The organism is Flavicella sp. IMCC45668, from assembly GCF_057219105.1.
The window spans coordinates 3632624-3801551 of record NZ_CM170114.1 but is presented as its reverse complement, the minus strand read 5'-3'; the positions used below and the strand labels follow the sequence as shown (position 1 = coordinate 3801551).

Below are 168928 nucleotides of genomic sequence, written 5' to 3'. Positions count from 1 at the left end.
TGTTTTAATAGAGTAAATTTTTAGTTAATCCTTGTCTAAATTGACACGTTCCCATCGCTCATTTTAGTTATACAAAAGTGTGAATATTTTTTAGTATAAAAAAATGAATTCACTATAGGTTCTTATTTATTTTTTCCGTAAAATAACAGCATAAATTTAGAAAATGATAGAAAACAACACATCGTTTAAGATAAGATATAGTGAAACGGATCAAATGGGGTATGCACACCATGGAAACTATGCACAATACTTTGAAATCGGTCGATTGGAATTGCTCCACGACTTAGGTATTTCCTATAAAAAAATGGAAGAAGAAGGTTTAATACTCCCTGTATACAGTATAAACACTAGGTTTATACAACCTGCTAGATTTGATGACACCTTAAGACTAAGAACTTTATTAAAAGAAATTCCAGGAGCACGGATTACTTTTGAATATGAAATTTACAATTCAGAAAACAAAAAAATTAGTACCGGAGAAACGGTTTTGGTTTTCGTAGACACGAAAAAAAATAAACCCATAAAAATTCCTCAAGACTTGCTTTCCAAAATCTTGGATAAATTCTAAAAATTAAAATTCAATTTTTAAAAAGACTAAAAAAATTAGAGTTTTTTTACATCTATAAAATGAAATGTTTCGAACATGTTTTTCACCTGTGAAAACTCTGATTTTTTTACGCTTAAAATCAACTTACAACTTGCGGTCATTTCTTGAGAAAAAACAGTTAGCCTTTTTTGTTTTACCACCCGCATCACTTTATTCATATGTTGGTAATGAAACGTAAGCTGTAATTTATCTTCAATTGTTTTTTCAATGATCTCGGAAACCTCCATAGTTATTTGAGCTGAAGTTCTATAGGCTCTAATCAAACCTCCTACCCCTAATTTTACACCACCAAAATAACGAACTACAACTATTAAAACATCCGTAACTTCTGCAGCTAAAATCTGCCCATATATTGGCTGCCCTGCTGAATTACTCGGTTCTCCGTCATCATTTACACGAAATCGGACAGGATCTACCCCCAACTTGTAAGCATAACACCAATGTCTCGCAGCATGATGAGTTTTCTTAATCTCCACTAGCAATTCCTTCACCTGCTCCTCCTCTTTAACCGGAAAAGCATAGCCAAAAAATTTACTTCCTTTTTCTTTAAAAAGTGTTTCCTCTGATTTTTTTTCTATCGTTTTATAAACATCTACCACCATATTTAATAACTACTTGGAGTTTTTAAAAACCTTTAATAAAGTTCCTTTCAAATCCGTAACTGTATCGGGTAGAACAGGTAATTCGGGAGCTTTTACTCCTTCACTAAAATAATTTTCGCCATAAAACACCCGTGCCTCATCCCAAACCCCCTCTCTAATAAATGAATTCAAAGTTTGTGAACCTCCTTCTATGATAATTGATTGAATTTGGTATTTCATTAAAATAGAACACAGTTGTTTGATCACATCAGCATCAAAATTTAAAGGTTCATAAACAATTAACTCATCTGAATCTGGTAGCAAATCACCAGAAACACTTGTACATACAATCGTTTTTACCGACCTATCAAACAGATAATTTTGTTCCGATACACGTAGCGTTCTATCCAACAAAACCCTAACAGGTCCGTCTCCACCCCAAGTTCTCACATTTAACTTTGGATTATCATCTATTGCAGTATTAGTTCCAACTAAAATCGCATGCTCTTCAGCCCTCCATTTATGTACCATTTGCCGTGAAACAGTATTGCTTATCCAAACCGGACGTCTCGTTTCTTTATGTAGAGGAGCTACAAAACCATCTTGAGTTACAGCCCATTTCAATATGATATAAGGCCTTTTTTTATTCTGAACCGAAAAAAACCTTTTGTGTTGTTCAAGACATGCTTCTTCTAAAACTCCAACCTTAACATCGATTCCATTTGAAATCAATCGCTCAATTCCCTTACCAGAAACAACAGAATGCGTATCCACACATCCAATAACAACTTTAGGGATTTTATGCTTTATGATATAATCCGCACAAGGTGGCGTTTTTCCAAAATGAGAGCACGGCTCTAAGGTTACATATAAAGTTGCTTTTTGCAATAGCTTTTTATCAAACACCGCGTCAATAGCATTTACTTCAGCATGTGAACCTCCATATGGACTTGTATATCCTTCACCAATTATAATGTCCTCACAAACAACCACAGCTCCAACAGAAGGATTTGGTCTTGTCAAGCCCAATCCATTTTTTGCTAACTGAATACATCGATTCATGTACAACTCATCTAATCCCATACGGCAAAAGTAAGTCGATTCCTTGAGAGTAACAATTTCATGACTCCAAGAAATTTTATCAATCTGTCCCACTTTTCTAAAAACGAACTTGTATTTTTGCCACATGACAATTTCTCAACTGAAATCCTTGTTCCAATCGGAACTGCAGAACATTTACCCAATCAATGAAATTGATTCCTTTTATCATATTCTAACGGAATCAGAACTTAAGCTTTCGAGAGTTGAAAAGGCACTAAATCCAGAACTAATGATAACGGATTTTTCTGAAGTGTTTTTCAGAAAAGCAATCAAAGAACTTTCAGAAGAAAAACCAGTACAACATATCACAAATAACACAGAGTTTTTCGGTTTAAACTTTGCAGTCAATAAAGATGTATTGATCCCTAGACCTGAAACTGAAGAATTAGTAAGCTGGATACTGGAAAGCACACAAGGTAAAAAGGATTTAAAAATTCTAGATATCGGAACAGGATCAGGATGTATTGCCATCTCTATTGCAAAACACCTTCCCTCAGCAAAAGTATCCGCGATTGATTTTTCAAAACCTGCTTTGGACACAGCAAAAAGAAATGCTGTTGAGAATAACGTTTCCGTAAACTTTATACAACAAGACATTTTAAAAACAGAGCAACTTTCCGATACTTATGATATTATTGTAAGCAACCCTCCCTATATAAGAGAACTTGAAAAAACAGAAATCAAAAAAAATGTTTTATCCTTTGAGCCCCACAGTGCTCTTTTTGTTTCTGACAACAATCCCTTAATTTTTTATAAGAAAATTGCAGATCTCGCCATCAAAAATCTACCTAAACATGGATTATTATTTTTTGAAATCAACCAATATTTAGGGGAAGAAACTCTTAAAATGCTACGCAACACTGGTTTTATCAATAATCAGCTAAAACAAGATATTTTTCAAAATGACCGAATGACAAAATCAGCTATCTACAATTAAAACAGATATGTTATAACTTTAGTTCAAAAAAAACACCCCTTTCAATCAATACAGAGATCCCCTTCTGATTTTCTAAAACAAAAACTCAAAACAATTTAAGTACATTTGCAAAATGAGAATTGACATTATAACCGTATCACCTGAACTAATTCAAAGTCCATTTGAATATTCAATATTAAAAAGAGCACAAGACAAGGGCTTGGCAGAAGTGCACTTTCATAATTTAAGAGACTTTGCTTTAAACAAATACAACAAAATTGATGATTATCAATTTGGCGGGGGTGCTGGAATGGTTCTTATGATAGAACCTATTGACAAATGCATTTCAAAATTAAAGGAGGAAAGAGATTATGATGAAATCATCTACATGACTCCTGATGCTCCTATTTTAAACCAATCCACTGCAAATACACTTTCTTTAAAAGAAAACATCATTGTTTTATGCGGCCATTATAAAGGTGTAGATCAACGTGTTCGTGATTTGTTTATCACCAAAGAAATCTCTATTGGGGATTATGTTTTAAGTGGTGGTGAACTTGGCGCTGCTGTCTTATGCGATAGTATTATCCGACTTATCCCAGGCGTACTAGGAGATGAAACCTCTGCTTTGACGGACTCATTTCAAGATAATTTATTATCACCTCCCGTATACACAAGACCTGCTTCCTATAAAGGAGCCGAGGTGCCAGAAATTTTACTTTCAGGAAATTTCCCGAAAATTGATGAATGGCGATCTGACAAAGCCTACGAACGCACAAAACAAATCAAACCAGAACTTTTAGATGAATAGAGTAACTGAATTTTTAAAATCGTATCCAGCCTTAAGCATCGTTTTAGGGTTTCAACTTTTTAGATTTTTTTTATTGCCATTTATGGGTTTGATGCCCCAAGATGCCTATTACCATTTTTACGGTGAGAATTTATCCCTTTCCTATTTTGATCATCCAGGTATGATCGGATACATTTTGAGGTTTTTCACAACTATTTTTGGCAAATCTGTTTTTGTAGTAAAATTTGCAGACTTTTTCATCACCTCTATCACCTTATTGAGTTTTTACAAACTAGGTAGTCTATTCCTATCAAAAGCCAAACTTAACAATGCCTTAGTGCTGTTATCGACTACTGTTTTTATCTCAATCTTAAGCATCAACTCCACACCCGATGTTCCGTTAATTCTATTTTGGACTCTGTCACTTATCTGCTTAAGCAAAGCCATTTTTGAAAATAAAAAACTTTATTGGATTTTAGGTGGAATCACCATGGGACTAGCCTTTAACAGTAAATACACGGCATTACTGTTACAGTTAGGCTTGATAGCCTTTCTAATTTTCTCTAATAAATACAGAAAACTGTTATTATCTCCATGGGTATGGGCTTCTTTGGTCATTTCAGTTATCGTCACATTCCCTGTTTGGTACTGGAATTATCAAAATGAATTTGCATCCTTCTTATTCCAATCTTCTGACAGGACTGGTAGTATTTCAAAGTTTCAGGTCAAACCAAAATATTTTTTCGGAGCCATTGGACATCAAATATTTTTACTACTACCAATAATCCTAATTAGCTTTTTTACATTAATTTATAAATACATAAAAAAGGCATTCACAAAATTCAAACTTCCATCTGATAAGATTCTGTTTTTATTAGCATTTTTCCTACCTACATTCCTAGGATTCTTTTTATTGACCCCTATCTACTGGGTGAAACTAAATTGGATGATGCCCTCTTATATCTCTGGTATCTTATTAGCTGCGATATTTATCAAAAAGAAGCACATCAAATTACAAGTTTACATTTCAGCTGGTATTCATGTTTTAGTGAGTCTGCAAGTATTATTTTACTTAGTACCGATCAAAAGTGATGACACTTGGGTAGGATGGGAAGAATTAGTTATTGAAACAGAAGCACTTCAAAAAGCATACCCAGACTCCTTTGTTTTTTCTGATGATGGTTATAAAACTACAGCATGTATGACCTTTTTTACGAATCAAAAAATATATGCTCAAAATATCATCGGTAAAAACGCACTTCATTTTGATTATATCGGAGATAACCTTAGCATACTTAAAGGGAAAACAGCAATTTTTATTGACTCTGACAAACGATTTAAGAATAAAGACAAAAATGGTTCTCACCCCGCAGAATTGGATGCATATTTCTCTAAGGTAGAGGAATTAGAACCAATAATCATCCAAGTAAACGGAAAAGATTCTCGTAAATTTTGGGTGTACGAATGCTCTAATTATAAGCCAAACGGTAAATAACCTATAAACAACTAAGAGATAGAAGTTTAAACTTTTTTAAAAAAAATCTTACTCAGGTTTTTAAAATAAAAAAAACAACTATATTTGCAACCTCAAAATCAACCTCTGACGAAAATCGTGAATGTTGCTTATGAAAAAAACCATTAAATAAAAAGAAATGGCAAATTTAGTAGATTTTGTACAAAGCGAATTTGTAGCAAAAAAAGAATTCCCAGAATTCCAATCTGGAGACACAATTACAGTGTATTACGAAATTAAAGAGGGAAGTAAAACTCGTACTCAGTTCTTTCGTGGAGTAGTTATCCAAAGAAGAGGATCAGGAGCTTCTGAAACTTTTACGATTAGAAAAATGTCTGGAACAGTTGGTGTAGAGCGTATCTTCCCAATTAATTTACCAGCTTTACAGAAAATCGAAGTTAACAAGCAAGGTAAAGTAAGAAGAGCTCGTATCTTTTACTTTAGAGAGCTTACTGGTAAAAAAGCAAGAATCAAAGAAATTCGTCGTAAGTAAGACTTACTTTTTTGAAACTCATAAAAACTCGTTAGAATTTTCTAACGAGTTTTTTTTGGTTTTAATAAATCTTATATCATCCTAATAATATTTAAATTACCTCCCGGTAAATAAACCATGAACCCACGACCTTACAATTAAGGAATCATCAACTATATTTTAAATCCCTAAGAATAATGTAAACTAAAACGTATCCGTAATTCTAATTTTCTTTAAATAAATTTCAATCAAATGAGGATATTTTATCATTTTTTCACAAGTCCTCAAAAACCTCTAAGGATATTTTAGCATTTTTCAAAAACAACCTAATATTTCTATTATTTTAGAACTTGATAATCTTCATATTATCACTACATTTGTGCTGCTTTAAAACAGTGTAAAAACTGTGTTAATTCATAAAAAGAAATCCACTTTTATTTTCTGGAAATCTTTTAAGATCAAATTGATAATGTATTACTAGTAATTGATTTTTTTCAATACTATAAATTAAGAATCCTATGACAACAAAGACATCACAAATAGTGTATACAATCACGGACGAAGCTCCTGCATTGGCTACCTACTCTTTTCTACCTATTGTAGAAACATTTGCAAAACAAGCAAATATCAACGTTCAGAAAAAAGATATTTCACTTGCTGCTAGAATCTTAGCTAACTTATCTGAATTTCTTCCTGAAGATCAAAAAGTTGATGATGCTCTTGCTGAATTAGGAGCTTTGGCAAAAACGCCAGAGGCTAACATAATCAAACTTCCAAATATTTCTGCTTCTATTCCACAATTGCAAGCGGCAATTAAAGAATTACAAGCACAAGGATTTGCATTACCTGATTTTCCTGCTACACCACAAAACGAAAAAGAAGAAGCTATTAAAGCAGCTTATTCTAAAGTTTTAGGTTCTGCGGTAAACCCTGTTTTACGTGAAGGTAACTCTGATCGTAGAGCGCCATTAGCAGTATCTCAATACGCTAAGAAAAACCCTCATAGAATGGGGAAATGGGAAAAGGACTCAAAAACACATGTTGCTTCTATGGAAGCGAATGACTTTTATGGATCTGAAAAATCAGCAACACTAGAAAAAGCAACTGAATACAAAATTACTTTCAACGGTAAAGATTTAAAAGGATATGCTCCTTTATTAGCTGGTGAAGTAATTGATACTTCTGTAATGAGTATTAGTGCATTGAAAGAATTTGCCGCTAAAGAAATTGCAGATGCAAAAGCAAACGGTGTATTGTTTTCTTTACACATGAAAGCAACAATGATGAAGGTTTCTGACCCTATTATCTTTGGAGCTATTGTAGAAGTTTTCTACAAAGATGTATTTGAAAAATATGCTGACTTATTTACAGAGTTAAATGTTACTGCAACCAATGGTATTGGTGATGTTTATGCCAAAATAGCAGGACATGCTCAAGAAGCTGAAATTAAAGCTGCTATTGATGCTGTTTATACAGATGCTCCTGCAGTAGCCATGGTAAATTCTGACAAAGGAATTACTAATTTACATGTACCATCTGACGTTATTATTGATGCATCTATGCCTGCAATGATCCGTACATCAGGTCAAATGTGGAACGCAGAAGGACAACAACAAGATACTAAAGCTTTAATTCCGGATAGATGTTACGCGGGTGTTTTCCAAGCTACTATCGATTTCTGTAAAGAAAATGGCGCTTTTGACCCAAGAGAAATGGGAACTACTCCTAACGTTGGATTGATGGCTCAAAAAGCTGAAGAATATGGTTCTCATGATAAAACATTCCAATTGGATGCTAATGGAACTGTTGAAGTTGTAGATATTGATGGTAATGTAATACTATCTCAAGAAGTTCAAGAAGGAGATATCTTTAGAATGTGTCAAACAAAAGATGCTCCCATCCAAAACTGGGTAAAACTAGCAGTAGATAGAGCAAGAGCTACAGGATGGCCTGCAGTATTCTGGTTAGATGAAAACAGAGCTCACGATGCTGAAATCATCAAAAAAGTAAACACATATTTGCCTACTCATGATACAGAAGGATTAGAAATTCATATCATGGCTCCTATCGAAGCTACTTTATTTACATTAAAAAGAGTAAAAGTAAACTTAGATACTATTTCTGTTACAGGAAATGTATTACGTGACTACTTAACAGACTTATTCCCTATTTTAGAACTAGGAACTTCTGCAAAAATGTTATCTATCGTTCCTTTAATGAATGGAGGTGGATTGTTTGAAACTGGTGCCGGTGGATCTGCTCCAAAACACGTTCAACAATTTGAAGAAGAAGGACATTTACGTTGGGATTCATTAGGAGAATTCTTAGCTTTAGCTGTTTCACTTGAAGATTTAGGTATCAAAACTGATAACAAAAAAGCACAAGTTCTTTCTGCTGCATTAAACACAGCAAACAGTGCTTTCTTAGAAAATGATAAAGCTCCTTCTCGTAAGGTTGGTGAGTTAGACAACAGAGGAAGTCACTTCTACCTTGCTATGTATTGGGCACAAGCATTAGCAGCTCAAAACGAAGATGCAGAATTGAAAGAAATCTTCACTCCTGTTGCTTCAGAACTTACAGCTCAAGAAGCTACAATTGTAGAAGAATTGAATAATGCGCAAGGTGCTTCAATGGATATCGGTGGTTATTACTACCCTAACACTGAAAAAGCAGCAACTGCTATGAGACCAAGTACTACTTTAAACAAAGTATTAGCTTCAATCGCATAAGCATTTCAAATAATTCAAATACAAAAAAACGTCTAAATCAAAATTTAGACGTTTTTTTTATTTCTTTTTTGAAGAATCTCTTACAATCAATTCTGCATCTAAAATCATCTTATTCAAAACAGGTGGGGTATCCGCTTCTTCAATTCTTCTTAGAAAAGCCTCAGCCGTCAATCTACCAATTTCTTTACTATGCTGCTCCACTGATGTTAATGGTGGGGTTACTAAAGATGTAAAGGGTTCATTACTAAAACCAACGATAGCAATCTCTTCAGGTACTTTTACCCCCTGCTCTTTCAACAATTCTAACGCACCCAAAGCAGCATAATCCCCAGCAACATAAACAGCATCGGGTCTGTGTTTATATTTCAAAATCTCTTCCATAATCAATCTACCATTCTCTTTGGTTAGATTGCATTCAAAAATTAGATCTTCATCCAAGGGTAAATTATGTTTATCCAAAGCAGCACGATATCCTCTAATTCTATTTTGAAAAATTCTAGTATGTCTATAGCCTCCTATATGGGCAATCCTTTTACATCCCTGAGCCACAAGATGATCTACCACCATCAAACTACTTTCGTAATCATCAATTCCAATATAATCAACACCTAAATCATTTTCCCCACGATCAAATAAGACCAAGGGAACATCTTTGGATTTTATCTTCTCGTAATAAGAAAAGTCTTTAGTCTCATTCGCCAAGGAAGCAATAATCCCATCTACCTGGGTAAACAACAAAGCATCAATGATCCTACATTCTTTTTCAAAAGACTCATACGATTGAGAAATGATAATGTTGTAACCCTTTTCGCTTAAAACATTCTCAATACTCTCCAAAACAGCAGAGAAAAAATTACTATTTGCCCTAGGAATAATAACTCCCACTAAATTACTTTTTCCTCTTCTTAAGGCACTTGCTAAATAATTGGGTTGATAATTTAAATTTTTTGCAACTTGTTGAACTGAAGATTTCGTTTTCTCACTAATCCTAGGGTGGTTATTCAAAGCTTTTGAAACCGCAGAGGGTGTCAAACCTAACACATTAGCAATGTCTTTTATCGTAGTTTTTTTTTTAGTTCCCAAATTATTTATATATTTGTTCCAACGTTTGAACAAAAGTAGTTTATTTTTGTAACAACACCAAACCCACAAAACTTTCAAAACACAGTAAAAACAAGTGCTTGAAGGATTTTTTTGTGCGTAATAAAAAGGATTGAAACAAGGCAATCCTATTTTTTGGTAAACTTGTTCAATCGATAGAACAGAATATTATTAGTCTAAACATAAACGTACGATTTGAGTAACATCAAATCAATAATTAAATTAAACAACAATAAAATGGGTAAAGTAGTAACTTTCGGAGAGATCATGTTAAGATTGGCTCCACAAGGATTTTTAAGATTTTCACAAGCAAACAGCTTTGATGCTATTTATGGAGGTGGTGAATCTAACGTAGCTGTTTCTTTAGCAAACTACGGTGTAGATGTAGATTTCGTAACTCGTTTACCAAAAAACGATATCGGAGAATGTGCATTAATGGAAATGCGTAAAAGAGGTGTTGGTGTAGATAAAATCGTATATGGTGGAGATCGTTTAGGGATTTACTTCTTAGAAACAGGTGCTGTATCAAGAGGATCTAAAGTAGTTTATGATCGTGCTCATTCTGCTATCTCTGAAATTGAATCAGGAATGATTGATTGGGATGTTGTTTTTGATGGATGTGAATTTTTCCACTGGACAGGAATTACTCCTGCAATCTCTCAAGGAGCAGCAGATGTATGTCTAGAAGCTGTAAAAGCTGCAAGTGCTAAAGGAATTACAATTTCAACTGACTTGAACTACCGTGCTAAATTATGGAATTTCTGTGACGCTGCTCATAGAGAATCTATCATGACTGAATTGACTTCTTACTGTGATATTATCTTAGGAAACGAAGAAGATGCAGAAATGCACTTTGGAATCAAGCCAGAAGGAATTTCTGTTCAAACAGAAGGACACAATGTGAAAGCAGAGGCTTTCTTGTCTGTATGTGAGCAAATGATGGAAAGATTCCCTAGAGCTAAAAAAGTAATTACTACTTTAAGAGGTTCTATCTCTGCATCTCACAACACATGGGCTGGAGTATTATATGATGGAAAAACTTTATTCCAAACTCGTCAGTACCAAATTACTGATATCGTAGATAGAGTTGGTGGTGGAGATTCATTCATGGGAGGATTGATCTACGGATTATTACAGTTCCCTGAAGATGATCAACATGCCTTAGACTTTGCTGTTGCCGCTTCTTGTTTGAAACACACTATCAAAGGAGATGCAAACTTGGCAACTGTTGCTGAGGTTGAAAAATTAATGGGTGGTGACGCTTCAGGAAGAGTTGCACGTTAATCAATAATATTCATCTACCCTGCTGCATTATCGTAGCAGGGTATTTTTAAAACATATAAAATGGCACAATTTACAAGAATTGAAGTTGCAGCTGCAATGAAAGAAACAGGAATGATTCCTTTGTTTTTTAACCAAGATATTGAATTAAGTAAAAAAGTACTAAAAGCTTGTTACGATGGTGGAGCACGTTTGATGGAGTTTACTGCCCGTGGAGATTTCGCTCATGAAGTTTTCGGAGAATTAACGAAATATGCAATTGCTGAATTACCAGGAATGATTATGGGTGTTGGTTCTGTAACTGATGGAGCAGCAGCTTCATTATACATGGCATTAGGAGCTAACTTTATCGTTACTCCAGTATTACGAGAAGATATCGCTATTGCATGTAACCGTAAAAAAGTATTATGGTCACCTGGATGTGGTTCTCTTACCGAGATCGCAAGAGCGGAAGAATTAGGATGTGAAATCGTAAAATTATTCCCTGGAGACCTATACGGTCCTAAATTTATCAAAGGTATCAAAGGACCTCAACCTTGGACATCAATTATGCCTACAGGAGGAGTTGCTCCAACTGAAGAAAACCTATCTGGTTGGTTCAATGCTGGTGCAACATGTGTTGGTATGGGATCTCAATTGATTTCTAAAGATATCCTTGCGAATAAGGACTACGCTAAACTAGAGCAAGATGTAAAAGCTGCTTTAGCGATCGTTAAAAAAGTAAGAGGATAATTTTTTATATTCTAAAAAAAATAAAAGCGCAGTTTTTACTGCGCTTTTTTTATGTTTTTTTTGAAAAGTTTATTCCGTACTATTTTTGCTTGAAGAAGCTCTTACCAACAATTCAGTCTCAATAATTATTTTATTTATAGCTCCTTCTTCGATAGGATTTTCAATTCTATTTAAAAAGGCCTCCGCTGCTAATTTTCCTATTTGCTCACTATTCTGATTTACTGTAGAAATTGAAGGCGACAAATAAGAAGTAAAAGGCTCATTACTAAAGCCCACCAAAGCCATCTCCTCTGGCACTTTAATTCCATGCTCATTCAACACCTGTAAAGCTCCCAACGCAGCAAAGTCACTGGCTGCATAAATAGCATCGGGTCTATTCGGTAATTTCAATAACTCCTCCATTATTCTTCTACCATCCTCTAAACGCAAAGTACTTTTACTAATGATAGTTTCATCAACGGGTAAGCCTCTTTTCTCCAAAGCATCTACATACCCCCTGATTCGATTTCCATATACTCTTGTATTATCATAACCACCTAAATGAGCAATACGACTACAACCTTGAGCGACCAAATGATCGATAATCTTAAAACTCGTTTCATAATCATCTATCCCAACATAGTCAACTTTTAAATCCAACTCACCTCGATCAAACAAAACCAACGGTATTTCCTTGGCTTTTATTTTTTCGTAATAACTTAAATCTGTAGTTTCATTGGCCATCGATGCAATAATCCCGTCGACCTGTGTAAATAATAAAGATTCAATACACTTGCACTCCTTTTCAAACGATTCATTCGACTGAGTAATAATAATATTATACCCTTTGGCATTCAAAACCTCTTCAATATTTTCTAAAACTGAAGAGAAAAAATTACTATTATTTCTAGGAATAATCACCCCAACCAATCTACTTTTTCCGCTGCGCAATGCACTTGCTAAGTGATTGGGTTGATAATTTAATTTTTTTGCAACTTGACGTACTTCTGCTTTAGTTTTCTCACTAATTCTAGAGTCATCATTCAAAGCTTTTGAGATGGCCGAAGTGGACAATCCCATCACCTTGGCAATATCTTTTATGGTGATTTTTTTTTTAGTCGTCAAAATTTTTATACATTTGCTACATCGTTATAGCAAAGATAGTTAAATATATTTCATCACAAAAATGGAATAACACATAATCATCTTTTCTTTTTATAGAAACAGGTTTTAAATTATTGAATAGCAATAATTTTTTTTTAATCGATTAGCTAAAACGATGTAGCAGATAGTAACGCCGATGTTTTCTATCTTCTCAAAAGAACCAAAAGAGAGTTTTCTCTTTTTTTCACCGCTTGCTAAAACGATGTAGCAAGTTGAACATAATTGAAAATTACATAGTCTTCTTTTACAGAAGAACCATTAATAATATTACTAATTCTAAAGAATAAAAGAATGAAATACATTGTTTGCGAAAAACCAGGTGAGTTTATCTTAAAAGAAAAAGAAGCACCGGTAAGAAAAGAAAATGAAGCTTTATTACAAATCAATAAAGTTGGAATTTGTGGAACGGATTTACATGCATACTCTGGAAATCAAGCATTCTTTACATATCCTAGAATTTTAGGACATGAATTAGCTTCTGAAGTATTAGAAATAGGAGAAAATGCAAGAGGAATCAAAGCTGGAGATAAGGTTGTAATTATGCCTTATGTAAGCTGTGGAAAATGTATTGCATGTAGAAACGGAAAAACAAACTGTTGCACAAACATAACTGTTTTGGGTGTGCATGGTGATGGTGGTATGCAAGAACAAATTGCTGTTCCTGCAGATATTTTATTACCTGCAAATAACTTATCAAATGATCAGATGGCAATCGTTGAGCCATTAGCTATTGGGGCACACGCTGTTAGAAGAGCTGCCATTACTCCAGGAGAAACGGTTGCTGTAGTAGGTTGTGGTCCTATTGGAATTGGGATTATGAAATTAGCCCAAATTGCAGGTGCAAAAGTAGTTGCTATAGATATGAATGAGCAACGTTTAGAATATGCAAAAGAAAAAATTGGTGTAGAATACACTGTAAAAGCTGGTGAAGGTGCAGCTGAAGCTATTGCTGAATTAACAAATGGTGACATGTGTACTGCTGTATTCGATGCATCAGGAAATAAATTTGCACTTGAAGCCGGTCCAAGTTATATGTCTCATGGTGGACGTTTTGTTTTGGTTGGATTATCTAAAGGTGACTTAACTTATAACCACCCTGCTGTTCACTCTAAAGAGATGACTTTAATGTGCAGTAGAAATGCAACAACTGAAGATTTTGAACATGTAATCAATGTATTGGATCAATTCCCTACGGAATCTTTTATTACTCACAATGTTCCTTATACTGAAATGATTGAAAATTTTGACAGCTGGTTAAAGCCAGAAACAGGAGTTATCAAAGCAACAGTTGACTTTAACTTATAAAAAATAACAGGATGTCTAAGAATTATGTTCAAATAGATCCAAAGGATAATATTATTGTAGCAATTACAAACCTAGACAAAGGACTTGCAACTACTATCCAAGGAAAAGAAATTATCTTAAAAGAAAACATCAAACAAAAACACAAATACGCTCTGAATGACTTTGCTATTGGAGATGAAATATTTATGTATGGTGTTTTAATTGGAAAGGCTATTGAGCCAATCCAAGCAGGGTGTGCAATTACCATTAACAATGTAAAACATGCTTCTGCAGAATTTAACGATTCACAGGAAAAATTTACATGGACAGCACCAGATGCCTCTAAATTTGAAGGAAGAACTTTTAATGGATACCACAGAGAAGATGGTAAAGTTGGAACTGGAAACTACTGGTTGGTAATCCCTTTAACTTTTTGTGAAAATAGAAACATCGATGTTTTAGAAGGAGCTCTTTCTGAAAAATTAGGATATGAAACTAAAAAAGATTTTGCTGTTGATACGGATGCATTGATCAATCAATATAAAGCAGGTGCCTCTTCTGAAGAAATCTACAGTACTCCTATCATTACTACCAAAGAAGAAATGTCTAAAAACAGAGTATTCCCTAACGTAGATGGAATTAAGTTTTTAAAACATGACGGAGGTTGTGGAGGAATTAGACAAGATTCTGAAACCTTATGTAAACTTTTAGCAGGATACATTGCAAATCCAAATGTGGCTGGAGCTACAGTATTTAGCCTAGGGTGTCAAAATGCTCAAATTGAAATGCTTCAAAATGCCATCGATGCAATTACTCCAAATAACACTAAACCTGTTCACTATTTAGAGCAACAACAAAGCGCAAGTGAAAGAAGTTTAATCGAAGAGGCTGTAAAACACACCTTTGTTGGATTAACTGAGGCGAATAAAATTGAAAGAAAACCTGCACCTGTAAGTAAAATTGTTCTCGGCCTTGAATGTGGTGGTTCAGATGGTTTTTCTGGAATCTCTGCCAACCCAGCATTGGGGTATGCCTCTGATTTATTAGTGGCTTTAGGTGGAAGTCCAGTATTATCTGAATTTCCTGAGTTAAACGGAGTTGAACAAGAAATTATTACCCGTTGTAATACTGAAAAGGATTCTAAAAAATTCTATGATTTAATGAGAGCCTATTCAGCAGCTGCTGTAGCCGTAGGATCTGGTTTTGAAAACAACCCATCTCCTGGAAATATCAAAGATGGTTTGATTACTGATGCTATGAAATCTGCCGGTGCTGCTAAAAAAGGAGGAACCTCTCCTGTTGTTGAAGTTTTAGATTATACAGAACAAATAACAAAACCAGGATTGAATCTATTATGCACGCCTGGTAATGATGTTGAGTCTACAACTGGTTTGGTTGGTTCTGGTTGTAATATTGTGGTATTTACTACAGGACTTGGAACTCCAACAGGAAATCCAGTTGCACCTGTCTTAAAAATATCTAGTAATACCAAACTATACGAAAGGATGAATGATATTATTGACATCAATACAGGTACAGTAATTACTGGTGAGGACACTATTGAATCTATGGGAGAAAAGATTTTAGACCATGTAATCAGAGTTGCAAGTGGAGAAACCCCTTCAAAGGCTGTATTACACGGACACAATGATTTCATTCCTTGGAAACGTGGAGTTTCTCTATAGAACACAAATTAACAAACACTTTTACATCTAAAAGTTAAAAATAAAATATTATGAATTCTTTAAACAGAACAAACGCTTCAGTAAAAACATATACTGAAAGAATAATCCAATTTGGGGAAGGAAACTTCCTTAGAGCCTTCGCTAACTGGATGATTCATGAAATGAACAAAAAAGCTGATTTTGACGCAGGTGTTGTGGCAGTACAACCCATTGATCAAGGATTGATTAAAATGTTAAATGATCAAGATGGATTATATACATTATACCTAAATGGTATTAAGAATGGTGAGGCAATCTCAGAGCATGAAATAATTGATTGTATCCAAAGAGGAATCAACCCTTATGAAAATCATTCAGATTATTTAGCAACAGCAGAAAACCCAGACTTACGTTTTGTTATCTCTAACACTACAGAAGCTGGTATATCTTATAATGCTGGCGACAAATTAGAAGATGCTCCACAATCTAGTTATCCAGGAAAATTAACTGCATTACTATACAAAAGATTTCAAACTTTTGGTGGCGCATCTGATAAAGGATTGATTTTAATTCCGTGTGAATTAATTGATAAAAATGGAGACAACTTAAAACGTATCATTTTACAATACGCAGCAGACTGGAACTTAGGAGAAGAATTTGTTGAGTGGATCAATGAAGACAATATTTTCTGCAATACTCTTGTAGATAGAATTGTACCAGGTTATCCAAGAGATAAAATGGAGGCTATTACCGAAGAATTGGGATACAAAGATAACTTGGTTGTTGAAGGAGAACAATTTCACCTTTGGGTAATTGAAGGACCCGCATCAGTAAAAGATGAAATTCCAGCAGAAGCATGTGGTTTAAATATTGTTTTTACTGATAATATGGAACCATACAGAACACGTAAAGTTAGAATTTTGAACGGTGCTCATACTACATTAGTTCCTGTTGGTTACTTATATGGAATCGACAAAGTTCGTGAATCTTTAGAAGACGAAGTTGTAGGAAATTACTTGAAAAATACAATCTTCAATGAAATCTGTCCTACCCTAGATTTATCTCAAGAAGAATTGAATCAATTTTCAAATGATGTCTTAGATCGTTTTAGAAATCCATATTTAGAGCATGCACTTATTAGTATTTCTCTAAATTCAACATCTAAATTCAAAACTAGAGTTTTACCTTCTGTATTGGAATACATCAAACGTAAAAATAGTTTACCACAAGGGTTGTTATTCTCTTTAGCATCTCTAATTTCATTTTACAAAGGAAAAAGAAATGGTGAAGAAATTGCTTTAAAAGATGATGCTTCCGCATTAGAGTTCTTTGCTGCTCAATGGGCTAACGGATATCAAGCAAGCATTGTAAAAGCAACACTTGCTAACACTGATTTCTGGGGTACGGATCTTTCTGCTATTGAAGGTATGGTTGAAGCTGTTTCAACGCATCTTGAAGCCATTGAAACAAAAGGAATGCAAACAGCATTACAAGATTTTATCAAATAATAAATAACCCATTAGGCCTTCTTTACATTAAGAAGGCTTTTCAACTATAACTTATGACTATAGATTCTCATCAGCATTTTTGGAACTATGAGCCTATCAAACACGAGTGGATAGATGAAAGCATGGCAGTAATTCGAAAAGACTTTACGCCTAGCGATCTAAAACTGGTATACAATCAAAACAATATTGACGGTTGCGTTGCTGTACAGGCAGATCAAACACTTGAAGAAACCGACTTTTTATTGGAACTAGCTGCCTCTAACGATTTTATAAAAGGGGTTGTTGGATGGGCTGATCTACGATCAGAAAATATTGAAAATACGTTGGCCAACTACCAAGATAAGGAAAAATTAAAAGGTTTTCGTCATGTAGTTCAAGGTGAAGCTGATCATAATTTTTTATTACGTCCCAACTTTACAAGAGGAATCTCTTTATTAGAGAAATATAATTATACATACGATATTTTAATTTTCCCTCATCAATTAGGAGCTACTTTGGAATTTGTCAAAAAATTTCCAAATCAAAAGTTTGTCATTGATCATATCGCTAAACCATATATAAAAGAAGGTTTCTTTGATGGATGGGCTACGATGATTCAAAAAATTGCTACATATGAAAACGTATCCTGTAAATTATCTGGAATGATTACGGAAGCGGATTTCAACAGCTGGACAGAAAATCAAATACATCCTTATATGGAAGTCGTGTTGAATTCCTTTGGAGCACAACGTACTATGTATGGATCAGATTGGCCAGTTTGCCTCGTAGCGGGAAATTACACAAGAGTAAAAAAATTAACAACAGAATTTATTGCAAAATTAAGTACCACTGAGCAACAAGCCATTATGGGAAATAATGCAATCAAATTCTATAACTTATAAAATTAAAACTATGGATTTAGGTTTAAAAGGAAAAGTCGTGGTAATCACAGGAGCTGCTGGACTTAAAGGAAGTATTGGAGAAACCATGCTGCAACAATTAGCAAACGAAGGAGCTATTCCTGCTATCATTGATAGAAATGACAGAGGATTGGAATATGCAGAGGAGTTACAAGCAAAAGGGATAGATGCAATGTTTTGTAAAACTGATGTAACGAACCCTGATGAAATTGAATCGGCTATTGCTACGATCGTAGAAAAATATAAAAAAATCGATGTAGTAATCAATAACGTTGGTGTAAATGATGGAGCAGGATTAGACTCTTCTTATGAAGATTTTATGAATTCTTTAAAGCTAAACATGGTTAGTTATTTTTTAGTAGTAAAAAACGCACTTCCCTACTTAAAAGCCTCTAAAGGAAATATTCTTAACATCGGATCTAAAGTTGGACTTACTGGTCAGGGTGGTACTTCAGGTTATGCTGCTTCAAAAGGTGGTGTACTCGGACTTACTCGCGAATGGGCTGTAGATCTTATCAAAGATTCCATTCGAGTAAATGCCATTATTATCGCTGAAAGCTGGACACCAGCTTATGATTCTTGGATTAAGACATTAGAAAATGGTGAAGAAAAACTAAAGTCTATTGTAAAGAAAATTCCTTTGGAAAACAGAATGACTACTCCAGAAGAAATTGGAAATCAAGCTCTGTTCACTATCTCAAATAAAGCCTCTCATACAACTGGACAATTTATTGCCGTTGACGGTGGATATGTAAACCTAGATAGATCATTATTAACAGAATAAATCATTTGTTATAGATACTTGAATATATGAGATACTTAATCTTCTTATATTTCAAGTATCTTGCAAAAACATAAACCAAAAATTAAAAACCTAAAAAATGAGTGAATCAAAAAAAATTCCAATTGTTCGTAAAGAACTACTAATACCATTTATCGTAATTACTTCTTTATTCGCATTATGGGGCTTTGCCAATGATGTTACAAACCCAATGGTAACAGCCTTTAAAAAAGTAATGCCAGAATTAAGTTGGTTCCAAGCTTATTTGGTTCAATTTGCTTTTTATTTCGGTTATGGGTGTATGGCGCTACCTGCTGCACTTTATATTCGTAAATATTCCTACAAATCAGGAATTTTATTAGGATTGGCTTTATATGCCTTAGGTGCTTTTCTTTTCTTTCCTGCCTCTGTATTTGAAAGTTTCGGTTTTTTCTTAATTTCATTATATGTAATTACTTGTGGACTTGCCTTACTAGAAACTACTGCGAATCCATTGATTCTTTCACTGGGAGACAAAGAAACAGCTACACAACGTTTAAATTTAGCACAAGCATTTAATCCTATCGGTTCTTTAACCGGAATGATGATTGCTCAATTTTTAGTATTGAGTCAAATAAAGTCTGCTAGTTATGATGATGAATCATATGCTTTATTAGATGAAGCCACTAAGGCTGCTATCAAAACTGAAGACTTAGGAACTATTAGCTTTCCTTATATCAGTATCGGTGTTGTCGTTTTAGTAGTATTAGGAATTGTATATTTAACAAAAATCCCTAAAGTTGCAGATGATGATTCTATTTCTTTTAAAGAATCTATGAGCAAAATATTTGCTAAAAAACACTTTTTCCCTGGGGTACTAACTCAAATGTTTTATGTTGGTGCGCAAATTATGTGTTGGACTGCCATCTATCAATATGTAGAATACTTAAACTCTACAAGAGGTGCAGATGAACAGTTGAATGCTACGTATTGGAATATTATAGCAATGAGTATTTTCTTAGGAGGACGTTTTGTAGGAACTGCTCTGATGACTAAATTGAAAGCGGCGAAATTATTATACATCTACGGAATTTGTGCTGTGTTATGCGCATTAGGAGCTATTTTAATCCCTGGAATTCCTGGATTAATTTCATTAGTTTCTATTTCTTTATTTATGTCTATCAACTTCCCAACAATCTACGGAATTGCATTAAAAGATATGGGTGATGAAGCAAAAGTTGGATCAGCATTTTTAGTTATGGCTATCGTAGGAGGAGCAATCTTTCCTCCTATGCAAGGTTTGATCATTGATATAGGTGGTCCAAACTTAGCAGATACATTAATTTTAGGAGTTCCTGAAGTTAAATTTTCTTTCATTATGCCAATGATTTGTTTAATACCAGTAATTTATTACGGATACAGTAACTCAAAAAAATAAAATATGAGCACTAAAAGATTTTGTTATTCTTGTGATTTAAAAGATGATTCTAAATTAATTGCAGAATACAAAGAATACCATGCTGCCGGTAATGCTTGGCCAGAGATCACAAAAAGCATCAAGGATGCTGGCATTGTTGACATGCAAATTTACCTTACAGGAAATAGAATGTTTATGATTATGGAAGTTGATGAAACTTTCGATCCTGTTAAAAAAGCAGAAATGGATGCTAACAACCCGAAAGTTCAGGAATGGGAAAACCTTATGTGGGACTACCAACAAGAACTTCCGTGGGCTAAAGATGGTGAAAAATGGATTCCTTTAGAAAAGGTATTTCAATTATAATAATAAAAAAGGTCTGCAATGCAGACCTTTTTTTATTCCTTTTCTTCCATAACATAGAGCTCACTACTTCCATCATAACTTATGTTACTTCTTGTATTGCTGTAAGCATTTATATTGGTATTCCCTCCGCCAAATATACTCATGTAAAATTCAATTTTCTCAGTTCCATCAAAGGCATTAAACTTTAGATTTATTTTTCTTTTTTTATCATCATATTCAACTTTCAAATCTTCAATCTTATTTTCAACCTTTATACCTCCACTACCTCCATAGGCACCACCACCAGTGGTTCTTACACCAAAATAAGGTAGATATACAGAAATACTATCTCCAATAATCCTAATATGATTTGGATTCCCTATTAAATTAATCCGAGCTCCTTGTTGGGCCAAGGCCCACTCAGCCTCAAATTCAATTTTTCGATCTTTTACAATAGAAATCATTTCCTCATATTTCTCTTGTTTTTCCTGTTGTTTTTTCTCCTTTTTTGTTTGAGCTGTAAGACTTACAAGACTAAAAAGAATAATTACGGTTATATTAAAAGACTTCATTTTAAATAATTTTATTTATCTACTCTAAGTTAAAAATTAAATTGACTTTAAACAACTTCCTCTGAATATGTCTTTTATAAAAAAAATATGGTCATTTATTAAACAATAATAAACATAAGTTTATAAATGTAGCATTAACAGTTATAACAGCTAAAAAACAAAGAATTTTATCAACAAAATTAGATATTTTTGCATTTATTTTTTGGATACCCCTAGACCTGTAACACTTGTTTTCCAGAATTTTAACAATTATAAATTAGATTTTCACTGATGATGAAATTTTTCAGTTTTTATAAATTCTATTTAGTTACAGTACTAACATTTTGTTCATATACTGTTGCTTCTCAAACAAATATTGCTTCAGAAAACTGGACCAATAGCAATTATACTTCTGGATCAGGTTGGACTGGAGACTGGATTGAAAATGATGATGACACAGCTGCAAGTACCGGTAAGGTAAGAATCGTATCAGGTGAGTTATTGATGACAGGAGCAGCCTCAGGAGTAGATGACGCTAGTATTCTCAGAAAAATAGACTTATCAACATACACTTCAGCAACCCTTTCTTTCGATTATCGCGGTACCGGGTTAATGGAAAATAATGACTTTGTTTATATCGAATACTCGATAAACGATGGAGTGGATTGGTTACTACTTGACACATTTCAGGGAAACATAGCCGATTCAGGTAATATCGTAATGAGTCCTGGACAAGTAGAAAATAGTGGTAGTTACATCAAAGCACTCCCTGTTAGTGGAGGATCAACTACCTATATCAGATTTAGAAGTAAAATAAGTTATACGGATGAGTTATTTTATATTGACAATATTGATATTTCTGGAGAAATTACACTTAATGATGATAACGATGGTGATGGAATAATTGATTCCGAAGACGTTGATGATGATAATGATGGTATACTGGACACTGAAGAACAGAATTATACCAACAATGCCATTTTATCTTGTGAAGGAATTGAAGAATTAACATTTTCGGGGGCTGTGCAAGAATCTGGAAGTGTGGATGGAAACTTTGATCAAGGAGATGTATTTCGGTTTTCCAATGTTCTTTCTGGTGTTGATGCCCTTGTTACCTTATCAGAAATCAACAATCTTACTCTGAACAGCTTAGATAATGACACCCAGTATGCAAGTTCGATTGTAGCGAATACACAATTTAGTATTTCAGGAGTTGGAACACAAGCATATGTAGAATATACTTTTAATTTTGTGGTTTCAGGCACTACCACACCTTATCAATTAAACGACTTTAATGCAAGCTTTAATGATATTGACGGAAATAATAGTTACAATGAACAATCATGGTCACTTAACCCATCTATCTACGTTTATAACAGTGATACTCAACTAACCTTTAGCAGAGATGGTGAATGGTTTGTAGGAACAGCAGGAGGAACAGAATTTGGTGGGGTGTCTCCAACAAATCCAGAAGTAAACTACACTACAGTTCATGCGAGTAATACAGAATATAAAGTAAGATTTGGTTTTATTTCAAATCAAGCCAATGCGAGTTCTAATTTTAGGGAAACCATGTTGGACTTCAGTTGTAACTCTTCATACACAGATGCTATTATTGGACATATTGATTCTGATGGTGATGGAATTCCAAATTATCAAGATTTAGACTCTGATAATGATGGTATTCCTGACAATATTGAAGCGCAATCAACAGTAGGATACATTCCTCCAAACGGAGTATATGATGGGACAGGATTGGACACTGCCTATACCGGAGGCTTAACACCTGTAAATTCTGACAACGCAGAAGACGCAGTAGATTACCTCGACTTAGACTCAGACAATGATGGCTTATCGGATACTGAAGAGGCTGGTATTACACTGTCTTATATTTTTGGAGTAAATGGTTTGGATAACAACTATCAAAACACGGATGACTATTCAAATCCACAAGGTAACTTTGACAACACACAAACAGATAATTTTCCTGATGCCGATGAAGATGTTTTAGCTGGTGGTGACGTAGATTACCGAGATAACATTTTCAATAATGACAACGACGATGATAACGTAAATGACACCGTAGATTTAGACGATGACAATGATGGAATAACAGACTTAGCAGAATTTGGAACTTGTATTGGTTCTAGTTCTATTTTTTCTTGGACAACTTTATACACAAATGGGGGAAGCTCTGAAAGTACAGGTGATGATCCTGTGGTTACTGACAATACAAAAACTATAGACAATGTTGGTATTACAATAACAAGATACACAGGAATTAGCACTGACAACAACTACGCAGTAAACGATTACATAAGCTCTAACAGTTCTTATACAATATCTCAAGCTGCTGTTCAAAACGGTTCCTCAACACACACATTTTCATTTGATGCGCCTGTATACAACCTTAGTTTTACTTTACATGATGTGGACGCCAACACTGACTCTAAAGATAATATTGAAATTGCAATTTTGGATTACAACGGTTCGCTGTATACAATGCAAGCTTCTGACTATACGCTTGGAGCCTCAAATACAAAAGTTGTCTCAAGTGGTAATATTTTTGAAGGAACTAGCGCTGCTTCAAGTTTTACAAATACAGGAGATATTCTAATTTCAAATTTACCTGTTTGGATTTCTAAAATGATTATTACCTTTAGCAACACAGACACCAATGACCCAGCTGGTACTCAAGAAATAGCTATTGGAGATTTTTCTTTTTGCCCTCCAGCAAATACCGATGGTGATACAGTTTTTGACTTTCGTGATTTAGATTCTGATAATGATGGAATCACTGACAATATAGAAGCTCAAAATACGAGTAGCTATATAGCACCGAGTGGAGATTATAGTTCGGATGGAATCGACCTCGCTTATGGTAATGGTCTCACAGTTATAGACTCTGATTCTGATGGCATTAACAACTTTTTAGACCTAGATGCTGATAATGACGGTATTCCGGACAATATTGAAGCACAAAGTACACAAGAATACATTGCCCCCTCAGGAAGCTATAGCTTATTCGGAATTGATTTGGCATATGATGCAGGGTTGACACCGGAAAACACAGACGGAACCGATGAAGCCGATTATTTAGATTTGGATTCTGATAATGACCTAGCCCTAGACATTGTAGAATCAGGCGCAGGTTTAACAGCTGATGGTAACGGAAGAACAACTGATGATGTAGGAACTAACGGATTAGACAACACACTAGATAACGGAGATACATATATTGATGTTAATGGAAGTTATGACGATTCCTTTACAACAATATTAACAGACTCTGATGGAGATGTGAATACCCCAAGTGGAGATCTAGATTATAGAGATATTTCCAATGGTATTGACACTGATGGAGATGGAATCTTAGATGATGTTGATATAGATGATGACAATGATGGTATTTTGGATATTGATGAATTAAACTGTTTTGGCTCAACTCCTACCATTACTGTAGATAATTTTAATGGAACAGCAAATAATAGTCAATCATTGGATGGCACTATTGCAAATGACAATGGTACGATTTTAAATGGGGTAGACGAATATATTATTTATGACTTAGGAAATAACTTCCCAATAAACTCTTCAATAAGAATTCACCTTTGGGCAACTGGTTTAGCTTCTTACAAAGAAATAATTATTTCACAATCAACAAGTGCTACAGCCAATACTGATCTTAGTAATACTCAATTCGCAAATACAAATACCATTAAAAACTCTGAAGTTGTAATATTAGACTACATTATCAAAGACATTGATGCTCGTTTCATAGAAATCAGAATGACAGAACGAGTAGCTTATGGTAGAATTGAAATTGTTGAAATATCTAGTTGTAGTGCCTCAGCAGATTCAGACAATGATGGCATAATTAATTCATTAGACATTGACTCTGATAATGATGGAATTCCAGACAATATAGAAGCACAAACAACACTTGGTTACATTGCTCCTAGTGGTCTTGGTTCTTCCATTACTGATGACAACAACAACGGTTTAGATGACAATTATGAAACAGAACAAGGAGGAACCTATCTAACACTTATTAACACTGATAGTACCAATGACAGTATTTATGATTTTCTGGATACAGATTCAGATAATGATGGAACGCCAGACATTGAAGAAAATGGGGATTCAGACAACACTGTTAGTGGTATTGATACAGATGGAGATGGATTGGACGATAGTTTTGAAGGAAATAATGTAAATGATGGTTTTGATGTTAATGATCAATTAGATACCCCTTCTACAAACCTACCAGATACAGATTCTGATGTGGACACACAAGATGTAGATTACAGGGATGCCGTTGTAGATGAAGTTTTGCCAAGTGTCGTTGGTAACACCCTTTGGCTGAGAGCAGACATTGGAGTCACAGGTGGAAGCAACGTCACCTTATGGGAAGATCAATCTGAATCAAATGCAGACTTTGTAGGCTCAGGAGGAACTGAACCAAGTAACACCACAAGTGCAAACAATTTAAACTTTAACCCGGTTGTAACATTTACTCCTGGAAACAACGATGTCTTAACCTATAACGGAAACCTTAACCCACGTAGCATCTACATCGTATATAATGATTTATCTACCGCTTCTTGGACAACTCCTTTTAACAATGATGGAACAAGTCTTGGACATGGAGATGATGGAACTTATGTATATGACGCTAGTGGAAATAACTATACAGCGGCAGGGGCTACAGGAGGTGATCAATACTCAAACGGACTAAGCACAACATTAACTGCTCATTTAAGACCTACTAACTTCGAAATAATTTCTAATATTTATACCAGTAATTTTTCTAACAACACATACAATTATTACGTAGGTAGTGATAGAGGATTCTCAGGAAGAACTATTGACGGAAGTGTTGCCGAAATAATGCTGTTTAGTGATGAGCATAGCTTGAGCAAAAAACAACAAGTTGAATCTTATCTTGCCATAAAATATGGTATTACACTAGGCGATACAGACTCTGAAAATAGCATTGTGGAAGGTGACTATGTCCTATCTGACTTATCTACTAAAATATGGAATTATTCAACCAACAGCTCATTCCATAATGATGTTGCTGCGATTGGAAAGGATGATGGAATGGTATTGAATCAAAAACAATCTAAATCTGAAAATTCTGATGCAATCATCACCATCGGATTAAATTCAATAGCAACAACAAATGCAAATAATAATAACAATTTTAACTCAAACAAAGATTTCCTTGCTTGGGGGAATAACAATGGAAGCTTACTAACTACCACTACAGAAGTTTTGGTATGTGCTCCAGAAAAACATTTGAACAGAACTTGGAAAATCGTTGAAAATGGATCAGTTGGGACTGTTGAAATCGCAATAGATCAAACCACAGTTGACAATTTATTAAACACCGGATACACACAAAAAGTATTAAAAATAGCTGATGATGAAGATTTTCTGGTAAACGTACACTATGCTCCAATTACCTCAAAAACATTGAACGGATCACAACAATATTCTACCACCTACGACTTTAATGGAACAAAATATTTTACTTATGCCGAGGTTAATGGAATATTTTGGAATGGAGATACGAACAGTTGGTCTGGAGGATCTGAAGCAAACGGCTCTCCGAATACTAATCTGGCCGACAAAGACAAAGTGATGGTTATTGACTCAGAAACATCTAACAATCACGCTTTATTAGAACAAGATGCTGTAGTCGAATGTTTATGGGTAAAAGAAGGATCACAGTTAACCATCGATACTGATAAATATCTTGAATTTGATGAAGATTTTATATTAGAAGGAGATGTAAGAATGATTGGTGATGCACAATTAGTGCAAACCCATACTTTAGAAACAAATGTTGAAGGTAACGGAAAAGTATATAGAGATCAAAAAGCAACAGTGGACAACGTTTATCGATACCATTATTGGTCTTCTCCGGTTGTAGAGATTCAAAAATCGACATTTAGGGTAGGTTCCGTTATGAAAGACGGTACCTCTCCAACTTCTGAAACATCAACTCCAAAAGACATAAATTTTGTGGAATACACAGAAAGTTATGATGGAGATACTACAGATCCTATTACCATTGCAAATTATTGGATTTGGACTTATATCAACGGAAGCTCTTCTGCTGAATGGAGTCAGAAGAAAGATACTGGTGTAATTAACAGAGGAGAAGGATTTACAATGAAAAGTACTGGTAGAAGTCCACAAAACTTTACTTTTGTTGGAAAACCAAATGATGGAACCATTAAAATAAATGTGGATGAAAACACAAATAGTTTAATTGGAAACCCTTACCCATCTGCGATAGATGCTGTTCAATTCATAACAGATAATTCGGATATCATCGATGGAGGTACCCTATACTTTTGGGAACATACAGGTGAGGTTAAAAGTGCGGAAGGAACTACCGAAGGTCATAATATTGCTGGTTACAAAGGTGGATATTCTACAAGAAACCTAGGAAGTTCCGTTGCAGCTAAAACACCTACGTCTGGAGTTGATGGATTAGGAGATCTTAATGACTATAACGCTCCTGGTCAATATATAGCAGTAGGTCAAGCCTTCTATGTTGGTGCAGTCAGTACGGGTGAAATTACCTTTGAGAACTCTCAAAGAAAATTCCAATCTATCAATGGTGGGGATTCTGTTTTTCATAAAGGAAAAGGTAAAAAATCAAACAATCAAGACCAGCAAACAGACTTTAGTGAGACTGAAATAGGTACCTATTTGAAAATTGGTTTTGAATATAATAATGAAAATGGCATTAATATTCATCGTCAAATTGGAGCTACCTTTGATAAAAGACATAGTTTTGAATTAGACTACGGATATGACAGTTATGCATATGATGTTCAACCAACAGATGCATATTGGCAATTTGATGAAAATGGGACTAAACTATCCATCGCTGGAGTTCAATTTATTAAGGATGATTTGGAACTTCCGTTTACAATTACCATCAACGAAAAAGAACCTGTAAGGGTGTTAGTAGACGAATACCGTAATTTAGAACGTTCAGTTTATCTTTATGACAAAATTGAACAAACTACTTATGACATTACTAATTCTGCGGTGGAACTCACCCTTGAACCTGGTATCTACTCAGATCGATTTACTATTGTGTTTAAAGAACAAAACCAAGAAGACATCCTCGATACAGATATTCCGGAGCATATAAATTTCTCTATCAGATTCTCTGAGAAAGAACAAAAAATTAAATTTATCAACCCAGATCATATTGATATAACCGAAGTCAAACTAATATCTGTTTCAGGAATCGTTCAGGATTCTTTTGAATTCGATCGTACCCCGATATCAATTAATGTGAATCACTTAATCCAGGGAATCTACATCATACAGATTAAAACCTCGGAGGGAATTATAAAACAAAAAATAGCTTTGTATTAACCCAATCATATTTTAGACAACATCATTGATTGATCTCAATGCTAATTTTTAATATTAAATAGAAAAACCGGATGCCTTATAACAGCATCCGGTTTTCGATTCTAAACTACCCCTAGTTCTCTTTTTCATGAATCTTCAATATTTTTCTTTAGCAAAGAATACACTTTGATTGTTTCGACTAGTACTGTTTTGCTAAAAAAAATTTAATAAACGCACTCTACGCTAATGAACATCATTGGAGCAGCTTATAGACAAATATAATTCAAATAAACAACACAAAACATACCCTATATGGGGTATATTTAACTATAAATAGCTATATTGAAATTTCATAAAAACCACTAGCCCCTAAATGAAAGAAACTAATATTGCTAAAATCAGGAAAGTTTGGGAAGATGATAATAAAGTATTAAAGCCTACGAAACAAAAATTCTACCTAGAATTAGTAGACCAAATAGCATCCTTATTCACCATAGGCTCCTATTATTATTACATTCTAAATTTTGAAAATCTTAAAATGGAATACGTACACCCATCTGTTGATGACGTTCTAGGAATTAATCCAATTAATTTTTCGGTTGATGTAGTTCTTGATGTAATGCATCCAGAAGATTTATCTAAAATGCATCAAAAAGAACAGAAAGTCTTAAATTTTTTCTTGCATAAAATATCTCTAGAAGAAATGCTTGAATACAAGGTTGTTTACTTGATGAGGTTAAGAAACGCGGAGGGAGTGTATAAAACGATTCTGCACCAAGTAAAAACATTAACTGTATCAGAAGATGGTAAAATACAGCGAGTGATCGGGATTCATACTGATGTGACTCATTTAAACATGCCGATTGATCACAAAATATCTTTTATTAGTCAAACCAAACCTTCCTATTTTGCAATAGAAACTGATGCAGAATACCATCTAATGAGAGATCGATTTGCTAAATTATTTACGAAAAGAGAAAAGGAAATTATAAAGAAAATTTCTGAAGGTAATGATTTTAATAATCTAGCGGAACACTTCAACCTGTCTCCTCATACAATCCAGACTCACAAAAAAAACATATTAAAAAAGTCGCATTGTAAAAACATAACCGAACTAGTTACAAAATGCATTCGTGAGGGTATCATTTAAGCGATCTGTAAAAACTTATCATAAAATCCTTAAAATATAGAATCATATTATTTAACAAGCTTACATAGGCAACTAAAATAAAAAACTATAAAACAGAAAAGCCTCACAAATTAAATTTGTGAGGCTTATTTATCTGTGAGCGCAGAAGGATTCGAACCTTCGACCGCCTCCTTAGAAGGGAGGTGCTCTATCCAGCTGAGCTATGCGCCCATTAACAATACTAAGTATTGATAATGCAATTAAATTCTTTACTTCGTCGGGGTGGCAGGATTCGAACCTGCGACCTCCTCGTCCCAAACGAGGCGCGATGACCGGGCTACGCTACACCCCGAAGTATAGAAAATTGTAAAAAATTGCGGAGAGGAAGGGATTCGAACCCCCGGTACCCGTAAAGGTACAACTCCTTAGCAGGGAGCCCCGTTCGACCACTCCGGCACCTCTCCTAGATTTTTAACAATCTGTTTATTTAATATTGTAAAAGAACTTATTTTTTGCGTGTGCAAATCTACACTACCTTTACGTATTACACAACCTTTTTGAGGTTTTTTTTCAATAATATTTCGCTTTTTTTTTCTCTACAACGCCCAAAACACACCAACTCTCTGAAATCAAATAAATTACCAAAACAACTCAGATAACAAGAAATCCTTTTTAATTTAAAATTTCATGTCCTCTTCCCCATTTACGTCAGAAACCCTCTTTATTTTATTCTGGGTACTCAATTCTTAGGTGATAAATATTTTTCAATTTTTTCTTTAGCACCTTTTTAATCGTTTCAATTTCTCTAAAAGTAATGTCAGCATTTCTAAACTGGCCATCTTCCATTTGCTTTGCAACAATCCTATCAATTAATACATCTATAGATTGCGCTGTTGGCTCTTTTAAACTCTTCGAAGCAGCTTCAGCAGCGTCACTCATCATTAATATCGCGGTCTCTTTAGAAAAAGGAATTGGCCCTGGGTATTGAAAATCTTCTTTATTGATGTCCTCCAAATTCCCTTCCTCTTCTTTTTTTAAGAAGTAATACACGGTACTAGTTCCATGATGGGTTCTTATAAAATCAATGATTCTATCGGGTAGTCCGTATTTTTTAGCCAGCTCAATCCCATTTAAAGTATGATTGATTATGATTCTAGCACTATCCTTTGGCGTTAAATCATCATGCGGATTGACTGAAGTAGATTGATTTTCGGTGAAATACATCGGGTTTACCATTTTACCAATATCATGATACAAAGCTCCAGTCCTAACCAACATAGAGTTTGCTCCAATTTCATTGGCTGCTGCTTCCGCCAAGTTGGCAACCTGCATAGAGTGTTGAAAAGTACCTGGTGCTTTTTCATTCAGATCTCTGAGTAATTTTGAATTTGTATTTGAAAGTTCTAATAAAGTTACATCAGAAACCAAACCAAAAGTTTTCTCATACATCCATATCAAAAACAATGACAAAAATGACAAAACACCATTCAAAGCAAACATGACAAAGTAATCCCAGTTTATCTGTGTAATGGATCCTTCATGAATAATTGAAAACGCGAAATACGTTAACATATAAATCAATGTAATTTGGCCTACCGAAATAAATAAGTTAGCACGCTTATACAACTCAGAAACGGTTAAAATTGTAACGATCCCAGCAATGATCTGAAGATAAATAAACTCAAAACTATTAGGTACAATAAACCCTAACAACAAAACAGTTAAAACATGTGTAAAAAGTCCCAATCGAGCATCAAAAAAAGCTTTTAATACAATGGGTAAAATACTCAAAGGCACCACATAAAGGTAATCTACCTGATATTTGATTGTAAACGTAACTAAAAATATCATCAATAATATATTGAAGAAAATAAAGGTTACCTTCATATTATCATCAAAAATCTCAGCTCGATCTTTCCTTAAGAACAGCAACAACATCAACAATGCCAAAGAAACCAAAACGGTATACCCAAACACAATCCAATAATAATTAGCTTGACTCCATGTTTGAGATTTGTATTCATTTTTTAAAGAGTTCAGGATGTCGAATTTTTTACCTTCTACAATATCTCCTTTAAAAACAATCAACTGATTAGCACTTATCAAACCAGTTGTATAAGAAATAGAATTGATCGAATTCTGAAGCGCCTTATTTGTGAAATTTTCATCATATCGAATATTTCCTTTTACCACCTGCGGAATTATTCGAATCAAATCATCATTATATTTATAATTTGATCGTGAAGAAATTTTAGATTGTATAAATTGAAATAGCTCATTAGAGGCGATAAAATCATCAAAAGACACTTCAATAATTTCATTCCCTCTTCTAAGAATTACTTGTTCTGAAGGATCTGAAACTTTTGCCTCACTCGCAGCATCCACAAAGCCTTTTTTATACAAACCGGACAATATTGAATTCCCTTTAGCCATAATGACACGCACGGTTAAAGAATCTACATTCAATTCTTTCACTTTTTGCAACATTTGCTTTTGAACTTCTGGAAAAACGGTATAATCGTACTCAAAAAACAATTTTGACTTTAAAGTCAATTCCCTTTTTTCTTGTTCAATTAAATCAGGACTTTTCTGAATTGCAAAGTCAAATGGAGCATATAAATTTTCATATTGCCATGGTTTTCCCTTTTGAAATTCATACTTAAACTTCCCTCCTTTTGGAAAAAAATACACTACTAAAAAAACAGTAATGATAAACAGAAAAACTTTATAAATTACAGAATTATTCTGATAAATTGTATTGATGATTTTTTTCATGTAATCTTAATTGATAGTCAAAAATAAACAAATTTAAAGGGAGTATGATTTCTAACCAATATTTTATTAATTCTAGATTATTTTTTACATTTAAGCAGCATCTATTCTCAATGTCAATCCGAATATTTTCTCGAATTATTTGAGTACTTTCGCAGGAACCTCTTTCTTAATCCTTAAAGCTTATGAACAAAAAAGTAGTGATTGTTTCAGCCGTACGAACTCCGATAGGTAGTTTTCTTGGAAGCTTATCTAGCGTATCAGCAACAGATCTAGGTGCTATCGCTATCAAAGGGGCTTTGGAAAAAATAAATTTAGCGCCCCATATGGTGGAAGAAGTTTTAATGGGAAATGTACTTCAAGCTAACCTAGGACAGGCGCCTGCAAAACAAGCTGCATTAAAAGCAGGAATCCCTGATACAGTTCCTTGTACTACTATCAATAAGGTATGTGCCTCTGGAATGAAAACGGTAACGCAAGCCGTGCAATCTATTCTTTGTGGTGATGCAGAAATTATTGTTGCAGGAGGTATGGAAAACATGTCGCAGGCTCCTCACTATTTCAAAGCAAGACAAGGAACTAAATTTGGAAACTTAAATTTAGTAGACGGATTGTTAAAAGATGGATTAACCAATGTATATGACCAACAACACATGGGAGTATGTGCAGACCTTTGTGCAGAAACCTATAAAATAAGCAGAACTCAACAAGACGATTTTGCAGAAAACTCCTATAAAAAAGCCAAACAAACATGGGATAATAATGGATTTTCTGAAGAAATTATACCTGTAAGCATTCCGCAAAGAAAAGGAGATCCTATTGTTGTGGATAGAGATGAGGAGTTCCTTAAAGTTAATTTTGAAAAAATGAGAGCCTTGAAACCTGCTTTTTCAAAAGAAGGAACCGTAACCGCAGCCAATGCCTCTACTTTAAATGATGGTGCTGCCGCTTTAGTTCTTATGTCAGAAGAAAAAGCTTTGGAACTTAATTTAACTCCCCTTGCCAGCATTCTTGGCTATGCAGATGCATCGCAAGAGCCGGAATTTTTTACTACTAGTCCTTCTAAAGCATTACCTAAAGCGCTTTCAAAAGCAAACATAACTTTAGACGAGGTAGATTATTTTGAATTAAACGAAGCTTTTTCTGTAGTTGGACTTGCCAATTGCGACATCTTAGATATTCCATTAAACAAAACAAATATAAAAGGAGGTTCCGTTGCATTAGGACATCCTTTGGGTTGTTCAGGTGCAAGAATTTTAGTTACTTTGACCCATATTCTTTTTAGCAACAATGGTAACATTGGAGCTGCAGGAATTTGTAATGGCGGTGGTGGTGCCACTGCAATTATTATTGAAAAAAACAAAAACAATTAATGGATTACGGAATTTGTAATTTAAGCATCGTTCCTTTACGCGACGAACCCTCTGATAAAGCTGAATTGGTATCTCAAATATTGTTCGGAGAACATTTTAAAGTACTCGAAATCCGTAAAAAATGGAGTAAAATTCGTTTGGCATTTGACAGCTATGAGGGCTGGTTAGACAACAAACAATTTGAATTGATTGAAAAAGAAATGTATGAATCACTAGAGAAGGCTCCCAAAATTTTGGCAGGCAATCTAGTAGACTTTATTTCTAATCAAAAAAATGAATTGATGACGGTTCCTATTGGTGCAAACCTTCCAAATTTCAGCAATAACAAGTTTTCTATTGCAAACGAACATTATAGTTATGATGGAGATGTTTTAAGCTCTCAACGCCCTAAATCAAATTTAATTCAAACTGCTTTTTTATTTTTAAATAGTCCCTACTTATGGGGTGGAAAAACTCCATTTGGCATTGATTGCTCTGGTTTTTCACAGTTGGTCTACAAATTGAATGGTTATAGTTTAAAAAGAGATGCATCGCAGCAAGCCAAACAAGGAGAAGTATTGAGCTTTATTGAAGAAAGTGAACCAGGAGATTTGGCCTTTTTTGATAATGATGAAGGAGCCATCACTCACGTTGGAATTATCATGAAAGATAATTACATCATTCATGCCCATGGAAAAGTTAGAATAGATAGACTAGACCATTCTGGAATTTATAATGTGGATTCTAAAAGACACACCCACAAACTGCGGGTAATCAAAAAAATAATTTAAGGAGTGTTAAATATCTGATAACTAAAAAAAATTAAAATAAACTAGATGATACTTTAGTATCTTTGGCAGCATATTAGAATTGACTTCATTACAATGAAAAAAATATTATTTGTTTTTACACTTTTATTACTATTATTTACTTCTTGTGAAGATGATGATTTTTGTGATGACCCAACGACTCCAAGACTAATTATTGGATTTTTCGATAAAGAAGATCCTACTACTAAAAAACAAGTACCTATTTATGCTTGGGCAGATCAAAAAGACTCAATTTATCAATTCGTATTGACTGATTCTATTTTACTGCCACTAAACACCCAGTCAACTTCAACCAAATACCTCTTATCAACTTCTTTTAATATCGATACACTCGATTTAACCTATACAACTTCAGATGTTTTTATATCTGAAGGATGTGGCTATATTGCTCACTTTAATGATTTTGGAGCAACTTTAGTTGAAGAAGAAAAAGAAGAAGAGGATACCGAAAGCCCAAACTGGATTGATAGAATAGAGGTAAACGTTACAAAAATTGAAAATGAAACAGAGACGCATATTAAGGTTTACCATTAGTTTTTGTTTTATACTGTTTGTAACCCTTGCAAACAGTCAAGAAAAAACAGAACCAGAAAAAAAACAAGATACAGAGGTTGTTGCAAAAACATCTACCATAGATGCAGACTCTATTGTTGTATATAAAAAAAACTATGGATTAAGATTGGGGATTGATATTGTAAAACCCATATTATCTGCAGTGAAAACCAACTACAGTGGTTTTGAAATTGTAGGTGACTATAGAATTAAAAAAAACTTATACATTGCAGCGGAAATTGGTGTTGCTGAGCAAGTAAAAAGAAGAGATACTTATGCTTTTACCGCCAGTGGATCGTACATTTCTGCAGGTATTAACTGGAACACCTTTAAAAACTGGCTGGAAATGGATAACGAAATCTATGTTGGTGCTCGTTATGGTTTTAGTTTATTTGATCAGACCGTTGATGGTTATACTATTTATCAAGAAGGAACGGAAATTGATGGTATCTCTGGTCCTTATTTTGAACCGAGAACAAATTTAACACCAAGAACATACGAAAACTTAACAGCGCATTGGTTTGGGTTGTTATTCGGGTTGAAGGTAGAAACTCTCAAAAATTTATATCTGGGTGCTCATATTCAATTTAATTTTATGCTGAATCAAACGCAACCTGATAATTTTCAAAACCTATATGTTCCCGGATTTAACAAAGTTTTTTCTACCGGAACAGGTCTTGGTTTTGGATACACTATCGCTTATAGAATACCATTGTACAAAAGATAACCTCTATGCAAAAAATACCTAGTGTTAATTTACAGGATTTTTTATCTGAAAATCCTGAAAAGAAAAAAGCTTTTACTCAAGAAATTGGTACTGCTTTTAATGAAATTGGTTTTGTGGCTCTAAAAGGTCATTTTTTAAGTGATCCATTAACAAATAGCCTCTACAAAGAAATCAAACATTTTTTTGAACTTCCGGAAGATGTGAAAAAAAAATATGAGATTGAAGGTATTGGCGGACAAAGAGGATATACTTCTTTTGGAAAAGAAAGTGCTAAAGGTAAAAAAGAAGCTGACCTAAAAGAATTTTGGCACTTTGGACAATATGTACAAAATGACGCTACACTAAAAAAACAATACCCAGAAAATGTTATTGTTTCTGAAATTCCTGAATTTAACAGAATCGGGAAAGAAGCTTTTCAGTTATTAGAAAAAACTGCAAAATATGTTTTACGCGCTATTGCCTTGCATCTAAAATTAGATGAATTCTATTTTGATTCTTATATTTTAAATGGAAACAGTATTCTTAGACCGATCCACTATCCTCCTATTGAAGATAAACCTAAGGGAGCAGAACGTGCCGCTGCACATGGAGATATCAATTTAATAACGTTATTGATGGGAGCACATGGAAAAGGGCTTCAAGTACAAAATCATAATGGTGATTGGATTGACGCGATTGCGCAACCTGATGAATTAATGATTAATGTAGGAGACATGCTTTCTAGATTAACTAACAATAAATTAAAATCTACCATCCACAAGGTAATCAATCCTCCGAAAGAACTTTGGGGAACCTCTAGATACTCTATTCCTTTTTTCATGCATCCAAAAGCTGAAATGAAGTTGAACTGTTTGGATGCTTGCATTGATGAAAACAACCCCAAATTATACGAAGATATTACCGCAGGTGAATTTTTAACAGAACGGTTAATTGAATTAGGACTGATAAAAGAATAGGCATGGATAAAAATATAGTAAGAGTATTTATTCTAGGTTTTATTTGGGTTGCTACCGGGATAGTGATCAACCTAACTAAAGAGGAAGAAGGTGCAGGAGTTTTGGCACTAGCAATTGGACTTTCCATAGAATCTATTGCGCTCATTATGTTCTTTTGGAAAAAAATTAAAAACAAATAATAGAGAGTTAGCATGGCTAAAAAAACATTAACGGACTTATCAGATTTGGGAGGATTTGTATTCTCTACAAACGATGATTTCGATTTAAATCAAAACGAAGAACTAGAAACTCTTTCTCCTAAGGATCAAAGATTAGAGGCCTTATTTTCTAACAAAGGAAGAGGAGGAAAAACAGTAACCGTAATTAAAGGTTTTGAAGGATCAGAAGCTGACTTAAAAGCTTTAGGAAAAAAACTTAAAACTAAATGTGGCGTTGGAGGCTCTATTAAAGACGGAGAAATTATAATTCAAGGTAAATACCGTGATAAAATCATGGAAATCTTAAAAGCAGATGGTTACAACGTAAAAAGAGTTGGTGGTTAATTAATCTTTGTTTTACCTGCAGCACCACTTTCAAAACTACAACACACACTACCAATTAATTACATCAGTGTTTTTTGATTGTAAGTATTGGTTGGTTTTACTAAAATGTTTGTTTCCGAACCAGTAGCCTCTATTTGCACTTAATGGAGAAGGATGACCTGTTTTCAAAACAAAATGTTTTGTCTCATCAATTTTTCTCCCTTTTTTTTGAGCATAGCCTCCCCATAAAAGAAAAACTACATGCTCGCAATCATTTGAGATTTTTTCAATAACAGCATCCGTAAACTTTTCCCATCCCTTCTTCTGATGCGATCCCGCTTTATGAGCCTCTACGGTTAACGTGGCATTTAACAAAAGGACACCTTGCTCTGCCCAATGAGACAAGTTTCCTGAATATGAAATTTCTAACCCAATATCTGTTGCTAACTCTTTATAAATATTTTTCAAGGAAGGTGGTGGATTTACACCATCTAACACCGAAAAGCTCAAGCCATGTGCCTGTCCAACATCATGATAAGGATCTTGCCCTAATAGTACTACTTTAATATCTTTCAATCTACACGCATTAAATGCAGCAAAAATATCTTCCTTTTTTGGAAAACAAGTTGTTGTTTTGTATTCCTTTTCTACAAAAATTTCTAACTCTTTAAAATAAGGTTTTTGGAACTCATTTTTTAAAATATCTTTCCACTCGGCACTTAAATTTTCTAACATAAGGTATCAATTGGCACAAATATAAAATCATTCTTCTTAATTCTAAAAAAATTATCGTGTAACTCTTGACAGAAAACAATTCTTTTTATGAAATATCCTTACTTTTGTAAGCACTACAATCATCTTAAATTGTAGAAGAAAAACTACGTATTTCAATGGGATTTATATCACAAAAAACATTAGACGACTTAGAATTTAATTCTATTTTAAATAGTGTTGAAGAGCACTGCATATCTGACTTAGGAAAAAAATTAGTACAAGAAATCAAACCGATTTCTAACAAACCTGATTTATTTATTGAGCTAGCGCAAGTAAAGGAATATAATTCTTCGCTTATAAGTGAAAACAGAATTCCTAATCATTATTTTGAAGATCTTACAAAAGAAATACATCTTTTAAAAATAGAAAACAGCCGTTTAGACGCAGCTTCTTTTTTAAAAATTGCCACAAACTCTGAAACCGTTAATGAACTCTTACTTTTCTTTAAGAAATTTGCTGATTATTTCCCAACACTTCTTTCTAAATCGTCTGAAATTGAATATACAAAGACTGCGATAGACGAAATACAAAAAATAATTACTCCCTATGGTGAAGTACAAGATAAAGCCTCTACTTTTTTAAGAGAAATTCGAAAAGAAATAAATATTGCAAGAGCAAAATTAAGTAGTTCTTTTTCTCGAGAAATGAGCAGGTATGACAGTGCAGGATATCTAGATGATATTAGAGAGTCTGTTGTAGACAACCAGCGTGTTTTAGCGGTTCAAAACATGCATAGAAAAAAAGTAAAAGGAAGTTTATTAGGAAGTTCTAAAACAGGAAGTATTGTTTTTATTGCCCCGCAAGCGACTCTAGAGCTGCATAGAGAAATACAAAATCTACAACATGATGAGAAACAAGAAATCAACAGACTACTTAAAGTTTTAACCGAAACAATTCGCCCGTTTTTCCCTTTATTCATCAGTTATCAATCCTACCTAACAAAACTAGATTGTATCGGTGCAAAGGCCAAACATGCCTATGCCAATAATGCATTATTACCTAAATTCTCTGACTCAAAAAGAATCTATTTTCAAGAGGCCTATCATCCAATATTACTAGAAAAGAACAGAAAGGCAGCATTACCTATTATTCCTCAAACCCTTGAATTGAGTGAACAACAGCAAATTATTGTTATCTCAGGGCCTAATGCTGGTGGAAAAAGTATCACATTAAAAACAATTGGTTTACTACAAGTAATGGTACAGAGCGGTATGCTAATTCCGGTTGATGAACATAGTGAAACTTATTTTTTTGACACCATTTTATCTGATATTGGAGACAACCAATCCATAGAAAACCAATTAAGCACCTATAGTTATCGCCTTAAAAACATGCGTGGTTTCTTAAAAAGATGTAACGAACATACATTATTTCTAATTGATGAATTTGGTACAGGAAGTGATCCAGATTTAGGAGGAGCCCTTGCTGAGATTTTTTTAGAAGAATTTTATACAAAAAAAGCATTTGGGGTAATTACAACTCACTACTCCAATTTAAAAGTATTGGCTAATGAATTGGAAAATGTAAGTAATGCAAACATGCAGTTTGATGAGCGAACCTTAGAACCTTTATTCAAATTACATATTGGACAAGCAGGAAGCTCCTTTACTTTTGAGGTTGCTCAAAAAAACGGAATCCCTTTTAGTTTGATCAACAGAGCAAAGAAAAAGGTAGAGGGAGAAAAAATCAGATTGGATAAAACAATTTCTAAACTTCAAAAAGAAAGAAATCAGTTACAACGAAATTCTCAAGTACTAGAAAACGAACAACTAAAGGCAAAAAACCAAACTCAAAATTTATCTGACAAAGAATCAAAAATAAAGGCGAAACTAAACAGTTTTCAAGAGCTATACGATAAAAACCAAAAAATGTTAACTTTTGGAAGGAAATCAAACGAATTGCTTAATAAATACTTCCAAACCAACAACAAAAAGGCACTTTTTGCTGAATTCAACAAATGGGTATTGATAGAAAAAACTAAATATTTAGAATTGAACCCACCTGTGAAGAAAGATAAAAAAGCAAAAGCAGCGAAAAAAGAAAAAATAAAAGCCGAAAAAATAAAAGAGGTACAGTTAGAAAAAATAGAAAAAGAGATTCTAACAAAAGTTGTAGAGGTACGAAAAGAAAAAGAAGTAGAAGCAAAACGCAAGGCGAAAGAAAAAGCTTCTTATAAATTTAAGGTAAATGACAAAGTAAGACTGATTGATGGAAAGGCTTGTGGAATTATTGATAAAATAGAAAAAAACAAGGTTGTTATTGATTACGGAATGTTTACAACACAAGCAACTTTAGATAAAATTGAGCTTGTTGTTGCTGCTAAAAAATAAATTTAGTTTCTAAAGGGTTATTCATTGTTTTATGTATCTTTAAAATCTAAATATACCCCTATGAAAACTTATGTATTCGCATTATTATGCACAGTAGTAATTAGTCTAAATTCATGTGATCAAAAAACTGCATGTACCGATTTTAAAACAGGTACATTTTTAATTGCAAATGACACTTTATTTGAAAATGCCGCAACCCTTATCAAAACCAAAACTAGTCAACAACAAATAAACAGCAAAGGAGACACCTTATTTGCTAATGTAAAATGGCTGAATGATTGCTCCTACAAACTTTCTTTTGACAAGAAAAAAATGCACTTATCCCCTTTTCATATCAATATTAATACTCGAGGTGGAATTTTAGTAGAATTCGGTATTCCTAATGGGGATATTATGCCTTATGTTTCTGTTATCAAAGGAGAAACAAAAACAGAGACATTTAAAGGTTATTTAAAAAAGGTAAAATAATCAATCATTGTCTACTTCCTCTTCTTCTATTACTGGAGGTGGAGGGGGACTGAAATTACCATCTTCATCAAACCAAGAATCAAATTCAGTTTTTTTGAAGATGTATTCTTTCTTTTGAGGGCCAATTTTTCGATACATGATAGAAAAAATGAATCCAACTATCAATCCTGATAAATGCCCCTCCCATGAGATCCCTTTTTCTATAGGAAAAACATACCAAAACATACTTCCATATAGAAAAATTACCACTAATGAAACGGATATCAATCGGAAATGTTTTCTTAAAATACCGCTGAAGAAAATAAAACTAAATAAAAGGTAGACCACACCGCTCATTCCAACGTGAAACCCCTCTCCTCCTATCAACCAAGTAGAAAACCCGGTTAATAAAGTTCCTAAGATTAGTAGTCTCAAAGCAATTTCATGATAGAAATAATAGATCATTCCAATAAACACAAACACAGGAATGCTGTTATTAAATAAATGTTTGGTATCTGAATGAATAAAAGGAGAACATAAAACGCCAATCAGTCCATCAACTCTTCTTGGATAAACCCCCAATTTGGTGAAATTAAGTCCGAATTTTATTTCTATCCAATACACCAACCACATCAAAAAAACCACAAGCACTGGAATTCTAAAAACTTTTTTTGAATAAGTAAACGGATTATTCTCTTCCATGAATTATTGGGTATATCTAAAAGCTAATTTAAACTTATTCTCCGAAAAAAATCTCTCTCAAAATTGTATTTTTACATCATGAATGAACCATTAGCAGAACGTATCCGTCCGAAAACCTTAGAAGACTACATTAGTCAACAACATTTGGTTGGGCAAACAGGGATATTGACCCAACATATTAAAAAAGGGATCATACCTTCCTTAATTTTATGGGGACCTCCAGGTATCGGAAAAACAACCCTTGCTAATATCATTTCCAAAGAATCTCAAAGGCCTTTTTACACATTAAGTGCTATTAATTCTGGAGTAAAGGATGTGAGAGAGGTAATTGAAAAAGCACGTCAAAGCGGAGGTTTGTTCACCGCTAAGAATCCAATTTTATTTATTGATGAAATTCATAGATTTAGCAAATCACAACAAGACTCTTTATTAGCAGCCGTTGAGAAAGGATGGGTAACGCTTATTGGCGCAACTACTGAAAACCCTAGTTTTGAGGTGATTCCTGCCTTATTATCACGATGCCAGGTTTATATTTTAAATTCTTTTGACAAAACGGATCTTATCAACCTTTTGGAAAGAGCTATGGAAAAAGATGATTTGATTAAATCAAAGGAAGTTATATTGCAAGAAACAGATGCGTTAATTCAAGTTTCAAGTGGTGACGCACGAAAACTGCTTAACGTATTTGAATTAGTGGTGTCCTCAGAGGAAAAACCTGTTACAGTTACCAACGAGCTAGTTTTAAGTAAAGTTCAGAAAAATACGGTACGATATGACAAAACAGGGGAACAACACTATGATATTGTCTCTGCGTTTATTAAATCAATTCGAGGGAGTGACCCTAATGCAGCTGTATATTGGTTGGCAAGAATGATTGAAGGAGGAGAAGACGTAAAATTCATTGCAAGGCGTTTGTTAATTGCTGCATCAGAAGACATCGGAAATGCCAATCCAACGGCATTGATTATGGCCAATTCTACCTTTCAAGCTGTTGCAACTATAGGATATCCTGAATCTCGGATCCTTTTGAGTCAATGTGCCATTTATTTAGCCAATTCACCGAAAAGTAATAGTTCTTACGTCGCTATTAATGAAGCTTTACAACTTGTTCAAAACACAGGTGACTTATCCGTCCCTCTTCACTTACGTAACGCACCAACAAAATTGATGAAGGATCTTAACTATGGAAAGGACTATAAGTACTCTCATAATTATGAAAATAATTTTGTCTCTCAAGAGTTTTTACCAAAAGAAATTGAAAACACCAAATTCTATGAGCCTTGCAATAATACAAGAGAAAACGACTTTAGGAATACGCTAAAAGCACGTTGGCGAGAAAAGTATAATTACTAAATTATTGTTTTGTAAACTTCATTGTGGTAATTCCTGTTGGGGCAGAAAAATCTACATACAATAAGCCATCTTCGTCAAAATAAGCAATTGTATTGATAAAATTCCCATAAGAATCTTTCCATTGGGTTTTGAATACATTAGGCAAAGATGTTTCAAATAGCTTGCAAATAACATCACCTTGTGTATAGTTAATAGATTCGCTAGAGCTTACCTTACCAATATAACTACCACCTGATTTAGTCAATTCTACCACCAAATTTGTATTGTTCTTATAAACCAAAACATCTTTCAAAGCAGGCACTTTGGTGTTTTGGAGAGTTATTGTAGGTGCAGCTACCACAGCAATCGGAACTTCCGCGGCTGGCTGAGGAATGTAGGTATAATTCAACGCTGCAAAACTTTTAAAAGCATTTCTAATACTTTCTTGATATCCCTTTTTAAATTCCTTCTCACTACTTGAACCAATTTCACTGGAAAACACAACATTGTTATAACAGTCCATCAAGTCAAAATTCACTTTACTTCTAAACATCGAAGATTTTTTATTCATCTTCAATTTTAGTCCACCACACTCCATCACCACATATTCTCTCGGAATTTTCTCGGTATCCCAAAACACTTTCATTCCTTCTTTTTCCAATAGATATCTAGTTAGAGAATTCAATTGATACTGATCTCTTGAGTTCTGAAATGAAAATTGATCTGGAACAACCACATAAGCATAGTTATTAATTGTTTTTTGGGCAGAAACAGTGATCGTTAGAAACAGAAAGAAGAGAATTGTTTTTGTCATTTGTACTATTTTAATTTTAAAATTAGTGTAATATCCTTACGATACAAAAAGAAATAACTTAAAGCGAACAATAAAACAAGTATATATTTAGTAACTATTTTAAATTCAAAAAAATCCATTACAAAAAAATAACAAATAATTTGCCCACTTAAAAACAGTACATACTTTAAAAAGTATCGGATGTTTTTCTTATTCAAATTTATGAAATTTTTATCTCCTATCAAGAAAAGAGTCAAAACTAAAATATAGGTAGCTAAAGTAGTCACGGCTGCAGACTTGTAACCTAAATATTTAACTGCCAAAAAAGTGGTTACTAAATTAAATACAACTCCTATCAAGAAGAAAACATTCAATCTCCTTAGTTTATTGGTGAATTTAAATCGTAATTCAAAAAAGTTTGTAAGACCTGTTAATATCACTACAAAAAAGACAACTGGCATTATATCGTATGCAATCCTAAATTTAGGCCCTAAAAACAAAGCTGATATTTCTTTTGAGAAAAAACTTAAATACAAAACTATGGGTATACCAATAACACAGAATATTTTAATATGATTTCTAATTTTTAATATTGAAGTGTCTGTCCCTTTTTCAAACAATTTGATCAAACTAGGGTTTACTGTATTAAAATACACTGTAACAATTGCAGAAATTGAAAGTTGACTAATTTTATATATTTGGTCATAAACACCTACTTCTTCTATTCTTCCAGTCAAGGCGATTATATACCTATCACTAAGTGTTATTAATAATACACAAACATGTATAAACAAACCTGTAATTGCATAGTTACCAATATCTTTTAATGAAATTATATCCATTTTGAATGATTTGAATTTCAACTTCAAAGGGTTTAAAATCAATAGCACCAAAAAGGATAAAATTTCGACAATCATCAAACTTGAAATCATTGCTGAAATATCTACATCCAACATAAACGCAAAGTAAAGGAGCAATAAAAAAGCGATAATACTTCTGATAATTTGAAAAACAGAATAAAATTTTGAATTTCCCTCAATTCTAACAACAACCATGTAACATGCAAACAACTGACTAAAAACCAATTGCAAAAAAGAAAACAAAATCAACTTTTGAACGATATTCCGTACATCCAATACAGACCAACCAACAACTGTAAAAAAAGTAATCACAAAAGATGCTCCAAATAATAATGTGAGATTACCATATAGAAAATCTAACCTATTGTTTTTTTTATAGTTCTCATAAAACCTCCATAGACATGAGCTAATCCATGAATAAAGGATAACATTAATAAAAGAGAAGGAAACCGCAACAATTCCTAGAATCCCATAATCAGTATCCGAATAATGCCGAGTAAAGATACCTGTCTTAGACAGCCCTATAATAATAGGAAATACAGAGGCGAGAAAATACCATGAAAAGTCTTTAACAAACACTTTACTCATTTACGCTAAGTTTTATTTTTTCTAATGCAACGTTGTAATACCTCAAAAGCTTTTCAAATTCATTAGTCCAATTATACTTTAATACTGCTGCAGTCCTACCATTCTTACTATATTTAGTATACAATTCACGATCTGAAAGAACAGTAATCATTGCTTGTGCAAGTTCATTAATACTTTCAGGGTTTACCAAGATTCCACATTTATCCTTTTCTACAAATTCCTTAATATGACCAAAATCACTACCGATTATAGGCAATCCAAAAGTCATGTATTCAAATATCTTAATAAACATTTTAATTTTAAACGACTTTTCAGGGTAGGGAACCAATAAACCAACTTTACTCAGATTATAATAATTTGCCATCTTATCATATCTCACATAATCATGTAATTCTATATTATCATTTAAACCTTGGCTGTTTATAAACTCCTCCATTTTATCCTTTAAGCCATAAGGAGTATATTTTCCTATAAATATTAATTTAAAATCTTTGTACTTTTTTTTAACCAAAACTGATGCTCTTAAAAGCGAAATAGCACCTCTTAGTTCTGTAATTGTACCTGTATAAATAAAATCATACTTTTTTTGTGCATATTTCAAATCACGATACTCATTTTGGTTATCTGTATAATTATAAATAACCTCAGCTTTATCATCACCTATTTTATTTCTAAAATTATTTCTAACTATTTCTTCATTAGAAATAACAAGATCATATTTTTTAGATTTTTTCTTTTCCCAATAATCAACCCATTTTGAAAACAAAACAACAATCATTTTTAACATGCCTGTTTCCTCCGCGTAAGAAACATAATCCTCTGCATATGGTTCACGAGAATCATAAAAAACCACGGGCCTTTGCTTTAATCGTTTAAGTTTACCGCCAATTCTATTTAACCAAAAATCATGAAAATGATAAATATCCGAATGCTGCTTTTTAGCTTCCAAATAAAGCTTTTTATAATTATTATTTGGATTCAATCGTTTCAAAATAAAATTTATAAATCTATTGTTCGAAAACGTTTTAACTTTAAAAACAACAAATTCCACTCCTTCCTTGGTCATTCCTCGGTCATCAGAATCCCCTATCAGCAGATAAACAACTTGATATCCTCTTTTGACTAAAGGAACCGCCATTTTCCAATATATACGATCATCGTACAATTCATGTTTGTCTGCTAAAAAACAAATTTTGAGTGCTTTTCCCGAATTACTTTTCATCTATTAATAAGTTTAAAGGGCATCTCCAATTTTCCATAATTTTCATAAATACTACCAAAGCTTTTATAAAACGAAGCAACACCTTTTATCATTGACCCTTCAAAATCTAAAATTAATTCAGAATCTGAAAACTCTTTTATCAAATCTGTGACCAATAAAGTATGTATCCCGTATTTCTTGGCTTCAATAGATGACACCGGCAATAGATAGGTAATTCTTTTCTTATCTTTTATTAATAAAATAGCCGACAAAAGAATTCCTCCTTTAAACACACCCCAAATTAAAATCTCTTTTCGTTTTAATTCTAAAATCCCCCTTAATTTCCCTGCACTTTCTTTTGATAATTCATAAGGTAATTTTTGACTAATAAGGAAACTTAAAAACTCAGATGAACTAAGTTTTTTGTCCAGAAAGATATCTTTAATAGTATGACTCTTTTTTAATTCTCTTTTTCTATTTTTATTAAATCCCTTAATATTTTCTTCATATGAGTTAGATAAAGGCAATATATAGTTTATTCTTGTTTCTTTATTTGATAAAACAGAATTACCAGAATTAAACTGAATTGTTACTTTCTTAAACTTCGAAGGAATATTTCCAATAAATTCCTTTACCAAATCTTCCGAAATTCGATTTACTGAAAAAACGCCCAATTGTTGTGTCCAACAAGGTGGATATACATACTTAATAAAAAACTTCTGTCTCCATGGCAACGGCATTACCGCTTCATAATCATTAAACACTAAAACGTCCCAATTATCAGCTACTAAATCCAAATACCACGAAAAGGCATACACTCTTGAATTCAATGCCTTTTCAATACACTTGTCATATTTCTGTGTATTGAGATTCTTTCGTTTGATATATTTAATCATTCTTTATCATATCTAAAACATCACCATAAACCCCTTTCCAACCTTTCCAAATACCATAATCACTAAGTATTTCATTATGGAATAAAGTCACAAAAGTTCCATTCACCTTTTTTACTTCTTGTAACAATTCTTTAATTTTCAACAAGGCTTGTTTCGGAGATAAACTCATCATCTCATTTAATGCATAATCATTGACTGCAAAAGGAAATACTTTTAAAGGAGTTTGAATTTCAAAATCAAGATCGTAAAAATAAAAAGGAGTACAAGTGCTCGCCCTAAAACCAAGATAATCAGAATAGCCCATGGTATAATCTTCCTCAACCTCTAAATCAATTAATTTCTGATAGGTTTCTGGCAAATGGTTTCTTAATAAATGCTGTTTCGTTTTAGAAACAGGGGTATTGATAATAGACTCCATTTTTTTCAATTCCTTTTTCATCAACTCCTCCTTTTTCATTGTAAAATAAGACAAGTTCAAACCTACTTTCACATAATCAGACATAGATTTAATTAACAATCTATATTTATCTTTTGTGATAGAAACATTATTATCATAAGTACTTACATTAGATATTAAGAAAAATAATACCGTTGGAAACCGGTATACTTTTTTCAATCTTACAATTTCATCATAAGTATCATACGGATCCTTTTTCACCTTTAACAAAACCAAGGCACGATCAATAAAAGCACTTAATTTAAAAGTAAAAAAATCTATCAAAAAACCACCAATAGAGCGAACCAAACCTTTAGCTCTATAAATATAAGCTTGATTTATGTCAAAAGTACTGATGTATGAAAACGTTCTCTTTTCAAAAGTATGTTCTGGAAATTTTTCCTGTAAAACCTCTAAAAATTTAAATGCCCAAATATCAATTAGCGGTCTTTTTAAAAAACCATTTCTAAAAGCAATGCTCTCTTCCACTGAAAAACGTTCATGTTCATCTTGCACATGCGGTAAATATTCTTCGTACCTACTAATTAAGTAAAAACTAGCCGCAAAAATATCATAGGGTATCGAAGATTTTTTACCTGCAGTAAAAAAACAAGGTACATCCTCATCCCATTTGGCAATAGAAAACTCTATATCATTGATCCCTTGTTCAAACAATAAATCATACGACCTTATAAAAAATTCATTCCCCAACGGCACCTTAGAATAATTTAGCTTGGCTCCGTTAAATGCAACAAATTCCTCTATTTTAGTGGTAAAACTAACCTTAGAATTCAATATCCTTATAAAAATATGCTTAAAAATATAAGTAAGCCTAGGGGTTATTTTATGAGTATATACCAATACCATTTTTGGAGAAATTATTTTATTTAAAGACGACATCCTAAATAATCAAGGCTTCATCGGCAAAGCTAAAATAAGCTTTTTCTGTAATTATTAAATGATCCAGTAGTTTAATATCTAAACTCCGGCCAGCATCCTTAATTTTCTCTGTAACCTCTTTGTCTGCTATACTAGGAATCAAACTTCCAGAAGGATGATTGTGACACAAAATAACACCCGTTGCTAATTGTTCTAACCCTTGTTTAAAAAGCAGCCGAATATCCACTACAGTACCTGTCAAACCTCCTCTGCTCAACATTACCTTCCGCAGTACTTTATTGGAATTATTCAAGAACAACACCCAAAATTCCTCATGCATCAAGTTTCCTATAATAGGCTCCATTAAATCAAACACATCTTTGCTACTTGTAATCTTATCATGAACTTTTGTATCCGCCATCCGTAATCTACTGCCCAACTCAAGTCCGGTTATTATAGAAACAGCTTTCGCTTCTCCAATGCCACGAAACGCTTCTAATTCAGATAAAGACATTTTAAACAGTTTGTTCAAACTATTATCACACTGTGCTAATATTCTTTTGGCCAACTCAACAGCAGACTCATTTCTGTTTCCAGAACCAATCAATATCGCAATCAATTCTGCATCAGACAAAACTCTTTTCCCCTTCAAAATCAACTTTTCACGTGGCCTATCAGAAATATCCCAATTCTTAATTGTAAAAGATTCCTTTTTCATATTGCTTTTTCTATTCAAGATAAGATAACTTCTTCAAATATTTTTAAAGAAACGTTTTCGCTATTTGTCAAAATCATTGGAGTAATGAATAATTTCTTCATTATCTTTGTATAAATTTATTTTCAATGAAAATTATTATAGCGGGTGCTGGAGATGTTGGTTTCCACTTGGCAAAACTTCTTTCAAACGAAGCTCAAGACACCTTTGTGATTGATTCAAATCCTAAAAAACTTAAGTATATTGATGATCATTTGGATGTGATTTCTGTAAAAGGAGATGCTACTTCTATCAAATCATTAAAGGAAGTAGGTGTGGAAAATGCTGATCTAATTTTAGCGGTTACTGAATCTCAGAACACGAACCTAACGATTGCTGCACTCAGCAAGAAGTTAGGAGTTAAGAAAACCATTGCTAGAATTTCTAATACCGAATTCCTCACAACCAATGAAATTAATTTTGCAGAGGTAGGTATTGATTATATGATATCTCCGGAATTTTTGGCTGCCAAAGAAATTGAAGCGCTTTTAAATGAATCTGTCTTTAACGACAAATTTGAATTTGAAAATGGTGCGATCACAATTTTAGGAGCAAGACTCTCTTCTGAGTCCCCAAGTTTAGGAAAAACAGTTCAGGAGGTTAAAGAAATGTACCCTGAAATAGATTTTACTATTATCTCTCTAAAAAGAGAGAATACTATTGAAACGATTATTCCTAGAGGGAGTACTAAATTTAAGCACCACGATCAGGTATATTTTTCTGTAACAAAACAACATATTGAAAAGGTTTACGAACTGATTGGGAAAAAGAAAGTTGGGATCAAGGATGTAATGATTCTTGGAGGAAGTAGAATTGGGCAAAAAGCTGCAAAAAACTTATGCGATCACAATTTTAATGTAAAATTAATCGAAAGTAAAAGAGATAAAGCTTTTGAACTTGCCGATTCGCTATGCAACACCCTGATCATTCAAGGAGATGGTAGAAATGTAGAATTACTAGACGAAGAAGCCATCAATAAAATGGATGCTTTTGTTGCCGTTACCGGTAATTCTGAAACCAACATTATGTCTTGTCTTGTTGCCAAGTCAAAAGGAGTTAAAAAAACCATTGCTTTAGTTGAGAACATGGATTATATTAACATTTCTCAAACTATCGGAATAGACACATTAATTAACAAAAAACTACTTGCTGCAGGGGCTATTTTCAAACATGTACGAAAAGGAAAGGTTCTAGCACTTGCCAACTTACACAACGTTGATGCCGAAGTATTGGAATTTTTTGTGAGACGAAATGCAAAAGCAACCAAACTAAAAATCAAAGACCTTGGATTAACGGACAAAGCTGTAATTGGAGGTGTAGTAAGAAAAGGGGAAGCTGTTATGACTTTTGGAGATTTTCAAATATTAAAGGGAGATAGAGTAATTGTATTCTGTTTACCTGAATCTATTGGAGAGGTAGAAAAATTATTTAACAACTAAACAATGAAATCTTCTGGATTAAATTATAAAATAGTCGTTAGTTTTTTGGGATTAACCGCTATGTTAAATGGTATTTTCATGCTATTTGCAGTTCCTTTTAGTCTATACAACCAAGAGGAAACTTACACAGGAATTCTCTCTGCTGGACTGATCACTATCTGCATAGGTTTTTTTATGTGGTTCTTGAATAGAAACGCTCCTAAAACCTTGCACAAACGAGAAGGATACATCATTGTAACCTTGGGTTGGCTAATTTTAACCTTTACTGGTGCGCTACCTTATTTATTCACTGGAACGATCCCTCATTTTGCGGATGCAATTTTTGAAACCATTTCAGGATACTCTACCACCGGGGCTTCTATTGTGAACGATATCGAAGCATTACCTAACGGAATTTTATTTTGGCGAAGTGCAACTCATTGGATTGGTGGAATGGGAATTATTGTATTGACGATCGCTATTTTACCACTCTTAGGAATTGGTGGTATGCAATTATTTATGGCAGAAGCACCAGGGCCTTCAGCAGATAAGATGCACCCCAGAATCACCCAAACAGCAAAACGTTTATGGTTAATTTACGTTTCCCTTACGTTAACTGAATTTTTCTTGTTAAAAATTGCAGGAATGACTTGGTTTGATGCTCTAAATCATGCCATGGCCACCATGAGTACGGGAGGTTTTTCAACAAAAAATGCGAGTATGGCTTACTGGAACCATATGCCAATTATTCAATACATTGTGATTGCCTTTATGTTTGTAGCAGGAACCAATTTTATACTTACTTACTTTGCCCTTAAAGGAAAAATCAGAAAAATATTTCAAAACGAAGAATTCAAATATTATTTTTTCGGATCTATATTCATGACTATTGTAATCACAATAATCATTCAATATTTCCAAACACCTGGGATAGAATCAACCATAGAACACCCAATGCCATGGGGAACCCTCGAGAGTTCTTTTAGACATGCCGGTTTTCAAGTGGTTGCAGTGCTTACCACAACAGGTTTTGTTTCGGCTGATTACACTACATGGAATTCCTTGGCTACTATGCTTATTTTTTCACTTTTCTTAATTGGAGGATCTGCAGGTTCTACAAGTGGTGGTGTAAAAATTGTACGCCACATCATTATGATAAAAAATAGTGTTTTAGAATTTAAAAAATTACTACACCCAAATGCAATTATTCCGGTTAGATACGACAATAAAGGAGTTTCAAGAATTATTGTTTTTAATATACTCTCCTTCTTTGTTCTTTACATGCTTATATTTATTTCGAGTGCCATCATTCTTAGTTTTATGGGATTAGAATTTGATTCTGCCATCGGCGCTGCGGCATCATCGCTAGGAAATGTAGGTCCTGCACTGGGATCATTGAGTCCTGTGGATAATTATGCTCATCTATCTGATCCTGCCAAAGTATTCTGCTCATTTCTAATGCTAATTGGTAGGCTGGAACTTTTTACGGTTTTAATATTGTTTACTCCTTTCTTTTGGAAAAGAACTTAACAAATATCATATAAAGCAAAGTCAGATATCTATACTTTTGACACTGAAAAAAAACTAATCATCACCTTTCAATCATGAATAAGAATATCTTATCAAAATACATTACAATTGCTCTTGTTATGTTTTCGTTTCATCTGTTTGCCCAAGAAAATGAGCAAGAAAAAGAAAAATCTTGTAAACATTTTAGAGTTAGTCCTGTTTTAAGTCATACTTATATCCCAACGGCTACTTCTGAGGGCACACAAACAATTATCGTCCCCTCCATTGGATTAGATTTGGAGTATTGGTTCAGTCGCAAATTTGGAATAGGACTTCATAATGACTTAGAACTTTTTAACTACGAAATAGAAAAAGCAGGAGAAGAACTGACTGTTGAAAGAGAATACCCTGTGGTAGTTACTTTGGATGGATTAGCCAAAGTTTACAAGGACTTAGTAGTTGTGTTTGGAGCTGGTGTTGAATTTGAAAAAAACCAAAATCTCTATATTGTTAGAGCTGGACTAGAATACGAAATAGAATTTGCGGAAAACTGGGACCTATCTCCTACTTTCTTCTATGATTATCGTCATAAAGAATTCGGTACCTGGTCTATGGGTATTGGAGTTGGTAGACGATTTTAAAAACTTAATATAAAAAAAGCTTCCCAAGGGAAGCTTTTTTTTTACATAATACTTTTCAATTCTTCAAAATCAAGTCCCCCATAATTACCAGAGCTCATTAACAAAAGAGCCGTATCTTCCATATTTTGAGAAAACAAATATTCTTTAAATTCTTTTGGATCTGTATAAACAATCAGATCATCTCTTTGAAAAGCGCTCTTGATCTGTTCTTCTGATACAGTTTCTAATTGTTTTATTTTAACCGCTGATGGAGAATAAAAAACTACGGCAGTATCTGCACTTTCTAATGCCCCAACATATTCTTTTAGAAACTCCGCATTCAAACTACTATAAGTATGAAGTTCTAAGCAAGCCAAAACCTTTCTTGAGGTATACTGATTTTTAACTGCCTTTGTTGTCGCCTTTACTTTTGAAGGAGAGTGTGCAAAATCTTTAAAAATAACCGTTCCTGGTTTTTCGGCAATTTTCTCCAAACGCTTACTAGCTCCTTTAAAAGTGGCAATCGCTTCATAAAACTCCTCTTCTCCTATTCCAATATGTTGACAAATCCATTTTGCCCCTGCCATATTTTGTAAATTATGTCCCCCGAAAATCTCCAAAGGCATATCTCCATCAGGAGTATCTAAGTAGGTTACTCCATCAACAATTGAATAATCCGGTGTCCTATAAGGATACCTCTTTATAGTATGTGTACTTTCTTCGACCACACTTTTCACCTCAGGATCCTCCTCGTTATACACCATAATTCCACCGTTGGTAAGAGAGTCAGTAAATATTCTAAACTGCTCCTTATAATTATCAAATGTTGGAAAAACATTAATATGATCCCAAGCGATACCACTCAGTAGGGCGATATTGGGCTTATACAAATGAAACTTTGGTCTTCTATCTATTGGAGACGATAAATACTCATCTCCTTCTAATATAATAAACTCATTTTCTTCTGTTAAGTGCACCATGGTATCAAAACCTTCCAACTGTGCCCCAACCATGTAATCTACAGCCATATCATGATAATTCAAAACATGTAAGATCATGGAAGTTATAGTAGTCTTACCATGAGAACCACCTATGACAACCCTAGTTTTGTCTTTCGATTGCTCATACAAAAACTCTGGATAAGAATAAATTTTAACCCCAATTTCTTGAGCTTTTAACAACTCTAAATTATCTGGTTTTGCATGCATTCCTAAAATAACAGCATCTAAACTATTTGTTACTTTTTCTGGAAACCACCCAAATTGCTCTGGCAATAAACCTTTCGACTCCAATCTTGATTTCGATGGCTCAAAAATAGCGTCATCACTACCTGTAATCATATATCCTTTAGCTTGTAACGCCAAGGCTAAATTGTGCATTGCACTACCTCCTATTGCTATAAAATGTATCTTCATTTGATCGTTTTAGTACGATTGTAAATGTAATAAAATCATACCTTAAAAAATAAATTCACAACAATACTTTACATGAGAAGTTTAATCTGTGATTCTCGAACAAATTGAAAGTCCCTACATTAATTTCTCACAGCTACTTTTTTCACTACGCTAAATTTATCTGTTGTAATTTTCAGGAAATAAACACCGGTTTGTAAACCATTAAAATCCTTAGAGCTTCTAATTAACTGTCCATTCGTATTTAAAATTTCATAAGAAACTCTTTCCCCTTCTAAACCAACAACAGAAACATCCCCCTTAGTAGGGTTTGGATATATATTTATTCTATTTTGTTCATGAGAAAAATTATTTACGGAAAGACTTTCGCTATACCCAATATTTGCAACTGAAATAGCTCCTACTTGTCCAGTACCCGGTAAAAACAAATTTGCATTCCAGGTAAAAGTATCTGTTAATTGAGTAGTTAACGGATTGTTTGGAAAATATCCCCAGTTTAAATCCAATTCTAAACTCGTAACCCCTGTAATACTTGTTTGACTATATCCTGCAACCTGAACATCCGTATTATCATTGATAAATTGATTGTACAAATTATAAGTTTCAGAAGCATCCAGTCCTGTTATTTTCAAACTAAATGGTACATTTGAGTTAATTTTTGTTGGATTTGATAAATCATCAAAATTAATAGCATTCGGCTGAGAGGTTACACTCATGATCAATTCTATATCCTCTTTCGCATTCAAACCTGCCGTCCAAAGTACTCCACCATATTCATAAGCCCCGATATCTGGAGAATTTCCTTTAAATTCCTTTGAAAAGTCATCAATAACAGCAGCACCATCTACTAAACTTGATCCCGCTAATGGCATAAAATTTCTAGTATCAATATCTTCGATCAGCAAATCTCCTTCATCTAAAATATTATCCTTGTGATCAAATCCAGTTTCAGTTAACCAGTCTGGAGTATTAGTATAATTATTCCATACCCTATTATTCTGTTGTAACTTACCGTTTACCCAAACCCCCATAACATCACCTACATTTAGTACTGTATTATGATAAATATTATTATTCCAATTATCCCAGTTTAATTGAAACCCTGTCCACGTCACATTCCATACCACATTATGATGTACTAAAAACCCCTTACTGTCATTATCTAAATAAATCCCTGCAGCTTTTTGGTTTGAGTAACTTCTACTCACGGCATCATGAATCCAATTATGGTGAATTTCTACATTTTTATCATTTTCATTCCCAACGGTATAAAAAACACCCGAATCATCATTTATCAATTGACTTTGAGAAATATCATTATAGGCAACCTCACAGTTTATTCCAGAAACATAAACACCATCTCTCCCTCCGTGTGAAATTAAATTTTTCAATATTTTCACTCCAGAAGACGTAGATCTTATAGGACTTGCATGAATTCCCACGGCATCAAAATAACGAATTGTATTATTTTCTAATCGCGAGTCTTTACCTCTATCCTGCCCATAACTAATAATATAAATACCCGTTAAACTCCCATGTTCAATTATATTATTTTCAATAGTGGTATTATCACCTTTTATTTCTATTGCCCCTTCACTGATTTGCGCATTTTCACTTGTTACACTATCCGTACGTTCTAAACCGTGTGTTACTTTATTATTTTTAAAAACAACATTCGCTCCATCAATTATTATTTTCCCACCAAAAAACTGAATTCCATCAATTACAACGTAATCACCTGTTATATTTGCACATTCAATTCTTGTTGGAACCTCTACTTGTTCGTCTGAAGGTATTATTCCATTAGAAGGTTTAAAATATAAGGTAGTAGTATTTACATCATAGAACCACTCATTACCATGATCCAACAAACTCAATTTATCATATAAATAATAACGCCCATATTTACCACCATCTCTATAAACAGTAGGATTATGAGTTGAAAATGGCCATTTATCTGGCAATTCACCGAAAGTAATTTCATTTGCAGTTACTCCAGTAGTAACTCGAGTCCAACTTGTACCTGTGTGCCCCCCTAAATACCAAAGTTTAGCATCCTCAAGGTCTATTTCAGGTACATCAGAAGTAATAATTGAAGTAAGCGTACCCTGAGTAGTAACCGCTTTTGCATCAATAGTAAACCTATCCCCATCTGTATCATTAGGCCAACGTGCTATTTGCATCAATGCTTCGTTATTATATACCTGATTGTAAACATCCAAATCCATTGAAACTGATGATTTAAAAATAGTACCATCATGGATCTCCCAATTTGAAACAAACTCAGTAGCCTTAATAATTACTTCTTCCCCATCCATTGCCTTAAAAGTGTATGGACTTTGACTGGTTCCATGTTTTGATATTGCTAAAGTTTGTCTATAGACACCTGCCCTTATGATACATTCATCACCAGCAGACATTACAGTTACGGCCTTATCAAAGGTTTTAAACGGTGAAGAAATAGAACCATCATTTGCATCATTTCCAGTAGTGGAAACATAGAATGTCGTGGCAAACACATTTGGACTTACAACAACAAAAAGAAAATAGACTAATAATTTTAGGGATAATTTCATCTGAATAAAGTTTGGTTTTTGATATGCAAATAACCTCATAAAAGAACAAACTTCTAATCACAAATGGTTTTATTCCATATATAAAACAGCATTCACACCAACTAATAAAACACTATAATGCAACAACTTAACAAACAAATCAAGTTTATATCAGGTATTTTTCAATAATCTATGCGATGTAACGAATAGCAAATTCTTTTCTTTTAAAGAAAATATGCCCCACTAAGTCTGAGCCTAATCTCCGACTAATTCCAACTATTTATTCATACATTTTATGCAACGTAAAAGCCTTTTTAGCTGTTTCAGTTACATCTCCAGAAAAGACTCTTTCATAGCGATTATCCAAAACATAAGCTTGAATGACTAATTTTGTTGCAGGTCTATTGTCAAAATGGTCAAAAAACAAAATAGAAACCGCCTTATCATAATTCAAATATCTTGATGTAATAGTAGCTTCATAAGCTAATTTTCTAACTTTTTCAACATTGATATTTATGGGCAACCACATTTCTACAACTACCATACAGTCCAATGATCCTGAATTTGCATTAGAGATATCCGTACTAATAATAGCTCCATTTGGTATCGAAACTAGATTGTCATCTGCTGTATTAATAATGGTATTACGTATTCCTATTTTTACAACCTCTCCATAATTATTATTGATATCTATTTTATCACCTATTTGAAACGGTCGATCAATAATAATCAGCAATCCACCAAAAACATTTTTCAAAATATCTTGCATTGCAAAACCTAAAGCTAAAGCAGAAGATCCCATCAATGCATACACCGTCTCTGCTGATGGCTTGAATAATGTCAAGATCAAAGTATAAATTGCAGTAATCCATACTACCACAATAATCATAGGCTGCACTCTTAAAATTTTTAATCGATAACGATTAAAATTCTTTACCAAATTTTCAATAAACCAGTTTAAAATTTTGATAAATCCCCAAACTAAAATTAAAACCACAACAATAGTCAAAATCTTTGTAAAAGAAATAATTTCCGTTGCCGCTGTAATCGTTTCAGAAACATTATCCTTTACATCGGAAACAGGCACTATTTCTTGAGAAAACGATACAAACCCAATAAAAAATGCCACAATTAATAAATATATCTTTTTCATATTACATATTTTCGGTTCAACCTATCTTGCATTAATGTTTTCAAGGGAGTTAAATAAATGATATTGATTCCATACTCCACTCTCCCTGAGTTTTCTCTATATACTAAAATCAATTGCTGTTCTAATAATTTTTCAATTGCCAAACGTGTTTCTCTTTTCGTATTTCTAAGAATGTTATTAAACTCAACTATTGTTAATCTAGAATGCTGCAAAAGTGCCTCTATTAAAAACATCTCATTTAAAGATAAAGTTGGTATTGCTTTTTGCTGATAAGGTTTTAGAAAAACAGTATCATCCTTAACTCTAATAGCTGATAATTTAGAAAAATGTATTGCTCTAGAAATATTACCTTTGGCATAAAGGGTTAATAATCTATCATATTCGTTTTTAAGTAATTCTTGTCTCTGTTCTGGAGCTGCTTTTTTCAAGGTTTTATTGAGTTTCTTAGTCAATCTAGTAGGCTTTAAATACACCAATTTATAACCTTCATTTCTATTAACTAATTCTTCAATCAAAACTTCATTAGCCATCGGACTCAATCTAAGAATTGAAGAAAAATTAGAACTAAACAATTTTACATTACTCAAAAAATAATTACTGTATTTGTTCACAGTAACAATCCAATACACTCTTAGTTTAGTTCTATGAACAAATAATAAAAACTCCTCTATCAACTTAAAACCACCAATTTCTCTGAGGAATATTCGTTCAATATTCTCAAAAACAATTACATAATTCTTCTCTTGCTCAAATAAATCTTCCTTGAGTGCACTGATGTTTTTATACTCCCCTTTTAAATCAAAAACTCCTTTTAATATCTTTAATAACTTCTCTTGAGAATGTATCGCACTGTTATTCTCAATGATTTTTACATTTTCATACAAGCCGATACTACTATACATAAGCGAACTCGCCCCTTCACCAAAATCTGAAACAACCAATAAGGGAGCATTGTTAATTTTCCAATTCTCATATGCCGTTTTTAGATTCTTAAGCTCATCCTCTCTTCCTTTCAACTGAGCAAGATTCTCTACAGGATAAATTGAAAATCGTTCCAAATAACCATCCGGTAGATACACCTCTTCGTCAACCTCTTCAATCACCATTGATTTCTTCTCGTATTCAATGTCAATCAAACTATATAAAAACACTTTGGCACGATGTACCAATTCCTTTCTATCAAATTTCATATTATTACTTTTTCTTTTTCTTCTTACTTGCTTTAGCCAAGGGGTTGAAAGCCAATGCCAATTCCAACCAATATTCTAAATCCGATTCTAGATCTGTAGCATCTTCTGTTAAAAAAACATAGCCCTTCATAGACCTTCCTGTAAAATTCATCTCTTTACATCCTTCCTTTTCTAGAGCTTCCTCATAACGATCTGTACCAATACGAGCCATCAATTCATCCTTAACAACACCAACACACATTTTTTCATTAACCATAAAACAAAAACCACCCATCATTTTCATGCCCCTGTGTTGAACTTTTTTCTCTCTAAAATATTTCTCTATGCGCTCTGCTAAATATTCATTGTAAGCCATAACCATTTTTTGAATTCCTTTTCTATTACAAGATACTGTTTTAGGCTAAAAAACCCATATCTCAATAAAAAAGATTTAACAGATCTACAAAACATCAGTGAATCATACAAATCGTATTGAACTGGTCATCAAAACCATCATTACAAAAAATTAACATTCTAAAAATAATTTTATTTGACTGAAAACTACATTCACTTTATTGGCAGATATCATAGCTTTTTCTGTTCAAGATAACTTTGTCACATAATCAATTAAAACTCAAATCTTATGAACAAAAAATTACTCAAAACTTTAATTATTTTATTAATCATTTTCGGGGCTGCAACTGTTAGCGCTCAAGAAAATTTAGACCTTACCATTAATGATAATGTTGTAAGCTCTAAATACTCTCCTTCCAAAGGAACGCTTTCCGCTGTGAACGGAGAAGGAATTACTTTAACAACAGACGGAACTGCAAATTTCTTTGAATTAAGAGTAAACAATCTTAGTACAAATGGACAAAATAAAGTAACTATCAATTACACCTCAAACACAACAGGTGTAGATGGATTAATCTTAAAGCAAAGTGCAAATAATTTAGTTTCAACAAACATAGCACTAACATCCACGCAAGCAATTGAATTTTGCGATGATGCCAATTTTAAAGATGCTGCTGGCGATATTCAGTTAAGATTTCGTTTTACAGCAAGTACAGGAAATATTACCTCAGGAAAAACAATTACATTCACTTCTATCATCATAGAGTCAGATGCTACAGCAAATAATAAAACTATTTTTGAGGAAGCTAACACCTATGTAACAACGGAAAACTCAAATATCATTGTAAAAAATGCACCTAAAGGAAGTCATATTCAAGTATATAATATCTTTGGACAAACCGTTAGTAACAAAAACCTTAATAGCGGAACTTATATCGTAAAAATTTCTGTACAAGGAACTACCCTAAGTAAACAGGTGATTTTATTTTAACCCCTGTTAATTCTAACAAGAAAGACCATCAAAGGATGGTCTTTCTTACTTATATTTTATCGCTATCTATTCAGCAGTCAATTTTATTCTTCTAGGAGTATCCTTTCCCTGAATGATGCTTTCTGTACCTATCGCAATCGCTTCAATAGTATTGGTGATTGTCACTTTATCTAAAGTTTCCACCTCATCATTTACCGTATGATAGTAACGGTCTGTATTTATCGGACAAGTAGAAAAGGTATGAGCTGGAACACCTAGTCTTGCCAAAGAAGCATTATCGGACCTATAAAAAAGATTGTATTTCTGATAAGGATCAGGATGCAATGTATAATCTGTACCTTTTAAATTCTTCTGAATAATTTTACCAAAATTCGATCGTTCAAATCCTGTTAAAAAAGCTGTTTTCGGACCAAATTTAGAATCCTTTCCGATCATTTCAATATTAATTCCAGCAATGCATTTTTTTGGATTTACTTGGGTTCCAAAATACGTCGATCCCCACAATCCCTTTTCTTCCCCTGTAAAGGCGATAAAAACAATTGTTCTCTTATTGTCTCCTCTTTTTTTCCAATAATTCGCTAAAGTTAAAACTGCTGCAACACCAGATGCATCATCATCTGCTCCGTTAGCAATAGAATCACCTGCTACGGGTTTTAGAATTCCTAAATGATCATAATGTGCAGAAACAACTACCCATTCTTTCTCTTTCGAAGTTCCTTCTAAAACCCCTATTATATTTGACAACTCCATTCCTTCTTTTGAAAAAGTCTGACGATACCCTTTCGTCCCCTTAAAAGACTCTAAACCCAGAGCTTTAAATTCTCCCTCAATATAGAGCGCCGCTTTTTCAATCCCTTGGGTTCCAACCTTACGGCCTTCCATGGAATCTGAAGCCAATGTGTATAAATGCTTTTTAACTAAGTCTTGTTCAATTCCACTATTCTGTGCAGTTAAATTTACCATGATGCAGAACAACATGAAATAACAAGCACTTGCCAACTTTTGTTTCTTTTTCATAAGTGTAATTTTATTCATTAAATGTAAACTATTATTCAATATCTAAAAAGATAGGATATTAACAATCCTTAAAACCTGTGAACAAAAGATGTGCTAACTGTAAAGAAAATTGAATATATTTGTAGCCGATAAACTTTAGGGGTGTTCCTCGTGTAGGAACTGAGAATTACCCTTTGAACCTGAATAAGTTAGTACTTACGTAGGAAAAAGTAGAGTCTTTGACTCTTTTATTATTTACTAGGCGATGGAATATCATCGTGTACTACCTCAATAAAAACAGGATTTGCCTGCTAAAGTTTTCGCATTAAATTATTTACAATGATTATAAGCGTAAACAATACTCAAAAAAACATACCTGAAAACACTTCTATTGAAGCGTTGTTAAAAGAATTACAACATACTCAAAACGGTATTGCTGTAGCTATAAATGAAATGGTTGTTCTAAAAACACAATGGAACTCATACCTATTGCGCGAAAATGATGATGTACTCATTATTCAAGCGACTCAAGGAGGATAAATTATAATGTATCTGGTATCAATATTTAGGTATCAGGTAATCAAAACACTAATAAATTAAAAACTGCAACATCTAGCTACTAGATACTTGCTTCTAGATACCAAAGAAAATGAAAAACAAAGACACTGCACCTCAGGAGGGGAAAATCACAAGAAAACCTTTTCCTAAATCAAAAAAGATTTATGTAGAAGGAAAAATTCACCCACAGATTAAAGTAGCAATGCGCGAAATATCTTTGAGTGATACTAAAGATTCTATGACAGGTAAATTGACTCCAAATGAGCCAGTTACTGTATACGACACCTCTGGACCTTACACAGATCCTAGCAAAGAAATAAATGTACATGAAGGAATCGAAAGAATTAGAGAGCAGTGGATTTTAGATCGTGGTGATGTAGAAGAGTTAGATTCTTTTACTTCTGAATACTGTAATGAGCGTTTAAACGATAAAAGTTTAGACCATATGCGTTTTGATTTAAAGCACAAACCAAAACGTGCAAAAAAAGGACAAAACGTTACACAATTGCACTACGCTAAAAAAGGAATTATTACTCCAGAAATGGAATACATCGCGATTCGTGAAAATCAACGAATCGATGAAATGACCGAAATTAGAAAGCAACACCCAGGAGAGCATTTTGGAGCTTCTATTCCTGCAAAAATCACACCTGAATTTGTACGTGAAGAAGTTGCTAGAGGTCGTGCCGTAATACCATCTAACATCAATCACCCAGAAGCAGAGCCTATGATTTTAGGTAGAAACTTCTTAGTAAAAATAAATGCAAACATTGGTAACTCAGCTACTACGTCTTCTATTGAAGAAGAGGTTGAAAAAGCAGTATGGGCTTGTCGTTGGGGAGCAGATAACATCATGGATTTATCTACAGGACAAAATATTCACGAAACTCGTGAGTGGATTGTACGTAACTCACCTGTGCCAATTGGTACCGTGCCAATTTACCAAGCTTTAGAAAAAGTAAACGGTGTTGCCGAAGACTTAACATGGGAAATTTTCCGTGATACTTTAATTGAGCAAGCAGAACAAGGAGTAGATTACTTTACAATTCACGCCGGAGTATTGTTACGTTACGTACCAATGACTGCAAAACGTGTAACCGGAATTGTATCTCGTGGTGGTTCTATTATGGCTAAATGGTGTTTGGCGCATCACAAAGAGAGTTTCTTATACACGCATTTCGAGGAAATTTGTGAAATTTTAAAATCGTACGATGTTGCCTTCTCATTAGGAGATGGATTACGTCCAGGTTCTGTTGCCGATGCCAATGACGAGGCACAATTTGCTGAGTTAGAAACTTTAGGAGAGTTAACTCAAATTGCTCGTAAGCACGAAGTACAGTGTTTTATAGAAGGACCAGGTCACGTGCCAATGCACATGATTAAAGAAAATATGGAGAAACAAATTGAAGTTTGTGACGAAGCTCCTTTTTACACATTAGGACCGTTAACAACTGATATCGCTCCAGGTTACGACCACATTACTTCTGGTATTGGTGCTGCTATGATTGGTTGGTACGGATGTGCTATGTTATGTTACGTAACACCAAAAGAACATTTAGGATTGCCTAACAAAGAAGATGTACGTGTAGGAGTTGTTACCTATAAGTTAGCTGCACATGCTGCTGATTTAGCGAAAGGTCACCCAGGTTCTCAGCACAGAGATAATGCCTTAAGTATGGCTCGATTTGAATTCCGTTGGGAAGATCAATTCAACTTAGGTTTAGACCCTGAGCGTGCTTTAGAGTATCACGATGAAACATTACCAGCAGATGGAGCAAAAGTGGCTCATTTCTGCTCTATGTGTGGACCTAAATTCTGTTCTATGAAAATCTCTCAAGAGGTACGTGACTTTGCAGCAGAAAATGAAATTTCTGATGAAAATGAAGTTTTACAAAAAGGAATGGACGAAAAGTCTCAAGAATTTAAAGACAAAGGATCAGAAGTATATCTTTAGTATCATATGAAAGTTCCCCAAATCAACCGTTCATTGAGTTTATAGAAATGCGGTTGATTTGGGTCGGGCTTTCTGCTATATCTTTTTATTTTTTTCCGGTGACTGAGACTCTCAAAATCCCGAAAAAAAACAAAAAGGATGCCACTTCAATCCCTAACTTATAAACTAATGTCGGTTCGAGTGATTTTGAGGAACGAAAAATTGTATCGAGAACTTCTCGTTAAAAATTCAAATCATTTCAATCTTTGAATTCACTCGAAGTGACAATTATCAAATATGATTGTATTAATAGCTCCCGAAAATGATATACCAAACGAACTAGAAATACTAACACAGTTATTTCAAGAGGGACTGGAATACTATCATTTGAGAAAACCAAATAAAAGCTACGAAGAACATTGTGATTATTTGAATCAAATTGACTCTCAATACCACAACAAAATTGTAGTTCATTATTTTCATGAACTCATCAATGACTTCAACTTAAAAGGAATTCATTTTCAAGAGCAAAAACGAAGAGATTGTTTAGATACTCCTAGTGATTATTTCACCAAACTTAACAACATGTTTGGCAAAACAATTAGTTCTTCTTTTCATGAGCCTAAAGATTTGGAAGCTTGTAACTTTGAATTTGATTATCATTTATTGAGTCCTGTTTTTTCTTCTATTTCTAAACAAGGATACGAAGGAAGAGGTTTTGATGTCAACCATATTGATAAGACTATTATTGGAATGGGAGGTGTTACCATAGAAAATTTAACTGATTTTGAAAAATTAGGTTTTAAAGGTGTTGGTGTTTTAGGTGGAATTTGGAATAGCGAAGATCCTGTTGGAAATTTCATCACAATGAACAATAGGCAATTAACAAAGAACAATTAGAAATGTCAAACAATATTATTTTAGATAAGACCTATTCCTTTGCGGTTAAAACCGTTAAGCTTTCTCAGTACCTAGTGGATGAGAAAAAAGAATATGTATTATCTAAACACATATTACGTTCTGGAACTTCGATTGGCGCAAATACGGAAGAAGCAATAGGCGGATTCTCTAAAAAAGACTTTACTTATAAATTAAATATAGCCTATAAAGAAGCGAGAGAAACAAAATTTTGGTTACGATTATTAAAAGACACAGAATACCTTCCTATTGAACAGTTCAATGAACTCTTTGATGAATTAGAACAAATTCTAAAAATATTATTTACAATTATCAAAAAGTCAAAAGAAAATGAAAAAGGATAAAATTGATAATTGCACATTGTCAACTGCTAATTGTAAATACATACTAACCATTGCAGGTCATGATCCTTCTGGCGGAGCAGGTTTGACTTCAGACATCAAAACATTTGATGCATTTGATTTGTATGGACTTTCTGTGTGTACCGCTGTTACCGTTCAAAATGATGTCAACTTTACAGATTGTATTTGGATAGATGTCCCAGTAATATTATCTCAAATAGAAATACTCTTTGAGCGTTTTGAAATAGAGGTGGTAAAAATAGGCATCGTAGAATCCTGGGATGCGATGCATCAAATTACTAATAAACTACATAGTTTAAATCCTGATATAAAAATTGTTCTAGATCCTATTTTCAAAGCGAGCGCTGGTTTTGATTTTCATTCAAAAGAAAGTCAAGAACTGTTTGACTCCATCTGGAAACAATGTTACATTATCACTCCAAATTTTGATGAAATTCAAAGTTTATATCCAAAATTAGATATTGAGGATACAATTGAATATATAAGTAGTCTGACCAATATTTACTTAAAAGGAGGACATCGCTCTGACAAAAAAGGGTGGGATGAATTATACCATAGCAATATTGTTATGATGAATATCCCTCCGAATGCAAAAACAACAAAAGAAAAACATGGTAGCGGATGTGTTTTGTCTTCTTCATTAGCTAGTAATTTAACTCTAGGTATTCCTTTAGAAGATGCCGCAAAAAATGCAAAATATTACACGGAAGAATTTTTGAACTCAAATGACACCCTATTAGGTACTCATTACCGCATCAAAAATGAAGAAGTTAAAATACCTCAACAAAAAAATGATTAGTAAACTACACTACATATCACAAGGAACTTCAGTTAATGAACATCTTGAAAACATACAACAAGCATGTCAGGCTGGTGCTGAATTGGTACAATTACGTTTGAAAAACTATTCGGAAAAAAAGATTTTAAAAGCTGCACAACAAGCCAGAGAAATCACGGGTCACTTCCAAACTAGATTGATTATCAATGATCATTATAAAATTGCGAAAGAAGTAAAAGCCGATGGTGTTCATTTAGGTAAATCAGACACCTGTCCGAAAGAAGCTAGAAAACACCTGTATTCTTGGCAAATTATTGGAGGAACAGCAAACACCATAGAAGATTGTAAAAACCTATTAGAGAAAAAAGTAGACTATATTGGGTTAGGCCCATTTCGTTTCACAAAAACTAAAGACAATTTAAGTCCTATATTAGGAACGAATGGATACCTCACAATTTTAGAGGAACTTAAAACAGACACTCCAATCGTAGCGATTGGAGGAATTACTCTTGAAGATGTTTCAGAAATTATGACAACAGGAGTTCATGGAATCGCTGTTTCTGGAGAAATCACAAAGGATTTTAATAAAATCAATACTTTTTATCAAATTTTAAAAGGTGATGAAAAATTAGAACAACGTTTTGACATCAATAACTTCAAATAAACGATAGAACCATGGCCAACAAAACACAACCCACCTCTGCTAGCGTTGAAGAATTTTTAAACAAGGTAGAAAAAGAGCAAAAAAGAAAAGATAGCTTTGAAATAGCAGCTATGATGGAAACACTTACTGGTAAAAAACCAGTGATGTGGGGTGACAGTATTGTTGGGTTTGGACAGTTTAGGTACAAAACAAAATCTGGATGTGAAGATAACTGGTTTACTTGTGGGTTTTCACCAAGAAAAGCCAACATATCTCTATATCTAATGGGATGCGACATCAAACAAAGCCAAGATTTATTAGACCAATTAGGAAAGCATAAAACTGGTGTAGGATGCCTTTATATTAACAAACTAGCTGATATTGATACAGAAGTACTAAAGAAAATTATCAAAAGAACTATTGATTTAGACAATAACTAGTTTCGGATCATTCAAATAATTCAAGAAAAACAGACCCCTTCGACTTACTTAGGAGTCAAGAAAAAATAAAATTATGGATACTTTAAAAATAGCAGACAAAGAATTCAACTCTCGTTTATTTACGGGAACAGGTAAATTCAGTTCAAATGATTTGATGGCTGATGCAATATTGGCCTCTGAAAGTGAACTGGTAACGGTTGCATTAAAACGTGTTGATGTGGACAATGAACAAGATAAAATGCTGCAAAGTATTCAAAAACCACATGTCAATTTATTACCAAACACATCGGGTGTAAGAGATGCAAAAGAAGCTGTTTTCGCTGCTCAATTGGCTAGAGAAGCCTTAGAAACAAATTGGATCAAATTAGAAATCCATCCAGACCCAAAGTATTTACTACCAGACCCTATTGAAACATTAAAAGCAGCTGAAGAACTTGTAAAACTCGGATTTGTTGTCATGCCGTATATCCATGCTGACCCTGTTTTATGTAAAAGATTGGAGGAAGTTGGAACGCAATGTGTGATGCCATTAGGAGCACCTATCGGAACAAATAAAGGAATTAAAACAGTTGATTTTTTAGAGATTATTATTGAGCAAAGCAATGTTCCTGTTATTGTAGATGCCGGAATAGGAAGTCCTTCTCATGCAGCGTATGCGATGGAATTAGGAGCTGATGCAGTACTTGTAAATACCGCTATTGCAGTTTCTGAAAACCCTACCGAAATGGCAAAAGCTTTTAAAATGGCTGTCCAAGCAGGCAGAATGGCATACAATGCAAAATTGGCGAGCATCAAAAAACACGCTGAAGCAAGCAGTCCACTTACATCTTTTTTAAATATTTAAAAAACCAGACAACAATATGTCATTCAAAGAAACTTTTGATTTACACGACTGGGAGAGCCTAGAGAACGAAATTTACCGCTTTACTAGTAAAGATGTTGAAACTGTTTTAAGGAAACCAAAAATAGAATTAGACGATTTTAAAGTATTGATTTCTCCTGCGGCGAAACCGTTTTTAGAAGAAATGGCACAAAGAAGTCATGCCCTTACTAAAAAACGTTTTGGAAATACCATTCAAATGTACATTCCTATGTATTTATCTAATGAATGTCAAAACATCTGTACGTATTGTGGTTTTAGCATGACCAATAAAATCAGAAGAAAAACACTCTCAGATGCCGAAATTCTGCAAGAGGTAGCCCACATTAAAAAGTTAGGTTACGATCATATTTTGTTGGTAACCGGAGAAGCAAACAAAACTGTGGGGGTTTCTTATTTAAAACATGCCATTGACCTAATTCGCTCTGAATTTTCTAATATAACCATCGAGGTTCAGCCTTTGGATCAGCATGAATATGAGCAATTGATTGATGCTGGATTATACTCTGTGCTTGTTTATCAAGAAACCTATCATAAAGCCACTTATAAAACGCATCACCCGAAAGGAAAAAAATCGAACTTTGATTATCGTTTAGACACACCAGACAGACTAGGAAGGGCTGGAATTCATAAAATTGGAATTGGTGCCTTATTCGGTTTAGAGGATTGGCGTGTGGATAGTTTTTATACGGCATTGCATTTAAAATATCTTCAAAAAACATATTGGAAAACTAAATATTCTATTTCTTTTCCTAGACTACGTCCGCATCAAGGAGATGTGCAACCCAAAGTAGAAATGACCGATTCTGACCTGGTACAGTTGATTTGTGCATATCGTTTGTTAGATGAAGATGTTGAGCTTTCAATGTCAACTAGAGAAAATGAAGTCTTTAGAAATAACATTATCAAACTAGGAATTACTTCTATCAGTGCTGAATCTAAAACAAATCCTGGCGGATATGCTGTGGAACCTCAATCGCTTGAGCAGTTTGAAATTTCAGACGAACGATCTACGAATGAGATCAAAGAAATGATTCAAAGTCAAGGTTATGAAGTTGTTTGGAAAGACTGGGACAGAAGTTATGATTTGGCAAAATAGGGTTTTAGTAGCAGGTAGCAGGTAGCAGGTAGCAGGTAGCAGGTAGCAGGTAGCAGGTAGCAGGTAGCAGGTAAATTAAAAAATAATATTTTGTCTTTAGAAAAAACGAAACATTTTAGAGAATTCATATGATTGAAAATGTTTTCTATTACATTTTGTTAATTGCGAGTTGCTAATTGAAAACCTATCTTTGTCAAAAAAATAAAACAAATGGATTTAAATCTTATTCCTAAAATAAAACATGCAAATAGTGGTAACTTTTTTCTTTTAGCAGGTCCTTGTGCCATTGAAGGTGAAGATATGGCCTTAAGAATTGCTGAAAAAGTAGTTTCAATTACTGATAAATTAGAAATTCCTTATGTATTTAAAGGGAGTTTTAAAAAAGCCAACCGTTCTAGAATTGATAGTTTTACAGGAATTGGAGATGAAAAAGCCTTAAAGATATTACGTAAAGTTTCTGAAACTTTTGATGTTCCAACAGTCACAGATATCCATACAAACGAAGATGCGGCAATTGCAGCAGAATATGTAGATGTATTGCAAATTCCAGCATTTTTAGTTAGACAGACCGATTTAGTTGCGGCAGCAGCTAAAACAGGTAAGGTTGTAAATCTAAAGAAAGGGCAATTTATGAGTCCTGGAGCTATGAAACATGCGGTGCAAAAAGTAATAGATAGTGGAAATGAAAAAGCTTGGGTTACCGATAGAGGAACGATGTTTGGTTATCAAGATATGATTGTAGATTTTAGAGGTATTCCAGAAATGAAAGCCTTTGCTCCTACTGTTTTAGATGTGACTCATTCTCTACAACAACCAAATCAAACCAGTGGCGTAACTGGAGGAAGACCAGATATGATAGAAACGATTGCTCGCGCGGGGATTGCAACAGGAGTGGATGGATTATTTATTGAAACACATTTCGATCCTGGAAATGCTAAATCTGACGGAGCAAACATGTTGGATTTACAACATTTAGAAGGATTACTTAGTAATTTAGTTGCTATCAGAAAAACGATCAACACCCTTAGTTAATGTTCTTATTTCAAAATATACAAAGACTGTTTTTCAGAAATGTAAAACGGTCTTTTCTTTTTTTAGGATTATTTATTAGCTCAACAGCAAATACTCAAAATCTTGATGAAGTTGATGCTATTGCTCTGAAATACAGCAGCAATATTTCAGATGTAAATGTATTGGCTAAAACAATTTCGCTAGATTTTAAAAAAGATTACGAACAGGTAAGAGCCCTGTATATATGGTTAACACATCATATTGATTACAACCTTAGCGAATTGAAATATGGTACAAGAAATTATAGCTTTCGTTACAGTTCTAAGGAAGAATTAGATCAAAAAATTAGGGAACGTGATTTAGAAATCATCGAAAAAACACTGAGAGAAAAAACAGCTGTTTGCGAGGGCTATTCTATGGTTTTTAAAGAAACTTGCGACATCCTAAAAATACCATGCGAAATTATTAGTGGTTACAGTCGGAATCCATTTTCAAAAATAGGAGAGCTTCCATTAAGTGGAAAACATGCTTGGAATGTCGTTTATGTCAATAATCAATGGAAGTTGATTGATACTACTTGGGGAGCAGGGTATAGCAGAGACTCCGATCACTGGATCAAAGATTTTGATGATCATTATTTTTTAACCAACCCTAATGACTTACTCACCACACACTATCCCGAACAAAAAAAATGGCAACTGGTAAAACCTCCTTTAACAAAGCAAGAATTCACAAATCAACCAATTTATTCTTCATTATTTTTTGATAATCATTTATCACTAACATCACCAAAATCAGGAATTATCAATAGCACAAACAAAGAATTTATCTATGTAAAAATAGATAATTTACCTGCTGGTGCTGAAATGGGCTATGCTTTTGAAAAGGACTATTATTTAACTTCAATAATTCCAGAATTCAAAGGAAACACAGCTATATTAAAAATACCGGTAAAAGGAAATAAAAAAGGCACGCTCTCTATTTTAATAGAGACGGAAATGATTTTACAGTTTCGTTTAAATTAAATAGTAGAATCCTTTCTAATTTTATGGATTAAATGCTCCAAGCCATTCAACTTTAGCTCATAAACCAACCGCAGCATATCTCCAATTTGGCCTTTTGGAAAGCCTTTTGAATGGTACCAAACAATGTAATGTTCCGGTAAATCAATAAGATAAGTTCCTTTGAATTTCCCGAAAGGCATTCTCGTATGAGCTAATTTTTTCAAATATTCCTGCTGGTCTTGCATCCTACTATTTTAAGTGGTTCAAAAATATTATTTCTTTTTAAATTTCTAGCAAAACAAGCACTGAATATCTTATTATTTTGTCTAATTTTGTAGACAGTTCATTGAATAGATTCTAAAATATATTTAGGATCATGGGGACGACTGGTTTTGACAGCGAGATCAATCAATAAGTAAGCATGTCGAGAAAGGAAACAAATCTCGTAAAACCTGGTTTCAAAATTTTATACGGTGAAGAATCTTTCGCCATGGCTGCCTAATCTGAATTATAGTAGGATGGGCCTCGGCTCACAAGGTGAGCAGGCTGTGCATCTCCGGAAAGCCTTGGTATACGGCGTTCCATTTTGAGGTGTCGTAAAAGTATACATAGAAAAAATAGGCTTCGATATTTTTTCGAAACTAAAGAAGATAAGTCTCTTGTAGCTTGTTTTTAAGCGGCATTGGATCGAAAATTAATTAAAAACTAAGCATGTAGAAAGCCTTGCGGTTGCTTGTTTGGACCCGGGTTCGATTCCCGGCGTCTCCACGAATAATAAGACTCCTATATATTTCTATAGGAGTCTTTTTTTGTCGTCTTTTTAAAACATTATTTCGTATTTTACCAAACTCATTTTAACTTAAATTATTTTCATCTTTTGAATAACATAATTGTTTCAGTTACCAATGATTTAACTACAGATCAACGGGTACATAAAGTTTGCTCTTCATTATCCAATTCTGGTAACAAAGTGACCCTCATTGGTCGCCGTTTTAAAAATAGAAAATCATTAAAAAGAGACTATAACACTATAAGAATTAGATTGTTATTTAATCGTGGATTTTTATTTTATGCTGAATACAACCTTAGATTATTTTTTAAACTCTTTTTTCTGAAAAAGGATATTCTTGTAGCGAACGACCTCGACACTTTACTCCCTAACTTTATAATATCCAAACTATTTAGAAAGAAATTAGTATATGATAGTCATGAATTGTTTACAGAAGTTCCAGAATTGACTGAAAGACCTTTCATTCGAAAGATATGGTTAACAATTGAAAAATACATTTTTCCAAAACTCAAAAATGTAATCACCGTTAATCATGTGATTGCAAAAATATATGAGAAAAAATATAACGTGAAGGTAATAGTTATAAGAAACATCGCACCCCTATTAAAAATTAAAACTCTAGACAAAAAGCTCGAAAAAAAAATTAAAAACGATTCTAAGATGTTAATACTGCAAGGCTCTGGAATAAATATTGACCGAGGTGCAGAGGAAGCTGTTGAGATGATGCAATATCTAGAAAACGTTATATTATATATTATTGGAAGTGGTGATGTCTTCCCTCAACTGGAGAAAAGAATTTCTGAATTAAATTTAAACGAAAAGGTAAAAATTTTAGGTCGAAAAAACTATTCAGATTTGATGGAGTATACGAAAATAGCAGATCTTGGATTATCATTAGACAAAAACACAAATTTAAATTATGAATATAGTTTACCAAATAAGGTCTTTGACTACATACAGGCAGAAACACCTCTTTTAGTTTCAAACAGAAAAATCGTTTCAGATATAGTAAATAAATATACTATTGGAATAGTAACAGAATCTCATGACCCAAAAAAATTAGCGGAACTTGTCGAGAACGCTTTAAAAGATAAAGAAAAATATAATTTTTGGTTAGAAAATCTAAAATCAATCTCAAACATTTACAACTGGGAAGAAGAGGAAAAAACTTTATTACAATTTTATAAAGGAATCAAATAACCTTAGGTTGCTAAACGAAAAAAGAATTATATTTATAAACTCTTAATATTTTAGCCTTTTCTTTCATTTATGCTATCCATATGCATCCCCGTTTATAACTTACAAATAGCAGAGCTATATATTGCACTACAAACTCAAATAAACTCATTACAAAGAGCTATTGAAATTGTAGTTATCGATGATGGCTCCTTAGACAAGTTTAAAATATCAAATAGGAAAACTTGTGTTGAAAGCACTTATATTGAACTTCCAGAAAATGTTGGAAGAGCAAAAATCAGAAATCTATTTCTAAAACATACCAAATACGACAACTTGCTTTTTTTGGATTGTGATTCCAAAATAACAAACCATAATTTTCTCAAAAAATACGTTGATTTATTAGAAAGAGATTCTATTCATGTTGTATTTGGCGGGAGCTATTATCATTCCAATAAACCAAATAGAAAACACCTATTAAGATGGGAGTACGGAACAAAAAAAGAAAACAAACCTATCAAAATTAGGAAAAAGCTAAAAAACAAAATATTCTTAACCAATAATTTTTTAATCAACAGGAAGGTTTTTGAAAAAAACAGATTTGACGAAACTCTTACAAAATATGGATATGAAGACACTTTGTTTGGTTATAATTTAACAAAAAATGGTTTTTCAATTTCCCAAATGGATAACCCTGTTTTAAACAATGAATTTGATACGAATATTGAATTCCTCAAAAAGGTAGATGAAAGTATTGATAATCTTTACTTAATAATACAAAAAAAACAATATGACAGAGGTTTATTTGATCATATAACTTTGTTAAGTACTTACAAAAAGTTAGAAAAACAAAATTTATTAAAAATTTACACACTATTTTTCAAATTAAAAAAACCATTAATCACCAAACTTCTGGAGTCAGGATACTATTTTGACCTATCTCTTTTTAACTACTACAAACTTGGTTTAATTTGCGAAAAGCTTTCAAAAGATAGCCTTTAGAAAACACAAAATGAAAAAAACAACTTTTTTCTGGTTTCGAAGAGACCTAAGACTACATGATAATCATGGACTTCATAGAGCTTTACAATCCAATCATCCCGTAATTCCGATATTTATTTTTGATGAAGATATCATCAATGAATTAGCAGAAGATGATGCACGAATTAGTTTTATTTATGAATCTCTAGAAAAAATTCAAATAAAACTGCAAGAGCATAATTCAAGTTTATTATGCTTGAAAGGTAAGACTTATGAAGTTTGGGAAAATCTCTTATCGCAATATGAGATTGATGCTGTGTATACAAATGAAGATTACGAACCGTATGCAATTAAAAGAGACCTGAAAATTACAGGTTTATTACAAAATAAAAATATCTCCTTACATTCTTTTAAAGATCAGGTAATATTTGAGAAATCAGAAATTGTAAAAAATGACGGACTTCCCTATACCGTTTATACTCCATATAAAAACAAATGGCGAAACATTTTCCACGGAACCAAAGTAGAAAATTATGATGTAGATCAATGGAACAAATACCATAACGAGAATTTTGAATTTCCAACACTTGAAGATCTTGGCTTTAAAAAATCATCTATTCAAGTTTTACCATATACTATAGATGATTTACATGATTATGAAATAGAAAGAAACATTCCATTTGTTAATAAAACAAGCTATTTAAGTCCACATTTAAGGTTTGGAACAGTAAGTATACGAGCATTGGTTTTAAAACTTAAACACAACGAGGTATTTTTAAATGAACTCATTTGGCGAGAGTTTTTTATGCAAATTTTATATCATTTTCCAAAAGTTATCAATCAAAACTTCAAATCTAAATACAACCAAATAGAATGGAGAAACAACAAAGAGGAATTTGAACATTGGAAAAATGGAACTACTGGATACCCTTTTGTAGATGCAGGGATGCGAGAACTGAACCAAACAGGTTACATGCACAATAGAGTGCGTATGATTGTAGCTGGTTTTTTAACCAAACATTTATTAATTGATTGGAGATGGGGAGAAGCTTATTTTGCAGAAAAACTTTTAGATTACGAATTATCTTCCAATAACGGAAACTGGCAATGGTCTGCTGGTACTGGATGCGACTCAGCGCCTTATTTTAGGGTTTTCAACCCTACAGAGCAGATAAAAAAGTTTGATAAAGAACTGAAATATATCCGCAAATGGATACCTGAATTTGACAGTTTAGAATATCCGTTACCTATGGTTGATCATAAATTCGCAAGAGAACGTGCTTTATCAACCTACAAAATTGGTTTAGCAAAGGCAGAATAATATAAATTTTAATATTGTATTTTTAACAACATAATCAAAGAAAAACAGGTCTAATTTTCTATATATCCACTAATTTGAAACGAATTATTATTTTCAGTGATATCGTAAACAACCGGTTGACATATGCTCTTGATGTGGTTTTCAAACATGTGCTTATGGTCGATTATACGATATTAGACAAAGAAGATTTCAGTCAAATAAAAGATGCTGTAAAAATCAACTATAGTTCCGAAAAATTAGAACACACTATCCAAATCAAACCTCATCAAATAATCTCTGAAACCACAATAGAAAATTATACTCCAAAGGTTGTTTACAAAGATGGAATTCCATTTTTTTTTAAAACATCTTCAGAAAACCTATTTCAATATGATTTATTTGCTTGTGTATTTTATATGGTTAGTAGGTACGAAGAATACCATAATACTGATCTTGACAGTCACGGAAGATTCAAAGCAGAGAATAGCTTAGCCTTTTTAAATGATTTTCTAGAAGAACCTGTTGTTCATTTTTGGGCAAAACAATTGCAAACTTCAATTGCAACAAATCATCCAAGTTTTCAATTCCCAACAAAAAAATATCAATATATAAACAGCATAGATATTGACGTTGCTTATTCCTACAGAGGAAAATCAAAAGCTTTATTATCAATCAGTTTATTGAAAAATATTCTGCAAAGAAACACACAAGAAATTAAGAATAAGTTCTCTTATTTTCTAAAAAACACAAAGGATCCATATGACACCTATAAGGTTTTTACAGAGTTATCTGAAAAGCACAAAAAACCGAATTTATTCTTTATCCAAATAGGGAATTACGGACCTTATGATAAAAACCTTCATTATAAATCTGCTGAATTAAAAAAATTAATTAAGAGACTCCAACAAAAAAACATAATAGGTTTACATCCGTCTTATAACTCTAATAAGGCCCAAGAAGTTTTAGGCTTTGAAAAAGAAAGATTGGAAAACATATTGAATCATAAAATCACTAGAAGTAGACAACATTTTTTAAAACTTAGTTTTCCTAAAACTTATGAAAATTTAATTGCTCAAGGAATTCAACATGATTATACATTGGGATTTGCCTCAAAAATAGGATTTAGAGCCGGTATTTGTAATTCTTATCCATTTTTTAATTTAAAAACAAATGAACAAACCAATTTAACACTCCATCCTTTTCAAATTATGGATGGCACCTTAAACGGTTACATGAACCTTTCTACCGAGCAAGCAATTGATAAAAGTAAAGAGATCATCAAAAAAATAAAAGCTGTTGAAGGAACGTTTATATCGCTGTGGCACAACTCTTCTCTTACTGAGCAAAATGAATGGAAAAATTGGAAATCCGTGTACACAGAACTCGTGCAATATGCACAAGAAAATTAAGCCCCTTGATGCACTACTTCAAACAATTCTCCCCCTTCACATTTGATGGTTCTTTGTTGAAATTTTAAAATCAAGGCATAATCATGTGTTGCCATAAGAATGGACTTCCCACTTTTGTGAATTTCACTCATCAACTCCATTACTTCAATAGAAGTTTTGGGATCTAAATTCCCCGTAGGCTCATCGGCTAAAATTAAATCAGGATCATTCAGTAAAGCTCTAGCAATTGCTATTCTTTGCTGCTCTCCACCTGATAATTGAAATGGCATCTTATAATCTTTGGTTTTCATACCAACCTTATCAAGTACCTCCCCTATCTTATCAGCAATCAACTTACTATCCTTCCACCCCGTAGCTTTCAATACAAAACGAAGGTTTTCAAAAACAGTTCTATCATTCAATAATTTAAAGTCTTGAAATACAATTCCAATTTTTCTTCTTAAAAAAGGAATATCTCTATCTTTTAATTTTTCCAAATCAAAGCCCACAATTTCACCTTTTCCTTGTTTCAAATGGAGATCACCATACAAAGTTTTCATCAAACTACTTTTTCCTGACCCTGTTTTACCAATCAAATATAAAAACTCTCCCTTTTCGATATCTAAGTTGACATCAGACAAAACCAAATTTTTATCTTGATAAATCGCAGCGTTTTCTAGTTTTAATATTGAACTTCCCATGAATGAATTTTTGTGATACAAACTTATCGAATTCAAAAAGAACTTCCAATAAAAATAACGGTTTGTATAACTTTGAACCCTAAGCCAATAAAACTATAGTTCGATGCGTTGTTATATAGGAATATTATTTATTTTTGAGCAACTAAAAATCTGCCTAGATGCACCCATATAAAATTTTCATCACTGTTTTAGCACTATTTTTATCCGTGCAAAGTAACAGTCAAAAATCGGATAAATTTACGCATCCATTATACGACTTTGAACAAGGTCTTGAATTGTACAACAATCGCATATACGAAGCTGCTTATAACTCATTTTCAAGAGCTTCAGAAAATTTAGACAAAGACGATACTGCTACTGAGGATTGTGCCTATTATTTAGCAATTACCGCTGTTAAATTAGAAAAAAAAGAAGGCGAAGCAATGTTGATGGATTTCACAAAAAAATATCCAACAAGCAGACATAAAAACAAAGCTTATTTAGAGGCTGGTAATTATTATTACAATCACGGAAAACCAGCAAAATCTTTAAAATGGTTCCAAAAAGTTTCTCCTAAATACCTTACTGCTAAAGAAGAGGATACTTATAATTTTAAAATGGGATACGCGTATTTTTCTAACAAAAAATACACAGAAGCGAAACAATATTTTTTACCGCTCACTAATTCTAAATATTATACCGCAGAAGCCAATTACTACTATGGCTACATTTCTTATTTACAAGAAGATTACAGTACAGCACTTAAATATTTTGATCGATTAGAGGGAAACAAAAGATACTTAAAAGAGATCCTATATTATAAAATGAACATCAAGTTTCAAAATAAGAAATTTGAAGAAGTTGTTGTGATTGGAAAAGATTTGTTAAAAATTGTTCCTAAGAAAGAAGTTTCAGAAGTTTCAAAAGTAGTGGGTGAAAGTTATTTTTATTTAGGACAATACGACCAAGCCATTATTCATTTAAAAAATTACAGGGGTCGCAAAAATCGCTTGGTAAACGAAGATCATTATTTTTTAGGCTACTCTTACTACAAAGTAAAAGATTATGAAAATGCCATATTGCGTTTCAACCGAATTACAAAAGGAAAAGATGAAGTTGCACAGAATGCATATTACCATTTAGGGGCATGCTACTTAGAGCAAAACAAAAAAAGTGAAGCTTTAAATGCTTTTAAAAACAGTTCTGAATTAGACTTTAACGAAGACATAAAAGAAGATGCTGCTTACAATTATGCAAAACTTAGTTATGAAATTGGAAACCCATATAAAAGTAGTGCTGAAGTTTTACAAGACTATGTAGAAAACTACACTACTTCTGGAAATTCAAGAGAAATAAACAAACTTATTATTGACACTTACAATTCGAGTAGAGATTTTGAAGGTGCCTTGATATATTATCAGAAAAGAGAATTAGCGAAAGATAAAGTATTCTATGAAATTACAATGCACCGAGGAATGCAATTATTTCAATATGCAAAATACCAAGAGGCATTGACTTACTTTAAAACGTCCAGTTCACAAGCTTTATCCAGAGAAGTACAATCCAAATCTTTATTCTGGAGAGCTGAATGTTCTTATAGATTGAATGACTTTAAAACTGCACTTTCAGATTATAAAAGATTTCAACGATTAAGTGCTTCAAAAAAAACAAACGAAAACAAAGACATCAACTACTCTATCGGATACACTTATTTTAAACTTAAGGATTATAATAGAGCAAAGTCTAGTTTTACTGCATATATCAAAGAAGACATGGATGATGAAGTAAAACATAACGACTCCTATATTAGACTGGGAGATTGTAATTTTATCTCAAAAAGTTACTGGGAAGCCATGGAGGCTTATAATAAAGTTATCGAATCTCGAGGAATTGATGATGATTATGCTCAATATCAAAAAGCCATCAGCTATGGTTTTGTTCGAAGAAATGAAAACAAAATTGAAACCCTAAAAGATTTTGACAAACAACATCCTAAATCTTCTTATAAGGATGATGCTTTATATGAACTAGGTAATGCCTTTATCAGTGCGAAAGAAAATGCAAACGGCATAGCAACCTATGACAAGCTGATAGAAAATTATAAAACTAGTTTATACATTCCGAAAGCATTGTTAAAACAAGGTCTCATCTATTTCAATGATAATAAAACAGACAAATCAATTGAAAAATACAAGTATGTTGTAGCAGAATATCCAAATGCAAAAGAAGCACAACAAGCGGTTCAAAATGCTAGACAGGTATATATAGACATTGATAAGGTTGACGAATATGCAGACTGGATTAGAGAAATAAATTACACCAAATTTAGTGACATTGATTTAGACAATGCCATGTATGAAGCGGCAGAAAAAAAATACGTAAATAACGAATTATTACCTGCAACCCATAGCTTTAAAAAATATTTGATCAACTTTCCAAATGGGATTCACGCCTTAAAAGCAAACTTTTATAGCGCACAAGCTTATTTCAGTTTAGAAAACACTGAAAAAGCAATTCCAAAATACGAACATGTTGTTAATCAAAACTCAAACGAATACACCGAGCAAGCATTGGCTAGATTGGTACAGATTTACCTAGAAAAAAATTCTTGGCCTGATGCGATACCTTATTTACAAAGATTGGAGCTAGAAGCTAACTTTCCACAAAATGTATTGTTTGCTCAGAGTAATTTAATGAAAGCAATGTATGATCAAGAAAAGTATGCTGAAACAGTGATTTATGCAGAAAAAGTTCTTGAACATAAAAAAGCAGATGTACAAATTAAGGCAGATGCAACTATTTTCATCGCTCGCTCGGCTATCAAAACGAACGATTTAGAAAAAGCAGAAAAAGCCTATTCAGAAGTTTCAAAAGATGCAAAAGGGGCTTTAAAAGCAGAGGCTTTATATTACGAAGCTTTTTTCAAAAATAGAGCAGGTAAATACAAAGAATCTAATAAAACGGTACAAGACTTGGCTTCAAAATATGCCAACCATAAATATTGGGGTGTAAAAGGTTTGATTGTTATGGCAGAAAACAACATTGGTTTAAATGATGCCTTCCAAGCCACATACATTTTAGAAAATGTAATAAAAAACTACAGTCAATTTGAAGAATTGACAACAGAAGCCAATCGTATTTTAGAACAGTTAAGAACGGCTGAAAAATTTAAAAACAAAGCAACTGATACCATCGTACCAGAAAAAAAAGAAATAGAGGAAACTACTGAATTTTAAAGGAAGTTTCTCAATACACAAGACAACAATACAATGAAAAATATTTTTATTTTCCTTCTTTTAATTTCCTTTACGGCTTTTTCTCAAAAAGAAAAAGACAGTGTAAGTACAGAGGTTATTAACGTAGTTTCATCCTATAAGCCAACCATTTCTGATGCTTTTAAAGCAAATGAAACACCAGATATATCAGTTGAAACAAACGACAAAAGCAATATGAAATATGGGATCAAATCTAATCCTATAAAATCAGTGTTCAAACCCTATTCTGGAGGTTACAAATCTGCAAAAACCAACTATAAAAAATCTGAGTACCCAGATTACCTAAAAGTGGGCTATGGTAATTATGGAACCCCTTTAGTTGAGGCTTTTCTTTACAAAAGAAAAAAAGAGCATGAAGGTCAAGTTTTTCTTTATAATAAAGCATCAAATGGCGGTATTAAAAATGTTGTTCTGAACGATAGCTATTTGAATACTAAAATCGCCTTGAATTATAAAAACCATAAAAAGGCCCAAACATGGGAAGTTGGAGCTAGCTACCAAAGAGACATATATAATTGGTATGGTATCCCAGACGATATGCTGGTTTATAATGATGACGTAATCTCGTCAATTAATGAAAAGCAAACCTACAATCATCTTGTATTAAAAGGAAGTATCTTATTAAAACAGGAATGGGTTTCGGAAAACGAAGCTCGACTTGAAAAATTCACTGATAAACATGGTAGTAATGAAACAAGATTTTATTATTCTCCTACTTTTACTTTTCCAATACAAGACAAAAAAGTAGATACCAAAGTTACTTTAGATATCCTCCATGGAGAATTTGAAAAGGACTACGCCAATGTTATGCCTATCAACTATGGCTTTTTAAACTTGGGGGCAGAAGCATCATACCCAATCGAAAAGAAAGACCTTTATATTTCTCTGGGTGCTAAAATTTTATATAACTCAGATTTAGAAAACAACAAAGGTCGCTTTTTTATCTACCCAGACATCCATGCTAACTTTGCTTTGATTGATGAACTATTAAATATTTATGGTGGATTTACCGGTGCGTTGATTCAAAATTCATATCGTAGTATTACACAAGAAAATCCATATGTTTCTCCTACCTTAAATATTAAACCGACTAGTAATACGTTTAAATTATTTGCCGGATTCAAAGGTAAAATGACCTCAACAATCTCATACGATGTGAACGCCTCTTATGCTCAGGAAAAAGACAAATTATTATTTCGTACTAATCAAAACTTAACTGATGGGACTATTACAGTGGTTAACGGATACCAAGCTGGAAATTCTTTCTACACGCTCTATGATAAGGTAAACACATTCGGGCTATATGGTCAATTAGCTGCTAGTTTATCCAAAAACATAGAAACAGGTGCTTCTATTTCATTATTTTCTTATGCAATGGACAAAGAGGCTGAAGCATGGAATCTACCTCCTTTTATAGCTTCTATCTTTGGTACTTATTCTTTTGGAAAATGGAATACCAAAGCAGAACTTTATACAAAAGGACCTCGTAAAGATATTTTAATTGCGTCAGACGGCATCACAGAAACACAAGTAGAACTAGATGCTTATGTAGATATTAACTTATCTGCCGATTATACCTTTAACAGAAAATGGAGTGCTTTTATTGAGTTTAATAACATCCTCAATACCAATTATGAAGTGTATTCCAATTTTCAAGTTCAAGGTTTTCAAGTTTTAGCAGGTGGTATTTATAGATTTGATTTTTAATCATATTTTAAGATAAAACTAGAGGTTTTATAGAATGAAATAACCTAGTGAAGTTAAACTAATGACTAAAAAAATATTCTCAAAAATAATGATTATTGCACTTTTAATAATAGCGTTGCTATCGGTAGCATATTTGCTCTTTAATAATTATTATCCAAGCTTAGGGGCTGACATTTCAGAAAACAGAAAAACTTTATATAAAAAATCTGTTCAATTTAAAGATGGGAAATTCAATAATACCGCGGCAGTTCCAAAAGACTTAACTCTCAAGCAAAAACTTAAACTTGCTTACACATTTTTCACAACCAAAGTACCTAACGGCAGACCAAAAAAGAATTTAGATGTAATTAAACTTGACTCTACACAAGTAGCAGAATATGATGAAGGTCCTAGAATGGTTTGGTTTGGTCACTCTTCCTTTTTATTACAGATTGAGCACAAAAACATTCTATTAGATCCTATGTTCGGTCAAGTAGCCGCTCCGCATGATTTACTTGGAGAAAAAAGATTTAATGAAGAAATGCCTCTTGCAATAGAAAAAATGCCACAAATTGATGCGATTATTTTTTCTCATGATCACTACGATCATTTAGATTACCCAACCATCAAAAAAATAAAACACAAAGTAAAACATTACTATGTTCCCTTAGGTCTAGGTGCTCATTTAGAAGACTGGGGAGTAAATAAAAACCAAATTACAGAAATGGATTGGTGGGAAGATACCAATTTCGGAACTTTAACATTAAGTTGTACTCCTGCTCAGCATTTTTCAGGAAGAAAACTAAACAACAACCAAAGTACTTTATGGAGTTCATGGGTGATCAAATCTCCTAACACTAGCGTTTTCTTTAGTGGTGACAGTGGTTACAGTACACATTTTAAAGAGATAGGGAACAAATACGGACCTTTTGATTTAGCCTTAATGGAATGTGGTCAATACAATGAGAAATGGTCAGATATACACATGATGCCTGAAGAAACCGCACAAGCAGGTCTGGATGTAAAAGCATCGAAAATAATACCAATTCATTGGGCTGGATTTAAACTAGCACTGCATAACTGGAAAGATCCCATTGAGAGAGTATCCATCAAAGCCGCCGAACTAAAATTAGAAGTGATTACTCCCAAAATAGGAGAAAACATAAAAGTAAAGGACTCTGTAAATAATTATAAAAATTGGTATAAAAACTTACATTAAGGACCCCATGCCACTTCTAATCTACCAGTAAACTTAATGACTTGAGATAATCATTGCCAATGGCAACGGTACTTATTTCTGAATAATCACAAAACATAATCTCACCCCATTCTGCATTTGCTGTTAAAGTTCGGAGTTCAAACCCCTCCGTTTCAACTTTTGTTATTTTACCAACAACCATTTCTTCTTCATCGTCCGTATCAAAATGAATTAAACAATTTTGATTCATGATCTGAGAAAATAAATTTTGATTGGTATTCAAATCAAAATTTTCTGTCGCAGAAAGACTTGGATATTTTTTGGCAAATATTTTTTCTTTAAATATTTCAGACTCCTCTCTTAGAATTTCATCTACCCTTATTTTATGAATCAATCGAAATCCTTCTAAAATGAAATCATTTTGATTATCTCTTAATAAAATCCACTCCTTTCCATCATCTTCAAAAACACCGGTTACTTCTTCATCCCAATCTTCTATTAATATTGAGTACACCTTATTTTTTTTCATAGTTACTGCTTTATACATTAGAATCTGCGTTTAACTTTTTATGATATACACTTATTTTTTGAATCAAATTTTCCGACAACGAAAACAGATATGATAATTGCTCCAATATCACTTGTGTTTGACGTATCTCTAAAGATACCTCTGATATTTCTGCTTCTTTACTTTTATCGTCTACAGCAATTTTACTGTATTTATGAGTCAATTCATCATACCTCTTCTCAAAAGAGCTTTTGGCCTCAATGATTTCATCTTTTGCATGAATTTTACGCATCTCTTCCCCTCGAATCACCTGTCGTGCATTGGTTAAATTATCAACAATATTCACCACAAAAACAGAAAATTGATCAGAATGTTCATACAACTCATGTTTTCTAACAAAAGTTCCTAATGAGGCTAAAGACGACAAAAATGTATTTGCTAAAACTACTATATCATATATCTCCGAGAAATACCTCCTTTTCTTTTTAGGTTCTTGTGTCATACGTTGAAAAGCAGCATTTAACTCCCCCATCGCCAAAAAGGAGTTTTTTCTTGACAATTTATAATCTTCAATATCTACATTTTTTCCATCATATACTTTTTCGATATTTTTAAGGTATACACGGTTTGTTGATAGTGTATCCAAAACAGAATCATATACAGTCATAAATTCCCAAGATGGAAATAAAAATAAATTCGCAAGCATCGCAATACCACCTCCTACAAGGGTATCAATAATTCTAAACTGAATGGCATATAGCACATTCGGGCTATACATTGCATACATAAATACAATATGAAGCGTAATAAATATCGCAAAGGTTCTATAATTCAACTGCACCAAAGCAAGGGCTAATATCAAACTTAATCCCGCTAGAATTCCAAACACCAAAGTACTATCTATTAGGTAAACAACAATCAACGCAATAATGGCTCCTAAAAATGTTCCCACTACACGATGCTTCATCCTTTCTTTTGTTAAACCATAACTTGGACGCATAATGACAACTAAAGTCAATAAAATCCAATAAGAATTTTGAATCTCAAAAAAATGTCCCAACAAAAAACCGAAAATCATCGCAATGGAGAGACGCAAAGAATGCCTAAAAATCGAAGACTTTAAACTAAAGTTAACTACTAATTTATTCCAACCATAATCTTGAGGTGTTAAAAAACGAACATCACTATTTACATTTTGTGTCAGTTTATTATTTTTTGTCAACACATTTAGAACCCTCTCTAAAACTTTTATCTTTTTTACCTGAGAAGATTGATACTCAAATAGATTAACTAACATATTGAATCCATCTCTACCATCGATTTCACCTTCAGTATTTTTATAATCGTCAATCACCTTTTTTATGGTCTTTAACTTGACATTTAAATCCTTGTTGACCTTTACTTTTTCATCTCTGATGATGACTTTAGAAATATAATGTAAATGCGCTGCCATTTCTTCAATTAGAGAAACAAACGGCAAGATATATTCTTGCTTATTTTCAAATATTTTATCTACTTTTTTATAATTAATAGGATTCGCAACTGCCAATTCTAACATATCAACCAGCTCAATAAAAATCAACAGCTTCCTTCTAATCCTATTAGAAAGTCCAGATTTTTCGCGACTTGTTAAAAGTACATCGCGTAATGTTTCATGTTTTGTGGTAAGTTCAGCCTGTAAACTAAATAGTTTTGTATTTAGCTTTTCTCTTTCTTTTTTCTCTACTAGTAACTTTGCTCGGGTTTCTAAAAACTCCGCTGTCAAAGTCATCGTATCAGAAAGTAATTCCTCAATATACATTTTCGGGTTTAAGAAATTTGCAAAACTTGCTATTAACAAATACCAACCCCCTCCTATAAATACATATAGCGTATAATCTAAAATAGACATTTGAATATAGGTGTGCGCAAAACTCACTACAACTGCCATCAATCCTGAAAGAGATACCAAAGAAGCCCTAAACCCATATACTGAAATATAAGAAATTGCAAATGTTACTACTCCTAGAACAGGCAGGGCCAACCATATATTAGAAGCCACATAGCCGACAATTAAAGTCGCTAAGGTTGTTAGAATTATAGATACTAACATACCATAAGTTCTATGTTTTACACTTCCTGGGCTATTAGTAGATGCGTTATAAAAAACTCCTAGCGCAATAGCAAAACCAATATGTGCTGCCTCTAACACAAAATGAAATAAAAGAATTGGCACCAAAGAAGCTATTATAAAAGTAACACCTTTATAAAAATCAGCACTAATAATAAAACGTCTTATGGTATCTAACATGATCACTTAGTTTGCGAGGCAAAGTTAAAAATGTTATCTCAACTAGCTACATTTAAATCTAAATAAACAACACAAAAAAAACTCCTTCAAACGAAGGAGTTTTACAAAACACAAACACTAATAATTAATGAACAAATAGAGGGTCAGCTCCAATAGTTCCAATAATACTTTCTAAATAATTTTGAGAACTTGTTTCCTTAAATTTAATTTTCACTTTATCCAATCTATCCAAAATTCCCATTTCAGATACGATATTCACATTACTTGGGTTTTCTATAAATTCTTCCAAGTAATTAATTTGATTAGTATAAAACTGAAGATCCTTTTGTTGTTTTAATTCTAATCTTTCTTTATACCAATCACTATTTATAATATAATCTCTATCAAAGAATTTTCTTAATTCAGGATCACTAATTTCTTTTCCTTCATAAGTTCCATATGCCATTATGTGTAATAGAATTTTTAAAGGCGGAATAGCTGCTTCTACACTTCCATCTTCAAAATATCGTAAAGCTACCTTTTTTTGTGCCTCTACAATATTGTTAATCCCATCCACATAATCTTCCATACCTTGTAATTCAGGCTGCAGCATTGATTCGTCAAATACGGCTGTCGGCTCATCAAAAATTCTATTCATGCAACGTAAAGCAAAAATATCTGTAATTCTATAGCCTAACCTACTCGCTAAAACTTTCTTCCCTTCAAATTCAAAATCATCAATTTTTTCCAAAGATCCATTTTCTATTAATTTTTTAGGGTCTCTATCTTCTGGCATCAAACGAGCCCAAATTTCAGGAATTAGCAAACTCACATCATGGTCTACTTTGTTTTCTGCACCAATATAACCTGCTGCTGTACTAAAGGCATTGGATTCAGTTAAAATATGAGATAGCAATGCATTATTTAAATCTGTGGTTGGTGTTAGCATATTAAAAGGTCCTTTTGTTAAAGCGCCTTCCGAACCTGCTCCTGTTGTTGAAGGTGATTTTCCGGTTAAACTACAAACAAAGTCCATAAATAATTCTGGAGCTTCTTGGTAATGAATTGGATTATATACAGCTAAAGGTCGGATACCTGCTTTTTTGTCTACAGGGTTATTTCTCCTTCCGGGCAATACAGCATTTACAACATTCACTACTTCTTCATCAGCCTTTACCTTTCTAGAAAGTCTCACTCCAATTTCTGCTAAATAGCTAGTTTCATTTTCCTCTACAAAAACATTTGGCTCCAAATAACGTGGATTTTTAGTAGGACCATCTGCTACGATTCGTGTGTGAGAAGGAACTACAAAATACTCCTCATCTTTCTCGCTATCAACAATACTTTTGATCAAGTCTTTTACTGGTTGCGTATATTTATCAAAATTTATTGTATCCTCAAACAACTCAATCGCATCACTCTTGCGCATCAATTCATAATTTGTTAAAAAGGTATTGTCCGATACTAAATCTTTTTCAGCTCCTTTGTCATAACCTCTAACCACAGCTTCATCAGGTCGCTGGAACAAATGTGCCTCACAATTGGCCGTTACTTTTATACTCTTATTTGGATACTCTGGATTTAAGTTTTTTATTTGACTACTTGGCAAAGTAATAGAGGCAGAAATATCATCTTCCGTTTGAATTTTTAAACTAGGTGCAAAATCCGATCGTAATTTATTCAGCATCCAATCACCATTTTGATTGAAACCAATTCGTACGTAACTACCAACAACCTCAATTCCATTATATTTTAAATTACTTCCCTTTTGTCCATTAATAACCTCAACCGACATACAATCCTTCCAGTTTAGTTTTCTATGGTCTCCTCTATACAATCGTTTTACAAACAAAACTAGAGACCTAATATGAACAGGAATATTACCCAAGAAATCATTAAATTCTTCTGAATTATCGTCGTTAGGAATTAACAATTTCACAGCAGACCCCAAAGTTCTATCCGGACTCAAAAAAGACCTTGAAGGGGCTAAACTAGAATCATAATTTTTCCATCGTTTTGAATAATCATATTCTATAATTTCATCTGCTAATTGAAAATCTTTTTCAATATCCTGTAAATTAAAAGATTTATAGGTAATCGCATTTTGCATAGATTTAGAAATCTCCGACTTACCTCCTCCAGAAACCGTACAGGGTTTGTGACAGTTGACACCTTCCGCAGCAGTAATTAAAATCCTCCATAAATTGATACTTTGGTGCTTCTCTAAAGAAAATTTATTTCCTGTTGGATGTACATAAGTTTTATCGGGTGATAAAATCAACTTCTGCTGTTTCCCTTCATAATTCCACGTAACACTATTAGTATTGGTGTTAAAGTAGGCAGATTGTGGCACATAAATAATATTTGGATACTTCTTATCGATACCGTAATTTTCTGGTTGCACTTCAATTCTATCTCCTAAGAATTTTTTAACTTCTGTAAAAGTACGTCCTGTGGTATCTTTTCCCATAAATGATTTTCCGTCTACGATATCTCCCATGACCGCTCTCGGGAAAGCCACAGCTCCTCCTGAATGTTCTTCCTCTAACAAACCATATAAATTAGCAGAATAACTTATTTGAGTTTTAATCTCTTTTTTAGAATAACCAAAATAATTGTCGGCGATTAAAGTTACCACAACCCCACTAGAGTCTCTACAAGTTATTTTAAAGGCGCTTCCATTATTGTACAACTCATTTTCATCTTTCCAACACATTCCATCATTCTTCTGACGGTCTGTAGCATCATCAAAATGAGGCAATCCTAACTCTTTTTTCTTTAAAGTTTTTAAATGAGGTGCTAATACAATACACCCTGTGTGCCCAGTCCAAGTTTCAGGGTCTAAGGCAGCATCATTTTGCGATAAATTTGGATCTCCAGCATTTCCAAAAATAGATTCTACAAAATCTAAGTTACTTACTAAACTTCCAGGTGCAAAGAAATGCACCTCCATGCTTTTTTTAGGCATTACTCCTTTTACCTCTGGACAAACCATTGGTCGCATTAAAAGAGACACCATCACTTTTGCTTTATTCTTTTGGCTAGAAGTAAAAGGCAATGTTTTTAAATCCTCCGTAGGGTTAAATGCCGCAGATAAAAAACGAGCAAAAACCTGTTTAGGAACTTCAAACTTATCCAAAGGAACTGGCAATTCCCCTTCTACTATATGAAAGGTTCCTTTGGTTGTTCTTTTATCATGAATAGGATTATTTAAAATCCCTTGTTTAATTCTAGTAGAGGTAATATTCTCACTAATAAATTCATCCCCATCAGGTGGCAAACTTATTTGTCTTGCATGCCCCGCTTTTGTCAATACCAAGGTATCATTTGGTAAAGTAATTTTTTCATCTAAGGTAACATCTGCTAAATAGGAATCAATAAAATTCTGAATCCTTTGATCAATAGGTGTCAAATGTTTTGATAGTAGACGCGTAGATTCTTTTAAGTTTTTCACCAAACCACTTGTCAACTCATGAAAATTGGGATTACAATATTTGAATTCACTTTCTTCTTTATCTTCAAATATTGGCTGCCCTAAAGTAGCTAATTGAAGATTTATGTAACGTACCGTATCTTTACGATTTCTAATTACTTGCTCCTGGCTAATCTTCTTATTTTTTTCCATCTGTACTTATTTTTGTTCCTATTTTATCTCATTACTCAACAAATTTAGGAACACATACAGTCAAAAAATATGTTATTTATCATACTTTTATAAAAGCACAAAAAAAGCTCTTAAATATTATTTAAGAGCTTTTTAAAAATGTTATTGATGGTAAATTATCCTATAATTCCATGCACAAATTTATCTATAGTTTCAACACCTTCATCTTTCAAATGATTCACAAAAGCGGACCCAATAATTGCCCCATTCATATAATCGCAAGCGGTATCAAAAGTTTTTTTACTAGAAATACCGAATCCAACAATTAATTTACTCTTTAAATTCATAGATTTAATTCTATTGAAATAATCTATCTGTCCTTGAGATATTTCTCCTTTGGCTCCTGTAATAGACGAAGAGGCAACAACATATATAAATGAATCACTCATCTCATCAATTTTAAGAATTCTTTCTTCTGACGTTTGAGGCGTTATTAAAAATACATTACTGATACCGTATTTTGCAAATAAAGCTTTGTAATGATTTTCATATTCTATCATAGGTAGATCAGGAAGAATAACCGTTTCTATACCACACTCTTGACATAATTCACAAAATTTCACTTCTCCATATTTTAGTACTTGATTCAAGTACCCCATCAATACTAAAGGAGCTTTTACAGTACCTTTAACCTCTTTTAATTGCTCAAAAATAATATCTAAATTTATTCCATTACCAAGAGCAACTGCACTACTATACTGTATAGTTTCACCATCGGCCATAGGATCAGAATAGGGTAACCCTACTTCTATAAAATCTACACCATTCGCATCTAAATCTTGAATAATTTTTTTGGTATCATTCAGTTCAGGAAAACCCGCTGAGAAAAACACAGAACACAATCTATTCTGTTTATTATTTAGTACATTATTTAATACACTCATCTTTTTACATTTTGTGTCATTTTCTAATTTGAAATGACTAATCTTTTTGAAATTTTTTGACCTTCAATATTACATACTAGCATATAAACTCCAGTTTTGACATTGCTAATATCAATTGAATTCTGTTCCGGACTCACCAATTGTTGAATAACTAGTTGTCCATATAAATTATATATTTTGATATTTGTCTCTTCAGTTAATCCACTAAATTGAACGATACCGTTTGCAGGGTTTGGATAAGGAGCAAAACCTGTATTAAAAACTTCTTCTGTAGACAAGTTTTCATAGTCGGTTACATTTTTATAATAATCCATCTTCCCATCCCCTTTTCCAATAAATACATCTTCATCACCATCACCATCAGCATCTACAAATAGTGGAGTTGGGTACAATTCGTTGAAATCTTTAAAAGGATTTAAAGCTACTTCATTTTCAAAAGAAGGAGCATTTTTAGAACCCACGTTTTTATAATATAATATTCCTTGACTGTCTGATACATTCGTATCCAACCAACCAATAAAAACATCTAAATCGCCATCTAGATCAGCATCAACAAATGTAGGACCATAGGATCTAGAACCAACATGGGTTACTGCACCAAGCGGATTCAAAACACCAACTCTTTGCTCAAAATTTGCTACTATTTTTGTTCCTGTATTTTCATAATATGCAACTCCATTAGTATACCCAATAAATAAATCTAAGTCATCATCATGATCAATATCAATAAAAAAAGGAGATGCTTTGGAACCTAAATTAATTGCTGATAATGGATTTGCATCCTCTACCTGTTCTTCAAACAAATCAGGTGCATCATTTGTGCTTACATTTTTATAAAAGATAATTTTACCTTCACCAGTTCCAATAAACAAATCATAATCATCGTCAAAATCAATATCTATTGGCACAGATGAAACTCCTGAACCTAAATCTACATTTTCTAACGGGTTATCACCTTCTATCTGTTTTTCAAAAACCAAATTTTGCGAAATTACACTACCTATCATAGAAAAAAACAACAGTAAAAAAAAGGATATTACAGTGCGTAATTCTCCAGCATCATTCTTAAATTTCATACTCTTCATCTTCAAACTACATTCTTCTATTTCAATTTCTATAATTCTATTTCAAACAAATATACTGATATTTTGAGAGGAACTAGTTAACTAAGTTTTATGCCTTTAAGTTGTCTATATACGTTTGCAAATCTTTATCTCCTCTACCGGATAAGTTCACCACTATTACCTGACCTTCTTTGATATCCATCTTATCTAAAGCAGCAAGTGCATGAGCCGTTTCTAAGGCAGGAATAATCCCTTCTACTCTAGAAAGTTCATAGGCAGCATCTAAAGCTTCTTGATCCGTGGCATTTAAAAACGTAGCTCTTTTGGATTCATATAAGTAAGCATGCAATGGTCCAACCCCAGGGTAATCTAATCCTGCTGAAATAGAATATGGTTCAATAATTTGACCAAATTCATCTTGCATTAAAATAGTTTTACTTCCGTGTATTACACCAACTTCACCTAATTGAGAAGTCGCTGCACTTTCTCCACTATTTACTCCCAAACCAGCAGCTTCTACAGCAACCAATTCCACATTTTCATTTTCTAAATAATGATAAAAAGCCCCAGCAGCGTTACTACCACCACCAACACACGCCACTACAGTATCTGGGTTTTCATTCCCTGTTTGCGCTAACAACTGTTCTTTGATCTCTTCGCTAATAACCGCTTGTAAACGAGCTACCATGTCTGGATAAGGGTGAGGACCTACAACAGATCCAATTAAGTAATAGGTTTCTTCTGGGTTCCCAATCCAATCACGAATTGCTTCATTGGTTGCATCCTTAAGAGTTTTACTTCCGCTCTTTGCTGGTACTACCGATGCTCCTAACATTTTCATACGAGCTACATTTGGCGCCTGACGTTCAATATCAACCTCTCCCATAAAAACAATGCACTCTAAATCCATTAAAGCACATACTGTAGCTGTTGCTACCCCATGTTGGCCCGCACCAGTTTCAGCAATAATTCTCTTTTTACCTAAGTGTTTCGCCAATAAAATTTGACCAATTGTATTGTTTACTTTATGCGCACCTGTATGACATAAATCTTCTCTTTTTAAATAAACAGAAGCATTGTGTTTTTTCGACAATCCTTTAGATAGGTACAATGGAGTTGGTCTACCAACATATTGATCTAAAAGGTATTTATATTCTTTTTGAAACGCATCAGAATAGATAATCTCTAAATAGTTATCTTCTAGCTCTTTGATATTTGGGAACAGTAATTCAGGTATGAATGCTCCACCGAACTGACCGTAGTACCCTTCTTTTGTTGGTTGAAATTTTGGTTCCATCTCTATACTTTTATTTATATCCTTATTAGGATTATTTTATGTTATTTAAAAACTCTTTTAGCAAATTGGCATCTTTACAAGCTGGTTCTGTTTCAAACTTACTATTCAAGTCTAATGCATACACAGGTAAGTCTGACTTTAGTATCTCCTTCACAGCAGTAACCTCGTTTAACCCAATACCTCCACTTAAAATAAAGGGCACTTTAGAATTGTATTTTTTTAAAACATTCCAATCAAAAACATATCCATTTCCACCTGGATGCTCTCCTTTTGTATCAAACAAAAAATAATCTACCACATTTTCATAAGGAGTCAACAACTCAAAGTTAAAGCTCCCTTTGATAGAAAAAACTTTAAAAACCTCAACTTGTAATTCTTTTAATTGTGCACACAATTCAGTCGATTCATTACCATGTAATTGAACAGCTTCAAGTTTATATTGTAGTATTTTATCATGTATAAACTCAAAAGAAGCATCAACAAAAACTCCTGTTTTTTTAATAGAATTTGAAATGTTTGGTATTATCCCTGTAAAATTTCTAGCTGATTTTTCAAAAAATATAAAACCCAAATAATCTGGTTGCAAAGCAGCAATTTCCAGAATATTCTCTGGGCTTCCCATTCCACAAATTTTTATTTTCATATTTTTTAATTTATTTTATTGGATAGATTGATCACTCTTTATCTCAATTGATCAATAAATTCTTTACAAGATTTCCCAGGGTCTTCTGTTTTCATAAAATTCTCACCTATTAAAAATCCTTCAAACCCATATTCTTTTAAACCAGTTATCACTCTAGGATCACTAATTCCACTTTCTGAAACTTTTATACAGGTATCTGGTATTTCAGCTGCTAGAGCAATAGAATGTTCAAGATCAACCTTAAAAGTTTTTAAATTTCTATTGTTAATCCCTATTATTTTACCATCCAAATCAGAAATTTTATCCAACTCCTCACGACCATGGACTTCATACAATACACTCAAGCCCAGGTCCTCAGCCAAATTGCCATAATTTTTTAATTCCTCAGCTGTCAAACATGCTGCAATTAGCAAAACAGCATCTGCTCCAATCGCTTTTGCTTCCACTATTTGAAAACCATCAACCACAAAATCTTTTCTCAAGATTGGTCGAACCGTATTTACTTTCCTTGCATTCATCAAATCAACCATGGTTCCACCAAAATACCTAGTATCCGTTAAAACAGATTGAGCTGCTACATTTGCATCTAAATAGCCTTGGGTTACTTCCTCTACGGTAGATTTATCATTGATAATTCCTTTTGACGGCGATTGTCTTTTGAACTCTGCAATTATTCCCGAAGATCCCTTTTCGGTTAACGAAGTAGCCAACGATAGTGGTTCTCTTTTAAACTCCGGACTTTTTACTAATTGTTGTATCGAAACTTCTTGACGAATTTTCGCTACTTCTTGCTTTTTAAAATCTACTATTTGCTGTAGTATATTATTCATTTCCATCTTTCCTCTCTATTCTACTATTAACTCTAAACACTTTTTAGCTTTCAATCCAAATAAGGAATTTTTAGCTTCTTCAAATGCCGCATTAAAACTTTTGGTATTATCTGCAATTCTCAATGCTAATGCTGCGTTTGTCAAAACAACATTATTTTGAGCATCGGTTCCCTTACCTGTTATAATTGATTCAAATATTTTTGCTGCATCTGCCACTGAGTTTCCTCCATAAATATCTGATTGCTTTAATTTTGTTTGATCAATATCTTTTGGACGGATTAATTTTTCTCCTTCTTTAGTAAAAAGCTTAAACGGTCCTGTTAAAGAAACTTCATCATAACCGTCCAAAGCATGTACGATTCCATAATTAGAATCCTCTTCTTGTAAGATATAATTATATAAACGAGCTACTTCCAAATTAAAAGTCCCTAATAATTGATTCTTTGGCGAACAAGGATTCACTAAAGGTCCTAACATATTAAAGAATGTTTTTAATCCTAATGCCTTACGGGTTGGCCCCACAGCTTTCATGGCTGGATGAAACTTTGGTGCATGTAAAAAACAAATATTTGCTTTTTCTAACTGACTTTTTAAAACCTCTTCATCATTGGTAAAAGTGTACCCAAAACTTTCTAACATATCAGAAGATCCCGATTGAGAAGAAACACTATAATTACCGTGCTTTGTCACCATTTGTCCAGTTCCAGCTACAATAAATGAAGTTAATGTTGAAATATTAAAAGTATTTTTTCCATCTCCTCCTGTTCCAACAATATCAATTGTATTGTACTCAGAGAAATCTAATTTTACAGCAAGTTCTAACAAAGCAGCTCTAAAACCAGCCAACTCATCAACTGTGATAGAACGCATCATAAATACCGTCATAAAAGATGCCAAATGCGCATCGTTATATTTTTCTGATGCAATATCAATAAGCACTTGCTTAGCTTCTTCTCTTGATAAGGTTTGATGCTCAAAAAGTTTATTTAAAATATTTTTCATTTTGTTTATCGTTTACCGCTCTATTTAGCTATTCTAAAATTGCTAGAATCTACTTTAAATTATCTATAAAATTTCTTACCATCTTTTCTCCTAATGGAGTTAAAATAGATTCTGGATGAAATTGTACTGCACTAATATTGTATTCCTTATGAGCTAAAGCCATAATTCCTCCCTCTTCATCTACAGCAGTAATTTTTAAATCCTCCGGAAAATCTTCATTTTGAGCAATCCAAGAATGATATCTAGCCGCTTCAAATTTAGTTGGTAAACCTTGAAAAATCAAAGCATCCTTATCTGTAACCGTCATTTCAGTAGCCACACCATGGTATACCCTATCCATATTGATAATGGTACCACCAAAAACTTCTGTAATTGCTTGCAACCCTAAACAAACAGCAAAAATTGGCTTTGTAGCTGCATAGGTACGAATCACATCTTTTAAAATTCCAGCTTCGTCAGGAATACCGGGTCCTGGAGACAACATAATCATATCATAGGTCCCTACATCTTCTATCGAAATCTTGTCATTTCTAAAAACATCGGGAAATACTCCAGTAATTTCTTCCACCATGTGTACCAAATTATAGGTAAAAGAATCGTAATTATCTAATATTAATATTTTCATTTTTTTAGCTTTTGGCTCTTTGCTATCCGATAAACAGACAGCTAAAAGCTAATTTATATTTTCTCTGCCAACACTAAAGCCTTCTTTAATGCAGCTAATTTATTATTCACTTCTTGTAACTCACTTTCTTCATCTGAGTTTATAACAATACCAGCACCGGCTTGAGAATACAAGACATTATTTTTACTTACAAACGAGCGAATAGCAATTGCTAAATTAACAGAACCGTCTAAACCAATAACACCTACAGCACCTCCATAAAACCCACGAGTTTGATTTTCATAGGTATCAATCAATTCCATTGCTTTGTATTTAGGAGCTCCACTTAACGTACCAGCAGGAAAAGTATCTCCTACAATTTCTATAGGATTTCCTTTGATATCTCCTTGAACTGTAGAAACCAAATGAATTACATGACTAAAATATTGTACCTCTTTAAAAACCTCAACAGAAACATGATCGGCATGTTTACTCAGATCGTTTCGTGCCAAATCAACCAACATTACATGCTCAGCAGTTTCCTTTGTATCTTCTGATAATTTTTTACCTAGCTTTATATCTTCGGTCATATCGCCTGTTCTTCTAAAAGTACCAGCAATTGGATTGATAATGGCTTTTCCCTTTCCTACTTTAATTTGTGCCTCAGGAGAAGACCCCATTAACTTAAAACTACCATAATCAAAATAAAATAAATACGGAGAAGGATTGATAGAACGTAATGCTCTATACACGTTAAATTCATCTCCTTTAAAAGATTGTTGAAATTGTCTAGATAATACAATTTGAAACACATCTCCTCTTTTGCAATGTGCCTTTCCTTTTCTTACATACTCTTTAAAATCTTCATCTGTACAATTTGATGTCTCTGTACCTTCAAAAGAAAAATCTTGAGTATTATAAGCCTTTGATCTTAGAATCGTTTCTATTTCATCCAACCTTGTCTCCTCATTCTCTTCCAGGTTTTCAATCAAAATCAATTCATCATTAAAATGATTGATTGCAATAACAAATCTAAAAAAGCTGTACTGCATTAATGGAATTGCAGAAGGAGCGTCTTTCGATTTTAATTCTATATTTTCAAAATACTGAACACCATCATAGGTAGTATACCCATATAACCCATTAAATCCTTTAATTTCAGGATCACAGTCCAAATCGATACGATCTGTATAATCTTGAAAAATGTTGTAAAAATTAGTATTTTCTAATTTCTGATTCTCCAATTCATCGCCTTTATATGACAATGACAAATGATGATCTTCCGCCTTAATCGTAACAACAGGATCTACACATAAAAAGGAAAAACTCTCTTCTTTACTATGATAATCCGAACTTTCTAAAAGCAATGTGTTTGCAAATTTATCTCTAAATTTCAAATACAATCCAACCGGAGTTACTGTATCAGCAATTAAAGTTTTTGTGATGGATTTAAATTTAATTTTCTTCATTTTTATCTTTTATAAACATCAATTTTGAAATTGAAGTATTCTATAAATATTTTCTTTATAATTATTGTTTTGGATATCTCTAAAACAAAAAAAAACTTATCGTGAGATAAGCCTTTATAAATTTATTGTACGAAATACAAAATACAGGATTCTTCTCACTTATGAATTAAGAGAGTTCCACCACCACGTATTATTTGTATTATTTATCATCTTGTAATATTGAGCAACAAATGTAACATTTTTTTTTAAATTATTAAACCTCTAAGTCAAAAATATAAAGCAAAAAAAGTCGGCTATAAAACCGACTTTTTTTATTCTAAGAAAATTACTTTCTCATTATTTTCACATTCATCTCCTCTACCTTTTTATCAGACAATGGAGAAGGACTTCCAAATAACAGATCTTCACTAGACCCTGTTTTAGGGAAAGCCATCACTTCTCTAATAGAAGCTTTCTTCTCTAAGATCATCATCAATCTATCAACACCCCAAGCGATCCCTCCATGTGGAGGCGCTCCATAATGAAACGCTTCATACATAGTTCCAACACTCTTCAGCATTCCTTCTTTATCGTACCCCATATTTTTATAGGTAGCTTCCAATATCTCTGGCTTATGTGCACGAACAGATCCTCCACCTATTTCGTATCCATTCAATATCAAATCGTATTGCTGTGCAATAATACTCCCTATCTCTTCCTCTTTACCATTCATATGCTTATCTAAATCATACATTGCTGGCATAGAGAATGGATTATGTGTAAAGGTCCAACGCCCTTCATCTGTTTTTTCAAACATTGGGAAATCTACAACCCATGCAGGTCTTAATTCTTTTGGATTGATCAACCTTAACATGGCACCTAATTCCTGACGAACGGCATCTAATGCTTTATTTGCTGTGTCATAATCCGCTGCTGAGAAAAATACAATATCTCCAACTTTAGCCTCAGTTGCTGAAATGATTCCAGAAGCAATTTCCTCGCCCAAGAATTTTATAATCGGTGATTGCAAATCATTTTCATTCACAATGATATAAGCCAAACCTCCTAAACCATGATCTTGAGCGATCGCAGTTAATTTTTCAATCTGACCTTTCGACATACGTTTAGAACCTTGCTCCTCTGCAGAAACTTTGATACATTTTACAATACCACCTTCTTCAATTGGTTTACTAAATACTTGGAAGGTTGTGTCTTTTACAATTTCAGTAATATCTTGCATCTGCAATCCAAAACGTAAATCAGGTCGATCACATCCATATTTATCCATTGCATCCTTATAGGTAATAACCTCAAAAGGCTTTAGAATCCACTTTTTACCATAGATTTTTCTAACAATTGTATTGAACATATCCGTATTCAATTCAATTATTTGCTGCATACTTGCATATGCCATTTCAATATCCAATTGCGTAAATTCTGGCTGACGATCTCCACGAGAATCTTCATCACGGAAACAACGTGCAATTTGGAAATATTTCTCAAAACCACCTACCATCAACATTTGTTTGAATTGCTGTGGCGCCTGCGGCAAGGTATAAAAAGAACCTGCTTGCTTTCTTGTTGGAACAATAAATTCTCTTGCTCCTTCATCTGTACCAGCTGTTAAAATAGGCGTTTCTATTTCTAAGAACTCTTGTTCATCCAAAATATCACGCATCAATTTTATCACTCTATGTCTATTTACAACAGCTCTTCTTACATCATCATTTCGATGATCTAAAAACTTGTATTCAAAACGAACTGCTTCATTAGAACGTGCTGCTCTTTTAATTTCAAACGGCAGAGTTCTTGACAAGTTTAATATTTCTAATTCAGATGTTTCTAATTCTATTTTTCCGGAACGCAAACCTGCATTAAAATCCTCTTCTTTTCTTCTAACAATTTTACCAGTTACTGTTATTACAGATTCAGGTTTTAATTTCACTAGCTCATCTAAATTTGGAAAAGTCTCTCTACTCAAACGAACTTGCATAATTTCATTACTTGAATCACGTAAATCAATAAACATCAATTCACCATGATCACGCACACTAGAAACCCAACCCGCAAGCGTAACTTCTTCACCAATTATCTCTTCAGACAATTCAGATGTTTTATGAGTTCTATATTCCTCTTTAATTACCAAAGGAATTTCAGGGAGTACTTCTTCTTCTTTTACTTTTCCTTCTTCTGAAACAACTGCTTTTCCTGTATTCGCTTCTTCAGCTACACTATTTACTTTTGTCTCTCCAGTACTTTGTACACCTTCTAATATTCCCTGACGGATTACTTTACCAGACGCACCTTTACCTATAATTGCAATTACTTTACCAACAAGAATACCAGCTTTCCCTTGATTCCCAGCCTTGATATCGTTGGCTACCGCCTCATTCTCAGCAATTACTTTTGCAATGGCAGCTTTAATTTGATCTTCAGAGATCGTATTATCTTTAAAATACTTTTTGTAGTCAAAACTCTCATCTGCCAACAATGATTTGATTCCATTTTGAACCAAAACAACAGTAACCTTGTTCTCTTTCAATAAAGTAAATATGTCTACCAAATCAGCTACATTGGCTATTTTAGTATACTCCTCTGGCTTGATATTATTTGATAATGTTTTTGCTACAAACGACGGATCATTTAAAACCGTATTAATTGCTACAAACACATCTGAACGTAATGAATCTGCCGTAAAGAATTTAGCATCTTGTGGCAACACACCGCCTTCAATCAAAATAGACTCAACAGCATAAGGTAATACATTTGCATCTACAGATATCCCATCAACAACGTCCTTTATAGAAACGAAAGGCAAATCAGGTTCAGAGATAAAACGGTAATCCGCCTCAAACTCTTTTTTACGCATTGTTTTAGTTTGCTTCAATTCCGCATCCCACAATACTGTAGTTTGTTCTGGGCGAAACTCTTTATGCTCTGTATAATAATTCAATTGCTTTTCAACCTCTTCTTTCAAAGAATCCACCATAAACTTAAATGAGTTTAAGTTTTTGATTTCTGTTCTAGGATTGAAATCATTGCTTCCTTTTTTTCTTAAGGAGACTGAAACATCAGATTTAAATTCTCCCTTCTCAAGATTTGCTTCTGATATCTTTAGATTTTGAACAATACGCTGTATATATTGTGCATAGGTAGATGCATCTTCTATATTACGCACACAAGGCTCTGTAACAATTTCTATCAAAGGCACACCTGCTTTATTGAAATCCACCAATGAGATCTTTTTCTCATGCATCAACTTAGCAGCATCTTCCTCTATATGCACTTGTGTCAACTCTACTGTAAACTGAGTCCCATCATTTCTATAACAAGAAACTTGACCATCTGGAATGACTGGATTATGAAATTGAGTTATTTGTATATTTTTGGGGTTATCAGGGTACTCGTAATGTTTACGATCCCAAGAGATAACCTCATTTGAAAAAGTTGAATTTACAGCTTTCCCAAAATAAACTGCCTTTGAAATTGCCTCCTTATTAACAGCCGGCAATACTCCCATTTGACCTGTACATACAGAGCAAATATTTTCATTTGGCGTTTCTATTTCTTGATTCGGACAAGAACAAAATAACTTCGTTTTGGTATTCAATCGAACATGTGTTTCTAATCCGATTACCAATTCTAAATCGTTGGCCTCAATAGCCGAGTTTAATTGCTCTAATTCCATTATAATGTATCTTTTAAGAAGTTAGCAAACTTCAATACTTGTTCTTCATTTCTTTTTGCTGCTGTAATTTGCAAGCCTGTAACAGTTCCCTGAGGCACTGTTAATGTTGGAAGCTGTCCCAAACTAAATCCTACGGTGTACTCATCTGATAAATACATTGCCAAAGGATCTTTTAAACTATCTCCAATTACAGGAGGTGCTCCCGGTGTTACAGGTGATAAAATAATATCTACTTCTTGAAAATCCTTCTCAAAGTTTTCTGAAATCTGATCTCTAAGAGCCAGTCCTTTCAAATAAATTGCATCAGAAAAACCTTGTGACAATACCTGATTCCCTCCAACAACTCTTCGTTTTGTTTCTTCTGAAAAATTCTCAGAACGCGTTATAGCATACGTATCTTTTAAGTTCTCACCCTCAATTCTGTTTCCATAATTTGTTCCGTCTAATCTAGAAAGATTTGAAGCAGTCTCAGCCATAGCCAAAGTATAATAGGTTGAAACTAAAGTATCGGATTTAAAGAAATCCAATTCTTTCACCTTGATTCCTTTTGCTTTTATTTTTTCAATAGCTGCTAAAAAATCAGATTTAACTGAAGTATCAATTGCTTCACTTTCTATAAAATTCTTGAAGTAACCTACCGTTTTTACTCCATCAATTGAAGAAATAACATTTTCAGATATTTCCTCTGACGCATAAGTAGTTTGATCTTTCCCATCCTTACCACTCATCACATTAAGGACTATTCTAATATCTTCAATAGACTTTGCAAGCGGACCAACACAATCTGTAGAAGATGCATATGCCATAATCCCATATCTTGAAATCCTACCGTAAGTTGGTTTCAAACCATAAATATTATTGTAACCAGCAGGCTGTCTAATAGAACCTCCTGTATCTCCTCCTATAGAGAATACTGTATAATCCTTTGCTACATTCACCGCAGATCCTCCACTAGAACCACCACCAACTAAGTTTGGATCTACTGCATTTTTAACAGCTCCAAAAACAGTGTTTTCAGAAGAAGAACCATGCCCAAAACTATCACAATTCTCTTTCACTAAAGGAATAGCTCCAGCATCTAGTAATTTCTGAATAGCCGTAGCCGTATACGCAGATTTGTATTTTTTCAGTAAGTCAGAACTTGCTGTGGTATAAGTCCCTTGAACCATATACACATCTTTAATTCCAAACGGAATTCCTTCTAACAATCCTATTTTTTCTCCATTAGATATCTTTGCATCTACTTTAGCCGCCGCCTTAAGCGCCGAATCTTCCAATAAAGAATTTACTGTATGATGCGTGTTTTGCTTTAATAAGTCTAATTTTTCTTGTACCAAAGCTGTACAAGTTATCTGTTTAGACACCAATTGTTGGTGTATATTTTTTATCTGAGACTCCATCTTAATCTTCAATAACTTTTGAAACAACTAAATAACCATCCTTTTCATTAGGAAAATTTTCTTTGATGATTTCTCTTTCAATTTCGCTACTTTTCACAACAACGTCCTCTCTTAAATCACTTACAGACACAGCATTATTATTGACATTATTAGCAGCATTATTATTAGTTGGATGTGCATTTCTTATCACATCAAACAATTGATTCACCGACTCGGACGGCTTTGCTCCTTTAATACTCGACAATATGTCGACTGTCATTATTTTACTCATGTCTTTTTATTTAGTTTATAAATCAAACTTTTAAGCTGGCAAAATTACGAAAGTTTTAGCGGAGTTGGAAGGTTATCTTTACGAAAATTACCTCCTCATAAATATGCTCCAAACATTCAAGCATACCTTTCGAAAATTAGAGTATTTTTGAAAAGATAAAACAACGATATCCATGTATCAAACTGCTTATGAAAAACAACTTTATGTTGTCGATTTGAAAATTAAAAAAACCAAACACGATTACAGATACACAACAAAAGATTTAATCGCTGCTATCACTGCAGTAATCTTTATTACGGTTATGGGGCCAAACATAAGCTCAAGACATGGCACAAAATCAATTATTGAAATTTTAAAAATTAGTTATTTACAGGGATGCATCTTATCATTCTGCACAGGTATCTTCATTATAGGTTTTGTAATCCTCGGCCTTAAAACTCAAAACAGAAAAAAACTAAAAAAACTTTATTTAGAAAAAAAGAGGATCATAAATCTTATGAATTCTGAAAAGAAAAACGTCTTATAACAAACTATAAAAGTCGCTATAAAACGTTTCATCCATAAAAATAAATAAACTATTTTTTACTTCAATGCTAGTTGGTATTGTAACACCGCCATTCCTTTAGCATCTTTTTGCTTCAAAGTAATTGCATCATAGATGGGCCTATACTGATAACCTAAAGTTATTTTATTTGAATGCTTCCCATTCAACATAAAATTCACTGCCAAATCATAGACGGTCATATTTTGCTCTAAGGCATCCCAATCAGAGTGCTGAATGGATATATTTGGCTGAATAATCATTTTTTGCCCCAATACTTTAGCCTCCTCAAAAGCGTAACCAAACTGCATATAAATAGAACCTCCTGTACCGATCATTGGAAATGCTACTCCAGCACCATTAAAATCATCTCCACCTCCACTTGTAACATTATTTGCCCCCATATTCCTAACATAATCTTTACCAAAACCATAATAGTAATATCCTAAATATGCGGTAATTGCGTCGTTATTAGAAAGAGGTAAATTCAAAAAAGAATCCACCGCCCAATGAATCATATCATAAAAAGTTGTGGTGATATCATTGGCGTCACCATCACTCATTGCTTTTTCTTGATATTGAAACCCTGCACCCACATTAAATACTTTTTTATTCTGCATATAGGTTCCTACTTGGTAGGCCGACTTATTTGATTCATGTTCAAAAAACTGATACTTTACATAGGACGAGGTTTTCAAACGAGGTCTATTATTTGCAAAATCAACAGCACCGCTTGGCGCATCAAGAATAACCTCAGGATTATTCAAAGTAAACCTATAATCAAACCTTCCCGCTTGACCTTTAAACCAAACTCCAAACTGACGACCTAAATCATCGTTTTTCTCAACGGTATTCAAGGTAAACAAAGGAGAATCTAATCCCATCAAAGAGCTACTTGAACGAATATTCCATCGATTCAATCCTTGCCATCCAGATTTACCAATACCAACTTCTAAGTATTTTGAAAACGAATACTCAGCATACAAATCTAAAATTCCAATTTTTAATTCCTTATTTTTTATATTGTAGTTGTTCCCTCCAATTATTGAGTACAAATAAATTTTTGGAGTAACCTGAGACGAAATCGGAATCCTCAACCTTCGAATCGAAACATCTGTGTAACTTACTGTTGGTTCGCCATTTATTTCAGACCCTTCATTTAAATCAGAATACCGCAACCAAATTTGTCCTGATAGATTCCACTTTATCACTGGCTTAAATGTTTCTTTTTTTTGGGCTGAAACAAACACAAAACTCAAAAAAAACAACATTACTACAAATCTCTGGAATCCATTTTTTATACTTCTCATAATCTCAAACTATTCTAAATTATTTGCCAAAATTAATTCGCACGTACTCATCAAAACATGACTTACATCACAAACTAACACAATTAATTGGCAGGGTACTTTTTCAAACGATTTCGTATTACAAAACTACCTTTTTTATCTTTTCCATGACAAAAACTGACCTCAAAATAAACCCTCTAATCCATTTTTTGTTTTTACTAGTTTAAATTCTTTACAAAAATCCACAACACTCAATTTAAGATGGTTTTTAAGCGATTTAAGACGATTTTGTAGTTATCAACAATTTTGAAACTTTTAAACATATCTCTTTTAAAAGTGCACTAATTCATTATATTTGTTTGGCTTGAAAAAGTTAGACAAAAAGATAATAAAATATAATATAGAAATATGAGCGAAGAAAATACAAATCAGTATTCTGCGGATAGCATCCAGGCCCTAGAGGGAATGGAGCATGTTAGAATGCGTCCTTCCATGTATATTGGAGATGTAGGTGTACGTGGTCTTCACCACTTGGTATATGAAGTAATTGACAACTCTATTGATGAAGCCTTAGCAGGTCACTGTAACAATATTGATGTTTATATTAACGAGGATAATTCTATTACCGTAAAAGATGATGGTCGTGGAATTCCAGTCGGACTTCATAAAAAAGAAGGAGTATCTGCACTTGAAGTTGTAATGACTAAAATTGGTGCTGGTGGAAAATTCGACAAAGACTCATATAAAGTATCTGGTGGACTGCACGGTGTTGGTGTATCTTGTGTGAATGCATTATCTGATCACCTAAAAGCTACAGTTTTTAGAGAAGGTAAAATTTGGGAACAAGAATACGAAAGAGGTAAAGCCTCATACCCTGTAAAGCAAATTGGAGACACAGACAAAAGGGGTACTGAAGTTACTTTTACACCAGACAAAACAATCTTCCAACAGACTACAGAATACAACTACGACACTCTGGCTGCCCGTCTAAGAGAATTAGCCTACCTGAATAAAGGTATCACCATCCATCTTACAGACAAGCGTCACCAAGACGACGAGGGAAATGACATCAAAGAAACTTTCCATAGTACAGAGGGACTTAGTGAATTTGTTGGGTACTTAGATAGTACAAGAGAACAACTTACCGCTGGAGTTATCTCAATGGAAGGAGAAAAGAATGGAATTCCTGTAGAAGTTGCTATGGTTTACAATACCTCATATGCAGAAAACTTACATTCTTATGTTAATAATATCAACACACATGAGGGAGGGACTCACTTATCAGGTTTCCGTAGAGGACTTACAGGTACCTTAAAAAAGTATGCTGACAACTCAGGATTATTAAAAAACTTAAAATTTGATATTGCTGGAGATGATTTCCGTGAGGGATTAACAGCTATTATTTCGGTTAAAGTAGCAGAACCTCAATTTGAAGGTCAAACCAAAACAAAACTAGGAAACAGAGAAGTTTCAGCTGCCGTATCACAAGCAGTTTCTGAAATGCTTACAGACTACCTAGAAGAAAACCCTAACGACGCTAAAACTATTATTCAAAAAGTAATTTTAGCCGCTCAAGCACGTCATGCCGCTCGAAAAGCAAGAGAGATGGTTCAGCGTAAAACAGTAATGTCTATTGGTGGCTTACCTGGAAAATTATCTGACTGCTCTGAAACTGACCCTGAAGCTTGTGAAATATTCTTGGTTGAGGGAGATTCTGCCGGTGGAACTGCTAAACAAGGACGTGATAGAAACTTTCAAGCAATTTTACCATTGCGTGGAAAGATCTTGAACGTTGAAAAAGCAATGGTTCACAAGGTTTTTGAAAATGAAGAAATCAAAAACATGTTTACCGCATTAGGAGTAACGATTGGTACAGAAGAAGATAGTAAAGCATTAAACTTAACAAAGCTTAGATACCATAAAGTGGTTATCATGTGTGATGCCGATGTTGATGGTAGTCATATTGCTACACTAATCTTAACTTTCTTCTTTAGATTTATGAGGGAAATGGTTGAACAAGGTTATGTATACATTGCAACACCGCCGTTATACCTTGTTAAAAAAGGACAAAAAAGAGAATACGCTTGGGATGATGACCAACGTGATTTGATTGTTCAAAAAATGGGAGGAAGCGCAACAATCCAAAGATATAAAGGTCTTGGAGAGATGAATGCAGAACAACTATGGGACACTACAATGAATCCTGAATTTAGAACATTAAGACAAGTAGTTATTGATAACGACGTGGAAGCAGACAGAGTTTTCTCTATGTTAATGGGAGATGAAGTTCCACCTCGTAGAGATTTTATTGAAAGAAACTCTAAATACGCTAATATTGACGCATAGGAGATAACTTCTATCAATTATATAAACGAACACAGTCATTTTTTGACTGTGTTTTTTTATACTTAAAACTGAAGAATCCAATTCTCAATTTCTTCACCGTACAAGATCAATTCAACTAAGTTCAATAGCGCGAAACAAATTTATAATTACTGACAAATATCATTGGAGACAAAAAAGACATAAAACCAATAAAAACGGTACATACAGAACTATTTCGATTTCGAAAAAACTCATAAATTCTATTCAAAAAATCAAGATTAATTCATCTTTAATTACTAAATTTACGACAGACGAAAGAATAGAATATTAATATTAAAACATAAAAAATGAAAGTTACTGTTGTTGGAGCAGGTGCGGTAGGTGCAAGTTGTGCTGAGTACATTGCTATTAAAAATTTTGCAAGTGAAGTAGTTATTGTAGATATTAAAGAAAATTACGCAGAAGGAAAAGCAATGGACCTTATGCAAACAGCCTCTTTAAATGGTTTTGATACAAAAATTACTGGTAGTACAAATGATTACGCGAAAACAGCAGGAAGCTCAATTGCTGTAATCACCAGTGGAATTCCTCGTAAACCAGGAATGACAAGAGAAGAATTGATTGGTATCAATGCGGGAATTGTTAAAACTGTTTCTGAAAACATCATCAAACATTCACCTAATGCCATTATCATCGTAGTTAGTAACCCAATGGATACGATGACATATTTAGCACACAAAGCTACCGGACTACCGAAAAACCAAATTATTGGAATGGGTGGTGCTTTAGATAGCGCCAGATTCAAATACAGACTAAGTGAAGCTTTAGAAGCCCCTGCATCTGATATTGATGGAATGGTTATTGGTGGTCATAGTGACACTGGAATGATTCCATTAACAAGACTGGCTACAAGAAATTCCGTTCCCGTTAGTGCGTTTATTTCTGAAGAGCGATTGGAAGAAGTAGCCAAAGCTACCATGGTAGGTGGAGCAACTTTAACAGGAATGCTAGGAACTTCTGCTTGGTACGCTCCAGGAGCCGCTGTATCCGCAATGGTTCAAGCGATTGCATGTGACACTAAAAAAATATTCCCTTGCTCAACATACCTTGAAGGTGAGTATGGTTTAAACGACCTTTGCATAGGTGTACCTGTAGTATTAGGAAAAAACGGAATCGAAAAAATAGTAGAAATTGAACTAAGTGATGCCGAAAAAGAAAAACTTGCAAACAGTGCAGCAGCAGTAAAAAAGACAAATTCTTTACTAGAAGTATAAAAACTTCTATTTTTCATAAAAAAAGGAGATTGATTTTCAATCTCCTTTTTTTATTCAAGAAAAACCAATCAAATCTTTTATTCTTTTTTCCTTATTGTAGTAATTAGCCTGTGCTTCTTTCAAACCAACCAACCTAAACCGCAACCTATCTCCTGGTTTTAACTGAGCAAGCAAAGGAATATCTGACTTGATTATATTAGCTACCCTAGGATATCCTCCTGTAGTTTGTGCGTCTGCCAACAATACAATTGGCACTCCTTCTGGAGGCAACTGAATTGTTCCATTCACAACACCCGACGAAAGCATTTCTCTAGCGTCTAAAGCAACTTTATTTCCATTTAAGCGATACCCCATACGGTTGCTACTATTCTCAATTCTAAATTCGTCTGTAAAAAAATTAGAATCCTTCCCGTACTTCATTGCATCAAATTCAGGCCCCGCTATAACTCGAATAGAAGTTACCGAATAGGTTTTTACATAATACTCTTTTGGTATTTTTATCAAACTTAAAGATTTTCTCAATCCAATTGGTATTCGATCGCCAGCACACAAAGCCCTACCTTTAGCACCTCCCAATTTAGCATAAACATATGTAGACCTACTTTTCAATTGTGGATCCACCTCAAAACCTCCGTTGACGGCTACGTAACACCTAAAACCATCAATCAACTTTCCAAAAGACAATATATCACCTTTAACAATTTGAATGGTTTCGTACCTACGAATCAAAACTCCATTTAATTTTGCTTCTAAATCAGCTCCTGTTATTCCAATTTCTGTTGCCTCAGAAAAAATGATCTTAGGTCCTGTCATGGCAATCTCCAAAACAGCCTCTTGATTTTTATTCCCCACCAAAAAATTCGCCATTCGATAAGAATCCATATCCATGACACCCGAAACGGGCATTCCAAATTCTTGAAAATATTTCCTTCCTGAATCTTGAATTAACGTGTGAAAACCAGGTTTTATAATCTCAATCATTTTGAATAGGCATTAAATTCTTCTAAAGAAATCTCCTTAAACCTAACATAATCCCCTTGCATCACAGGAAAAACTTTTTCACTCGACAAATCAAATAGCTGAAAAGGTGTTTTCCCTAACAACTGCCAACCACCCGGGCTATCTACAGAATAAACTCCAGTTTGACTCCCGGCAATTCCAACAGAACCTCTTTCTATCTGTATACGTGGCGACTTTTTTCTAGGACAAAACAAGCGAGGATCCATCCCCCCCAAATACAAGAACCCAGGTGTAAACCCTAGCATATAAACCAAATAATCTGTTGAAGTATGTAATCTTATGATCTCAGCTCTACTTAGACCAGTGTACTCTATCAAATACTCCATATCCAAAGCAAAGCCATCATGATAGCAAACTGGAATTTCAACTACCCTCGGCTGCAGTTCATCCATACCTGAATAACTCAAAGAATAAAGAACATTTTCAAGCTTTTCTCTAGTAATGAGTAAAAAATCGTATTGAATAGTTATGGTAGTATAAGCCGGTATAATTCCTATAATACCTTTTACATTTTGATGTTTCAGCGCTCTAACAAAACGTACTATTTCTATGTGGACACTTTCAGAAACTTGCTCTCCATATGTCAACAAAACAGCAGAATCTCCGAAATCTTTTAATAAAAAACTCATTAAAACTTCTTTACATCTATCCCTTCTAATTCAAACTTTGCACGAATTGACTTTACAAGATCTAATGCCCTTGGAGTATCTCCATGCACGCAAATACTTTTTCCTTCAACGTTTAAAGATACGTTCTCATTTGTCATCACTTCACCATGCGTAACGAATTTTAAACATCTCGTTGCAACATCACTTGAATTTTTAATTACAGCACCAGACTCCTTTCTTGAAACTAACTTCCCTTGATTTGTATACGCCCTATCAGCAAACAACTCTGCCACAAATTGCAACCCCATATCTTTAGACATTTTTTCCATCACAGAGCCAGCCATACCAAGCAAAATTAATCCCGTATCAAATTCCTTAATTACCTCAATAATCATTCTGGTCAACTCCATATCCTCTGCAGCTGCATTATACAGAGCACCATGTGGCTTTACATGGCGTAACACCCCTCCTCTAAGATTCGTCATCTGCAAAAGAACCCCTATTTGAAAACGAAGACATGCTTTCAATTCCTCCTCAGACAGATGCATATATTCTCTTCCGAAATTATCTAAATCTGGAAATGAGGGATGTGCCCCAATATTTACATCATGTTTTATCGCTAAATCAATTGCATTTTGTATCGTTAATGGATCTCCTCCATGCAATCCACAAGCAATATTACAAGAACTTATGTATGGAATAATAGCAGCATCATCTCCAACTTTTTTTTTAAAATATGACTCTCCTAAATCACAATTTAAATCTATAGAAAACTTCATTACAACTATTTAATATCCAAAACATAAGGCATCGCCATTTGAACTCCTTTTTTATCTTTTAGATTATTTAACTGTTGAAATAAAGTAAAATTCGACTCACCAACCCATTCTTTCAATAGATTTTCTTTTAGATTCATAAAAGGCATATTTCTAAAAGACTCTCTAATATCTTTTTCGTAATCTGGATAATTCTCAATTTCGTAAGCATCTATCTCAGCAATTGACGCCGCAGAAAGAATAGCGCGATCTAACCCACCAACAGCATCTATCAATCCATTTTTCTCAGCTTGCTTTCCTGACCACACTCTACCTTGAGCCAAAGCATGTACCTCATCATAGGTCATTCCTCTACCTTCCGCTACTTTAGCCACAAAGGTCTTATAAATATAGTCCACTCCTTCTTTGGTAACTTCATAAAATTCTGAATCCATCTTGGAGAAAGGACTATAATTTGGACTTTTATTTGTACTTACTCGCTCTGAATGAATTCCAATACTTGAGGTAAACTCACTCGCATTTGGCATTATCCCAAAAACACCTATAGAACCCGTAATCGTTGTTGATTCAGCAAATATCCTATCAGCGTTACAAGAAATATAATATCCACCTGATGCAGCATAATTCCCCATAGAAACTACCAAAGGTTTCTTTTCCTTAGCTTTTTCTAAAGCCCTCCAGATAAGATCAGAAGCCAAGGCACTTCCTCCTGGAGAATTCACTCTCAAAACAATTGCCTTTACCGACTCTTTTTTAGCAGCTCTATTTATGGCTTTCACCATCATTTGTTGCCCTATTTTCTCTTCATCTCCTTGTCCATAAATAATATCTCCTTGCGCATAAATAACAGCAATTTTTGCTCCTTTATCCACCTCCTCAAAATCAAAAACGACATTAGATTGAATATAATCCATTAAACTAGTGGATTGGTATTTTTCCAAACCGAGCTGATTTCTAAGTCTATCTTTGTATTCATCTTGATAAACAACTCCATCAACTAATGAATTCTCTTTAGATAAGACTGCTGTACGACCTAAAAGTCCATCTGCTATTTGATTTATTTCATCAACCGAAATATCCCTTGAAATTGAAATAGCATCAACCATATCAAACCAAAGTGAATTCAATAATCCTTTCATCTGGGTCTTATTTGACTCACTCATTTTATTAGCTATAAAGGGCTCCACGGCACTTTTATATTTCCCATGACGAATCACTTCCATTTTTACTCCATACTTGTCCTGAAAATCTTTAAAAAAAAGTAATTCCGCCGAAAGTCCTTTTAAATCAACCTGGCCAACCGGACTTACAAATACAGAATCTGCTACAGAACTAAAAAAATACTCCTTCTGCCCATAGGTATCGGCGTAAGCAAAAACAGGTTTTCCTGATAATTTAAATTCACCAACAGCCTTTCTTAGGGCACTTAACTGAGAAACACCACCATTTAGCGCTCCTTCAATACTAATGGCTTTAATTCTATTATCTGTTTTGGCTCTTTCAATTGCAGAAATAATTTCATTCAAGCCTAGTTGTTGAGGAGGTAATCCTAATAATTGAGAAAACGGATCAGCTTCAACTGGAGCATAATCTTTGATTGGAACATTTAATTGAAGCTTTAGTACACTTTCATTTTTAACTTCGTAAGTATCATCACTACCTACTACAACACCAATAACAACAACAATTACAATCAACCAAAAGAAAGCTAAAAGCACTCCAATAGCAGAAGAAATTATATTTTTCAGAAAATTCATTTTGTATTTTTTTAAAACAAATATAAACTATTCTAAATTCTTTCGTTTCTTTGTATCAGTAAAATATAGATCACTTCTACCCTACAGCTTTATAATCTATTCAATAATTGAAAAAAAATTATGAGCAAATTTCACACTTCTTACCTATCGTTAGGAAGCAACCTAAGTAACAAACATCTGAACCTAAAAAATGCGGTAAGTGCTATTAATAACACGATCGCAAAAGTTACCGACATTTCAGAAATATACGAAACCCCTTCATGGGGATTTGAGGGTGAGAATTTTTATAATATCTGCATCAAGATCACAACCTCTTTGACTCCTGAAGTATTGTTAACGCAACTTTTAGCCCTAGAAAAAAAACTTGGTAGAAAAGAAAAGCAAGGTCTAAAATATGAAGATAGGCCTATCGATATCGATATCCTGTTGTATGAACAAAAAAAAATAGATACAGCGTTTCTACAAATACCTCACCCTAGGGCTTTGGACAGAAATTTTGTACTTGTGCCTTTATTGGATATTTACAACGAAGAACACTTTCCTTTCACAAAAGATTCTTTGAATAAAAACATTGATAATTGCACAGATGAAAGTCCTATTACGAAGACAGGTTTACAACTAGATCTCACAACTGTTTGAGAATAAAAAAAGCCTGATATAATAAAGCCTTATGAAACTCGTTTTATTTTAACGGTTTCATATTACCAATAAAAATAAATAATTATTTTTGTTAAAAATTTCTAAAAAAACAACCTAATATAATTAAGCATGTCTCTAAGAAAAAAAACCTTACTACTATTGGTTTTCACTTGCATAAGTAATTTCACTTTTGCTCAAAAAGAAAAAGAAGACTCTCACACAAAAGAAAGAGCAAAAGAAGCCAAAGACACCTACAATACATGGTCTTTAGGTCTTGGTTTAAGTAGTCTTAAAACTTCTGGGGATTTAAGCTCTTATGGAGATAACGGAAGTACAAATTTAGGTTTCTACATTTACGGAGATAAAATGTTCAATCCAATTTTAGGTATGGAGCTTAAACTTGACTATAGCAGTCTAGGTGCAGCAGGTAAAGGTTTCACTGGAACACACTCCATCCAAGGAATTGATGAGTCTATATATGGGAATCAACTATTAACAATGGATGGTTCTAGATTCGGTTTTGAAATAAACGGTATCCTTAACTTTAACAATCTTTGGAAATTAAATAGCAAGCACTGGAGTTGGTCTTTGGTTGCTGGACTTGGTACTAACTATTACTCTACTAAATTATATGACGAATCAAACACAGAAATATTATCATATGATGATTCTAGCTCGTTGTTTTTTGATGCTGGTCTAGATTTAAAATATAGAATCAACAAAAGATTTGACATCGCGTTGAGACCAAGCATGAACTTAGTTTATGCTGATAATTTTGATGCTGCTGTCTCTTCTAAAAACAACTATGAGACTTATCTATCAACTCACCTTGGAGTTGTTTACAAATTTGGAAAAGAGAAAAGACATGCTATCTGGGCGAACAATGAAGATATTGGAGACGAAAGATTCCAAGTTGTAGATACTGATGAAGATGGGGTTATTGATGAAGTGGATAAGGAACCAGATACTCCGAGTGAAGCAATGGTATACGGAAGTGGTATTTCTATCGATAGCGATATGGATGGTGTGCCTGACCACCTAGACAAATGTCCTTTCTTAAAAGGTATTGAAGCTAATGACGGTTGTCCGGAAGATAGAGACGGTGATGGAGTCTATGATTTTGATGATGTTTGTCCAGATGTAAAAGGAGTAGCGGATAACTTAGGATGTCCTCGTGAAAATTCAGCTGATGATATCACAAATAGAATATTTTTACTCGCAAAAAGCATCTACTTTAAAACCAATAGCGATCAAATTATTGGAGATTCATATACAATACTGAATGAGATTGCAAACATTATGATGCAATACCCAAATACCCAGTTTGCAATTGACGGTCATTCTGACAACACTGGTGAGGCTAGTTACAATCTATATCTTTCTAAGAAAAGAGCTAGTAGTGTTCAAAAATACCTTACTGAAAAGGGAGTAAACGAGTCTAGATTATATGCTGATGGATTTGGAATAGAGCAACCGGCTCATAGTAATAAAACCTCTGACGGAAGAAAAAGAAACCGACGAGTTGAAATTAATTACATCCAACCAGACTCTGAAAGAGGAAAAGAAATCTATGAAGAAGGAATCAACCCAACTGAATCTTTAAATGTTATTCAACCAAATATTGCTGGTGACTTTCAAGACTCAGACGGAGACGGTGTTGCAGACATCTTAGACCAAGAACTAAACACACCGATGGGTGCAATGGTTTATGGTAACGGAATCGCTATTGACACAGACAAAGACGGAATTCCTGATTATATGGATGAGTGTCCGCTTATATTCGGACCTGAAGATAATAATGGTTGTCCAACTGACTACACAGGTCTTGAATCAAATGAAGCTGGAGAATTCACGATCAAAGACACTGATCAAGATGGTGTAATGGACGCTTTAGACATAGACAACAACACTCCTTTGGGTGCTAAAGTTTATGGAAATGGAGTGGCAATTGACACTGACAACGATGGAATTATTGATCTATACGACAACTGTCCTTTAAAACAAGGAACACAAGAGAATGAAGGTTGCCCTGAAAATATTGCTGTTGCCTCTAATGCAGGAAAAATCAGCATTAATGATTCTGATGGTGATGGAGTTATTGATTCTTTAGACAAAGAGCCAAATACACCAATGGACGCAAGAGTTTACGGAAATGGTGTTGCAGTTGATACTGATGGAGACACGATACCTGACTATAAAGATACTTGTCCGTTAAAGTATGGTACTGCAGAAAATGAAGGATGTCCTTTACCTCCAGATAGCGATGGTGATGGAGTCCCTAATGAATTTGACAAGGAACCAAATACACCTTTTGGAGTTAAAGTATACGGTAACGGAGTTGCTATGGATACAGACAATGACGGAACACCAGACCATGAAGATGCTTGTCCTTTAAAACCAGGATCTATTGTGGATGCAGGTTGTCCAAAAATCACTGAAAACGTTTCTAGCAACGGAGCAACAATTGAATTAACTGATACGGACATGGATGGTGTAATGGATCAATTTGATGCTGAACCAAACACACCACAAGGTGCAAAAGTTTACGGAAATGGAGTTGCGGTTGACTCTGATAACGATGGAATCCCAGATCATGAAGATAATTGTCCAAATATCTCAGGAACTGCAGACTTAAATGGATGTGCCCCTGAAGAGAAAAAGTCAAACATCAATTTAGGAGCTGGAATTGCAGTTAACGGTGCTAATTCAAACCAACCAACTGTAGAGATGAAAGATTCTGACAAAGATGGTGTAATGGATCAATTTGATGCAGAACCAAACACACCACGTGGTGCCAAAGTTTACGGTAATGGAGTTGCAATTGATACGGATGGAGATGGAATACCTGATCATGACGACAAGTGTCCTTTGACAAACGGAACAAAAGACCTAGAAGGTTGTAAGGAAACAGAATCAAAAGCTGCTATTGTTACGCCTCAACAACTCGAATTAAAAGACACTGATAAAGACGGAGTAATTGATCAATTCGATAAAGACCCTAACACTCCAGCTGGTGCTTTAGTTTATGGAAATGGGATTCCTATTGATAGTGATAGGGATGGATTACCTGATTACAAAGACAAATGTCCGTTAAAAGCAGGACCTGTTGAAAACGAAGGTTGCCCTAAAACAGCGAAAGAATTTGACTGGGCTGATGATGATGGAGATGGTGTTGTAAATGAGTTTGACAAAGAGCCAAACACTCCAGAAAATGCAAGAGTTTATGGAAATGGAGTTGCTGTTGACTCAGATTATGATGATGTACCAGATCATATAGATGACTGTCCATTCAAAGCAGGCTCTGTTGAAAACAAAGGTTGTCCAGAAATTGAAGGAGCTGTAGAGGCAAATATTCAAGACACTGATAAAGATGGTGTAATTGATTTATATGACGAAGAACCAGACACTCCTTATGGTGTGAAAGTTTACTCTAATGGTGTTTCTTTAGATTCTGATAAAGATGAAGTTCCTGATTACAAAGACAGATGTCCGAAAATAAAAGGACTTGCAGAAAACGAAGGATGCCCAGCAACAGAAGACCTAGATGGAGATGGTGTTGCAGATGCAGATGACTTATGTCCAGATGTACCAGGTACTGCAGAGAACAAAGGATGTCCAAACAAGAACTTTGATAAAAGTGTGTACTTAAAAATCGAAGCATTATCTCAAAAAATTAAATTTGAGAGAACTAAAAACACCCTTTCAAACGAAACGATGGATATTTTAGATGATATTTTAAAAATCATGCAAGAATACCCTGCAACAAAATTTGAAATAGCTTCTCATACTGATGACAAACACAATGAAAAGTATAGTCTGTTTTTATCTAAACGTAGAGCAAATGCTATTTTAAAATATTTGGTTGATGGTGGCATCAATGAAGATCGATTGACTTCAGAGGGGTATGGAGATACACAACCTAAATACTCAAACTCAGGAGATATTGCTACGAGTGAATTAAACAATAGAATTGAATTTAATTTTCAGAATTAATTTCATTCAACATCATAAAAAAAGGGTCGATTAATATCGACCCTTTTTTTTATAATAAATGCATTTACTATTTTTTCTTCAACTCTAATTTCTCTTCAAAATAATCACAGAAGTCACGCATTGTTGCTCCCATTTTTTCGTCATTCGTAGCTCTTTCAAAAGTATGACTCATAGACACCAATGTTTGATGAAAAAATTGTTTCATTTCATCAACCGGCATGTCCTTTGTCCAAAGATCAATACGCAAGGTATCCTTTTTAATAGGATCCCAAATTGACATCATAATTGCCTTAGACTCTTCAGCAGTTACTCCTCCATCTTCTGCATTCCAATTTATTTTTTCGGGAACTTTATTTTCATCAAGTCCTATTTCAAATTCTATTTTTGATTTATGTACAACAGCCATAATTTTCTAATTTATTTTAACGTCGCAAATATACATCAAAAGAATAAGAACCCTAAACAGTTTAATTAGTTCAAATTCCGAATTGATCACAGAAACAAAATTCAATTTAAAAATCTTACTTCATCGGAAATAATTATATTTGCCATTATCAAAAAACGGTTTATGACAGCAAAAGAAATAAGTAAAGGAATCATCTTTAAATATGGACTTTTACTTGGATTAGTCTCTATAGCAATGAGTGTAGTGCTTTATTCTCAAAATAAACATTTAGAACAAAACCAAACGGTAGGAATTATTAGCATTTTATTTATTTTAATTGCAATAATTTTAGGAATAAAAACTTTTGCCAAAACTCAAACAATGAGCTTCGGAGAAGGTCTTAAAATAGGAATTGGAATTGCAGTGGTTGGAGCGTTAATGATAACCGCCTATAATTATATATTTACAACTTATATAGAACCAGACTTTATTAATCAACTAGGAGAAGTCCAAAGAGAGGCTATGGAGAATTCTAGTGATTTAACAAAAGAGCAAATTGATGCTAGAATTGAAAAACTCCAAGAAGGAGCTAACTCATTTATCACACCTGCAATTGGTATTGTATTTACTGCTTTTCTTGGATTTGTTTTCTCTGCAATCACCACTGTTGTTTTTATAAAAATTAACGAATCCAAACAAGTTTCCTAAATGCAAATTTCATTAGTTATCCCGCTTCTAAATGAAGAAGAATCTTTAAGAGAATTACACGACTGGATTGTAAGCGTAATGCAAGAAAATGACTTCAGTTATGAAATTTTATTTATCGATGATGGAAGTACGGACAACTCTTGGAAGCTTATTGAAACACTTCAAAAAGAAAACCCACATGTACAGGGACTTCGTTTTTCTAAAAACTTTGGAAAATCTCAAGCACTGAATGCTGGATTCAAAAAAGTAAACGGTGATGTGATAATCACTATGGATGCCGACCTACAAGACGCTCCAGACGAAATTCCGGCTCTTTATAAAAAGATCACTTCAGGAAATTATGATCTTGTTAGTGGATGGAAGAAAAAAAGATATGATTCTAAAATAAAGAAAAATCTTCCTTCCAAATTATTTAATTGGGCAGCTAGAAAAACGTCAGGTATTCAGCTTAATGATTTTAATTGTGGATTGAAGGCCTACAACAAAAAGGTTGTAAAATCTATTGATGTGCAGGGTGAAATGCATCGATATATTCCTGTTCTTGCAAAGAATGCAGGTTTCATTAAAATCGGGGAACAAGTTGTAAAACACCAAGCGAGAAAATACGGAGAGACTAAATTTGGAATGGAACGCTTTGTTAATGGATTTTTAGATCTGTTAACAATTTGGTTTGTAAGTAAATTTGGAAAGAGACCCATGCATTTGTTTGGTCTTTTAGGTACTTTTATGTTTGTTATTGGTTTTATCGCAGCATTTTATATCGGTTGTAGTAAATTATTAAGTGTGTTTGTATACAACCAACCTTCACCATTGGTTACGGATAGTCCATGGTTTTATATCTCACTAGCCACAATGATATTAGGAACGCAACTTTTCCTGGCAGGATTTATTGGAGAACTAATTTTAAGGTCGAAAAAAAATATAGCGAATTATCAAATTTCTGAAGAAATATAAAAGAAACCGTTTTAGTAACTTTAAACAGTTAATAACAATCAATTTGGATAAAAAATTAAATTTGTAAAAAAATATACCTAATGAGCACTCAAAACATCATCGAAGAAGCTAAAAAATGGCTTGCAACAACTTTTGACAATGAAACACAAAAGGAAGTTCAAAATTTAATTGATTCAGATACTGATCTGTTAGCAGATAGTTTTTACAAAAATTTGGAATTTGGTACAGGAGGTATGAGAGGCTTGATGGGACCTGGAACCAATCGTATTAACAAATATACCTTAGGTAAAGCAACCCAGGGACTTGCTAATTATATTTTACAGAAAAACGACGCAAAAGATGCTAGTGTTGTTATTGCTTATGACTGCAGACACAATAGTGATACACTTGCAAAAACAGTTGCTGATGTATTAACTGCTAACGGAATAAAAGTTTTCCTTTTTGAAGCATTGCGTACCACTCCAGAGCTTTCTTTTGCAGTTAACTATTTAAAATGCACTGCAGGAATCGTTTTAACCGCATCTCATAACCCACCAGAATACAATGGATACAAGGTTTATTGGACGGATGGAGGACAAATTGTACCACCGAATGATGTTGCTATTATTAATGAGGTTAATAAATTAGAATTTTCTGAAATTAAATTTGACGCAAATGAAAACCTGCTAGAATATATTGGAGAAGATGTGGACAATGCTTTTACAGATGCCTCTGTAAAAAATGGTTGCTTAGAACTTACAAATCGTGATGATTTAAATATTGTATTTACTTCTTTACATGGTACTTCAATCACTGCAATGCCACAAACATTGAAAAAGGCAGGATATAAAAATGTCCATATTGTTGAAGAACAAAGTACTCCTGACGGAAATTTCCCAACAGTAGACTCACCAAATCCTGAGGAGCCAGCTGCTTTGAAAATGGCTCTAGAATTAGCAGATAAAGTTGATGCTGATATTGTCATAGGAACAGATCCAGATAGTGACCGTGTTGGTATTGCCGTTAGAGATTTAGATGGAGACATGAAATTACTGAATGGTAACCAAACCATGGTTGTAATGACTGATTTCTTAATGAAAAAATGGCAAAAAGAAGGAAAACTTAATGGTAAACAATTTGTAGGAACTACTATAGTTTCAACAGATATGGTTGGAGATATAGCAGCATCATACGACGTTGAAACTAAAATATGTTTGACTGGTTTTAAATGGATTGCTAAAATGATTGTTGACTTCCCAGAACTTAACTTTATTGGAGGTGGTGAAGAAAGCTTCGGGTATATGGTTGGCGACTTTGTTAGAGATAAGGACGCGATTACCTCTGCTTTATTAGCTTGTGAAATTGCAACTTATGCCAAAGCACAAGGAAGCTCTTTTTACAACGAATTGTTACAATTATATGTAAACCACAGTTTTTATAAAGAGCACTTAATCTCAATCACTAAAAAAGGTATGGATGGAGCCGCTCAAATCTCACAAATGATGGTTGACATGAGAGCCAATGCTCCTAAAGAAATTGACGGAGAGAAAGTAGAATTCGTTTACGATTATGACTCTTCAGTTAGAAAAAACTTATTGACTGGAGAAGAAAGTGTTATCGACATGCCTAAATCTAATGTTCTTATTTTTTACACTGAAAACGGAACAAGAGTTGCTGCAAGACCAAGTGGAACAGAACCTAAAATTAAATTCTACTTTAGCGTAAACACAAAATGTGCTTCAATTGAAAAAGCAACGGAGACAGAAAACGAATTGGATGCTAAAATCCAAAGAATTATAAAAGGATTGAACTTGTAATAAATCCTTCTAAAAACGAAAAAAGCCAATTGATATTTCAATTGGCTTTTTTAGTTATCTCTGATTTTAACAAAATTCAATTTGATTAATTACCACGTTATCTTCTATGTCATTCCTTCTAAAAACTAAAGAGATAATCATTTTTAACCTATTGTATAAATGGAAATACATTATTGTAAACATTAAAGCATTTTTTTTTAGAAAAAAAATTTAGTTCTTTAACTCAATTTAAGAATTCAATATTTTCTTATAAAGATTCATATACCTTTCAATAAAATTTTCTTTATCCCAATACTCTTGAAACACCGTCATCAATTCATATTTATCTTTCAATTGAAAGATTAAATTAATTCTTTCTACCCAATCCTCTAATACAAAGTTATCAATTACAAAATCCGGTAATTTCTCTTCTACAAAATCAGCTATTTCCCCTGTTTTATAAGTTAAAAAAGGAATTTCTTGAGCTAAATATTCTAACAAAACCAATGGTCCTGATTCAGATATAGACGTACAAACCGCTAAATCATATTTATATAAATCATTTTGTACATTTTTATGATCAAAAATAAAATTTATTTTCTGACTACTATAATTTTCCTGTATATCTCTCTTTAAAGACTTGAAATAATCACTCCCCTCATCTTTACAACAATATATCGTTAAATCCATACCTAGGTTACTAGCTAGTTTTATTGCAAATATATGGTGTTTAACTTCTTTCAAGTTCCCTACAAATACAATACCTTTCTTCCTATTAAGAGTCTCTTTTTTAATTATATCATATTTAAAAACTATGTTACTTATTAACAAAGCTTTTTCTGACTCCATTCTCATTTTTGAAATCGCCCAATCAACTAATAATTTTGAAACACCTATATATAGGTCCGGTTTAAATAACTTATAAAAAAGTGCGACTTTTTGATTTACCTCTATTTTACCATAATGATCATGAAAAATAATAGGCTTTCGTCCTCCATTTAGCAAAAAAGCTTTTTGTACAAAACGATAAGGTGCTCTCATATGTACATGTACAACCGAACCACCATTTACGTGTTTTACGAATTCTTTATACTTTTTAAATTTACTCTTATTCTGTAATCGAATTACTTCTATTTCATCATCCAATAAATCGAATAATTCACCTTGATCTTTTAAAACAATAAGTTTTACAGAATTTCCATTCCTATGAAGTAAATTTGTTATGTTTACACAAACTCTTTCAGCTCCTCCTACACCTAATTGATCAATTACTTGTATTATTTCCATACTTACCTTCCGTATTAATCCAAACCAAGTTCTTCTCCTTTTTTAATCATAAATTCAAAACAAGCATCATATTCATTTGGAATTTCACCATCTAAAATAGCTTCTTTGATAGCATCCTTTATCTGACCGATTTCTCTACAAGGCTTTAAGTTAAAAGTTTCCATGATCAGCTCACCCGAAATTGGTGGTTGAAAATCTCTAACTCTATCCCTCTCTTCTACCTCTTTTACCTTATCCCTTACAAGTTTAAAATTGTTGTGATATCTTTTAAATTTAACAGGGTTTTTCGTTGTAATATCAGCCTCACATAAGGTCATTAAACTATCCAAATCTTCTCCAGTATCAAATATCAGCCTTCTTACCGCAGAATCAGTTACATCCGTTGCTAGTACAATAGGACGAGAACTTAAAAGAACCATCTTTTGCACAAATTTCATCTTATTATTCAACGGCATTTTTAATCTTTTGAATAATTTATATACCATTTTAGATCCTACAAACTCATGAGCATGAAAAGTCCAACCATTCTTTTTATCAAATCTCTTTGTCGGCGCTTTCCCTATATCATGCAATAAAGCAGCCCATCGTAACCAAACATCCTCGGTATTAGGAGCAATATTATCCACAACTTCCAAAGTATGATAAAAATTATCTTTATGCTTTTGTCCATCCTGTTCATCTACCCCTTTTAAATCCGTCAATTCAGGAATTAATCGTTGTAAAAGTCCTGTTTTCTCCAATAAGAGAAAACCGATTGAAGGAATTGGAGATTCCATTATCTTTTGAAGTTCAACTACAATTCGTTCTTTAGTAATGATATCAATTCTTTCACAATTCCTATGTATTGCATCCAATGATTCCTTTTCAATCTGAAAATTCAATTGTGTTGCAAAACGAATCGCACGCATCATTCTAAGCGGATCATCAGAATAGGTAATATCAGGATTTAATGGAGTTTTAATAATTTTAGATTCCAAATCAGCAACTCCATTAAATGGATCTAACAAGTCACCGAAAGTATCTTTATTCAAACTCAATGCCATCGCATTGATTGTAAAATCTCTTCTATTTTGATCATCTTGTAGCGACCCTGTTGATACTTTGGGATTCCTACTATTTTCAGTATAAGACTCTTTTCGAGCTCCAACAAATTCAATTTCCACATCATTGTATCGTAACATTGCAGTTCCATACGTTTTAAAAACTTGAACTTTCGGTTTTGTTGGCAATAACTGAGCTACTTTCTTCGCTAATTCTATCCCACTCCCAACCGCAACTACATCAATATCTTTCGTAATTCCACGCTGTAAAATAAAATCTCTTACAAAACCACCTATTACAAAACTCTTTAAGCTTAGTAATTCTGTAGCTTCTGTTATATATGGGAAAATTGCGTGTTGTAAGGCCTTTTTATAATCGTTCGGATGCATATATCAATCTCTAATCACTTCGATGGTACCGTCTGTATTAATTTTCAATATTCTGGACGACTTGTCACTTTTCGAATCGTGCTGCAAATCTACCACATAATCTACGCTATCCAAAATTGCTTGGCTTATTTCTGAAAAGGATTTTGGAGTAGGATCTCCACTTACATTCGCTGAAGTCGAAACAATTGGTTTTCCAAGTTTCTTAAGAAGTGATTCGCAAAAATCTTGTTTGACGATCCTTATAGCAACTGTATTATCCGAAGCAACTACATTCTTTGCCAATCCAATTGGATTATTATAAATAATCGTTGTAGGACGAGTGGCAACATTTAAAATATCAATCGCCTCCTTCGGAATTGCATCAACATATTCCTGCAGCATTTCAATAGAGTTAACTAGAATGATTAAACTTTTACTTTCCGCTCTATTTTTAATTGTAAATATTTTATTTACCGCAATTTCGTCAGTTGCATCACAACCAAGCCCCCAAACGGTATCTGTTGGATAAAGAATTACCTCCTTATTATTTATTTTTTCTACCAAATTATTCATTCCACAAAAATATAACTTTTCAAACAAAACAACGGACGATACTTTTCGAAAAGTTTAACAAGGTAAAAGAACAAAGTTCTAGTAAAACAGTATATTTGTCAGTTCTAAAACGACACTTTGCAATTGTCTCTTTTCGCATAGTAATCGTTTTTGACAATTGTAAATATAAATAAATGAATTATTTCAAACGATTTCTTGCCTATACAATCCCTTATAAGTGGACAGGCATTACAAGTATATTACTAAACATACTTTTCGCACTATTTTCGGCAATTTCATTCTTAACTCTTATTCCTATGCTGAATGTTCTATTTGGGGATACGGAAAAAGTTTTTGAGAAACCAAACTTAGAAAATATTTCTAACATTGATAAAACATATTTAGAAAACTATCTAAACTATTTTATCACGGTTAATACGGAAGAAAAAGGTCCTGAAAACACATTGATATATCTAGTAATAGGTATCATTTCAGTATTTTTTCTTAAAAACCTATTCGGATATTTTGCTAGAATATTTATGGTCTTTTTAAAAAATGCAGTTTTAAAAGACTTAAGAAACGAAATGTATCAAAAAATAATTGAACTTCCATTGTCCTTTTTTGCTAAAAGACAAAAAGGCGATGTTATTGTAAGAGCCACAAGTGATCTTGGAACCATAAATGAAACATTTTTAAACTTATCAATAATATTAATTAGAGAACCTCTAAACATAATATTTACGTTAATCTTCATGCTAAATTTAAGTCCACAACTTTCTCTTTTTGTTTTTACTTTTATTCCTGTTTCTGGTTGGATTATCTCTTTGATTAGTAAAAAAATCAAAGGACAATCAACAATAATTTTTGAAGAATCAGGAAAGATGCTTAGTATTATCGAAGAATCAATAACGGGATTAAGAGTTATTAAGGCTTTTAATTCTGAGAAATATTTTTCAAATAGATATGATAGTTTTAGTATTCGTTTCAAAAACTTAAGTAATGATTTAGCGAAACGTAACAACCTGGCATCTCCACTAAGTGAAATTTTAGGAATAACAACCATCGCATCCTTGCTTTGGTTTGGAGGGAAAATGGTATTAATAGACGAAAGCCTTAAAGCTGGTACGTTTTTAGCTTTTATGGGACTAGCCTACAACATATTAACTCCTGCTAAAGCTATATCTGCAGCTATTAATTCTATAAAAATAGGAGCAGCTGCCGCAGATCGTGTTGTATCAATATTAGATACTGAAAACGAACTAAAAGACTCTATCGATTGCATCGAGCTAAATGAATTCAAAAACGAAATAAAATTTGAAAACATTTCTTTCAAATACGAAAACCATAATGTACTTAACAACTTTTCATTAAAAATACCTTTTGGGCAAAAAATTGCTTTGGTAGGTCAATCAGGTAGTGGTAAATCAACCCTAGCAAACTTGTTAACACGTTTTTGGGATGTCAACGAAGGAGAGATCTTGATTGATGGAGTGAACATAAAAAATGTATCAACTAAATCTTTAAGATCTCAAATGGGGATCGTAACTCAAGACTCTATTCTATTCAATGATACAATTTTCAACAACATTTCATTAGGAATTGACAATCCAGACATGGAATCTGTTATAGAAGCTGCTAAAATAGCCAATGCTCATGAATTCATTATGGAAATGCCTAATCAATATAATAGCTTAGTAGGCGAAAATGGGAACCTACTTTCCGGTGGGCAAAAACAAAGAATAGCTATTGCACGTGCCGTAATGAAGAATCCTCCGATAATGATTTTAGATGAGGCAACTTCTGCATTGGATACTCAATCGGAAAAACTGGTTCAAGATGCAATTGAAAATTTAATGAGAAATAGAACTTCCTTAGTTATTGCTCACAGGTTGTCAACAGTCCAAAATGCGGACTTAATAGTAGTACTTAAAAAAGGAAAAATTGTCGAACAAGGGACACATGACGAACTTCTTGCTCTTAATGGGACCTATACTAATTTGGTAAACCTTCAACAATTGGAAGGATAAAAAAAAGAGTGGATATCCACTCTTTTTTTCTATAAATTATTTAAAACCGAATACAAATACTTTATTTCATTCGACAAATCAACTTGATGATTCCCTACAAAAAAACCATTTTCGTCTAAGTATTTAGCATTTTTCATTTCTCCGAAAATTTGGTAATCAAAATATTTTAAGACTTCATTTTTCGTGAAATCTCCAGTTACAATAGGTCTAGAATCAATATTGTTATCGGTCAAAACTTTTATCACATTAGATCGTTTTAATGTAGACTCTTCTCTGATTATTAGACTAAACCCAAACCAGCTGCTATTATCAATATCTTCTTGAATAATAAAATCTTTGTGATTTTGAAACAAACTAACAAACAACTTCGCATTCTCCCTTCTTTGCTTTAAAAAAGAAGGTAATTTCATCAATTGTTGACTTCCAATGACTCCACTCATTTCAATTGGCCTTACATTATATCCTGGAAGAATAAATTTGAAAGACTCCTTAAACCAATCATCACTCTTTGCTATCAATTTATTTTGTTTCGGTAAATTTCTTGTCCATCCATGAGTTCTTAAACTCAACATTATATGATACAACTCTTCATCATCAGTAACAATCAATCCGCCTTCCATTGTAGCCATATGATGCGAATAAAAAGTTGAATAACTTCCTAGCAAACCAAAAGTACCAGCTTGCTTCCCTTTATATTCTGCCCCCATGGACTCACAATTGTCTTCAAAAACAATACAGTCATATTTAGAAGCTATCATTGAAATCCGATCAAAATCATTTGGATTACCCAACAAGTTAACAGCCACAATCAACTTTGTATCTTCCTTAACCGCCTCTTCTAACTTATCTAAGTCATAATTTAAAGTATTCAAATCTACATCTACAAATTTCAACTTTAACCCATATTGGTACAAAGGAAAATAAGTAGTAGACCAAGAAACTGCAGGAACGATTACCTCGTCTCCTCTTTTTAATTTATTTTGTTTTGTATAAAATAATGCCGCAATAGCTATTAAGTTCGCCGAAGAGCCAGAGTTTACCATTACCGAATATTTTGAACCTACAAATTCCGCAAATTCAACTTCAAATTGTCGCACACCTTTTCCCATGGTATACATATCTGAATCCATAACTTTATGAATTGCTTCAATTTCTTTATCATCCCAAGTTGAGGATGCCAATGGGTATTTTATCATTTTACAATGTTTTAAAATAATTTAATGTTTCTTTAATTCCTTCCTTCAAGCTTGTTGTAGCTTTCCATCCAAATTTATTTAACAAATCAATATCAACGACCTTTTGTTTCATTCCAACAGGCTTAGATAAGTCATGAACGAAATCTCCAGTATATCCTATAACCTCCGCTATTGTTTGATAATATTCATTAATTGAATAATCATAACCTAAACCAACATTAATGTTTTGAGGCATTTCTTCGAGGTTTTTAACCGCGTAAAAAATAAAATCTACTAAATCATTAACAAACATAAATTCACGTCTAGCTAATCCATCACCCCAAATTTCAACAGAGCGATCACCATTCTCCTTTGCTTCAAAAACCTTCCTAACAACTGCTGGAATCATATGAGAGTTTTTCGGATCAAACTTATCATATTTACCATAGAGATTACAAGGAATAATTGTTTTATAAAGCAACTCCGAATTCGTTTTGGTAATGTATTCGCAAAGACGAGTACATACAATTTTTGCGAGTGCATAACCTTCATTTGTAGGCTCTAACTCTCCTTGTAATATCAGACTTTCTTTTAATGGATTTTCAGCATCTCTAGGATACATACAAGAACTCGCTAGATTGATTAATTTGTTGATCTTATTATTACGCGCCGCAATAATTAAATTTTTTCCCATACTAAGATTATCCACTAAAAAACTTACTGGATTTTCTATATTAGCTTGAATCCCTCCAACTAAACCTGCTGCATGAATTATAACATCAGGATTTTCCTTTTTTAAGTAGTTATCTACCAATTGAAAATCTAGTAAATTTAGTTCTTTACTAGAAGGAGTCAAAATATCAAATTTGGATGATGCGGAATTCAGAGCTATATTTTTTCCGACCATCCCACTACCTCCTGTGACCAATATTTTCATTAAGCCCTATTTTTTTGTTGAAAACGAACTACATATTCTAAATCATGTTGCATCATTATTTTCACCAACTTATCGATAGATGTTCTACTAGGATCCCAACCTAACTGTGTACGAGCTTTTGTTGGGTCACCAAGCAACGTTTCAACTTCTGCTGGTCTGTAATATTCCGGATCCACTTCAATGAGTACTTTTCCTGTTTTTTTACAAATTCCTTTTTCATTTTCCTCTTCTCCTTTCCAAATCAATTCAATTCCGGCCTCTTTAAACGATAATTCACAAAACGTTCGAACAGAGTGCTGAATTCCGGTAGCGATAACATAATCTTCAGGAGACTCTTGTTGCAACATAAGCCACATGCACTCCACATAATCTTTTGCATAGCCCCAATCACGTAGAGAATTTAAGTTTCCTAAATACAATTTTTCTTGAAGTCCATGTTTAATTCTTGCTGCTCCAAGTGTTATTTTTCTTGTAACAAATGTCTCACCTCTTCTTTCAGACTCATGGTTGAATAAAATTCCATTTACTGCATATACACCATAGGATTCTCTGTAATTTTTTGTGATCCAGTATGCGTACATTTTTGCCACTCCATATGGAGATCTTGGATAAAATGGTGTTTTCTCTGTTTGCGGTATTTCTTGTACTTTCCCGTAAAGTTCTGAGGTTGAAGCTTGATATATTTTCGTTTTACCAATTAAATTACAAATACGCAAAGCTTCCAATAATCTCAGAGTTCCTACAGCATCAGTTTGTGCCGTATATTCTGGTAAATCAAACGAAACTTTCACATGAGACTGAGCTGCCAAATTATATATTTCTTCAGGTTGGATTTCCTGAATTAATCTAATTAAATTTGTTGAATCAGTCATGTCCCCGTAATGTAATTTAACCTTACGATCTTTGTGTAAGTCCTCGATAAGTTCGTCAATATACAAATGTTCAATTCTACCTGTATTAAAGGAAGACGCCCTTCTTATTATACCATGTACCTCGTAGCCTTTTTCTATTAAAAACTCAGCTAAATAAGAACCATCTTGTCCATTTATTCCTGTAATTAAAGCTTTTTTCATTCTGTAAACAATTACTTTGAATTTTAGTGATAACTATAAGTTTTTATTTAAATTTGTTTCCTCAAAACATTTCAATCTTTGTAGATTTTTTCGGCTTTCTAGCAAACCTTAAATAAAGAAAGCAAATGTACAAAACAAAATTCTCATAAGACAACTACAAACAAATTAGAAACAAAAAACTTATTTAAACATGAAAACAATTTATATAGATTTTTTAGGATTTGATTCAGGTTTCGATAAAAAAAACAATTGGATTGTTGAATTATTAAATAAAAGATTTATTGTAAATGTTACGAATGATTCTGATTACGTTTTCATAGGTTCTTTTGAACCTTACAATTTCATTGTCGAGACTACTAATAAAATTACAATTTTCATTCCTGGTGAAGCAATATTTCCAGATTTAAATTATTTTGATTACGCTGTTGGGTTTGATGATTTTGCATATGATGATAGATATTTTAGATTTTTAAATTTAGCATTAACAATGCAGCGTGGCGTTTCAGTGAATGAAATAAAAGAACCATTCTCTAGAAAATTCTGTAATTTCATTTACATGAACCCAAAGGCTCACCCAAACCGTGATAAATTTTTCCATCTATTAAATACCTACAAAAAAGTTGATTCACTTGGAGAACACCTTAAAAACACACCTGAAATAATAGAACCCAGAAGAGGTAATTGGTACCAAGGAAGTATCGACACCAAATCTAACTACAAATTTTCACTGTCTTTTGAAAACTCTATAATGAACGGATATACGACGGAAAAAATAATGTCTTCTTTCCAAGCAAAATCGATCCCAATCTATTGGGGGAATCCTCGCGTATCAAAAGAAATAAACCCAGAAGGTTTTATCAATTGTCACGATTTTGAATCTTTTGATCATGTCTTAGAAAAGGTTAAAGAAATTGACACGGATAAAGACAAGTATTTAAAAATGTTAAACTCAGCTGAAAGCATCTTCCTTGAACCTGGTTTTTATCAAAACCAACAAGATAGGTTTTTAGATTTTTTAGCCAATATATTCAGTCAAGATTTCGATCAAGCAAAAAGAAAACCTGTAGGATATTGGACTACTAGACATTTTGAGTCTTTTCAAAAACCAAAGAAAAACAAAAGATCATTGAAGCAATTTTTAAAATTTAAATAATTTCGTTAACCTAGATTCAAATTCTATATATAAATTATGCAATGGGGTAATAACTATTTAAAAAACAAATTTCGACGTAAGTACCTAAAATTTCGTCCATACAACCGAGGTAAATTTCTAAATTCTATATTAGATTTTATATTCGAATATTTATTTCCAAACGAAGATGAGGAATTCATTAAAAATGATTTCTATAGACGGTTAAATTACCCTTTAAATATACACTCCCCAAAAACATATAACGAGAAGCTTCAATGGTTAAAACTAAATGACCGAACCAAACTCCATACCATTTGTGCAGACAAATATTTAGTAAGAAAATACATAGAAAAAAAAATAGGTGCCAACTATCTAATTCCTTTAGTTTTCTCTACAAAAAAGTCCTCTGAGATAAACGAGAAAAATCTACCTGACTATCCAGTAATTGTCAAAACAAATCACGATAGTGGTACAGCTCTTATCATAAAAAACAAAAACAACTATGACTGGAAAAAAACTCAAGAACTTTTAAAAAAAGCCATGTCATTCAATTACTATTTCAACTTAAAAGAATGGCAATATAAAAACATTGAACCGAGAATTATAGTTGAAAAACTTCTTATATCAGAAAACCAAGAACCTATTAAAGACTATAAGTTTCACTGTTCTCAAGGTAAAATTATTTTTATTCAAGTGGACACAACTATTTCGAAGATTCCATACAGAAATTTATACTCCGCAGAATGGGACCTTTTACCAATTAAATCTAGGCACTCGAACAAAACAATTGATGAAAAACCATTAAACTTTGAAAAAATGATAAAAAACGCTCTTTTGTTGTCAAAACCTTTTTATTTTTCCAGAATAGATTTTTATGAAGTTAATGGAAAAATGTTTTTTGGAGAAATCACATTTCATCCTGGCTCAGGTTTTTTAAAATTCGCCCCACTAAAATGGGATGATGATTTTGGAAAAGAAATAATACTACCAATAAAGAATCAATAAAGTGTATGAAAAGAAACGATGATAAATCTATCATTTTAGCTTGCCCAAAATCTTATGGCATATATTTGAACATTATAAAAAACCTCGAAGCATGTGGATTTGATGTTACTTTTATAGATTACCAAGAAGACCACAAACCATTCACTTACAAAAACACTTTAGACAGAATAATTAATTTTTGGTTCAAATTATTCGCACAAAAAAAAGACTACAAGACAGAACTTACTAAAAAATATAAATTCAAAAAAGCATATTCTCAGCTCCAAAAATCAAATAACAAAGTAGACTATAGCCTTGTAATTAGAGCTGACTTATACCCGAAAAAGCTAATCAAGTTAATCAAAAAACAATCAAATTTCATGAGTGGATATCAATGGGATGGTCTTGACCGTTACCCTGATATTAACAATTACATTCATTTATTTGATCGTTTTTACGCTTTTGACAATCTAGACGCGTCAAGTTCTAACCATTCAATCACCCCAATAACAAATTTTTATTTCGATTATCTCCCAACTCAGCAAGAAAAAGAAATCTATGATTTATATTTTTTAGGAACATTTATGAAATCCAGAGAATCTGATATTTATAATTTTATCAAAACAGTGGAGCAACTTCCTTTAAAATTGAATATAAACATTTTAAACCCGAAAGATCTCAAATCAATTATAGAAAAAAAATACTTTTTCAAAAAATTAATTTCTTACGATGAGAATATTCTAAACATTACTCAATCAAAAATTATTGTTGATTTTTCAATACCGGATCACAACGGACTTTCTTTTCGAATTTTTGAATCATTACAGTTTGAAAAAAAATTAATTACTTCAAACAAAACTGTAACTTCATTTGATTTCTATTGTCCAGAAAATATATTCATATGGCCTCCTGAGAACCCACTTATTTTTAAGACCTTTTTAGAGACACCTCATAAAAAAATAGCACCAAACGTTGTGAAACAATACGGATTTACAAATTGGATAGACAAGGTCTTAAGTTTGAATTCAAATCAAGTTTCTTAACTTCATCCTATGAGAAGATTAACACTATTTTCATTTTTTGATCCCGATAATCAAATTGATTCTTATGTAATTTATTTTTTAAAAGAATTAAATAAGTATTCAGATATTATTTTTTCTGCAGATAATTATTTAGAAGAAAATGAATTAGATAAAATAAAAAAGCATACATTATTCTGTCTTCATGAAAAACATGGTGAATATGATTTTGGATCCCATAAAAAAAGTTTTGATTTTGTTTCAAAAAAAAACATTTTAAAAAACTATGACATTTTGTTATTAGTCAATGATTCATGTTATGGCCCGTTTCAAGACTTAAAAGAAACATTTGATCTCATGGAAAATAAGCCTATAGATTTCTGGGGATATACTTTAAATAATTTTCATCCTGAACCTCATCTACAGAGCTACTTCATCTCCTTGAATCGTAAAGTTTTTCTATCGAAGACGTTTAGAGAATTTATGCAATCCGTAAAAAAGGAAAATTCAAGAAAATATATTATTAAAAAATACGAACATGGACTAACCAAACAACTGCATGCAGCTGGATTTAAATACGGATCGGTATTCAAGGAAAATGATGATGATTTTAAACATGACCCGGCAAGAAACTGGGAAGAGCTGATGAAGAAAGGATTTCCATTTTTAAAACGAAGCCTATTAACACGAAACCCGTATCATTTAGAAAATCTCGAAAAAATCCCTACTATTATATCGTTAATTTTTCCAAATTTCGAAATAAAACTAATTGACGAAAACTTAAAAAAATATAAAACTTATCTCGATACTAAAAAAAAGAAGTTGGCCATAAATCATTTTTATAATCCCTATATTTTGTTTAAAATACCTTTTTGGTATAAACAAATAACTAAAAGAATAATTACATTTAATCATTTCAAACAAATACTAATTGAAAGTATAGAGAAGAAACTTTCAAAAGAAGAAATCAAAAACAAAATATGGTTTTACAAAAAACATTAGATCAAAAAATTATTTAGCTCATGAGAAAAAACAAACTTGTAGTGTACACTGCTCTTTTTGGAAATTACAGTGGACTAATAGAACAACCATTGTTCGAAGGTGTAGACTATATTTGCTATACCGATCAAGATATACAATCTAACTCTTGGAAAATAATTTCTACAAAAGCTCCTTACCCAAATGATTTAACTAGATCTAATAGATACTTTAAACTAAATCCACATAAAATACTAGACAATTACGCACAAAGTATTTATATAGATGCTAACTATCTAATTATATCAGATTTTAGTGCAATGGTCAGAGAAAAATTAAACAGTGTTGACATGGTATGCTTTGATCACAATCAAACAATCTTAGACAAAAGAAACTGCGTTTATGAGGAATACAATGAATTGGTTTACATTGCAAAAAAATTTGGTGTATTTAGAGATAAACTGGAATCCATGGATGATCAAATTAATTTCTTTCGACAAGAAAACTATCCTAAAAACAATGGATTAATTTTTGCAGCTGTTCTTATTAGAAACCATCACAACAAAGAGGTTATTAAGTTGATGGAGTTATGGTGGGATTTTGTTTTAAATAGGAGTAGAAGAGATCAACTAAGTTTCAATTATTGTGTTTGGAAACAAAACTTCAACAAATTAGAATATTTAAACGGAGACTTAAGATCAGGAAACCCTTGGTTTAGATGGATTGATCATAAACTAGATTTCAGCAAAGATTTAAAAAAAATAAAACAAGAAATATTTCTAAAAAAACATCTACCATTTATATACAAAATATTAATTTCTAATACGTTAAAATATTTCATCTTTTACCTAAAGCTTCCGTATACTTTATTCAAACTAAGAGATTGGATCAAAAGATACTCTGAGAATCCAATTTCTGAAAAAGAGAAAGTAATTATTAGAAAAAAAATTCTCTCCGAAAAATCAAACAAGAAACAAATAAGAAACATAATCCACAGTACATCCGTCACTAAAGAGCTCTAGAATACTAAGAAAAATGAAATTTTTAGATAAAATCAAACAACTATATTTTCTATCTCAAATACCAAGATGGTACCGAAGATTTGTGTCAAATCCTGAAATTCCCTCAAAAGATTTCTTAGCGATTAAAGAACAAATCATTGAAAACAAATACTCTAAAAGAGATATTAAAAAGCTTTTAATCAGTATTCAAAAAACAAAAGCCACCAAAAACAAATTGGTATGGGATAATTACTTACAAAAAACACTTAAAAATCGATATAAGAACCTCCATCTAAATATTGAAACTAATTCTAATTTTTCAGCCGTAATAGTTGAAGCTAGATGTCACCCACACTTTAAAGTTGTTACTCAAAACATAATCAAAAACACGCAACATTTGGGAGTATCACTTATTGTTTATCATGGTTTGGATAATGAAAAATTTGTCAAAGACGAACTGAAAGAGTACGAGAATATTCAATTTGAAAACCTTAACGTCAAAAATATAAATATTGAAAATTATAATGAAATTTTGCTCTCACAGGCCTTTTGGAAAAAAATAAAAAGCGACAAAATACTTATTTATCAAACCGACGCTCTATCATTCAAAGAACTAGATCCATTCTTTTTGAAGTTTGACTATATAGGAGCTCCTTGGAAAAAAAACATTCGTAAAAAAAATAAAGTCGCCGTCGGAAATGGAGGGTTGTCAATTCGATCCAAATCTATGATGTTAAAAATTATAGAACAGAATATTTCTCGACCAAATAACATGCCTGAGGATGTTTTCATATGTCAAATTATAAAAAAACAAAAATATAATTTGCCTACTTTAAATGAGGCATTGAATTTTTCAACAGAAAACATTTTCAATTCAAATGCTTTTGGTTGTCACAAAATCTGGGAAGAAACAACAACCGAGCAACTAAAAGAAATTCTTAAATAATTATATTCTTTTGTATAATTCCAAATAATTTTTAGCCATCACCAAATAATCATACCTCTTTGCCCAATCATTTAAATTTTTCTCTTGATTAACTTTATTTTCCTGGTATGTTTGCATTCCGTTTTTATAAACCTCTAACATTTTGTCCGTTTCAAAAGAAGAAAAATAATTGGCAACACTACCTCCAATTTCAGGTAAACTAGTACGGTTACTCAAAAACACAGGTTTACCAAAATACATAGCTTCTATCGGAGGAATACCGAAACCCTCTGCTAAAGACGGATGACACATCGAAATACTATTTTGAATTAAAGCCCACTTCTCTTGTTCTGAAATATTTCTAACTATATGAATACGATTTTCTACACCTAACTTATTAGCTTCTTCAAATACTTCTTTTTTGTACTCTTCTTTTTCTCCCGAAACTACTAAAACCAAATCCTCCTGAATATGAGGTAGCATTTTAATTAATGAAAGCTGATTCTTTTTCGGGAACAGCACTCCGATATTTAATATGTATTTTTTGTTTTTCAAGAAATCAAATCTCCCTAACGGATAGAGTTTAAAATCCGGAAATTGCATTCCGTTATGAATTACAACAATTTCAGGATCAAACTTAAAACTGAATAGTTTTATATTATTTAATAAATCTTGTTTTGTAAACTCAGATATACAAACAATTACATTAGAATTCTCAATATTCTTTTTTACTTTTTTTAATTCTTTTTTATACTTTTTTATTGAAATATCTTCATGTAAAAAATTCAAATCATGCAACGTCACAATTTTTTTCTGAGACTTATATTTATAATAAAAATAAGAAGACAACTGATGACTTGTGTGTAATACACCATATTTCAGAGTATAAAAAGACACCAATTTATGTATGGCTTTTCGAGCTACTACAATAAAATCAGTATTTAAACTCTCTAGCATTTCTTTTGGACCATATATCGCTACCTTGACTTTCTCATTATCCTCCAATTCTTTCAAACCAAGAACAAGGTTCCTAAAGACATTTGCAATTCCTGAATTAGGGTACCTTAATCTTTCTAAATCTAATAACACTTTCTTCCTCATCCTAAATCAAACTTTTATAAATCGCATCTATACTCTCTGCTATTTGCTCATCGTTAAATTTCTGAACATATTCGTAACCATTGTTTATCATTTTATTTTTCAATGTTTCATTAGACAAAACCTCCATAATACTATCCTTTAACTCCTGTTCATTAATCGGAGATATATAAATGGAATTTGGACCACCTGCTTCAGAAAAGCATCCTCCCTTAGAAGTAATTACAGGAGTCTTACAATATAGAGCTTCAATTATTGGAATACCAAAACCTTCAAACAAGCTTGGATATAAAAACAATTCTGCCATTTGATACAACGCTACCAATTCTTTCAGTTCAACATGATCTAAAAACAAGACCTTATTTTCTATTTCATTTTCAATAATAAATCGTCTAACAGTATCAAAATACCTAGTCTTTCCACCCACAACAACCAATACAACATCTAAGTCTTTTATTGCTTTTACCGACAACAATAAATTCTTTCTCTCTTCTATTGTACCAACACTTAAAATAAATTTGTCCGGTAAGTCGAATTTATTTTTAACGAATTCCTTAAAAACTGTTGTTTGCTTCTCCTTAAAATAATAATGACACCCTTGATAAACTACCTGAATCTTATCTTCTTGAACATCTAAAAACTCAACTATATCTCGTTTGGTTTGCTCGCTAATGGCAATCACAAGATCAGCATTTTGAGCAGCAAACAAAAACTTCTTAAAATGGATCTTCCTATCCATATATTTATACATTTTTGGATACCTGATAAAAATTAAATCATGAATAGTAACTACACTTTTTATATTGACTGATTTTAACCCTCTTGGAATTTCTCCAGAAAGTCCATGAAAAATTGAAATACCATCCTCTACCAATTGTTTTACAATAGGCCCCTGCCTCCATACAGAAGAATTTTTTCTCCAGAAATTTGACTTAGGTAAAATTTCGACTAAATTATTTGCTTTCGGTAACCTATCTATTTTTTTCTTTTTGGGGTTGTATAATAAATACTGATTATAGCTATAAAACTTAGACAGAATACTTACCAAATCTCTACTATAATTACCTAAGCCAGTTTTGTTATGAAAAATTCTTTTTGCATCATACCCAATTCTTAAATTAGACGCAGGGTCTATAATAGCTTCCTGCCTTGAAATATGATTCATAGAACGTGGACTCAACCATGTCAATTTACTTAGACATTGATAATAATATCCAATCATATTGGTGTACACATAGAAGCGTAAAAACATTTTTGGAATAAAAAATAACAACAACCCCAAAACAGCACCAAAACATCTAAATATCAAGGTATACAAAACCAATAAGCTCTGCATAAATCGTTTCTTATTCCCTTTGAAATAGTTACATATATAAATATGTTTTGAAATAAGAACATGAGATCTCGTTAATGCCGAAGTTGTCACATTTATCCTAGAAGCTCCACCATGATTATGAACTATTTCTACATCTCTTAATAAAGCAATTTTGCCCCCATTTAAGGCAACTCTTTTACAAAGATCCACATCTTCAAAATACATCCAGTAGTCTTCGTTAAAACCACCTAATTTATCAAACCATTGTTTTGACATCATCATCACAGAGCCTGAAACCCAATCCGGAAAAATGATTCTTTTCTCTAGTTCAAATTCCGTTTCAATTTTCTTTTGGTTCCTAGATCGATATAAAGCTCTGAAAGCTCCAAAAAGGGTCTTTATGTCAGGAAAAAAACGAACTTGTTTTTCTTTGGTCCCATTTTCATTTTTCTGCACACAAGAAGCAATCCCCACATTTTTATCAGTAATCACCAGCTTTATCATCGCTTCTAAGGCAGTAGCATTGGCAATTGTATCCGGATTTAAAAACAAAAAGTAGTCCCCAGAAGCCTTTTCCGTCCCTAAATTACAGGCATTAGCAAAACCGTTATTACCTGTGTTTTCGATAAATAAAATAGAAGGGTAACTCTCTATAAACCTATCTCTCACATCCGAACCTCCATCATTATCAACAACAACTACCTCTAAATCAAATGATAGATTCAGCATTGATGTTAATGCATTCAAACAGTTTTCTAAATGTTTCCAACTTTTATAATTGACAATTATAACCGACAATGTCAATTCTTTGAAGGTTTTTATACTAGATGTTTCTTCTCCTTTTTCCACAAAACAAATATATATATTCATTTAATCAATACAGGAATTATATATTAAATATTTAACTTTGCCTCTTACTCAAAATACCTTTCCATATGGGAAAAATTTTAGCAATTGATTTTGGAATTAAAAGAACTGGAATTGCTGTTACAGATGACTTACAGATGATTGCTTCAGGTTTGACTACAGTGAACACAAAAGAGTTGTTGAACTTTTTAATCAAGTATGTCAAAGATGAAAATGTAGAAATTATAGTTGTCGGACAACCTAAACAGATGAACAACACTGAATCTGAAAGTGAACCCTTGATAAAACAATTTTTAAACAAACTAAAATCTCAAATTCCATTCGTAGAAATAATTAGGGAAGATGAAAGGTTCACTTCTAAAATGGCTTTCCAAACAATGATTGACAGTGGTCTATCTAAAAAAAAGAGAAGGGACAAAGCTCTTGTAGATGAAATAAGCGCAACAATAATATTACAGTCTTATTTATACAACAAGTAAAGGTGGATTAAGGAAAAATAAATTTCAAACAAGTCCTATATTTTGTACTTTTGCAAACTATAATTCAAAAAAAATCTACTTATGATTTTACCAATTGTCGCGTATGGCGATCCTGTTTTAAGAAAAGTTGCTAAAGAAATTGATGCGGATTACCCTGAATTAGATAAACTGATATCTAATATGTGGGAAACAATGAATAATGCGCAAGGTGTAGGTATTGCAGCTCCTCAAATAGGAAGAGCGATAAGATTATTTGTTATTGATGCCTCTCCCTTTGGTGATGATGAAGACTTATCTGAAGACGACAGAAATGTTTTAAAGGATTTCAAGCATGTTTTTATCAATGCAAAAATAATTGAAGAAACCGGCGACGAATGGGCTTTTAACGAAGGTTGTTTGAGTATACCAGATGTACGTGAAGATGTTTTTCGTAAAGAACATATTACCATTGAATACCAAGATGAAAGCTTTAAAAAACAAACAAGAACACTTTCAGGGCTAGCGGCAAGGGTATTTCAACATGAATATGATCACATAGAAGGAATCTTGTTTACAGACAAATTATCCTCTTTAAAAAAACGATTGATCAAAAAAAAACTAGAAAACATTTCAAAAGGAAAAATCAATGCAGATTACAGAATGAGATTTCCTAATGCAAAACGAAAATAAAATTTAAACTACAAAATAAGATTACATGGGACTTACTAAAACAATAGCAATTACCGGAAAACCAGGTTTATTCAATATTATCTCTCAGTCTAAAGGAGGGTTTGTTGTTCAATCGTTAGTTGATCAAAAGAAATTTCCTATTTCAAACAGCCATAACGTGAGTGTTTTAAACGACATCGCTATTTATACTTACGAAGAAGAAGTTCCATTAAGAAACATCTTTCTTACAATTAACGAAAAAGAAGAGGGTAAAGAATCTATCAGTCATAAATCTGATAACAAAACACTTTTAAGTTATTTTGCTGAAATACTACCTGATTTCGACCAGGAACGTGTTTATCCATCAAATATTAAAAAAGTATTGCAATGGTATAACATCTTAGTAGCAGCTGAATTTGACTTCTCAAGTATCAAAGAAGCAGAAGAAACGGAAGAAGTATAATTCCAATACAAAGAAAGACCTGATGTTTTAATATCAGGTCTTTTTTTTGTGTTAAAATATCAATAGTACCTTTGGTTTAAATTTTCAAAAAAAGAACCTACATGAATTCAAGAGAAAAACAACTAGAATCCTTTAGCAAACTACTCGACGTTATGGACGAGTTAAGAGAGAAATGTCCATGGGATAAAAAGCAAACTCTTGAAAGTTTAAGACATTTAACAATCGAAGAAACTTACGAACTAGCCGATGCTATTCTAGAAAACGACAAAGAGGAAATAAAAAAAGAACTAGGTGATTTACTTTTACATATTGTCTTTTATGCTAAAATTGGATCAGAAACAAACTCTTTTGATTTGGGCAGTATTTCAGAATCTATTGTAAAAAAACTTATTCATAGACACCCACATATTTATGGAGACACAAAGGTATCCAATGAAGAAGACGTTAAGAAGAACTGGGAAAAACTAAAACTTAAAGAGGGAAAAACATCCGTTTTAGAAGGAGTTCCCAAATCTCTTCCAGCTTTAGTGAAAGCAAATCGAATCCAAGACAAAGTAGCCGGTGTAGGTTTTGACTGGGAAGAACCCCACCAGGTATGGGAAAAAGTTCAAGAGGAACTTTCTGAATTAAATGAAGAAGTAAAAAACGGAAATAGCGATAAAATTGAATCAGAATTTGGTGATGTGCTTTTTTCAATGATCAATTATGCGAGATTCATCAACGTAAATCCAGAAAACGCACTTGAACGAACCAATAAAAAATTCACTAAAAGATTTCAATTCCTAGAACAAGAAGCAAAAAAAAATCAAAAAAAACTTTCTGAAATGTCTTTAACTGAAATGGATGTGTATTGGAATGAGGCTAAAAAACATTTTAAATAAACTATTATGAATATACTTTCGACCGGAGATTACTTACCTAGCCTAACCATATCAATAGCACAACTTGAATTATTAATTGGATTAAAAAAGAAGGACGTAAATATTATTGTAGTAGCAAAATTTAATGGAGAAATTAAAAATAAATTTGAAAAAGCCGGTATCCGATGTATAGAAGATTACCCTAACGCAAAGGTAGATATACAGTATATCAATAGAATGAAACAATATATTCAAGAGAATAGTATTGACATCATACATGCTTTTGACGGTAAAGCTCTCAGGAACACAATTATTGCCATTAAAAAACTAGATGTTCGACTAATAACCTACATGGGATCGACCAGTTTACACTGGCACGATCCAAGCGCATATTTCACCTACTTAAGTCCGAGGGTAGATAAAATCATATGTAACAGTGATTATGTATACACACATGTTAAAAAACAATTGTTCTTTTCAAATAAAAAGAAAGCTGTAAGAATATTTAAAGGCTACAATCCTAATTGGTTTAAAAATACAAAAGGAGCGGATTTATCGTATTTAAAAACAGACAGCAACACGACCATTGTGTGTTTAGCTGCTAATTACCTGAAAGTAAAAGGTATTGAATATTATATTGAAGCTATAAAATATATTCCAAAAAACACTAACATACAATTTCTTTTGATCGGAGATATGAGAAAGCAACAAAATGCCATTGATTTGCTTATAAACAACAACCCTCTAAAAGATAGAATACATGCATTAGGTTTTCAATCCAATCCAATTTCTATTTTTAAAAGCATCGACATTTATGTACAAACATCTAATAGAGAAGGCTTTGGAAGGGCTATCACAGAAGCAATGTGTTCAAAAAAACCTATTGTAATGACAGATGCAGGTGGATGTACAGAACTTATTGATACAGACTCTGGTATCATCGCTCCTACTAAAAACCCGAAAGAAATTGCTCTAGCTATTCTAAAACTTGTTAACGACAAAGAATTAAGAGAATCTATGGGAAACAATGCTTATGATCGCATAAAAAACATGTACTCTATAAATAGAACTGTCAAAGAAACTCTAGAGCTCTACAATGAAGAATATGAAAAATTAAAAAAATAAAATTATTAAGATTTTAATTTACTTTAAAATAAAAAAAGGTTCCCTATGGAACCTTTTTTATTCTTTTATTTTCTTATTACTCCTACAAATCCTGAGCTGTCGCAATCATCTCAGCTATATCCATTACCTCAACCTCGGCTTCTTTTTCTTTATTTTTAACACCATCGGTCATCATTGTATTACAAAAAGGACAACCGGTAGCAATAATTTCCGGCTTTACCTCCAAAGCCCCTTCTGTACGCAGTACATTTACTTCCTTATCACCTTTCTCTGCATCTTTAAACATTTGAGCTCCACCAGCACCACAACAAAGTCCATTCACTTTGCATTTTTTCATCTCAACCAATTCTACATCCAACTTTCTTATCAAGTCTCTTGGAGCTTCATATACATCATTTGCCCTACCCAAATAGCAAGGATCGTGGAAAGTTATTTTTTTCCCTTTAAACTGACCTCCTTCAATAGTCATTTTACCAGAATCTAATAAATCTTTCAGAAGCTGGGTATGATGAACTACTTCATAATCCCCTCCCAATTCAGGGTATTCATTTTTAATCGTATTAAAACAATGCGGACATGCTGTCACAATTTTTTTTACTTCATATGAATTTAAAACTTCAATATTTGTCATAGCCTGCATCTGAAACAAAAACTCATTTCCAGATCTTTTCGCAGGATCTCCTGTACAACTTTCCTCTGTTCCTAAAACAGCAAAATCAACATTTGCTTTGTTCAGGATTTTCACAAAAGCTTTGGTTATTTTTTTTGCTCTATCATCAAAACTCCCTGCACAACCAACCCAAAACAACACTTCTGGTTGCTTTCCTTGAGCCATCATTTCTGCCATCGTAGGTACGTTCATACTTATATATTTTGAAATTAATTCTATCTTTAATTAAGCCTCGTCTTTCCAATTCAATCGATCCATCTGATTGTATGGCCAAGGTGCACCATTATTTTCTACATTCCCCATCATTACATTCAATTCTTGAGGTGCAGAAGACTGCTCCATAACCAGGTATTGTCTCATATCCATAATAATAGATAAAGGATCTATATTAACAGGACATTCTTCAACACAAGCATTACAACTAGTACAAGCCCATATTTCTTCTTGAGTAATGTACCCGTCTCCCAACAACTGTTTTCCATCGTCAACAAACTTTCCTTCATTGGCATCCATATTTTTTCCGACTTCCTCTAATCTATCCCGAGTTTTCATCATAATAGCACGTGGAGACAACTCTTTTCCTGTTTGATTGGCTGGACATACTGAACTACACCTACCACATTCTGTACAAGTATAAGCATTCATCAATTGAACCCAATTCAAATCTGTTACATCACTTGCTCCAAACTTTTCTGGATCTCCATCGTCTTCTGCTGGCATTGCATATGGGTCTGCATTTGGATCCATCATCGTTTGTACTTCTTTGGTCACAGCAGCATTATTAGGGAATTTCCCTTTGCTATTAAGGTTCGCATAAAAAGTATTTGGAAATGCTAGCAAAATATGGAGATGTTTGGAATAATATAAATAATTTAAAAATGTAAAAATTCCACAAATATGAATCCACCAAGCAGAACGCTCTATGAAATGAACAGTTTCAGGTGACATTCCTGAGAATAAAGGTGGGATCCATTGACTTATTGGATTTCCAATACCTATTTCCTGAAAATGAATGTCAGTTGCATTCATCACCAAAAACAAACTCATCAAAACCATTTCAAAATAAAGAATAATATTTCCATCATTCTTTGGCCAAGCTGTCATCTCTTTATTCCAAAACCTTTTGATTTTAATGACATTTCTTCTAATCCAGAAAACAATGACTGAAATCAAAACTAACACAGCTAATACCTCAAAAGTTCCGATTAAAAATCCATAGAAACCTTCTCCTAAAATGGGTAAAAACAATCTATGAGTCCCCAATAATCCATCCAGTATAATTTCTAAAACTTCTATATTAATGATTATGAATCCTACATAAACGATAACATGTAATAATCCAGAAATAGGTCTTTTTACAATCTTTGATTGTCCTAAAGCAATTCTAGCCATATTAGCCCATCTCTCTTTGGGGTTGTCAGATCTATCAATAGCTTTCCCTAAAAAAATATTACGTTTTAATTTAGAAATATTTTTAACAAAAAAACCAATACTTGCAATAGCTAGCAAGGCAAAAATTATGTTAGGTATAAATTGCATATGCTCCTTATTTTAATTTTCTATTTTTTCTCAATCGTATCGTTTGGCACATATTCTTTCTCCTTTTTTCCAAAAACCGAGACATGTACATAACGTTTTGGGTGCAACTTTAAATCTTCTAATAACTCACCTAGTTCTTTCGTTGCCTTATCTAAATTATCATAAACTGCCGGATCATTTACAAACTTCCCTATAGTTCCATCTGCATGATCAATTTTCATAGAAATAGAATTTAAATTTGCCATCGTAGAATCCATCTTCGCAATCAATTCACCAATATTCGCCTCAACAAGAGTATCTGATAATGATGAAAAGTTTTGCGTTACATGCTCCACATTCTCCATTGAGCTCCTCAAACTTTTTCTATTTTCAATAACCAACAATTCTGAATTTAAAGTTAACCTTTCTAAGTTTACCATAGCACCGTCCAAACTAGCAATTGTACTTTTTATATGATTTCTAGAATCGATATCTAAAATTTGATTGATGTTTACCAGTAAAGAATCAGCACTTGTAATTACACTTTCTAATTTTGATTGCAACGGATTTAATTTTTCTCCTACAGATGAAAAAATATCTGATTCTATTTCACCTTTTAAAAAATCACCTGACTCAGCAATTTCACTATCATATGAAGGTATAATTGCTAAAGATTTCCCTCCCATTAAACTAGCACTGTATATTTTAGCAATACTGTTCTTGCCAAAATCAAAAGATTTTTCAATGCTAAATTTAACAACTAACTCACCTCTTCTTTCCGGAGCTTCATCAAAACTAATATCTACTACCCTTCCTATCTGAAACCCATTAACCGTAACCGGACTAGCAGTACTTAAACCTTGAACATTAGCATACCTTGTAAAATAAGTATTGGATCTTCCATCAAAAACATTATGTCCTTTCAAAAAATTAAATCCCCAAATAAAGACAGTTATCACTATTATAACAACTGCTCCTGTTTTCAATTCTCTAGAATTCTTAATCATAAAATCTATTCTAATATGCTAGCAAAATTACTAATTATATCCGTTAGTAAAAATATAAAATCACTTTATTGCATCTTGCAAAGGAATCCTATCTTCTCCTAAAAATGCAGCAATAAATGAAGATTTATACCCGGCTTTTTTCGCCTTTTTTAACAAGTCCTTCGCTTGCTTGTAACTCGTAGTATTTCCTAAATAATATTTATAATACCCTGCAACAGGAACTCTTGTTACTCCTTTTAAGCCTTTAAAATTATAACTCGCTGTTTTAATTTTAGTCTTTCCTGATGCTATTTGAATTTTAAAATACGGGCTATCTCCATTATCAACAGGAGTTTCATCAATATAAATTGTTGGACTTACTGTAGAAACCGTATTTAACCTTACCCCTTGAATATGCTTACTTATGGCGTTTGAAATAGCCAAGGCCATTTCTGATTTCCCTTTACTTGATTGTAAATAAGCTCCCTCTTTTTTATTTGTTAAAAAACCTGTTTCTATCAAAACACTTGGCATATAAGTTTGATGCAACACAACAAAGCCAGCTTGTTTCACCCCTCTATCCGTTCGTTTCAACGAGCCGTGAAAATTCTTTTGAACAGAGCTCGCCAAAGAAATACTTTCATCTAAATTTTCTTCTTGTTCCAAGGTCAAACCTATCATTGATGTAGGAGAATTCGGATTAAACCCTTTATATCTTTCTTGATAATTATCTTCTAACAAAATCACTTCGTTCTCCGCTTTGGCAACTTCAAAGTTTCTTTTATTTGCATGCAATCCTAATACCCAAGTTTCAGAGCCAGACGCTTGCGAGTCATGTGCATTGCAATGTACAGAAACAAACAAATCAGCATCTGCCCTATTGGCAATTCTACCTCGTTCCCACAAATCAATAAAAACATCAGTTTTCCTAGTATATATAACCTTCACATTGCGTTCTTTTTTTAGGTTTTTTCCTATTCTTAAAACGATATCTAAAGCAATGTCTTTTTCCTTGTATTTTTTATAGCCAACCTTTCCTGGATCCTTACCTCCATGCCCAGCATCTAACACAACGGTAAATATTTTATCTTGTGCCTTAACAACTGATGAAAAACCAAATAATTGCAAAATTAAAAGCAAATAAAAAATTTGTTCTATTTTAAAGTTAATTTTAAGAGAATGTAACAAGTTCATCAATATTTTTTAATTAATTTTGGCAACTTATGGCTCGCTATAAAATTAGCGTACTAATTAGACAAAAATAGCATATATAGCATTGCGAACAAATATAAAACACATACTTTTATTTCTAGGTTTTATCCTTTTTGGAATAACGCAAAGCCATGCTCAAGATAAGGAGAATGATCCTCCTTTAAAACCCGAACCTAAGTTAAGTTTAACTGACAGTATTCCAGCACCTGAGAACCTAATTCAGAAAGATAGCATACAAAACGACAGTATTCCTCCTCAAGAAAAGGAAGCTGTGGATGCAATCATTGAACATACCGCTGATGATTATATCATTGAAGATGTGGTAAACAAAAAAATATATTTATACGACAATGCTGAAATCACCTACAAAGATGTGAACATCAAAGCGGGAGATATAAAAATAGATTACGAAACTAATACGGTAACAGCCAAAGGGATTAAAGATAGTGTAGGTGAATACTCGCAATTGCCAGTTTTCAAACAAGGAGGAGAAGAATCTGCTCAAGATTCTATTGTATTTAACTTTAAAACTGAAAAAGCCTTGGTGTATGGATTGAGTACCGAGCAAGATGGTATCTATACCCTTGGCGAAAAAATGAAAAGGCTAAATGACTCTACTATCTTTGTTCGGAAAATTAGGTTTACTACATCAGACAAACCAAATCCTGATTATTATTTGCAAACAAGTAAAGCAAAAGTTGTACCCGGAAAAAAAATTATTGTTGGGTTTACGCATCTAGTTGTTGCGGATGTACCCACTCCTGTGTTTTTACCTTTTGCCTACCTTCCTTTAACTACTTCAAAAACATCTGGTATTGTTGTACCCACCTATGGTCAATCTGTTAACCAAGGTTTTTTTATGCAAAATGGAGGTTATTATTTTGCAGGAAATGACTTTTTTGATTTAACTGTTTTAGGAGACATATATTCCAATGGAAGTTGGGGAGTTAGTACCTCTACTTCCTACAAAAAAAGATATAAATTTTCGGGTAGTATGAGTTTCAACTATGAAAGTCTGATCTACAGTGTTCAAGGTTTTGATGATTATAGTAAAAGTCAAAATTATAACATTCGATGGTCACATACCCAAGATTCCAAAGCAAACCCGAATTCAAAACTATCTGCCTCTGTTAACTTAGGTAGTAGTAACTATTATAGTCAATCGTTGAACGAGTATAACAACGCAAACTCTTTAACTAATACTTTAAGTTCTTCTGTTTCTTATTATAGAAAACTTGTAGGAACTCCTTTTAACTTTACTGCATCGGCATCTCATTCGCAGAATACGAACACAGAAATAATTTCGATGACACTTCCATCCTTTATATTAAATATGGATAGAATTTACCCTTTTGCTCCAAAATCAGGGAGTCAAAAAAATGCTTTTCAAAAAATTGGATTGAACTACGGCTTAAAAGCTGAAAATAAAATTGAGGTTAGCGAGGAAGATTTTTTCAAACCTAAAATGTTTGATGAGGCAAAAGCGGGAGTGCAGCAAGATGTTTCCGTTAGTACCAATATGAAATTGATGAAATATTTCACCCTATCTCCAAACGCAAATTATAAGGAGGTATGGTATTTTAAATCTATTGAAAAAAACTATGATGAAGATTCTCAATTGGCAGTTACAGACACCATAGATGGATTCACCTCATTTAGAGAGTATTCTGCAGGAGCTTCTATATCAACCAACATCTATGGTATGTTTAAATTTAATGGAAACGGACTAAAAGCCATTCGTCATACCATGCGTCCGTCTGTATCTTATAACTACAAGCCCGATTTCAGTCATTATTATCAAACTGTTCAAACAGGTCCTGATGAACTATATGACTATCAGGAATATTCACCTTTTGACGGTGGAGCTTATGGAAGCCCATCTAAAAATGAATCACAATCTGTAGGAATGTCCTTGAATAATAATTTAGAAGCAAAAGTAAGAGACAAGGAACCAACCGGTGATGAGGAATTCAAAAAGATTACCCTGTTAAATAACTTAAACTTTTCTACCGCTTATAATATTGTTGCCGATAGTTTAAAATGGAGTCCGGTAAATGTTACCGCAGGTACACAGATCTTGAATAATAAAATGAGCATCAATGCTGGTGCAACTCTTGACCCATATGCAATTAATGCCAATGGACAACGCTACAATACTTTTAACATCAACAACAATGGTAGCCTTTTTAGGTTGACAAGAGCAAACCTTACAATGAGTTACTCTCTGTCTAATAAAGACTTTGACAAAAGTGAGGATAAAAAAGATAAAAAAGACGAAATGCAAAACGAACAAAATACCGATTTGTTTGGACAAAGCATGACCAATGACTTTAGAGGAAATGATTTCAATAATCCTTCTAAAGATGATGACAATACAAGAAAGGACGAGAAAGTTCAACTTTACAAAAATAAAATTCCTTGGACACTACGACTGTCTTACTCCGGAACATATTCTAATTCCAATAGAGAAAGTGAAATAACCAATAGCAGTTTAATGTTTACCGGTGATGTGGAATTAACGCCAAAATGGAAAGTCGGAGCGTCTTCAGGGTTTGACTTTGTAAATAGAGGATTTACGTATACACAATTAAGATTTTCAAGAGATTTAGACAGTTGGAAGGTTAACTTTAACTGGGTACCATTCGGTCCAAGAACTTCTTACTACTTTTACATCGGTGTAAAATCTCCTATATTAAGTGATCTGAAATACGAAAAACGAAGTGCTCCAGATCAACGATTATTTTAAAATTTAAAAGAACAAAAGTAAACTCATATATAATGGAAAAAGAAATCATTTTATTAAACATTTCAGGACAAGACAAACCAGGTCTTACTTCTAGTTTGACTGGTGTTCTTGCAGAATATGGTGCGAAAGTACTTGATATTGGTCAAGCTAATATCCATGATACACTTTCTTTGGGGATTTTATTTGAAATAAAAGCCAAATCTAATTCTGCTCCTGTATTAAAGGATTTATTATTTAAAGCCTACGAGCTTGGAATCACCGCAAAGTTTAGACCTATTACTTTAGAGAAATATGAGAAATGGGTTTCTACGCAAGGAAAAAACAGATATATCGTAACGATACTAGGAGAAAAACTTGCCGCAGAACAGATCTCAGCAGTTACAAGTGTTATTTCTGATATCAATTTGAATATTGATTCCATCAAACGATTAACAGGGCGTACGTCACTGGTAAAAAACGACCCTTATCCAAGAGCTTCTATTCAATTATCGATTCGCGGTGAAATAACAGATAAAGAAGCGGTTACTTCAAAATTCATGCAAATTTCTAGAGATTTAGATGTAGATATTGCTTTTCAAGAAGACAATATATATAGAAGAAATAGAAGACTTGTATGTTTCGACATGGATTCTACTTTAATACAAACTGAAGTAATCGATGAACTTGCTGAACTTGCAGGTGTAGGTGAACAAGTAAAAGCAATTACTGAATCTGCCATGCAAGGTGAAATAGATTTCAATCAAAGTTTCAAAAAGAGAATGGCTCTTTTGGAAGGACTTAGTGAAGATGTTCTAAAAGAAGTAGCGAAAAACCTACCAATCACAAAAGGGGCTCATCGATTGATAAACACCTTAAAAAGTTATGGTTTTAAAACTGCAATTTTATCTGGTGGATTTACATATTTTGGTCATTACCTTCAAAAAGAATTGGGTATTGATTATGTTCATGCTAATCAATTAGAAATTAAAGATGGTGCATTGACAGGAGGATACCTTGGTGAGATTGTTGATGGTAACAAAAAAGCAGAATACTTAAAAGAAATTGCAGCAAAAGAAGGTATTGATATCAGCCAAACTATTGCTGTTGGAGACGGAGCAAATGATTTACCAATGTTAAATCTTGCTGGTTTAGGAATTGCTTTCCACGCCAAACCTAAAGTTAAAGACAATGCGCAAAGTTCAATCTCTAGTATTGGGCTAGATGGAGTACTTTACTTATTGGGCTACCATGATAGACATATTGACCTCTTAGAGGAATAAATTTCTAAAAAAAGTAGTTATAAAAAATAACTACTTTTTTTTTACTCTTTATTGAAATCTAAATTATTTCATACTTTTAAACAAAACCTAAAGAATTATGAAAACTATTATAAAAACAAATAATGCACCTGCTCCGTTAGGGCCATACAATCAGGCAATACTAACAGGAGAAACTCTATATATTTCTGGTCAAATTGCTATCAATCCAAAAACCAATGAATTTGTATTAGATAGTATTGAAGCAGAAACAACACAAGTTATGGACAACTTACATGCTATCTTACAAGAAGCTAAAATGACCTTTGAAAATGTTGTCAAATCATCAATTTTTATAAGTAACATGGATGACTTTGCTAAAATAAATACGATTTACGGACGTTACTTTAACGAAGAAACAGCTCCTGCTAGAGAAACGGTACAGGTTGCTCGACTACCTAAAAACGTAAACGTAGAAATTTCTATGATTGCACAAATGTAAATTGAAACATGTTTAAAAAGATTATCATTTTCCTATTAAAACTAGGGCTTCTTGGCTCTGTTTTACTTGCCTTGTTTATCGGAACTGTTTTGGTAGGTGGCTTCGGTCCAATACCTAGTTCAAAAGACCTAGCTTTTATAAAACAGTCAGAAGCAAGTATTGTATATAGTGCAGATCATGAGATTTTAGGAAAATTTTTCTTTAAAAACAGAACTCAAGTAAATTATGCCGACATTCCAAAACATATTGTTGAAGCCTTAGTTGCCACTGAAGATGTTCGCTTTTATGAACATGATGGGATAGATAAGGTTGCTATGTTAAGAGTTTTAGTGAAAACCATAATCTTAGGAAACAGCTCTGCTGGTGGAGGAAGCACACTTTCTCAGCAACTAGCAAAAAATTTATTTCATCGAAAAAACTTCTCTTTCTTGTCGATGCCCGTTAACAAAACCAAAGAAGCAATTTTGGCTAATAGACTAGAGCATATCTACAATAAAAGCGATATCGTTGCATTATATTTAAACACTGTTCCATTCGGAGAAGGGGTTTATGGTATAGAAACAGCAGCACAACGATATTTCTCTACTTCTGTAAAACATTTAACTGTAGCACAAGGGGCTGTTCTCATCGGAATGCTCAAAGCAAACACCTACTACAATCCAAGGAAACATCCAGATCATGCTTTACGCAGACGAAATGTTGTTTTAAACCAGATGCTTAAAGCCAATTTTATTTCTGAAGACACTTTCGAAAAAGCGAGTCTTGAACCCTTAAAAACAAACTATAAAAATCTATTACTAGAAAACCCAAACGGATACTATTTGCAAAAAATAAAACAAAAAGCTAGAGCTATCTTAAAGGAAGAAGTTAAAGAAGACGGCTCTCAATGGATTTTAGAACAAGATGGATTAATAATTGAAACAACTTTAAATTCTGAACTTCAAAACGAAGCTTTAAAAGCAAGAAAAATCCATTTGAAAAAACTTCAAAAATCGATGGATTACTATTGGGGAATTCTCAAAAAAAAATCAGAAATAAAAAATATTATTGAAAAAGAATGGGAGGCTACGAAGGACTATAAACGCTATAAAAAACTGAACCTTAATTATAACACGATCATTGACTCAGCTAAGGTGAAAGACGAACGTCTTATTTTTGACTGGGAAACCTCAAACAAACAAATATCAAGGATAGACTCAATACATCATTATTTAAAAATGGTAAGTGCAGCAGTTTATGGAATGAACACAAAAACAGGTGCCGTTCAAATATATGTTGGTGGTAATAGTTTTGAATATTTACCCTATAACCTAATAACAAGTGAAAGACAGGCCGCATCTACTTTTAAGCCATTCGTATATACTGCGGCTTTAGAAAATAGTCAAAAACCATGTGATTGGATTAATAATGAAGTGAAAATTTATGCTCAATATGACAATTGGAAACCTGAAAACTACGACCATTCAGATGGAGGCTATTATTCTATGCCTGGCGCGCTTGCCAAGAGTATGAACATTCCAACCATAGAAACTTATATCAATGTTGGGAATAACAAACTACAAAATACAGTTGATAAACTTGGACTAACGAAAAAATTAAAAGACCTACCATCAACGGCATTAGGAGCTACCAATTACTCCTTAGAGAATCTGGTTCAAGCCTATACTCCATTTGCTACTAAAAGCACCCCCGTAGTTCCTTATTACATAAGTTCAATTAAAACTGCTAATGGAGAAGTAATTTATACACATTTACAACAAAAGAATAAAAACAATACTGCAGAGGATGACTATGTAACTATGGAGACTCTCGAAACTATGCAGTATCTCTTAAAAGGTGTTGTTGACAAGGGAACCGCAAGCCGACTCAAAACCAAACACAAAGTAAAAGGGGATTGGGCAGGTAAAACAGGAACCTCTCAAAACTATAGTGATTCATGGTTTATAGGTTTCAACTCAGATTTTATTATTGGAACCTGGGTAGGATGCAAATATCCCGTAATTAACTTAGCTCCTGGAACTGGTGGAGGCTCTATTGCTGCTCTACCGATAACCGGTCAAATAATTTCTAAAACATATAGCTCAAAAGAAGTAAATAAGTCCCTATCTTCTGGCTTTCCTGAATTTAACGCAAAGACTATTGAATCTTGTAACTGTGACTTTTTCAGAGAAGAAAATACCTTAGAGAAACTTTTCGATTTATTTAATAAAAACAAAGAGAAACCAGAAAAAGGTGAGAAAAAGAAAAAAGGATTTTTCAGTAAACTATTTGGTAAAAAATCAAAGGACTAATAATTCTACCGTCTTTATTATACAGATTTTATCAGCAAGGTTGCTGTAGACGGATTCGTGGCCAAGGGCACATCATAAACATCACACAAACGCATAAGCATAAAAATATCTGGTTCATGGGGATGTTTTTCTAGAGGGTCTCTAAAAAATATCACCATTCCCGTTTTCCCCTCAGCAACACGTGCTGCAATTTGAGCATCTCCTCCTAATGGTCCGGACAAATATTTATGTACATTAAGGCCCGCTGCTTCTACTTTTGAACCTGTCGTACCTGTAGATATCAAACTAATATCTTTAGCCTTTAACAATTCTTTATGCTGCATTAAAAACTGAACCATATCAGCTTTTTTTCCATCATGTGCTATAATCGCTATTTCCATATAATCAGTATTGTTTCGTTGCAAAATAATCAATTTGCAAATAAATTAATCTTACTTTAAAAAAAATATCCCGATTCGTTTCCAAATCGGGATATTTAATAGGTATAATAAAAAAGTGGCTTATAAAGTAGCTGCGTACTCGATCAAGTCAACAATTTTAGTAGAGTATCCGATTTCGTTATCGTACCAAGAAACAACTTTTACAAAGTTATCAGTTAATGCGATACCAGCGTTAGCGTCAAATACAGAAGTACGAGTTTCACCAACAAAGTCTTGAGAAACTACTAAGTCCTCAGTATATCCTAACACTCCAGCCATTTCGTTTTCAGAAGCAGCCTTCATAGCAGCACAAATCTCAGCGTATGTAGCAGGCTTTTCTAACTTTACAGTTAAATCAACAACAGATACATCCATAGTTGGTACACGGAAAGCCATACCAGTTAATTTTCCATTTAATGAAGGAATTACTTTTCCAACAGCTTTAGCCGCTCCTGTAGAAGAAGGGATAATGTTATGGATAGCAGAACGTCCACCTCTCCAGTCTTTCATAGAAGGTCCATCAACAGTTTTCTGAGTTGCTGTTGCAGCATGTACAGTAGTCATTAATCCTTCTGCGATTCCCCAGTTGTCATTCAATACTTTCGCGATTGGAGACAAACAGTTTGTAGTACAAGAAGCATTAGAGAAAATAGCTTCATCAGCTTTCAACTCAGTATTGTTTACTCCCATTACAAACATAGGTGTGTCATCTTTAGATGGTGCAGATAAAACAACTTTTTTAGCTCCAGCCTCTAAGTGACCTCCAGCAGTTTCCTTAGTTAAAAAGAATCCAGTAGACTCAATTACATACTCAGCTCCAATTTCATCCCATTTTAAGTCTGCTGGGTTACGCTCTGCAGTAATTCTAATTTCATTACCGTTTACGATTAATTTACCATCAGCAACTTCAACAGTACCGTTGAATGGTCCGTGAACTGAATCATACTTCAACATGTAAGCTAAGTAATCAACATCTAACAAATCGTTGATACCAACAACTTGTACATTCTCTCTTGCTACTGCAGATCTGAAAGCAAATCTTCCGATTCTTCCAAATCCATTAATTCCTATTTTAATCATCTTATCTAAATTTAATTTATTTTTATTCTACTTTTATTAAACGGTCATTATTTCAGAAACTCTTAAAAGCTCTTCATCAATTGCGTGATTTTCTTTTACTGCTTTTTCTAATGGAGTGTATTTTATTTCGTTATTAACAAACCCAACCATTAAATTAGACGATCCAGACAACAACAACTCTACTGCTGCTACCCCAAATCTACTAGCTAAAACTCTATCGAAACAACTAGGAGCTCCACCTCTCTGCATATGTCCTAAAACAGATACACGGATATCATACTCCGGTAAATTCTCCTCAGCGTATTCCGCCAATTCAAATATATTTTTTCCTGTTTTTTCACCTTCTGCAACAACAACAATACTCGATGTTTTTCCTGATTCCTTACTTTTGATAAGTGATTCAAGCATTTTTTCTAATCCAATATTTTCTTCTGGAATTAAAATTTCCTCTGCTCCTGCTCCAACACCGGCATTCAATGCTATAAATCCAGCATCTCTACCCATTACTTCAACAAAAAACAACCTGTTGTGAGAAGAGGCCGTATCTCTAATTTTGTCAATAGCTTCTACAACAGTATTCAATGCTGTATCATATCCTAATGTAAATTGAGTTCCGTAAATATCATTATCAATTGTACAAGGAATTCCAATAATTGGGAAATTGTGTTCTTGGTTAAAAATCATACCTCCAGTAAAGGTACCATCTCCTCCAATAATAACTAAACCTTCTATACCTTTCGCTACTAAATTCTCATAAGCTTTTGCTCTTCCCTCTGGAGTCATAAACTCCATTGATCTTGCAGATTGAAGCATTGTACCACCTTTGTTGATGATATTATTAACACTTCTTGCATTCAAACTTACAAAATTCCCTTCAATCATTCCTTGGTATCCTTGATAGATACCAACACATTCTACCTTATGGTAAGCACATGTCCTTACTACTGATCTAATCGCTGCATTCATCCCTGGAGAATCACCTCCTGAGGTCATAACTGCTATCTTTTTTAACTGTATATTCATCTTTCTATAATATTGTATAAAATTACTATTAATATAGATTATGGGAGTAAATTAACAAGTTTTATACGAAAACGTTTTCGGCTAAAACACATGTTTTTTACTGATTAAATCACTAAAATCTAGTCCTAAATATTAGGAACACTAAAATAAGTTTTTATTATGAAACGAATACAAACTTAGCACAGAAACAACTTATAATTAACTAATTAGTAACAAAAACACGGTGCATTTATTTTTTACAAAATAGTTACACCATACTAATAATACTTATTCCCAAAGATTTTTTGGATATATCTTTTGTTCCTTCAAAGAATCGATCGCAGCAACAACGGTTGGCCTATCTTCTGCGTAGGTAACTCCCATCCATTTGGCATCTGAAGTTAACACCTTTACAGCCCCTTTTCCTGATTCAATTATATTATTTACAACTGTTGGGATAAAAAACTCACTTTTTAATTCTTTAGAACGCTCCGCTAAGAACAATTTAAAATCTGATTCTAATTGCTCCAAATATTTTGGTGTAAAGCCCCAAAAGTTCATCGACACAATAGTATCTTCTGACATCGAAACAAATTCTCCGTTATCGTCTTTACGCTTAATTTGCCCTTCTACTTCTTCGATATGAGTTCTCTCAATAATATTAGTCAATTCCTGACTTTCATTAACAAAACATTCTCCTCTTGAGACAAAACCATTTTCAGAAATGGTATTCTTTAAATTATACCCAACCATACACATATTGTATGAATTGACATCAAGGTTATCTAACTCTTTGATGATCGTTTTGAATGCTCCTTTAGAATAAAAGTCATCTCCATTGATTACAATAAAATTACCATCTACCACATCTTTGATCATCAAAGTTGCATGTCCAGTTCCCCAAGGTTTAACTCGATCTGCATCAACATCGAAACCTGCTGGTATTTTTTCTAATTCTTGACATACATAGGCTACTTCAACTTTACCTTTCAATCTTTCATCATAGATTTTTTTAAAATCATCCTTAAAAGATTCTCTAATAATAAAAACAACCTTTTTAAACCCGGCTTCAATGGCATCAAAAAGAGAAAAATCTATAATTGTATCTCCGTCTGCAGACATCTTATCCAACTGCTTTAATCCGCCGTATCTGCTACCCATACCGGCAGCTAGAATAACTAAAGTATGCTTACTCATTTTATATTTATGTTTTTTTATTTCTACAATATTGATGGAACTACTAAAATCAAATCATCTGAAATCTGTTCTACATCAAGGTTGTCAAAAGTATTTCTTTTTTTCTTTCCAAAACCAAATTTTGAAAACATTTCTTTTAAACTGCTAAAATCTATTTGATATACTAGTCCTATTCCTTGTGTGTAACCCTCTTCTTCCTGTGAATATTGAACCTCATTTTGTCTATTAAACACCGTATATCTAAGTTTACCTTCATCATCCACCAAAAATTCTACTTTTACTTCTCCAATAACATTAGACTGTGTTTTAGTCCCAACAGGTACCCCTAAGTTACCATCAATTAATATTTTATCGTTGATTTGTGTTTTCAAGGATATATCTACCTGATTATCTATATTATATTCTTCAACATCACTTTTATCACCTGAAGTATATCCAAGATCAATTTGAAATTTATCTCCATCCTCATTAAATATGTCAGAAAGAGCCCCCGAAATAATATCTGAAGTTGTACCTGAAACAAACGACCCACCACTTGAAGCTACATTTTCTTCATTAAAAAAGCTCTTTGCTAATAGTAGTGAGAAAAACTGGCGAAGCGTCGCATTCTCATCGTCATTATTCAAAACAAAAGAAAGCTCAGAAGCTACCGTAGAACTTGAGTTTGGAATTACAATACTAAAATCCTCATGAGAATTAAATAAACTACCCGTTATATCTGTAATAAGGTCAACAGCAATTTTTCTACTTGTATTTAAATCCGTTAATAAAACTTTCGGATTTGCTTTCACTCTATGCGTTGCTCTAATATTAAGATTTGCATTCATAGGATCTCCATCCCAAGAAATCAAACCTCCCTTTTCAATTTCAAAAGGTTTGTTTATCAGTCCTCCATAAATGAAATTATAAAACCCTTGATCAATAAGGTAATCTCCATACATATTGAATTTTCCTTTGGTATCAATTTCAATCAATAAATTCCCTGATCCTGTTCCACGCAATGAACTCCCCGAAACTCTGTCAATTACTATTTCTGCTTCAGCATCTGGAGTTACATCTATATCGAAATTCAATGACAGACCTTGAAATTTCTCAATCAAAAACTCGTTGTCAAATAAACTCGTTTCAAAATCTTTTTTCTCATCAGATTTAAAATGTATCAAACCAGAATTCTCAACAGCCTTTACGTCGTTTAATGGAATGATAAACTTTGTCCCTTCTAAAGTTTTTGCTTTTACGTCAATATTTAAATCGTTCGTAGTTCCCGAAATATTGGACAAGCCTTGAATAAATCCAGTACCATAATAACTTACATTATCACCATCTTCCGTATCTAAAACAAGAATTCTATCCGATTTCAAATTTAAATCTAAATTCCAATTTTTGTAAAAAGAATGTTTAATGGTACCGTTAATAATTCCATTAGTTTTATACTTAGTATCTTCAACTATTAAATTATCAAAACTGAACGTTTGATTACTCAAGGTAACTTTGGGATCATTAATCAAATTGTAGTCAACATTTAAATATGGAAATGTGAACCCAGCATCTTCCAACTCAATCACCCCATTCATATCTGGATTTGACAAGGCTCCTACTACATGAAACTCTCCATTTGCCACGCCACGTAATTGAGATAATACGTTTTTCCCTAGCGGACTAAAAGCATTCAAATAAAAACCATCCAGTTTTACATCTAAATTTATCAAAGGGATTTTAGGACCTATATCGATATAACCTACTGCATCTAATTGTTTGTAGGCCTCGTTTTGCAAGGATACATCCACTTGATATTTTTTATAGGAATCATTGGCATTTACGTGCATATTTAAATCACCTTGTAATGATCCATTTATCGTAAATTCTTTAATATCTAAATTCCCTAGTGGGTTGTATATCCCATTCTCTTGTTTGAAATTTAATTCACCGTCTAGAACTCCTCCTAATGAAAGAGAATCAACTTTTGGCATGATGGCATCAAGATTTACATTATCGAAATCCATCTTAAGATTCTTGTAGGTAGAATCCCTAATTACTCCTTCAAATTTGACTCGTTGCCCTTCTGTAAGAAGTTCAATTTCTTTTATTTCGTATTCCTGCTTTTTAAAATTAAAAACTAACTTATTATTCTTGTTGTCATTAGGATTGATCATCCACTCCTTGTCCTTGAATAATATTTTGGATTTCAAAATCCCTAATACGGATTCTTTATTTTTATCAATAGTATAGTAAAATACTACACCGTACCTTTCTTCATTATCCTTACCTCCGGTAAAATCAGACCTAAAATAGAGAGTGTCATTTACCTTTTTATTATACAAATTCAACTCCCGAACCGTATACTGAGGTGATTTTACTTGTTTAATGGATACATTCGTATTTAATGCAGGATTTTTATTATCTAATTTGACATTAATACTATCAATAAATGTATTATTCATTTTTATTTTTGGAGTAGAAAACAAAACTTTAATATCGTTTGTTTCTTCGATCACCTTACCTTGTAATTTAGCACTTGACAACAAGCTGACTTTAGGTGACAATACCGGAATGATGGGACTAAAAATTTCAAAATCAAATTCTACAAACTGATCCCCTTCCACCTCTATAGGTGTGTAATTTGCCATCATGCTTCCCAAAGAGTTCTGGACCATTTTCCCAATATCAGCAAATCTAAAAGCACCTTGAACTCGACCGTTAATAATGTCTTCTGAATTAAACTCAATCGTTCTTAAATGCTCATTTTTTTGAGATTTTAATGAAAATTTTTCAAACTCATGAACTTTAAACTCATTGGTATAGGATGCATTTTTAAAACTCGCATTACCAATAATATTATCTATAGAATTCCCTATCAAATCAATATTTATATCCCCTTTAATCACGGAAATACTATCACGTTCAAATAAGTGCAGGGTTTTTAAATCGAAACGATCCACTTTAACATTAAAATCAAACTCATAGTCTTCTTTAGATAAATCAGCTAGTCCCGTAAAATCAAAACTAATATTGGGGTCATCTATCATCAAATGCCCATTAAATAATTTATTTTGCAACACCCCATCAATCTGAACACCTCTATAGGTATAACCTTTATACTGGTGCTTAGATACAATTCCGATGAGTGAAGTGTTTATGTTTTCTAATTTAAAACCCTCTCCTTCTACTTCCCCTTCAAAAGAAAGTTGACCAATTAAGGGATCTCCAATCATTTTCCCTAATTCAAAATCTGTAACATTTACATAACCATCATAAGTAGCTTCATCAATATTATCAATATTTGTAAGCTCTAAATCAACACTAGCCTTTCCCATTTTTGATCTAATATCAATCGCCAGGTCCAATTTATTCTTGGTTATTAAAGTAGCTCCAGAAACAGAAAAAACACCAATTTTTTTCAATTCAGATGGAAGATTTTTTCCAATTACATTCGGCATTAAATTTTTTAACTGACCATAATCCGACTTTAACTCATCACTTACTCCATAAATTGAGAATTGGCTTCCTTGACTTAAGGCTTCTTTAAAATGATAATTTCCTTTTATTTTGAAATCTGATCCGGATGTTAAATTAAAATGAGATAATTTAAAATCATTTATTTTTCCTTTAAAAGTAGAACTCACATTTAATAAGTCATCCCCAGCAAATTCGTTATATAATTTTTTAAGGTCAACTAATGATATTTTTGAATTTTTTAATATCGCTTCAATTTCGACTTTATTATTAAAATCTTGAAGATCATCCCCATCATAATTAAACACCACATCAGTATCTATTTTAGAATGTGAAGTTTCTAGATATGCCTCTTGAAAAAGCATTTGATTTGTAGTGTAAGTAAAAGAAGTTGTTAAATTCTCGACTTTCAAATTATGATTATCTACAAAAGAAGCATTCTCAACACGCAGGCCTACCCGAGTCCCATTCAAATCAAACTCTTTTACTATACCTTTAATTCCATAATAAAAAACAATCATAGAATTCTGCTTTTTATTTTCATTGACAATGTCGAAATCAACATCATGTAAACCGATATATGGAGAAAATAATTTAAATGGCTTTTTAGCTTTCGTTTTTTTGTTCTTACTAAATTTCCGAGAGAATATTGTTAGATTATTGGTTTCTTCTCCTTCGTATGTTTTCATATGAAACACCCCATCATATAACTCAGACTCCCCTAAAACAAGTTTGTTTTTTAATAAAGAATTTATTTTTAAAAGTTCCGACTGTATCTTTTTTACTGCTATTAACGTATCATTATGATGATCTTTTATTAAAACCCCAGACAATTGAACCTCTCCAAAAGGTGAAATTTTAATTTTATCTACTGTTATATCAGCATCATAAGTTTCTTGTAAAAACCCTGAAACTTTAGAACCTACCTTTGTTTGCACTGATGGCTGTGCTAGCAAAACACCTAATACAAGTAATAAAAGCAAAACAATTGCTAAAATTCTAGTTAGTATTTTTCTAATTCGTACGATATGCTTTAACTTTGTTTCCTATTTGCAAAAAGGATGCCTAAAAATATTTATTATGTCTAAAACACCCGTTTATATACTAGCCATTGAATCTTCATGTGATGATACAAGTGCTTCTGTGATCTGTAATGATAAAGTCCTATCAAACACCGTTGCCAATCAAGCAATACACGCAGAATATGGAGGTGTTGTTCCAGAACTTGCTTCTCGTGCACATCAACAAAATATAGTCCCAGTGGTTCAACAAGCAATTCAGAAAGCAAATATCGACAAAAAAGACTTAAATGCCATAGCTTTTACAAGAGGACCTGGATTAATGGGATCATTATTGGTTGGAACCTCTTTTGCAAAATCTTTAGCCTTATCTCTAAATATTCCCCTCTTAGATATAAACCACATGCAAGGCCATGTTCTTGCTCACTTTATTGATGAAGAAGGTTCAGAAAAACCTCCCTTCCCTTTTATATGTTTGACCATTAGTGGAGGCCATACCCAAATCGTAAAAGTTGAAGATTATTTTAAAATGTCTGTTTTAGGTGAAACAATAGATGATGCTGTTGGAGAGGCTTTTGATAAATCTGCTAAAATTCTTGATTTACCATATCCTGGTGGACCTTTAATTGATAAATATGCTAAACAAGGAAACCCATTGGCATACAAGTTTACCAAGCCAAAAGTAGGACCTATGGATTTTAGTTTTAGTGGACTAAAAACGGCCTTTTTATATTTCATCCAAAAAGAAGAAAAAGAAAACCCAAATTTCATTAAGGAAAATCTTTATGACATTTGCGCTTCTTTACAACATACCATTGTAACAATCTTAATGGATAAATTAAAAAATGCGGTTAAAGAAACCGGAATTACCCATGTTGCGATAGCCGGTGGTGTTTCAGCGAATTCAGAAATTAGAAAACGTCTAAAAGAAACAGAGAGCAAGTACAAATGGACAACTTATATTCCCAAATTTGAATACACCACGGATAATGCTGGAATGATTGCTATTGCTGGATACTATAAATATCTACAAAATAATTTTAGTGAATCTGGAGTTTCTGCGAATGCAAGAATGAAAGTGAATGACATCAGTTAGTCAATTCATAAAACAAAGATTCTAAATTTTTATTTTGAGTATTCATTTGAATAATTTTCAAACCATTTTCTGTAGCGAAATCAAAAACTGCTGATCGTAGATCATCTTTAATCGCAAATGTCAATTGCCAAGCAGAACCTCCAAGCGATTTAATATCTTTTATATGAGATATTTTTCTAAGGAATCGCTCTTCTATTTGATAATCAAACTCAACCTCTATCACTTGATCTTGACGTTCTTTCAATAGATCCAAATTTTCATCTGCAACTACTTTACCATGATTTAGCATAAGCACACGACTACAAACCGCTTCCACTTCTTGCATTATATGTGTAGAAAGAAGTATCAGTTTGGTTTCTCCTAATTCCTTTATCAAACTTCTTATTTCAATCAATTGATTCGGATCTAAACCTGTTGTCGGTTCATCCAATATAAGAATCGCTGGATCATGTATCAATGCGGCCGCAATACCAACTCTTTGCTTATACCCCTTAGACAACTCTTTTATTTTTTTATGCACCTCTGGCGTTAAACCAATTCTATCTATTAATCCATTAATTTTAGATCTATCAACTTTATGAATTTCAGCAATAAAAGTCAAATACTCCAACACATACATTTCATTGTACAACGGGTTGGATTCTGGTAGATAACCAATATTATTCTGAATGAACTTCAAATCTTTTTCTATAGAAACTCCTTCTATTTTCACCTCTCCTTCAAAAGAGTCAATATACCCAGTTATAATCCTCATCAAAGTGGACTTCCCAGCTCCATTTGGACCTAAAAAACCAACTACTTCACCTTTTTTTATCTTGAAGGACACATTTTCAAGTGCCAGCTTGTTTCCGTAGTACTTCGATATATTAATTACTTCTATAGACATCAATTCTGTTTTCTACAAAAATACACTTTTATCCAAATCAGAATCTTAACAAAAACCAAAAAACTAGTCTTTCCTAAACCATCTTAAAGTCAGTTATTTTTCAGACATTTGCATACTCTATAATAGGCATTTATTGTTACATGAATAAAAAAGTACAAATACAAGATTTAGGACTGAAAGGTTACCAGGAAGCATGGGATTATCAAGTAGAGTTATTTGACGAAATTGTCGCGAAAAAAATGCTTAATAGAAACAATAAAACAGAAACGCCTACTGATAACTTTTTACTATTTGTAGAACACCCACATGTATATACTTTGGGGAAAAGTGGTGACCTAAGCAACCTGTTGTTAAATGAAAAGCAACTAGAGGCAAAAGGGGCTACTTTTTACAAAAGCAATCGTGGTGGAGATATCACTTATCACGGACCCGGACAGATTGTTGGTTACCCAATTTTTGACCTTGAAAACTTTTTTACAGACATCCATAAATACTTAAGATTTCTAGAAGAAGCAATTATACTAACACTTAAAGAATACGGTTTAAACGCTGAACGAAGCAAAGGAGAAACTGGAGTTTGGTTTGATACTGACACTCCCTTTGCGAGAAAAATTTGTGCTCTTGGCGTACGTTGCAGTAGATGGGTTAGTATGCACGGATTTGCCTTAAATGTTAACGTTGATTTAGGTTATTTTGACAATATCATTCCATGTGGGATTAAAGGTAAAGCGGTTACCTCTATGGAGGCTGAACTTGGCCGAAAAGTTTCAGAGAAAGAAGTAAAAGAAAAAATAACAAAACATCTGGCCCAACTATTCCTTATTGAATTTATAGAAGCTTAGCTTTTTAAAACTTGTAAACTACGGCATTAATATTCATTCCTGCTCCAACCGAAGCCAACATAATTACATCCCCTTTTTCAATTTGATGCCCTTCCATTTCATCTTTTAAAATTAAATCTAACAAGGTGGGAACAGTGGCCACAGAACTGTTTCCCAACTTATGAATATTCATAGGCATAATCCCTTCAGGCACCTGGCTTTTATACAACCTGTAAAAACGTTTGATGATTGCCTCATCCATTTTCTCATTTGCCTGATGTATGCAAATCTTTTTGAGGTCTTCAATCCTATACCCACTCTTATCCAAAACCTCTTTCATTGCATTTGGAACGTTGTTCAAGGCAAACTCGTAGATTTTTCTTCCGTGCATCTTTATATAACAAGTATTCGCTTCTGTGTCCGATTTGTAAGAACCTCCGAAAAACAAATAATTCGTCTCTTCTTCAGTAAAGGTTTTTGCACCATAGCTAATAATTCCTTTTTCTTGAGAACTTTCAGTTGCTTCAATCACAACAGCACCAGCACCATCTGCATAAATCATCGAATCACGATCATAATCATCGACAACCCTAGAAAGTGTTTCTGTTCCAATTACAAGTATTTTTTTTGCCATACCCGACTTGATAAAAGCCTCAGCATGAATAAGCCCTTGAACCCAACCTGGACAACCAAATAATAAATCGTAAGCTACACAACTTGTATTCACAATCCCTAGTTTATTTTTAACCTTGGAAGCCAAACTTGGTAAAGTATCTCCTTGAACACTTCCTTTTTTAACATCACCAAAATTATGAGCTACAATAATTTGATCTATATCATCTTTATGCACTCCTGCATTTTCAATGGCCTTCTTAGCAGCAATAGAGGCTAAATCTGAAGCACTTTGCGAATCTTCTGCATATCTTCTTTCTTCAATTCCCGTAATCTGTTTGAACTTATCTATAATCACAGCATTTTCATTTTTAAAAAAAGATCCATCTTCATTCAAAAAAAGCTGATCGATAAAATCAATGTTTTTTTTAATATTTGAAGGGATCGAACTCCCTGTTCCCGTAATTACCGAATAAATCGCCATAAATTAGTAACTAATTTAAATTTAGAAATGCTAAAATACACACATAAACCATGTCCTCAACATTACGACAAAAAAATATCTTAAAACAAACAGAAAAACTGAATGCTTTAAGATATTTCATGAATTTTTAAATATCTAAAATCTAGAAATTATCGTAAATATCTCCTAAATCAAATGATAACGAAAATCGTAAAGTACTTTCTAATGGGTTATACGAGGAAGCAGCATTTACCAAATAAGACAAATCTATATTAAAAGCTTTAGCTTTCAAACCACCACCCATAGTAAAATATTGCCTATTTCCTTTCATTTCACTTTCGTGATAATATCCACCACGTAATGCAAAAGAATCATTGTAAACATATTCAGCTCCGAAACCTATGTTTATCTCTTGCATTTCCTCTCCAAATCCGTATGGAGCATCAGCAAAGGACTGGAACATTCCTTCTACCCATCCTACATTATCTTCTTTTCCTTTAATTACATTACCGCTATCATCTCTAATTGGAGGAGTTGGGACTAAAAGCTTAGACAACTGCAATGTTAACGCTAATGTATTATAATTATCTATTATAAAATCGAACCCTCCTCCCAATCTCAATTGAGTTGGAATAAAATCTTCTCTACCCGCGGTATATGATACTTTAGGCCCCATATTTGAAATATTAAAACCGGCTCTAATTCTACCATTAAAACTTCCATAATTTCTTTCAGCTGATTGATAAAACCCTGAAACATCAACGCCAAAACCATTTACTGTATTTAAATTTTGGTCCGTTCCTGTTATTTTGAAATCAGAACGCATATAACGTAAGGCAACACCCATCGAAAAATAATCACTTAATTTCAGAGCATAAGAACCTGAAGCAGAAAACTCATACGGATTAGCACTTCCCGTACTATTTCCCCCATCATCATATAAATCAATATCCCCTAAAGAAAAATATCTTATATCTGCACCCCAAGCGCTTCTTTCGTCAATCCTATTAATAATCGATCCTCCCCCCACAAACAAGCCATCAACCAAACTCTGTAACCAGGGAGTATAATTCACACCAATTGAATATTCGGAAGTATTAAACGCCATTTTCGCTGAATTGTGGTATATCGAATTTGCATCAGATGTTGTTGCCACCCCAACATCACCCTGTCCTGCTGCTCTCGCATCAGACAAAATTAATAGTAATGGAACCCCTGTTTGAATTGGATTAGGTTCAGGCGCTTGAGCTTTTACATGTAACACTGCACCTATCAGAATCAAAAATACCCCTATTTTTCTTTTCATATCATTTATTTAATTTATGCTTTATTGAAGCAATACTAATTTTTCAAATTTTTCGGCTTTTACACCACTTATAACATTCGTAACTTCTAATTTATATACATATACTCCTTTACCTACTTTATCACCAAAATCATCTTTCCCATCCCAAGTAATAGTCCTAGATAAACTTCCTGATGTTTGAACAACTTCAGATATTGATTTTATTAATTTACCAGAAACTGTATAAACATATATTTTTACATTTAACAACTCATTCGGCTGATTATGTGTGAACCAAAACTCCGTATAGTTAACAAATGGATTAGGATAATTTAATACATTTTCCAAAACAAATTCATCACTACTTGTCACTGTAAATGTTAACGTTTTATCGGAAGCATTATTGTATGTATCCCAAACTTTTAATTTTAAGGTATGAGAACCAGGCTCTAATTTCCGAAGCGTATAATTTACATTTCCTTTCGTAAAATCACCCGTTTCAGCCTCATAAAACTCATTTAACAAAATTGGATTTCCTTCATCTCCATCAATAACCGCGGTAATAGCATGACCTATTGCGCCCGAGGACGTGTTGATTCCACTATCATCTGATAATTTAGCAATCAATTTAGGAATAGCACTCGTGTTACCTCCATCTTGAAACGACTCGTCATTTAAAAACAACTCAATAGATGGCCCCACCAAGTCTTCTTCAGCATCATCATTAATTCCGCCTACCACAGTCTCCAAATCATACCCCCCTTTTCCACCAGTTTCATCGAAGGCATACAAGCTAATCTTACCAGCACCATACGATATTTTTATATCCTTCGGTACTATAAAATCAAAATTAAAAACACCATTCACAACTTCAGACTTTCCTTTAAAAACGGCATTTTCTTGTGTTTCAAACTCCATTATCAATGGATTTCCACTATTATCAGTAAACCCTTTATTGTTTATCGTTTCTCTTGTTGTTGGTTTATCATAAATTGTCGTTGATAAATCACCATTGAAACCCGTTAAAACTGCTCCGTTAATATCTCTAACCTCCCCAGAAATATTTATTTTGGACAAGGCTTTTATCGTATCCCTTGGCTGACTAATATCAACCCCATTTATTTGAGTAATCGCAACACTCGGTCCTGGTCTAGCTAATTTCATGGCCGGATCTCCCAAATAAAAAATAAAAAATCTTTGATCCAAACTTGGGCTTACCTCATTTTTAGAGTGCATTAAATTTTCTGCAATCGTATTGTCGTTTCCATCATAACCCAATATTTTTGGAGTCAAAATTTTATTAAAGTTTCTACCATAAAAGATGTACACTTCTCTCGTTGTAGAGATTAAACTTCCTGAACCACCAATCCTACTATTAATCATCTCTTCCCCAGCGGTAAAACGAGCAGGATTATCAAATCTAGTAAAGTCACAAGTAATAGTTATAAACAAAGGGGATTTTTCAAAATTCACCAATGATTTTATATCAGAAATAGTTAAAATTCTTTCAGAGGCAAATCCCCCTTCACCTCCATGCCCAAAATAATTAAACAACAACGTCCCTTTCTCTAAAGAAT

138 protein-coding genes, 3 tRNA genes, 1 other RNA gene and 1 riboswitch (1 of these 143 only partly in view) are annotated in these 168928 nt (G+C 33.2%); of the genes, 76 read left to right on the top strand and 66 right to left on the bottom strand.

The features are described from left to right. Positions 1–163 precede the first annotated feature (163 nt). Positions 164–568 (top strand): acyl-CoA thioesterase, encoded by a 405-nt coding sequence (locus AC2DZ0_RS15525; RefSeq protein WP_484642891.1) that lies wholly within the window; start codon positions 164–166, stop codon positions 566–568. Between the two features lie 35 nt (positions 569–603). Here AC2DZ0_RS15525 and AC2DZ0_RS15520 read toward each other — a convergent pair whose 3' ends face one another. Next, positions 604–1209: an IMPACT family protein gene (locus AC2DZ0_RS15520; RefSeq protein ID WP_484642889.1), complete on the bottom strand. Its 606-nt coding sequence runs from the start codon at positions 1207–1209 to the stop codon at positions 604–606. Positions 1210–1218: 9 nt separating this feature from the next. Further along, the gene (gene ribD, locus AC2DZ0_RS15515; RefSeq protein ID WP_484644846.1) at positions 1219–2271 is read right to left on the bottom strand and encodes a bifunctional diaminohydroxyphosphoribosylaminopyrimidine deaminase/5-amino-6-(5-phosphoribosylamino)uracil reductase RibD; all 1053 of its coding nucleotides are present in this window, start codon (positions 2269–2271) and stop codon (positions 1219–1221) included. Between the two features lie 103 nt (positions 2272–2374). Between ribD and prmC the strand changes: the two genes are divergently transcribed. The 5 genes from prmC (at position 2375) to AC2DZ0_RS15490 (ending at position 8709) form a co-directional block, all read left to right on the top strand. Then, positions 2375–3226: a peptide chain release factor N(5)-glutamine methyltransferase gene (gene prmC, locus AC2DZ0_RS15510; RefSeq protein ID WP_484642887.1), complete on the top strand. Its 852-nt coding sequence runs from the start codon at positions 2375–2377 to the stop codon at positions 3224–3226. Positions 3227–3338: 112 nt separating this feature from the next. Next, the gene (gene trmD, locus AC2DZ0_RS15505) at positions 3339–4016 is read left to right on the top strand and encodes a tRNA (guanosine(37)-N1)-methyltransferase TrmD (RefSeq protein ID WP_484490980.1); all 678 of its coding nucleotides are present in this window, start codon (positions 3339–3341) and stop codon (positions 4014–4016) included. Next, positions 4009–5490 carry a glycosyltransferase family 39 protein gene (locus tag AC2DZ0_RS15500; RefSeq protein WP_484642885.1) on the top strand — a complete coding sequence of 494 codons (1482 nt, stop codon included), beginning with the start codon at positions 4009–4011 and terminating at the stop codon, positions 5488–5490. Before trmD ends, AC2DZ0_RS15500 begins: the two co-directional genes overlap by 8 nt. A 157-nt stretch (positions 5491–5647) precedes the next feature. Continuing rightward, positions 5648–6001, top strand: a complete 354-nt coding sequence (rplS, locus tag AC2DZ0_RS15495; RefSeq protein WP_300326325.1) for a 50S ribosomal protein L19 — start codon at positions 5648–5650, stop codon at positions 5999–6001. Positions 6002–6498: 497 nt separating this feature from the next. Further along, on the top strand, positions 6499–8709 hold the full coding sequence (locus tag AC2DZ0_RS15490) for an NADP-dependent isocitrate dehydrogenase (RefSeq protein WP_484642883.1): 2211 nt from the start codon (positions 6499–6501) through the stop codon (positions 8707–8709). A gap of 57 nt (positions 8710–8766) precedes the next feature. Here the strand turns inward: AC2DZ0_RS15490 and AC2DZ0_RS15485 are convergent, their stop codons facing one another. Continuing rightward, positions 8767–9792 (bottom strand): LacI family DNA-binding transcriptional regulator, encoded by a 1026-nt coding sequence (locus AC2DZ0_RS15485; protein WP_484490977.1) that lies wholly within the window; start codon positions 9790–9792, stop codon positions 8767–8769. Between the two features lie 255 nt (positions 9793–10047). Between AC2DZ0_RS15485 and AC2DZ0_RS15480 the strand changes: the two genes are divergently transcribed. Further along, positions 10048–11094, top strand: coding sequence for a PfkB family carbohydrate kinase (locus tag AC2DZ0_RS15480; RefSeq protein ID WP_484490976.1), 1047 nt, complete (start codon positions 10048–10050; stop codon positions 11092–11094). 60 nt (positions 11095–11154) lie between these two features. Then, positions 11155–11823, top strand: coding sequence for a bifunctional 4-hydroxy-2-oxoglutarate aldolase/2-dehydro-3-deoxy-phosphogluconate aldolase (locus AC2DZ0_RS15475; RefSeq protein WP_484490975.1), 669 nt, complete (start codon positions 11155–11157; stop codon positions 11821–11823). A gap of 69 nt (positions 11824–11892) precedes the next feature. On the opposite strand, the gene AC2DZ0_RS15470 is transcribed toward AC2DZ0_RS15475, so the two are convergent. Further along, positions 11893–12927 (bottom strand): LacI family DNA-binding transcriptional regulator, encoded by a 1035-nt coding sequence (locus AC2DZ0_RS15470; RefSeq protein WP_484642880.1) that lies wholly within the window; start codon positions 12925–12927, stop codon positions 11893–11895. Between the two features lie 330 nt (positions 12928–13257). Here AC2DZ0_RS15470 and AC2DZ0_RS15465 point away from each other — a divergent pair, with 330 nt between their 5' ends. The 7 genes from AC2DZ0_RS15465 to AC2DZ0_RS15435 all read left to right on the top strand — a co-directional run bounded on the left by AC2DZ0_RS15465 (position 13258) and on the right by AC2DZ0_RS15435 (position 20864). After that, positions 13258–14271 (top strand): zinc-binding alcohol dehydrogenase family protein, encoded by a 1014-nt coding sequence (locus AC2DZ0_RS15465; RefSeq protein WP_484642878.1) that lies wholly within the window; start codon positions 13258–13260, stop codon positions 14269–14271. 11 nt (positions 14272–14282) lie between these two features. Continuing rightward, a complete protein-coding gene (locus tag AC2DZ0_RS15460; protein WP_484642876.1) occupies positions 14283–15935 on the top strand; it encodes a UxaA family hydrolase in 1653 nt (550 codons plus the stop codon). A 50-nt stretch (positions 15936–15985) separates the two neighbouring features. Then, positions 15986–17422 (top strand): tagaturonate reductase, encoded by a 1437-nt coding sequence (locus AC2DZ0_RS15455; RefSeq protein ID WP_484642874.1) that lies wholly within the window; start codon positions 15986–15988, stop codon positions 17420–17422. Positions 17423–17475: 53 nt separating this feature from the next. Then, the gene (locus AC2DZ0_RS15450; protein WP_484642872.1) at positions 17476–18303 is read left to right on the top strand and encodes an amidohydrolase family protein; all 828 of its coding nucleotides are present in this window, start codon (positions 17476–17478) and stop codon (positions 18301–18303) included. Between the two features lie 10 nt (positions 18304–18313). Next, positions 18314–19105, top strand: a complete 792-nt coding sequence (locus tag AC2DZ0_RS15445; protein WP_484642871.1) for an SDR family oxidoreductase — start codon at positions 18314–18316, stop codon at positions 19103–19105. A gap of 97 nt (positions 19106–19202) precedes the next feature. Further along, positions 19203–20519, top strand: coding sequence for an L-fucose:H+ symporter permease (fucP, locus tag AC2DZ0_RS15440; RefSeq protein ID WP_484490968.1), 1317 nt, complete (start codon positions 19203–19205; stop codon positions 20517–20519). Between the two features lie 3 nt (positions 20520–20522). Then, on the top strand, positions 20523–20864 hold the full coding sequence (locus AC2DZ0_RS15435; protein WP_484642870.1) for an L-rhamnose mutarotase: 342 nt from the start codon (positions 20523–20525) through the stop codon (positions 20862–20864). Positions 20865–20896: 32 nt separating this feature from the next. Here the strand turns inward: AC2DZ0_RS15435 and AC2DZ0_RS15430 are convergent, their stop codons facing one another. Continuing rightward, positions 20897–21415 (bottom strand): DUF4251 domain-containing protein, encoded by a 519-nt coding sequence (locus tag AC2DZ0_RS15430; protein WP_484642868.1) that lies wholly within the window; start codon positions 21413–21415, stop codon positions 20897–20899. A gap of 270 nt (positions 21416–21685) precedes the next feature. Between AC2DZ0_RS15430 and AC2DZ0_RS15425 the strand changes: the two genes are divergently transcribed. Together AC2DZ0_RS15425 and AC2DZ0_RS15420 are read left to right on the top strand one after the other, a co-directional pair. Beyond that, entirely contained in the window at positions 21686–28801 is a 7116-nt protein-coding gene (locus AC2DZ0_RS15425; protein WP_484642866.1) for a DUF8202 domain-containing protein, read from the top strand. A 352-nt stretch (positions 28802–29153) separates the two neighbouring features. Next, positions 29154–29930: a LuxR C-terminal-related transcriptional regulator gene (locus tag AC2DZ0_RS15420; protein WP_484642865.1), complete on the top strand. Its 777-nt coding sequence runs from the start codon at positions 29154–29156 to the stop codon at positions 29928–29930. Between the two features lie 136 nt (positions 29931–30066). On the opposite strand, the gene AC2DZ0_RS15415 is transcribed toward AC2DZ0_RS15420, so the two are convergent. The 4 genes from AC2DZ0_RS15415 to AC2DZ0_RS15400 all read right to left on the bottom strand — a co-directional run bounded on the left by AC2DZ0_RS15415 (position 30067) and on the right by AC2DZ0_RS15400 (position 32684). Next, positions 30067–30140, bottom strand: a tRNA-Arg gene (locus AC2DZ0_RS15415). Between the two features lie 46 nt (positions 30141–30186). Next, positions 30187–30261, bottom strand: a tRNA-Pro gene (locus tag AC2DZ0_RS15410). A gap of 25 nt (positions 30262–30286) precedes the next feature. After that, positions 30287–30373 (bottom strand) — tRNA-Ser (locus tag AC2DZ0_RS15405). A gap of 262 nt (positions 30374–30635) precedes the next feature. Next, positions 30636–32684, bottom strand: a complete 2049-nt coding sequence (locus AC2DZ0_RS15400) for an HD family phosphohydrolase (RefSeq protein WP_484642863.1) — start codon at positions 32682–32684, stop codon at positions 30636–30638. Positions 32685–32866: 182 nt separating this feature from the next. On the opposite strand from AC2DZ0_RS15400, the gene AC2DZ0_RS15395 reads away from it, so the two are divergent. From AC2DZ0_RS15395 to AC2DZ0_RS15365, 7 genes are all read left to right on the top strand, one after another. Beyond that, positions 32867–34054: an acetyl-CoA C-acyltransferase gene (locus AC2DZ0_RS15395; RefSeq protein WP_484642861.1), complete on the top strand. Its 1188-nt coding sequence runs from the start codon at positions 32867–32869 to the stop codon at positions 34052–34054. Then, positions 34054–34824 (top strand): C40 family peptidase, encoded by a 771-nt coding sequence (locus tag AC2DZ0_RS15390; protein ID WP_484490951.1) that lies wholly within the window; start codon positions 34054–34056, stop codon positions 34822–34824. The genes AC2DZ0_RS15395 and AC2DZ0_RS15390 overlap by 1 nt, the downstream gene beginning before the upstream one ends. A gap of 93 nt (positions 34825–34917) precedes the next feature. Then, entirely contained in the window at positions 34918–35397 is a 480-nt protein-coding gene (locus AC2DZ0_RS15385) for a DUF6452 family protein (protein WP_484642859.1), read from the top strand. Further along, positions 35363–36142: a DUF6048 family protein gene (locus AC2DZ0_RS15380; RefSeq protein WP_484642857.1), complete on the top strand. Its 780-nt coding sequence runs from the start codon at positions 35363–35365 to the stop codon at positions 36140–36142. The genes AC2DZ0_RS15385 and AC2DZ0_RS15380 overlap by 35 nt, the downstream gene beginning before the upstream one ends. Before the next feature lie 5 nt (positions 36143–36147). After that, positions 36148–37098, top strand: a complete 951-nt coding sequence (locus AC2DZ0_RS15375; RefSeq protein ID WP_484642856.1) for an isopenicillin N synthase family dioxygenase — start codon at positions 36148–36150, stop codon at positions 37096–37098. 2 nt (positions 37099–37100) lie between these two features. Beyond that, a complete protein-coding gene (locus AC2DZ0_RS15370; protein WP_484642855.1) occupies positions 37101–37277 on the top strand; it encodes a hypothetical protein in 177 nt (58 codons plus the stop codon). 12 nt (positions 37278–37289) lie between these two features. After that, a complete protein-coding gene (locus AC2DZ0_RS15365) occupies positions 37290–37640 on the top strand; it encodes a translation initiation factor (protein ID WP_484642853.1) in 351 nt (116 codons plus the stop codon). A gap of 48 nt (positions 37641–37688) precedes the next feature. On the opposite strand, the gene ung is transcribed toward AC2DZ0_RS15365, so the two are convergent. Next, the gene (gene ung / locus AC2DZ0_RS15360; protein ID WP_484642852.1) at positions 37689–38354 is read right to left on the bottom strand and encodes a uracil-DNA glycosylase; all 666 of its coding nucleotides are present in this window, start codon (positions 38352–38354) and stop codon (positions 37689–37691) included. Between the two features lie 155 nt (positions 38355–38509). On the opposite strand from ung, the gene AC2DZ0_RS15355 reads away from it, so the two are divergent. Together AC2DZ0_RS15355 and AC2DZ0_RS15350 are read left to right on the top strand one after the other, a co-directional pair. Further along, entirely contained in the window at positions 38510–40723 is a 2214-nt protein-coding gene (locus AC2DZ0_RS15355) for an endonuclease MutS2 (protein ID WP_484642851.1), read from the top strand. A gap of 60 nt (positions 40724–40783) precedes the next feature. Continuing rightward, the gene (locus tag AC2DZ0_RS15350) at positions 40784–41191 is read left to right on the top strand and encodes a hypothetical protein (protein WP_484642849.1); all 408 of its coding nucleotides are present in this window, start codon (positions 40784–40786) and stop codon (positions 41189–41191) included. On the opposite strand, the gene AC2DZ0_RS15345 is transcribed toward AC2DZ0_RS15350, so the two are convergent. Further along, on the bottom strand, positions 41192–41872 hold the full coding sequence (locus AC2DZ0_RS15345; RefSeq protein WP_484642848.1) for a rhomboid family intramembrane serine protease: 681 nt from the start codon (positions 41870–41872) through the stop codon (positions 41192–41194). 78 nt (positions 41873–41950) lie between these two features. Here AC2DZ0_RS15345 and AC2DZ0_RS15340 point away from each other — a divergent pair, with 78 nt between their 5' ends. Continuing rightward, entirely contained in the window at positions 41951–43225 is a 1275-nt protein-coding gene (locus AC2DZ0_RS15340) for a replication-associated recombination protein A (RefSeq protein WP_484642846.1), read from the top strand. 1 nt (position 43226) lies between these two features. Here the strand turns inward: AC2DZ0_RS15340 and AC2DZ0_RS15335 are convergent, their stop codons facing one another. The 6 genes from AC2DZ0_RS15335 to radC are packed head-to-tail and all read right to left on the bottom strand — an operon-like array spanning position 43227 to position 49575. Beyond that, positions 43227–44018, bottom strand: a complete 792-nt coding sequence (locus AC2DZ0_RS15335) for a hypothetical protein (RefSeq protein ID WP_484642845.1) — start codon at positions 44016–44018, stop codon at positions 43227–43229. Between the two features lie 5 nt (positions 44019–44023). After that, positions 44024–45445, bottom strand: a complete 1422-nt coding sequence (locus AC2DZ0_RS15330; RefSeq protein WP_484642844.1) for a lipopolysaccharide biosynthesis protein — start codon at positions 45443–45445, stop codon at positions 44024–44026. After that, on the bottom strand, positions 45438–46667 hold the full coding sequence (locus AC2DZ0_RS15325) for a glycosyltransferase family 4 protein (protein WP_484642843.1): 1230 nt from the start codon (positions 46665–46667) through the stop codon (positions 45438–45440). Before AC2DZ0_RS15325 ends, AC2DZ0_RS15330 begins: the two co-directional genes overlap by 8 nt. After that, positions 46664–47542, bottom strand: a complete 879-nt coding sequence (locus AC2DZ0_RS15320; RefSeq protein ID WP_484642841.1) for a hypothetical protein — start codon at positions 47540–47542, stop codon at positions 46664–46666. The genes AC2DZ0_RS15325 and AC2DZ0_RS15320 overlap by 4 nt, the downstream gene beginning before the upstream one ends. After that, positions 47535–48845, bottom strand: a complete 1311-nt coding sequence (locus tag AC2DZ0_RS15315; RefSeq protein ID WP_484644845.1) for a polysaccharide deacetylase family protein — start codon at positions 48843–48845, stop codon at positions 47535–47537. The genes AC2DZ0_RS15320 and AC2DZ0_RS15315 overlap by 8 nt, the downstream gene beginning before the upstream one ends. 34 nt (positions 48846–48879) lie before the next feature. After that, entirely contained in the window at positions 48880–49575 is a 696-nt protein-coding gene (radC, locus tag AC2DZ0_RS15310) for a RadC family protein (RefSeq protein ID WP_484642839.1), read from the bottom strand. A 125-nt stretch (positions 49576–49700) separates the two neighbouring features. On the opposite strand from radC, the gene trkA reads away from it, so the two are divergent. The 3 genes from trkA (at position 49701) to AC2DZ0_RS15295 (ending at position 53179) form a co-directional block, all read left to right on the top strand. Continuing rightward, positions 49701–51050, top strand: a complete 1350-nt coding sequence (trkA, locus tag AC2DZ0_RS15305; RefSeq protein WP_484490934.1) for a Trk system potassium transporter TrkA — start codon at positions 49701–49703, stop codon at positions 51048–51050. Positions 51051–51053: 3 nt separating this feature from the next. Continuing rightward, the gene (locus AC2DZ0_RS15300) at positions 51054–52559 is read left to right on the top strand and encodes a TrkH family potassium uptake protein (protein WP_484490933.1); all 1506 of its coding nucleotides are present in this window, start codon (positions 51054–51056) and stop codon (positions 52557–52559) included. 74 nt (positions 52560–52633) lie between these two features. Beyond that, positions 52634–53179 (top strand): hypothetical protein, encoded by a 546-nt coding sequence (locus AC2DZ0_RS15295; protein WP_484642836.1) that lies wholly within the window; start codon positions 52634–52636, stop codon positions 53177–53179. Positions 53180–53220: 41 nt separating this feature from the next. On the opposite strand, the gene AC2DZ0_RS15290 is transcribed toward AC2DZ0_RS15295, so the two are convergent. From AC2DZ0_RS15290 to AC2DZ0_RS15270, 5 genes are all read right to left on the bottom strand, one after another. Beyond that, complete coding sequence (locus tag AC2DZ0_RS15290) at positions 53221–54573, bottom strand: UDP-N-acetylmuramate--L-alanine ligase (RefSeq protein WP_484642834.1); 1353 nt, start codon at positions 54571–54573, stop codon at positions 53221–53223. A 119-nt stretch (positions 54574–54692) separates the two neighbouring features. After that, entirely contained in the window at positions 54693–57146 is a 2454-nt protein-coding gene (locus tag AC2DZ0_RS15285) for a right-handed parallel beta-helix repeat-containing protein (protein ID WP_484642832.1), read from the bottom strand. 259 nt (positions 57147–57405) lie between these two features. Further along, positions 57406–58278 carry a mechanosensitive ion channel family protein gene (locus AC2DZ0_RS15280; RefSeq protein ID WP_484642830.1) on the bottom strand — a complete coding sequence of 291 codons (873 nt, stop codon included), beginning with the start codon at positions 58276–58278 and terminating at the stop codon, positions 57406–57408. Further along, on the bottom strand, positions 58275–59468 hold the full coding sequence (locus tag AC2DZ0_RS15275) for a hypothetical protein (protein ID WP_484642828.1): 1194 nt from the start codon (positions 59466–59468) through the stop codon (positions 58275–58277). The genes AC2DZ0_RS15280 and AC2DZ0_RS15275 overlap by 4 nt, the downstream gene beginning before the upstream one ends. A gap of 4 nt (positions 59469–59472) precedes the next feature. Next, positions 59473–59823: a TfoX/Sxy family protein gene (locus AC2DZ0_RS15270; RefSeq protein ID WP_484642826.1), complete on the bottom strand. Its 351-nt coding sequence runs from the start codon at positions 59821–59823 to the stop codon at positions 59473–59475. Between the two features lie 267 nt (positions 59824–60090). On the opposite strand from AC2DZ0_RS15270, the gene AC2DZ0_RS15265 reads away from it, so the two are divergent. Continuing rightward, positions 60091–60792, top strand: a complete 702-nt coding sequence (locus AC2DZ0_RS15265) for a T9SS type A sorting domain-containing protein (protein ID WP_484642824.1) — start codon at positions 60091–60093, stop codon at positions 60790–60792. A gap of 66 nt (positions 60793–60858) precedes the next feature. Here AC2DZ0_RS15265 and AC2DZ0_RS15260 read toward each other — a convergent pair whose 3' ends face one another. Then, positions 60859–61809, bottom strand: coding sequence for a M20/M25/M40 family metallo-hydrolase (locus AC2DZ0_RS15260; RefSeq protein WP_484642823.1), 951 nt, complete (start codon positions 61807–61809; stop codon positions 60859–60861). A gap of 127 nt (positions 61810–61936) precedes the next feature. Beyond that, positions 61937–62032: riboswitch (TPP riboswitch) on the top strand. 95 nt (positions 62033–62127) lie between these two features. On the opposite strand from AC2DZ0_RS15260, the gene thiS reads away from it, so the two are divergent. From thiS to AC2DZ0_RS15205, 11 genes are all read left to right on the top strand, one after another. After that, the gene (gene thiS / locus AC2DZ0_RS15255; protein ID WP_484642821.1) at positions 62128–62328 is read left to right on the top strand and encodes a sulfur carrier protein ThiS; all 201 of its coding nucleotides are present in this window, start codon (positions 62128–62130) and stop codon (positions 62326–62328) included. 109 nt (positions 62329–62437) lie between these two features. Then, complete coding sequence (thiC, locus tag AC2DZ0_RS15250; RefSeq protein ID WP_484642820.1) at positions 62438–64300, top strand: phosphomethylpyrimidine synthase ThiC; 1863 nt, start codon at positions 62438–62440, stop codon at positions 64298–64300. Between the two features lie 276 nt (positions 64301–64576). Continuing rightward, the gene (locus tag AC2DZ0_RS15245; protein ID WP_484642818.1) at positions 64577–65179 is read left to right on the top strand and encodes a thiamine phosphate synthase; all 603 of its coding nucleotides are present in this window, start codon (positions 64577–64579) and stop codon (positions 65177–65179) included. A 2-nt stretch (positions 65180–65181) separates the two neighbouring features. Continuing rightward, the gene (locus AC2DZ0_RS15240) at positions 65182–65541 is read left to right on the top strand and encodes a four helix bundle protein (RefSeq protein WP_484642817.1); all 360 of its coding nucleotides are present in this window, start codon (positions 65182–65184) and stop codon (positions 65539–65541) included. After that, entirely contained in the window at positions 65528–66358 is an 831-nt protein-coding gene (locus tag AC2DZ0_RS15235) for a hydroxymethylpyrimidine/phosphomethylpyrimidine kinase (protein ID WP_484642815.1), read from the top strand. Before AC2DZ0_RS15240 ends, AC2DZ0_RS15235 begins: the two co-directional genes overlap by 14 nt. Next, on the top strand, positions 66351–67001 hold the full coding sequence (thiE, locus tag AC2DZ0_RS15230; RefSeq protein WP_484642814.1) for a thiamine phosphate synthase: 651 nt from the start codon (positions 66351–66353) through the stop codon (positions 66999–67001). Before AC2DZ0_RS15235 ends, thiE begins: the two co-directional genes overlap by 8 nt. Before the next feature lie 11 nt (positions 67002–67012). Beyond that, positions 67013–67420, top strand: a complete 408-nt coding sequence (locus tag AC2DZ0_RS15225; RefSeq protein WP_484642813.1) for a DUF1801 domain-containing protein — start codon at positions 67013–67015, stop codon at positions 67418–67420. Between the two features lie 70 nt (positions 67421–67490). Then, entirely contained in the window at positions 67491–68264 is a 774-nt protein-coding gene (locus AC2DZ0_RS15220; RefSeq protein WP_484644843.1) for a thiazole synthase, read from the top strand. A gap of 16 nt (positions 68265–68280) precedes the next feature. Further along, positions 68281–69399 (top strand): 2-iminoacetate synthase ThiH, encoded by a 1119-nt coding sequence (gene thiH, locus AC2DZ0_RS15215; RefSeq protein ID WP_484642812.1) that lies wholly within the window; start codon positions 68281–68283, stop codon positions 69397–69399. A 210-nt stretch (positions 69400–69609) separates the two neighbouring features. Continuing rightward, on the top strand, positions 69610–70431 hold the full coding sequence (kdsA, locus tag AC2DZ0_RS15210) for a 3-deoxy-8-phosphooctulonate synthase (protein ID WP_484642810.1): 822 nt from the start codon (positions 69610–69612) through the stop codon (positions 70429–70431). After that, positions 70431–71435 carry a transglutaminase domain-containing protein gene (locus tag AC2DZ0_RS15205; RefSeq protein WP_484642808.1) on the top strand — a complete coding sequence of 335 codons (1005 nt, stop codon included), beginning with the start codon at positions 70431–70433 and terminating at the stop codon, positions 71433–71435. Before kdsA ends, AC2DZ0_RS15205 begins: the two co-directional genes overlap by 1 nt. Here AC2DZ0_RS15205 and AC2DZ0_RS15200 read toward each other — a convergent pair. Beyond that, positions 71432–71659 (bottom strand): DUF3820 family protein, encoded by a 228-nt coding sequence (locus AC2DZ0_RS15200; protein WP_484490913.1) that lies wholly within the window; start codon positions 71657–71659, stop codon positions 71432–71434. The two genes, AC2DZ0_RS15205 and AC2DZ0_RS15200, sit on opposite strands and share 4 nt — an antisense overlap. A gap of 133 nt (positions 71660–71792) precedes the next feature. Here AC2DZ0_RS15200 and ssrA point away from each other — a divergent pair. The 5 genes from ssrA (at position 71793) to AC2DZ0_RS15175 (ending at position 77070) form a co-directional block, all read left to right on the top strand. After that, positions 71793–72185, top strand: a transfer-messenger RNA (tmRNA) gene (ssrA, locus tag AC2DZ0_RS15195). Positions 72186–72291: 106 nt separating this feature from the next. Beyond that, entirely contained in the window at positions 72292–73404 is a 1113-nt protein-coding gene (locus AC2DZ0_RS15190) for a glycosyltransferase (protein ID WP_484642807.1), read from the top strand. 69 nt (positions 73405–73473) lie between these two features. Next, positions 73474–74382, top strand: coding sequence for a glycosyltransferase family 2 protein (locus tag AC2DZ0_RS15185; protein ID WP_484642806.1), 909 nt, complete (start codon positions 73474–73476; stop codon positions 74380–74382). 10 nt (positions 74383–74392) lie between these two features. Continuing rightward, positions 74393–75682 carry a cryptochrome/photolyase family protein gene (locus AC2DZ0_RS15180; protein ID WP_484642805.1) on the top strand — a complete coding sequence of 430 codons (1290 nt, stop codon included), beginning with the start codon at positions 74393–74395 and terminating at the stop codon, positions 75680–75682. Between the two features lie 74 nt (positions 75683–75756). Further along, the gene (locus tag AC2DZ0_RS15175; protein WP_484642804.1) at positions 75757–77070 is read left to right on the top strand and encodes a polysaccharide deacetylase family protein; all 1314 of its coding nucleotides are present in this window, start codon (positions 75757–75759) and stop codon (positions 77068–77070) included. Here the strand turns inward: AC2DZ0_RS15175 and AC2DZ0_RS15170 are convergent. Next, the gene (locus tag AC2DZ0_RS15170) at positions 77067–77750 is read right to left on the bottom strand and encodes a cell division ATP-binding protein FtsE (RefSeq protein ID WP_484490908.1); all 684 of its coding nucleotides are present in this window, start codon (positions 77748–77750) and stop codon (positions 77067–77069) included. The genes AC2DZ0_RS15175 and AC2DZ0_RS15170 overlap by 4 nt on opposite strands. A 158-nt stretch (positions 77751–77908) precedes the next feature. On the opposite strand from AC2DZ0_RS15170, the gene AC2DZ0_RS15165 reads away from it, so the two are divergent. From AC2DZ0_RS15165 to AC2DZ0_RS15155, 3 genes are all read left to right on the top strand, one after another. Continuing rightward, entirely contained in the window at positions 77909–80965 is a 3057-nt protein-coding gene (locus AC2DZ0_RS15165) for a tetratricopeptide repeat protein (RefSeq protein WP_484642803.1), read from the top strand. A gap of 33 nt (positions 80966–80998) precedes the next feature. Beyond that, positions 80999–82711: a TonB-dependent receptor gene (locus tag AC2DZ0_RS15160; RefSeq protein ID WP_484642802.1), complete on the top strand. Its 1713-nt coding sequence runs from the start codon at positions 80999–81001 to the stop codon at positions 82709–82711. 61 nt (positions 82712–82772) lie between these two features. Next, positions 82773–83909, top strand: coding sequence for an MBL fold metallo-hydrolase (locus AC2DZ0_RS15155; protein WP_484642801.1), 1137 nt, complete (start codon positions 82773–82775; stop codon positions 83907–83909). A gap of 16 nt (positions 83910–83925) precedes the next feature. Here AC2DZ0_RS15155 and AC2DZ0_RS15150 read toward each other — a convergent pair whose 3' ends face one another. From AC2DZ0_RS15150 to AC2DZ0_RS15085, 14 genes are all read right to left on the bottom strand, one after another. Then, positions 83926–84417, bottom strand: coding sequence for a hypothetical protein (locus AC2DZ0_RS15150; protein WP_484642800.1), 492 nt, complete (start codon positions 84415–84417; stop codon positions 83926–83928). A 10-nt stretch (positions 84418–84427) separates the two neighbouring features. Beyond that, on the bottom strand, positions 84428–86686 hold the full coding sequence (locus AC2DZ0_RS15145; RefSeq protein WP_484642799.1) for an FUSC family protein: 2259 nt from the start codon (positions 86684–86686) through the stop codon (positions 84428–84430). Between the two features lie 124 nt (positions 86687–86810). Then, positions 86811–90290, bottom strand: a complete 3480-nt coding sequence (locus AC2DZ0_RS15140; protein ID WP_484642798.1) for a PPi-type phosphoenolpyruvate carboxykinase family protein — start codon at positions 90288–90290, stop codon at positions 86811–86813. Between the two features lie 155 nt (positions 90291–90445). Next, a complete protein-coding gene (gene trpA / locus AC2DZ0_RS15135) occupies positions 90446–91213 on the bottom strand; it encodes a tryptophan synthase subunit alpha (RefSeq protein ID WP_484642796.1) in 768 nt (255 codons plus the stop codon). A gap of 23 nt (positions 91214–91236) precedes the next feature. Continuing rightward, entirely contained in the window at positions 91237–92289 is a 1053-nt protein-coding gene (locus AC2DZ0_RS15130) for a T9SS type A sorting domain-containing protein (RefSeq protein WP_484642795.1), read from the bottom strand. Between the two features lie 97 nt (positions 92290–92386). Further along, complete coding sequence (gene trpB / locus AC2DZ0_RS15125) at positions 92387–93574, bottom strand: tryptophan synthase subunit beta (RefSeq protein ID WP_484642794.1); 1188 nt, start codon at positions 93572–93574, stop codon at positions 92387–92389. Between the two features lie 31 nt (positions 93575–93605). Then, positions 93606–94217 carry a phosphoribosylanthranilate isomerase gene (locus tag AC2DZ0_RS15120; RefSeq protein ID WP_484642792.1) on the bottom strand — a complete coding sequence of 204 codons (612 nt, stop codon included), beginning with the start codon at positions 94215–94217 and terminating at the stop codon, positions 93606–93608. Between the two features lie 38 nt (positions 94218–94255). Then, a complete protein-coding gene (trpC, locus tag AC2DZ0_RS15115) occupies positions 94256–95047 on the bottom strand; it encodes an indole-3-glycerol phosphate synthase TrpC (protein ID WP_484490897.1) in 792 nt (263 codons plus the stop codon). A gap of 15 nt (positions 95048–95062) precedes the next feature. Beyond that, positions 95063–96049 (bottom strand): anthranilate phosphoribosyltransferase, encoded by a 987-nt coding sequence (gene trpD / locus AC2DZ0_RS15110; RefSeq protein WP_484642790.1) that lies wholly within the window; start codon positions 96047–96049, stop codon positions 95063–95065. Between the two features lie 49 nt (positions 96050–96098). Beyond that, positions 96099–96674: an anthranilate synthase component II gene (locus AC2DZ0_RS15105; RefSeq protein WP_484642788.1), complete on the bottom strand. Its 576-nt coding sequence runs from the start codon at positions 96672–96674 to the stop codon at positions 96099–96101. 53 nt (positions 96675–96727) lie between these two features. Then, the gene (locus tag AC2DZ0_RS15100) at positions 96728–98122 is read right to left on the bottom strand and encodes an anthranilate synthase component I family protein (RefSeq protein WP_484490894.1); all 1395 of its coding nucleotides are present in this window, start codon (positions 98120–98122) and stop codon (positions 96728–96730) included. A 325-nt stretch (positions 98123–98447) separates the two neighbouring features. Next, the gene (gatB/aspS, locus tag AC2DZ0_RS15095; protein WP_484642786.1) at positions 98448–101789 is read right to left on the bottom strand and encodes a bifunctional amidotransferase subunit GatB/aspartate--tRNA ligase AspS; all 3342 of its coding nucleotides are present in this window, start codon (positions 101787–101789) and stop codon (positions 98448–98450) included. Further along, entirely contained in the window at positions 101789–103189 is a 1401-nt protein-coding gene (locus AC2DZ0_RS15090; protein ID WP_484642785.1) for an amidase family protein, read from the bottom strand. Before AC2DZ0_RS15090 ends, gatB/aspS begins: the two co-directional genes overlap by 1 nt. 1 nt (position 103190) lies before the next feature. Beyond that, on the bottom strand, positions 103191–103460 hold the full coding sequence (locus AC2DZ0_RS15085) for a hypothetical protein (RefSeq protein WP_484490891.1): 270 nt from the start codon (positions 103458–103460) through the stop codon (positions 103191–103193). 172 nt (positions 103461–103632) lie between these two features. Here AC2DZ0_RS15085 and AC2DZ0_RS15080 point away from each other — a divergent pair, with 172 nt between their 5' ends. Beyond that, complete coding sequence (locus tag AC2DZ0_RS15080) at positions 103633–103986, top strand: hypothetical protein (protein ID WP_484642784.1); 354 nt, start codon at positions 103633–103635, stop codon at positions 103984–103986. Positions 103987–104042: 56 nt separating this feature from the next. On the opposite strand, the gene AC2DZ0_RS15075 is transcribed toward AC2DZ0_RS15080, so the two are convergent. Continuing rightward, complete coding sequence (locus AC2DZ0_RS15075; RefSeq protein WP_484642782.1) at positions 104043–105311, bottom strand: porin; 1269 nt, start codon at positions 105309–105311, stop codon at positions 104043–104045. Positions 105312–105698: 387 nt separating this feature from the next. Between AC2DZ0_RS15075 and gyrB the strand changes: the two genes are divergently transcribed. Both gyrB and mdh read left to right on the top strand, forming a co-directional pair. Next, complete coding sequence (gyrB, locus tag AC2DZ0_RS15070; protein WP_484642780.1) at positions 105699–107636, top strand: DNA topoisomerase (ATP-hydrolyzing) subunit B; 1938 nt, start codon at positions 105699–105701, stop codon at positions 107634–107636. Positions 107637–107962: 326 nt separating this feature from the next. Then, a complete protein-coding gene (gene mdh / locus AC2DZ0_RS15065) occupies positions 107963–108889 on the top strand; it encodes a malate dehydrogenase (protein ID WP_484642778.1) in 927 nt (308 codons plus the stop codon). A 54-nt stretch (positions 108890–108943) separates the two neighbouring features. Here the strand turns inward: mdh and AC2DZ0_RS15060 are convergent, their stop codons facing one another. The 4 genes from AC2DZ0_RS15060 to sppA are packed head-to-tail and all read right to left on the bottom strand — an operon-like array spanning position 108944 to position 113050. Next, entirely contained in the window at positions 108944–109870 is a 927-nt protein-coding gene (locus AC2DZ0_RS15060) for a 5-oxoprolinase subunit C family protein (protein WP_484642776.1), read from the bottom strand. Next, on the bottom strand, positions 109867–110538 hold the full coding sequence (gene pxpB / locus AC2DZ0_RS15055; protein ID WP_484642774.1) for a 5-oxoprolinase subunit PxpB: 672 nt from the start codon (positions 110536–110538) through the stop codon (positions 109867–109869). Before pxpB ends, AC2DZ0_RS15060 begins: the two co-directional genes overlap by 4 nt. Beyond that, entirely contained in the window at positions 110538–111296 is a 759-nt protein-coding gene (locus tag AC2DZ0_RS15050; RefSeq protein WP_484642773.1) for a 5-oxoprolinase subunit PxpA, read from the bottom strand. The genes pxpB and AC2DZ0_RS15050 overlap by 1 nt, the downstream gene beginning before the upstream one ends. Before the next feature lie 5 nt (positions 111297–111301). Beyond that, positions 111302–113050, bottom strand: a complete 1749-nt coding sequence (sppA, locus tag AC2DZ0_RS15045; RefSeq protein WP_484642771.1) for a signal peptide peptidase SppA — start codon at positions 113048–113050, stop codon at positions 111302–111304. A gap of 120 nt (positions 113051–113170) precedes the next feature. On the opposite strand from sppA, the gene folK reads away from it, so the two are divergent. Further along, the gene (gene folK, locus AC2DZ0_RS15040) at positions 113171–113689 is read left to right on the top strand and encodes a 2-amino-4-hydroxy-6-hydroxymethyldihydropteridine diphosphokinase (protein ID WP_484642770.1); all 519 of its coding nucleotides are present in this window, start codon (positions 113171–113173) and stop codon (positions 113687–113689) included. Between the two features lie 129 nt (positions 113690–113818). Beyond that, entirely contained in the window at positions 113819–117682 is a 3864-nt protein-coding gene (locus AC2DZ0_RS15035; protein ID WP_484642769.1) for an OmpA family protein, read from the top strand. A 67-nt stretch (positions 117683–117749) separates the two neighbouring features. Here AC2DZ0_RS15035 and gldC read toward each other — a convergent pair whose 3' ends face one another. Further along, the gene (gene gldC / locus AC2DZ0_RS15030; protein WP_300322294.1) at positions 117750–118088 is read right to left on the bottom strand and encodes a gliding motility protein GldC; all 339 of its coding nucleotides are present in this window, start codon (positions 118086–118088) and stop codon (positions 117750–117752) included. A gap of 162 nt (positions 118089–118250) precedes the next feature. Here gldC and AC2DZ0_RS15025 point away from each other — a divergent pair, with 162 nt between their 5' ends. The 3 genes from AC2DZ0_RS15025 (at position 118251) to AC2DZ0_RS15015 (ending at position 121525) form a co-directional block, all read left to right on the top strand. Further along, positions 118251–118775 (top strand): DUF4199 domain-containing protein, encoded by a 525-nt coding sequence (locus AC2DZ0_RS15025; RefSeq protein ID WP_484642767.1) that lies wholly within the window; start codon positions 118251–118253, stop codon positions 118773–118775. After that, positions 118776–119729 (top strand): glycosyltransferase family 2 protein, encoded by a 954-nt coding sequence (locus tag AC2DZ0_RS15020; RefSeq protein WP_484642765.1) that lies wholly within the window; start codon positions 118776–118778, stop codon positions 119727–119729. Positions 119730–119809: 80 nt separating this feature from the next. After that, complete coding sequence (locus tag AC2DZ0_RS15015; protein WP_484642763.1) at positions 119810–121525, top strand: phospho-sugar mutase; 1716 nt, start codon at positions 119810–119812, stop codon at positions 121523–121525. A 228-nt stretch (positions 121526–121753) separates the two neighbouring features. On the opposite strand, the gene AC2DZ0_RS15010 is transcribed toward AC2DZ0_RS15015, so the two are convergent. From AC2DZ0_RS15010 to AC2DZ0_RS15000, 3 genes are read right to left on the bottom strand one after another with little or no spacing between them, the layout of a single operon-like run. Beyond that, entirely contained in the window at positions 121754–122791 is a 1038-nt protein-coding gene (locus AC2DZ0_RS15010; RefSeq protein ID WP_484642761.1) for a glycosyltransferase family 4 protein, read from the bottom strand. Between the two features lie 14 nt (positions 122792–122805). Beyond that, positions 122806–124221 carry a CCA tRNA nucleotidyltransferase gene (locus AC2DZ0_RS15005; RefSeq protein ID WP_484642760.1) on the bottom strand — a complete coding sequence of 472 codons (1416 nt, stop codon included), beginning with the start codon at positions 124219–124221 and terminating at the stop codon, positions 122806–122808. A gap of 3 nt (positions 124222–124224) precedes the next feature. Next, positions 124225–124773, bottom strand: coding sequence for an L-threonylcarbamoyladenylate synthase (locus tag AC2DZ0_RS15000; RefSeq protein ID WP_484642758.1), 549 nt, complete (start codon positions 124771–124773; stop codon positions 124225–124227). A gap of 173 nt (positions 124774–124946) precedes the next feature. Here AC2DZ0_RS15000 and AC2DZ0_RS14995 point away from each other — a divergent pair, with 173 nt between their 5' ends. After that, positions 124947–126779, top strand: coding sequence for an ABC transporter ATP-binding protein (locus AC2DZ0_RS14995; RefSeq protein ID WP_484642756.1), 1833 nt, complete (start codon positions 124947–124949; stop codon positions 126777–126779). 29 nt (positions 126780–126808) lie between these two features. Here the strand turns inward: AC2DZ0_RS14995 and AC2DZ0_RS14990 are convergent, their stop codons facing one another. Genes AC2DZ0_RS14990 through gmd form a run of 3 tightly spaced genes read right to left on the bottom strand, consistent with a single transcriptional unit; the run spans position 126809 to position 129964 of the window. Beyond that, positions 126809–127975 carry a DegT/DnrJ/EryC1/StrS family aminotransferase gene (locus AC2DZ0_RS14990; protein ID WP_484642755.1) on the bottom strand — a complete coding sequence of 389 codons (1167 nt, stop codon included), beginning with the start codon at positions 127973–127975 and terminating at the stop codon, positions 126809–126811. Between the two features lies 1 nt (position 127976). Continuing rightward, on the bottom strand, positions 127977–128891 hold the full coding sequence (locus AC2DZ0_RS14985) for a GDP-L-fucose synthase family protein (RefSeq protein ID WP_484642754.1): 915 nt from the start codon (positions 128889–128891) through the stop codon (positions 127977–127979). Then, the gene (gmd, locus tag AC2DZ0_RS14980; RefSeq protein WP_484642752.1) at positions 128891–129964 is read right to left on the bottom strand and encodes a GDP-mannose 4,6-dehydratase; all 1074 of its coding nucleotides are present in this window, start codon (positions 129962–129964) and stop codon (positions 128891–128893) included. Before gmd ends, AC2DZ0_RS14985 begins: the two co-directional genes overlap by 1 nt. A gap of 190 nt (positions 129965–130154) precedes the next feature. Between gmd and AC2DZ0_RS14975 the strand changes: the two genes are divergently transcribed. From AC2DZ0_RS14975 to AC2DZ0_RS14950, 6 genes are read left to right on the top strand one after another with little or no spacing between them, the layout of a single operon-like run. After that, positions 130155–131117, top strand: a complete 963-nt coding sequence (locus tag AC2DZ0_RS14975; RefSeq protein ID WP_484642751.1) for a glycosyltransferase family 10 domain-containing protein — start codon at positions 130155–130157, stop codon at positions 131115–131117. Between the two features lie 36 nt (positions 131118–131153). Further along, a complete protein-coding gene (locus tag AC2DZ0_RS14970; protein ID WP_484642749.1) occupies positions 131154–132101 on the top strand; it encodes an ATP-grasp fold amidoligase family protein in 948 nt (315 codons plus the stop codon). 5 nt (positions 132102–132106) lie between these two features. Further along, the gene (locus tag AC2DZ0_RS14965) at positions 132107–133123 is read left to right on the top strand and encodes a WaaS/CpsH family glycosyltransferase (RefSeq protein ID WP_484642747.1); all 1017 of its coding nucleotides are present in this window, start codon (positions 132107–132109) and stop codon (positions 133121–133123) included. Positions 133124–133132: 9 nt separating this feature from the next. Beyond that, the gene (locus AC2DZ0_RS14960) at positions 133133–134101 is read left to right on the top strand and encodes a rhamnan synthesis F family protein (protein ID WP_484642746.1); all 969 of its coding nucleotides are present in this window, start codon (positions 133133–133135) and stop codon (positions 134099–134101) included. A 20-nt stretch (positions 134102–134121) separates the two neighbouring features. Next, the gene (locus AC2DZ0_RS14955) at positions 134122–135099 is read left to right on the top strand and encodes a glycosyltransferase domain-containing protein (RefSeq protein WP_484642744.1); all 978 of its coding nucleotides are present in this window, start codon (positions 134122–134124) and stop codon (positions 135097–135099) included. A gap of 13 nt (positions 135100–135112) precedes the next feature. Further along, on the top strand, positions 135113–136024 hold the full coding sequence (locus AC2DZ0_RS14950; RefSeq protein ID WP_484642743.1) for a DUF5672 family protein: 912 nt from the start codon (positions 135113–135115) through the stop codon (positions 136022–136024). Here AC2DZ0_RS14950 and AC2DZ0_RS14945 read toward each other — a convergent pair whose 3' ends face one another. Together AC2DZ0_RS14945 and AC2DZ0_RS14940 are read right to left on the bottom strand one after the other, a co-directional pair. Beyond that, positions 136025–137104, bottom strand: coding sequence for a glycosyltransferase family 4 protein (locus AC2DZ0_RS14945; protein ID WP_484642741.1), 1080 nt, complete (start codon positions 137102–137104; stop codon positions 136025–136027). A 1-nt stretch (position 137105) separates the two neighbouring features. Beyond that, positions 137106–139286, bottom strand: a complete 2181-nt coding sequence (locus AC2DZ0_RS14940; RefSeq protein WP_484642739.1) for a glycosyltransferase — start codon at positions 139284–139286, stop codon at positions 137106–137108. 65 nt (positions 139287–139351) lie between these two features. On the opposite strand from AC2DZ0_RS14940, the gene ruvX reads away from it, so the two are divergent. The 5 genes from ruvX (at position 139352) to AC2DZ0_RS14915 (ending at position 142858) form a co-directional block, all read left to right on the top strand. Beyond that, entirely contained in the window at positions 139352–139762 is a 411-nt protein-coding gene (ruvX, locus tag AC2DZ0_RS14935; RefSeq protein WP_484642737.1) for a Holliday junction resolvase RuvX, read from the top strand. 81 nt (positions 139763–139843) lie between these two features. Continuing rightward, complete coding sequence (gene def / locus AC2DZ0_RS14930; RefSeq protein ID WP_484490862.1) at positions 139844–140431, top strand: peptide deformylase; 588 nt, start codon at positions 139844–139846, stop codon at positions 140429–140431. A 25-nt stretch (positions 140432–140456) separates the two neighbouring features. Further along, the gene (locus tag AC2DZ0_RS14925; protein ID WP_484642735.1) at positions 140457–140873 is read left to right on the top strand and encodes a DUF5606 family protein; all 417 of its coding nucleotides are present in this window, start codon (positions 140457–140459) and stop codon (positions 140871–140873) included. Between the two features lie 101 nt (positions 140874–140974). Next, positions 140975–141754: a nucleoside triphosphate pyrophosphohydrolase gene (mazG, locus tag AC2DZ0_RS14920; RefSeq protein WP_484642733.1), complete on the top strand. Its 780-nt coding sequence runs from the start codon at positions 140975–140977 to the stop codon at positions 141752–141754. Positions 141755–141760: 6 nt separating this feature from the next. Beyond that, positions 141761–142858 carry a glycosyltransferase family 4 protein gene (locus AC2DZ0_RS14915; protein WP_484642731.1) on the top strand — a complete coding sequence of 366 codons (1098 nt, stop codon included), beginning with the start codon at positions 141761–141763 and terminating at the stop codon, positions 142856–142858. An 82-nt stretch (positions 142859–142940) separates the two neighbouring features. On the opposite strand, the gene AC2DZ0_RS14910 is transcribed toward AC2DZ0_RS14915, so the two are convergent. Genes AC2DZ0_RS14910 through AC2DZ0_RS14895 form a run of 4 tightly spaced genes read right to left on the bottom strand, consistent with a single transcriptional unit; the run spans position 142941 to position 147226 of the window. Then, positions 142941–143720, bottom strand: coding sequence for a (Fe-S)-binding protein (locus AC2DZ0_RS14910; RefSeq protein WP_484642729.1), 780 nt, complete (start codon positions 143718–143720; stop codon positions 142941–142943). Positions 143721–143753: 33 nt separating this feature from the next. Further along, a complete protein-coding gene (locus AC2DZ0_RS14905) occupies positions 143754–145067 on the bottom strand; it encodes a 4Fe-4S dicluster domain-containing protein (RefSeq protein WP_484642727.1) in 1314 nt (437 codons plus the stop codon). A 20-nt stretch (positions 145068–145087) separates the two neighbouring features. Next, the gene (locus AC2DZ0_RS14900; protein WP_484490856.1) at positions 145088–146053 is read right to left on the bottom strand and encodes an MlaD family protein; all 966 of its coding nucleotides are present in this window, start codon (positions 146051–146053) and stop codon (positions 145088–145090) included. A 60-nt stretch (positions 146054–146113) separates the two neighbouring features. Next, positions 146114–147226: an N-acetylmuramoyl-L-alanine amidase family protein gene (locus tag AC2DZ0_RS14895; RefSeq protein ID WP_484642725.1), complete on the bottom strand. Its 1113-nt coding sequence runs from the start codon at positions 147224–147226 to the stop codon at positions 146114–146116. A gap of 82 nt (positions 147227–147308) precedes the next feature. Here AC2DZ0_RS14895 and AC2DZ0_RS14890 point away from each other — a divergent pair, with 82 nt between their 5' ends. The 4 genes from AC2DZ0_RS14890 to AC2DZ0_RS14875 all read left to right on the top strand — a co-directional run bounded on the left by AC2DZ0_RS14890 (position 147309) and on the right by AC2DZ0_RS14875 (position 154018). Then, entirely contained in the window at positions 147309–149990 is a 2682-nt protein-coding gene (locus AC2DZ0_RS14890; protein ID WP_484642724.1) for a putative LPS assembly protein LptD, read from the top strand. A gap of 32 nt (positions 149991–150022) precedes the next feature. Continuing rightward, positions 150023–151249, top strand: coding sequence for a phosphoserine phosphatase SerB (gene serB, locus AC2DZ0_RS14885; protein ID WP_484490853.1), 1227 nt, complete (start codon positions 150023–150025; stop codon positions 151247–151249). A gap of 97 nt (positions 151250–151346) precedes the next feature. Next, on the top strand, positions 151347–151727 hold the full coding sequence (locus tag AC2DZ0_RS14880) for a Rid family detoxifying hydrolase (protein WP_484642722.1): 381 nt from the start codon (positions 151347–151349) through the stop codon (positions 151725–151727). Between the two features lie 8 nt (positions 151728–151735). After that, positions 151736–154018: a transglycosylase domain-containing protein gene (locus AC2DZ0_RS14875; RefSeq protein ID WP_484642720.1), complete on the top strand. Its 2283-nt coding sequence runs from the start codon at positions 151736–151738 to the stop codon at positions 154016–154018. Positions 154019–154035: 17 nt separating this feature from the next. Here the strand turns inward: AC2DZ0_RS14875 and AC2DZ0_RS14870 are convergent, their stop codons facing one another. The 5 genes from AC2DZ0_RS14870 to AC2DZ0_RS14850 form a co-directional block, all read right to left on the bottom strand. After that, positions 154036–154398, bottom strand: coding sequence for a methylglyoxal synthase (locus AC2DZ0_RS14870; RefSeq protein ID WP_300322391.1), 363 nt, complete (start codon positions 154396–154398; stop codon positions 154036–154038). 120 nt (positions 154399–154518) lie between these two features. Next, the gene (gap, locus tag AC2DZ0_RS14865; protein WP_484490850.1) at positions 154519–155517 is read right to left on the bottom strand and encodes a type I glyceraldehyde-3-phosphate dehydrogenase; all 999 of its coding nucleotides are present in this window, start codon (positions 155515–155517) and stop codon (positions 154519–154521) included. A 36-nt stretch (positions 155518–155553) separates the two neighbouring features. After that, a complete protein-coding gene (gene pfkA / locus AC2DZ0_RS14860) occupies positions 155554–156540 on the bottom strand; it encodes a 6-phosphofructokinase (RefSeq protein WP_484642717.1) in 987 nt (328 codons plus the stop codon). Positions 156541–156807: 267 nt separating this feature from the next. After that, positions 156808–157716: a nucleotidyltransferase family protein gene (locus tag AC2DZ0_RS14855; RefSeq protein WP_484490848.1), complete on the bottom strand. Its 909-nt coding sequence runs from the start codon at positions 157714–157716 to the stop codon at positions 156808–156810. Positions 157717–157739: 23 nt separating this feature from the next. Further along, positions 157740–162152 carry a translocation/assembly module TamB domain-containing protein gene (locus tag AC2DZ0_RS14850; protein ID WP_484642715.1) on the bottom strand — a complete coding sequence of 1471 codons (4413 nt, stop codon included), beginning with the start codon at positions 162150–162152 and terminating at the stop codon, positions 157740–157742. Between the two features lie 97 nt (positions 162153–162249). Here AC2DZ0_RS14850 and tsaD point away from each other — a divergent pair, with 97 nt between their 5' ends. Beyond that, positions 162250–163284, top strand: coding sequence for a tRNA (adenosine(37)-N6)-threonylcarbamoyltransferase complex transferase subunit TsaD (gene tsaD, locus AC2DZ0_RS14845; RefSeq protein WP_484490846.1), 1035 nt, complete (start codon positions 162250–162252; stop codon positions 163282–163284). Here tsaD and gldA read toward each other — a convergent pair. Next, positions 163277–164170: a gliding motility-associated ABC transporter ATP-binding subunit GldA gene (gldA, locus tag AC2DZ0_RS14840; RefSeq protein ID WP_484642713.1), complete on the bottom strand. Its 894-nt coding sequence runs from the start codon at positions 164168–164170 to the stop codon at positions 163277–163279. The two genes, tsaD and gldA, sit on opposite strands and share 8 nt — an antisense overlap. Positions 164171–164310: 140 nt before the next feature. On the opposite strand from gldA, the gene lipB reads away from it, so the two are divergent. Beyond that, positions 164311–165012 carry a lipoyl(octanoyl) transferase LipB gene (lipB, locus tag AC2DZ0_RS14835; protein ID WP_484642711.1) on the top strand — a complete coding sequence of 234 codons (702 nt, stop codon included), beginning with the start codon at positions 164311–164313 and terminating at the stop codon, positions 165010–165012. A gap of 4 nt (positions 165013–165016) precedes the next feature. Here the strand turns inward: lipB and AC2DZ0_RS14830 are convergent, their stop codons facing one another. The 3 genes from AC2DZ0_RS14830 to porU all read right to left on the bottom strand — a co-directional run. Then, a complete protein-coding gene (locus AC2DZ0_RS14830; RefSeq protein WP_484642709.1) occupies positions 165017–166087 on the bottom strand; it encodes a 3-oxoacyl-ACP synthase III family protein in 1071 nt (356 codons plus the stop codon). A gap of 142 nt (positions 166088–166229) precedes the next feature. Then, the gene (porV, locus tag AC2DZ0_RS14825) at positions 166230–167372 is read right to left on the bottom strand and encodes a type IX secretion system outer membrane channel protein PorV (protein WP_484490842.1); all 1143 of its coding nucleotides are present in this window, start codon (positions 167370–167372) and stop codon (positions 166230–166232) included. Between the two features lie 21 nt (positions 167373–167393). Then, positions 167394–168928, bottom strand: the 3' portion of a protein-coding gene (porU, locus tag AC2DZ0_RS14820) for a type IX secretion system sortase PorU (protein WP_484642707.1). 2296 nt of this gene lie beyond the right edge of the window; the window shows 1535 of its 3831 coding nt (coding positions 2297–3831); its start codon lies beyond the right edge, outside the window; its stop codon occupies positions 167394–167396.

What these genes read in the sequence shown, in the direction of transcription:
- tsaD (WP_484490846.1), top strand. Translation starts at nt 162,250, where the DNA reads ATGTCTAAAACACCCGTTTATATACTAGCCATTGAATCTTCATGTGAT.
- AC2DZ0_RS15395 (WP_484642861.1), top strand. Translation starts at nt 32,867, where the DNA reads ATGAACAAAAAAGTAGTGATTGTTTCAGCCGTACGAACTCCGATAGGT.
- AC2DZ0_RS15150 (WP_484642800.1), bottom strand. Translation starts at nt 84,417, where the DNA reads ATGAAAAAAAATAAGGTGTACTCAATATTAATAGAAGATTGGGATGAA.
- fucP (WP_484490968.1), top strand. Translation starts at nt 19,203, where the DNA reads ATGAGTGAATCAAAAAAAATTCCAATTGTTCGTAAAGAACTACTAATA.
- AC2DZ0_RS15160 (WP_484642802.1), top strand. Translation starts at nt 80,999, where the DNA reads ATGAAAAATATTTTTATTTTCCTTCTTTTAATTTCCTTTACGGCTTTT.
- AC2DZ0_RS15300 (WP_484490933.1), top strand. Translation starts at nt 51,054, where the DNA reads ATGAAATCTTCTGGATTAAATTATAAAATAGTCGTTAGTTTTTTGGGA.
- AC2DZ0_RS15295 (WP_484642836.1), top strand. Translation starts at nt 52,634, where the DNA reads ATGAATAAGAATATCTTATCAAAATACATTACAATTGCTCTTGTTATG.
- AC2DZ0_RS15385 (WP_484642859.1), top strand. Translation starts at nt 34,918, where the DNA reads ATGAAAAAAATATTATTTGTTTTTACACTTTTATTACTATTATTTACT.
- AC2DZ0_RS15340 (WP_484642846.1), top strand. Translation starts at nt 41,951, where the DNA reads ATGAATGAACCATTAGCAGAACGTATCCGTCCGAAAACCTTAGAAGAC.
- kdsA (WP_484642810.1), top strand. Translation starts at nt 69,610, where the DNA reads ATGGATTTAAATCTTATTCCTAAAATAAAACATGCAAATAGTGGTAAC.
- AC2DZ0_RS15275 (WP_484642828.1), bottom strand. Translation starts at nt 59,468, where the DNA reads ATGAAATTTGATAGAAAGGAATTGGTACATCGTGCCAAAGTGTTTTTA.
- AC2DZ0_RS15430 (WP_484642868.1), bottom strand. Translation starts at nt 21,415, where the DNA reads ATGAAGTCTTTTAATATAACCGTAATTATTCTTTTTAGTCTTGTAAGT.
- AC2DZ0_RS15350 (WP_484642849.1), top strand. Translation starts at nt 40,784, where the DNA reads ATGAAAACTTATGTATTCGCATTATTATGCACAGTAGTAATTAGTCTA.
- def (WP_484490862.1), top strand. Translation starts at nt 139,844, where the DNA reads ATGATTTTACCAATTGTCGCGTATGGCGATCCTGTTTTAAGAAAAGTT.
- sppA (WP_484642771.1), bottom strand. Translation starts at nt 113,050, where the DNA reads ATGAATTTTCTGAAAAATATAATTTCTTCTGCTATTGGAGTGCTTTTA.
- AC2DZ0_RS15280 (WP_484642830.1), bottom strand. Translation starts at nt 58,278, where the DNA reads ATGAAAAAGATATATTTATTAATTGTGGCATTTTTTATTGGGTTTGTA.
- AC2DZ0_RS15075 (WP_484642782.1), bottom strand. Translation starts at nt 105,311, where the DNA reads ATGAGAAGTATAAAAAATGGATTCCAGAGATTTGTAGTAATGTTGTTT.
- AC2DZ0_RS15490 (WP_484642883.1), top strand. Translation starts at nt 6,499, where the DNA reads ATGACAACAAAGACATCACAAATAGTGTATACAATCACGGACGAAGCT.
- AC2DZ0_RS15320 (WP_484642841.1), bottom strand. Translation starts at nt 47,542, where the DNA reads ATGATTAAATATATCAAACGAAAGAATCTCAATACACAGAAATATGAC.
- AC2DZ0_RS14975 (WP_484642751.1), top strand. Translation starts at nt 130,155, where the DNA reads ATGAAAACAATTTATATAGATTTTTTAGGATTTGATTCAGGTTTCGAT.
- AC2DZ0_RS14990 (WP_484642755.1), bottom strand. Translation starts at nt 127,975, where the DNA reads ATGATAAAATACCCATTGGCATCCTCAACTTGGGATGATAAAGAAATT.
- thiE (WP_484642814.1), top strand. Translation starts at nt 66,351, where the DNA reads ATGATTAGTAAACTACACTACATATCACAAGGAACTTCAGTTAATGAA.
- pfkA (WP_484642717.1), bottom strand. Translation starts at nt 156,540, where the DNA reads ATGAATATACAGTTAAAAAAGATAGCAGTTATGACCTCAGGAGGTGAT.
- trpA (WP_484642796.1), bottom strand. Translation starts at nt 91,213, where the DNA reads ATGAGTGTATTAAATAATGTACTAAATAATAAACAGAATAGATTGTGT.
- pxpB (WP_484642774.1), bottom strand. Translation starts at nt 110,538, where the DNA reads ATGAGTTTTTTATTAAAAGATTTCGGAGATTCTGCTGTTTTGTTGACA.
- AC2DZ0_RS15120 (WP_484642792.1), bottom strand. Translation starts at nt 94,217, where the DNA reads ATGAAAATAAAAATTTGTGGAATGGGAAGCCCAGAGAATATTCTGGAA.
- AC2DZ0_RS15330 (WP_484642844.1), bottom strand. Translation starts at nt 45,445, where the DNA reads ATGAGTAAAGTGTTTGTTAAAGACTTTTCATGGTATTTTCTCGCCTCT.
- AC2DZ0_RS14875 (WP_484642720.1), top strand. Translation starts at nt 151,736, where the DNA reads ATGTTTAAAAAGATTATCATTTTCCTATTAAAACTAGGGCTTCTTGGC.
- AC2DZ0_RS15205 (WP_484642808.1), top strand. Translation starts at nt 70,431, where the DNA reads ATGTTCTTATTTCAAAATATACAAAGACTGTTTTTCAGAAATGTAAAA.
- mazG (WP_484642733.1), top strand. Translation starts at nt 140,975, where the DNA reads ATGAATTCAAGAGAAAAACAACTAGAATCCTTTAGCAAACTACTCGAC.
- AC2DZ0_RS14900 (WP_484490856.1), bottom strand. Translation starts at nt 146,053, where the DNA reads ATGATTAAGAATTCTAGAGAATTGAAAACAGGAGCAGTTGTTATAATA.
- AC2DZ0_RS14895 (WP_484642725.1), bottom strand. Translation starts at nt 147,226, where the DNA reads ATGAACTTGTTACATTCTCTTAAAATTAACTTTAAAATAGAACAAATT.
- AC2DZ0_RS15090 (WP_484642785.1), bottom strand. Translation starts at nt 103,189, where the DNA reads ATGGAGTCTCAGATAAAAAATATACACCAACAATTGGTGTCTAAACAG.
- AC2DZ0_RS14925 (WP_484642735.1), top strand. Translation starts at nt 140,457, where the DNA reads ATGGGACTTACTAAAACAATAGCAATTACCGGAAAACCAGGTTTATTC.
- AC2DZ0_RS15060 (WP_484642776.1), bottom strand. Translation starts at nt 109,870, where the DNA reads ATGATTGAGATTATAAAACCTGGTTTTCACACGTTAATTCAAGATTCA.
- AC2DZ0_RS15085 (WP_484490891.1), bottom strand. Translation starts at nt 103,460, where the DNA reads ATGAGTAAAATAATGACAGTCGACATATTGTCGAGTATTAAAGGAGCA.
- AC2DZ0_RS15375 (WP_484642856.1), top strand. Translation starts at nt 36,148, where the DNA reads ATGCAAAAAATACCTAGTGTTAATTTACAGGATTTTTTATCTGAAAAT.
- AC2DZ0_RS15015 (WP_484642763.1), top strand. Translation starts at nt 119,810, where the DNA reads ATGAGCACTCAAAACATCATCGAAGAAGCTAAAAAATGGCTTGCAACA.
- folK (WP_484642770.1), top strand. Translation starts at nt 113,171, where the DNA reads ATGAGCAAATTTCACACTTCTTACCTATCGTTAGGAAGCAACCTAAGT.
- AC2DZ0_RS14830 (WP_484642709.1), bottom strand. Translation starts at nt 166,087, where the DNA reads ATGGCGATTTATTCGGTAATTACGGGAACAGGGAGTTCGATCCCTTCA.
- AC2DZ0_RS15225 (WP_484642813.1), top strand. Translation starts at nt 67,013, where the DNA reads ATGGCCAACAAAACACAACCCACCTCTGCTAGCGTTGAAGAATTTTTA.
- AC2DZ0_RS15450 (WP_484642872.1), top strand. Translation starts at nt 17,476, where the DNA reads ATGACTATAGATTCTCATCAGCATTTTTGGAACTATGAGCCTATCAAA.
- serB (WP_484490853.1), top strand. Translation starts at nt 150,023, where the DNA reads ATGGAAAAAGAAATCATTTTATTAAACATTTCAGGACAAGACAAACCA.
- AC2DZ0_RS15180 (WP_484642805.1), top strand. Translation starts at nt 74,393, where the DNA reads ATGAAAAAAACAACTTTTTTCTGGTTTCGAAGAGACCTAAGACTACAT.
- AC2DZ0_RS14960 (WP_484642746.1), top strand. Translation starts at nt 133,133, where the DNA reads ATGAGAAGATTAACACTATTTTCATTTTTTGATCCCGATAATCAAATT.
- gyrB (WP_484642780.1), top strand. Translation starts at nt 105,699, where the DNA reads ATGAGCGAAGAAAATACAAATCAGTATTCTGCGGATAGCATCCAGGCC.
- AC2DZ0_RS15130 (WP_484642795.1), bottom strand. Translation starts at nt 92,289, where the DNA reads ATGAAATTTAAGAATGATGCTGGAGAATTACGCACTGTAATATCCTTT.
- AC2DZ0_RS15355 (WP_484642851.1), top strand. Translation starts at nt 38,510, where the DNA reads ATGGGATTTATATCACAAAAAACATTAGACGACTTAGAATTTAATTCT.
- AC2DZ0_RS15010 (WP_484642761.1), bottom strand. Translation starts at nt 122,791, where the DNA reads ATGGAAATAATACAAGTAATTGATCAATTAGGTGTAGGAGGAGCTGAA.
- AC2DZ0_RS15315 (WP_484644845.1), bottom strand. Translation starts at nt 48,845, where the DNA reads ATGGTATTGGTATATACTCATAAAATAACCCCTAGGCTTACTTATATT.
- AC2DZ0_RS15000 (WP_484642758.1), bottom strand. Translation starts at nt 124,773, where the DNA reads ATGAATAATTTGGTAGAAAAAATAAATAATAAGGAGGTAATTCTTTAT.
- AC2DZ0_RS14985 (WP_484642754.1), bottom strand. Translation starts at nt 128,891, where the DNA reads ATGAAAATATTGGTCACAGGAGGTAGTGGGATGGTCGGAAAAAATATA.
- AC2DZ0_RS15240 (WP_484642817.1), top strand. Translation starts at nt 65,182, where the DNA reads ATGTCAAACAATATTATTTTAGATAAGACCTATTCCTTTGCGGTTAAA.
- AC2DZ0_RS15100 (WP_484490894.1), bottom strand. Translation starts at nt 98,122, where the DNA reads ATGAAGAAAATTAAATTTAAATCCATCACAAAAACTTTAATTGCTGAT.
- AC2DZ0_RS15200 (WP_484490913.1), bottom strand. Translation starts at nt 71,659, where the DNA reads ATGCAAGACCAGCAGGAATATTTGAAAAAATTAGCTCATACGAGAATG.
- AC2DZ0_RS14880 (WP_484642722.1), top strand. Translation starts at nt 151,347, where the DNA reads ATGAAAACTATTATAAAAACAAATAATGCACCTGCTCCGTTAGGGCCA.
- AC2DZ0_RS15165 (WP_484642803.1), top strand. Translation starts at nt 77,909, where the DNA reads ATGCACCCATATAAAATTTTCATCACTGTTTTAGCACTATTTTTATCC.
- trkA (WP_484490934.1), top strand. Translation starts at nt 49,701, where the DNA reads ATGAAAATTATTATAGCGGGTGCTGGAGATGTTGGTTTCCACTTGGCA.
- AC2DZ0_RS15235 (WP_484642815.1), top strand. Translation starts at nt 65,528, where the DNA reads ATGAAAAAGGATAAAATTGATAATTGCACATTGTCAACTGCTAATTGT.
- trpD (WP_484642790.1), bottom strand. Translation starts at nt 96,049, where the DNA reads ATGAAAAATATTTTAAATAAACTTTTTGAGCATCAAACCTTATCAAGA.
- gldC (WP_300322294.1), bottom strand. Translation starts at nt 118,088, where the DNA reads ATGGCTGTTGTACATAAATCAAAAATAGAATTTGAAATAGGACTTGAT.
- ribD (WP_484644846.1), bottom strand. Translation starts at nt 2,271, where the DNA reads ATGGGATTAGATGAGTTGTACATGAATCGATGTATTCAGTTAGCAAAA.
- AC2DZ0_RS15185 (WP_484642806.1), top strand. Translation starts at nt 73,474, where the DNA reads ATGCTATCCATATGCATCCCCGTTTATAACTTACAAATAGCAGAGCTA.
- AC2DZ0_RS15335 (WP_484642845.1), bottom strand. Translation starts at nt 44,018, where the DNA reads ATGACAAAAACAATTCTCTTCTTTCTGTTTCTAACGATCACTGTTTCT.
- AC2DZ0_RS15370 (WP_484642855.1), top strand. Translation starts at nt 37,101, where the DNA reads ATGGATAAAAATATAGTAAGAGTATTTATTCTAGGTTTTATTTGGGTT.
- rplS (WP_300326325.1), top strand. Translation starts at nt 5,648, where the DNA reads ATGGCAAATTTAGTAGATTTTGTACAAAGCGAATTTGTAGCAAAAAAA.
- AC2DZ0_RS15080 (WP_484642784.1), top strand. Translation starts at nt 103,633, where the DNA reads ATGTATCAAACTGCTTATGAAAAACAACTTTATGTTGTCGATTTGAAA.
- AC2DZ0_RS15260 (WP_484642823.1), bottom strand. Translation starts at nt 61,809, where the DNA reads ATGAAAAAGAAACAAAAGTTGGCAAGTGCTTGTTATTTCATGTTGTTC.
- gatB/aspS (WP_484642786.1), bottom strand. Translation starts at nt 101,789, where the DNA reads ATGGAATTAGAGCAATTAAACTCGGCTATTGAGGCCAACGATTTAGAA.
- gldA (WP_484642713.1), bottom strand. Translation starts at nt 164,170, where the DNA reads ATGTCTATAGAAGTAATTAATATATCGAAGTACTACGGAAACAAGCTG.
- AC2DZ0_RS14945 (WP_484642741.1), bottom strand. Translation starts at nt 137,104, where the DNA reads ATGAGGAAGAAAGTGTTATTAGATTTAGAAAGATTAAGGTACCCTAAT.
- AC2DZ0_RS15520 (WP_484642889.1), bottom strand. Translation starts at nt 1,209, where the DNA reads ATGGTGGTAGATGTTTATAAAACGATAGAAAAAAAATCAGAGGAAACA.
- AC2DZ0_RS15475 (WP_484490975.1), top strand. Translation starts at nt 11,155, where the DNA reads ATGGCACAATTTACAAGAATTGAAGTTGCAGCTGCAATGAAAGAAACA.
- AC2DZ0_RS15525 (WP_484642891.1), top strand. Translation starts at nt 164, where the DNA reads ATGATAGAAAACAACACATCGTTTAAGATAAGATATAGTGAAACGGAT.
- AC2DZ0_RS15290 (WP_484642834.1), bottom strand. Translation starts at nt 54,573, where the DNA reads ATGAAGATACATTTTATAGCAATAGGAGGTAGTGCAATGCACAATTTA.
- AC2DZ0_RS14970 (WP_484642749.1), top strand. Translation starts at nt 131,154, where the DNA reads ATGCAATGGGGTAATAACTATTTAAAAAACAAATTTCGACGTAAGTAC.
- AC2DZ0_RS15105 (WP_484642788.1), bottom strand. Translation starts at nt 96,674, where the DNA reads ATGAAAATATTAATATTAGATAATTACGATTCTTTTACCTATAATTTG.
- gmd (WP_484642752.1), bottom strand. Translation starts at nt 129,964, where the DNA reads ATGAAAAAAGCTTTAATTACAGGAATAAATGGACAAGATGGTTCTTAT.
- AC2DZ0_RS15285 (WP_484642832.1), bottom strand. Translation starts at nt 57,146, where the DNA reads ATGAAATTATCCCTAAAATTATTAGTCTATTTTCTTTTTGTTGTTGTA.
- lipB (WP_484642711.1), top strand. Translation starts at nt 164,311, where the DNA reads ATGAATAAAAAAGTACAAATACAAGATTTAGGACTGAAAGGTTACCAG.
- AC2DZ0_RS15420 (WP_484642865.1), top strand. Translation starts at nt 29,154, where the DNA reads ATGAAAGAAACTAATATTGCTAAAATCAGGAAAGTTTGGGAAGATGAT.
- trmD (WP_484490980.1), top strand. Translation starts at nt 3,339, where the DNA reads ATGAGAATTGACATTATAACCGTATCACCTGAACTAATTCAAAGTCCA.
- AC2DZ0_RS14870 (WP_300322391.1), bottom strand. Translation starts at nt 154,398, where the DNA reads ATGGAAATAGCGATTATAGCACATGATGGAAAAAAAGCTGATATGGTT.
- AC2DZ0_RS15005 (WP_484642760.1), bottom strand. Translation starts at nt 124,221, where the DNA reads ATGCATCCGAACGATTATAAAAAGGCCTTACAACACGCAATTTTCCCA.
- AC2DZ0_RS15460 (WP_484642876.1), top strand. Translation starts at nt 14,283, where the DNA reads ATGTCTAAGAATTATGTTCAAATAGATCCAAAGGATAATATTATTGTA.
- AC2DZ0_RS14940 (WP_484642739.1), bottom strand. Translation starts at nt 139,286, where the DNA reads ATGAATATATATATTTGTTTTGTGGAAAAAGGAGAAGAAACATCTAGT.
- ung (WP_484642852.1), bottom strand. Translation starts at nt 38,354, where the DNA reads ATGTTAGAAAATTTAAGTGCCGAGTGGAAAGATATTTTAAAAAATGAG.
- gap (WP_484490850.1), bottom strand. Translation starts at nt 155,517, where the DNA reads ATGATTAAAATAGGAATTAATGGATTTGGAAGAATCGGAAGATTTGCT.
- AC2DZ0_RS15325 (WP_484642843.1), bottom strand. Translation starts at nt 46,667, where the DNA reads ATGAAAAGTAATTCGGGAAAAGCACTCAAAATTTGTTTTTTAGCAGAC.
- AC2DZ0_RS14855 (WP_484490848.1), bottom strand. Translation starts at nt 157,716, where the DNA reads ATGAGTAAGCATACTTTAGTTATTCTAGCTGCCGGTATGGGTAGCAGA.
- AC2DZ0_RS15445 (WP_484642871.1), top strand. Translation starts at nt 18,314, where the DNA reads ATGGATTTAGGTTTAAAAGGAAAAGTCGTGGTAATCACAGGAGCTGCT.
- AC2DZ0_RS15380 (WP_484642857.1), top strand. Translation starts at nt 35,363, where the DNA reads ATGAAACAGAGACGCATATTAAGGTTTACCATTAGTTTTTGTTTTATA.
- radC (WP_484642839.1), bottom strand. Translation starts at nt 49,575, where the DNA reads ATGAAAAAGGAATCTTTTACAATTAAGAATTGGGATATTTCTGATAGG.
- AC2DZ0_RS15500 (WP_484642885.1), top strand. Translation starts at nt 4,009, where the DNA reads ATGAATAGAGTAACTGAATTTTTAAAATCGTATCCAGCCTTAAGCATC.
- AC2DZ0_RS15455 (WP_484642874.1), top strand. Translation starts at nt 15,986, where the DNA reads ATGAATTCTTTAAACAGAACAAACGCTTCAGTAAAAACATATACTGAA.
- AC2DZ0_RS15365 (WP_484642853.1), top strand. Translation starts at nt 37,290, where the DNA reads ATGGCTAAAAAAACATTAACGGACTTATCAGATTTGGGAGGATTTGTA.
- mdh (WP_484642778.1), top strand. Translation starts at nt 107,963, where the DNA reads ATGAAAGTTACTGTTGTTGGAGCAGGTGCGGTAGGTGCAAGTTGTGCT.
- AC2DZ0_RS15425 (WP_484642866.1), top strand. Translation starts at nt 21,686, where the DNA reads ATGATGAAATTTTTCAGTTTTTATAAATTCTATTTAGTTACAGTACTA.
- AC2DZ0_RS15035 (WP_484642769.1), top strand. Translation starts at nt 113,819, where the DNA reads ATGTCTCTAAGAAAAAAAACCTTACTACTATTGGTTTTCACTTGCATA.
- AC2DZ0_RS15270 (WP_484642826.1), bottom strand. Translation starts at nt 59,823, where the DNA reads ATGGCTTACAATGAATATTTAGCAGAGCGCATAGAGAAATATTTTAGA.
- AC2DZ0_RS14915 (WP_484642731.1), top strand. Translation starts at nt 141,761, where the DNA reads ATGAATATACTTTCGACCGGAGATTACTTACCTAGCCTAACCATATCA.
- AC2DZ0_RS14910 (WP_484642729.1), bottom strand. Translation starts at nt 143,720, where the DNA reads ATGAACGTACCTACGATGGCAGAAATGATGGCTCAAGGAAAGCAACCA.
- AC2DZ0_RS15345 (WP_484642848.1), bottom strand. Translation starts at nt 41,872, where the DNA reads ATGGAAGAGAATAATCCGTTTACTTATTCAAAAAAAGTTTTTAGAATT.
- prmC (WP_484642887.1), top strand. Translation starts at nt 2,375, where the DNA reads ATGACAATTTCTCAACTGAAATCCTTGTTCCAATCGGAACTGCAGAAC.
- AC2DZ0_RS15025 (WP_484642767.1), top strand. Translation starts at nt 118,251, where the DNA reads ATGACAGCAAAAGAAATAAGTAAAGGAATCATCTTTAAATATGGACTT.
- AC2DZ0_RS15050 (WP_484642773.1), bottom strand. Translation starts at nt 111,296, where the DNA reads ATGAAGTTTTCTATAGATTTAAATTGTGATTTAGGAGAGTCATATTTT.
- AC2DZ0_RS15265 (WP_484642824.1), top strand. Translation starts at nt 60,091, where the DNA reads ATGAACAAAAAATTACTCAAAACTTTAATTATTTTATTAATCATTTTC.
- trpB (WP_484642794.1), bottom strand. Translation starts at nt 93,574, where the DNA reads ATGGAACCAAAATTTCAACCAACAAAAGAAGGGTACTACGGTCAGTTC.
- AC2DZ0_RS14965 (WP_484642747.1), top strand. Translation starts at nt 132,107, where the DNA reads ATGAAAAGAAACGATGATAAATCTATCATTTTAGCTTGCCCAAAATCT.
- AC2DZ0_RS15245 (WP_484642818.1), top strand. Translation starts at nt 64,577, where the DNA reads ATGATTGTATTAATAGCTCCCGAAAATGATATACCAAACGAACTAGAA.
- AC2DZ0_RS15170 (WP_484490908.1), bottom strand. Translation starts at nt 77,750, where the DNA reads ATGGGAAGTTCAATATTAAAACTAGAAAACGCTGCGATTTATCAAGAT.
- thiH (WP_484642812.1), top strand. Translation starts at nt 68,281, where the DNA reads ATGTCATTCAAAGAAACTTTTGATTTACACGACTGGGAGAGCCTAGAG.
- AC2DZ0_RS15020 (WP_484642765.1), top strand. Translation starts at nt 118,776, where the DNA reads ATGCAAATTTCATTAGTTATCCCGCTTCTAAATGAAGAAGAATCTTTA.
- AC2DZ0_RS15480 (WP_484490976.1), top strand. Translation starts at nt 10,048, where the DNA reads ATGGGTAAAGTAGTAACTTTCGGAGAGATCATGTTAAGATTGGCTCCA.
- AC2DZ0_RS15400 (WP_484642863.1), bottom strand. Translation starts at nt 32,684, where the DNA reads ATGAAAAAAATCATCAATACAATTTATCAGAATAATTCTGTAATTTAT.
- AC2DZ0_RS15145 (WP_484642799.1), bottom strand. Translation starts at nt 86,686, where the DNA reads ATGTTAGATACCATAAGACGTTTTATTATTAGTGCTGATTTTTATAAA.
- AC2DZ0_RS14995 (WP_484642756.1), top strand. Translation starts at nt 124,947, where the DNA reads ATGAATTATTTCAAACGATTTCTTGCCTATACAATCCCTTATAAGTGG.
- thiC (WP_484642820.1), top strand. Translation starts at nt 62,438, where the DNA reads ATGAAAAACAAAGACACTGCACCTCAGGAGGGGAAAATCACAAGAAAA.
- AC2DZ0_RS15140 (WP_484642798.1), bottom strand. Translation starts at nt 90,290, where the DNA reads ATGGAAAAAAATAAGAAGATTAGCCAGGAGCAAGTAATTAGAAATCGT.
- ruvX (WP_484642737.1), top strand. Translation starts at nt 139,352, where the DNA reads ATGGGAAAAATTTTAGCAATTGATTTTGGAATTAAAAGAACTGGAATT.
- AC2DZ0_RS14955 (WP_484642744.1), top strand. Translation starts at nt 134,122, where the DNA reads ATGAGAAAAAACAAACTTGTAGTGTACACTGCTCTTTTTGGAAATTAC.
- porV (WP_484490842.1), bottom strand. Translation starts at nt 167,372, where the DNA reads ATGAAAAGAAAAATAGGGGTATTTTTGATTCTGATAGGTGCAGTGTTA.
- AC2DZ0_RS14905 (WP_484642727.1), bottom strand. Translation starts at nt 145,067, where the DNA reads ATGCAATTTATACCTAACATAATTTTTGCCTTGCTAGCTATTGCAAGT.
- AC2DZ0_RS15435 (WP_484642870.1), top strand. Translation starts at nt 20,523, where the DNA reads ATGAGCACTAAAAGATTTTGTTATTCTTGTGATTTAAAAGATGATTCT.
- trpC (WP_484490897.1), bottom strand. Translation starts at nt 95,047, where the DNA reads ATGAATAATATACTACAGCAAATAGTAGATTTTAAAAAGCAAGAAGTA.
- thiS (WP_484642821.1), top strand. Translation starts at nt 62,128, where the DNA reads ATGATTATAAGCGTAAACAATACTCAAAAAAACATACCTGAAAACACT.
- AC2DZ0_RS15390 (WP_484490951.1), top strand. Translation starts at nt 34,054, where the DNA reads ATGGATTACGGAATTTGTAATTTAAGCATCGTTCCTTTACGCGACGAA.
- AC2DZ0_RS14950 (WP_484642743.1), top strand. Translation starts at nt 135,113, where the DNA reads ATGAAATTTTTAGATAAAATCAAACAACTATATTTTCTATCTCAAATA.
- AC2DZ0_RS15155 (WP_484642801.1), top strand. Translation starts at nt 82,773, where the DNA reads ATGACTAAAAAAATATTCTCAAAAATAATGATTATTGCACTTTTAATA.
- AC2DZ0_RS15465 (WP_484642878.1), top strand. Translation starts at nt 13,258, where the DNA reads ATGAAATACATTGTTTGCGAAAAACCAGGTGAGTTTATCTTAAAAGAA.